198 protein-coding genes, 44 tRNA genes, 12 rRNA genes, 1 other RNA gene and 12 pseudogenes (1 of these 267 cut by a window edge) are annotated in these 230,686 nt (G+C 39.2%); 241 read left to right on the plus strand and 26 right to left on the minus strand.

Features of this window, described 5'->3' with window-relative positions; genetic code table 11:
* The 76 genes and pseudogenes from dnaA (at position 1) to DQN23_RS00380 (ending at position 56,993) form a co-directional block, all read left to right on the plus strand.
* Entirely contained in the window at positions 1–1,356 is a 1,356-nt protein-coding gene (gene dnaA, locus DQN23_RS00005; RefSeq protein WP_020915951.1) for a chromosomal replication initiator protein DnaA, read from the plus strand.
* Positions 1,357–1,514: 158 nt separating this feature from the next.
* Positions 1,515–2,651: a DNA polymerase III subunit beta gene (gene dnaN / locus DQN23_RS00010; protein WP_020915952.1), complete on the plus strand. Its 1,137-nt coding sequence runs from the start codon at positions 1,515–1,517 to the stop codon at positions 2,649–2,651.
* A 130-nt stretch (positions 2,652–2,781) separates the two neighbouring features.
* Positions 2,782–3,572, plus strand: a pseudogene (locus DQN23_RS00015) (diacylglycerol/lipid kinase family protein).
* 10 nt (positions 3,573–3,582) lie between these two features.
* On the plus strand, positions 3,583–3,774 hold the full coding sequence (locus tag DQN23_RS00020) for a DUF951 domain-containing protein (protein WP_020915953.1): 192 nt from the start codon (positions 3,583–3,585) through the stop codon (positions 3,772–3,774).
* Positions 3,775–3,878: 104 nt separating this feature from the next.
* On the plus strand, positions 3,879–4,994 hold the full coding sequence (gene ychF / locus DQN23_RS00025) for a redox-regulated ATPase YchF (protein WP_020915954.1): 1,116 nt from the start codon (positions 3,879–3,881) through the stop codon (positions 4,992–4,994).
* 75 nt (positions 4,995–5,069) lie between these two features.
* Positions 5,070–5,639, plus strand: a complete 570-nt coding sequence (pth, locus tag DQN23_RS00030; protein WP_020915955.1) for an aminoacyl-tRNA hydrolase — start codon at positions 5,070–5,072, stop codon at positions 5,637–5,639.
* A gap of 4 nt (positions 5,640–5,643) precedes the next feature.
* Entirely contained in the window at positions 5,644–9,141 is a 3,498-nt protein-coding gene (gene mfd, locus DQN23_RS00035) for a transcription-repair coupling factor (RefSeq protein ID WP_111713065.1), read from the plus strand.
* A 98-nt stretch (positions 9,142–9,239) separates the two neighbouring features.
* Positions 9,240–9,794: a helix-turn-helix domain-containing protein gene (locus tag DQN23_RS00040; protein ID WP_111712538.1), complete on the plus strand. Its 555-nt coding sequence runs from the start codon at positions 9,240–9,242 to the stop codon at positions 9,792–9,794.
* A 136-nt stretch (positions 9,795–9,930) separates the two neighbouring features.
* Entirely contained in the window at positions 9,931–10,203 is a 273-nt protein-coding gene (locus DQN23_RS00045) for an RNA-binding S4 domain-containing protein (RefSeq protein WP_006531199.1), read from the plus strand.
* Positions 10,190–10,561 carry an FtsB family cell division protein gene (locus tag DQN23_RS00050; RefSeq protein WP_006531200.1) on the plus strand — a complete coding sequence of 124 codons (372 nt, stop codon included), beginning with the start codon at positions 10,190–10,192 and terminating at the stop codon, positions 10,559–10,561. Before DQN23_RS00045 ends, DQN23_RS00050 begins: the two co-directional genes overlap by 14 nt.
* A 1-nt stretch (position 10,562) precedes the next feature.
* Complete coding sequence (locus DQN23_RS00055; RefSeq protein ID WP_020915958.1) at positions 10,563–10,685, plus strand: SP_0009 family protein; 123 nt, start codon at positions 10,563–10,565, stop codon at positions 10,683–10,685.
* A 12-nt stretch (positions 10,686–10,697) separates the two neighbouring features.
* The gene (locus DQN23_RS00060; RefSeq protein ID WP_111712539.1) at positions 10,698–11,984 is read left to right on the plus strand and encodes a serine hydrolase; all 1,287 of its coding nucleotides are present in this window, start codon (positions 10,698–10,700) and stop codon (positions 11,982–11,984) included.
* Positions 11,985–11,994: 10 nt separating this feature from the next.
* The gene (gene tilS / locus DQN23_RS00065) at positions 11,995–13,260 is read left to right on the plus strand and encodes a tRNA lysidine(34) synthetase TilS (protein WP_111712540.1); all 1,266 of its coding nucleotides are present in this window, start codon (positions 11,995–11,997) and stop codon (positions 13,258–13,260) included.
* A gap of 4 nt (positions 13,261–13,264) precedes the next feature.
* Complete coding sequence (gene hpt / locus DQN23_RS00070) at positions 13,265–13,807, plus strand: hypoxanthine phosphoribosyltransferase (protein WP_043895174.1); 543 nt, start codon at positions 13,265–13,267, stop codon at positions 13,805–13,807.
* A gap of 20 nt (positions 13,808–13,827) precedes the next feature.
* The gene (gene ftsH / locus DQN23_RS00075; protein ID WP_111712541.1) at positions 13,828–15,801 is read left to right on the plus strand and encodes an ATP-dependent zinc metalloprotease FtsH; all 1,974 of its coding nucleotides are present in this window, start codon (positions 13,828–13,830) and stop codon (positions 15,799–15,801) included.
* A gap of 521 nt (positions 15,802–16,322) precedes the next feature.
* Positions 16,323–17,871: ribosomal RNA gene (locus tag DQN23_RS00080) — 16S ribosomal RNA — on the plus strand.
* Between the two features lie 53 nt (positions 17,872–17,924).
* Positions 17,925–17,997, plus strand: a tRNA-Ala gene (locus DQN23_RS00085).
* Positions 17,998–18,144: 147 nt separating this feature from the next.
* Positions 18,145–21,044: ribosomal RNA gene (locus DQN23_RS00090) — 23S ribosomal RNA — on the plus strand.
* A gap of 85 nt (positions 21,045–21,129) precedes the next feature.
* Positions 21,130–21,245: ribosomal RNA gene (gene rrf / locus DQN23_RS00095) — 5S ribosomal RNA — on the plus strand.
* Between the two features lie 4 nt (positions 21,246–21,249).
* Positions 21,250–21,322 (plus strand) — tRNA-Val (locus tag DQN23_RS00100).
* Positions 21,323–21,346: 24 nt separating this feature from the next.
* A tRNA-Asp gene (locus DQN23_RS00105) sits at positions 21,347–21,419 on the plus strand.
* A 3-nt stretch (positions 21,420–21,422) separates the two neighbouring features.
* Positions 21,423–21,495: transfer RNA gene (locus DQN23_RS00110), tRNA-Lys, on the plus strand.
* Between the two features lie 9 nt (positions 21,496–21,504).
* A tRNA-Leu gene (locus tag DQN23_RS00115) sits at positions 21,505–21,586 on the plus strand.
* A 14-nt stretch (positions 21,587–21,600) separates the two neighbouring features.
* A tRNA-Thr gene (locus DQN23_RS00120) sits at positions 21,601–21,673 on the plus strand.
* Between the two features lie 17 nt (positions 21,674–21,690).
* Positions 21,691–21,762: transfer RNA gene (locus DQN23_RS00125), tRNA-Gly, on the plus strand.
* A gap of 8 nt (positions 21,763–21,770) precedes the next feature.
* Positions 21,771–21,856 (plus strand) — tRNA-Leu (locus DQN23_RS00130).
* A gap of 22 nt (positions 21,857–21,878) precedes the next feature.
* Positions 21,879–21,952 (plus strand) — tRNA-Arg (locus DQN23_RS00135).
* 6 nt (positions 21,953–21,958) lie between these two features.
* A tRNA-Pro gene (locus DQN23_RS00140) sits at positions 21,959–22,032 on the plus strand.
* A 122-nt stretch (positions 22,033–22,154) separates the two neighbouring features.
* Positions 22,155–23,703 (plus strand): 16S ribosomal RNA (locus DQN23_RS00145).
* Positions 23,704–23,756: 53 nt separating this feature from the next.
* Positions 23,757–23,829, plus strand: a tRNA-Ala gene (locus DQN23_RS00150).
* 147 nt (positions 23,830–23,976) lie between these two features.
* Positions 23,977–26,876 (plus strand): 23S ribosomal RNA (locus DQN23_RS00155).
* 85 nt (positions 26,877–26,961) lie between these two features.
* Positions 26,962–27,077: ribosomal RNA gene (gene rrf, locus DQN23_RS00160) — 5S ribosomal RNA — on the plus strand.
* Together the 16S, 23S and 5S rRNA genes with 28 tRNA genes alongside form the textbook arrangement of a ribosomal RNA operon.
* A gap of 4 nt (positions 27,078–27,081) precedes the next feature.
* Positions 27,082–27,154 (plus strand) — tRNA-Val (locus tag DQN23_RS00165).
* Positions 27,155–27,178: 24 nt separating this feature from the next.
* Positions 27,179–27,251: transfer RNA gene (locus DQN23_RS00170), tRNA-Asp, on the plus strand.
* Positions 27,252–27,254: 3 nt separating this feature from the next.
* Positions 27,255–27,327: transfer RNA gene (locus tag DQN23_RS00175), tRNA-Lys, on the plus strand.
* 9 nt (positions 27,328–27,336) lie between these two features.
* Positions 27,337–27,418, plus strand: a tRNA-Leu gene (locus DQN23_RS00180).
* A 14-nt stretch (positions 27,419–27,432) separates the two neighbouring features.
* Positions 27,433–27,505: transfer RNA gene (locus tag DQN23_RS00185), tRNA-Thr, on the plus strand.
* Between the two features lie 17 nt (positions 27,506–27,522).
* Positions 27,523–27,594: transfer RNA gene (locus DQN23_RS00190), tRNA-Gly, on the plus strand.
* Between the two features lie 8 nt (positions 27,595–27,602).
* Positions 27,603–27,688 (plus strand) — tRNA-Leu (locus tag DQN23_RS00195).
* A 22-nt stretch (positions 27,689–27,710) separates the two neighbouring features.
* Positions 27,711–27,784 (plus strand) — tRNA-Arg (locus DQN23_RS00200).
* A gap of 6 nt (positions 27,785–27,790) precedes the next feature.
* A tRNA-Pro gene (locus DQN23_RS00205) sits at positions 27,791–27,864 on the plus strand.
* Positions 27,865–27,869: 5 nt separating this feature from the next.
* Positions 27,870–27,943, plus strand: a tRNA-Met gene (locus tag DQN23_RS00210).
* Positions 27,944–27,965: 22 nt separating this feature from the next.
* Positions 27,966–28,039: transfer RNA gene (locus DQN23_RS00215), tRNA-Ile, on the plus strand.
* Between the two features lie 24 nt (positions 28,040–28,063).
* Positions 28,064–28,153, plus strand: a tRNA-Ser gene (locus tag DQN23_RS00220).
* A 10-nt stretch (positions 28,154–28,163) separates the two neighbouring features.
* Positions 28,164–28,237 (plus strand) — tRNA-Met (locus DQN23_RS00225).
* Positions 28,238–28,243: 6 nt separating this feature from the next.
* A tRNA-Phe gene (locus DQN23_RS00230) sits at positions 28,244–28,316 on the plus strand.
* A gap of 16 nt (positions 28,317–28,332) precedes the next feature.
* Positions 28,333–28,403, plus strand: a tRNA-Gly gene (locus DQN23_RS00235).
* A gap of 37 nt (positions 28,404–28,440) precedes the next feature.
* Positions 28,441–28,514: transfer RNA gene (locus DQN23_RS00240), tRNA-Ile, on the plus strand.
* A gap of 10 nt (positions 28,515–28,524) precedes the next feature.
* Positions 28,525–28,612: transfer RNA gene (locus tag DQN23_RS00245), tRNA-Ser, on the plus strand.
* Between the two features lie 73 nt (positions 28,613–28,685).
* Positions 28,686–29,513: a rod shape-determining protein MreC gene (gene mreC / locus DQN23_RS00250; RefSeq protein ID WP_250316910.1), complete on the plus strand. Its 828-nt coding sequence runs from the start codon at positions 28,686–28,688 to the stop codon at positions 29,511–29,513.
* Positions 29,506–30,021, plus strand: a complete 516-nt coding sequence (gene mreD / locus DQN23_RS00255; RefSeq protein ID WP_020916183.1) for a rod shape-determining protein MreD — start codon at positions 29,506–29,508, stop codon at positions 30,019–30,021. The genes mreC and mreD overlap by 8 nt, the downstream gene beginning before the upstream one ends.
* Positions 30,022–30,122: 101 nt before the next feature.
* Positions 30,123–31,529 carry a PcsB-like coiled-coil domain-containing protein gene (locus DQN23_RS00260; RefSeq protein WP_111712542.1) on the plus strand — a complete coding sequence of 469 codons (1,407 nt, stop codon included), beginning with the start codon at positions 30,123–30,125 and terminating at the stop codon, positions 31,527–31,529.
* A 140-nt stretch (positions 31,530–31,669) separates the two neighbouring features.
* On the plus strand, positions 31,670–32,641 hold the full coding sequence (locus tag DQN23_RS00265) for a ribose-phosphate diphosphokinase (protein WP_043894938.1): 972 nt from the start codon (positions 31,670–31,672) through the stop codon (positions 32,639–32,641).
* Between the two features lie 183 nt (positions 32,642–32,824).
* Positions 32,825–34,000 carry a pyridoxal phosphate-dependent aminotransferase gene (locus DQN23_RS00270; RefSeq protein WP_111712543.1) on the plus strand — a complete coding sequence of 392 codons (1,176 nt, stop codon included), beginning with the start codon at positions 32,825–32,827 and terminating at the stop codon, positions 33,998–34,000.
* Positions 33,990–34,745, plus strand: a complete 756-nt coding sequence (gene recO / locus DQN23_RS00275) for a DNA repair protein RecO (protein WP_111712544.1) — start codon at positions 33,990–33,992, stop codon at positions 34,743–34,745. The genes DQN23_RS00270 and recO overlap by 11 nt, the downstream gene beginning before the upstream one ends.
* A gap of 135 nt (positions 34,746–34,880) precedes the next feature.
* Positions 34,881–35,876 carry a phosphate acyltransferase PlsX gene (plsX, locus tag DQN23_RS00280; RefSeq protein ID WP_061409308.1) on the plus strand — a complete coding sequence of 332 codons (996 nt, stop codon included), beginning with the start codon at positions 34,881–34,883 and terminating at the stop codon, positions 35,874–35,876.
* Positions 35,877–35,893: 17 nt separating this feature from the next.
* A complete protein-coding gene (locus DQN23_RS00285) occupies positions 35,894–36,136 on the plus strand; it encodes an acyl carrier protein (RefSeq protein ID WP_043894942.1) in 243 nt (80 codons plus the stop codon).
* A gap of 124 nt (positions 36,137–36,260) precedes the next feature.
* The gene (gene purC / locus DQN23_RS00290) at positions 36,261–36,971 is read left to right on the plus strand and encodes a phosphoribosylaminoimidazolesuccinocarboxamide synthase (protein WP_111712545.1); all 711 of its coding nucleotides are present in this window, start codon (positions 36,261–36,263) and stop codon (positions 36,969–36,971) included.
* A 50-nt stretch (positions 36,972–37,021) separates the two neighbouring features.
* Positions 37,022–40,747 (plus strand): phosphoribosylformylglycinamidine synthase, encoded by a 3,726-nt coding sequence (locus tag DQN23_RS00295; RefSeq protein WP_111712546.1) that lies wholly within the window; start codon positions 37,022–37,024, stop codon positions 40,745–40,747.
* A 109-nt stretch (positions 40,748–40,856) separates the two neighbouring features.
* A complete protein-coding gene (gene purF / locus DQN23_RS00300) occupies positions 40,857–42,320 on the plus strand; it encodes an amidophosphoribosyltransferase (RefSeq protein ID WP_020916192.1) in 1,464 nt (487 codons plus the stop codon).
* Positions 42,321–42,852: 532 nt separating this feature from the next.
* Positions 42,853–43,872 carry a phosphoribosylformylglycinamidine cyclo-ligase gene (gene purM, locus DQN23_RS00310; RefSeq protein ID WP_111712547.1) on the plus strand — a complete coding sequence of 340 codons (1,020 nt, stop codon included), beginning with the start codon at positions 42,853–42,855 and terminating at the stop codon, positions 43,870–43,872.
* Positions 43,872–44,423, plus strand: coding sequence for a phosphoribosylglycinamide formyltransferase (purN, locus tag DQN23_RS00315; protein WP_043894945.1), 552 nt, complete (start codon positions 43,872–43,874; stop codon positions 44,421–44,423). The genes purM and purN overlap by 1 nt, the downstream gene beginning before the upstream one ends.
* 71 nt (positions 44,424–44,494) lie before the next feature.
* On the plus strand, positions 44,495–46,042 hold the full coding sequence (gene purH / locus DQN23_RS00320; protein ID WP_058813546.1) for a bifunctional phosphoribosylaminoimidazolecarboxamide formyltransferase/IMP cyclohydrolase: 1,548 nt from the start codon (positions 44,495–44,497) through the stop codon (positions 46,040–46,042).
* 370 nt (positions 46,043–46,412) lie between these two features.
* On the plus strand, positions 46,413–47,675 hold the full coding sequence (gene purD / locus DQN23_RS00325) for a phosphoribosylamine--glycine ligase (protein ID WP_111712548.1): 1,263 nt from the start codon (positions 46,413–46,415) through the stop codon (positions 47,673–47,675).
* Positions 47,665–48,114: a DUF523 domain-containing protein gene (locus tag DQN23_RS00330; protein WP_111712549.1), complete on the plus strand. Its 450-nt coding sequence runs from the start codon at positions 47,665–47,667 to the stop codon at positions 48,112–48,114. Before purD ends, DQN23_RS00330 begins: the two co-directional genes overlap by 11 nt.
* A complete protein-coding gene (gene purE, locus DQN23_RS00335; RefSeq protein WP_058813548.1) occupies positions 48,114–48,602 on the plus strand; it encodes a 5-(carboxyamino)imidazole ribonucleotide mutase in 489 nt (162 codons plus the stop codon). Before DQN23_RS00330 ends, purE begins: the two co-directional genes overlap by 1 nt.
* The gene (purK, locus tag DQN23_RS00340) at positions 48,589–49,680 is read left to right on the plus strand and encodes a 5-(carboxyamino)imidazole ribonucleotide synthase (protein ID WP_111698145.1); all 1,092 of its coding nucleotides are present in this window, start codon (positions 48,589–48,591) and stop codon (positions 49,678–49,680) included. The genes purE and purK overlap by 14 nt, the downstream gene beginning before the upstream one ends.
* Before the next feature lie 2 nt (positions 49,681–49,682).
* Positions 49,683–49,778 (plus strand): annotated as a pseudogene (locus DQN23_RS09160) (phosphoribosylaminoimidazole carboxylase); the annotation flags it as partial.
* An 89-nt stretch (positions 49,779–49,867) separates the two neighbouring features.
* Entirely contained in the window at positions 49,868–51,166 is a 1,299-nt protein-coding gene (gene purB, locus DQN23_RS00350; RefSeq protein ID WP_058813549.1) for an adenylosuccinate lyase, read from the plus strand.
* Between the two features lie 186 nt (positions 51,167–51,352).
* Positions 51,353–52,231, plus strand: coding sequence for a helix-turn-helix domain-containing protein (locus DQN23_RS00355; RefSeq protein WP_171009918.1), 879 nt, complete (start codon positions 51,353–51,355; stop codon positions 52,229–52,231).
* A gap of 201 nt (positions 52,232–52,432) precedes the next feature.
* The gene (ruvB, locus tag DQN23_RS00360; protein WP_020916203.1) at positions 52,433–53,431 is read left to right on the plus strand and encodes a Holliday junction branch migration DNA helicase RuvB; all 999 of its coding nucleotides are present in this window, start codon (positions 52,433–52,435) and stop codon (positions 53,429–53,431) included.
* 172 nt (positions 53,432–53,603) lie between these two features.
* Entirely contained in the window at positions 53,604–53,810 is a 207-nt protein-coding gene (locus DQN23_RS09125; protein ID WP_197712753.1) for a DUF7010 family protein, read from the plus strand.
* Entirely contained in the window at positions 53,770–54,135 is a 366-nt protein-coding gene (locus tag DQN23_RS09625; protein ID WP_231853261.1) for a DUF7010 family protein, read from the plus strand. The genes DQN23_RS09125 and DQN23_RS09625 overlap by 41 nt, the downstream gene beginning before the upstream one ends.
* Before the next feature lie 238 nt (positions 54,136–54,373).
* The gene (locus DQN23_RS00370) at positions 54,374–54,805 is read left to right on the plus strand and encodes a low molecular weight protein-tyrosine-phosphatase (RefSeq protein WP_014334179.1); all 432 of its coding nucleotides are present in this window, start codon (positions 54,374–54,376) and stop codon (positions 54,803–54,805) included.
* Positions 54,806–54,822: 17 nt separating this feature from the next.
* Entirely contained in the window at positions 54,823–55,203 is a 381-nt protein-coding gene (locus DQN23_RS00375) for an MORN repeat-containing protein (RefSeq protein ID WP_006531314.1), read from the plus strand.
* On the plus strand, positions 55,200–56,993 hold the full coding sequence (locus DQN23_RS00380; RefSeq protein WP_111712551.1) for an acyltransferase family protein: 1,794 nt from the start codon (positions 55,200–55,202) through the stop codon (positions 56,991–56,993). Before DQN23_RS00375 ends, DQN23_RS00380 begins: the two co-directional genes overlap by 4 nt.
* A gap of 45 nt (positions 56,994–57,038) precedes the next feature.
* On the opposite strand, the gene DQN23_RS00385 is transcribed toward DQN23_RS00380, so the two are convergent.
* Positions 57,039–58,387, minus strand: a protein-coding gene (locus DQN23_RS00385; protein ID WP_111712552.1) for an IS3 family transposase whose coding sequence is annotated in 2 segments (ribosomal slippage) — positions 57,039–57,946 and positions 57,946–58,387 — 1,350 coding nt in all. Because the reading frame shifts where the segments join, the coding sequence is not laid out codon by codon here.
* Positions 58,388–58,875: 488 nt separating this feature from the next.
* Here DQN23_RS00385 and thrC point away from each other — a divergent pair.
* The 47 genes from thrC to DQN23_RS00625 all read left to right on the plus strand — a co-directional run bounded on the left by thrC (position 58,876) and on the right by DQN23_RS00625 (position 83,399).
* Positions 58,876–60,360 (plus strand): threonine synthase, encoded by a 1,485-nt coding sequence (gene thrC, locus DQN23_RS00395; RefSeq protein ID WP_058813553.1) that lies wholly within the window; start codon positions 58,876–58,878, stop codon positions 60,358–60,360.
* Positions 60,361–60,419: 59 nt separating this feature from the next.
* Positions 60,420–61,718: an MATE family efflux transporter gene (locus DQN23_RS00400; RefSeq protein WP_111712553.1), complete on the plus strand. Its 1,299-nt coding sequence runs from the start codon at positions 60,420–60,422 to the stop codon at positions 61,716–61,718.
* Positions 61,719–61,995: 277 nt separating this feature from the next.
* Positions 61,996–62,304 carry a 30S ribosomal protein S10 gene (gene rpsJ / locus DQN23_RS00405; RefSeq protein ID WP_006531319.1) on the plus strand — a complete coding sequence of 103 codons (309 nt, stop codon included), beginning with the start codon at positions 61,996–61,998 and terminating at the stop codon, positions 62,302–62,304.
* A gap of 77 nt (positions 62,305–62,381) precedes the next feature.
* Positions 62,382–63,008 (plus strand): 50S ribosomal protein L3, encoded by a 627-nt coding sequence (gene rplC / locus DQN23_RS00410; RefSeq protein ID WP_111712554.1) that lies wholly within the window; start codon positions 62,382–62,384, stop codon positions 63,006–63,008.
* Positions 63,009–63,031: 23 nt separating this feature from the next.
* Positions 63,032–63,655, plus strand: coding sequence for a 50S ribosomal protein L4 (gene rplD / locus DQN23_RS00415; RefSeq protein WP_020916213.1), 624 nt, complete (start codon positions 63,032–63,034; stop codon positions 63,653–63,655).
* Positions 63,655–63,951, plus strand: a complete 297-nt coding sequence (locus tag DQN23_RS00420) for a 50S ribosomal protein L23 (protein ID WP_014293736.1) — start codon at positions 63,655–63,657, stop codon at positions 63,949–63,951. The genes rplD and DQN23_RS00420 overlap by 1 nt, the downstream gene beginning before the upstream one ends.
* A gap of 17 nt (positions 63,952–63,968) precedes the next feature.
* A complete protein-coding gene (rplB, locus tag DQN23_RS00425; protein WP_020916214.1) occupies positions 63,969–64,802 on the plus strand; it encodes a 50S ribosomal protein L2 in 834 nt (277 codons plus the stop codon).
* Between the two features lie 101 nt (positions 64,803–64,903).
* Positions 64,904–65,179: a 30S ribosomal protein S19 gene (gene rpsS / locus DQN23_RS00430; protein ID WP_020916215.1), complete on the plus strand. Its 276-nt coding sequence runs from the start codon at positions 64,904–64,906 to the stop codon at positions 65,177–65,179.
* A 15-nt stretch (positions 65,180–65,194) separates the two neighbouring features.
* Entirely contained in the window at positions 65,195–65,539 is a 345-nt protein-coding gene (gene rplV / locus DQN23_RS00435) for a 50S ribosomal protein L22 (protein ID WP_003062848.1), read from the plus strand.
* Positions 65,540–65,551: 12 nt separating this feature from the next.
* Complete coding sequence (rpsC, locus tag DQN23_RS00440; RefSeq protein ID WP_021141408.1) at positions 65,552–66,205, plus strand: 30S ribosomal protein S3; 654 nt, start codon at positions 65,552–65,554, stop codon at positions 66,203–66,205.
* Between the two features lie 3 nt (positions 66,206–66,208).
* Positions 66,209–66,622 carry a 50S ribosomal protein L16 gene (gene rplP, locus DQN23_RS00445; protein WP_003062852.1) on the plus strand — a complete coding sequence of 138 codons (414 nt, stop codon included), beginning with the start codon at positions 66,209–66,211 and terminating at the stop codon, positions 66,620–66,622.
* A gap of 9 nt (positions 66,623–66,631) precedes the next feature.
* Entirely contained in the window at positions 66,632–66,838 is a 207-nt protein-coding gene (rpmC, locus tag DQN23_RS00450; protein WP_003062854.1) for a 50S ribosomal protein L29, read from the plus strand.
* 27 nt (positions 66,839–66,865) lie between these two features.
* Positions 66,866–67,126: a 30S ribosomal protein S17 gene (rpsQ, locus tag DQN23_RS00455; RefSeq protein WP_002885836.1), complete on the plus strand. Its 261-nt coding sequence runs from the start codon at positions 66,866–66,868 to the stop codon at positions 67,124–67,126.
* 24 nt (positions 67,127–67,150) lie between these two features.
* Positions 67,151–67,519 carry a 50S ribosomal protein L14 gene (gene rplN / locus DQN23_RS00460; RefSeq protein ID WP_020916217.1) on the plus strand — a complete coding sequence of 123 codons (369 nt, stop codon included), beginning with the start codon at positions 67,151–67,153 and terminating at the stop codon, positions 67,517–67,519.
* A 76-nt stretch (positions 67,520–67,595) separates the two neighbouring features.
* Positions 67,596–67,901, plus strand: coding sequence for a 50S ribosomal protein L24 (rplX, locus tag DQN23_RS00465; protein ID WP_003067218.1), 306 nt, complete (start codon positions 67,596–67,598; stop codon positions 67,899–67,901).
* 26 nt (positions 67,902–67,927) lie between these two features.
* Positions 67,928–68,470 (plus strand): 50S ribosomal protein L5, encoded by a 543-nt coding sequence (gene rplE, locus DQN23_RS00470; protein ID WP_006531327.1) that lies wholly within the window; start codon positions 67,928–67,930, stop codon positions 68,468–68,470.
* A gap of 17 nt (positions 68,471–68,487) precedes the next feature.
* On the plus strand, positions 68,488–68,673 hold the full coding sequence (locus tag DQN23_RS00475) for a type Z 30S ribosomal protein S14 (RefSeq protein ID WP_003062863.1): 186 nt from the start codon (positions 68,488–68,490) through the stop codon (positions 68,671–68,673).
* A 175-nt stretch (positions 68,674–68,848) separates the two neighbouring features.
* Positions 68,849–69,247 carry a 30S ribosomal protein S8 gene (gene rpsH / locus DQN23_RS00480; RefSeq protein WP_111712555.1) on the plus strand — a complete coding sequence of 133 codons (399 nt, stop codon included), beginning with the start codon at positions 68,849–68,851 and terminating at the stop codon, positions 69,245–69,247.
* Between the two features lie 142 nt (positions 69,248–69,389).
* Positions 69,390–69,926 carry a 50S ribosomal protein L6 gene (gene rplF / locus DQN23_RS00485; protein WP_020916218.1) on the plus strand — a complete coding sequence of 179 codons (537 nt, stop codon included), beginning with the start codon at positions 69,390–69,392 and terminating at the stop codon, positions 69,924–69,926.
* Positions 69,927–70,033: 107 nt separating this feature from the next.
* Complete coding sequence (rplR, locus tag DQN23_RS00490; protein ID WP_003001342.1) at positions 70,034–70,390, plus strand: 50S ribosomal protein L18; 357 nt, start codon at positions 70,034–70,036, stop codon at positions 70,388–70,390.
* Between the two features lie 18 nt (positions 70,391–70,408).
* Positions 70,409–70,903, plus strand: a complete 495-nt coding sequence (rpsE, locus tag DQN23_RS00495) for a 30S ribosomal protein S5 (RefSeq protein WP_003062871.1) — start codon at positions 70,409–70,411, stop codon at positions 70,901–70,903.
* Positions 70,904–70,917: 14 nt separating this feature from the next.
* Positions 70,918–71,100: a 50S ribosomal protein L30 gene (gene rpmD / locus DQN23_RS00500; protein ID WP_006531331.1), complete on the plus strand. Its 183-nt coding sequence runs from the start codon at positions 70,918–70,920 to the stop codon at positions 71,098–71,100.
* Between the two features lie 140 nt (positions 71,101–71,240).
* A complete protein-coding gene (gene rplO / locus DQN23_RS00505; RefSeq protein WP_020916219.1) occupies positions 71,241–71,681 on the plus strand; it encodes a 50S ribosomal protein L15 in 441 nt (146 codons plus the stop codon).
* A 16-nt stretch (positions 71,682–71,697) separates the two neighbouring features.
* Positions 71,698–73,002 carry a preprotein translocase subunit SecY gene (gene secY, locus DQN23_RS00510; protein WP_111712556.1) on the plus strand — a complete coding sequence of 435 codons (1,305 nt, stop codon included), beginning with the start codon at positions 71,698–71,700 and terminating at the stop codon, positions 73,000–73,002.
* Between the two features lie 96 nt (positions 73,003–73,098).
* Positions 73,099–73,755 carry an adenylate kinase gene (locus DQN23_RS00515; RefSeq protein ID WP_058833308.1) on the plus strand — a complete coding sequence of 219 codons (657 nt, stop codon included), beginning with the start codon at positions 73,099–73,101 and terminating at the stop codon, positions 73,753–73,755.
* A gap of 117 nt (positions 73,756–73,872) precedes the next feature.
* The gene (gene infA / locus DQN23_RS00520; RefSeq protein ID WP_001040189.1) at positions 73,873–74,091 is read left to right on the plus strand and encodes a translation initiation factor IF-1; all 219 of its coding nucleotides are present in this window, start codon (positions 73,873–73,875) and stop codon (positions 74,089–74,091) included.
* Positions 74,092–74,116: 25 nt separating this feature from the next.
* Positions 74,117–74,233, plus strand: coding sequence for a 50S ribosomal protein L36 (gene rpmJ / locus DQN23_RS00525; protein WP_002959355.1), 117 nt, complete (start codon positions 74,117–74,119; stop codon positions 74,231–74,233).
* Positions 74,234–74,250: 17 nt separating this feature from the next.
* Positions 74,251–74,616, plus strand: a complete 366-nt coding sequence (gene rpsM, locus DQN23_RS00530; RefSeq protein WP_006531334.1) for a 30S ribosomal protein S13 — start codon at positions 74,251–74,253, stop codon at positions 74,614–74,616.
* A gap of 17 nt (positions 74,617–74,633) precedes the next feature.
* Positions 74,634–75,017: a 30S ribosomal protein S11 gene (gene rpsK, locus DQN23_RS00535; protein WP_003062885.1), complete on the plus strand. Its 384-nt coding sequence runs from the start codon at positions 74,634–74,636 to the stop codon at positions 75,015–75,017.
* A gap of 48 nt (positions 75,018–75,065) precedes the next feature.
* Positions 75,066–76,004: a DNA-directed RNA polymerase subunit alpha gene (locus DQN23_RS00540; protein ID WP_009853219.1), complete on the plus strand. Its 939-nt coding sequence runs from the start codon at positions 75,066–75,068 to the stop codon at positions 76,002–76,004.
* A 14-nt stretch (positions 76,005–76,018) separates the two neighbouring features.
* On the plus strand, positions 76,019–76,405 hold the full coding sequence (rplQ, locus tag DQN23_RS00545) for a 50S ribosomal protein L17 (RefSeq protein ID WP_003067190.1): 387 nt from the start codon (positions 76,019–76,021) through the stop codon (positions 76,403–76,405).
* A gap of 1,032 nt (positions 76,406–77,437) precedes the next feature.
* Positions 77,438–78,986, plus strand: a 16S ribosomal RNA gene (locus tag DQN23_RS00550).
* A gap of 53 nt (positions 78,987–79,039) precedes the next feature.
* Positions 79,040–79,112 (plus strand) — tRNA-Ala (locus tag DQN23_RS00555).
* A 147-nt stretch (positions 79,113–79,259) separates the two neighbouring features.
* Positions 79,260–82,159, plus strand: a 23S ribosomal RNA gene (locus DQN23_RS00560).
* 85 nt (positions 82,160–82,244) lie between these two features.
* A 5S ribosomal RNA gene (rrf, locus tag DQN23_RS00565) occupies positions 82,245–82,360 on the plus strand.
* A 4-nt stretch (positions 82,361–82,364) separates the two neighbouring features.
* A tRNA-Val gene (locus DQN23_RS00570) sits at positions 82,365–82,437 on the plus strand.
* A gap of 6 nt (positions 82,438–82,443) precedes the next feature.
* Positions 82,444–82,514, plus strand: a tRNA-Gly gene (locus DQN23_RS00575).
* A 32-nt stretch (positions 82,515–82,546) separates the two neighbouring features.
* Positions 82,547–82,620 (plus strand) — tRNA-Ile (locus tag DQN23_RS00580).
* Positions 82,621–82,631: 11 nt separating this feature from the next.
* A tRNA-Glu gene (locus tag DQN23_RS00585) sits at positions 82,632–82,703 on the plus strand.
* 11 nt (positions 82,704–82,714) lie between these two features.
* Positions 82,715–82,804, plus strand: a tRNA-Ser gene (locus DQN23_RS00590).
* Positions 82,805–82,817: 13 nt separating this feature from the next.
* Positions 82,818–82,891, plus strand: a tRNA-Met gene (locus tag DQN23_RS00595).
* Positions 82,892–82,897: 6 nt separating this feature from the next.
* A tRNA-Phe gene (locus tag DQN23_RS00600) sits at positions 82,898–82,970 on the plus strand.
* A gap of 17 nt (positions 82,971–82,987) precedes the next feature.
* Positions 82,988–83,068: transfer RNA gene (locus DQN23_RS00605), tRNA-Tyr, on the plus strand.
* Positions 83,069–83,072: 4 nt separating this feature from the next.
* Positions 83,073–83,143 (plus strand) — tRNA-Trp (locus DQN23_RS00610).
* A gap of 11 nt (positions 83,144–83,154) precedes the next feature.
* A tRNA-His gene (locus tag DQN23_RS00615) sits at positions 83,155–83,227 on the plus strand.
* Between the two features lie 10 nt (positions 83,228–83,237).
* A tRNA-Gln gene (locus DQN23_RS00620) sits at positions 83,238–83,309 on the plus strand.
* Positions 83,310–83,315: 6 nt separating this feature from the next.
* Positions 83,316–83,399, plus strand: a tRNA-Leu gene (locus DQN23_RS00625).
* 150 nt (positions 83,400–83,549) lie between these two features.
* Here DQN23_RS00625 and DQN23_RS00630 read toward each other — a convergent pair.
* Positions 83,550–84,571, minus strand: a pseudogene (locus DQN23_RS00630) (IS30 family transposase).
* A gap of 366 nt (positions 84,572–84,937) precedes the next feature.
* On the opposite strand from DQN23_RS00630, the gene DQN23_RS00635 reads away from it, so the two are divergent.
* From DQN23_RS00635 to DQN23_RS00675, 9 genes are all read left to right on the plus strand, one after another.
* Positions 84,938–86,486: ribosomal RNA gene (locus DQN23_RS00635) — 16S ribosomal RNA — on the plus strand.
* Between the two features lie 53 nt (positions 86,487–86,539).
* Positions 86,540–86,612 (plus strand) — tRNA-Ala (locus tag DQN23_RS00640).
* Between the two features lie 147 nt (positions 86,613–86,759).
* Positions 86,760–89,659: ribosomal RNA gene (locus DQN23_RS00645) — 23S ribosomal RNA — on the plus strand.
* A gap of 85 nt (positions 89,660–89,744) precedes the next feature.
* A 5S ribosomal RNA gene (gene rrf / locus DQN23_RS00650) occupies positions 89,745–89,860 on the plus strand.
* Between the two features lie 5 nt (positions 89,861–89,865).
* A tRNA-Asn gene (locus tag DQN23_RS00655) sits at positions 89,866–89,939 on the plus strand.
* A 184-nt stretch (positions 89,940–90,123) separates the two neighbouring features.
* The gene (gene ispE, locus DQN23_RS00660; protein ID WP_061409158.1) at positions 90,124–90,972 is read left to right on the plus strand and encodes a 4-(cytidine 5'-diphospho)-2-C-methyl-D-erythritol kinase; all 849 of its coding nucleotides are present in this window, start codon (positions 90,124–90,126) and stop codon (positions 90,970–90,972) included.
* A gap of 80 nt (positions 90,973–91,052) precedes the next feature.
* On the plus strand, positions 91,053–91,499 hold the full coding sequence (locus DQN23_RS00665) for a zinc-dependent MarR family transcriptional regulator (protein ID WP_043894872.1): 447 nt from the start codon (positions 91,053–91,055) through the stop codon (positions 91,497–91,499).
* Positions 91,496–92,206: a metal ABC transporter ATP-binding protein gene (locus DQN23_RS00670; protein ID WP_020915965.1), complete on the plus strand. Its 711-nt coding sequence runs from the start codon at positions 91,496–91,498 to the stop codon at positions 92,204–92,206. The genes DQN23_RS00665 and DQN23_RS00670 overlap by 4 nt, the downstream gene beginning before the upstream one ends.
* Complete coding sequence (locus tag DQN23_RS00675; RefSeq protein WP_020915966.1) at positions 92,196–93,014, plus strand: metal ABC transporter permease; 819 nt, start codon at positions 92,196–92,198, stop codon at positions 93,012–93,014. Before DQN23_RS00670 ends, DQN23_RS00675 begins: the two co-directional genes overlap by 11 nt.
* Positions 93,015–93,091: 77 nt before the next feature.
* Here DQN23_RS00675 and tyrS read toward each other — a convergent pair whose 3' ends face one another.
* Positions 93,092–94,348: a tyrosine--tRNA ligase gene (tyrS, locus tag DQN23_RS00680; RefSeq protein ID WP_111712557.1), complete on the minus strand. Its 1,257-nt coding sequence runs from the start codon at positions 94,346–94,348 to the stop codon at positions 93,092–93,094.
* Between the two features lie 161 nt (positions 94,349–94,509).
* On the opposite strand from tyrS, the gene pbp1b reads away from it, so the two are divergent.
* From pbp1b to DQN23_RS00765, 17 genes are all read left to right on the plus strand, one after another.
* Positions 94,510–96,837, plus strand: a complete 2,328-nt coding sequence (gene pbp1b / locus DQN23_RS00685; RefSeq protein WP_111712558.1) for a penicillin-binding protein PBP1B — start codon at positions 94,510–94,512, stop codon at positions 96,835–96,837.
* A gap of 342 nt (positions 96,838–97,179) precedes the next feature.
* Entirely contained in the window at positions 97,180–100,749 is a 3,570-nt protein-coding gene (gene rpoB, locus DQN23_RS00690) for a DNA-directed RNA polymerase subunit beta (RefSeq protein WP_043894881.1), read from the plus strand.
* A 179-nt stretch (positions 100,750–100,928) separates the two neighbouring features.
* On the plus strand, positions 100,929–104,567 hold the full coding sequence (gene rpoC / locus DQN23_RS00695) for a DNA-directed RNA polymerase subunit beta' (RefSeq protein ID WP_020915985.1): 3,639 nt from the start codon (positions 100,929–100,931) through the stop codon (positions 104,565–104,567).
* 156 nt (positions 104,568–104,723) lie between these two features.
* A complete protein-coding gene (locus DQN23_RS00700; RefSeq protein ID WP_020915986.1) occupies positions 104,724–105,092 on the plus strand; it encodes a DUF1033 family protein in 369 nt (122 codons plus the stop codon).
* A gap of 71 nt (positions 105,093–105,163) precedes the next feature.
* Complete coding sequence (gene comGA, locus DQN23_RS00705) at positions 105,164–106,105, plus strand: competence type IV pilus ATPase ComGA (RefSeq protein ID WP_020915987.1); 942 nt, start codon at positions 105,164–105,166, stop codon at positions 106,103–106,105.
* On the plus strand, positions 106,029–107,072 hold the full coding sequence (comGB, locus tag DQN23_RS00710; RefSeq protein ID WP_020915988.1) for a competence type IV pilus assembly protein ComGB: 1,044 nt from the start codon (positions 106,029–106,031) through the stop codon (positions 107,070–107,072). Before comGA ends, comGB begins: the two co-directional genes overlap by 77 nt.
* Positions 107,072–107,365 carry a competence type IV pilus major pilin ComGC gene (gene comGC, locus DQN23_RS00715; protein WP_020915989.1) on the plus strand — a complete coding sequence of 98 codons (294 nt, stop codon included), beginning with the start codon at positions 107,072–107,074 and terminating at the stop codon, positions 107,363–107,365. The genes comGB and comGC overlap by 1 nt, the downstream gene beginning before the upstream one ends.
* Positions 107,349–107,780, plus strand: a complete 432-nt coding sequence (gene comGD / locus DQN23_RS00720) for a competence type IV pilus minor pilin ComGD (protein ID WP_020915990.1) — start codon at positions 107,349–107,351, stop codon at positions 107,778–107,780. Before comGC ends, comGD begins: the two co-directional genes overlap by 17 nt.
* The gene (comGE, locus tag DQN23_RS00725) at positions 107,734–108,027 is read left to right on the plus strand and encodes a competence type IV pilus minor pilin ComGE (RefSeq protein WP_020915991.1); all 294 of its coding nucleotides are present in this window, start codon (positions 107,734–107,736) and stop codon (positions 108,025–108,027) included. The genes comGD and comGE overlap by 47 nt, the downstream gene beginning before the upstream one ends.
* Positions 108,011–108,448 carry a competence type IV pilus minor pilin ComGF gene (comGF, locus tag DQN23_RS00730; protein WP_043894883.1) on the plus strand — a complete coding sequence of 146 codons (438 nt, stop codon included), beginning with the start codon at positions 108,011–108,013 and terminating at the stop codon, positions 108,446–108,448. Before comGE ends, comGF begins: the two co-directional genes overlap by 17 nt.
* On the plus strand, positions 108,420–108,770 hold the full coding sequence (gene comGG / locus DQN23_RS00735; RefSeq protein ID WP_020915993.1) for a competence type IV pilus minor pilin ComGG: 351 nt from the start codon (positions 108,420–108,422) through the stop codon (positions 108,768–108,770). The genes comGF and comGG overlap by 29 nt, the downstream gene beginning before the upstream one ends.
* 53 nt (positions 108,771–108,823) lie before the next feature.
* Positions 108,824–109,780 (plus strand): class I SAM-dependent methyltransferase, encoded by a 957-nt coding sequence (locus tag DQN23_RS00740; RefSeq protein WP_020915994.1) that lies wholly within the window; start codon positions 108,824–108,826, stop codon positions 109,778–109,780.
* Positions 109,781–109,833: 53 nt separating this feature from the next.
* Entirely contained in the window at positions 109,834–111,033 is a 1,200-nt protein-coding gene (locus tag DQN23_RS00745) for an acetate kinase (RefSeq protein ID WP_020915995.1), read from the plus strand.
* Between the two features lie 159 nt (positions 111,034–111,192).
* Positions 111,193–111,390, plus strand: a complete 198-nt coding sequence (locus DQN23_RS00750) for a helix-turn-helix transcriptional regulator (protein WP_020915996.1) — start codon at positions 111,193–111,195, stop codon at positions 111,388–111,390.
* Positions 111,391–111,406: 16 nt separating this feature from the next.
* Positions 111,407–111,607 carry a hypothetical protein gene (locus tag DQN23_RS00755; RefSeq protein ID WP_058814360.1) on the plus strand — a complete coding sequence of 67 codons (201 nt, stop codon included), beginning with the start codon at positions 111,407–111,409 and terminating at the stop codon, positions 111,605–111,607.
* Entirely contained in the window at positions 111,608–112,063 is a 456-nt protein-coding gene (locus DQN23_RS00760) for an ABC transporter permease (RefSeq protein WP_231853254.1), read from the plus strand.
* A gap of 14 nt (positions 112,064–112,077) precedes the next feature.
* Positions 112,078–112,713: a CPBP family intramembrane glutamic endopeptidase gene (locus DQN23_RS00765; RefSeq protein ID WP_111712559.1), complete on the plus strand. Its 636-nt coding sequence runs from the start codon at positions 112,078–112,080 to the stop codon at positions 112,711–112,713.
* Between the two features lie 36 nt (positions 112,714–112,749).
* Here DQN23_RS00765 and proC read toward each other — a convergent pair whose 3' ends face one another.
* A complete protein-coding gene (proC, locus tag DQN23_RS00770) occupies positions 112,750–113,520 on the minus strand; it encodes a pyrroline-5-carboxylate reductase (RefSeq protein WP_020916000.1) in 771 nt (256 codons plus the stop codon).
* 61 nt (positions 113,521–113,581) lie between these two features.
* Positions 113,582–114,649, minus strand: coding sequence for a glutamyl aminopeptidase (gene pepA / locus DQN23_RS00775; protein WP_111712560.1), 1,068 nt, complete (start codon positions 114,647–114,649; stop codon positions 113,582–113,584).
* Between the two features lie 117 nt (positions 114,650–114,766).
* Between pepA and DQN23_RS00780 the strand changes: the two genes are divergently transcribed.
* From DQN23_RS00780 to ytpR, 3 genes are read left to right on the plus strand one after another with little or no spacing between them, the layout of a single operon-like run.
* A complete protein-coding gene (locus tag DQN23_RS00780; protein WP_043894886.1) occupies positions 114,767–115,060 on the plus strand; it encodes a DUF4651 domain-containing protein in 294 nt (97 codons plus the stop codon).
* Positions 115,053–115,370 carry a thioredoxin family protein gene (locus DQN23_RS00785; RefSeq protein ID WP_058833292.1) on the plus strand — a complete coding sequence of 106 codons (318 nt, stop codon included), beginning with the start codon at positions 115,053–115,055 and terminating at the stop codon, positions 115,368–115,370. The genes DQN23_RS00780 and DQN23_RS00785 overlap by 8 nt, the downstream gene beginning before the upstream one ends.
* An 8-nt stretch (positions 115,371–115,378) precedes the next feature.
* Positions 115,379–116,005 carry a YtpR family tRNA-binding protein gene (ytpR, locus tag DQN23_RS00790; RefSeq protein WP_111712561.1) on the plus strand — a complete coding sequence of 209 codons (627 nt, stop codon included), beginning with the start codon at positions 115,379–115,381 and terminating at the stop codon, positions 116,003–116,005.
* A gap of 36 nt (positions 116,006–116,041) precedes the next feature.
* Here the strand turns inward: ytpR and DQN23_RS00795 are convergent, their stop codons facing one another.
* Positions 116,042–116,758 (minus strand): class I SAM-dependent methyltransferase, encoded by a 717-nt coding sequence (locus tag DQN23_RS00795; RefSeq protein WP_020916005.1) that lies wholly within the window; start codon positions 116,756–116,758, stop codon positions 116,042–116,044.
* 111 nt (positions 116,759–116,869) lie between these two features.
* Between DQN23_RS00795 and DQN23_RS00800 the strand changes: the two genes are divergently transcribed.
* Entirely contained in the window at positions 116,870–117,265 is a 396-nt protein-coding gene (locus tag DQN23_RS00800; RefSeq protein ID WP_020916006.1) for a single-stranded DNA-binding protein, read from the plus strand.
* 139 nt (positions 117,266–117,404) lie between these two features.
* On the plus strand, positions 117,405–117,518 hold the full coding sequence (locus DQN23_RS00805; protein ID WP_014334219.1) for an IS6 family transposase: 114 nt from the start codon (positions 117,405–117,407) through the stop codon (positions 117,516–117,518).
* A gap of 82 nt (positions 117,519–117,600) precedes the next feature.
* On the opposite strand, the gene DQN23_RS00810 is transcribed toward DQN23_RS00805, so the two are convergent.
* A complete protein-coding gene (locus DQN23_RS00810; protein ID WP_014334220.1) occupies positions 117,601–118,899 on the minus strand; it encodes a polysaccharide deacetylase family protein in 1,299 nt (432 codons plus the stop codon).
* A 168-nt stretch (positions 118,900–119,067) separates the two neighbouring features.
* On the opposite strand from DQN23_RS00810, the gene DQN23_RS00815 reads away from it, so the two are divergent.
* The 9 genes and pseudogenes from DQN23_RS00815 (at position 119,068) to DQN23_RS00855 (ending at position 129,706) form a co-directional block, all read left to right on the plus strand.
* The gene (locus DQN23_RS00815; RefSeq protein ID WP_043894889.1) at positions 119,068–119,748 is read left to right on the plus strand and encodes an IS6 family transposase; all 681 of its coding nucleotides are present in this window, start codon (positions 119,068–119,070) and stop codon (positions 119,746–119,748) included.
* A 53-nt stretch (positions 119,749–119,801) separates the two neighbouring features.
* Positions 119,802–119,900, plus strand: a pseudogene (locus tag DQN23_RS00820) (PTS system mannose/fructose/sorbose family transporter subunit IID); the annotation flags it as partial.
* Between the two features lie 26 nt (positions 119,901–119,926).
* Positions 119,927–120,211, plus strand: a pseudogene (locus DQN23_RS00825) (PTS fructose transporter subunit IA); the annotation flags it as partial.
* Between the two features lie 583 nt (positions 120,212–120,794).
* The gene (locus DQN23_RS00830; protein ID WP_111712562.1) at positions 120,795–122,768 is read left to right on the plus strand and encodes an ABC transporter substrate binding protein; all 1,974 of its coding nucleotides are present in this window, start codon (positions 120,795–120,797) and stop codon (positions 122,766–122,768) included.
* On the plus strand, positions 122,768–123,571 hold the full coding sequence (locus DQN23_RS00835; RefSeq protein WP_111712563.1) for an ABC transporter ATP-binding protein: 804 nt from the start codon (positions 122,768–122,770) through the stop codon (positions 123,569–123,571). The genes DQN23_RS00830 and DQN23_RS00835 overlap by 1 nt, the downstream gene beginning before the upstream one ends.
* 157 nt (positions 123,572–123,728) lie before the next feature.
* Positions 123,729–124,013: a co-chaperone GroES gene (gene groES, locus DQN23_RS00840; protein ID WP_111712564.1), complete on the plus strand. Its 285-nt coding sequence runs from the start codon at positions 123,729–123,731 to the stop codon at positions 124,011–124,013.
* A 342-nt stretch (positions 124,014–124,355) separates the two neighbouring features.
* Complete coding sequence (gene groL, locus DQN23_RS00845; protein WP_111712565.1) at positions 124,356–125,984, plus strand: chaperonin GroEL; 1,629 nt, start codon at positions 124,356–124,358, stop codon at positions 125,982–125,984.
* A gap of 150 nt (positions 125,985–126,134) precedes the next feature.
* A pseudogene (locus tag DQN23_RS00850) lies at positions 126,135–126,979 on the plus strand (Rgg family transcriptional regulator).
* A 1,110-nt stretch (positions 126,980–128,089) separates the two neighbouring features.
* Positions 128,090–129,706, plus strand: coding sequence for a zinc ribbon domain-containing protein (locus tag DQN23_RS00855; protein WP_111712566.1), 1,617 nt, complete (start codon positions 128,090–128,092; stop codon positions 129,704–129,706).
* A gap of 116 nt (positions 129,707–129,822) precedes the next feature.
* Here DQN23_RS00855 and DQN23_RS00860 read toward each other — a convergent pair whose 3' ends face one another.
* Entirely contained in the window at positions 129,823–130,683 is an 861-nt protein-coding gene (locus DQN23_RS00860) for an RluA family pseudouridine synthase (RefSeq protein WP_111712567.1), read from the minus strand.
* A gap of 56 nt (positions 130,684–130,739) precedes the next feature.
* Positions 130,740–130,943: a hypothetical protein gene (locus DQN23_RS00865; protein ID WP_020916015.1), complete on the minus strand. Its 204-nt coding sequence runs from the start codon at positions 130,941–130,943 to the stop codon at positions 130,740–130,742.
* A gap of 627 nt (positions 130,944–131,570) precedes the next feature.
* Between DQN23_RS00865 and DQN23_RS00870 the strand changes: the two genes are divergently transcribed.
* Complete coding sequence (locus tag DQN23_RS00870) at positions 131,571–131,951, plus strand: hypothetical protein (protein WP_111712568.1); 381 nt, start codon at positions 131,571–131,573, stop codon at positions 131,949–131,951.
* Positions 131,952–132,668: 717 nt separating this feature from the next.
* Here the strand turns inward: DQN23_RS00870 and DQN23_RS00875 are convergent.
* Positions 132,669–133,877, minus strand: coding sequence for an L-lactate MFS transporter (locus DQN23_RS00875; protein ID WP_020916017.1), 1,209 nt, complete (start codon positions 133,875–133,877; stop codon positions 132,669–132,671).
* A 347-nt stretch (positions 133,878–134,224) separates the two neighbouring features.
* Between DQN23_RS00875 and DQN23_RS00880 the strand changes: the two genes are divergently transcribed.
* From DQN23_RS00880 to nusG, 6 genes are all read left to right on the plus strand, one after another.
* Positions 134,225–134,446: a DUF4649 family protein gene (locus DQN23_RS00880; protein ID WP_020916018.1), complete on the plus strand. Its 222-nt coding sequence runs from the start codon at positions 134,225–134,227 to the stop codon at positions 134,444–134,446.
* Positions 134,447–134,494: 48 nt separating this feature from the next.
* Positions 134,495–135,814 carry an FAD-containing oxidoreductase gene (locus tag DQN23_RS00885; protein ID WP_111712569.1) on the plus strand — a complete coding sequence of 440 codons (1,320 nt, stop codon included), beginning with the start codon at positions 134,495–134,497 and terminating at the stop codon, positions 135,812–135,814.
* A 705-nt stretch (positions 135,815–136,519) separates the two neighbouring features.
* Positions 136,520–138,829, plus strand: a complete 2,310-nt coding sequence (pbp2a, locus tag DQN23_RS00890) for a penicillin-binding protein PBP2A (protein WP_111713068.1) — start codon at positions 136,520–136,522, stop codon at positions 138,827–138,829.
* A gap of 51 nt (positions 138,830–138,880) precedes the next feature.
* Positions 138,881–139,033 carry a 50S ribosomal protein L33 gene (rpmG, locus tag DQN23_RS00895; protein WP_003067827.1) on the plus strand — a complete coding sequence of 51 codons (153 nt, stop codon included), beginning with the start codon at positions 138,881–138,883 and terminating at the stop codon, positions 139,031–139,033.
* 64 nt (positions 139,034–139,097) lie between these two features.
* Positions 139,098–139,274, plus strand: coding sequence for a preprotein translocase subunit SecE (gene secE, locus DQN23_RS00900; RefSeq protein WP_020916021.1), 177 nt, complete (start codon positions 139,098–139,100; stop codon positions 139,272–139,274).
* 139 nt (positions 139,275–139,413) lie between these two features.
* The gene (nusG, locus tag DQN23_RS00905) at positions 139,414–139,953 is read left to right on the plus strand and encodes a transcription termination/antitermination protein NusG (RefSeq protein WP_013851412.1); all 540 of its coding nucleotides are present in this window, start codon (positions 139,414–139,416) and stop codon (positions 139,951–139,953) included.
* A gap of 123 nt (positions 139,954–140,076) precedes the next feature.
* Here the strand turns inward: nusG and DQN23_RS09045 are convergent, their stop codons facing one another.
* Positions 140,077–140,235: a hypothetical protein gene (locus DQN23_RS09045; RefSeq protein ID WP_167394758.1), complete on the minus strand. Its 159-nt coding sequence runs from the start codon at positions 140,233–140,235 to the stop codon at positions 140,077–140,079.
* Between the two features lie 110 nt (positions 140,236–140,345).
* On the opposite strand from DQN23_RS09045, the gene DQN23_RS00910 reads away from it, so the two are divergent.
* The 5 genes from DQN23_RS00910 (at position 140,346) to DQN23_RS00930 (ending at position 146,818) form a co-directional block, all read left to right on the plus strand.
* Entirely contained in the window at positions 140,346–141,191 is an 846-nt protein-coding gene (locus DQN23_RS00910) for a patatin-like phospholipase family protein (RefSeq protein WP_111712570.1), read from the plus strand.
* Positions 141,192–141,323: 132 nt separating this feature from the next.
* Complete coding sequence (gene leuS / locus DQN23_RS00915; protein WP_111712571.1) at positions 141,324–143,825, plus strand: leucine--tRNA ligase; 2,502 nt, start codon at positions 141,324–141,326, stop codon at positions 143,823–143,825.
* A 155-nt stretch (positions 143,826–143,980) separates the two neighbouring features.
* Positions 143,981–145,012 carry an aldose epimerase family protein gene (locus DQN23_RS00920; RefSeq protein ID WP_111712572.1) on the plus strand — a complete coding sequence of 344 codons (1,032 nt, stop codon included), beginning with the start codon at positions 143,981–143,983 and terminating at the stop codon, positions 145,010–145,012.
* A 216-nt stretch (positions 145,013–145,228) separates the two neighbouring features.
* A complete protein-coding gene (locus DQN23_RS00925; RefSeq protein WP_020916018.1) occupies positions 145,229–145,450 on the plus strand; it encodes a DUF4649 family protein in 222 nt (73 codons plus the stop codon).
* A gap of 48 nt (positions 145,451–145,498) precedes the next feature.
* Entirely contained in the window at positions 145,499–146,818 is a 1,320-nt protein-coding gene (locus tag DQN23_RS00930; RefSeq protein WP_111712573.1) for an FAD-containing oxidoreductase, read from the plus strand.
* A gap of 107 nt (positions 146,819–146,925) precedes the next feature.
* Here DQN23_RS00930 and DQN23_RS00935 read toward each other — a convergent pair.
* The 4 genes from DQN23_RS00935 to DQN23_RS00950 form a co-directional block, all read right to left on the minus strand.
* A tRNA-Lys gene (locus DQN23_RS00935) sits at positions 146,926–146,998 on the minus strand.
* Position 146,999: 1 nt separating this feature from the next.
* A non-coding RNA gene (gene ssrS / locus DQN23_RS00940) (6S RNA) lies at positions 147,000–147,191 on the minus strand.
* 121 nt (positions 147,192–147,312) lie between these two features.
* The gene (locus DQN23_RS00945) at positions 147,313–148,581 is read right to left on the minus strand and encodes a replication-associated recombination protein A (protein WP_167394760.1); all 1,269 of its coding nucleotides are present in this window, start codon (positions 148,579–148,581) and stop codon (positions 147,313–147,315) included.
* Positions 148,571–149,065: a GNAT family N-acetyltransferase gene (locus DQN23_RS00950; RefSeq protein ID WP_020916028.1), complete on the minus strand. Its 495-nt coding sequence runs from the start codon at positions 149,063–149,065 to the stop codon at positions 148,571–148,573. The genes DQN23_RS00945 and DQN23_RS00950 overlap by 11 nt, the downstream gene beginning before the upstream one ends.
* A 63-nt stretch (positions 149,066–149,128) precedes the next feature.
* On the opposite strand from DQN23_RS00950, the gene DQN23_RS00955 reads away from it, so the two are divergent.
* From DQN23_RS00955 to DQN23_RS00990, 8 genes and pseudogenes are all read left to right on the plus strand, one after another.
* Positions 149,129–149,599 carry a DUF3013 family protein gene (locus DQN23_RS00955; RefSeq protein WP_020916029.1) on the plus strand — a complete coding sequence of 157 codons (471 nt, stop codon included), beginning with the start codon at positions 149,129–149,131 and terminating at the stop codon, positions 149,597–149,599.
* A gap of 1 nt (position 149,600) precedes the next feature.
* Positions 149,601–150,500: pseudogene (locus tag DQN23_RS00960) on the plus strand (GIY-YIG nuclease family protein).
* Between the two features lie 266 nt (positions 150,501–150,766).
* Complete coding sequence (gene prmA, locus DQN23_RS00965) at positions 150,767–151,720, plus strand: 50S ribosomal protein L11 methyltransferase (RefSeq protein ID WP_058813588.1); 954 nt, start codon at positions 150,767–150,769, stop codon at positions 151,718–151,720.
* Positions 151,721–152,464, plus strand: a complete 744-nt coding sequence (locus tag DQN23_RS00970) for a 16S rRNA (uracil(1498)-N(3))-methyltransferase (RefSeq protein WP_058833282.1) — start codon at positions 151,721–151,723, stop codon at positions 152,462–152,464. It abuts the gene before it with no gap.
* A gap of 96 nt (positions 152,465–152,560) precedes the next feature.
* Positions 152,561–153,578, plus strand: a pseudogene (locus DQN23_RS00975) (LacI family DNA-binding transcriptional regulator).
* A gap of 264 nt (positions 153,579–153,842) precedes the next feature.
* Positions 153,843–156,023 carry a PTS transporter subunit IIBC gene (locus tag DQN23_RS00980; RefSeq protein WP_020916032.1) on the plus strand — a complete coding sequence of 727 codons (2,181 nt, stop codon included), beginning with the start codon at positions 153,843–153,845 and terminating at the stop codon, positions 156,021–156,023.
* 102 nt (positions 156,024–156,125) lie between these two features.
* Positions 156,126–156,941: an endonuclease/exonuclease/phosphatase family protein gene (locus DQN23_RS00985; RefSeq protein ID WP_233422885.1), complete on the plus strand. Its 816-nt coding sequence runs from the start codon at positions 156,126–156,128 to the stop codon at positions 156,939–156,941.
* A 205-nt stretch (positions 156,942–157,146) separates the two neighbouring features.
* Positions 157,147–157,317 (plus strand): DpnD/PcfM family protein, encoded by a 171-nt coding sequence (locus tag DQN23_RS00990; protein WP_020916034.1) that lies wholly within the window; start codon positions 157,147–157,149, stop codon positions 157,315–157,317.
* Between the two features lie 52 nt (positions 157,318–157,369).
* Here DQN23_RS00990 and DQN23_RS00995 read toward each other — a convergent pair whose 3' ends face one another.
* Both DQN23_RS00995 and DQN23_RS01000 read right to left on the minus strand, forming a co-directional pair.
* Entirely contained in the window at positions 157,370–158,407 is a 1,038-nt protein-coding gene (locus DQN23_RS00995; RefSeq protein ID WP_020916035.1) for a M42 family metallopeptidase, read from the minus strand.
* Positions 158,408–158,474: 67 nt separating this feature from the next.
* On the minus strand, positions 158,475–159,497 hold the full coding sequence (locus DQN23_RS01000; protein ID WP_111698176.1) for a LacI family DNA-binding transcriptional regulator: 1,023 nt from the start codon (positions 159,495–159,497) through the stop codon (positions 158,475–158,477).
* Between the two features lie 181 nt (positions 159,498–159,678).
* Here DQN23_RS01000 and DQN23_RS01005 point away from each other — a divergent pair, with 181 nt between their 5' ends.
* Genes DQN23_RS01005 through DQN23_RS01025 form a run of 5 tightly spaced genes read left to right on the plus strand, consistent with a single transcriptional unit; the run spans position 159,679 to position 165,321 of the window.
* Positions 159,679–161,025, plus strand: coding sequence for an ABC transporter substrate-binding protein (locus tag DQN23_RS01005; protein WP_111712575.1), 1,347 nt, complete (start codon positions 159,679–159,681; stop codon positions 161,023–161,025).
* On the plus strand, positions 161,012–161,887 hold the full coding sequence (locus DQN23_RS01010; protein ID WP_043894894.1) for a carbohydrate ABC transporter permease: 876 nt from the start codon (positions 161,012–161,014) through the stop codon (positions 161,885–161,887). The genes DQN23_RS01005 and DQN23_RS01010 overlap by 14 nt, the downstream gene beginning before the upstream one ends.
* Position 161,888: 1 nt before the next feature.
* Positions 161,889–162,740, plus strand: a complete 852-nt coding sequence (locus DQN23_RS01015) for a carbohydrate ABC transporter permease (RefSeq protein ID WP_020916039.1) — start codon at positions 161,889–161,891, stop codon at positions 162,738–162,740.
* Positions 162,741–162,745: 5 nt separating this feature from the next.
* Positions 162,746–163,834, plus strand: coding sequence for an ABC transporter ATP-binding protein (locus DQN23_RS01020; RefSeq protein WP_111712576.1), 1,089 nt, complete (start codon positions 162,746–162,748; stop codon positions 163,832–163,834).
* 17 nt (positions 163,835–163,851) lie between these two features.
* Entirely contained in the window at positions 163,852–165,321 is a 1,470-nt protein-coding gene (locus tag DQN23_RS01025; RefSeq protein ID WP_197712754.1) for a glycoside hydrolase family 32 protein, read from the plus strand.
* Positions 165,322–165,405: 84 nt separating this feature from the next.
* Here the strand turns inward: DQN23_RS01025 and nrdI are convergent, their stop codons facing one another.
* Complete coding sequence (gene nrdI, locus DQN23_RS01030) at positions 165,406–165,882, minus strand: class Ib ribonucleoside-diphosphate reductase assembly flavoprotein NrdI (protein ID WP_043894895.1); 477 nt, start codon at positions 165,880–165,882, stop codon at positions 165,406–165,408.
* Positions 165,883–166,116: 234 nt separating this feature from the next.
* Between nrdI and DQN23_RS01035 the strand changes: the two genes are divergently transcribed.
* The gene (locus DQN23_RS01035) at positions 166,117–166,431 is read left to right on the plus strand and encodes a PTS cellobiose transporter subunit IIB (protein ID WP_020916043.1); all 315 of its coding nucleotides are present in this window, start codon (positions 166,117–166,119) and stop codon (positions 166,429–166,431) included.
* A 16-nt stretch (positions 166,432–166,447) separates the two neighbouring features.
* The gene (locus DQN23_RS01040) at positions 166,448–166,765 is read left to right on the plus strand and encodes a PTS cellobiose transporter subunit IIA (protein WP_024344555.1); all 318 of its coding nucleotides are present in this window, start codon (positions 166,448–166,450) and stop codon (positions 166,763–166,765) included.
* Positions 166,766–166,938: 173 nt separating this feature from the next.
* Here the strand turns inward: DQN23_RS01040 and DQN23_RS01045 are convergent, their stop codons facing one another.
* Positions 166,939–168,339, minus strand: coding sequence for a glycoside hydrolase family 1 protein (locus DQN23_RS01045; RefSeq protein WP_111712578.1), 1,401 nt, complete (start codon positions 168,337–168,339; stop codon positions 166,939–166,941).
* Between the two features lie 158 nt (positions 168,340–168,497).
* On the opposite strand from DQN23_RS01045, the gene celB reads away from it, so the two are divergent.
* The 4 genes and pseudogenes from celB to DQN23_RS09630 form a co-directional block, all read left to right on the plus strand.
* Complete coding sequence (celB, locus tag DQN23_RS01050) at positions 168,498–169,766, plus strand: PTS cellobiose transporter subunit IIC (protein WP_111712579.1); 1,269 nt, start codon at positions 168,498–168,500, stop codon at positions 169,764–169,766.
* A 52-nt stretch (positions 169,767–169,818) separates the two neighbouring features.
* Positions 169,819–170,544: a GntR family transcriptional regulator gene (locus DQN23_RS01055; RefSeq protein ID WP_111712580.1), complete on the plus strand. Its 726-nt coding sequence runs from the start codon at positions 169,819–169,821 to the stop codon at positions 170,542–170,544.
* A 73-nt stretch (positions 170,545–170,617) separates the two neighbouring features.
* A complete protein-coding gene (gene manA / locus DQN23_RS01060) occupies positions 170,618–171,568 on the plus strand; it encodes a mannose-6-phosphate isomerase, class I (protein WP_058692886.1) in 951 nt (316 codons plus the stop codon).
* A 97-nt stretch (positions 171,569–171,665) separates the two neighbouring features.
* Positions 171,666–171,752, plus strand: a pseudogene (locus DQN23_RS09630) (transposase); the annotation flags it as partial.
* Positions 171,753–171,806: 54 nt separating this feature from the next.
* Here DQN23_RS09630 and DQN23_RS01065 read toward each other — a convergent pair.
* Positions 171,807–172,058: pseudogene (locus tag DQN23_RS01065) on the minus strand (cellulase family glycosylhydrolase); the annotation flags it as partial.
* Between the two features lie 465 nt (positions 172,059–172,523).
* Between DQN23_RS01065 and DQN23_RS01070 the strand changes: the two are divergent.
* The 7 genes from DQN23_RS01070 (at position 172,524) to DQN23_RS01100 (ending at position 179,842) form a co-directional block, all read left to right on the plus strand.
* Positions 172,524–173,237, plus strand: a complete 714-nt coding sequence (locus DQN23_RS01070; RefSeq protein WP_111712581.1) for a GntR family transcriptional regulator — start codon at positions 172,524–172,526, stop codon at positions 173,235–173,237.
* A gap of 33 nt (positions 173,238–173,270) precedes the next feature.
* Complete coding sequence (locus DQN23_RS01075; protein WP_058833279.1) at positions 173,271–174,134, plus strand: ROK family protein; 864 nt, start codon at positions 173,271–173,273, stop codon at positions 174,132–174,134.
* A 9-nt stretch (positions 174,135–174,143) separates the two neighbouring features.
* Positions 174,144–174,785 (plus strand): SGNH/GDSL hydrolase family protein, encoded by a 642-nt coding sequence (locus tag DQN23_RS01080; RefSeq protein ID WP_020916052.1) that lies wholly within the window; start codon positions 174,144–174,146, stop codon positions 174,783–174,785.
* A gap of 152 nt (positions 174,786–174,937) precedes the next feature.
* Positions 174,938–177,160 (plus strand): RelA/SpoT family protein, encoded by a 2,223-nt coding sequence (locus DQN23_RS01085; RefSeq protein WP_020916053.1) that lies wholly within the window; start codon positions 174,938–174,940, stop codon positions 177,158–177,160.
* 127 nt (positions 177,161–177,287) lie between these two features.
* Complete coding sequence (gene dtd, locus DQN23_RS01090; RefSeq protein ID WP_058813600.1) at positions 177,288–177,731, plus strand: D-aminoacyl-tRNA deacylase; 444 nt, start codon at positions 177,288–177,290, stop codon at positions 177,729–177,731.
* A 29-nt stretch (positions 177,732–177,760) separates the two neighbouring features.
* Entirely contained in the window at positions 177,761–178,609 is an 849-nt protein-coding gene (locus tag DQN23_RS01095; protein ID WP_111712582.1) for a helix-turn-helix domain-containing protein, read from the plus strand.
* Between the two features lie 99 nt (positions 178,610–178,708).
* Positions 178,709–179,842 (plus strand): ABC transporter ATP-binding protein, encoded by a 1,134-nt coding sequence (locus DQN23_RS01100; protein ID WP_020916056.1) that lies wholly within the window; start codon positions 178,709–178,711, stop codon positions 179,840–179,842.
* Between the two features lie 137 nt (positions 179,843–179,979).
* Here the strand turns inward: DQN23_RS01100 and DQN23_RS01105 are convergent, their stop codons facing one another.
* Positions 179,980–180,750: a DeoR/GlpR family DNA-binding transcription regulator gene (locus DQN23_RS01105; RefSeq protein WP_111712583.1), complete on the minus strand. Its 771-nt coding sequence runs from the start codon at positions 180,748–180,750 to the stop codon at positions 179,980–179,982.
* Positions 180,751–181,049: 299 nt separating this feature from the next.
* On the opposite strand from DQN23_RS01105, the gene lacA reads away from it, so the two are divergent.
* From lacA to lacG (DQN23_RS01165), 12 genes and pseudogenes are all read left to right on the plus strand, one after another.
* Positions 181,050–181,475, plus strand: a complete 426-nt coding sequence (gene lacA, locus DQN23_RS01110) for a galactose-6-phosphate isomerase subunit LacA (protein WP_074639666.1) — start codon at positions 181,050–181,052, stop codon at positions 181,473–181,475.
* Positions 181,476–181,491: 16 nt separating this feature from the next.
* Positions 181,492–182,007 carry a galactose-6-phosphate isomerase subunit LacB gene (gene lacB / locus DQN23_RS01115; protein WP_020916059.1) on the plus strand — a complete coding sequence of 172 codons (516 nt, stop codon included), beginning with the start codon at positions 181,492–181,494 and terminating at the stop codon, positions 182,005–182,007.
* Between the two features lie 11 nt (positions 182,008–182,018).
* Positions 182,019–182,951 (plus strand): tagatose-6-phosphate kinase, encoded by a 933-nt coding sequence (locus tag DQN23_RS01120; RefSeq protein WP_111712584.1) that lies wholly within the window; start codon positions 182,019–182,021, stop codon positions 182,949–182,951.
* 5 nt (positions 182,952–182,956) lie between these two features.
* Entirely contained in the window at positions 182,957–183,952 is a 996-nt protein-coding gene (lacD, locus tag DQN23_RS01125; RefSeq protein ID WP_058833277.1) for a tagatose-bisphosphate aldolase, read from the plus strand.
* A 97-nt stretch (positions 183,953–184,049) separates the two neighbouring features.
* Positions 184,050–184,946, plus strand: a complete 897-nt coding sequence (locus tag DQN23_RS01130) for an aldose 1-epimerase family protein (protein ID WP_111712585.1) — start codon at positions 184,050–184,052, stop codon at positions 184,944–184,946.
* Positions 184,947–185,147: 201 nt separating this feature from the next.
* The gene (locus tag DQN23_RS01135; protein ID WP_111712586.1) at positions 185,148–185,984 is read left to right on the plus strand and encodes a PRD domain-containing protein; all 837 of its coding nucleotides are present in this window, start codon (positions 185,148–185,150) and stop codon (positions 185,982–185,984) included.
* 10 nt (positions 185,985–185,994) lie between these two features.
* Positions 185,995–187,395 carry a 6-phospho-beta-galactosidase gene (gene lacG, locus DQN23_RS01140; protein ID WP_111712587.1) on the plus strand — a complete coding sequence of 467 codons (1,401 nt, stop codon included), beginning with the start codon at positions 185,995–185,997 and terminating at the stop codon, positions 187,393–187,395.
* Positions 187,396–187,497: 102 nt separating this feature from the next.
* Positions 187,498–187,818 carry a PRD domain-containing protein gene (locus DQN23_RS01145; RefSeq protein WP_267895303.1) on the plus strand — a complete coding sequence of 107 codons (321 nt, stop codon included), beginning with the start codon at positions 187,498–187,500 and terminating at the stop codon, positions 187,816–187,818.
* A gap of 12 nt (positions 187,819–187,830) precedes the next feature.
* Positions 187,831–188,043: pseudogene (locus DQN23_RS09635) on the plus strand (PRD domain-containing protein); the annotation flags it as partial.
* Positions 188,044–188,101: 58 nt separating this feature from the next.
* On the plus strand, positions 188,102–188,419 hold the full coding sequence (locus DQN23_RS01155) for a PTS lactose/cellobiose transporter subunit IIA (protein WP_006531657.1): 318 nt from the start codon (positions 188,102–188,104) through the stop codon (positions 188,417–188,419).
* Positions 188,419–190,119, plus strand: a complete 1,701-nt coding sequence (locus tag DQN23_RS01160) for a lactose-specific PTS transporter subunit EIIC (RefSeq protein ID WP_058833272.1) — start codon at positions 188,419–188,421, stop codon at positions 190,117–190,119. The genes DQN23_RS01155 and DQN23_RS01160 overlap by 1 nt, the downstream gene beginning before the upstream one ends.
* Positions 190,120–190,221: 102 nt before the next feature.
* Positions 190,222–191,628 carry a 6-phospho-beta-galactosidase gene (gene lacG, locus DQN23_RS01165; RefSeq protein WP_081048445.1) on the plus strand — a complete coding sequence of 469 codons (1,407 nt, stop codon included), beginning with the start codon at positions 190,222–190,224 and terminating at the stop codon, positions 191,626–191,628.
* A 105-nt stretch (positions 191,629–191,733) separates the two neighbouring features.
* On the opposite strand, the pseudogene DQN23_RS01170 reads toward lacG (DQN23_RS01165), so the two are convergent.
* Positions 191,734–192,186 (minus strand): annotated as a pseudogene (locus DQN23_RS01170) (IS982 family transposase); the annotation flags it as partial.
* A gap of 186 nt (positions 192,187–192,372) precedes the next feature.
* Here DQN23_RS01170 and DQN23_RS01180 point away from each other — a divergent pair.
* Entirely contained in the window at positions 192,373–193,158 is a 786-nt protein-coding gene (locus DQN23_RS01180; protein WP_167394762.1) for a glycosyl hydrolase 53 family protein, read from the plus strand.
* A 45-nt stretch (positions 193,159–193,203) separates the two neighbouring features.
* Here the strand turns inward: DQN23_RS01180 and DQN23_RS01185 are convergent, their stop codons facing one another.
* Positions 193,204–194,037, minus strand: a complete 834-nt coding sequence (locus DQN23_RS01185) for an AraC family transcriptional regulator (protein WP_043894902.1) — start codon at positions 194,035–194,037, stop codon at positions 193,204–193,206.
* 109 nt (positions 194,038–194,146) lie between these two features.
* On the opposite strand from DQN23_RS01185, the gene DQN23_RS01190 reads away from it, so the two are divergent.
* The 6 genes from DQN23_RS01190 (at position 194,147) to dexB (ending at position 202,604) form a co-directional block, all read left to right on the plus strand.
* The gene (locus DQN23_RS01190) at positions 194,147–196,309 is read left to right on the plus strand and encodes an alpha-galactosidase (RefSeq protein WP_111712591.1); all 2,163 of its coding nucleotides are present in this window, start codon (positions 194,147–194,149) and stop codon (positions 196,307–196,309) included.
* A gap of 11 nt (positions 196,310–196,320) precedes the next feature.
* Positions 196,321–197,592, plus strand: coding sequence for an extracellular solute-binding protein (locus DQN23_RS01195; RefSeq protein WP_111712592.1), 1,272 nt, complete (start codon positions 196,321–196,323; stop codon positions 197,590–197,592).
* Positions 197,593–197,604: 12 nt separating this feature from the next.
* Entirely contained in the window at positions 197,605–198,471 is an 867-nt protein-coding gene (locus tag DQN23_RS01200) for a carbohydrate ABC transporter permease (RefSeq protein WP_003063104.1), read from the plus strand.
* Positions 198,472–198,480: 9 nt separating this feature from the next.
* Positions 198,481–199,314: a carbohydrate ABC transporter permease gene (locus DQN23_RS01205; RefSeq protein ID WP_003063108.1), complete on the plus strand. Its 834-nt coding sequence runs from the start codon at positions 198,481–198,483 to the stop codon at positions 199,312–199,314.
* Positions 199,315–199,426: 112 nt separating this feature from the next.
* Complete coding sequence (gene gtfA, locus DQN23_RS01210; RefSeq protein WP_111712593.1) at positions 199,427–200,872, plus strand: sucrose phosphorylase; 1,446 nt, start codon at positions 199,427–199,429, stop codon at positions 200,870–200,872.
* 121 nt (positions 200,873–200,993) lie between these two features.
* A complete protein-coding gene (dexB, locus tag DQN23_RS01215) occupies positions 200,994–202,604 on the plus strand; it encodes a glucan 1,6-alpha-glucosidase DexB (protein WP_111712594.1) in 1,611 nt (536 codons plus the stop codon).
* Positions 202,605–202,640: 36 nt separating this feature from the next.
* Here the strand turns inward: dexB and DQN23_RS01220 are convergent, their stop codons facing one another.
* Entirely contained in the window at positions 202,641–203,639 is a 999-nt protein-coding gene (locus DQN23_RS01220) for a LacI family DNA-binding transcriptional regulator (protein WP_111712595.1), read from the minus strand.
* A gap of 153 nt (positions 203,640–203,792) precedes the next feature.
* On the opposite strand from DQN23_RS01220, the gene DQN23_RS01225 reads away from it, so the two are divergent.
* The 13 genes from DQN23_RS01225 (at position 203,793) to DQN23_RS01280 (ending at position 219,645) form a co-directional block, all read left to right on the plus strand.
* A complete protein-coding gene (locus DQN23_RS01225) occupies positions 203,793–204,965 on the plus strand; it encodes a galactokinase (RefSeq protein ID WP_111712596.1) in 1,173 nt (390 codons plus the stop codon).
* Between the two features lie 19 nt (positions 204,966–204,984).
* Positions 204,985–206,454, plus strand: coding sequence for a UDP-glucose--hexose-1-phosphate uridylyltransferase (gene galT, locus DQN23_RS01230; RefSeq protein ID WP_111712597.1), 1,470 nt, complete (start codon positions 204,985–204,987; stop codon positions 206,452–206,454).
* Between the two features lie 9 nt (positions 206,455–206,463).
* Complete coding sequence (gene galE, locus DQN23_RS01235) at positions 206,464–207,462, plus strand: UDP-glucose 4-epimerase GalE (protein ID WP_020916077.1); 999 nt, start codon at positions 206,464–206,466, stop codon at positions 207,460–207,462.
* Positions 207,463–207,541: 79 nt separating this feature from the next.
* Complete coding sequence (locus tag DQN23_RS09640; RefSeq protein WP_348634458.1) at positions 207,542–207,739, plus strand: hypothetical protein; 198 nt, start codon at positions 207,542–207,544, stop codon at positions 207,737–207,739.
* Positions 207,720–208,373, plus strand: coding sequence for a GNAT family N-acetyltransferase (locus DQN23_RS01240; protein WP_373106536.1), 654 nt, complete (start codon positions 207,720–207,722; stop codon positions 208,371–208,373). Before DQN23_RS09640 ends, DQN23_RS01240 begins: the two co-directional genes overlap by 20 nt.
* A 119-nt stretch (positions 208,374–208,492) precedes the next feature.
* Positions 208,493–208,822: a preprotein translocase subunit YajC gene (gene yajC / locus DQN23_RS01245; RefSeq protein WP_058813614.1), complete on the plus strand. Its 330-nt coding sequence runs from the start codon at positions 208,493–208,495 to the stop codon at positions 208,820–208,822.
* A 134-nt stretch (positions 208,823–208,956) separates the two neighbouring features.
* A complete protein-coding gene (locus tag DQN23_RS01250; protein ID WP_020916079.1) occupies positions 208,957–209,712 on the plus strand; it encodes an isoprenyl transferase in 756 nt (251 codons plus the stop codon).
* A 12-nt stretch (positions 209,713–209,724) separates the two neighbouring features.
* A complete protein-coding gene (locus DQN23_RS01255; RefSeq protein WP_020916080.1) occupies positions 209,725–210,519 on the plus strand; it encodes a phosphatidate cytidylyltransferase in 795 nt (264 codons plus the stop codon).
* Between the two features lie 94 nt (positions 210,520–210,613).
* Complete coding sequence (gene rseP, locus DQN23_RS01260) at positions 210,614–211,876, plus strand: RIP metalloprotease RseP (protein ID WP_020916081.1); 1,263 nt, start codon at positions 210,614–210,616, stop codon at positions 211,874–211,876.
* Between the two features lie 161 nt (positions 211,877–212,037).
* The gene (locus DQN23_RS01265) at positions 212,038–213,894 is read left to right on the plus strand and encodes a proline--tRNA ligase (protein WP_111712598.1); all 1,857 of its coding nucleotides are present in this window, start codon (positions 212,038–212,040) and stop codon (positions 213,892–213,894) included.
* Between the two features lie 176 nt (positions 213,895–214,070).
* Complete coding sequence (locus DQN23_RS01270; RefSeq protein ID WP_111712599.1) at positions 214,071–218,465, plus strand: PolC-type DNA polymerase III; 4,395 nt, start codon at positions 214,071–214,073, stop codon at positions 218,463–218,465.
* A 96-nt stretch (positions 218,466–218,561) separates the two neighbouring features.
* Positions 218,562–219,008 carry a MarR family winged helix-turn-helix transcriptional regulator gene (locus DQN23_RS01275; RefSeq protein WP_111712600.1) on the plus strand — a complete coding sequence of 149 codons (447 nt, stop codon included), beginning with the start codon at positions 218,562–218,564 and terminating at the stop codon, positions 219,006–219,008.
* A gap of 91 nt (positions 219,009–219,099) precedes the next feature.
* On the plus strand, positions 219,100–219,645 hold the full coding sequence (locus DQN23_RS01280) for an NADPH-dependent FMN reductase (protein ID WP_111712601.1): 546 nt from the start codon (positions 219,100–219,102) through the stop codon (positions 219,643–219,645).
* A 103-nt stretch (positions 219,646–219,748) separates the two neighbouring features.
* Here the strand turns inward: DQN23_RS01280 and def are convergent, their stop codons facing one another.
* Together def and DQN23_RS01290 are read right to left on the minus strand one after the other, a co-directional pair.
* On the minus strand, positions 219,749–220,363 hold the full coding sequence (gene def / locus DQN23_RS01285; protein ID WP_020916086.1) for a peptide deformylase: 615 nt from the start codon (positions 220,361–220,363) through the stop codon (positions 219,749–219,751).
* 66 nt (positions 220,364–220,429) lie between these two features.
* Positions 220,430–221,104, minus strand: a complete 675-nt coding sequence (locus DQN23_RS01290; protein WP_058833259.1) for a Crp/Fnr family transcriptional regulator — start codon at positions 221,102–221,104, stop codon at positions 220,430–220,432.
* Between the two features lie 61 nt (positions 221,105–221,165).
* Here DQN23_RS01290 and DQN23_RS01295 point away from each other — a divergent pair, with 61 nt between their 5' ends.
* The 8 genes from DQN23_RS01295 to cysS form a co-directional block, all read left to right on the plus strand.
* On the plus strand, positions 221,166–222,329 hold the full coding sequence (locus tag DQN23_RS01295) for an MFS transporter (RefSeq protein WP_058813620.1): 1,164 nt from the start codon (positions 221,166–221,168) through the stop codon (positions 222,327–222,329).
* Between the two features lie 157 nt (positions 222,330–222,486).
* Positions 222,487–222,756: a 30S ribosomal protein S15 gene (gene rpsO / locus DQN23_RS01300; protein ID WP_003063161.1), complete on the plus strand. Its 270-nt coding sequence runs from the start codon at positions 222,487–222,489 to the stop codon at positions 222,754–222,756.
* Between the two features lie 478 nt (positions 222,757–223,234).
* Complete coding sequence (gene adhE / locus DQN23_RS01305) at positions 223,235–225,916, plus strand: bifunctional acetaldehyde-CoA/alcohol dehydrogenase (protein ID WP_020916089.1); 2,682 nt, start codon at positions 223,235–223,237, stop codon at positions 225,914–225,916.
* A gap of 247 nt (positions 225,917–226,163) precedes the next feature.
* Positions 226,164–226,394, plus strand: a complete 231-nt coding sequence (locus tag DQN23_RS01310; protein WP_111712602.1) for a GlsB/YeaQ/YmgE family stress response membrane protein — start codon at positions 226,164–226,166, stop codon at positions 226,392–226,394.
* A 216-nt stretch (positions 226,395–226,610) separates the two neighbouring features.
* Positions 226,611–228,803, plus strand: a complete 2,193-nt coding sequence (gene pnp, locus DQN23_RS01315) for a polyribonucleotide nucleotidyltransferase (protein ID WP_111712603.1) — start codon at positions 226,611–226,613, stop codon at positions 228,801–228,803.
* 44 nt (positions 228,804–228,847) lie between these two features.
* Entirely contained in the window at positions 228,848–229,603 is a 756-nt protein-coding gene (locus tag DQN23_RS01320; protein ID WP_043894905.1) for an SseB family protein, read from the plus strand.
* Positions 229,604–229,618: 15 nt separating this feature from the next.
* Positions 229,619–230,236 (plus strand): serine O-acetyltransferase, encoded by a 618-nt coding sequence (gene cysE, locus DQN23_RS01325; protein ID WP_020916093.1) that lies wholly within the window; start codon positions 229,619–229,621, stop codon positions 230,234–230,236.
* A 31-nt stretch (positions 230,237–230,267) separates the two neighbouring features.
* Positions 230,268–230,686, plus strand: partial view of a cysteine--tRNA ligase gene (gene cysS, locus DQN23_RS01330; RefSeq protein WP_020916094.1) — the 5' end (the start) only. Its footprint extends 928 nt past the window's final position; 419 of the gene's 1,347 nt are visible here — the first part of the coding sequence; the start codon lies at positions 230,268–230,270; its stop codon lies beyond the right edge, outside the window.

Consider the following 230,686-nt stretch of genomic DNA (forward strand, 5'->3'; position numbering starts at 1 on the left):
ATGACTGAAAATGAACAAATTTTTTGGAATAGGGTCCTTGAACTGGCAAAAAGTCAACTAAAACAAGCCACTTATGAATTTTTTGTTTTAGATGCTCGATTAATTCAAATTGAGCAAAATACGGCGACGATTTACCTGGATCCTATGAAAGAACTCTTTTGGGATAAAAATTTAAAACCAATCATTTTAACGGCTGGTTTTGAGGTTTATAATACTGAAATTGTCGTGAACTATGTCTTTGAAGAAGATTTAGCTAAACAAGCAGTAGAAGAACCAACTTCCCAAGTTCTCCAAGCCCCACAAAAGAATCACCTGCCACAGGTTGATTCAGATTTAAATACAAAGTATACTTTTGACAACTTTGTCCAAGGTGATGAAAACCGTTGGGCCTTTTCTGCGTCTTATGCCGTTGCGGATGCTCCAGGAACTACTTACAACCCTTTATTTATCTGGGGTGGACCTGGGCTCGGAAAAACTCACTTGCTAAATGCCATTGGTAATGCGGTATTGCAAAATAATCCTAAAGCGCGCGTGAAGTACATCACAGCTGAAAATTTCATCAATGAATTTGTTATCCATATTCGACTGGATACTATGGAAGAATTGAAAGAAAAATTCCGTAATCTTGATGTTTTGCTGATTGATGACATTCAATCGCTCGCCAAAAAAACATTATCTGGTACGCAAGAAGAGTTTTTCAATACTTTCAACGCTCTTTACGATAACAACAAACAAATCGTACTAACCAGTGACCGCACACCAGATCACCTCGATAATCTGGAACAACGTTTGGTCACGCGCTTCAAATGGGGCTTGACAATCAATATCACGCCGCCTGATTTTGAAACACGTGTGGCAATTTTGACCAATAAAACGCAAGAATACGATTTTGTGTTCCCGCAGGATACCATTGAATATCTTGCTGGACAATTTGATTCTAACGTCCGTGACCTAGAAGGTGCTTTAAAGGATATTAGCCTTGTCGCAAGTATTAAAAAAGTCCAAACGATTACCGTCGACATTGCTGCTGAGGCTGTCCGAGCACGTAAACAAGATGGTCCTAAAATGACTGTCATTCCAATTGATGAAATTCAAAGTCAAGTTGGGAAATTCTACGGTGTCACTGTTAAGGAAATCAAGGCAACAAAACGTACGCAAGATATTGTTTTAGCACGTCAGGTAGCTATGTATTTGGCACGTGAGATGACCGATAACTCACTTCCAAAAATCGGAAAAGAGTTTGGTGGTCGTGATCACTCTACCGTTCTTCATGCCTATAACAAAATCAAAAATATGCTGGCTCAAGACGATAGTCTGCGAATCGAAATTGAAACCATCAAAAACAAGATCAGATAAGTCTTGTGGATAAGTATCAAAAAAATCTGCGATTTATCCACAGGTTATTAACAACTCTTATTCCGCGATTTTTCTAGCGTTTTTGGAGTTATCAACAGTATAAACAAGACCTACTACTACTACTAACTTAATACTTATAAATTAAAGGAGTTATCTTCATGATAAAATTCTCAATTAATAAATCCTTCTTTCTTCAAGCATTGAATGCTACCAAGAGAGCAATCTCTTCGAAGAATGCCATTCCTGTTTTATCTACTATCAAAATTGAAGTTCAAAATAGTAACATTACCTTAACAGGTTCAAATGGACAAATTTCAATTGAAAATATTATTCCAACTTCTAATGAAAATGCAGGTCTTTTGATTACATCACCAGGTGCTATACTATTAGAAGCAAATTTCTTTATTAATATCGTTTCAAGTCTTCCAGATGTTACTTTGGATTTTGAAGAAATTGAACATCACCAAATCGTTTTGACAAGTGGTAAATCAGAAATCACTCTTAAAGGGAAAGATGTTGACCTTTACCCACGTCTTCAAGAAATGGCTACTGAAAATCCTCTTGTTATTGAAACAAAATTATTGAAGTCAATCATTACAGAAACTGCTTTTGCAGCTAGTCTTCAAGAAAGTCGTCCAATCTTGACTGGTGTTCACATGGTGCTTAGCGACCATAAAGATTTTAAAGCAGTAGCTACTGACTCACACCGCATGAGCCAACGCAAATTAACTTTAGACAATACTTCAAATGACTTTAACGTTGTTATCCCAAGTAAATCTCTTCGTGAATTTGCAGCAGTCTTCACAGATGATATCGAAACAGTAGAAGTCTTCTTCTCAGACAGCCAAATGCTTTTCAGAAGTGACTACATTAGCTTCTATACACGTCTATTAGAAGGAAATTATCCTGATACAGACCGTTTGTTGACAAATTCATTTGAAACAGAAGTAACCTTCAATACAAGTGCTCTTCGTTCAGCTATGGAACGTGCTCACTTGATTTCAAATGCCACACAAAATGGTACTGTTAAACTTGAAATTACAAATAACAGCGTTTCAGCACACGTTAACTCTCCTGAAGTTGGTAAAGTTAACGAAGAATTGGATATTATTGATCAATCAGGTAGTGATTTGACAATCAGCTTTAATCCAACTTACTTGATTGAAGCTCTTAAAGCCTTGAAGAGTGAAACAGTTGTTATTCGCTTTATCTCACCAGTTCGTCCATTTACGTTGATGCCAGGTGATGATGCTGAAAACTTTATCCAATTAATCACACCGGTTCGTACAAACTAAAATTATTTAAGGAAACTTTAAGGATGAATTCGTATACTGTAATCATCCTAAAACTTTTCTTTTTCATAATCTCCAGCAAGAGCACTGTATAGACAGTGTTCTTGCTTTTTATGTTATAATATTTCTTGATATGACACTTTATATTATTGCTAATCCTCATTCAGGAAATCGTAGTGCCCAAGAAGTTATTAAAAGGTTGAAAAATAAGTTGAATCAAGAGATAGCTGTTTTTCTGACGCGGTATTCAGATGATGAAGAAAATCAAGTCAATGATGTTTTAGAGACCTTTCAACCTGAGAAAGATAGATTATTGATTCTTGGCGGTGATGGTACCTTATCCAAAGTTTTATATTAGCTGCCAGCAGATATTCTATTCGCTTATTATCCAATGGGGTCAGGGAATGATTTTGCGCGTGCCCTTGGATTGAAAAAAGATTTAACACACCTTATTGAATCGACTAAGCAAGCTCTAAAAGAAATCACGGTTTATACTTACCAAAAAGGTCTAGTCTTAAACAGTTTAGATTTGGGTTTTGCTTCTTGGGTTATTAATCATGTTGAACAGTCTCAGCTAAAAACTAAACTGAACAAATATCATTTAGGAAAATTAACTTACATCCTAACAGCAATTCAATGTTTGATTAAGAAACCAGCTTTTGCTTCACTTTGTCTAGAGACAGAAGCAGGGGAAGTCCTTGAACTTAGAAATCAGTTTTTCTTTTCGCTGGCAAACAATACTTACTTTGGTGGTGGTGTTATGATTTGGCCACATGCCACAGCTTATTTGGAACAGCTGGATTGTGTGTATGCTAAAGGTGAAACTTTATGGAAACGTGTGCTTGTTTAATTGAGATTGATGGTGAAATCGTGTCATTTGACGAAATCACACTAACGCCTCAAAAACATTATATTTATTTGTAAAGGAGAAATCATGTACGAAATCGGAAGTCTTGTTGAGATGAAGAAACCTCATGCTTGTACTGTTAAAGCGACTGGTAAGAAAGCTAACGTGTGGGAAGTCGTTCGTATTGGAGCAGATATTAAAATTCGTTGTACAAACTGTGATCATATTGTCATGATGAGCCGTCATGATTTTGAACGCAAGTTGAAGAAAGTAATATAATATAATATTTAAAATCATTAAGACTGCGCATATAGCGGACTTTTTTAAGTGATTTTATGCTATAATGGTTGTGATTGAATAAATTTAACGGAGACTAATAAAATATGGCTTTAACAGCAGGTATTGTTGGTTTACCAAACGTCGGAAAATCAACTCTTTTTAATGCGATTACTAAAGCAGGTGCGGAAGCTGCTAACTATCCTTTCGCGACAATCGATCCTAACGTTGGTATGGTAGAAGTTCCAGATGAACGTCTACAAAAATTGACTGAGCTTATCACACCTAAAAAAACAGTCCCAACAACATTTGAATTTACTGATATTGCAGGTATCGTAAAAGGGGCTTCTCGTGGTGAAGGTCTTGGTAACAAATTCCTGGCTAACATTCGTGAAGTTGATGCGATTGTTCACGTTGTTCGTGCTTTTGATGACGAAAACGTTATGCGTGAACAAGGGCGTGAAGATGCCTTTGTTGACCCACTTGCTGATATTGATACCATTAACTTGGAATTGATTCTTGCTGACTTGGAATCTGTTAACAAACGTTATGCGCGTGTTGAAAAAGTAGCACGTACACAAAAAGACAAAGATTCTGTTGCAGAATTTAACGTTCTTCAAAAAATCAAACCAGTACTTGAAGATGGTAAATCAGCTCGTACAATTGAATTTACAGAAGATGAACAAAAAATTGTTAAACAATTGTTCCTTTTGACAACAAAACCAGTTCTTTACGTAGCAAACGTCGATGAAGATAAAGTTGCTAATCCAGATGATATCGAATATGTGAAACAAATTCGTGAATTTGCAGCAACTGAAAATGCTGAAGTTGTTGTTATCTCAGCACGTGCAGAAGAAGAAATCTCTGAACTTGACGATGAAGATAAAGAATTCTTCCTTGAAGATCTTGGTTTGACTGAATCTGGTATCGACAAATTGACTCGTGCAGCTTACCACTTGCTTGGTCTTGGAACTTATTTCACTGCAGGTGAAAAAGAAGTTCGTGCATGGACATTTAAACGTGGTATCAAAGCACCTCAAGCAGCTGGTATCATTCACTCTGACTTCGAACGTGGATTCATCCGTGCAATTACAATGTCTTATGATGATTTAATCAAATACGGTTCAGAAAAAGCTGTCAAGGAAGCAGGTCGTCTTCGTGAAGAAGGGAAAGATTATGTGGTTCAAGATGGTGACATCATGGAATTCCGCTTTAACGTCTAAGCTAATTAATAATTGAAAATCAAATGAGGTTGGAAAAATTTTTTCCAGCCCTTTTGACATTTGAAAGGAAAAATAATGGTAAAAATGATTGTTGGTCTGGGAAATCCAGGCAGTAAATATCACGAAACACGTCATAATATTGGATTTATGGCAATTGATCGTCTAGCTAAAGATTTGAATGTGACTTTTTCAGAAGACAAAAACTTCAAAGCAGAAGTTGGCTCTGCCTTTATCAATGGTGAAAAAGTGTACTTAGTCAAACCAACTACATTTATGAATAATTCAGGAATTGCGGTACATGCTTTGTTGACTTATTATAATATTGCCATCGAAGATTTTATGGTAATTTATGATGACCTAGATATGGAAGTCGGGCGTATTCGTCTTCGTCAAAAAGGCTCAGCTGGTGGTCATAATGGTATCAAGTCCATTATTGCTCATACAGGAACACAAGCGTTTGACCGTATTAAAGTTGGGATTGGACGTCCTAAACAAGGTCGCTCAGTCGTTGACCATGTGCTTGGAAAATTTGACAAGGATGACTATATCACAGTCACTAACACACTAGAAAAAGTTAATGATACTGTTCAATTTTATTTACAGGAAGCTGATTTTGTAAAAACAATGCAAAAATTTAATGGGTAAATCTATGAATATTATTGATTTATTTAGCCAAAATAAGCTAATCCAAAGTTGGCATGCAGGCGTGTCTAATCTTGGTAGACAGCTTATTATGGGCTTGTCAGGAGCAAGTAGAGCTCTTGCTATAGCTTCAGCTTATCAAGCTAATGAAGAAAAAATAGTGATTATCACATCAACTCAAAATGAAGTTGAAAAATTGGCTAGTGATTTATCTAGTTTGATTGGTGAGGATAAGGTTTATACGTTTTTTGCGGATGATGTTGCTGCTGCAGAATTCATTTTTGCTTCGATGGATAAAGCTCATTCTCGCTTAGAAGCTTTGAATTTTTTACAAGATAAAAATCAATCAGGTATCTTGATTACGAGTTTAGTTGGTGCTCGTGTCTTGTTGCCAAGTCCTAAAACTTATTCAGAAAGTCAATTGAATTTTCTTGTCGGAGATCTTTACAACCTTGACAAGATTGTAAAGATCTTGTCAAATGTCGGTTATCAAAAAGTTTCTCAGGTTTTGAATCCAGGCGAGTTTAGCCGACGTGGTGATATTGTCGATATCTATGAGATTACAGCAGATTATCCGTACCGCTTGGAGTTCTTTGGTGATGAAGTTGATGGTATTCGTCAATTTGATGCACAGACTCAAAAATCTCTTAGCAATGTTGAACAAGTAACGATTTATCCAGCGGATGAGTTGATTTTGTCAGAAGAGGATTTTGCTAGAGCTAGTCAAGCTTTTGAGAAGTATCTTGAGACTGCAAAGGACGACCAACAAGCTTATTTGAGTGAACTGTATGCAGCAACACAAGAGCAGTATAGACATCAAGATATTAGACGTTTTTTGTCTCTTTTTTATGCTAAAGAGTGGACACTTCTCGATTATATTCCAAAAGGGACACCAGTCTTCTTTGATGATTTTCAAAAGCTGGTTGATCGCAACACTAAGTTTGATTTAGAGGTTGCTAATCTATTGACAGAAGATTTACAGCGTGGTAAAGCTGTGTCAATATTGGTTTACTTCGCTGATATTTATAAAAAATTACGTCAGTACCAGCCAGCGACCTTCTTTTCAAACTTTCATAAAGGCTTGGGAAATCTGAAATTTGATAAATTACACAATTTCACTCAATACCCAATGCAAGAATTTTTCAATCAATTTCCGTTGCTGATTGATGAAATTAATCGTTATCAAAAATCAAAAGCTACTATTTTAGTTCAATCAGATACGCAGCATGGGGTAGAACGTCTGCAAGAGAACCTGCAAGAATATGGTTTGGATTTACCGATAGTTGGTGCAAATGATTTACAAGAACATCAAGCGCAATTAGTAGTTGGCGATTTATCAAATGGTTTTTACTTTGCTGACGATAAAATTGTTTTAATCACTGAGCACGAAATTTATCATAAAAAAGTCAAACGTCGCATCCGTCGTTCAAATATCAGCAATGCAGAACGTTTGAAAGATTACAATGAGCTTTCTAAAGGTGATTATGTGGTTCACCATGTTCATGGAATTGGTCAATTTTTAGGGATTGAAACCATTGAAATTCATGGGGTACATCGTGACTATTTAACGATTCAATACCAAGGGTCTTCAACGATTTCTCTTCCTGTAGAACAAATTGAAAGTTTATCAAAATATGTTTCTGCAGATGGTAAAGAACCCAAAATCAATAAATTAAATGATGGGCGTTTCCAAAAGACCAAACAAAAAGTTTCTAAACAAGTTGAAGACATTGCTGATGATTTGTTGAAACTATATGCGGAACGCAATCAATTGAAAGGTTTTGCCTTCTCACCAGATGATGAGTTACAAAAAGAGTTTGATGAAGACTTTGCTTACGTAGAGACAGAAGACCAACTTCGTTCTATAAAAGAAATCAAACACGATATGGAAGAAGAAAAGCCAATGGATCGACTTTTGGTCGGTGATGTTGGTTTTGGTAAAACAGAGGTTGCCATGCGCGCAGCCTTTAAGGCTGTAAAAGACCACAAACAAGTAGCCGTCTTGGTACCGACTACTGTTCTTGCTCAACAGCACTTCACAAATTTCTCAGAGCGTTTTGAGAATTATCCTGTAGCGGTTGATGTGCTTAGTCGTTTCCAAAGTAAAAAAGAGCAGGCAGCCACTTTGGAAAAATTGAAAAAAGGTCAAGTTGATATTATTATCGGAACTCACCGATTGTTATCAAAAGATGTAGAGTTTGCAGATTTGGGCTTGATTATTATCGATGAAGAGCAACGTTTTGGCGTTAAACACAAGGAAAAATTAAAAGAGCTTAAGACTAAAGTTGATGTTTTAACCTTAACAGCAACTCCAATTCCTCGTACACTTCACATGTCTATGCTTGGTATCCGTGATTTATCTGTGATTGAAACACCACCGACAAATCGTTACCCTGTTCAGACTTATGTCTTGGAAACTAATCCAGGTCTAATTCGTGAGGCGATTATTCGTGAAATTGATCGTGGTGGTCAAGTTTTCTACGTTTACAATCGCGTTGACACGATTGATCAAAAGGTTTCTGAGTTACAAGAATTGGTGCCTGAAGCAAGTATTGGATTTGTTCATGGTCAAATGAGTGAAATTCAGCTTGAAAATACCTTGATGGACTTTATCGAAGGTGTTTACGATGTTCTCGTTGCCACAACGATTATTGAGACGGGTGTTGATATTTCTAATGTCAATACACTTTTCATTGAAAATGCTGATCACATGGGCTTGTCAACCTTGTATCAACTTCGTGGTCGTGTTGGTCGTTCAAATCGTATTGCTTATGCTTATCTCATGTATCGTCCAGATAAGATTTTGAACGAAGTCTCTGAGAAACGTTTGGATGCCATCAAAGGATTTACAGAGCTTGGTTCTGGGTTCAAAATTGCTATGCGTGACTTATCCATTCGTGGTGCGGGAAATATTTTGGGTGCCTCACAGAGCGGCTTTATTGATTCTGTCGGTTTTGAGATGTATTCTCAATTATTAGAAGAAGCGATTGCTAAGAAACAAGGTAAATCCCAAGCACGTCGTAAGAGTAATGCTGAAATTAACCTCCAAATCGATGCTTATCTTCCAAGCGAGTACATTGATGATGAACGTCAAAAAATCGAGATTTACAAACGTATCCGTGAAATTGATAGTCTTAAAGATTACCAAAGTTTACAAGATGAATTGATTGACCGTTTTGGAGAATACCCAGATCAGGTAGCTTACCTTCTTGAGATTGGTCTTGTGAAATCCTACATGGACAATGCCTTTACAGAACTTGTTGAACGTAAAGATAATAATCTTTTGGTGCGTTTTGAAAAAGCTTCGCTACAACATTATTTGACTCAAGATTATTTTGAGGCTCTTTCTAAGACAGATTTGAAAGCTCGAATCGGTGAGAATCAAGGTAGAATTGACATTACCTTTAATGTCAGAGGTAAAAAGGACTATGAAATTTTAGAAGAACTCCAAAAATTTGGTAGCATGCTAGCTAAGATTAAAGCAAGAAAAACTAAAGAAGATTAATTGTCAAAGCCTTTTGACAGTAGAAAGCTAGTTTAGCAAAGAGATTTTATGGTAAAATTTTTGGTAAAGTTTAGACTGGTATTGTCAAGGAGGTCAAAATGGAACTTGAACGCAGATTAGCTGAATTGAGAAGAGAAAAGAATCTCTCTCAAGAAGAGTTAGCAGAAAAACTTTATGTTTCACGTCAAACAATTTCTAATTGGGAGAGGGACAAGACTTACCCAGATATTAATTCACTTTTGTTGATGGCTAATTATTTTGATGTTTCCTTAGATCATCTAATTAAAGGAGATGTTGATATTATGAAACATCAGGTTGACCAGTCGCAATTTAAGAAATGGCTTATCCTTGGAGGAATTTCTTGGTTTATTTTTTCAGTTGCGTTTGGAACACGTTATTTATTTGATAAAGGGCAAGTAGTTGCTATTTTGACTTTATTAGCATTGCCAGTTGCCTATTCTCTTTTTCAAATATTATATATCGTAAAAAATCGCGAACCTCAGACCTATACAGACATTCTCAATTTTTTTAATCCAGAGAAAAAAGTTAAGATAAACTTTTTTAGAGAAGTACGGTTTGTCTTTAGTTTGTTAACTATCACTTGGTTTATTTTCTTTGTTGGAGTTGCCGTTTCTACCCTAGTTTTTTATTAAAACACTGTCTATCTAACTTTGTAGAACTAAGAGAGTGCAAACTCTCTTTTTATTACATTATCTTAACAAACAGATTGAAAACATCTATTTTCTGAAAAAAAGTGATAAAATAAAAAAGATTGCGAGGTAAAATATTATGAGATTAGATAAATATTTAAAAGTATCCCGTATTATAAAACGCCGTCCAGTTGCTAAAGAAGTAGCTGATAAAGGGCGTATTAAAGTAAATGGTATCTTAGCTAAATCATCAACTGATTTGAAAATTAACGATGAAGTTGAAATTCGTTTTGGAAATAAATTACTGACAGTGCGCGTTTTGGAAATGAAAGATAGTACCAAAAAAGAAGATGCTACTAAGATGTATGAAATTATTAATGAAACAAGGATAGAAGCGGATGGAGAAGCCTAATATCGTTCAATTGAACAATCAATACATCAATGATGAAAATACCAAAAAACGTTACATGGAAGAAGAAAATCGTAAACGTAATCGTTTTATGGGATGGATTTTGATTGTTGTTATGTTGTTGTTTATTTTGCCAACTTACAACCTAGTTAAAAGTTACCAAACCTTACAAGAGCGTAAAGATAAAGTCGTGTCACTTCAGAAAACTTACGACAATCTTGTTGTAGAAACAGACGCTGAAAAAGTCTTGGCAAACCGCTTAAAAGACGAGAACTACGTTGAAAAGTATGCTCGTGCAAAATATTATTTATCACGCTCAGGCGAAACGGTTTACCCATTGCCAAATCTATTACCAAAATAATATGGAAAATTTAATCGAAACTATTGAAAAATTTTTAGCTTATTCTGATGAAAAGCTAGAAGAATTGGCTGAAGAAAATCAAAAATTACGAGAAGAAAATCACCAATCAACTAAAAAAGAATGAAAGGAGGAGCCAATGAAAAAACTATTCGCAGTGATGCTAATACCATTTTTCTTGACTTCTCTTTCTGCTGTTAGTACCGAAAAAGATGTAGACTTAAGCAACGCAGCAAAATATCAATTGACAGCTAGTGTGTTAGCATCGACAACTTACTTTGATACTGTGCCATCAAACCCTGTTCTTGCTAAAACTAGCGAGGTGTATAAAGATAGTAATCTGACAGTTGTTTCTAGAACAATCGCTGCTAATAGTCAATTGGATATTGATAACATTCTGATTAACGATAATTCGCAACCTGTTTTTGAGTTGTCTGACGGTAATTATATCGAGGCTAGTCGCCAATTGATATATGATGATGTCATTCTTAGTCAAGTGCCCCTTTCAGCGAAATATTGGTTAAAAGATGATTTTCAAGTTTATCAATTACCATATGTTATTGGAACACAAGAAGAACAAACAGATTTAACTGCTTATCAAGCAGTAACTGTTTCACAAAAAGCGACAACTCATCATGGAACTTATTACAAAGTTGATGGTAAAGGTTGGATTAGCGAAGAAGCTCTTTCTAGTACTGGTAATCGTATGGAAAAAGTTCAGCAGGTTCTCAATCAGAAATACAATAAAGGTAACTATTCCATCTACGTTAAACAACTGTCAACCCGAGAAACAGCAGGGATTAATCCTGATACCACAATGTACGCAGCTAGTATTGCCAAATTAGCGACACTATATTATGTTGAAGAAAAAATTCAGGATGGCAGTGTTAAGATGGATGATAAATTGAAATACACTGCTGATGTGAACACTTTTGCCAAAGCTTATAACCCAAGTGGTAGCGGAAAAATTAGCAAGACAGCTGATAATAAGGATTACAGCATTGAAGATTTATTAAAAGCTGTTTGTCAGAACTCTGATAACGTAGCGACAAATATTTTAGGGTATTATGTTGCTAAACAATATGGTGACCATTTCACTTCAGATATTAGTGCGATAACCAATACTAATTTTGATATGAAGACACGCGAAATGTCTTCTAAAACAGCTGCTGATTTAATGGAAGCTATTTATCAGCAAAATGGCGAAGTCATTTCGTATTTGTCATCTACTGCTTTTGACAATGCACGTATCTCTAAAGATATTAATGTTCAAGTAGCTCATAAAATTGGTGATGCTTACGACTACAGACATGACGTTGCTATTGTTTATGCTGATCAACCGTTCATCTTATCAATTTTTACCAATAATGCTTCTTACGACGATATTTCAAATATCGCTAATGACGTTTACAATATTTTAAAATAAGTGATATCTTATGTATGATAAATTAGTAAAAGAAATTCAAAAAAAGGCTTATTTTGCCAAACACAAAAAAGTTTTAATAGCTGTATCAGGTGGAGTAGATTCTATGAATCTGCTACACTTTTTGTATACATACCGAAAAAATCTTGGAATAGAAATTGCTATTGCTCACGTGAATCATAAACAACGTCTTGAATCAGATACTGAGGAAGCTTATTTGCGAGAATGGGCAAAAGAGCACCAAATTCCAATTTATGTAGCCTACTTTTCTGGGACTTTTTCAGAAACAGCTGCGCGTGATTTTCGTTACAAATTTTTTAAAGAGCTGATGAGTAACTATCATTATACAGCACTTGTAACAGCGCATCATGCTGATGATCAAGCAGAGACGATTTTTATGCGTCTGTTACGCGGCAGTCGTTTACGACATTTATCAGCAATGCAAACCGTGAATGCATTTGGTGATGGTGAACTGATTCGTCCATTTTTGGCCTATTCAAAAAAAGAGCTACCTAATATTTTTCATTTTGAAGATGACAGCAATCGCTCTTTAGATTTTTTGAGAAATCGTATTAGGAATCGCTATTTTCCAATGCTAGAGGAAGAAAATCCTAAATTTAAACAAGCCCTTCGTTATCTGGGAAAGGAAAGTCAGCAACTTTTCCAAGCTTTTCAGGATTTAACAAAGAATATTGATACGACAAATTGTTCTCAATTTTTAGCTCAGACTCCTGCAGTTCAAACAATTCTTTTTCAAAATTACCTTGAAAACTTTCCTGAATTGCAAGTGTCTCATAGACAATTTGAGGAAATGTTGCATCTTTTAAGAAATAAATCTAATGCTAACTATCATGTGAAATCAGATTACTGGCTGTTTAAAGATTATGAAACATTTCAAGTGAAAAAAATCAGCCCTAAGACCGATGGGGAACTAGCTCAAAAGATGCTAGAATATAACAGTATAGTCAATTATGGTCAGTTTCAATTTCAATTTGTTAGCAAAGATAAGGAAGGCATAGCCGTTTACAGTTTAAATCCTATTATTTTGAGAAAAAGACAGGAAGGTGACCGCATTGATTTTGGAGATTTTTCGAAAAAATTGCGTAGGCTTTTTATCGATGAGAAAATTCCAAGTCAAGAACGTGCTAATGCCATTATCGGCGAGCAGGACGGAAAAATTATTTTTGTCCAGGTTGCTGATAAAACTTATTTGAGAAAACCTTCTAAACATGATATAATGGAGGGCAAATTGTATATTGAAAAAAATAGAAATAGGTGATGTCATGCTTGAACAAGATATTGAAAAAGTGTTGTATTCTGAAGAGGAGATTATTGCCAAAACCAAAGAATTAGGCGCACAACTTACAAAAGACTATGAAGGTAAAAATCCTCTATTAATTGGTGTTTTGAAAGGTTCTGTACCTTTTATGGCAGAATTGATTAAACATATCGATACACATGTCGAAATTGATTTTATGGTTGTCTCTAGCTACCACGGCGGAGTAAAAAGCAGTGGTGAAGTAAAAATCCTTAAAGACGTTGATACGAATATTGAAGGTCGTGATGTTGTCTTTATCGAAGATATTATCGATACAGGCCGTACTCTAAAATACCTTCGTGATATGTTCAAATACCGTAAAGCAAATTCAGTAAAAATTGCAACCCTTTTTGATAAACCAGAAGGTCGTGTTGTTGACATCGAAGCTGATTATGTCTGCTACGATGTTCCAAATGAATTCATTGTAGGGTTTGGTCTTGACTATGCTGAACGTTACCGTAATTTACCATATGTTGGCGTTTTGAAAAAAGAAATCTATTCAAATTAGTAGAAAGTCGTTAGTTATATATGAAGAATAACAAAAATAATGGCTTTGTTAAAAATTCCTTTATTTATATTCTGGTTATTATTGCGGCTATTACCGCATTTCAATACTATTTGAGAGGAACAAGTACACAAAGCCAGCAAATTAATTACTCGACTTTGATTAAAGAAATTAAAGCGGGTGATATTAAATCGATTACTTACCAGCCAAACGGTAGCATCATTGAAGTAAGTGGTAAGTATTCGAAACCTAAAAAGACAAAATCAAGTGCCTCTCTTCCTTTCTTAGAAGGAAATAACTCAACATCAGTTACTGAGTTTACATCAATTATTTTACCAAGTGATTCTTCTATTGATACACTTACTAAAGCAGCTGAAAAAGCTGATGTTGATGTAAACATTAAGCAAGAAAGTTCAAGCGGAGCTTGGCTATCTTTGGCACTAACTTATCTTCCACTCATCTTAATGATTGCCTTCTTCTTCATGATGATGAATCAAGGTGGTAATGGTGCACGTGGTGCGATGAGTTTTGGTAAGAATCGAGCTAAGTCACAAAATAAAGGTGATGTTAAAGTAAGATTCTCTGATGTTGCTGGAGCAGAAGAAGAAAAACAAGAACTTGTTGAAGTTGTTGATTTCTTGAAAAATCCTAAGAAATATAAAGCACTTGGTGCTCGTATCCCAGCTGGTGTCCTTCTTGAAGGCCCTCCAGGAACAGGTAAAACATTACTTGCGAAATCTGTTGCTGGTGAGGCTGGCGTCCCATTCTTCTCAATTTCAGGTTCTGATTTTGTTGAAATGTTTGTGGGTGTCGGTGCGAGTCGAGTTCGCTCACTCTTTGAAGATGCTAAAAAAGCTGAACGTGCGATTATCTTTATCGATGAAATTGATGCTGTTGGTCGCAGACGTGGTGCTGGTATGGGTGGCGGAAATGATGAACGCGAACAAACTCTTAACCAACTCCTTATTGAAATGGATGGTTTTGAAGGAAACGAAAACATTATCGTTATTGCCGCAACTAACCGTAGTGATGTCTTAGACCCTGCTCTTTTACGTCCAGGACGTTTTGACCGTAAGATTCTTGTAGGAAGTCCAGACGTTAAGGGACGTGAAGCTATTCTTCGAGTACACGCTAAAAACAAACCATTGGCAGAAGATGTTAACTTAAAAGTCGTTGCGCAACAAACACCTGGATTTGTCGGTGCTGATCTTGAAAATGTCTTGAATGAAGCTGCCTTGGTTGCTGCACGTCGTAACAAAACTAAAATTGATGCTTCAGATATTGATGAAGCTGAAGATAGAGTTATTGCAGGTCCTTCTAAGAAAGACCGTACGATTTCACAACGTGAACGCGAAATGGTTGCTTACCATGAAGCTGGACACACAATCGTTGGTTTAGTGCTCTCAAGTGCCCGCGTTGTCCATAAAGTTACAATTGTCCCTCGTGGACGTGCTGGTGGATATATGATTGCTCTTCCAAAAGAAGATCAAATGTTACACTCTAAGTCTGATCTTAAAGAACAGTTGGCTGGTTTGATGGGTGGTCGTGTTGCTGAAGAAATCATCTTCAATGCTCAAACAACTGGTGCATCAAACGACTTCGAACAAGCAACTCAATTAGCTCGTGCAATGGTAACTGAATATGGTATGAGTGAAAAACTAGGTCCTGTTCAATATGAAGGTAACCATGCTATCATGGCTGGTCAAGTTTCTCCGGAAAAATCATATTCATCTCAAACAGCACAAATGATTGATGATGAAGTTCGTGCGCTTCTAAACGAAGCACGTAATAAAGCAGCTGATATCATCAATAATAATCGAGAAACTCACAAACTTATTGCAGAAGCACTTCTTAAATATGAAACACTTGATGCTGCACAAATTAAATCTATCTATGAAACAGGTAAGGTTCCTGAAGAATTAGAAAATGATACTGAAGAGGCACACGCCCTTTCATATGATGAACTCAAAGAAAAGATGGATGATTCTGAAGAATAATCTGCATTAATTATATGTAGAAAGCTACCAGAAACGCCCAAGAAGGCTCGTAGAGCCTTCTTTTTTTATCTATTAATAAAAAAGATATGAGTTGAATAATATGCTAAAAATGAGCCAAACAGCAGCCAATGTAAAGGATGTTAGAATAAATCAAAAAAACTTAAAAAACATATTGACAGTATAGATGAAGTTTAGTATACTAAATAAGCTGTTGTTTGAGGCAGCAAATATTTCAAAAATGCTTTAAAAAAAGTTCAAAAAACTTCTTGACAAAGCGTTGAAGAAATGATAAACTAATATAGCTGTTGTTCAAGAGGGCGACAGAAACAAGTTTGAAAAGAGTTTTGAAATTTTCTTGAAAAAGATGTTGACAACGCGTTTCAAATTTGATAGAATATAGAAGTTGTCTCGAGTAAGACAAAGACCTTTGAAAACTGAACAATACGAACCAAACGTGCGGGTTACGGAAGTAACCTGTCAAAAAAAACGATAAATCTGTCAGTGACAGAATGAGAACAAGATTAAATGAGAGTTTGATCCTGGCTCAGGACGAACGCTGGCGGCGTGCCTAATACATGCAAGTAGAACGCTGAAGACTTTAGCTTGCTAAAGTTGGAAGAGTTGCGAACGGGTGAGTAACGCGTAGGTAACCTGCCTACTAGCGGGGGATAACTATTGGAAACGATAGCTAATACCGCATAACAGCATTTAACCCATGTTAGATGCTTGAAAGGAGCAATTGCTTCACTAGTAGATGGACCTGCGTTGTATTAGCTAGTTGGTGAGGTAACGGCTCACCAAGGCGACGATACATAGCCGACCTGAGAGGGTGATCGGCCACACTGGGACTGAGACACGGCCCAGACTCCTACGGGAGGCAGCAGTAGGGAATCTTCGGCAATGGGGGCAACCCTGACCGAGCAACGCCGCGTGAGTGAAGAAGGTTTTCGGATCGTAAAGCTCTGTTGTAAGAGAAGAACGTGTGTGAGAGTGGAAAGTTCACACAGTGACGGTAACTTACCAGAAAGGGACGGCTAACTACGTGCCAGCAGCCGCGGTAATACGTAGGTCCCGAGCGTTGTCCGGATTTATTGGGCGTAAAGCGAGCGCAGGCGGTTTAATAAGTCTGAAGTTAAAGGCAGTGGCTTAACCATTGTTCGCTTTGGAAACTGTTAGACTTGAGTGCAGAAGGGGAGAGTGGAATTCCATGTGTAGCGGTGAAATGCGTAGATATATGGAGGAACACCGGTGGCGAAAGCGGCTCTCTGGTCTGTAACTGACGCTGAGGCTCGAAAGCGTGGGGAGCAAACAGGATTAGATACCCTGGTAGTCCACGCCGTAAACGATGAGTGCTAGGTGTTAGGCCCTTTCCGGGGCTTAGTGCCGCAGCTAACGCATTAAGCACTCCGCCTGGGGAGTACGACCGCAAGGTTGAAACTCAAAGGAATTGACGGGGGCCCGCACAAGCGGTGGAGCATGTGGTTTAATTCGAAGCAACGCGAAGAACCTTACCAGGTCTTGACATCCCGATGCTATTCCTAGAGATAGGAAGTTTCTTCGGAACATCGGTGACAGGTGGTGCATGGTTGTCGTCAGCTCGTGTCGTGAGATGTTGGGTTAAGTCCCGCAACGAGCGCAACCCCTATTGTTAGTTGCCATCATTAAGTTGGGCACTCTAGCGAGACTGCCGGTAATAAACCGGAGGAAGGTGGGGATGACGTCAAATCATCATGCCCCTTATGACCTGGGCTACACACGTGCTACAATGGTTGGTACAACGAGTCGCGAGTCGGTGACGGCAAGCAAATCTCTTAAAGCCAATCTCAGTTCGGATTGTAGGCTGCAACTCGCCTACATGAAGTCGGAATCGCTAGTAATCGCGGATCAGCACGCCGCGGTGAATACGTTCCCGGGCCTTGTACACACCGCCCGTCACACCACGAGAGTTTGTAACACCCGAAGTCGGTGAAGTAACCTTTTAGGAGCCAGCCGCCTAAGGTGGGATAGATGATTGGGGTGAAGTCGTAACAAGGTAGCCGTATCGGAAGGTGCGGCTGGATCACCTCCTTTCTAAGGATAAACGGAAGCACGTTTGGGTATTGTTTAGTTTTGAGAGGTCTTGTGGGGCCTTAGCTCAGCTGGGAGAGCGCCTGCTTTGCACGCAGGAGGTCAGCGGTTCGATCCCGCTAGGCTCCATTGAATCGAAAGATTCAAAAGATTGTCCATTGAAAATTGAATATCTATATCAAATTCCACGATTCAAGAAATTGAATTGTAGATAGTAACAAGAAATAAACCGAAACGCTGTGATTTAATGAGTTTAAGGTCAACAGACCAAAATAAGGTTAAGTTAATAAGGGCGCACGGTGGATGCCTTGGCACTAGAAGCCGATGAAGGACGTGACTAACGACGAAATGCTTTGGGGAGTTGTAAGTAAACATTGATCCAGAGATGTCCGAATGGGGGAACCCGGCATGTAATGCATGTCACTCATTACTGTTAAGGTAATGAAGAGGAAGACGCAGTGAACTGAAACATCTAAGTAGCTGCAGGAAGAGAAAGCAAACGCGATTGCCTTAGTAGCGGCGAGCGAAATGGCAAGAGGGCAAACCGATGTGTTTACACATCGGGGTTGTAGGACTGCGACGTGGGACGACAAGATTATAGAAGAATTACCTGGGAAGGTAAGCCAAAGAGAGTAACAGCCTCGTATTCGAAATAGTCTTTAACCCTAGCAGTATCCTGAGTACGGCGAGACACGAGAAATCTCGTCGGAATCTGGGAGGACCATCTCCTAACCCTAAATACTCTCTAGTGACCGATAGTGAACCAGTACCGTGAGGGAAAGGTGAAAAGCACCCCGGGAGGGGAGTGAAATAGAACCTGAAACCGTGTGCCTACAACAAGTTCGAGCCCGTTAATGGGTGAGAGCGTGCCTTTTGTAGAATGAACCGGCGAGTTACGATATGATGCGAGGTTAAGTTGAAGAGACGGAGCCGTAGGGAAACCGAGTCTTAATAGGGCGCATTAGTATCATGTCGTAGACCCGAAACCATGTGACCTACCCATGAGCAGGGTGAAGGTGAGGTAAAACTCACTGGAGGCCCGAACCAGGGCACGTTGAAAAGTGCTTGGATGACTTGTGGGTAGCGGAGAAATTCCAAACGAACTTGGAGATAGCTGGTTCTCTCCGAAATAGCTTTAGGGCTAGCGTCGATGTTAAGTCTCTTGGAGGTAGAGCACTGTTTGATTGAGGGGTCCATCCCGGATTACCAATATCAGATAAACTCCGAATGCCAATGAGATATAATCGGCAGTCAGACTGCGAGTGCTAAGATCCGTAGTCGAAAGGGAAACAGCCCAGACCACCAGCTAAGGTCCCAAAATATATGTTAAGTGGAAAAGGATGTGGGGTTGCACAGACAACTAGGATGTTAGCTTAGAAGCAGCTATTCATTCAAAGAGTGCGTAATAGCTCACTAGTCGAGTGACCCTGCGCCGAAAATGTACCGGGGCTAAAACATATTACCGAAGCTGTGGATACCTTTTAGGTATGGTAGGAGAGCGTTCTATGTGTGAAGAAGGTGTACCGTGAGGAGCGCTGGAACGCATAGAAGTGAGAATGCCGGTATGAGTAGCGAAAGACAGGTGAGAATCCTGTCCACCGTATGACTAAGGTTTCCAGGGGAAGGCTCGTCCTCCCTGGGTTAGTCGGGACCTAAGGAGAGACCGAAAGGTGTATCCGATGGACAACAGGTTGATATTCCTGTACTAGAGTATATAGTGATGGAGGGACGCAGTAGGCTAACTAAAGCGTGCGATTGGAAGTGCACGTCTAAGCAGTGAGGTGTGATATGAGTCAAATGCTTATATCTCTAACATTGAGCTGTGATGGGGAGCGAAGTTAAGTAGCGAAGTTAGTGATGTCACACTGCCAAGAAAAGCTTCTAGCGTTAATTATACTCTACCCGTACCGCAAACCGACACAGGTAGTCGAGGCGAGTAGCCTCAGGTGAGCGAGAGAACTCTCGTTAAGGAACTCGGCAAAATGGCCCCGTAACTTCGGGAGAAGGGGCGCTGGCTTTAAGTCAGCCGCAGTGAATAGGCCCAAGCAACTGTTTATCAAAAACACAGCTCTCTGCTAAATCGTAAGATGATGTATAGGGGGTGACGCCTGCCCGGTGCTGGAAGGTTAAGAGGAGCGCTTAGCATTAGCGAAGGTGTGAATTGAAGCCCCAGTAAACGGCGGCCGTAACTATAACGGTCCTAAGGTAGCGAAATTCCTTGTCGGGTAAGTTCCGACCCGCACGAAAGGCGTAATGATTTGGGCACTGTCTCAACGAGAGACTCGGTGAAATTTTAGTACCTGTGAAGATGCAGGTTACCCGCGACAGGACGGAAAGACCCCATGGAGCTTTACTGCAGTTTGATATTGAGTATCTGTACCACATGTACAGGATAGGTAGGAGCCTATGAAATCGGGACGCTAGTTTCGGTGGAGGCGTTGTTGGGATACTACCCTTGTGTTATGGCTACTCTAACCTAGATAGGCTATCCCTATCGGAGACAGTGTCTGACGGGCAGTTTGACTGGGGCGGTCGCCTCCTAAAAGGTAACGGAGGCGCCCAAAGGTTCCCTCAGAATGGTTGGAAATCATTCGCAGAGTGTAAAGGTATAAGGGAGCTTGACTGCGAGAGCTACAACTCGAGCAGGGACGAAAGTCGGGCTTAGTGATCCGGTGGTTCCGCATGGAAGGGCCATCGCTCAACGGATAAAAGCTACCCTGGGGATAACAGGCTTATCTCCCCCAAGAGTTCACATCGACGGGGAGGTTTGGCACCTCGATGTCGGCTCGTCGCATCCTGGGGCTGTAGTCGGTCCCAAGGGTTGGGCTGTTCGCCCATTAAAGCGGCACGCGAGCTGGGTTCAGAACGTCGTGAGACAGTTCGGTCCCTATCCGTCGCGGGCGTAGGAAATTTGAGAGGATCTGCTCCTAGTACGAGAGGACCAGAGTGGACTTACCGCTGGTGTACCAGTTGTCTTGCCAAAGGCATCGCTGGGTAGCTATGTAGGGAAGGGATAAACGCTGAAAGCATCTAAGTGTGAAGCCCACCTCAAGATGAGATTTCCCATGATTTTATATCAGTAAGAGCCCTGAGAGATGATCAGGTAGATAGGTTAGAAGTGTAAGTGTGGTGACACATGTAGCGGACTAATACTAATAGCTCGAGGACTTATCCAAAAAAGAAACGAGTCAATATTGACAGCGCGTAGGTTTCTTGTTAGAATATATAGGTATTCAATTTTGATTGGATAATCAATCATAGTTAAGTGACGATAGCCTAGGAGATACACCTGTTCCCATGCCGAACACAGAAGTTAAGCCCTAGCACGCCTGATGTAGTTGGGGGTTGCCCCCTGTTAGATATGGTAGTCGCTTAGCAAAAGGGAGTTTAGCTCAGCTGGGAGAGCATCTGCCTTACAAGCAGAGGGTCAGCGGTTCGATCCCGTTAACTCCCATTAACAATGGTATATAAACCAAAAGGTCCCGTGGTGTAGCGGTTATCACGTCGCCCTGTCACGGCGAAGATCGCGGGTTCGATTCCCGTCGGGACCGTTTGACTCGTTAGCTCAGTTGGTAGAGCATCTGACTTTTAATCAGAGGGTCACTGGTTCGAGCCCAGTACGGGTCATATTAATATGCGGGTTTGGCGGAATTGGCAGACGCACCAGATTTAGGATCTGGCGCTTAACGGCGTGGGGGTTCAAGTCCCTTAACCCGCATTAAATAAGAAGTTGCCGGCTTAGCTCAGTTGGTAGAGCATCTGATTTGTAATCAGAGGGTCGCGTGTTCAAGTCATGTAGCCGGCATATAGGATACTCTTTATGCGAACGTAGTTCAGTGGTAGAACATCACCTTGCCAAGGTGGGGGTCGCGGGTTCGAACCCCGTCGTTCGCTTGTTAGAGGCCGGGGTGGCGGAACTGGCAGACGCACAGGACTTAAAATCCTGCGAAGGGTAACCTTCGTACCGGTTCGATTCCGGTCCTCGGCAGTATACAATTTAATATTACGATGCACCCTTGGCTCAACTGGATAGAGTACCTGACTACGAATCAGGCGGTTGCAGGTTCGAATCCTGCAGGGTGCATAATTTCGGGAAGTAGCTCAGCTTGGTAGAGCACTTGGTTTGGGACCAAGGGGTCGCAGGTTCGAATCCTGTCTTCCCGATGTGAATTCTCGAAATTCACAAAGACCTTTGAAAACTGAACAATACGAACCAAACGTGCGGGTTACGGAAGTAACCTGTCAAAAAAAACGATAAATCTGTCAGTGACAGAATGAGAACAAGATTAAATGAGAGTTTGATCCTGGCTCAGGACGAACGCTGGCGGCGTGCCTAATACATGCAAGTAGAACGCTGAAGACTTTAGCTTGCTAAAGTTGGAAGAGTTGCGAACGGGTGAGTAACGCGTAGGTAACCTGCCTACTAGCGGGGGATAACTATTGGAAACGATAGCTAATACCGCATAACAGCATTTAACCCATGTTAGATGCTTGAAAGGAGCAATTGCTTCACTAGTAGATGGACCTGCGTTGTATTAGCTAGTTGGTGAGGTAACGGCTCACCAAGGCGACGATACATAGCCGACCTGAGAGGGTGATCGGCCACACTGGGACTGAGACACGGCCCAGACTCCTACGGGAGGCAGCAGTAGGGAATCTTCGGCAATGGGGGCAACCCTGACCGAGCAACGCCGCGTGAGTGAAGAAGGTTTTCGGATCGTAAAGCTCTGTTGTAAGAGAAGAACGTGTGTGAGAGTGGAAAGTTCACACAGTGACGGTAACTTACCAGAAAGGGACGGCTAACTACGTGCCAGCAGCCGCGGTAATACGTAGGTCCCGAGCGTTGTCCGGATTTATTGGGCGTAAAGCGAGCGCAGGCGGTTTAATAAGTCTGAAGTTAAAGGCAGTGGCTTAACCATTGTTCGCTTTGGAAACTGTTAGACTTGAGTGCAGAAGGGGAGAGTGGAATTCCATGTGTAGCGGTGAAATGCGTAGATATATGGAGGAACACCGGTGGCGAAAGCGGCTCTCTGGTCTGTAACTGACGCTGAGGCTCGAAAGCGTGGGGAGCAAACAGGATTAGATACCCTGGTAGTCCACGCCGTAAACGATGAGTGCTAGGTGTTAGGCCCTTTCCGGGGCTTAGTGCCGCAGCTAACGCATTAAGCACTCCGCCTGGGGAGTACGACCGCAAGGTTGAAACTCAAAGGAATTGACGGGGGCCCGCACAAGCGGTGGAGCATGTGGTTTAATTCGAAGCAACGCGAAGAACCTTACCAGGTCTTGACATCCCGATGCTATTCCTAGAGATAGGAAGTTTCTTCGGAACATCGGTGACAGGTGGTGCATGGTTGTCGTCAGCTCGTGTCGTGAGATGTTGGGTTAAGTCCCGCAACGAGCGCAACCCCTATTGTTAGTTGCCATCATTAAGTTGGGCACTCTAGCGAGACTGCCGGTAATAAACCGGAGGAAGGTGGGGATGACGTCAAATCATCATGCCCCTTATGACCTGGGCTACACACGTGCTACAATGGTTGGTACAACGAGTCGCGAGTCGGTGACGGCAAGCAAATCTCTTAAAGCCAATCTCAGTTCGGATTGTAGGCTGCAACTCGCCTACATGAAGTCGGAATCGCTAGTAATCGCGGATCAGCACGCCGCGGTGAATACGTTCCCGGGCCTTGTACACACCGCCCGTCACACCACGAGAGTTTGTAACACCCGAAGTCGGTGAAGTAACCTTTTAGGAGCCAGCCGCCTAAGGTGGGATAGATGATTGGGGTGAAGTCGTAACAAGGTAGCCGTATCGGAAGGTGCGGCTGGATCACCTCCTTTCTAAGGATAAACGGAAGCACGTTTGGGTATTGTTTAGTTTTGAGAGGTCTTGTGGGGCCTTAGCTCAGCTGGGAGAGCGCCTGCTTTGCACGCAGGAGGTCAGCGGTTCGATCCCGCTAGGCTCCATTGAATCGAAAGATTCAAAAGATTGTCCATTGAAAATTGAATATCTATATCAAATTCCACGATTCAAGAAATTGAATTGTAGATAGTAACAAGAAATAAACCGAAACGCTGTGATTTAATGAGTTTAAGGTCAACAGACCAAAATAAGGTTAAGTTAATAAGGGCGCACGGTGGATGCCTTGGCACTAGAAGCCGATGAAGGACGTGACTAACGACGAAATGCTTTGGGGAGTTGTAAGTAAACATTGATCCAGAGATGTCCGAATGGGGGAACCCGGCATGTAATGCATGTCACTCATTACTGTTAAGGTAATGAAGAGGAAGACGCAGTGAACTGAAACATCTAAGTAGCTGCAGGAAGAGAAAGCAAACGCGATTGCCTTAGTAGCGGCGAGCGAAATGGCAAGAGGGCAAACCGATGTGTTTACACATCGGGGTTGTAGGACTGCGACGTGGGACGACAAGATTATAGAAGAATTACCTGGGAAGGTAAGCCAAAGAGAGTAACAGCCTCGTATTCGAAATAGTCTTTAACCCTAGCAGTATCCTGAGTACGGCGAGACACGAGAAATCTCGTCGGAATCTGGGAGGACCATCTCCTAACCCTAAATACTCTCTAGTGACCGATAGTGAACCAGTACCGTGAGGGAAAGGTGAAAAGCACCCCGGGAGGGGAGTGAAATAGAACCTGAAACCGTGTGCCTACAACAAGTTCGAGCCCGTTAATGGGTGAGAGCGTGCCTTTTGTAGAATGAACCGGCGAGTTACGATATGATGCGAGGTTAAGTTGAAGAGACGGAGCCGTAGGGAAACCGAGTCTTAATAGGGCGCATTAGTATCATGTCGTAGACCCGAAACCATGTGACCTACCCATGAGCAGGGTGAAGGTGAGGTAAAACTCACTGGAGGCCCGAACCAGGGCACGTTGAAAAGTGCTTGGATGACTTGTGGGTAGCGGAGAAATTCCAAACGAACTTGGAGATAGCTGGTTCTCTCCGAAATAGCTTTAGGGCTAGCGTCGATGTTAAGTCTCTTGGAGGTAGAGCACTGTTTGATTGAGGGGTCCATCCCGGATTACCAATATCAGATAAACTCCGAATGCCAATGAGATATAATCGGCAGTCAGACTGCGAGTGCTAAGATCCGTAGTCGAAAGGGAAACAGCCCAGACCACCAGCTAAGGTCCCAAAATATATGTTAAGTGGAAAAGGATGTGGGGTTGCACAGACAACTAGGATGTTAGCTTAGAAGCAGCTATTCATTCAAAGAGTGCGTAATAGCTCACTAGTCGAGTGACCCTGCGCCGAAAATGTACCGGGGCTAAAACATATTACCGAAGCTGTGGATACCTTTTAGGTATGGTAGGAGAGCGTTCTATGTGTGAAGAAGGTGTACCGTGAGGAGCGCTGGAACGCATAGAAGTGAGAATGCCGGTATGAGTAGCGAAAGACAGGTGAGAATCCTGTCCACCGTATGACTAAGGTTTCCAGGGGAAGGCTCGTCCTCCCTGGGTTAGTCGGGACCTAAGGAGAGACCGAAAGGTGTATCCGATGGACAACAGGTTGATATTCCTGTACTAGAGTATATAGTGATGGAGGGACGCAGTAGGCTAACTAAAGCGTGCGATTGGAAGTGCACGTCTAAGCAGTGAGGTGTGATATGAGTCAAATGCTTATATCTCTAACATTGAGCTGTGATGGGGAGCGAAGTTAAGTAGCGAAGTTAGTGATGTCACACTGCCAAGAAAAGCTTCTAGCGTTAATTATACTCTACCCGTACCGCAAACCGACACAGGTAGTCGAGGCGAGTAGCCTCAGGTGAGCGAGAGAACTCTCGTTAAGGAACTCGGCAAAATGGCCCCGTAACTTCGGGAGAAGGGGCGCTGGCTTTAAGTCAGCCGCAGTGAATAGGCCCAAGCAACTGTTTATCAAAAACACAGCTCTCTGCTAAATCGTAAGATGATGTATAGGGGGTGACGCCTGCCCGGTGCTGGAAGGTTAAGAGGAGCGCTTAGCATTAGCGAAGGTGTGAATTGAAGCCCCAGTAAACGGCGGCCGTAACTATAACGGTCCTAAGGTAGCGAAATTCCTTGTCGGGTAAGTTCCGACCCGCACGAAAGGCGTAATGATTTGGGCACTGTCTCAACGAGAGACTCGGTGAAATTTTAGTACCTGTGAAGATGCAGGTTACCCGCGACAGGACGGAAAGACCCCATGGAGCTTTACTGCAGTTTGATATTGAGTATCTGTACCACATGTACAGGATAGGTAGGAGCCTATGAAATCGGGACGCTAGTTTCGGTGGAGGCGTTGTTGGGATACTACCCTTGTGTTATGGCTACTCTAACCTAGATAGGCTATCCCTATCGGAGACAGTGTCTGACGGGCAGTTTGACTGGGGCGGTCGCCTCCTAAAAGGTAACGGAGGCGCCCAAAGGTTCCCTCAGAATGGTTGGAAATCATTCGCAGAGTGTAAAGGTATAAGGGAGCTTGACTGCGAGAGCTACAACTCGAGCAGGGACGAAAGTCGGGCTTAGTGATCCGGTGGTTCCGCATGGAAGGGCCATCGCTCAACGGATAAAAGCTACCCTGGGGATAACAGGCTTATCTCCCCCAAGAGTTCACATCGACGGGGAGGTTTGGCACCTCGATGTCGGCTCGTCGCATCCTGGGGCTGTAGTCGGTCCCAAGGGTTGGGCTGTTCGCCCATTAAAGCGGCACGCGAGCTGGGTTCAGAACGTCGTGAGACAGTTCGGTCCCTATCCGTCGCGGGCGTAGGAAATTTGAGAGGATCTGCTCCTAGTACGAGAGGACCAGAGTGGACTTACCGCTGGTGTACCAGTTGTCTTGCCAAAGGCATCGCTGGGTAGCTATGTAGGGAAGGGATAAACGCTGAAAGCATCTAAGTGTGAAGCCCACCTCAAGATGAGATTTCCCATGATTTTATATCAGTAAGAGCCCTGAGAGATGATCAGGTAGATAGGTTAGAAGTGTAAGTGTGGTGACACATGTAGCGGACTAATACTAATAGCTCGAGGACTTATCCAAAAAAGAAACGAGTCAATATTGACAGCGCGTAGGTTTCTTGTTAGAATATATAGGTATTCAATTTTGATTGGATAATCAATCATAGTTAAGTGACGATAGCCTAGGAGATACACCTGTTCCCATGCCGAACACAGAAGTTAAGCCCTAGCACGCCTGATGTAGTTGGGGGTTGCCCCCTGTTAGATATGGTAGTCGCTTAGCAAAAGGGAGTTTAGCTCAGCTGGGAGAGCATCTGCCTTACAAGCAGAGGGTCAGCGGTTCGATCCCGTTAACTCCCATTAACAATGGTATATAAACCAAAAGGTCCCGTGGTGTAGCGGTTATCACGTCGCCCTGTCACGGCGAAGATCGCGGGTTCGATTCCCGTCGGGACCGTTTGACTCGTTAGCTCAGTTGGTAGAGCATCTGACTTTTAATCAGAGGGTCACTGGTTCGAGCCCAGTACGGGTCATATTAATATGCGGGTTTGGCGGAATTGGCAGACGCACCAGATTTAGGATCTGGCGCTTAACGGCGTGGGGGTTCAAGTCCCTTAACCCGCATTAAATAAGAAGTTGCCGGCTTAGCTCAGTTGGTAGAGCATCTGATTTGTAATCAGAGGGTCGCGTGTTCAAGTCATGTAGCCGGCATATAGGATACTCTTTATGCGAACGTAGTTCAGTGGTAGAACATCACCTTGCCAAGGTGGGGGTCGCGGGTTCGAACCCCGTCGTTCGCTTGTTAGAGGCCGGGGTGGCGGAACTGGCAGACGCACAGGACTTAAAATCCTGCGAAGGGTAACCTTCGTACCGGTTCGATTCCGGTCCTCGGCAGTATACAATTTAATATTACGATGCACCCTTGGCTCAACTGGATAGAGTACCTGACTACGAATCAGGCGGTTGCAGGTTCGAATCCTGCAGGGTGCATAATTTCGGGAAGTAGCTCAGCTTGGTAGAGCACTTGGTTTGGGACCAAGGGGTCGCAGGTTCGAATCCTGTCTTCCCGATTGATGGCGGTGTAGCTCAGCTGGCTAGAGCGTCCGGTTCATACCCGGGAGGTCGGGGGTTCGATCCCCTTCGCCGCTATAGATGATATATGGATGACTTTGGACCTTTAGCTCAACTGGTTAGAGCACTCGGCTCATAACCGAGCGGTCGTAGGTTCGAGTCCTACAAGGTCCATATTGATTTGAAACTTTTTATTATGGAGGATTACCCAAGTCCGGCTGAAGGGAACGGTCTTGAAAACCGTCAGGCGTGTAGAAGCGTGCGTGGGTTCGAATCCCACATCCTCCTTTAATATTAGCGCGGGATGGAGCAGCTCGGTAGCTCGTCGGGCTCATAACCCGAAGGTCGTAGGTTCAAATCCTGCTCCCGCAATATTTTGGCTCGGTAGCTCAGTTGGTAGAGCAATGGATTGAAGCTCCATGTGTCGGCGGTTCGATTCCGTCTCGCGCCATTAAAATTTAATAAATGCGGGTGTAGTTTAGTGGTAAAACTACAGCCTTCCAAGCTGTTGTCGCGAGTTCGATTCTCGTCACCCGCTTTTTATTTTTATTTATATTGGTTATTCCAAGTTTCATGGGCGCATAGCTCAGCTGGTTAGAGCGCACGCCTGATAAGCGTGAGGTCGGTGGTTCGAGTCCACTTGTGCCCATACATGGAATGGAGAATTACTCAAGAGGCTGAAGAGGACGGTTTGCTAAATCGTTAGGTCGGGTAACTGGCGCAAGGGTTCGAATCCCTTATTCTCCGTACTATTTTACAAACGAGATTATCTTTTGATATCTCGTTTATTTTTATATTCTAAGTTAGTTGGTGCACGATCTTGAAAAAATTAAGAATCTCTCGTCTCGTTTTCTTCGCTGTGTTGATTTTATTGGTTCTCTGTCTTTCTTTGGCATTTCTTTTTAAGAATGAGGGAATTGTTTCTAGTGTAACTTCTCCAATTCGGAGTGTTGTTGCAAGAGTGGATTCTATTGTTTCCGCTCCCTTTAGAGCTTTAGATTCTCTTAATGAGGATGTTCACGATCTTTTTGATACTTATTCTGAAAATAAAAAATTGAAGAAAAAAGTAGCAGAGCTTGAAAATCAAAGTGAAGTGATTGATTCTTTAAAATTTGAAAATGATCAATTAAATAGTGCTATTAATGCATCATCACCTATTGCTACTCAGTTTTCTGCTATAGGAAAGGTAATTGTTAGAAGTCCAGTTTCTTGGTATGATTCTTTGACTGTTAAGCTAGGAAAGAATAATAATGTTGCTAAAAATATGCTTGCTTTGTCAAATGGTGGACTCATTGGTGTTGTCACTGATGTTTCTTCAACCACTTCAAGTATTGCACTTTTAGCAAATGGTTCTGATTTTAGTATACCTGTTAAAATTTCAACTGCATCAGGTGATGTTTTTGGAATTTTAGAATCTTATGATTCAGATAAGAAATGTTTTGTTGTTTCAAATCTTAATTCTTCTATTGACATTGATAAGAATGATAGTGTCGTGACAAGTGGACTTGATGGTGATACTGTTGCAAATATAGCTGTTGGTTCTGTTTCAAGTGTGAAGAATAGTTCAGATAATTTGGAACGTGTTGTATATGTAACACCTGCAGCAGATTTTTCTGATATCTCATATGTAACAATAATTGGTGATTAAAGTGGCTTTTTTTAAGAATAAATACTTTTTACTTTTTCTGCTTTTTCTCTTGATGTTAATTGATGGTCAGCTTTCTTATTTAATGAGTTCTATCTTCTCATATCATGTGACAATTAGTAGTCATCTACTTTTGCTGGCAATTATTAATTTTTATCATGATAGAAATAAACACTTTGTATTATTTAGTGCATTAATATTAGGTATTCTTTATGATATTTATTATTTGAATCGAATTGGTTTGGTTGTTTTCTTACTACCAGTTTTAATAATCTTTACTAATAAGATTACTAAGAGTATTTTTGCAAGTAATTTTCAAACATTAACCTACTATATTATTATTTTGTTTTTGTTTGAAATTGTTGGAGAATCCGCAGCTGTTTTATTAGGAATGACAACGTTATCAATAGCTAATTTTATAGCATATAGTTTCGCACCTACACTTATTTTTAACGTTTTGTTGTATTTGATATTCCAGAAATTGTTTAAAAAAGTATATTTCAACGCTTAGATTACCATAACAAAACATAAATGTAACAATCACGTAATATTAATTGCGTGATTTTTTGGTAAAATAATAGTGTCTTATCAAAAAGGAGTAGTTTAATTAATATGAAAAAAAGAATTTTATCAGCTGTTCTTGTCAGTGGTGTAACACTGGGGACAGCGGCCGTAACTGTAAATGCGGACGATTATGATACACAAATTGCTGCGCAGGATGCTGTTATCAGCAACCTAACTTCTGAACAAGCTGCAGCTCAAAGTAAGATTGATACTATTCAAAGTCAAGTGTCTTCTCTTCAATCACAACAAGCTGATTTGGAAGCACAAAATGCTCAACTTGAAGCTGAATCTCAAAAATTGAGTGAAGAAATTCAAGCTCTTTCGAGCAAAATTGTTGCTCGTAACGAAACTTTGAAAAACCAAGCTCGTAACGCACAAAAAAATGCTTCAGCTACAAGCTACATTAACACAATCTTGAACTCTAAATCAGTTTCTGATGCTATTAACCGTGTTCAAGCAATTCGTGAAGTAGTTGCTGCAAACAAGAAAATGCTTGATGAACAAGAAGCAGATAAAGCTGCAATTGAACAAAAACAAGCTGAAAACCAAGAAGCTATCAATACTGTAGCTGCTAACAAAGCAACTATCGAACAAAACCAAGCTGCTTTGGCAACACAACAAGCTGAATTGCAAGCTGCCCAATTGGATCTTTCTGCTCAATTGGCAACTGCTGAAGATGAACGTGCTAACCTTGTAGCTCAAAAAGAAGCTGCTGAACAAGCTGCTGCTGAAGCTGCTGCAGCACAGGCTGCTGCTGAAGCACAAGCACAAGCAGAAGCACAAGCACAAGCAGAATCTGTAGCACAAGCACAAGCTGCTGTTCAAAATGGTACAGCAACAACTGATACAACTACAGATACTTCAGATCAGGATTCATCTGCTGCAGCACCAGCGCAACAAGCTTCAACTCCGGCTCAAGCTGCACCAGCACAACAAGCTTCAACTCCAGCTCAAAGTGCACCAGCACAACAAGTTTCAACTCCAGCTCAAAGTGCACCAGCACAACAAGCTTCAACTCCAGCTCAAAGTGCACCAGCACAAACTGCTTCTAAACCAGCTGCTTCAACTTCATCATCAGCTAAACCATCTTCAGTAACACCAACTACTAACACAGCAGGTAACACTTACCCAGTAGGTCAATGTACTTGGGGTGTTAAATCACTTGCTTCATGGGTTGGTAACTATTGGGGTAATGCTAACCAATGGATTGCTAGCGCACAAGCTGCCGGTCACTCTGTAGGTACTACACCACAAGCTGGTGCAGTAGCTGTATGGCCGTACGATGGTGGTGGTTATGGACACGTTGCATACGTAACAGCTGTTCAAAGCTCAACTAACATCCAAGTTATGGAAGCTAACTATGCTGGTAACTCATCAATCGGTAACTACCGTGGATGGTTCAACCCTACTTCATCAACTTGGGGTGGCGGAACTGTCTACTACATCTACCAATAATAAATCTGTGAGAAGGCTTAAGTCCTTCTTTTTTTGTATCTCTCTATTTTGCCTGTATTTAGCGGATTTAACGCATTTGTCATTGAAAAAATGCTAAAAAAACGTTAAAATGGTAGTGGATAAAAACTTTGGAGGAAATCATGTCTTATTCTGATTTAAAATTGTTTGCCTTATCGTCAAACAAAGAATTAGCAGAAAAAGTAGCTTCAGCTATGGGAATTCAACTCGGAAAATCAACTGTTCGTCAATTTTCTGATGGTGAAATCCAAGTAAACATTGAAGAATCAATTCGCGGCGACCATGTCTTTATTTTGCAGTCAACTAGCTCACCAGTTAACGATAACTTGATGGAAATCTTGATTATGGTTGATGCTCTTAAACGTGCTAGTGCTGAAAAAATTAGTGTGGTTATTCCTTACTATGGTTATGCTCGTCAAGACCGTAAGGCTCGTTCACGTGAACCGATTACTTCTAAATTAGTCGCAAATATGCTTGAAGTAGCAGGAGTTGATCGTCTTTTGACTGTTGACTTGCATGCTGCACAAATTCAAGGCTTCTTTGATATTCCAGTTGATCACTTGATGGGTGCACCATTGATCGCTGATTACTTTGACCGTCACGGATTGGTTGGAGACGATGTTGTTATCGTTAGTCCTGACCACGGTGGTGTGACTCGTGCACGTAAATTGGCACAATTCCTCCAAACACCGATTGCTATCATTGATAAACGTCGTAGTGTTACAAAAATGAATACCAGTGAAGTTATGAACATCATTGGTAATGTTAAAGGTAAAAAATGTATCTTGATTGATGATATGATCGATACAGCAGGTACTATTTGTCACGCAGCAGACGCTCTTGCTGAAGCTGGAGCAACTGCGGTTTATGCGTCATGTACTCACCCAGTTCTTTCTGGCCCTGCTCTTGAAAATATCGAGAAATCAGCAATCCAAAAATTGGTTGTTTTGGATACTATCTATCTTCCAGAAGAACGTTTGATTGACAAGATTGAACAAATTTCAATCGCTGAATTAATTGCTGAAGCAATTACTCGTATTCACGAAAAACGTCCTTTGTCACCATTGTTTGAAATGGGAACAGCTAATAAATAAGATTTGGCTTTAAGTCAGAAGAAATCGTTGGTATTATTCCAGCGATTTTTTAGTTTTAGATATTAACATGTGGATAAGTTTTGACTGCGATTAGTTGATTGTTGTTGTGGATAACTTGAAAAAGGGTGTATAATTATCAAATTTTATGTATAATAGATGTAATTAGATTTTTGAGGTGAAACTATGAGTTTAACAGATCGTTTTAATAAAAATTTAAATAAGATTGAAGTGTCGTTGATTCGTCAATTTGATCAGTCTATCTCTGATGTGCCAGGTATTATGAAATTGACTCTTGGAGAGCCTGATTTTACGACACCTGATCATGTTAAAGAGGCATCAAAAGCTGCGATTGATGCCAATCAGTCTCACTATACTGGTATGGCAGGTTTACCTGCTCTTCGTCAAGCGGCTGCAGATTTTTTGAAGTCTAAGTATCATTTGTCTTATAATCCTGACAATGAAATTTTGGTTACAATTGGAGCAACGGAAGCTTTGTCAGCAACCTTAACGGCTATTTTGGAACCTGGAGATACAGTTCTTTTGCCAGCACCAGCTTATCCTGGTTATGAACCTATTGTTAATCTTGTAGGGGCTGAAATTGTTGAAATTGATACAACAGCTAATGATTTTGTTTTAACACCAGAAATGCTTGAAAAAGCTATTTTGGAACAAGGCGATAAACTAAAAGCCGTTTTGCTTAATTACCCAACTAATCCAACTGGGGTAACTTACTCACGCGAACAAATCAAAGCTTTGGCAGATGTACTTAAGAAATATGATGTTTTTGTGGTTTCAGATGAAGTTTATTCTGAGTTGACTTATAGTGATGAACCTCATGTATCAATTGCAGAATATCTTCCAGAACAAACGATTTTAATTAATGGTCTTTCTAAATCTCACGCTATGACTGGTTGGCGAATAGGTATGATTTTTGCACCAGCTAATTTTACAGCACAGTTGATTAAGAGTCACCAATACTTGGTTACAGCTGCTGCAACAATGGCGCAGTTTGCTGCGATTGAAGCTTTGTCAGCTGGTAAAGATGATGCTCTTCCAATGAAAGCAGAGTATATGAAACGTCGTGATTACATCATTGATAAGATGTCAGCACTTGGCTTTAAGATTATCAAACCAGATGGTGCCTTTTACATTTTTGCTAAGATTCCAGCTAGTTATGAACAAGATTCATTTAAATTTTGTCAAGATTTTGCGCGTGAAAAAGCTGTTGCTTTCATTCCAGGTGTGGCATTTGGTAAATATGGTGAAGGTTATCTTCGTTTGTCATATGCGGCAAGTATGGAAACAATCACAACAGCCATGGATCGTTTGAAAGAATTTATGGAAGAACATGCAAAATAAGGAAACTTACGGTCTTGTCCTCTATAATCGTAATTATCGTGAGGATGATAAGTTAGTTAAAATTTTTACCGAGACGAATGGGAAGCACATGTTTTTTGTGAAACACGCTAGTAAATCTCGTTTTAACTTAGCTATTCAACCATTGACGGTGGCTAAGTTTATTTTAAAAATCAATGATACTGGTTTATCTTTTATTGAGGATTACAAGGAAGTTGATTCTTTCAAGAAGATTAATGCGGATTTATTTAAGCTATCTTATGCGTCTTATGTGACGTCTCTAGCTGATGCTGCTGTACCAGATGGTGTTGCAGATCCGCAGTTATTTGCCTTTTTAAAGAAGACTCTTTTGTTGATAGAAGAGGGGCTTGATTACGAGATTTTGACTAATATTTTTGAAATTCAGATTTTAGAACGTTTTGGTGTTAGTCTTAATTTTCATGAGTGTGCTTTTTGTCACCGTGTGGGGCTTCCTTTTGATTTTTCTCACAAGTATTCTGGCTTGCTTTGTCCTGAACATTATGTGAAAGATGAGCATCGTAGTCATCTGGATCCGAATGTTCTTTATCTGGTGGATCGTTTTCAGGCGATTCAATTTGACGATTTGAAGACAATTTCTGTTAAGCCAGAGATGAAACGAAAATTACGTTTGTTTATTGATGATATTTATGACAATTATGTTGGTCTTCGATTGAAGAGTAAGAAATTCATCGATGATTTAGGGATTTGGGGAAATATTATGAAGTAAAGTCATTTGATAAGCACACTTGTTGAGTGTTTATCAGATGGCTTTTTTTCTGAAAGTAGGCGAGGATTTTCAAAAAATGAAAAAAATCGCGAATCATGCTATAATAAGGCGATAATGTTTTGTGAGGAAATTCATATGAAGAAAATTGCTATTGATGCTATGGGCGGAGATAATGCTCCTAAAGCTATTGTTGAGGGAGTTAATCGTGCCTTGGCTGAATTCTCAGATATTGAGATTCAACTTTATGGAGATGAAGCAAAAATTAAGGAATATTTGACAGCAACAGAGCGTGTGTCAGTTGTTCATACAGATGAAAAAATTAATTCGGACGATGAGCCAGCAAAAGCGATTCGTCGTAAAAAGAAAGCTAGTATGGTACTTGGTGCTCAAGCCGTTAAGGAAGGAACAGCAGATGCTGTGATTTCTGCGGGTAATACAGGTGCTCTTTTGGCAGCAGGACTTTTTGTTGTTGGACGTATTAAAGGAATTGATCGTCCAGGTTTGATGTCTACTTTACCAACTCTTGATGGTAAAGGTTATGATATGTTAGACCTTGGTGCGAATGCTGAAAATACCCCTAAACACTTGCACCAATATGCTATTTTAGGGTCATTTTATGCTAAAAATGTTCGTGGTATTGATAAACCTCGAGTTGGTCTATTAAATAATGGGACAGAAGCTACTAAAGGTGATCCACTTCATAAAGAAACTTACGCTCTTTTGGCAGAAGATGATAGTCTAAACTTTGTTGGAAATGTTGAAGCGCGTGACTTAATGAATGGTGTTGCTGATGTTGTGGTATCAGATGGTTTCACAGGAAACGCTGTTCTTAAAACGATGGAAGGAACTGCTCTTAATATTATGGGAAGCTTGAAATCTTCTATTAAATCAGGTGGATGGAACGCTAAATTAGGAGCCCTTCTATTAAAAGATAGTTTGTATAGTCTAAAAGATACTATGGATTATTCAAGTGCAGGTGGTGCGGTTCTTTTTGGTCTTAAAGCACCTGTTGTGAAATGCCATGGTTCAAGTGATGCGCAAGCTGTTTACTATACTATTAGACAAGCTCGTAAGATGTTAGATACAAATGTTGTTGGTCAATTGGTTGAAGCATTCACACCAAAAGACTAATGAAAAGGGAGGATGAAATGACAAAAGAGGCTATTTTTAAAAGGATTAGTTTCATCATTAAGGAGCAAATGAATAAACCAGATATGAAGATTACACAAACTACAAGTCTTCATGATGATTTGGGAGTTGATTCAATTGCTTTGATGGAATTCATCATTAATTTAGAAGACGAGTTTCATTTGGAAATCCCTGATGAAGATGTTGAAGACATGAAATGTATGGGAGAAATGATGGAATATCTCTATAACAGAGTAAATTAAGCAAAAACGTTCGCTAAAAGCGGACGTTTTTATTTTTATTTTATTAAAAAGTCTGTTAAATATTGAAATTGGTTAGAGCATGTGTTAAAATTTAGTAGAATAAAAGCGAAAGGCGAACAAAAACATGTCACGACAACTGATTTATACGGGAAAAGCTAAAGACATTTACACAACTTCAGAAGATGAGAACTTGATTATTTCAGTCTACAAAGACCAAGCAACAATGCTTAATGGTGCTCGTAAAGAGACTATTAAAGGTAAAGGCGTTCTTAATAATCAAATCTCATCTTTAATTTTTACTAAATTGAATGAAGCAGATATAGCAACCCACTTTGTTAAACAATTGTCAGAAACCGAACAATTGAATAAAAAAGTTGATATTGTTCCTCTTGAAGTTGTTTTGCGTAATGTTACAGCAGGTTCATTCTCAAAACGTTTTGGTGTTGAAGAAGGTATCAAATTAGACACACCGATTGTTGAGTTTTATTACAAAAACGATGAATTGGATGACCCATTCATTAATGATGAGCACGTGAAATTCCTTGGTGTTGCAAGTGATGAAGATATTGCTTACATCAAAGCTGAAACACGTCGTATTAATGAACTTTTGAAAGATTGGTTCAAACAAATCGGACTTACTTTGATTGATTTCAAATTAGAATTTGGTAAAGATAAAGACGGTAAAATCATTCTTGCTGATGAATTTTCACCTGATAACTGCCGTCTTTGGGATGCTGAAGGTCACCACATGGACAAAGATGTCTTCCGTCGTGATCTTGGTAGCTTAACAGATGTTTATGAAGTTGTTCTTGAAAAACTAAAAGGACTTAAATAACCTACAACATTTGCTAGTAGGTAAAAGAAGAATTCTAAAAAGGGTAAAAAATGGATAAACGAATTTTCGTTGAGAAAAAATCAAATTTCAATATTAAAGCTCAAGCGCTTGTTAAAGAACTTAAACATAATCTTCAATTAACAAGTTTGACTGATCTACGTATCATTCAAGTTTATGATGTTTTTGGGCTAGACAAAACACTTTTTGAACGTGTGGAAAAACATATCTTTTCTGAACAAGTAACAGATAATATTTTGGCTGAAGGTGAATTGGTTGCTGAACTTGCTAATTATGCTTTCTTTGCGATTGAGTCACTTCCTGGTCAATTTGACCAACGCGCAGCCTCATCACAAGAAGCTTTGCTTTTGCTTGGTAGCAACAATGACGTGACTGTTAATACTGCTCAACTTTATCTCATTAATAAAGATATCGCTGCAGCTGAACTTGATGCGGTTAAGAATTATTTGCTTAATCCTGTTGATTCTCGTTTTAAAGATATTACAACAGGAATTGCCCCACAAGCATTTTCAGAATCTGACAAAACGATTCCAAATCTTGATTTTTTTAAAACTTATACAGCAGCTGAATTTGCTGAATACAAAGCTGAACAAGGTTTGGCGATGGAAGTTGATGACCTTCTTTTCATTCAAGATTATTTCAAAACAATTGGTCGCGTGCCAACTGAAACTGAATTGAAAGTTTTGGATACTTACTGGTCAGACCACTGCCGTCACACAACCTTTGAAACTGAGCTTAAACATATTGATTTCTCAGCGTCTAAATTCCAAAAACAATTGCAAGTAACTTACGATAAATACATTGCTATGCGTGATGAACTAGGTCGCTCTGAAAAACCACAAACATTGATGGATATGGCGACTATCTTTGGTCGTTATGAACGTGCCAATGGTCGTTTGGATGACATGGAAGTTTCAGATGAAATCAATGCATGTTCTGTTGAAATCGAAGTAGATGTGAATGGTGTTAAAGAACCTTGGCTTCTTATGTTCAAGAATGAAACACACAATCACCCAACAGAAATCGAACCATTTGGTGGTGCTGCAACATGTATTGGTGGTGCGATTCGCGACCCATTGTCAGGACGTTCTTATGTTTACCAAGCTATGCGTATCTCAGGTGCTGGTGATATCACAACACCAATTGCAGAAACTCGTCTTGGTAAATTACCACAACAAGTGATTTCTAAAACAGCAGCTCACGGTTATTCTTCATATGGTAATCAAATTGGTCTTGCAACAACTTACGTTAAAGAATACTTCCACCCAGGATTTATTGCTAAACGTATGGAACTTGGTGCTGTTGTCGGTGCAGCTCCTAAAGGTAATGTTGTTCGTGAAAAACCAGAAGCTGGTGATGTGGTTATCCTTCTTGGAGGTAAAACTGGTCGTGACGGTGTCGGTGGTGCGACTGGTTCTTCTAAAGTTCAAACAGTTGAATCTGTTGAAACAGCTGGTGCAGAAGTTCAAAAAGGTAACGCCATCGAAGAACGTAAAATCCAACGTTTTTTCCGTAACGGTAATGTGACTCGCCTCATCAAAAAATCAAATGACTTTGGTGCTGGTGGTGTCTGCGTTGCGATTGGTGAATTAGCTGATGGTCTTGAAATCGACCTTAATAAAGTACCACTTAAATACCAAGGGCTTAACGGAACTGAAATTGCTATTTCAGAATCACAAGAACGTATGGCTGTTGTGGTTCGTCCAAAAGACGTTGAAGCTTTCGTGGCTGAATGTCACAAAGAAAATATCGATGCTGTTGTTGTTGCGACAGTTACAGAAAAACCAAACCTTGTTATGACTTGGAATGGTCAAACAATCGTCAATATTGAACGTCGTTTCCTTGATACTAACGGTGTGCGTGTGGTCGTTGATGCTGATGTCGTTGACAGTCAAGTTGATATGCCAGAACAACGTACAACTTCGGCAGCAACTCTTGAAGCTGATACAACTAAGGTTCTTTCAGACCTTAACCATGCTAGCCAAAAAGGTTTACAAACAATCTTTGATAGCTCTGTTGGTCGTTCAACAGTTAACCATCCAATTGGTGGTCGTTACCAAATCACACCAACAGAAAGTTCTGTTCAAAAACTTCCAGTTCAAAATGGTGTAACAACAACTGCTTCAGTTATGGCTCAAGGATTCAATCCTTACATTGCTGAATGGTCACCATATCACGGTGCTGCTTATGCTGTGATTGAAGCGACAGCACGTTTGGTGGCAACTGGGGCTAACTGGTCTAAAGCGCGCTTCTCTTACCAAGAATATTTCCAACGTATGGATAAAAAAGCTGAACGCTTTGGTCAACCTGTCTCAGCTCTTCTTGGTTCAATCGAAGCTCAAATCCAACTTGGTTTGCCATCAATTGGTGGTAAAGATTCAATGTCTGGTACTTTTGAAGAATTGACAGTACCACCAACATTGGTTGCTTTTGGTGTAACAACAGCTGATAGCCGTAAAGTTCTTTCACCAGAATTTAAAGCAGCTGGCGAAAATGTTTACTATATTCCAGGTCAAGCTATTTCACAAGATATTGATTTTGACCTTATTAAAGCTAATTTTGCTAAATTTGAAGCCATTCAAAAGGCGCATCATATTACAGCAGCATCAGCTGTTAAATACGGTGGTGTGATGGAGAGCCTAGCACTTGCTAGCTTTGGTAACCACATCGGTGCTAAGGTTAAATTGGCAGAGCTGGCTACTAGCTTGACAGCTCAACTCGGTGGCTTCATCTTTACATCTGCTGAAGAAATTGCGGATGCAGTTAAAATCGGTGAAACAACAGCTGACTTTACACTTACTGTCAATGGTGTCAACCTTTCTGGTGAAAAACTCCTTTCAGCCTTTGAAGGAACACTTGAAAAAGTTTACCCAACTGAATTCGAACAAAGTACTAAGCTTGAAGATGTTCCAGCTGTCGCTTCAGATGCTATCATTAAAGCAAGCGAAAAAGTTGCTGAACCACTTGTTTACATCCCAGTTTTCCCTGGTACAAACTCAGAATACGATTCAGCTAAAGCCTTTGAACAAGCTGGTGCAAAAGTTAATTTGGTACCATTTGTGACACTTAATGAAGCAGCCATTGAAGCTTCAGTTGATACAATGGTTGACAACATCAGTAAAGCTAACATTATCTTCTTTGCTGGAGGGTTCTCAGCTGCTGATGAACCAGATGGTTCTGCTAAATTCATTGTGAACATCTTGCTTAACCAAAAAGTTCGCGCAGCTATTGATAGTTTCATCGAAAAAGGTGGTCTTATCATTGGTATCTGTAATGGATTCCAAGCCCTTGTTAAATCAGGTCTTCTTCCATACGGTAACTTTGAAGACGCTACTGAAACAAGTCCAACTCTTTTCTACAACGATGCTGACCAACACGTGGCGAAAATGGTTGAAACACGTATCGCAAATACAAACTCACCTTGGCTTGCTGGTGTTGAAGTTGGTGATGTTTACGCTATCCCAGTTTCACATGGTGAAGGTAAATTTGTTGTGACTGATGAAGAGTTTGCTGAACTTCGTGATAACGGACAAATCTTTAGTCAATATGTTGACTTTGATGGCAAACCAAGCATGGATTCTAAATACAATCCAAACGGTTCTGTGAATGCTATTGAAGGTATTACAAGCAAGAACGGACAAATCATCGGTAAGATGGGACACTCAGAACGTTACGAAGATGGTCTTTTCCAAAATATTCCAGGAAACAAAGACCAACACTTGTTCCGTAGCGCAGTTGAGTATTTCACTAAAGCTTAATATCTACAAAAATATATTTTATAGAATTGATAGTGACAGGGTACGTGAGTACCTTTTGTCAACTTATCAGAGGATAATTCTGACGAGTAAATTTAGGTAATAAAAAAGAATGACATACGAAGTTAAATCTCTTAATGAAGAGTGTGGTGTGTTTGGGATTTGGGGACATCCTCAAGCTGCTCACGTCACTTATTTTGGGCTCCACAGTCTTCAACACCGCGGTCAAGAAGGTGCAGGTATCGTTACTAGCGATAACGGTAAACTTCTTCAACATCGCAATACAGGTCTCCTTTCAGATGTGTTTAAAAATCCTGCTGATTTGGAAAAATTGACAGGGACTGCAGCTATTGGTCACGTTCGTTACGCGACCGCTGGCTCAGCATCTATTAACAATATCCAACCTTTCCTTTACAACTTTACAGATGAACAATTTGGTCTTTGCCACAATGGTAATCTGACAAATGCCGTATCATTGAAAAAAGAACTTGAAGATGAAGGAGCGATTTTCAATGCTTCATCAGATACTGAAATTTTGATGCATTTGATTCGTCGTAGTCACAATCCAGAGTTCCTTGGTAAAGTTAAAGAAGCCCTTAACACTGTCAAAGGTGGCTTTGCTTACTTGTTGATGACAAAAGATAAGTTAATTGCCGCACTTGATCCAAATGGTTTCCGTCCATTGTCAATTGGTCAAATGGAAAACGGCGCTTGGGTGGTTTCAAGTGAAACATGTGCTTTTGAAGTGATTGGTGCTAAATGGGTGCGTGATGTAAAACCAGGTGAAATGGTGATTATCGATGATAACGGTATTCGCTATGACTCTTACACAAATGACACTCAACTTACCATTTGTTCAATGGAATACATTTACTTTGCACGTCCTGATAGTGATATTTACGGTGTCAATGTTCATACGGCTCGTAAAAATATGGGGAAACGTTTGGCACAAGAGTTTCATCATGAAGCTGATATCGTTGTTGGGGTGCCAAATTCATCACTTTCAGCAGCCATGGGATTCGCTGAAGAATCAGGTCTTCCTAATGAAATGGGCTTGGTGAAAAACCAATACACACAACGTACTTTCATTCAACCAACACAAGAATTGCGTGAGCAAGGTGTTCGTATGAAACTTTCAGCTGTTTCAGGTGTTGTTAAAGGTAAGCGCGTGGTCATGGTAGATGATTCTATCGTACGTGGAACTACATCACGTCGTATCGTTCGTCTTCTTCGTGAAGCTGGTGCAACAGAAGTTCACGTAGCAATCGGTAGTCCAGAGTTGAAATACCCATGTTTCTACGGTATCGACATTCAAAATCGTCGTGAATTGATTTCGGCTAATCATACCAAAGATGAAGTTTGTGAAATTATCGGTGCAGATAGTCTAACTTACTTGTCAATTGATGGTTTGATTGAATCAATCGGTCTTGATACAGATGCTCCAAATGGTGGTCTTTGCGTGGCATACTTTGACGGTAAGTACCCAACACCACTCTATGATTATGAAGAAGCATATCTCAAGAGCTTGGAAGAAAAAACAAGTTTCTATATTCACGAAGTTAATGAGAATAAATAGCTTCTATTTATAGGAAGGACAATATGATGCAAGAATTTGGTTTGTCTATGCTATGGTATTGGTTGGCTTATGTTATAGTGACTATTATCTTTGTGTGGGACATACGGTCTTTAATATTGTTGTTCTAAAAATGTCATCGATGGCTGATGGACCAGGTATGGGAGAAGGTTATGAGGCTACGAAACCTTGACATCCACTTTATAATATTTTAATTTTCCTTATTGCTGCTTATATGTATCTATCTATCTATCTATTTTGCCTATAGTTACATTACATGAGGCAATTGTTACATCAATTGTCTGTGGAACGTTAACTATTATTGTTGATGTTGTTGGCTGGGTTATTATAAAACATTCGTGGTCATTAACTTTTAAGGAATTTTATATTGATTATCAACCGTGGATTACGCTGATTTATCTAGCAATTTATATTAGTCCATTTTTGGCATATTTAGCTATTAGGTAGAAAATATTAAACTTATCTGGAAAAATATTTAAATAGCTCTGCTATTTCCCAAAAGGAGAAAATTATTATGACAAAAAATGCTTACGCTCAATCTGGTGTTGATGTTGAAGCGGGTTATGAAGTTGTTGCACGTATCAAAAAACACGTGGCACGTACTGAACGTGCTGGTGTTATGGGTGCTCTTGGTGGTTTTGGTGGTATGTTTGACCTTACTAAAACTGGCGTTAAAGAACCTGTTTTGATTTCAGGAACTGATGGTGTGGGAACAAAACTCATGCTTGCCATCAAATATGACAAACACGATACCATCGGTCAAGACTGTGTGGCAATGTGTGTTAATGATATTATTGCTGCTGGTGCAGAACCACTTTACTTCTTAGACTACATCGCAACTGGTAAAAATGAGCCTGCAAAACTTGAACAAGTTGTTGCTGGTGTTGCTGAAGGTTGTGCCCAATCTGGTGCAGCTCTTATTGGTGGTGAAACTGCTGAGATGCCTGGTATGTACGTCGAAGATGATTATGATTTGGCTGGTTTTGCAGTAGGTGTTGCTGAAAAATCACAAATCATTGATGGTTCAAAAGTTTCTGATGGCGACGTTCTTCTTGGACTTGCTTCAAGCGGTATCCACTCAAATGGTTACTCACTTGTTCGTCGAGTTTTTGCTGATTATTCAGGTGAAGAGGTTCTTCCAGAACTTGAAGGCAAAAAATTGAAAGAAGTCCTTCTTGAACCAACTCGTATCTACGTTAAAGCAGTGCTTCCACTTATCAAAGAAGAATTGGTTAACGGTATTGCTCACATCACTGGTGGTGGATTCATCGAAAATGTGCCTCGTATGTTCGCGGATGACTTGGCTGCTGAAATCGAAGAAGACAAAATTCCAGTTCTTCCAATTTTCAAAGCACTTGAAAAATATGGCAACATCAAACACGAAGAAATGTTTGAAATCTTCAACATGGGTATTGGTTTGGTGATGGCAGCTAGCCCTGACAAAGTTGAACGTGTGAAAGAACTTCTTGACGAACCAGTTTATGAAATTGGTCGCATCGTTAAAAAAGCAGATGCAAGTGTGGTGATTAAATAATGAAAAAAATCGCAGTATTTGCGAGTGGTAATGGGTCAAATTTTCAAGTTATTGCTGAGCAGTTTCCGGTTGAGTTTGTCTTTTCAGACCACCGAGATGCTTATGTCTTAGAACGTGCTGAAAAACTGGGTGTGACAGCTCATGCTTTTGAACTGAAAGAGTTTGACAGTAAAGCAGCATATGAAGAAGCGATTGTGGCTTTGCTTGAAAAATATGACATTGGTTTGGTTTGCTTGGCTGGCTATATGAAAATTGTTGGACCGACTTTGTTAAAAGCTTACGAAGGTCGTATTATCAATATTCATCCAGCTTATCTTCCTGAATTTCCAGGTGCTCATGGTATTGATGATGCTTGGGAAGCACGTGTTGACCAGTCTGGTGTTACCATTCATTGGGTTGACAGTGGTGTCGATACAGGGACAGTGATTAAACAAGTTCGTGTGCCTCGTCTAGCAGGTGATACCATTGAAAGTTTTGAAGCTCGCATTCATAAAAATGAGTATAAGCTTTATCCTGAGGTTTTAGAGAGCTTGGGAGTTGAGAAAAAGTAATCTCAAAAGTTAGATTTTATGATAACTTTGAAGGCTAAACATAACAGTAACATCTTTTTAAAGGAGAAAAAATGACAAAACGTGCACTAATTAGTGTTTCTGACAAAGCGGGCATTGTTGAATTTGCTCAAAAATTGAAAAAACTTGGCTGGGATATCATCTCAACTGGTGGAACAAAAGTTGCGCTTGATAAAGCAGGTGTTGACACTATTGCGATTGATGATGTGACTGGTTTCCCAGAAATGATGGATGGACGTGTGAAGACACTTCACCCAAATATCCATGGTGGTCTTTTGGCTCGTCGTGACCTTGATAGTCACCTTCAAGCAGCAAAAGATAATTACATCGAATTGATTGACCTTGTTGTGGTTAACCTTTACCCATTCAAAGAAACAATCTTGAAACCAGATGTGACTTACGCTGATGCGGTTGAAAATATTGATATCGGTGGTCCTTCAATGCTTCGCTCTGCAGCTAAAAACCACGCTAGTGTTACAGTTGTCGTTGACCCAGCTGATTACGCTGTTGTTTTGGATGAATTGTCAGCAAATGGTGAAACAACATTTGAAACTCGTCAACGTTTGGCAGCGAAAGTCTTCCGTCACACAGCAGCATACGATGCTTTGATTGCGGAATACTTTACAAAACAAGTTGGTGAAACAAAACCTGAAAAACTTACCATCACTTACGATTTGAAACAACCAATGCGTTATGGTGAAAACCCACAACAAGACGCGGATTTCTACCAAAAAGCATTGCCAACAGATTACTCAATTGCTTCTGCTAAACAATTGAATGGTAAAGAATTGTCATTTAACAACATTCGTGATGCTGATGCAGCTATCCGTATCATTCGTGATTTCAAAGACCGTCCAACTGTTGTTGCTCTTAAACACATGAACCCATGTGGTATCGGACAAGCTGATGACATTGAAACTGCTTGGGATTATGCTTATGAATCAGACCCAGTATCAATCTTTGGTGGTATTGTTGTGTTGAACCGTGAAGTTGACGCTGCAACAGCTAAGAAAATGCACGCTGTTTTCCTTGAAATCATCATTGCTCCAAGCTATTCTGATGAAGCTCTTGAAATATTGACAACTAAGAAGAAAAACATGCGTATTCTTCAATTGCCATTTGACGTTCAAGAAGCTAGCCAAGTTGAAAAAGAATACACTGGCGTTGTTGGTGGACTTTTGGTTCAAAACCAAGATGTTATCGAAGAAAATCCAGCAGATTGGAAAGTTGTCACAAAACGTCAACCAACTGACCAAGAAAAAGCAGCTCTTGAATTTGCTTGGAAATCAATCAAATATGTTAAATCTAACGGTATCATCGTGACAAATGACCACATGACACTTGGTGTTGGCCCTGGTCAAACAAACCGTGTGGCTTCTGTTCGTATCGCACTTGACCAAGCCAAAGACCGTCTTGATGGTGCTGTCCTTGCTAGTGATGCTTTCTTCCCATTTGCGGACAACGTTGAAGAAATTGCTGCCGCAGGTGTGAAAGCTATCATCCAACCTGGTGGTTCAGTGCGTGACCAAGAATCTATCGACATGGCTGATAAATACGGTATTGCCATGGTATTTACAGGTGTTCGTCACTTCCGCCACTAAGATAAATAGGCAAACTTCTTTTAATAAATATTTCATGAAGCATCCTGGCTAAGGCCAGGATGCTTTTACTTTAAGTTTTTTGAAAGTTTTGCTTAAGTCTCACTTAAGTAAGGCTTACTATACTAATAATAACTCCTAAATAAACTTTTTTTCATATTTTCATAATCCAACCAAGTCCCAATCTATCTAGATTGGGACTTTTTTATTTTTATGCTATTTTTTCTAAACTTATCACAGGATTTTTATATGTTTCCGAACAAATATGTTATAATATATCTAGATAATTCGTTAAAATATTTTGTTTTTACGTGCTTTGTTGATTTTGGAGCCTAGGCTCCTGTGATTGTTTTCTATTGAGGTATTTTTACTTATGAAACTTTTAGTTGTTGGCTCTGGCGGGCGTGAGCACGCTATTGCTAAGAAGTTGTTGGAATCTCCTCAAGTGAGCCAGGTTTTTGTAGCACCTGGTAATGATGGAATGACACTTGATGGACTTGATTTGGTAAATATCGGAATTTACGAACATTCTAAACTGATTGATTTTGCAAAAGCAAATGACATTGCTTGGACATTTATCGGTCCTGATGATGCTTTGGCAGCAGGAATTGTTGATGATTTTAATGCAGCTGGCTTAAAAGCTTTTGGACCAAGTAAAGCTGCAGCAGAACTTGAATGGTCTAAAGACTTTGCTAAATCAATCATGGCTAAATACCATGTTCCAACGGCGGCTTACAGCACTTTCTCAGATTTTGAACAAGCAAAGAGTTATATTGAAGAACATGGTGCACCGATTGTTGTCAAAGCAGACGGCTTGGCACTTGGTAAAGGTGTGGTTGTTGCTGAAACAGTTGAGCAAGCGGTAGAAGCCGCACATGAAATGTTGCTTGATAATAAATTTGGCGATTCTGGTGCGCGCGTGGTTATCGAAGAATTTCTTGATGGTGAAGAATTCTCATTGTTTGCCTTTGTCAATGGCGATAACTTCGACATCATGCCAACTGCGCAAGACCACAAACGTGCTTTTGATGGTGATAAAGGTCCTAATACTGGAGGTATGGGAGCTTACGCACCGGTACCACATTTGTCACAAAGTGTTGTTGATACAGCCGTCGAAACAATCGTTAAACCTGTTCTTAATGGGATGATTGCTGAAGGTCGTCCATATCTTGGTGTTCTTTACGCTGGTCTTATCTTGACAGCTGATGGACCAAAAGTTATCGAGTTCAATTCACGTTTTGGTGACCCTGAAACGCAAGTTATCTTGCCACGTTTGACATCTGATTTTGCACAAAATATGACTGATATTTTGGATGAAAAAGTTCCAAAAATTACATGGACAGATAAAGGTGTGACTCTTGGTGTAGTGGTTGCCTCAGAAGGTTATCCTGTTGCCTATGAAAAAGGTGTTCATCTTCCTGCAAAAACATCAGGTAATGTGGTTACTTATTACGCAGGAGCTAAGTTCGCTGATGATAAAGCATTGCTTTCAAACGGCGGACGTGTATACATGTTAGTTACAACAGAAGCTGACGTAAAATCTGCTCAAGATGTTATTTATGCAGAGCTTGCTAAGCAATATACAACAGGTCTTTTCTATCGCAACGATATCGGAAGTAAAGCTCTTGGACGTTAAACCTAAATGTGTTTTAGTCAGCGCTTGTCTCTTGGGTGAGAAGTGTAAGTATAATGGTGGTCATAATTACAATCAAGCTCTGGTTGATTATGTTGCTGACAAAGAAGTGGTAGCCATTTGTCCAGAAGTTTTAGCTGGTCTGCCTACACCACGAGAACCTGTTGAATTAGTTGATGGACATGTTCTTGATAAGAGAGGAAATTGTTACGATGACCTGTTTGAAAAAGGCCTTGAGCGTTGTATCCATGAGCTTACTAAAAACTCTATTGATTTAGCTATTTTACAATTACGCAGCCCGTCATGTGGTGTTAATCAGATTTACGATGGAAACTTTTCTGGTGAAAAAGTAGCAGGTAGTGGTCTTTTTGCCCAAAAGTTAAAAGTACTTGGCTATCCTGTTCTTGATGTTGAAGATATAAAACAATTGGAAGGAAAATAATGAAACCATTAATTTCAGTTATCATGGGAAGCAAATCAGATTGGGCTACCATGAAAAAAACAGCAGAAGTACTTGATGAATTTGGTGTGGCTTATGAAAAGAAAGTTGTTTCAGCTCACCGTACACCAGATTTGATGTTTAAACATGCCGAAGAAGCAAGAGGTCGCGGTATCAAGGCGATTATTGCTGGTGCTGGTGGTGCTGCACATTTACCTGGTATGGTTGCAGCAAAAACAACACTTCCAGTTATTGGTGTTCCTGTGAAATCACGTGCCCTTAGCGGACTTGATTCTCTTTATTCAATCGTTCAGATGCCTGGTGGTGTCCCTGTGGCAACAATGGCAATTGGTGAATCAGGAGCTAAAAATGCTGCGCTAACAGCCCTTCGTATTTTAGCAATCGAAGATGCTGCTTTGGCAGAAAAACTAGAAAAATTTGCCATCGAACAAGGCAAAGCTGCGGAGGCATCAACTGATGAACTCGACTAAAACAATTGGTATTATCGGTGGTGGTCAACTAGGTCAAATGATGGCTATTTCAGCTATCTATATGGGACACAAGGTGGTTACACTTGATCCAACGAAAGATTGTCCTGCATCTCGTGTTAGTGATATGATTGTGGCACCATATGATGATGTTGATGCAATGCGCGAATTGGCAGAGCGCTGTGATGTGCTTACTTATGAGTTTGAAAATGTCGATGTGGATGCTTTGGATGCAGTGGTACAAGCAAATCAATTACCACAAGGAACTGATCTACTTAGAATTTCACAAAATCGTATTTTTGAGAAAAACTTTTTATCTCAAAAAGCTGGTGTTACCGTAGCGCCTTATAAAGTTGTGACATCAAGTCTTGATCTTGAAGATATTGATTTGTCTAAGAATTATGTCTTGAAAACTGCAACTGGCGGTTACGACGGTCATGGTCAAATTGTCATTAAATCAGCCGATGATTTGGAAGCTGCAAATAAATTAGCCAACTCTTGTGAATGTGTGCTAGAAGAATTTGTGAATTTTGACCTTGAAATTTCAGTGATTGTGTCAGGTAATGGCAAGGAGATGACTGTTTTCCCAGTTCAAGAAAATATTCATCGTAACAATATCTTGTCAAAAACCATCGTGCCTGCTCGCATTTCTGATGAACTTGCCAAAAAAGCACAAGCTATGGCAACGCAAATTGCTGAACAATTGGAATTGTCTGGGACACTTTGTGTTGAGATGTTCGTGACATCAGATGACATTATTGTCAATGAAATTGCACCACGTCCACACAATTCTGGACACTATTCAATCGAAGCTTGTGATTTTTCACAATTTGATACACATATTTTAGGAATTCTTGGTTTGCCACTTCCTAAGATTCATTTGCATCAACCAGCCGTTATGCTTAATGTTCTTGGACAACATATGGACAAAGCACGAGCTTATGTTAAGGAAAATCCTAGCGCTCACCTCCACCTTTATGGTAAACTAGAGGCGAAACATAACCGCAAGATGGGACACATTACCTTGTTTAGTAATGAACCAGATACCATCGCGGAAATGGGTGAAGGAATGGACTTTTAAGGGATTTCCTTGCTACTTATAATTTACCACTTGATTCAGATTTGACAAGCTTACCTCATTATCCGTCTGTTGAAATTGGTAAAGAAGATTTTACTTAAATGCGTTAGTTATTATTTGATATATAACTTAAAAAAAGAAAGGAGATAGGGTATTAATCAATTTACTTAATGCCCTTAACATCATAAACATGATCGATCGTTATTCACGCCCTGAGATGGCGGCAATTTGGAGTGAAGAAAACAAATACAAAGCTTGGCTTGAAGTTGAAATTTTGGCTGACGAAGCATGGTCTGAACTAGGCGAAATTCCTAAAGAAGATGTCGCTAAAATCCGTGCCAATGCAAGCTTTGACGTTGACCGTATCTTAGAAATCGAACAACAAACACGCCACGACGTTGTTGCCTTCACACGTGCCGTTTCTGAAAGTCTTGGTCAAGAACGTAAATGGGTTCACTATGGTTTGACATCAACTGACGTTGTTGATACAGCTTATGGTTACCTTTACAAACAAGCTAACGAAATCATCCGTAAAGATTTGCACAATTTCCTTGAAATCATTGCTAACAAAGCTAAAGAACATAAATTCACTATCATGATGGGCCGTACTCACGGTGTCCACGCTGAACCAACAACATTTGGTTTGAAATTGGCAACATGGTACAGCGAAATGAAACGTAACATCGAACGTTTCGAACATGCAGCTGCTGGTGTTGAAGCTGGTAAAATTTCAGGTGCTGTTGGTAACTTCGCTAACATTCCACCATTTGTTGAAGCATACGTATGTGAAAAACTTGGTATCCGTGCTCAAGAAATCTCAACACAAGTTCTTCCACGTGACCTTCATGCAGAATACTTCGCTGTTCTTGCTAGCATCGCAACATCAATCGAACGTATGGCAACTGAAATCCGTGGTCTTCAAAAATCTGAACAACGTGAAGTTGAAGAATACTTTGCTAAAGGTCAAAAAGGTAGCTCAGCTATGCCTCACAAACGTAACCCAATCGGTTCAGAAAATATGACAGGTCTTGCGCGTGTTATCCGCGGTCACATGGTAACAGCTTACGAAAACGTGTCACTTTGGCATGAACGTGATATCTCACATTCATCTGCTGAACGTATCATCTCACCTGATACAACAATCCTTATCGACTATATGCTTAACCGTTTCGGAAATATTGTTAAAAACTTGACTGTTTTCCCAGAAAACATGATTCGCAACATGGGTTCTACTTTTGGACTTATCTTCAGCCAACGTGTTATGCTTAAATTGATTGAAAAAGGAATGACACGTGAACAAGCTTACGACCTTGTTCAACCTAAAACAGCTTATTCTTGGGATAACCAAATTGACTTCAAACCGCTTCTTGAAGCTGATGAAGAAGTCACTTCACGTTTGACTCAAGATGAAATTGATGAATTATTTAACCCATCTTACTACACTAAACGTGTTGATGAAATCTTTCACCGTATTGGTTTAGGAGATTAATTTAATCAAAAAAGTGCCTGAGACGAAAGCCTTGGGTATTTTTATTAAATGTTTTATTAGAAAATTTGTTATTTTTAATGAAAATAGTTTGTCAAATGAAAGCGGTATGTTAAAATATGAAATAAGCAGATTTTTTTAATAAAACAGGAGATTGAAGTGGAAAAATTTGGGGAGAAGATCCGCTTGATGCGGGAGGAAAAGGAAATCTCACGTGAAGAATTCTATGGGGATGAAACAGAATTATCGGTAAGACAATTAGCTAGAATTGAGTTGAACCAATCAATACCCAATCTCAGTAAAGCAAGCTTTATTGCCAATCGTCTGGGAGTGAAATTAGGTACCTTAACTGATGGTGACAGTTTAGAATTACCTAAGCGGTATAAAGAGTTGAAGTATTTACTTCTTCGAACACCTACATATGGAGACCAGGTACGACTTGATCGAAAAAATGACTATTTTGATGAGATTGCTGAAGTATTTTATGATGTTATTCCAGAAGAAGAACGGTTAATCATTGATTGTTTACAATCAAAATTCGATGTTCATTTTAGTGAAGATGTCAATTTTGGAGAGGGTATTTTAAATGATTATTTTGGTCAAGTTAATCGAAAGAAAGTTTTTACCATTAATGATTTAATTTTGATTGATCTTTACTTTGCTTGTCTTTCTTCTGCTAAGAAGTTTGAAGGAATTTATAGTTTGAATTTTTACGATGATTTGATGAAAAGGTTGGTAAATCAAAAGCATGTTTCACCTGAGACTGATTTAATTTTAAATAATGTATTGTTAAATAATATTGACTTAGCATTCCAATTTAAACGAGAATATTATATTGAGCGTGTTATTACAATCAGTGAAAAAATTATGACAGAGATTCATGATTTTCAACGTCGTCCGATTTTAAGTTTGGTGGAGTGGAAGTATTATCTGAAATTTAAACATGACTTTGCTTTAGCAGAACAGTCATTTACGAATGCAACATTATTTGCACGATTGGTTGGTGATACTTATTTAGAAAATAAACTTAAAGAAGAATGGCAACTTGATATTGATGCTGTGGAGTAGTTTGTGTAGATAATAAAAACAACATGACATTTTTGTCATGTTGTTTTTTCTTCGAACCATTTACAATAATATTAGAAATTAGAGAAAGGGGAGAAGGAGCAAATGTTAAAGGGATTTACGGTTTTATTGACAGCCTGGTGGGGATTGTAGACTGTTATCAAAACAATTCACTGACAGCTCTTATTTTGGTATAATAAGGCTATGAGTAGAATTTTAGATAATGATATCATGGGTGACGAAGAATTTGTGGAACGTACGCTTCGTCCTCAATATTTAAAAGAATATATTGGACAGGATAAGGTTAAAAATCAGCTGAAAATTTTTATCGAAGCAGCAAAATTACGTGATGAATCACTTGACCATGTGCTATTGTTTGGCCCTCCGGGTCTTGGTAAGACGACAATGGCATTTGTGATTGCTAACGAATTAGGGGTGAATCTCAAACAAACTTCTGGCCCAGCTATTGAAAAAGCTGGTGATTTGGTTGCTATTTTGAATGATTTGGAACCTGGGGATGTTTTGTTTATCGATGAAATTCATCGTATGCCGATGGCGATAGAAGAAGTGCTTTATAGCGCTATGGAAGATTTCTATATTGATATTATGATTGGTAATGGTGAGACTAGTCGTAGTGTTCATTTGGATTTGCCACCTTTTACGCTAATTGGAGCAACAACTCGAGCCGGGATGCTTTCGAATCCATTGCGTGCGCGTTTTGGAATTACGGGGCATATGGAATATTATGCGGTTGACGATTTGACAGAAATTGTTGAACGCACAGCTGATATTTTTGAAATGGAAATCGTGCATGAAGCTGCACAAGAATTGGCGCGACGTAGCCGAGGTACACCACGTATTGCCAACCGTTTGTTAAAACGGGTTCGTGACTATGCTCAAATTATGGGTGATGGTATTATTACAAAAGATATTACAGATAAAGCTTTAACAATGCTGGATGTCGATCATGAAGGGCTTGATTACATTGACCAAAAAATCTTGCGTACTATGATTGAAGTTTATAATGGTGGTCCAGTTGGTTTGGGAACTCTATCTGTTAATATTGCTGAAGAGCGTGATACGGTTGAGGATATGTATGAACCTTATTTGATTCAAAAGGGCTTTATTATGCGTACACGTACAGGTCGTGTAGCTACAGCTAAAGCATATGATCATCTGGGGTATTCTTATGCTGAAAAATAAAATATTATCTTAAGGAAAGTTTAAGCAAGTCTTTATATACTATAACCATCCTAAAACTTTTCTTTTTCATAATCTCCGGAAAGAACCTTGGTTTTCCAAGGTTCTTTCTTTATTTTATAAATGGCTATGGAGTGTGGTATAATTGAGAAAAAGTGCTTATAGGAGCAAGATTATGGAATTAGAAGTTTTACGAAAAGATATGATTGTTAGTCAGAGAAAAGGGCAACCTTTTATTGTTGCGTCCACCATCATCTGGGTTTCAATAACTTTGGTAACTGTGATGAAGGTATCGCTACCTGTCCAAAATCTTTTGATTTTTTTATTGTTCATGTCCATTGTTGCCACTCTCTTGGTTTGTTGGGAAATGGCTGAATGTTGATATCTTCTCCAAAGAAAATCCATTAACGAACCTAGGTTTCTTATTTACCTGCAACCAATTGATTTATTTATTGATTGTTATGTGGGTCTTTAGTGCAGTACCTGAAAAAATGCTTATGGTTTATACAATGGTTTTTGGAGCACATCTTTTACCCTATTCATGGCGATATAAATTAAGAACATATTTTGTTTTTGCTATTTTGATTCCGATACTTGCGCTTGTCTTAGGTCACATGGCGAGCATGACTTATCTTAGTTTAGTGATGATATTTTTAGAAATTGTTTTTGCCATGTTACTACAGGTTGAACTAAATGCGAATAAATAATTAAAGGTTCTTAGTTGTCTAAGAACTTTTTATAAAAAACGAGAGAGCCCCGCAAGCGGAGCCCTCTCAGGAGATTATGAAAAAGAAAAGTTTTAGGATTATCTATATTGTATGCAGTCAGGCTTAATTTTTTCTTAAAGTCGACAGATAAGGGAATTTACATGTGATAAGACTTCTTTTTTGTTATAATGATAAAAGAAGTTTTAAACAATCAGTTACTGACTATGTAGGAGAGAACATGAAAAAAGTTTGTTTTGTTTGCTTAGGAAATATTTGTCGTAGTCCAATGGCTGAGTTTGTGATGAAAGATTTGGTTACTAGTGAAAATCTATTAATTGAAAGTCGTGCGACTTCTAACTGGGAACATGGAAATCCTATTCATCACGGGACACAAGGTATTTTTAAAAAGCATCATATTGCTTATGATTATCAAAAATCATCACAACAGATTTCTTATCAAGATTTTCGAGATTTTGATGTCATCATTGGGATGGATACGAATAACGTGGCAGATTTAAAAGAAATGTCACGAGGACGATTTGATGAAAAAATCTTTCTTTTTGTAGATGGTGGTGTACCAGATCCATGGTTTACAGGTGATTTTGATGCTACCTATGAGTTGGTTAAGTGTGGCTGTGAACAATGGCTAGCGCGACTAAGAAATTCTTAAAGAGAAGTTGAGTAAAAATGAAAAAAATCAAAATAACCAGAGGACGCCTTGAGCTTCTGACGGTTTTAATTCTTATCATTTGCGGTTTGTCGGTCTTTACTTTATCGGTAAAATCAAAGACAACCTTAACGTATGACAATGGCAAAATCACGTACACGGGTTATGTGGTCAATCACCGTATGAATGGTCAAGGTAAGTTGACTTATGAAAATGGGGATTGCTACGAAGGTAATTTTAATGATGGTGTGTTTGAAGGTCAGGGCGTCTTTACTTCACATTCTGGTTGGATTTATAAAGGTGGATTTAAAAATGGTCAACCAGATGGTGAAGGCACTCTAACAGCACAAAATGGTAAGGTATATACAGGAACCTTTAAACAGGGGATTTTTCAAAAATGAGAATAAAATGGTTTTCAATGGTTAGGGTAATTGGGCTTTTCCTAGTTCTGCTCTATCATTTCTTTAAAACGGCCTTTCCAGGCGGTTTTATCGGTGTTGACATTTTCTTTACTTTCTCAGGGTATTTGATTACAGCTTTGCTAATTGATGAGTATTCGAGAAACAAGAAAATTGATCTTTTAGGATTTTATAAGAGACGTTTTTATCGGATTGTTCCACCGCTAATTTTGATGATTTTAATTGTCATGCCATTTACTTACTTGGTTCGTAGAGACTATGTGGCAAGTATTGGTAGTCAAGTGGCTGCAGCAATTGGTTTTACAACGAATTTCTTTGAAATTATCACAGGTGGTAATTACGAAACGCAATTTATCCCACATCTCTTTGTCCATACATGGAGTTTGGCAATTGAGATGCATTTCTATTTAATTTGGGGATTTGTAGTTTGGTTATTGGGAAGACATCAAGATAATCTGGCAAAATTCCGTAGTTTGATTTTTGCGATTTCGGCAGCATTTTTTACTGGAAGTTTCTTAACAATGTTTGTCCGAGCTTTCTTTGTCGACAACGTTTCAATGATTTATTTCTCATCTTTGACGCATAGTTTTCCATTCTTCTTAGGGGCTATGGCGGCAACGATGACTGGTATTAGAGAAACAACTATTCGTTTTAAAAAGAATGTTCGCCTGTGGTCTACAAAACGTAGTATCGTCACAATGCTAGTGAGCGCAGCTCTCTTAGTTTTATTGATGTTTACTTTGAAATTTGACCAACGCATCACTTATTTATTTGGATTTATTTTAGCAAGTTTGTTTGCTATAGTAATGATTTATGCGGCGCGTGTCCTAAATGACCAAACGCCAAATGCAAAAGAACCTGCTATTATCAACTATTTAGCTGATGTTAGTTATGGTGTTTATCTTTTCCACTGGCCATTTTACATTATCTTTACACAGTTGATGTCAAATGGATTTGCTGTTGTGCTGACGATTATTCTATCGTTGGTATTTTCAACCTTATCTTATTATGTGATTGAACCATTTCTTGCTGGTAAGCCAGTTAAACTATTTGGTATTTATTTGGATTTATCTCCTTATAAGAAATGGCTATATGGTAGCTCAGCTGTTTTAGCTTTGATAACTTTGATAACTGTTGCTACAGCACCAGCTATGGGGAATTTTGAAACAGGGCTCTTGGTTAACTCACTACAACAAGCTCAAACGAATTTGAATCGTACGCATACTGTGACAGCTGGTGATGCGGGAGCTTTAAGTGATGTAACTGTGATTGGAGATTCTGTTGCACTACGTTCAAGTGCTGCATTCTCAAGTCTGCTTCCTAATGCTCAATTAGATGCAGCGGTAAGTCGTAGTTTTGACAATGCGTTTGAAATTTTTCAAAATGAGATTTCGAGTGGAACACTTTCTAAGACAACAGTGCTTGCAATTGGTGTAAATTCACTCGACCATTATCAAGAAGACATTCAACAATTTATTGATGCTTTGCCAGATGGTTATCGCTTGATTATTGTGACACCATATAATGCTAGCGATAAAGCGAAAGTTAAGCAGGCGCGTGATTATGAATTGAGTTTACCGAAAACGTATAATTACATTACTATTGCTGATTGGTACAAGACAGCAACGAGTCATCCAGAAATTTGGAATGGTACTGACGGTGTTCACTACAGTGATGCTAATACGACAGGTGCTGACCTCTATGTTAAAACTATTCAAAAAGCAATTAATAAATCTGCTAAGAGACCTGCCAAAGGTGAATCTAATAGTTAATATCAAAAGTCACTTTGTATTGACCCCCAAAAGTTGGACAATTAATTATTGAAAGGATTTAGTTCTGTATTGCACAGGGCTGAGTCCTTTTAGTTTGACTTTAATGCGTTTGTTGTTGTAATAATCAATATAATTAATAATGGCTTGTTTTAGCTCATCTAGTGACTGAAATGTCTTTTCATAACCGTAAAACATTTCTGGTTTTAAGATTCCAAAGAAGGATGCCATCATGCCGTTGTCTGGGCTATTTCTCTTACGGGACATAGATGGACGAATTCCTTTTTGATTGAGAAAGTTGTGATAAAACTGGTGTTGATATTGCCACCCTTGGTCACTGTGAAGAATCGTATGATCATAACGATTATCTGGAAAAGCTTGCTTTAACATTTGTTTAATTTGTTCTAAATTAGGCGAAGTTAATAGCTGATAAGCGATAATCTCACTATTATAACCATCTAAAACTGGTGATAAATACAACTTTTGTGAACTAGCTGGAATGGCAAATTCTGTGACGTCAGTATAACACTTTTCGTAGGGCTTTGAAGCTTCAAATTGTCGTTGAATGAGATTATCAGCTTTCTTGCCAATCTCACCCTTGTAAGATGCATACTTACGCTTACGACGAATACGGGCAGTCAAAGTCATGAGTTTCATTAAGCGTTGCACCCTTTTGTGGTTGACTAAAAAGCCTTGGTTTCTTAGTTCCAAAGTGATACGACGATAGCCATAGTTTCCTTTGTGCTCATCATAAATCATCTTAATTTTAGCTTTAAGAACCTTGTTTTTGTCTACTGGTTTAAGTTGTTTGATGTGGTAATAATAACTCGAACGAGGTAAGGCTAAAATCTTTAGTAACATCGCTAGAGAAAATTGCTCACTCAACTCTTGGATGATTCGTGTTGCTTTTCGCGCCCTGCCTCTTACCTCAAGCGGTAATCTCTCAACTTTTTTAGCACGGCATTCTCCGCTCTAAGGTATTTCACTTCTTTTTGAAGTCGCTCTAGCTCTGACATTTCCTCTGAAGTCTTTTTCGGCTGACGTCCCATCTTACTTGGTCTCCCTCTTGTTTTCTCAACAATAGTATACCCATTTTTCTTGTATTGTGCTAGACAATTGGAAAGTGTTCCTATGTTAGGAAGAGCATATTCAAGAGAGACTAATATTTGAGAGCGACCTTCAAAAAGGACTTGATTGATAATTTCTTGCTTTAGTTCAGGGCAATAGTACCTATTTTTGCTTTTTTTAACAATCTCTACGCCATATCGTTCCATAAGCTTAACCATGTAACGTAGATTTCTAGGATTAACATCATAGGTTTGACCCAGCTGAGGCCAAGACACACCTTGTTTTCTGAGTTTATAGATTCCTAGTTTATCTTCATAAGTTAATTTCATACAAAAAGCACCCCAATCGTTAGATTTTGTGTCTAACTTTTGGGGTGCGGTTCAATTCGGTTGGCTTTTTTGTAGAGAACTACCATTATATGTTAGAAAATATGACGTCGAAAAATCTAAAAAATCCCTTTACATCAACGGTTTGTAGCGTTATAATACATGTGACATTAAACGTGAGAAGAAGGGAGCGAAAAAGGTGGCTGAATTGTTCTATGACGTTTTAGCAAGCATCTGGATTTCTATTGCTGGTGTTGATTCACGTTGGGGAAAATAATCGAATTATAAAAACAAGGAAACTTAGGAAAAACTGATGTTATCAAAGTTTTCAAATAGTTATTAAGTACTTGTATAGTAAGGGATGAAGCTGATACTAGGTAGGAAATAGCTTTGCCTTACTCTTTTTTGATAAATTGCACAAATTTGTATAAATTTTCTGATAATTATGATACAATGGGTGCAAGACTATCTATTAATATGAGGAATTTGTGATGACGTTAATTTACCAATCAACTCGCGACGAAAATAACAAAGTGACTGCTAGCCAAGCTATTTTACAAGGATTGGCAACTGACGGCGGACTCTTCACCCCAACGTCACTTCCAGAAGTGGCTTTGGACTTTGATGCTTTAAAAGATGCTTCATACCAAGAAGTGGCTAGACTGGTTCTGTCAGCATTTTTGGATGATTTTACAGAAGAAGAATTAGATTACTGTATCAATTCGGCTTATGATGAAAAATTTGACATACCTGCCATTGCTCCTGTTGTTAAATTGGGGAATCAATATAATCTAGAGCTTTTCCATGGTTCAACGATTGCCTTTAAAGATATGGCTTTGTCAATCTTACCATACCTTTTGACAACATCAGCTAAAAAACAAGGTGTTGATAATAAAATAGTGATTTTGACAGCGACATCAGGAGATACTGGTAAAGCTGCCATGGCTGGTTTTGCGGATGTTCCAGGGACTGAAATCATCGTCTTTTATCCAAAAGATGGTGTTAGCAAAATTCAAGAACTTCAAATGACAACACAGACTGGTAACAACACCCATGTAGTGGCTATTACTGGTAACTTTGACGATGCTCAAACAGATGTTAAACGTATGTTTAACGACGTGGCTTTGCGTGAAAAATTGCTTGCGCACAAGACACAATTCTCATCAGCTAACTCAATGAACGTTGGCCGTTTGGTGCCGCAAGTTGTTTACTACGTTTACGCTTATGCACAGTTGGTTAAAGCAGGGTACATTAAAGCAGGCGAAAAAGTTAACTTTACAGTACCAACAGGTAACTTTGGTAATATCTTAGCAGCTTACTATGCTAGTCAAATTGGTGTTCCAGTTGGTAAATTAATTTGTGCTTCAAATGAAAACAAAGTCTTAACTGACTTCTTCACAACAGGTACATACGATAAAAAACGTGAGTTTAAGGTAACGACAAGTCCATCAATGGATATCTTGGTATCATCTAACTTGGAGCGTTTGATTTTCCATCTTTTAGGCAACGATGCTGCTAAAACAAAAGAATTGATGGAAAAACTTGTGTCTGAAGGAGAGTACACTCTTTCAGGTGCTAACCAAGTTATTCTTGATATGTTTGAAGCTGGTTTCGCAACAGAAGTTGAAACATCAGCTGAAATTAAACGTGTTTATGATGCTTGTGACTATGTTGAAGACCCCCATACAGCCGTTGCGTCAGCTGTTTATCAAAAATATGTTGAACGTATTGGTGATCATACACCAACTGTTATTGCCTCTACAGCAAGTCCATATAAATTCCCACGTGTTGTTGTAGAAGCTGTCAGTGGTCAAGCACCAGCAGATGACTTTGTGGCAGTTAAAGAACTTGAAAAATTATCAGGAGTTGCTATTCCAAAAGCTGTCAATGGACTTGAGACAGCTGAGGTTCGTCACAAAACAGTTGTTGCTACAAGTGACATGCAAAATGCTGTTGAAGATTACTTAGGACTTTAAAGATTATAAAGTAAGAGCTGAGGCTGGTTCTCAGCTTTTCTTTTTGTTACGATAGAATCATGAAACAAACAAAGAAAATTATTCGTTTGGCTTTTCCTGCCATGATGGAGAATCTTTTGCAGATGCTTATGGGGGTAGTAGATAACTATCTTGTTGCACAAGTTGGTTTAATTGCTGTCTCTGGGGTCTCTGTAGCTAATAATATTATTACCATTTATCAAGCGATTTTCATTGCTCTTGGCGCAGCGGTCTCAAGTCTAGTTGCCAAAAGTCTTGGAGGAAAGAACGCTCAAAAATCCCTTCACTATCAGTCTGAGTCCTTATTGGTTACTTTTGGGTTGAGTCTAGTTCTTGGTTTAGTTTCTCTTGGGTTAGGGAAAAGGATTCTAACTTGGCTTGGGACAGATGCGGCTGTTACGCAAGCTGGCGGTCTTTATCTTTCGATTGTCGGTGGTCTGATTGTTAGTTTAGGGCTGATGACGACCCTGAGTTCTTTTTTACGGGCTTTGGGAAAACCACAACTGCCAATGTATATCAGTTTGCTGACCAATGTCTTAAATGCAGTTTTGTCAGCTGTAGTGGTATTCATTCTGCATTGGGGGATTGTTGGTGTTGCTTGTTCAACAGTTCTGGCACGTTTGGTTGGAACACTGTTGCTAGCCAGTCAGTTACCGATTAAAAAGATTATCAAAAACATCCGGTGGACACTGGATCGTGACTTAATTAAAATTGCTTTGCCGGCTGCTGGTGAGCGTTTAATGATGCGCGCAGGTGATGTGGTCATTGTGGCGATTATTGTTAAGTTTGGAACAGAAGTGGTAGCTGGTAATGCTATTGGAGAAATCTTGACACAATTTAATTACATGCCAGGAATGGGAGTTGCGACAGCAACCGTTATTCTTGTAGCACATAGCCTTGGACAAAAAAATACCAAAGATATTAAACAGCTGGTACGTGATTCGTATTTGATTTCGACGATTATGATGCTTTGTGTAGGTGCTTTGGTTTACGTATTTGGTAGTCATTTGACTTATCTTTTTACGACCAATCAAACAGCGCTAACAGCTAGCCTTGTTGTGTTATTTTATTCTTTTGTTGGCGGACCAGCGACAGCAGGAACACTTATTTATACAGCAGCATGGCAAGGTTTGGGCAATGCCAAACTTCCATTTTATGCCACAACATTTGGAATGTGGGTCATTCGAATTATTTCGGGTTACGTGCTTGGTGTGAGTCTGCACTTAGGTCTAACTGGAGTGTGGTTAGCGACCGTAGCGGATAATGTTTTCCGTTGGATTTTCTTATATATTCTATATAAGAAATATATGAATTCTTTTCAGGGATCTACTATTAAATAATAGGATAGGATTTTTAACCAGACAAAAGTCTGGTTTTTTCACTGTGAAAAATAATAGAAAAAGCTGAAAACATTTTCTTCTAAAAAATCGAAAAAAAGGGTGTAAAATCCTTGCAAAGCACTGCTAAATCTGATATTATATACCGGTGCTGTTAATACAGTAACTTTAGCTATGATACAAGAGGTTGCGACACGCTCGGTTGCATTGCCACGCAAAGACGTGTTGGTTTTCTTGAGGAGCTAGCCTATTATCTTAAATAGACGAAAAGGAGAAAAAGATGGCAAACAAAAAAATCCGTATCCGTTTGAAAGCATACGAACATCGTACACTTGACACAGCGGCAGAAAAAATTGTTGAAACTGCAACACGTACAGGTGCTTCAGTAGCTGGACCAGTTCCACTTCCAACTGAACGTAGCTTGTACACAATTATTCGTGCGACTCACAAATACAAAGATTCTCGCGAACAATTTGAAATGCGTACTCACAAACGCTTGATCGATATCATCAACCCAACTCAAAAAACAGTTGACGCTTTGATGAAATTGGATCTTCCAAGTGGTGTTAACGTAGAAATCAAACTTTAATAAGGATTTGATTCTTGAGCACAAAAAACGCTCGTTAAAAACTTTTTAAATAAATAAAGTAAAGGAAATATTTTCTCATGACAAAAGGAATCTTAGGGAAAAAAGTGGGAATGACTCAAATCTTCACTGAATCTGGTGAATTCATCCCTGTTACTGTCATCGAAGCAACTCCAAACGTTGTGCTTCAAGTGAAAACTGTTGAAACAGACGGTTATGAAGCTGTTCAAGTTGGTTTTGACGACAAACGTGAAGTATTGAGCAACAAACCTGCCAAAGGCCATGTAGCAAAAGCTAACACAGCTCCTAAGCGCTTCATTCGTGAATTCAAAAACATTGAAGGCTTGGAAGTTGGTCAAGAAATCACAGTTGATACATTCGAAGCTGGGGATGTTGTTGATGTTACTGGTACATCTAAAGGTAAAGGTTTCCAAGGTGTTATCAAACGCCATGGTCAAGCTCGTGGACCAATGGCTCACGGTTCTCGTTATCACCGTCGTCCAGGTTCTATGGGACCTGTTGCGCCTAACCGTGTTTTCAAAAACAAACACTTGGCAGGACGTATGGGTGGTAGCCGTGTGACAATCCAAAACCTTGAAGTTGTCCAAGTTATCCCAGAGAAAAACGTTATCCTTATCAAAGGTAACGTACCGGGTGCTAAGAAATCTCTTATCACTATCAAATCAGCAGTTAAGGCTGCTAAATAATAAGAAAGGAGAAAACAGTTAAAATGGCAAACGTAAAACTATTTGACCAAACTGGTAAAGAAGTTAGCTCAGTTGAATTGAACGACGCTATCTTCGGTATCGAACCAAACGAATCAGTAGTGTTTGATGTTGTTATCAGCCAACGTGCTAGCCTTCACCAAGGTACTCACGCAGTTAAAAACCGCTCAGCAGTATCTGGTGGTGGTCGTAAACCATGGCGTCAAAAAGGAACTGGACGCGCTCGTCAAGGTTCTATCCGCTCACCACAATGGCGTGGTGGTGGTGTAGTCTTCGGACCAACTCCACGTTCATACGGATACAAACTTCCACAAAAAGTTCGTCGCCTTGCATTGAAATCAGTTTACTCAGCTAAAGTTGCTGAAGAAAAATTTGTAGCTGTAGAAAGCCTTTCATTTGCAGCTCCAAAAACTGCTGAATTCGCAAACGTACTTTCAGCTCTTAACGTTGACTCAAAAGTACTTGTAATCCTTGAAGAAGGTAATGAATTTGCAGCACTTTCTGCACGTAACCTTCCAAACGTTAAAGTTGCAACTGCAACAACTGCAAGTGTTCTTGATATCGTAAACAGCGACAAACTTCTTGTTACTAAAGAAGCAATCTCTACAATCGAGGAGGTTCTTGCATAATGAATTTGTACGACGTAATCAAAAAACCAGTTATCACTGAAAAATCAATGTACGGCCTCGAAGCAGGTAAATATACATTTGAAGTTGACTCTCGTGCGCACAAACTTTTGATCAAACAAGCTGTTGAAGCTGCTTTTGATGGAGTTAAAGTTGCAAACGTGAACACTGTAACAGTTAAACCAAAAGCTAAACGTGTTGGTCGTTACACTGGTTTCACTTCAAAAACTAAAAAAGCTATCATCACTCTTACAGCTGATTCTAAAGCAATCGAGTTGTTTGCAGCTGAAGCTGAATAATCTAAGGAGGAAATAACGTGGGTATTAAAGCTTATAAACCAACGACAAATGGTCGTCGTAATATGACTTCTTTGGATTTTGCTGAAATCACTACAAGCACTCCTGAGAAATCATTGCTTGTTTCACTTAAAAACAAAGCCGGTCGTAACAACAACGGTCGTATCACTGTTCGTCACCAAGGTGGCGGTCACAAACGTCACTACCGTTTGATCGACTTCAAACGTAACAAAGATGGCGTTGAAGCAGTTGTTAAAACTATCGAGTACGATCCAAACCGTACAGCAAACATCGCTCTTGTACACTACACTGATGGTGTGAAAACTTACATTCTTGCACCTAAAGGTCTTGAAGTTGGTCAACGTATCGTTTCAGGTCCAGATGCAGATATCAAAGTTGGTAATGCACTTCCACTTGCTAACATCCCTGTTGGTACAGTTATTCACAACATCGAACTTCAACCAGGTAAAGGCGCTGAATTGATTCGTGCTGCTGGTGCATCTGCACAAGTTCTTGGCCAAGAAGGTAAATACGTTCTTGTTCGTCTTCAATCAGGCGAAGTTCGTATGATTCTTGGTACTTGCCGTGCTACAATCGGTACAGTTGGTAACGAACAACAAGTCCTTGTTAACCTTGGTAAAGCTGGTCGTAGCCGTTGGATGGGTATCCGTCCTACAGTTCGTGGTTCTGTAATGAACCCTAATGATCACCCACATGGTGGTGGTGAAGGTAAAGCACCAGTTGGACGTAAAGCGCCATCTACTCCTTGGGGTAAACCTGCGCTCGGTCTTAAAACTCGTAACAAAAAAGCTCAATCAGACAAACTTATTATTCGTCGTCGTAACGATAAATAATTTATTAGTCGCTTAGCTTATTAATCATCCGCCAGCTCGGTAGTGTGCATTTATGCACACAGGCCGCTGTGGTACTATAATTTAAAGGAGAAAACTACAAAATGGGACGTAGTCTTAAAAAAGGACCTTTCGTCGATGAGCATTTGATGAAAAAAGTTGAAGCTCAAGCAAATGACGAAAAGAAAAAAGTAATTAAAACTTGGTCACGTCGTTCAACGATTTTCCCAAGTTTCATCGGATATACAATCGCAGTTTATGATGGACGTAAACACGTACCAGTTTACATTCAAGAAGACATGGTAGGTCACAAACTTGGTGAATTCGCACCAACTCGTACTTACAAAGGTCACGCTGCTGACGATAAGAAAACACGTTAATAAGAGGAGGACACAATGGCAGAAATTACTTCAGCTAAAGCAATGGCTCGTACAGTCCGTGTTTCACCTCGTAAAACACGTCTTGTACTTGATCTTATCCGTGGTAAGAACGTTGCTGATGCAATCGCAATCTTGAAATTCACTCCAAACAAAGCAGCTCGTGTAGTTGAAAAAGTTCTTAACTCTGCTATCGCTAACGCAGAAAACAACTTTGGTTTGGAAAAAGCTAACTTGGTAGTATCTGAAACTTTTGCAAACGAAGGACCAACAATGAAACGTTTCCGTCCACGTGCTAAAGGTTCAGCTTCACCAATCAACAAACGCACAACTCACGTAACAGTAGTTGTGTCAGAAAAATAAGGAGGTAAAATCGTGGGTCAAAAAGTACATCCAATTGGTATGCGTGTCGGAATCATCCGTGATTGGGATGCGAAATGGTATGCTGAAAAAGAATACGCGGATTACCTTCATGAAGATCTTGCAATCCGCAAATTCATCCAAACAGAATTGGCAGACGCTTCAGTTTCACGTATTGAAATTGAACGTGCTGTAAACAAAGTAATTGTTTCACTTCACACTGCTAAACCAGGTATGGTTATCGGTAAAGGTGGAGCTAACGTTGACGCTCTTCGCGTTAAACTTAACAAATTGACAGGAAAACAAGTTCACATCAACATCGTTGAAATCAAACAACCTGATTTGGACGCTCACCTTGTTGGTGAAAACATTGCACGTCAACTTGAACAACGTGTTGCTTTCCGTCGTGCTCAAAAACAAGCTATCCAACGTACAATGCGTGCAGGTGCTAAAGGTATTAAAACTCAAGTATCTGGTCGTTTGAACGGTGCTGATATCGCTCGTGCTGAAGGTTACTCAGAAGGGACTGTTCCACTTCACACACTTCGTGCAGATATCGACTACGCTTGGGAAGAAGCTGACACTACTTACGGTAAACTTGGTGTTAAAGTTTGGATCTACCGTGGTGAAGTTCTTCCAGCTCGTAAAAACACTAAAGGAGGCAAATAACAAATGTTAGTACCTAAACGTGTTAAACACCGTCGCGAATTCCGTGGAAAAATGCGCGGTGAAGCTAAAGGTGGTAAAGAAGTCGCATTCGGTGAATACGGTCTTCAAGCTACTACTAGCCACTGGATCACAAACCGTCAAATCGAAGCTGCCCGTATCGCAATGACTCGTTACATGAAACGTGGTGGTAAAGTTTGGATTAAAATCTTCCCACACAAATCATACACTGCTAAAGCTATCGGTGTACGTATGGGTTCTGGTAAAGGGGCACCTGAAGGTTGGGTAGCACCAGTTAAACGTGGTAAAGTTATGTTCGAAATCGCTGGTGTATCTGAAGAAGTTGCACGTGAAGCACTTCGTCTTGCTAGCCACAAATTGCCAGTTAAGACTAAATTCGTGAAACGTGAAGCAGAATAAGGAGAAATCATGAAACTTCAAGAAATTAAAGATTTTGTTAAAGAGCTTCGTGGTCTTTCTCAAGAAGAGCTTGCTAAGAAAGAAAACGAACTTAAGAAAGAACTTTTTGATCTTCGTTTCCAAGCTGCAGCAGGTCAACTTGATCAAACTGCTCGTTTGAACGAAGTTAAAAAACAAATTGCACGTGTTAAAACAGTGCAATCTGAAAAGAAATAATAGATTGGGAAAGGAGAAATTCTAATAATGGAACGTAATCAACGTAAAACCCTTGTTGGACGCGTAGTATCTGACAAAATGGATAAAACAATCACTGTTGTAGTTGAAACTAAACGTAACCACCCAGTCTATGGTAAACGTATCAACTATTCTAAAAAATACAAAGCACATGATGAAAACAACGTTGCTAAAGAAGGCGATATCGTTCGTATCATGGAAACTCGTCCACTTTCAGCTACAAAACGCTTCCGTCTTGTAGAAGTTGTGGAAGAAGCTGTTATTATCTAATCAAACTAAAAGGAGAAATTTGAAATGATTCAACAAGAAACTCGCTTGAAAGTTGCTGATAATAGCGGTGCTCGTGAGATTTTGACCATCAAAGTTCTTGGTGGTTCAGGACGTAAATTCGCTAACATCGGTGACGTAATCGTTGCTTCTGTAAAACAAGCTACTCCTGGTGGAGCTGTTAAAAAAGGTGATGTCGTAAAAGCTGTAGTTGTTCGTACTAAAACTGGTGCACGCCGTCCAGACGGTTCATACATCAAATTTGACGATAACGCTGCTGTAATCATCCGTGATGACAAAACTCCTCGCGGAACTCGTATCTTCGGCCCTGTTGCACGTGAATTGCGTGAAGGTGGCTTCATGAAGATCGTTTCACTTGCACCAGAAGTACTTTAATTCATAAACACAAACTAAGTCCCCTGCTTTTGCAGGGTGCCCATTAGGGCGTAAGAAATAATAGGAGAAAAACCAAATGTTTGTAAAAAAAGGCGATAAAGTTCGCGTTATTGCTGGTAAGGACAAAGGCGTTGAAGCTGTAGTTCTTAAAGCCCTTCCTAAAGTCAACAAAGTTGTTGTTGAAGGTGTTGCTATTGTTAAAAAACATCAAAAACCAAACAACGTAAACCCTCAAGGTGCTATCGTGGAAAAAGAAGCACCAATCCATGTGTCTAACGTTCAAGTTCTTGACAAAAATGGTGTTGCAGGACGTGTTGGTTACAAAGTTGTAGACGGCAAAAAAGTTCGTTACAACAAAAAATCAGGCGAAGTGCTTGATTAATCACGAAGGAAAGGAGAAAGTATATAATGGCAAATCGCTTAAAAGAAAAATACACTAACGAAGTTGTTTCTGCTTTGACTGAAAAATTCAACTATTCTTCAGTTATGGCTGTCCCAAAAGTTGAGAAAATCGTTCTTAACATGGGTGTTGGTGATGCTGTAAATAACGCTAAAAACCTTGAAAAAGCTGCTGCTGAATTGGCACTTATTTCAGGTCAAAAACCATTGATTACTAAAGCTAAGAAATCAATCGCTGGCTTCCGTCTTCGTGAAGGTGTAGCGATCGGTGCAAAAGTTACCCTTCGTGGTGAACGTATGTACGAATTCTTAGATAAATTGGTAACAGTTTCACTTCCACGTGTTCGTGACTTCCACGGTGTTCCAACAAAATCATTTGACGGACGTGGTAACTACACACTTGGTGTGAAAGAACAATTGATCTTCCCAGAAATCAACTTTGATGACGTTGATAAAGTACGTGGTCTCGATATCGTTATCGTAACTACTGCTAACACTGACGAAGAAGGTCGTGAATTGCTTAAAGGCCTTGGAATGCCTTTTGCAAAATAATTTAGGAGGTAAATCAATTGGCTAAAAAATCTATGATTGCTAAGAATCATCGCCCTGCGAAATTCTCTACGCAAGCTTACACTCGTTGCGAACGTTGTGGCCGTCCACACTCAGTTTACCGCAAATTCAAACTTTGCCGTGTTTGCTTCCGTGAGTTAGCTTACAAAGGACAAATCCCAGGCGTTACCAAAGCTTCTTGGTAAGTCGATGATATAAGAAACCTGATTGGACAAGCCATTTAGTAAATTGTTATTCAATTTTCTATTTGGCGTGGTTCATAATGGGATTCAAGTAATAAACTTGAATTTAATTAAGCCTTCGGGCGACATTAACTAGCAAGTGAACAATTCAAACTACTAGTAAGAGGAGAATATATAAATGGTTATGACTGACCCAATTGCAGACTTTTTGACACGCATTCGTAATGCTAACCAAGCAAAACACGAAGTGCTTGAAGTACCTGCATCAAACATCAAAAAAGGTATTGCTGAAATCCTTAAACTCGAAGGTTTCGTGAAAAACGTTGAAGTTATCGAAGATGACAAACAAGGTATCATCCGCGTATTCCTTAAATACGGACAAAATGGTGAACGTGTTATCACTAACTTGAAACGTATCTCAAAACCAGGTCTTCGTGTTTACGCAAAACGTGAAGATGTTCCTAAAGTTCTTAACGGACTTGGAATTGCAATCATCTCTACATCAGAAGGTCTTTTGACTGACAAAGAAGCTCGTCAAAAGAACGTTGGTGGAGAAGTTATTGCTTACGTTTGGTAAGAAGTTTTTCATCTCTCTATTTTGGAGAGGAAATCTTACTTAACCATCTAATGGACTATTAAGCACAATTTTGTGTATTAGTCGCCCCGTGAAAACTTGTCGCATATGCGGCTTGACAATCTAACAGGAGAAAATAAAAACTATGTCACGTATTGGTAATAAAGTTATCAACTTGCCTGCTGGTGTAGAAGTTACTAACAATGATAACGTAGTAACTGTCAAAGGACCTAAAGGCGAACTCACTCGTGAGTTTAATAAAAATATTGAAATCAAAGTTGAAGGCACTGAAGTTTCACTTCACCGTCCAGATGACTCAAAAGAAATGAAAACAATCCACGGTACAACTCGTGCTAACTTGAACAACATGGTTGTTGGTGTTTCTGAAGGTTTCAAAAAAGAACTTGAAATGCGCGGAGTTGGTTACCGTGCTCAACTTCAAGGTTCAAAACTTGTACTTTCTGTAGGTAAATCTCACCAAGACGAAGTAGAAGCTCCGGAAGGTGTTTCATTTGAAGTTCCATCTGCAACTACTATCGTTGTTAACGGTATCAACAAAGAAGTTGTCGGTCAAACAGCTGCTTACATCCGTAGCCTTCGTGCTCCAGAACCTTACAAAGGTAAAGGTATCCGTTACGTTGGTGAATACGTACGTCGTAAAGAAGGTAAAACAGGTAAATAATAGTTTATGGGATGTCTTTCGAGATTTTTTCTCTCAGAACTCATATGCTAACATTTATAAAAATAATGTCGTTTTGACATTAATCAATTAATTAAGAGGTGAAAATTGTGATTTCGAAACCAGATAAAAACAAAATCCGCCAAAAACGCCACCGTCGCGTTCGCGGTAAACTCTCTGGAACTGCTGATCGCCCACGTTTGAACGTTTTCCGTTCTAATACAGGCATCTACGCTCAAGTTATTGATGACGTAGCGGGTGTAACGCTCGCAAGTGCATCAACTCTTGATAAAGAAGTTTCTAAAGGAACTAAAACAGAACAAGCCGTTGTTGTCGGTAAACTTGTTGCTGAACGCGCAGTAGCTAAAGGTATTTCTGAAGTGGTGTTTGACCGCGGTGGATATCTCTATCACGGACGTGTTAAAGCTTTGGCTGACTCAGCTCGTGAAAACGGATTGAAATTCTAATAGGGAGGACACTAAATAATGGCATTTAAAGATAATGCAGTTGAACTTGAAGAACGCGTTGTTGCGATCAACCGTGTTACAAAAGTTGTTAAAGGTGGACGTCGTCTTCGTTTTGCAGCTCTTGTAGTTGTTGGTGATCGTAATGGTCGTGTTGGTTTCGGTACTGGTAAAGCGCAAGAAGTACCAGAAGCTATTCGTAAAGCTGTTGAAGACGCTAAGAAAAACTTGATCGAAGTACCTATGGTTGGTACAACAATTCCTCACGAAGTTCGTTCAGAATTTGGTGGAGCTAAAGTATTGTTGAAACCTGCTGTAGAAGGTGCTGGGGTCGCTGCTGGTGGTGCTGTTCGTGCCGTCATCGAATTGGCCGGTGTTGCAGATGTTACATCTAAATCACTTGGTTCAAACACTCCAATCAACATTGTTCGCGCAACTGTTGAAGGTTTGAAACAACTTAAACGTGCAGAAGACGTTGCTGCTCTTCGCGGTGTTTCAGTTTCTGATTTAGCATAAGAAAGGGGATAATAATGGCTCAAATTAAAATTACTTTGACTAAGTCTCCAATCGGACGCATTCCTGCACAACGTAAAACAGTTGCTGCTCTTGGACTTGGTAAATTACATAGCTCAGTTGTCAAAGAAGACACTCCAGCTATCCGTGGAATGGTTACTTCAGTTTCACACTTGGTAACTGTTGAAGATGTTAAATAATTAACATTAAATAAATTTTAGGTTTAAGTCGCAAGGGATTCTCTTGCGACTTAAACTAGATATAGTATAGGCGAGTTTCTATGGGGAGTCCTTTCCCCTCATAGAGGCGCTAGCATTTTACAAAAAAGGAGAAATTAATAATGAAACTTCATGAACTTAAACCTGCTGAAGGTTCTCGTAAAGTACGTAACCGTGTAGGTCGTGGTACATCATCTGGTAACGGTAAAACTGCAGGACGCGGTCAAAAAGGTCAAAAAGCTCGTAGCGGTGGTAAAGTACGTCTTGGTTTTGAAGGTGGACAAACTCCATTGTTCCGTCGTATGCCAAAACGTGGTTTCTTGAACGTTAACGCTAAAGAATACGCTCTTGTAAACCTTGACCAACTTAACGTTTTCAAAGATGGTACAGAAGTAACTCCAGTTGTTCTTAAAGAAGCTGGAATCATTCGTGCTGAAAAATCAGGCGTTAAAGTTCTTGGTAACGGCGAATTGACTAAAAAATTGACTGTTAAAGCAGCTAAATTCTCTAAATCTGCTGAAGCAGCTATCACTGCAAAAGGTGGTTCAATCGAGGTCATCTAATTAAGGAGGACTCGGTATGTTCTTTAAATTACTTAAAGATGCACTTAAGGTAAAAAATGTTAGAAATAAAATTTTCTTTACACTTTTTATCATCTTTGTTTTCCGCGTTGGAACACATATTACTGTGCCAGGTATCAACGCTAAGAGTCTTGATCAATTAGGTGAACTTCCCTTTCTAAACATGTTGAATCTTGTCTCTGGTAATGCTATGAGCAATTTCTCTGTATTCTCAATGGGTGTTAGCCCGTATATCACAGCATCTATCATTGTTCAACTGTTACAAATGGATATTTTGCCTAAATTTGTTGAGTGGAGTAAACAAGGTGAAATTGGACGTCGTAAGTTAAATCAAGCGACTCGCTACATTTCACTTGTCTTAGCCTTCATCCAATCTATCGGGATTACAGCAGGATTTAATACTTTGTCAAGTATCTCATTGGTTTCTACACCAAATGTGAAAACTTATATCCTAATTGGTGCCTTGCTCACAACAGGTAGTATGATTGTGACATGGCTTGGTGAACAAATCACCGACAAAGGTTTCGGAAATGGTGTTTCAATGATTATCTTTGCGGGAATCATTTCATCAATTCCAAATACTATTTCAACAATCTACGAAGATTTCTTTGTTAACGTTCGTTCAAGTGATTTAATATCTTCATACATCTTTGTAGCTTTGTTAATCGTAGCAGTATTGGCAATTGTGTTCTTTACAACCTTTGTCCAACAAGCAGAATACAAAATTCCAATCCAATATACAAAACTTGTTCAAGGTGCACCAACAAGTTCTTATCTTCCTTTAAAAATTAATCCGGCTGGCGTCATTCCCATTATCTTTGCCAGCTCGATTACAACGATTCCAAGTACGATTATTCCGTTGATTTCAAATGGACATGACATTCCTTGGCTTACTACCCTAGAATCATATTTGAATTACCAAACAACAATTGGAATGGTGATTTATGCAGTTCTAATTGTTTTATTCTCATTCTTCTATACTTTTGTGCAAGTTAATCCTGAAAAAACTGCAGAAAACTTGCAAAAAGGTGCGTCATATATTCCTAGTGTTCGACCTGGACGCGAAACAGAAGAATATCTTTCTTCACTATTGAAGAAATTAGCATCTGTAGGTTCAATTTTCTTGGCATTTATTTCATTGACACCAATTATTGCTCAACAAGCAATGAACCTATCTAGCAGTATTGCACTTGGAGGAACAAGTCTTCTTATCTTGATTTCAACAGGTATTGAAGGAATGAAACAACTTGAAGGTTATCTCTTGAAGAGACAGTATGTTGGTTTCATGAACACAGCAGAATAGAATATAGGTTGACCTAGTCAACCTTTCTATTTTGTTTTTGAATAAGTTTAGTACTTCGGTGTTAAATTTATTTAAAAATAAAATAAGGAGAGTATCATGAATCTTTTAATCATGGGTTTACCAGGGGCTGGTAAAGGAACTCAAGCAGCAAAAATCGTTGAAGAATTCGGCGTTGCTCACATTTCTACCGGAGATATGTTCCGTACTGCAATGGCAAACAAAACTGAAATGGGTGTTCTTGCTAAATCATTCATCGACAAAGGTGAACTTGTACCAGATAAAGTTACTAACGGTATTGTTAAAGAACGTTTGGCACAAGATGACATTGCTGAAAAAGGTTTCTTGCTTGATGGTTACCCACGTACTATCGAACAAGCACATGCTTTGGATGAAACACTTAAAAATTTGGATCTTAAATTGGACGGTGTTATTAACATTGACGTTAATCCAGACAGCTTGATCGAACGTTTATCAGGACGTTTCATTTGTCGTTCTTGTGGAGCTACATATCACAAAGTATTCAATCCAACAAAAGTTGAAGGAACTTGTGATGCTTGTGGTGGACACGACTTCTACCAACGTGAAGATGACAAACCAGAAACTGTAAAACGTCGTCTTGATGTTAACATCGCTCAAGGTGCACCGATCATCGAACACTATCGTAAAGCTGGTATTGTTTTCGATATCCAAGGTAACCAAGACATCAATGATGTATTTGCTGATATTGAAAAAGCAATCTCATCATTAAAATAATTTAAGAGCTTCTACTTGCACAAGTAGAAGAGTCGTGATATAATAGGCTAGTCTGGCTTATAATTGTTACCTCTGTGCTCAGAGGACATCAAATCGAAATTTAGGGGGTACTTTTGCGTGGCAAAAGAAGATGTGATTGAAATTGAAGGTAAAGTTGTTGAGACGATGCCTAACGCTATGTTTACTGTTGAATTAGAAAATGGACACCAAATCTTGGCAACTGTATCAGGAAAAATCCGTAAAAACTACATTCGTATTTTGGTAGGTGACCGTGTTACTGTTGAAATGAGTCCTTACGATTTAACACGTGGACGTATCACATACCGCTTTAAATAATCGAAATAATTGGAGGGATTAAAAAATGAAGGTAAGACCATCAGTCAAACCAATTTGCGAATACTGTAAAGTTATTCGTCGTAACGGTCGTGTTATGGTAATTTGTCCATCAAATCCAAAACACAAACAACGTCAAGGATAATATAGAAAGGAGAAAAAATGGCTCGTATTGCTGGAGTTGATATTCCAAATGAAAAACGTGTAGTAATTTCACTTACTTATGTATATGGTATCGGTCTTGCAACTTCTAAGAAAATCTTAGCAGCTGCTGGTATTTCTGAAGACATCCGTGTTAAAGATTTAACATCAGATCAAGAAGATGCTATCCGTCGTGAAGTTGATGCAATTAAAGTTGAAGGTGACCTTCGTCGTGAAGTGAACATGAACATCAAACGCTTGATGGAAATTGGTTCATACCGTGGTATCCGTCACCGTCGTGGACTTCCTGTCCGTGGTCAAAACACTAAAAATAACGCTCGCACTCGTAAAGGTAAAGCTGTTGCGATTGCAGGTAAGAAAAAATAAAATAGGAGGTAAAAAAATTGGCTAAACCAACACGTAAACGTCGTGTGAAAAAGAACATCGAATCTGGTGTTGCTCATATTCACGCTACATTCAATAACACTATTGTTATGATTACAGATGTGCATGGTAATGCAATTGCTTGGTCATCAGCTGGTGCTCTTGGATTCAAAGGTTCTCGTAAATCTACTCCATTCGCTGCACAAATGGCTGCTGAAGCTGCTGCTAAATCTGCACAAGAACATGGTCTTAAAACTGTTGAAGTTACTGTAAAAGGTCCTGGTTCAGGTCGTGAGTCTGCTATTCGTGCTCTTGCTGCTGCTGGTCTTGAAGTGACTTCAATCCGTGACGTTACTCCTGTGCCACACAATGGTGCTCGTCCTCCAAAACGTCGTCGTGTGTAATCATAATTGTTAATAGTACACAAGATTCGTTTCGAGGGAGTATAATAAATGATTGAGTTTGAAAAACCAATAATAACAAAAATTGATGAAAATAAAGATTACGGCAGATTTGTTATCGAGCCACTTGAACGTGGATACGGTACAACTCTAGGTAATTCTCTTCGTCGTGTACTCTTGTCTTCACTCCCAGGTGCGGCAGTAACATCAATTAAAATTGATGGAGTACTCCACGAATTTGACACTATTCCAGGTGTACGCGAAGATGTTATGCAAATCATCCTTAACATTAAAGGACTTGCAGTAAAATCTTATGTTGATGATGAAAAAATTATCGAACTTGATGTTGAAGGTCCAGCAGAAGTTACTGCAGGGGATATCTTGACTGATAGCGATGTTGAAATCGTCAACCCAGACCACTATCTCTTTACAATCGCTGAAGGACACAGTTTGAAAGCAACAATGACTGTTGCTAAAAAACGTGGTTACGTTCCAGCCGAAGGTAATAAAAAAGAAGATGCTCCAGTGGGAACATTGGCTGTAGACTCTATCTACACACCAGTGAAAAAAGTTAATTATCAAGTTGAACCTGCTCGTGTAGGTAGCAATGACGGCTTTGATAAATTAACAATCGAAATCATGACAAATGGCACAATCATTCCTGAAGATGCTTTAGGTCTATCAGCACGTGTTTTGATTGAACACTTGAATCTGTTTACTGACCTTACAGAAGTGGCTAAAAACACTGACGTAATGAAAGAAACTGAAAAAGTTAATGATGAAAAAGTGCTTGACCGTACTATCGAAGAACTTGATTTGTCAGTCCGCTCATATAACTGTCTTAAACGTGCAGGTATCAACACTGTATTTGATTTGACAGAAAAAACTGAGCCTGAAATGATGAAAGTCCGTAACCTTGGTCGTAAAAGCCTTGAAGAAGTCAAAGTTAAACTTGCTGATCTTGGACTCGGACTCAAAAACGATAAATAATATAGGAGGATAAAATGGCTTACCGTAAACTAGGACGCACTAGCTCACAACGTAAAGCAATGCTTCGTGATTTGACAACAGATCTTTTGATTAACGAATCTATTGTAACAACTGAAGCTCGTGCTAAAGAAATCCGTAAAACAGTTGAAAAAATGATTACTTTAGGTAAACGTGGTGATCTTCATGCACGTCGTCAAGCTGCTGCTTTCGTACGTAATGAAATTGCATCTGAAAACTTTGATGAAGCTACTGAAAAATACTCTTCACAAACAGCTCTTCAAAAACTTTTCGATGAAATCGCACCTCGCTATGCAGAACGCAACGGTGGATACACTCGTATTCTTAAAACTGAACCTCGCCGTGGTGATGCTGCTCCAATGGCAATCATTGAATTAGTATAATTTTTATCAATTTTGTTGAGTGTTATGATGATGGAACCTTTTGGTTCTTAGTCTAGCTCTGGTCTACCGCTGGGGATTTTTCCCTAGCGGGAACACTCATCATATTGGTGATTGAGTAACGCTTGTTTACGAAATGTCTCTAGATTAGAAACACTTCGTAAGCAGGCGTTTTTCTATTTAAAAACTGAAACTAGCTTCAATTCATGGATAATAGAACCCAATACCATATATTACTCAGCAATAATTCAATGTAATAGAAATAAGAATCTTTTGCATAGACTTTATAATAGCTAGTTTTTACCTAAAAATGCTCTCTTTATACGAGAAAGATAGGATTTTTAATCACGGATGTATCAAATAGCGCTTAAAAAGCTCCTGAGAGGCTCTGAGGGCGGTTTGGATGAATTGCGCTGAGGAGGGATAAAAATCCAAGCGAAAAGTCTGTAGAGACCTTATTTGGTATTTTATGGAGAATAATTGAAGTGTCATCGTTTTAACTGGGAAGGAAATTCTAGCGAGAATCGATTTTTTTATTTTGAAAAAATTGTTGACTAACTAAGCTGTTATTATCAGAAAAAATATGAAAACGGCTTAGTTATAATGGTGAAACATATAAACTTAGCTTATTATGACAGTTTTTATGACATTGTTACAAAAAATATCAAAAAAACTTAAAAAAACATATTGACAGTATAGATGAAGTTTAGTATACTAAATAAGCTGTTGTTTGAGGCAGCAAATATTTCAAAAATGCTTTGAAAAAAGTTCAAAAAACTTCTTGACAAAGCATTGAAGAAATGCTATACTAATATAGCTGTTGTTCGAGAGGGCGACAGAAACAAGTTTGAAAAGAGTTTGAAACTTTCTTGAAAAAAGATGTTGACAACGCGCTTCAAATTTGATAGAATATAGAAGTTGTCTCGAGTAAGACAAAGACCTTTGAAAACTGAACAATACGAACCAAACGTGCGGGTTACGGAAGTAACCTGTCAAAAAAACGATAAATCTGTCAGTGACAGAATGAGAACAAGATTAAATGAGAGTTTGATCCTGGCTCAGGACGAACGCTGGCGGCGTGCCTAATACATGCAAGTAGAACGCTGAAGACTTTAGCTTGCTAAAGTTGGAAGAGTTGCGAACGGGTGAGTAACGCGTAGGTAACCTGCCTACTAGCGGGGGATAACTATTGGAAACGATAGCTAATACCGCATAACAGCATTTAACCCATGTTAGATGCTTGAAAGGAGCAATTGCTTCACTAGTAGATGGACCTGCGTTGTATTAGCTAGTTGGTGAGGTAACGGCTCACCAAGGCGACGATACATAGCCGACCTGAGAGGGTGATCGGCCACACTGGGACTGAGACACGGCCCAGACTCCTACGGGAGGCAGCAGTAGGGAATCTTCGGCAATGGGGGCAACCCTGACCGAGCAACGCCGCGTGAGTGAAGAAGGTTTTCGGATCGTAAAGCTCTGTTGTAAGAGAAGAACGTGTGTGAGAGTGGAAAGTTCACACAGTGACGGTAACTTACCAGAAAGGGACGGCTAACTACGTGCCAGCAGCCGCGGTAATACGTAGGTCCCGAGCGTTGTCCGGATTTATTGGGCGTAAAGCGAGCGCAGGCGGTTTAATAAGTCTGAAGTTAAAGGCAGTGGCTTAACCATTGTTCGCTTTGGAAACTGTTAGACTTGAGTGCAGAAGGGGAGAGTGGAATTCCATGTGTAGCGGTGAAATGCGTAGATATATGGAGGAACACCGGTGGCGAAAGCGGCTCTCTGGTCTGTAACTGACGCTGAGGCTCGAAAGCGTGGGGAGCAAACAGGATTAGATACCCTGGTAGTCCACGCCGTAAACGATGAGTGCTAGGTGTTAGGCCCTTTCCGGGGCTTAGTGCCGCAGCTAACGCATTAAGCACTCCGCCTGGGGAGTACGACCGCAAGGTTGAAACTCAAAGGAATTGACGGGGGCCCGCACAAGCGGTGGAGCATGTGGTTTAATTCGAAGCAACGCGAAGAACCTTACCAGGTCTTGACATCCCGATGCTATTCCTAGAGATAGGAAGTTTCTTCGGAACATCGGTGACAGGTGGTGCATGGTTGTCGTCAGCTCGTGTCGTGAGATGTTGGGTTAAGTCCCGCAACGAGCGCAACCCCTATTGTTAGTTGCCATCATTAAGTTGGGCACTCTAGCGAGACTGCCGGTAATAAACCGGAGGAAGGTGGGGATGACGTCAAATCATCATGCCCCTTATGACCTGGGCTACACACGTGCTACAATGGTTGGTACAACGAGTCGCGAGTCGGTGACGGCAAGCAAATCTCTTAAAGCCAATCTCAGTTCGGATTGTAGGCTGCAACTCGCCTACATGAAGTCGGAATCGCTAGTAATCGCGGATCAGCACGCCGCGGTGAATACGTTCCCGGGCCTTGTACACACCGCCCGTCACACCACGAGAGTTTGTAACACCCGAAGTCGGTGAAGTAACCTTTTAGGAGCCAGCCGCCTAAGGTGGGATAGATGATTGGGGTGAAGTCGTAACAAGGTAGCCGTATCGGAAGGTGCGGCTGGATCACCTCCTTTCTAAGGATAAACGGAAGCACGTTTGGGTATTGTTTAGTTTTGAGAGGTCTTGTGGGGCCTTAGCTCAGCTGGGAGAGCGCCTGCTTTGCACGCAGGAGGTCAGCGGTTCGATCCCGCTAGGCTCCATTGAATCGAAAGATTCAAAAGATTGTCCATTGAAAATTGAATATCTATATCAAATTCCACGATTCAAGAAATTGAATTGTAGATAGTAACAAGAAATAAACCGAAACGCTGTGATTTAATGAGTTTAAGGTCAACAGACCAAAATAAGGTTAAGTTAATAAGGGCGCACGGTGGATGCCTTGGCACTAGAAGCCGATGAAGGACGTGACTAACGACGAAATGCTTTGGGGAGTTGTAAGTAAACATTGATCCAGAGATGTCCGAATGGGGGAACCCGGCATGTAATGCATGTCACTCATTACTGTTAAGGTAATGAAGAGGAAGACGCAGTGAACTGAAACATCTAAGTAGCTGCAGGAAGAGAAAGCAAACGCGATTGCCTTAGTAGCGGCGAGCGAAATGGCAAGAGGGCAAACCGATGTGTTTACACATCGGGGTTGTAGGACTGCGACGTGGGACGACAAGATTATAGAAGAATTACCTGGGAAGGTAAGCCAAAGAGAGTAACAGCCTCGTATTCGAAATAGTCTTTAACCCTAGCAGTATCCTGAGTACGGCGAGACACGAGAAATCTCGTCGGAATCTGGGAGGACCATCTCCTAACCCTAAATACTCTCTAGTGACCGATAGTGAACCAGTACCGTGAGGGAAAGGTGAAAAGCACCCCGGGAGGGGAGTGAAATAGAACCTGAAACCGTGTGCCTACAACAAGTTCGAGCCCGTTAATGGGTGAGAGCGTGCCTTTTGTAGAATGAACCGGCGAGTTACGATATGATGCGAGGTTAAGTTGAAGAGACGGAGCCGTAGGGAAACCGAGTCTTAATAGGGCGCATTAGTATCATGTCGTAGACCCGAAACCATGTGACCTACCCATGAGCAGGGTGAAGGTGAGGTAAAACTCACTGGAGGCCCGAACCAGGGCACGTTGAAAAGTGCTTGGATGACTTGTGGGTAGCGGAGAAATTCCAAACGAACTTGGAGATAGCTGGTTCTCTCCGAAATAGCTTTAGGGCTAGCGTCGATGTTAAGTCTCTTGGAGGTAGAGCACTGTTTGATTGAGGGGTCCATCCCGGATTACCAATATCAGATAAACTCCGAATGCCAATGAGATATAATCGGCAGTCAGACTGCGAGTGCTAAGATCCGTAGTCGAAAGGGAAACAGCCCAGACCACCAGCTAAGGTCCCAAAATATATGTTAAGTGGAAAAGGATGTGGGGTTGCACAGACAACTAGGATGTTAGCTTAGAAGCAGCTATTCATTCAAAGAGTGCGTAATAGCTCACTAGTCGAGTGACCCTGCGCCGAAAATGTACCGGGGCTAAAACATATTACCGAAGCTGTGGATACCTTTTAGGTATGGTAGGAGAGCGTTCTATGTGTGAAGAAGGTGTACCGTGAGGAGCGCTGGAACGCATAGAAGTGAGAATGCCGGTATGAGTAGCGAAAGACAGGTGAGAATCCTGTCCACCGTATGACTAAGGTTTCCAGGGGAAGGCTCGTCCTCCCTGGGTTAGTCGGGACCTAAGGAGAGACCGAAAGGTGTATCCGATGGACAACAGGTTGATATTCCTGTACTAGAGTATATAGTGATGGAGGGACGCAGTAGGCTAACTAAAGCGTGCGATTGGAAGTGCACGTCTAAGCAGTGAGGTGTGATATGAGTCAAATGCTTATATCTCTAACATTGAGCTGTGATGGGGAGCGAAGTTAAGTAGCGAAGTTAGTGATGTCACACTGCCAAGAAAAGCTTCTAGCGTTAATTATACTCTACCCGTACCGCAAACCGACACAGGTAGTCGAGGCGAGTAGCCTCAGGTGAGCGAGAGAACTCTCGTTAAGGAACTCGGCAAAATGGCCCCGTAACTTCGGGAGAAGGGGCGCTGGCTTTAAGTCAGCCGCAGTGAATAGGCCCAAGCAACTGTTTATCAAAAACACAGCTCTCTGCTAAATCGTAAGATGATGTATAGGGGGTGACGCCTGCCCGGTGCTGGAAGGTTAAGAGGAGCGCTTAGCATTAGCGAAGGTGTGAATTGAAGCCCCAGTAAACGGCGGCCGTAACTATAACGGTCCTAAGGTAGCGAAATTCCTTGTCGGGTAAGTTCCGACCCGCACGAAAGGCGTAATGATTTGGGCACTGTCTCAACGAGAGACTCGGTGAAATTTTAGTACCTGTGAAGATGCAGGTTACCCGCGACAGGACGGAAAGACCCCATGGAGCTTTACTGCAGTTTGATATTGAGTATCTGTACCACATGTACAGGATAGGTAGGAGCCTATGAAATCGGGACGCTAGTTTCGGTGGAGGCGTTGTTGGGATACTACCCTTGTGTTATGGCTACTCTAACCTAGATAGGCTATCCCTATCGGAGACAGTGTCTGACGGGCAGTTTGACTGGGGCGGTCGCCTCCTAAAAGGTAACGGAGGCGCCCAAAGGTTCCCTCAGAATGGTTGGAAATCATTCGCAGAGTGTAAAGGTATAAGGGAGCTTGACTGCGAGAGCTACAACTCGAGCAGGGACGAAAGTCGGGCTTAGTGATCCGGTGGTTCCGCATGGAAGGGCCATCGCTCAACGGATAAAAGCTACCCTGGGGATAACAGGCTTATCTCCCCCAAGAGTTCACATCGACGGGGAGGTTTGGCACCTCGATGTCGGCTCGTCGCATCCTGGGGCTGTAGTCGGTCCCAAGGGTTGGGCTGTTCGCCCATTAAAGCGGCACGCGAGCTGGGTTCAGAACGTCGTGAGACAGTTCGGTCCCTATCCGTCGCGGGCGTAGGAAATTTGAGAGGATCTGCTCCTAGTACGAGAGGACCAGAGTGGACTTACCGCTGGTGTACCAGTTGTCTTGCCAAAGGCATCGCTGGGTAGCTATGTAGGGAAGGGATAAACGCTGAAAGCATCTAAGTGTGAAGCCCACCTCAAGATGAGATTTCCCATGATTTTATATCAGTAAGAGCCCTGAGAGATGATCAGGTAGATAGGTTAGAAGTGTAAGTGTGGTGACACATGTAGCGGACTAATACTAATAGCTCGAGGACTTATCCAAAAAAGAAACGAGTCAATATTGACAGCGCGTAGGTTTCTTGTTAGAATATATAGGTATTCAATTTTGATTGGATAATCAATCATAGTTAAGTGACGATAGCCTAGGAGATACACCTGTTCCCATGCCGAACACAGAAGTTAAGCCCTAGCACGCCTGATGTAGTTGGGGGTTGCCCCCTGTTAGATATGGTAGTCGCTTAGCAAAAGGGAGTTTAGCTCAGCTGGGAGAGCATCTGCCTTACAAGCAGAGGGTCAGCGGTTCGATCCCGTTAACTCCCATTATATGCGGGTGTAGTTTAGTGGTAAAACTACAGCCTTCCAAGCTGTTGTCGCGAGTTCGATTCTCGTCACCCGCTTTATTAAAATTTGGCTTACCCAAGTTTTTCTTGGGCGCATAGCTCAGCTGGTTAGAGCGCACGCCTGATAAGCGTGAGGTCGGTGGTTCGAGCCCACTTGTGCCCATTTATTAATATGGTCCGTTGGTCAAGGGGTTAAGACACCGCCTTTTCACGGCGGTAACACGGGTTCGAATCCCGTACGGACTATTATATAACATGGAGGATTACCCAAGTCCGGCTGAAGGGAACGGTCTTGAAAACCGTCAGGCGTGTAAAAGCGTGCGTGGGTTCGAATCCCACATCCTCCTTTAATATTGTTAGCGCGGGATGGAGCAGCTCGGTAGCTCGTCGGGCTCATAACCCGAAGGTCGTAGGTTCAAATCCTACTCCCGCAATAGTTTGGCTCGGTAGCTCAGTTGGTAGAGCAATGGATTGAAGCTCCATGTGTCGGCGGTTCGATTCCGTCTCGCGCCATTAAAATTTAATATTTTGGAAGGGTAGCGAAGAGGCTAAACGCGGCGGACTGTAAATCCGCTCCTTCGGGTTCGGGGGTTCGAATCCCTCCCCTTCCATATTACGGGCATAGTTTAAAGGTAGAACTAAGGTCTCCAAAACCTTCAGTGTGGGTTCAATTCCTACTGCCCGTGTTAAAATTATGGCGAATGTGGTGAAGTGGTTAACACACCAGATTGTGGCTCTGGCACGCGTGGGTTCGATTCCCATCATTCGCCTTTATATTATTGGGGTATAGCCAAGCGGTAAGGCAAGGGACTTTGACTCCCTCATGCGTTGGTTCGAATCCAGCTACCCCAGTTACTAGCCGGCGTGGCGGAATTGGCAGACGCGCTGGACTCAAAATCCAGTGTCCGCAAGGACGTGCCGGTTCGACCCCGGCCGCCGGTATTGTGTGCTTGAAAGTCCTATTATGTAGGGCTTTTTTGCTACCTTTTTATTCTTTTCCCAAAAGATATCTCAAATTATTAGTTAATTTTTATTATTCCTCACTTGTCAATTCAAGTGCAACAAGTTCATTGATAACTAGAGTTCCAGAGGTTAAGCTTTTTGGGCTAGCCCAAACAAAATATTTGCGGTTTTATACCTGTGAATTTGTCTATGTCTGTCATTGATAGCAGAGATGTAGTGATTGAGTTCTTCTGTCGTTAGTGAGTTAAGAGAGACACCTTTTGGGAGAAACTCTCTCAAGAGACCATTGAAATTTTCATTTGTTCCTCTTTCATGAGAAGCATAAGGATGGGAAAAATAGACTTCCACACCTTTAGGTCTGACAAGCTACTGAACTCTGAGCCATTGTCCGATGTGATAGAGCGAATAGGGTACTGTGATAGTAAGCTCTTAACAGCCCTATTGATGGTTTCTGCTTGTTTATTAGCCAGTTTTACAGTGATGGCAAATCGCGTTTGATACTCTACTAGTGTCATGACAACAGCTTCCCCCTTGGTCTTCTTGCCAAGCATGAGATCAATTTCCCAATGTCCAAATTCAGAACGGTCATTGATACACTCCGGACGTTTTTCAATGGATTTCCCTAAGATTTTATTCGTGGCCTTAGGCGTTACTTTAGACCGTTTTCGGATACTCACCATCTTAGGTAAATCAATCGGTTTAACCCTCAACAGTCCGTCTTTGATGTAACGATACACTGTCTAGGTGGAAGGGATAACTTCCAGTGGATGTTTTTCTCGGTAAGTTTGAACAAAGCTATCGACACTGTGACAACGAGGCTTCGTTTTCAGGACTTTCTCAAGTTTCTTGAAGAAGGTCCGGGAGCAGTACGATAGTTTATAATAGGCACTTTTTTGACGATTGGTTTCATAAACACGTTGACCACTATCTGGAAAGTAAATCGTTGAGTAGATTCATTTCCCGTTCTTGTCTTGAACCTGAGAAACACTTCCTCGTTTGATTTCACGACTGATGGTTGAGCGATGATACCCAAGCAGACGAGCAATCTCAGATGGGGTCTTTCCCATCTTGAGATAGGCGCTGATTTCTCCGCGTTCAGATGCTGAAAGGTGTGAGTATAACGATTTTTTGGTAGAATGATTAGTGGACATGTTCATCTGCTTTCTATACTGAGTTGGGGAATTCTAGTATATCAGACGAGCATGTCTTTTTTTGTTGCACCTCATTTTACAACGCGGGATAACAAAAAACTTAAAAAACATCTTGACAAAGCGTTGAAGAAATGATAAACTAATATAGCTGTTGTTCGAGAGGGCGACAGAAACAAGTTTGAAAAGAGTTTGAAACTTTCTTGAAAAAAGATGTTGACAACGCGCTTCAAATTTGATAGAATATAGAAGTTGTCTCGAGTAAGACAAAGACCTTTGAAAACTGAACAATACGAACCAAACGTGCGGGTTACGGAAGTAACCTGTCAAAAAAACGATAAATCTGTCAGTGACAGAATGAGAACAAGATTAAATGAGAGTTTGATCCTGGCTCAGGACGAACGCTGGCGGCGTGCCTAATACATGCAAGTAGAACGCTGAAGACTTTAGCTTGCTAAAGTTGGAAGAGTTGCGAACGGGTGAGTAACGCGTAGGTAACCTGCCTACTAGCGGGGGATAACTATTGGAAACGATAGCTAATACCGCATAACAGCATTTAACCCATGTTAGATGCTTGAAAGGAGCAATTGCTTCACTAGTAGATGGACCTGCGTTGTATTAGCTAGTTGGTGAGGTAACGGCTCACCAAGGCGACGATACATAGCCGACCTGAGAGGGTGATCGGCCACACTGGGACTGAGACACGGCCCAGACTCCTACGGGAGGCAGCAGTAGGGAATCTTCGGCAATGGGGGCAACCCTGACCGAGCAACGCCGCGTGAGTGAAGAAGGTTTTCGGATCGTAAAGCTCTGTTGTAAGAGAAGAACGTGTGTGAGAGTGGAAAGTTCACACAGTGACGGTAACTTACCAGAAAGGGACGGCTAACTACGTGCCAGCAGCCGCGGTAATACGTAGGTCCCGAGCGTTGTCCGGATTTATTGGGCGTAAAGCGAGCGCAGGCGGTTTAATAAGTCTGAAGTTAAAGGCAGTGGCTTAACCATTGTTCGCTTTGGAAACTGTTAGACTTGAGTGCAGAAGGGGAGAGTGGAATTCCATGTGTAGCGGTGAAATGCGTAGATATATGGAGGAACACCGGTGGCGAAAGCGGCTCTCTGGTCTGTAACTGACGCTGAGGCTCGAAAGCGTGGGGAGCAAACAGGATTAGATACCCTGGTAGTCCACGCCGTAAACGATGAGTGCTAGGTGTTAGGCCCTTTCCGGGGCTTAGTGCCGCAGCTAACGCATTAAGCACTCCGCCTGGGGAGTACGACCGCAAGGTTGAAACTCAAAGGAATTGACGGGGGCCCGCACAAGCGGTGGAGCATGTGGTTTAATTCGAAGCAACGCGAAGAACCTTACCAGGTCTTGACATCCCGATGCTATTCCTAGAGATAGGAAGTTTCTTCGGAACATCGGTGACAGGTGGTGCATGGTTGTCGTCAGCTCGTGTCGTGAGATGTTGGGTTAAGTCCCGCAACGAGCGCAACCCCTATTGTTAGTTGCCATCATTAAGTTGGGCACTCTAGCGAGACTGCCGGTAATAAACCGGAGGAAGGTGGGGATGACGTCAAATCATCATGCCCCTTATGACCTGGGCTACACACGTGCTACAATGGTTGGTACAACGAGTCGCGAGTCGGTGACGGCAAGCAAATCTCTTAAAGCCAATCTCAGTTCGGATTGTAGGCTGCAACTCGCCTACATGAAGTCGGAATCGCTAGTAATCGCGGATCAGCACGCCGCGGTGAATACGTTCCCGGGCCTTGTACACACCGCCCGTCACACCACGAGAGTTTGTAACACCCGAAGTCGGTGAAGTAACCTTTTAGGAGCCAGCCGCCTAAGGTGGGATAGATGATTGGGGTGAAGTCGTAACAAGGTAGCCGTATCGGAAGGTGCGGCTGGATCACCTCCTTTCTAAGGATAAACGGAAGCACGTTTGGGTATTGTTTAGTTTTGAGAGGTCTTGTGGGGCCTTAGCTCAGCTGGGAGAGCGCCTGCTTTGCACGCAGGAGGTCAGCGGTTCGATCCCGCTAGGCTCCATTGAATCGAAAGATTCAAAAGATTGTCCATTGAAAATTGAATATCTATATCAAATTCCACGATTCAAGAAATTGAATTGTAGATAGTAACAAGAAATAAACCGAAACGCTGTGATTTAATGAGTTTAAGGTCAACAGACCAAAATAAGGTTAAGTTAATAAGGGCGCACGGTGGATGCCTTGGCACTAGAAGCCGATGAAGGACGTGACTAACGACGAAATGCTTTGGGGAGTTGTAAGTAAACATTGATCCAGAGATGTCCGAATGGGGGAACCCGGCATGTAATGCATGTCACTCATTACTGTTAAGGTAATGAAGAGGAAGACGCAGTGAACTGAAACATCTAAGTAGCTGCAGGAAGAGAAAGCAAACGCGATTGCCTTAGTAGCGGCGAGCGAAATGGCAAGAGGGCAAACCGATGTGTTTACACATCGGGGTTGTAGGACTGCGACGTGGGACGACAAGATTATAGAAGAATTACCTGGGAAGGTAAGCCAAAGAGAGTAACAGCCTCGTATTCGAAATAGTCTTTAACCCTAGCAGTATCCTGAGTACGGCGAGACACGAGAAATCTCGTCGGAATCTGGGAGGACCATCTCCTAACCCTAAATACTCTCTAGTGACCGATAGTGAACCAGTACCGTGAGGGAAAGGTGAAAAGCACCCCGGGAGGGGAGTGAAATAGAACCTGAAACCGTGTGCCTACAACAAGTTCGAGCCCGTTAATGGGTGAGAGCGTGCCTTTTGTAGAATGAACCGGCGAGTTACGATATGATGCGAGGTTAAGTTGAAGAGACGGAGCCGTAGGGAAACCGAGTCTTAATAGGGCGCATTAGTATCATGTCGTAGACCCGAAACCATGTGACCTACCCATGAGCAGGGTGAAGGTGAGGTAAAACTCACTGGAGGCCCGAACCAGGGCACGTTGAAAAGTGCTTGGATGACTTGTGGGTAGCGGAGAAATTCCAAACGAACTTGGAGATAGCTGGTTCTCTCCGAAATAGCTTTAGGGCTAGCGTCGATGTTAAGTCTCTTGGAGGTAGAGCACTGTTTGATTGAGGGGTCCATCCCGGATTACCAATATCAGATAAACTCCGAATGCCAATGAGATATAATCGGCAGTCAGACTGCGAGTGCTAAGATCCGTAGTCGAAAGGGAAACAGCCCAGACCACCAGCTAAGGTCCCAAAATATATGTTAAGTGGAAAAGGATGTGGGGTTGCACAGACAACTAGGATGTTAGCTTAGAAGCAGCTATTCATTCAAAGAGTGCGTAATAGCTCACTAGTCGAGTGACCCTGCGCCGAAAATGTACCGGGGCTAAAACATATTACCGAAGCTGTGGATACCTTTTAGGTATGGTAGGAGAGCGTTCTATGTGTGAAGAAGGTGTACCGTGAGGAGCGCTGGAACGCATAGAAGTGAGAATGCCGGTATGAGTAGCGAAAGACAGGTGAGAATCCTGTCCACCGTATGACTAAGGTTTCCAGGGGAAGGCTCGTCCTCCCTGGGTTAGTCGGGACCTAAGGAGAGACCGAAAGGTGTATCCGATGGACAACAGGTTGATATTCCTGTACTAGAGTATATAGTGATGGAGGGACGCAGTAGGCTAACTAAAGCGTGCGATTGGAAGTGCACGTCTAAGCAGTGAGGTGTGATATGAGTCAAATGCTTATATCTCTAACATTGAGCTGTGATGGGGAGCGAAGTTAAGTAGCGAAGTTAGTGATGTCACACTGCCAAGAAAAGCTTCTAGCGTTAATTATACTCTACCCGTACCGCAAACCGACACAGGTAGTCGAGGCGAGTAGCCTCAGGTGAGCGAGAGAACTCTCGTTAAGGAACTCGGCAAAATGGCCCCGTAACTTCGGGAGAAGGGGCGCTGGCTTTAAGTCAGCCGCAGTGAATAGGCCCAAGCAACTGTTTATCAAAAACACAGCTCTCTGCTAAATCGTAAGATGATGTATAGGGGGTGACGCCTGCCCGGTGCTGGAAGGTTAAGAGGAGCGCTTAGCATTAGCGAAGGTGTGAATTGAAGCCCCAGTAAACGGCGGCCGTAACTATAACGGTCCTAAGGTAGCGAAATTCCTTGTCGGGTAAGTTCCGACCCGCACGAAAGGCGTAATGATTTGGGCACTGTCTCAACGAGAGACTCGGTGAAATTTTAGTACCTGTGAAGATGCAGGTTACCCGCGACAGGACGGAAAGACCCCATGGAGCTTTACTGCAGTTTGATATTGAGTATCTGTACCACATGTACAGGATAGGTAGGAGCCTATGAAATCGGGACGCTAGTTTCGGTGGAGGCGTTGTTGGGATACTACCCTTGTGTTATGGCTACTCTAACCTAGATAGGCTATCCCTATCGGAGACAGTGTCTGACGGGCAGTTTGACTGGGGCGGTCGCCTCCTAAAAGGTAACGGAGGCGCCCAAAGGTTCCCTCAGAATGGTTGGAAATCATTCGCAGAGTGTAAAGGTATAAGGGAGCTTGACTGCGAGAGCTACAACTCGAGCAGGGACGAAAGTCGGGCTTAGTGATCCGGTGGTTCCGCATGGAAGGGCCATCGCTCAACGGATAAAAGCTACCCTGGGGATAACAGGCTTATCTCCCCCAAGAGTTCACATCGACGGGGAGGTTTGGCACCTCGATGTCGGCTCGTCGCATCCTGGGGCTGTAGTCGGTCCCAAGGGTTGGGCTGTTCGCCCATTAAAGCGGCACGCGAGCTGGGTTCAGAACGTCGTGAGACAGTTCGGTCCCTATCCGTCGCGGGCGTAGGAAATTTGAGAGGATCTGCTCCTAGTACGAGAGGACCAGAGTGGACTTACCGCTGGTGTACCAGTTGTCTTGCCAAAGGCATCGCTGGGTAGCTATGTAGGGAAGGGATAAACGCTGAAAGCATCTAAGTGTGAAGCCCACCTCAAGATGAGATTTCCCATGATTTTATATCAGTAAGAGCCCTGAGAGATGATCAGGTAGATAGGTTAGAAGTGTAAGTGTGGTGACACATGTAGCGGACTAATACTAATAGCTCGAGGACTTATCCAAAAAAGAAACGAGTCAATATTGACAGCGCGTAGGTTTCTTGTTAGAATATATAGGTATTCAATTTTGATTGGATAATCAATCATAGTTAAGTGACGATAGCCTAGGAGATACACCTGTTCCCATGCCGAACACAGAAGTTAAGCCCTAGCACGCCTGATGTAGTTGGGGGTTGCCCCCTGTTAGATATGGTAGTCGCTTAGCATTTATCCGCCATAGCTCAGTTGGTAGTAGCGCATGACTGTTAATCATGATGTCGTAGGTTCGAGTCCTACTGGCGGAGTTTAAAAGCGGTAGACGGAGAGCAACTCATTGAGTTGCTTTTTTTCTGCTCTCATTTGGATGCATTGTATTTTAAAAATAGTTTTCTTGAAAATAGGATGTTTTTCATTGAACCTGGGCTATTATGGTGTGTTCTTTTCAGAATATTTGTTATAATAGATGTAATATTTTAAAAGGAATGTTTAATGGTTATTATTGAAAAGGCACCTGCTAAGATTAATTTAGGCTTGGATATTGTTGGGAAAAGGCCTGATGGTTATCATGATTTATCAATGCTTATGGTTAGTGTTGATTTAAATGATTACATTACAGTTTCTGAGATTTCTAGTTCAGATATTGTTGTTGAATCTAACAATCATAAGATGCCTTTAAATGCTAAAAATGATGTTTTTAAAGCTGCTCAGCTTATTAAGGATAGGTATGGCATCAAGTCTGGTGTTAAGATTGAACTGGAGAAAGCAATTCCTATTTGTGCTGGTTTAGGTGGTGGTTCTACAGATGCTGCCGCTACTATTAGAGCTTTAAACAAGTTATGGCAGCTAAAATTATCTAAGGATGAAATGATCGAAATTGGTTTTCAAGTTGGCAGTGATGTACCGTATTGTTTAGGAGCTGGTTGTGCTTGTATTTCTGGTAAAGGTGAAATTGTTGAGTGTTTAAATACGTCTTTGTCTGCTTGGGTTGTTTTGGTTAAGCCTGATTTTGGTGTTTCAACGCGCACGGTTTTTCCTGAGATTGATTGTGAGACGATTTCTCGTGTTGATATTGGTTCTTTAAAGGAAGCTGTTTTGGCTAATGATTATGAACAGATTATTGCTCATATGGGGAATTCTTTAGAGGATATTACGATTAAGCGCAAGCCATTTATCCAAAAAATAAAAGATCGTATGATGAAGTGTGGGGCTGATGCTGCTTTAATGACAGGAAGTGGTCCAACGGTTTTTGGTTTGTGTCGCTCAGAGAAAAAAGCAGATCGTTTGGTTAATAGTATGCGAGGCTTCTGTAAGGAAGTTTACAAAGTACGGATATTGTGAAGAAAGGGAATCAGGTAATTGATTCTTCTTTTTCTTTTTGATATAATTAACTGGTTAATGAAGTGAGAGGGGTGTTGATAATGCAGCTAGAAAAACAAATTGATTGTCTAGTAAATGAAATTTTATTAAAAACCGAAAATCAGCACGAGTTATTATTTGGTACTTGTCAAAGCGGTGTCGAATTAACCAATACACAAGAACATATTCTGATGCTTTTGTCGCAAGAACGCTTGACAAATTCTGCCTTGGCAAAACGTTTGAATATTAGCCAAGCCGCTGTTACGAAAGCTATTAAGTGTTTAGTGAAAGAGGGAATGCTTGCTCCTGTGAAAAATAAGGATGATGCCCGTGTGACTTATTTTGAATTGACTGAGCTTGCTAAACCTGTCGCAGATGAACATACTCATCACCATCATGCGACATTGTCAGTGTACAAAAAAATGATTGATAATTTTTCAGATGAAGAACAGTCAGTTATTTCAAGATTTTTGACTACTTTTTCAGATGAGCTAGAAGGGTGTAAATGAGATATATTACAGTAGAAGATTTGTCTTTCCAATATGACAGTGAACCTGTCTTGGAAGGAATTAATTACCATTTAGATAGTGGTGAATTTGTTACTTTAACTGGTGAAAATGGAGCTGCTAAATCGACTTTGGTTAAAGCAACATTAGGTATTTTGACACCAAAGAGTGGTCAGGTGACAATCTCTAAAATAAATAAAGATGGCAAGAAACTTCGTATTGCCTATTTGCCACAGCAGATTGCTAGTTTTAATGCTGGTTTTCCGTCAACGGTTCATGAATTCGTCCGTTCTGGTCGATACCCTAGAAATGGTTGGTTTCGTCGTTTGACAAAGCACGACGAAGAACATGTTAAGGTTAGTCTAGAATCAGTTGGTATGTGGGAAAATCGCAATAAGCGCATTGGTAGCTTATCTGGAGGTCAAAAACAACGTATTGTGATTGCACGTATTTTTGCTTCAGATCCTGATATTTTTATTTTAGATGAACCAACAACTGGTATGGATGCTGGAACAACTGAAAGATTTTACGAATTGATGCATCACAGTGCACATACACATGGAAAATCTGTTCTGATGATTACGCATGATCCAGATGAGGTGAAACGTTATGCTGATCGTAACATTCACTTGGTTCGTAGTCAAAAGACACCTTGGAATTGCTTCGATCTTCATACTTTAACAAAGAAAGGAGCTAAGAATGCTGACTGAGATTTTTTCATATGATTTTATGCAACGCGCCATTATGGCAGTAGTTGCGATTAGTATTTTTGCTCCGATTCTGGGAATTTTCCTAATCCTACGTCATCAGAGTTTGATGAGTGATACACTTAGTCACGTTTCTTTGGCTGGTGTTGCTCTTGGTATTCTACTTGGAAAATCAACAACGTGGTCTACGGTTATTGTGGTAACTATCGCTGCGGTTGTTTTAGAATATTTGCAGACGGTTTATAAACACTATATTGAAATTTCTACGGCAATTCTGATGTCGCTTGGTTTAGCGGTCGCCTTGATTGTGACAAGTAAATCAGAGAATGCTGGTAGTGTGAATTTGGAACAGTATTTATTCGGTTCGATTGTGACGATTAACATGGGGCAGGTCATTGCTTTGTTTGTCATTGCGGTTATTGTCTTGATTTTGACTCTGTTGTTCATCAGACCGATGTATGTTCTAACATTTGATGAGGAAACAGCTTTTGTTGATGGCTTGCCAGTTCGTTTGATGTCATTGTTGTTCAATATTGTGACTGGGATTGCAATAGCTTTGACGATTCCGGCAGCAGGAGCTCTTCTGGTGTCAACGATTATGGTTTTACCAGCAAGTATCGCTATGAGACTTGGGAAAAACTTTAGATCAGTGATTTTCATTGGTGTTTTAGTTGGTTTTATTGGAATGGTAACTGGCATTATCACATCGTATTATTGGGAAACACCAGCAAGTGCGACGATTACAATTATTTTTGTGGCAATTTTCCTTTTGGTGAATTTGTTTAATGTGGTAAGTCGTCGTAATAGTTAAAAAAGGGAGGAAGTTCCTCTCTTTTTTTGATGGCATAAAAAAACAGATGCTTCAAGCATCTGTTAATGATTTTAAAATTAGTAAGTCAATACGAAGTATTTTTTCTTACCGCGGCGGATAACAGTAAGTTCGTTATCGATTTTATCGTCATCAGAAAGTGTGTAGTTCAAATCTTGAATACGTTCACCGTTGATGTAGATAGCACCGTTTTGAACGTCTTCACGTGCTTGACGTTTTGATGGTGAGATTTTAGCAGCAACAAGCATTTCAACGATGTTGCGGTTATCATTGTCTGAAACAGCGTAGTTAGGAACGTTGTTTAGACCTTGTTTTAATTCTTTTGCTGAAAGGCTCTTAATGTTTCCAGCAAAAAGTTGTTCAGTGATTTTAAGAGCTTCTTTGTAAGCTTCTTCACCGTGAACAAGTATGACAACTTCACGTGCTAGGACTTTTTGTGCCAAACGTTCGTGACGTGCAGCGTTAAATTCTTTTTCGATTTCAGTAATTTCATCTAGTGAAAGGAATGTGAAGATTTTCAAGAAGCGAACAGCATCATCGTCCATAACGTTGAGCCAGAATTGGTACATTTCGTATGGAGATGTTTTGTCAGCATCAAGCCAAACCGCATTTCCTTCAGATTTACCGAATTTTTTACCTGTAGCGTCAGTGATAAGTGGCACTGTCATAACGTGACCAGTTTTATCAGCTTTACGACGAAGAAGTTCTGTACCAGCAGTCATATTACCCCATTGGTCAGAACCACCAATTTGCAAAGTAACGTTGTATTTGTCATTTAATTCGTAGAAGTCATAACCTTGCATGATTTGGTAGGCAAACTCAGTGTATGAGATACCTGTTTCAATACGTTTTTTAACTGATTCTTTACTCATCATTGCATTGACAGTAAAGTATTTACCGACATCACGTAGGAAGTCAATGAAGCTAATATTACCAAACCAGTCATAGTTGTTGACCATGACGGCTTTGTTGTCGCCATTTTCGAAATCAAGGAAACGTGACAATTGATTTTGAATTTTAACAACCCATCCATCGACAGTTTCTTTTGTTTGAAGACTGCGTTCAGCATCTTTAAATGATGGGTCACCGATAAGTCCTGTAGCTCCTCCAACAAGAGCATATGGTTTATGTCCTGCCATTTGAAGGCGACGTGATGTTAGAATGGCAACCAAGTGACCAAGGTGAAGACTATCAGCTGTAGGATCATAACCAGTATAATAGGATACTTGCCCTTCTGTTAATGCTTTGACAAGGGCTTCTTCATCAGTTGTTTGAAAAACTAAGCCACGTTCTTTGAGTTCTTCGAATATGTTCACGAGCTTTCTCCTTACTTAAAATTTTGAGGGTGATATTTGTGTCTTTTAGCTGGGCTAGATTTTCCCTCAATGATATTGTAGTTTACAGGCTATTATATCAAAAAGCGGTGCCTCTATGCAAGCTTTATCAAAGTTTGGTATAATATTATCGAGGTATTAGAATGAGTAAGAGTAAGAGAAATAAAAATAAGAAAAAAGCAGATCATCAGAAGCTTGGCTTACTTGATTTTGGATCAGTCTTTTTGAGGACAGTTAAGTTATTAACCGACTTTTTTTATATTATTGTCATTTTGTTTGGCATGTTGGGAGTTGGTTTAGCTTTTGGTTATCTTGCTAGTCAGATAGATGCGGTTAAAATCCCTGATAAGGAGAGCTTGGTCAGTCAGGTGACATCTTTGACGCGCGTGTCACAGATGTCTTATTCTGATGGCAGTTCGATTGCTGCCATTGATACGGACTTGCTACGTACACCAGTTGCTAGCGAAGCTATTTCAGAAAATATCAAACATGCTATTGTAGCAACTGAGGATGAAAATTTTGAAGGGCATGATGGTGTGGTTCCTAAGGCGGTTTTCCGTGCGACTTTGGGGTCTGTTCTTGGCCTAGGTGAAACTAGTGGTGGGTCAACGTTGACGCAACAATTAATCAAGCAACAGGTGCTAGGTGATGATCCAACCTTTAAACGTAAATCACGTGAAATTATATATGCGTTGGCTTTGGAACGTTATTTGAGTAAAGATGAGATTTTGACCGATTACCTGAATGTCTCACCTTTTGGACGTAACAATAAGGGTGAAAATATTGCTGGTATTGAAGAGGCAGCTCAAGGTATTTTTGGGGTGTCTGCAAGTGATTTGACAATTCCACAAGCTGCATTTTTAGCTGGTTTGCCTCAAAGCCCGATTGTATATTCTCCGTATACAGCAGCTGGTCAGCTAAAAGATGCTGAGAATATGGCTTATGGTCTTTCTCGTCAACAAGATGTTCTTTACAATATGTATCGTGCAGGCTATTTGACAAAAGATGAATACAATGAATATAAGTCTTATGATGTTAGTCAAGACTTTATTCAACCGGCATCTGCAACGACAAGTTCTCACGATTTCCTTTACTATTCTGTCCTAGAAGAAGCACAAGATATCATGTATGATTACTTTATTGAGAAAAATGGTGTTTCTGAACAAGAATTGAAAAACGATACAACGAAAGAATCTTATCGTAAATTAGCTTCTGAAACTTTGCAACAAGGTGGCTACACGGTCAAGACAACGATTGATAAGAATGTCTACAATGCTATGCAAAACGCAGTAGCACAGTATGGTAGCACACTGGATCAAGGAAGTTCTCAACAAGTCGATGTTGGGAATGTCTTGATGGATAATTCTACTGGTGCGATTTTAGGATTTATTGGTGGCAGGGATTATTCAACCAACCAAAATAACCACGCTTTTGATACTGCGCGCTCACCAGGTTCAAGTATCAAACCGATTATCGCTTACGGTATTGCCATTGATCAAGGACTTCTTGGCAGTGCAAGTATTCTTTCTAATTACCCAACGAATTTCTCAAGTGGTCAACCAATCATGCACGGTAACGACGTCGGAACTGGCATGATTAACCTTCAAGAAGCACTTAATACATCATGGAATATTCCAGCTTATTGGACTTATCAGATGTTACTCAATCACAATGTTGATATTGCGTCTTACATGAAGAAAATGAATTATAGCGTTGACAACTACGCGATTGAAAGCCTGCCTTTAGGTGGTGGTATTGAAACAACTGTTCTTCAACAAGTAAATGCCTATCAAATGATTTCAAACGGTGGTGTTTACATGAAAGGCTATTTGGTTGATAGCATCACTAATAATAAAGGTGATGTCATTTACCAACACAAGGCAAATCCAGTTCGTGTATTCTCAGAAGCAACAGCTAGTATTTTGAACCAGTTATTGAAAGATGTTGTTAAAGGTGGCGCAACTACCGAGTTCTATAAAGATTTACAAGCTTTGAATAGTCAAGCAGCGCAAGCAGATTGGTCAGGAAAAACAGGGACAACCGACAATTATACGGATGTTTGGTTGATGCTTTCAACACCAAAAGTAACTTTAGGTGGTTGGGCAGGTAATGATGATAATACCTCTCTAGACTCAATGGCTGGATACAAATACAACGCTCAGTATATGGCTGATTTGGTTAATAGCATTTATAATGCTCATGCGAATACATTTGGAACAGACAAATACAACTTGTCTTCAAATGTGATTAAGTCAACGGTTCTAAAAGCAACTGGTTTGCAGCCTGGTACAGTAACGGTAAATGGTCGCTCGCTTAACGTTAGCGGTGAGACAACGACAAGTTATTGGGCTAAGACTGGAGCGGGTAATATGACCTATAAATTTGCTATTGGCGGAACGGATAGTGACTACACGAAAGCATGGGATGCATTGCTTCATAATCCGGCGATTAAAACCAACAGTAGTAACTAAAAACACTTGCAAAAATTTAAAAAATAAGGTATAATATTAGCAACTATTTGTCGTTTTCTTTAGTTGAAATATTGTCCAACTAAAGTTTGCAGCAGTTAAATCACACTTTTTATGGTCAGATTTAGCTGCTCTTTTTGTGCCTAATTTTAGAAAAAATGCAGTTTGTAACCTATATTTAAAGTTTCTAAAAATTCACATCAACGACACACTTGGCGGGGTGTTTTAAGTACCCTAACTATAAAGGTCAAAATGAAAAAGTAATGATTGTTCTCGTCGTATGAAGAGAATTGTGGTTATGATGGAGTTTATAGACCTCTGTATTTTAATGAAGGAGTAAAAAACTTGGCAGGACATGAAGTTCAGTACGGGAAACACCGTACACGTCGTAGCTTTTCAAGAATCAAGGAAGTTCTTGATTTACCTAACTTGATTGAAATTCAAACGGATTCTTTTAAAGACTTCTTGGATAACGGATTAAGAGAAGTTTTTGAAGATGTACTTCCAATTACAAACTTTACGGATACTATGGAACTTGAATTTGTTGGTTACGAATTGAAAGAGCCTAAGTATACGCTTGAAGAAGCTCGTATCCACGATGCATCTTACTCAGCACCTATTTTTGTAACCTTCCGTTTGATTAACAAAGAAACAGGAGAAATCAAAACTCAAGAAGTTTTCTTCGGTGATTTCCCAATTATGACTGAAATGGGTACATTCATCATCAACGGTGGTGAACGTATTATCGTTTCTCAGTTGGTTCGTTCTCCTGGTGTTTATTTCAATGATAAAGTTGATAAAAACGGTAAAGTTGGTTACGGTTCAACTGTAATCCCTAACCGTGGAGCATGGCTTGAATTAGAAACAGATTCAAAAGACATTGCCTACACACGTATCGACCGTACACGTAAAATTCCATTTACAACACTTGTACGTGCTCTTGGTTTCTCAGGTGATGATGAAATCATGGATATCTTCGGTGATAGCGAACTTGTTCGTAACACTATCGAAAAAGATATTCATAAAAACCCAGCAGATTCACGTACTGACGAAGCACTTAAAGAAATTTACGAACGCCTTCGTCCAGGTGAACCAAAAACAGCTGATAGCTCACGTAGCTTGCTTGTCGCTCGTTTCTTTGACCCACGTCGTTATGACTTGGCAGCTGTTGGTCGTTACAAAATCAACAAAAAACTTAACATCAAGACTCGTCTCTTGAACCAAACAATTGCTGAAAACTTGGTTGATGCTGAAACAGGTGAAATCCTTGTTGAAGCTGGTACAGTAATGACACATGACGTTATCGATTCAATTGCTGATCAATTGGATGGTGACCTTAACAAATTTGTTTACACACCAAACGATTATGCTGTTGTCACTGAACCTGTTGTTCTTCAAAAATTCAAAGTTGTATCACCAGTTGATCCAGACCGCGTTGTTACAATCGTTGGTAATGCAAATCCTGATGATAAAGCACGTGCGCTTACACCAGCTGATATCTTGGCTGAAATGTCGTACTTCCTTAACCTTGCTGAAGGTCTAGGTAAAGTTGATGATATCGACCACTTGGGTAACCGTCGTATCCGTGCCGTTGGTGAATTGCTTGCTAACCAATTCCGTATTGGTCTTGCTCGTATGGAACGTAACGTTCGCGAACGTATGTCAGTACAAGATAACGAAGTGTTGACACCACAACAAATCATCAACATCCGTCCTGTAACTGCAGCCGTTAAAGAATTCTTCGGTTCTTCTCAATTGTCACAGTTCATGGACCAACACAACCCACTTTCTGAGTTGTCTCACAAACGTCGTTTGTCAGCCTTAGGACCTGGTGGTTTGACTCGTGACCGTGCTGGTTATGAAGTTCGTGACGTGCACTACACTCACTATGGTCGTATGTGTCCGATTGAAACTCCTGAAGGACCTAACATCGGTTTGATCAATAACCTGTCAACATACGGACACCTTAACAAATATGGTTTCATCCAAACACCATATCGTAAAGTTGACCGCGCTACAGGTGTGGTTACAAACGAAATCGTTTGGTTGACTGCCGATGAAGAAGATGAATACACAGTAGCACAGGCTAACTCAAAACTGAACGAAGATGGAACATTTGCTGAAGACATCGTTATGGGTCGTCATCAAGGTAATAACCAAGAGTTCCCATCAAACATCGTTGACTTCGTTGACGTTTCACCTAAACAAGTAGTTGCCGTTGCGACAGCATGTATTCCTTTCCTTGAAAACGATGACTCTAACCGTGCTCTCATGGGTGCCAACATGCAACGTCAAGCGGTGCCATTGATCGATCCACACGCACCATATGTTGGTACTGGTATGGAATATCAAGCAGCCCACGATTCAGGTGCTGCCGTCATCGCTAAACACGATGGACGAGTTGTCTTCTCTGACGCTGAAAAAGTTGAAGTTCGTCGTGAAGATGGTTCACTTGATGTTTACCACATCACTAAATTCCGTCGTTCTAACTCAGGTACAGCTTATAACCAACACACACTTGTTAAAGTTGGCGATATCGTTGAAAAAGGTGACTTCATCGCTGATGGTCCTTCAATGGAAAAAGGTGAAATGGCCCTTGGTCAAAACCCAATCGTCGCTTATATGACTTGGGATGGTTATAACTATGAAGATGCCATCATCTTGAGTGAACGTCTTGTTAAAGAAGATGTTTATACATCGGTTCACTTGGAAGAATTTGAATCAGAAACACGTGATACTAAGTTAGGCCCTGAAGAAATCACTCGCGAAATTCCAAACGTTGGTGAAGAAGCTCTTAAAGACCTTGACGAAATGGGTATCATTCGTATTGGTGCTGAAGTTAAAGAAGGTGACATCCTTGTAGGTAAAGTAACACCTAAAGGTGAAAAAGACCTTTCTGCTGAAGAACGTCTTCTTCACGCAATCTTCGGTGATAAATCTCGTGAAGTTCGTGATACATCACTTCGTGTACCACACGGTGGAGATGGTGTCGTTCGTGACGTTAAAATCTTTACACGTGCAAACGGTGATGAATTGCAATCAGGTGTTAACATGCTCGTTCGTGTTTACATCGCACAAAAACGTAAAATCAAAGTCGGAGATAAAATGGCCGGTCGTCATGGTAACAAAGGGGTTGTTTCTCGTGTTGTTCCAGTTGAAGACATGCCTTACCTTCCAGACGGAACTCCAGTCGATATCATGTTGAACCCACTTGGGGTGCCATCTCGTATGAACATCGGACAAGTTATGGAACTTCACCTTGGTATGGCTGCTCGTAACCTTGGTATCCACATTGCAACACCGGTCTTCGACGGGGCAACTTCAGAAGATCTTTGGGATACAGTTAACGAAGCTGGTATGGCTAGCGACGCTAAGACAGTTCTTTACGATGGACGTACTGGTGAACCATTTGATAACCGTGTATCAGTTGGCGTCATGTACATGATCAAACTTCACCACATGGTTGATGATAAACTTCACGCACGTTCAGTTGGTCCTTACTCACTCGTTACACAACAGCCTCTTGGTGGTAAAGCACAATTTGGTGGACAACGTTTCGGTGAAATGGAAGTTTGGGCTTTGGAAGCTTACGGTGCATCAAACGTCCTTCAAGAAATCTTGACTTACAAGTCAGATGATGTGACTGGTCGTCTTAAAGCTTATGAAGCCATCACTAAAGGTAAACCAATTCCAAAACCAGGTGTGCCAGAATCATTCCGAGTTCTTGTTAAAGAATTGCAATCACTTGGTCTTGACATGCGCGTACTTGACGAAGATGACAACGAAGTTGAACTTCGAGACCTTGATGAAGGTGAAGATGACGACGTAATGCACGTTGATGATCTTGAAAAAGCTCGTCAAAAACAAGAAACAGAAGAAGATGAAAAAGCTGAAGTTTCTGCAGAAGAAAAATAATAATAGGAAAGAATAATTTGGGCATAAGAGTTGCAAGTAAATCTTGCTCCTCTTGGTCGGATTGTTTGGATAAGTCCTATAACGATAAATGATGTCTTGCAGACAAAAGTTTATAAGTCGTGACAAGTTAGAAAGTAGCTCTGCTATTTTCAAAAGAACAATAAAGAAAGGTAAAACTAGTGGTTGACGTAAATCGTTTTAAAAGTATGCAAATCACATTAGCCTCACCAAGTAAGGTCCGTTCATGGTCTTATGGTGAAGTTAAAAAACCTGAAACAATCAACTATCGTACGCTCAAACCAGAACGTGAAGGTCTTTTTGATGAAGTAATCTTTGGACCAACAAAAGACTGGGAATGTGCTTGTGGTAAATATAAACGTATTCGTTATAAAGGAATTGTTTGTGACCGCTGTGGTGTTGAAGTAACACGTGCTAAAGTTCGTCGTGAACGTATGGGACACATTGAATTGAAAGCTCCAGTATCACACATCTGGTACTTCAAAGGTATTCCATCACGCATGGGACTTACTCTTGACATGAGTCCACGTGCTCTTGAAGAAGTTATTTACTTCGCTGCTTATGTAGTTATCGATCCAAAAGATACTCCGCTTGAACCAAAATCACTTTTGACTGAGCGTGAATATCGTGAAAAATTACAAGAATACGGACAAGGATCATTTGTTGCGAAAATGGGTGCGGAAGCTATCCAAGATCTTCTTAAACGCGTTGATTTGAAATCTGAAATCGCTGAGCTTAAGGAAGAATTGAAAACAGCAACAGGGCAAAAACGTATCAAAGCTGTCCGTCGTTTAGATGTGCTTGATGCCTTCTACAAATCTGGTAACAAACCAGAATGGATGGTACTTAACATCTTGCCAGTTATTCCACCCGATCTTCGTCCAATGGTTCAATTGGATGGTGGACGTTTCGCTGCATCTGACTTGAACGACCTTTACCGTCGTGTTATCAACCGTAACAACCGTTTGGCTCGTTTGCTTGAATTGAATGCCCCTGGTATCATCGTGCAAAACGAAAAACGTATGTTGCAAGAAGCTGTCGATGCTCTTATCGATAACGGTCGTCGTGGTCGTCCAATCACAGGTCCTGGTAGCCGTCCTCTTAAATCTTTGAGCCACATGCTTAAAGGTAAACAAGGTCGTTTCCGTCAAAACTTACTTGGTAAACGTGTTGATTTCTCTGGACGTTCAGTTATCGCTGTAGGTCCAACACTTAAAATGTATCAATGTGGTGTGCCACGTGAAATGGCTATCGAATTGTTCAAACCATTTGTAATGCGTGAAATCGTTGCTCGTGATTACGCTGGTAACGTTAAAGCTGCTAAACGTATGGTTGAACGTGGAGATGAACGTATTTGGGATATTCTTGAAGAAGTTATCAAAGAACACCCAGTACTTCTTAACCGCGCACCTACTCTCCACCGTTTGGGTATCCAAGCCTTTGAACCAGTCCTTATCGATGGTAAAGCACTTCGTCTTCACCCACTTGTTTGTGAAGCCTACAATGCCGACTTCGATGGTGACCAAATGGCCATCCACGTACCACTTTCTGAAGAAGCTCAAGCAGAAGCACGTCTTCTTATGCTTGCCGCAGAACACATCCTTAACCCTAAAGATGGTAAACCAGTCGTAACACCATCTCAAGATATGGTTCTTGGTAACTACTACCTAACTATGGAAGAACCAGGTCGTGAAGGTGAAGGAATGATCTTCAAAGACCGCGATGAAGCAGTTATGGCATACCGTAATGGTTATGTTCACTTGCACACACGTGTTGGTATCACAGTTGATAGCATGCCAAACAAACCATGGACTGATGAACAAAAACACAAAATCATGGTTACAACTGTTGGTAAAATCCTCTTTAACGACATCATGCCTGATGATCTACCTTACCTTCAAGAACCAAACAATGCTAACTTGACTGAAAAAACTCCAGATAAATACTTCTTGGCACCTGGTCAAGATATCCGCACTGTTATCGACAGCTTGGATATCAACGTTCCATTCAAGAAGAAAAATCTTGGTAACATTATCGCGGAAATCTTTAAACGTTTCCGTACAACAGAAACATCAGCCTTCCTTGACCGCTTGAAAGACCTTGGTTACTACCATTCAACTCTTGCTGGTTTGACAGTGGGTATCGCCGATATCCCAGTTATCGATAACAAACAAGAAATTATCGATGCAGCCCACACGAAAGTTGAACAAATTAACAAAGCCTTCCGTCGTGGTTTGATGACTGATGATGATCGTTATGTTGCTGTTACAACAACATGGCGTGAAGCTAAAGAAGAACTTGAACAACGTCTGATTGAAACACAAGATCCTAAGAACCCTATCGTTATGATGATGGACTCAGGAGCTCGTGGTAACATCTCTAACTTCTCACAACTTGCCGGTATGCGTGGTTTGATGGCTGCTCCGAATGGACGTATCATGGAATTGCCTATCTTGTCTAACTTCCGTGAAGGTTTGTCTGTCTTGGAAATGTTCTTCTCAACTCACGGTGCTCGTAAAGGTATGACTGATACAGCCCTTAAGACTGCTGACTCTGGTTACCTTACTCGTCGTTTGGTTGACGTTGCCCAAGATGTTATCATTCGTGAAGACGATTGTGGAACTGACCGTGGTCTTGTCATCCGTGCTATCACTGATGGTAAAGAAGTTACAGAAACTCTTGAAGAACGTCTTGTTGGTCGTTACACTAAGAAATCTGTTAAACACCCTGAAACTGGCGAAGTTATCGTTGGTCCAGACGTATTGATTACTGAAGATATGGCAGCTGAAATTGTTAAAGCTGGTGTAGAAGAAGTAACAATCCGTTCAGTATTTACATGTAACACTCGTCATGGTGTATGTCGTCACTGTTATGGTGTCAACCTTGCTACAGGTGATGCGGTTGAAGTTGGTGAAGCAGTTGGTACAATTGCCGCTCAATCTATCGGTGAACCTGGTACACAGCTTACAATGCGTACCTTCCACACGGGTGGTGTTGCGTCAAATACCGATATCACACAAGGTCTTCCTCGTATCCAAGAAATCTTTGAAGCTCGTAACCCTAAAGGTGAAGCAGTTATCACTGAAGTTAAAGGTACTGTTGTTGACATCGAAGAAGATGCTTCTACACGTACTAAGAAAGTTTACGTTCAAGGTAAAACTGGTATGGGTGAATACGTGGTACCATTCACAGCTCGTATGAAAGTAGCTATTGGTGATGAAGTTCACCGTGGTGCTTCACTTACTGAAGGTTCTATCCAACCTAAACGTCTCCTTGAAGTTCGTGATACATTATCAGTTGAAACTTACCTTCTTGCCGAAGTACAAAAAGTATACCGTAGCCAAGGGGTAGAAATCGGTGATAAACACGTCGAAGTAATGGTTCGTCAAATGCTTCGTAAAGTTCGTATCATGGATCCAGGTGATACAGATCTTCTTCCAGGTACACTTATGGATATCGCAGACTTCACAGATGCTAACAAAGATGTTGTTATCTCTGGTGGTATTCCTGCAACTGCACGTCCAGTACTTATGGGTATTACTAAAGCTTCGCTTGAAACTAATTCATTCTTGTCAGCTGCATCATTCCAAGAAACAACTCGTGTTCTTACAGATGCTGCTATCCGTGGTAAAAAAGATCACCTTCTTGGTCTTAAAGAAAATGTTATCATCGGTAAAATTATTCCAGCTGGTACAGGTATGGCACGTTACCGTAACCTTGAACCACAAGCTGTTAATGAACTTGAAACAAGTGAAGAAGCTGAAATAGTTGAAGCAACTGCAACAACAGAAGCAGAATAATCTGATTTCACATTTTAGTTTAATAAATGAAAAAGGCCTGAGTTTATCTCAGGCCTTTTTGTTAAGCTTTTTTAGATGATAATGGTTATAAATAAGCAAATATATTTTAAATTAGCTTTAATTCTTATATAATAAAGAGCATAAGGAAGTGAAAAAATGTATCAAGTAATCAAAATGTTTGGGGACTGGGAACCTTGGTGGTTTTTGGATGATTGGCAGGATGATATCATCGAAGAACAAACTTTTGAATACTTTGAAGAAGCTGTGTCATTTTACAAATCAGAATGGCAATCGTTAAGAATGAATCTGCCGATCTGTAAGTGTCATGATAATTTTCAAGCTGCTTTCTGGGATCAAACCGAGAAACGTTGGTGTGAAAATTGTGGTGATTATTTGCAGCAATATCATTCTCTTTTAATCTTAAAGGATGGGCAAGAATTGACGAAAGAGTATTTTGCTTATCATTTTAATGTTCGAGATGACGAACCAAGCCCCAGACCTCAAAATTGCAAATTTAAACCTTAATCATGGAAGTTTTCCATGGTTTTTTTCTTTTTTTGAGATTTTTTTACGAATATAAAAGTGAGGAGGTCAACATGATTCAGGAAAAAGCAAAGCAGCTGATTAAGGATGCTGTTGAAAAGAATGTGCAAGATATTTACATTGTTCCTAAGAAGGAGCACTATGAAATTTATCAACGTGTTGGAGATGAACGTCAGTTTATCCAAGAAGTTGCTAGTGATGAAATGACAAGCGTGATTAGTCACTTTAAATTTGTTGCGGGAATGAATGTTGGTGAGAAACGTCGTAGTCAGCTAGGGTCTTGTGATTATGAATTTGCTGAGGGTGAAGAGATTTCACTGCGTTTATCCACTGTTGGTGATTATCGCGGGCGTGAGAGCCTGGTCATCAGACTTCTTTATTCAGGTCGTCATGATTTGCAATATTGGTTCGATGGGATGAAGAATATTTTAGAGGCGATTGATAGTCGAGGCCTTTATCTTTTTTCCGGGCCGGTAGGGAGTGGAAAGACTACTCTCATGTATCAATTGGTTCGTGAAAAGTTCCCCGATAAGCAGGTCATTACGATAGAAGACCCTGTTGAGATTAAGCAGGATAATATGTTGCAGCTGCAGCTTAATGATGAAATTGGCATGACTTATGATAATCTCATTAAACTCTCGCTTCGCCATAGACCTGATATTTTAATTATTGGAGAGATTCGTGATAGTGAGACAGCGCGTGCGGTTATTAGAGCTAGTCTAACAGGTGTGCTCGTCTTTTCAACTATTCATGCGAAAAGTATCCCAGGTGTTTATGCCAGATTATTGGAGTTGGGAGTTAGTAGACAAGAGCTCGAAAATAGTTTACGAGCGATTATTTATCAACGATTAATTGGCGGTGGAGGTATTGTGGATTTTGCCAAAGGAGATTTTGAACACTATCCCCCAACAAGGTGGAATGAGCAAATTAAAAGCCTTGCTAGGGACGGACATATTGGCCTTGAGGAAGCAAAAATCGAAAAAATTGCCCTTTAAAAAACAGCAGAAGGTGATTCAATTATTTAACAATCTCTTTAACAGCGGCTTTAATTTAACAGAAATTGTTTCTTTTTTGAGACGAAGTCAGTTGTTGGCGGAAGTTTATGTGGACAGTATGCAAGAGTCATTGTTAAGTGGGGCAAGTTTGGCAGATATGATGGCTAAGCTGGGCTTTTCAGATACAATTGTCACCCAGATTGCTCTTGCGGATGTTCATGGGAATTGTCAGCAGAGTTTGTTAAAAATTGATGGTTACTTGGCTAGTATGTCAGTTGTTCGAAAGAAATTGATTGAAGTGGCGACTTATCCTTTGATTTTGTTTAGCTTTTTAATTCTGATTATGTTGGGCTTGAAAAATTATTTGCTGCCGCAGTTGGAAAATCAAAATTTTGCAACTCAGATTATCAGCCATTTTCCTATGATTTTTTTGGGTGGCTTTGCTCTTTTAGCTTTAGGAATTCTGCTTGGGGTTCTGTATGCCGAGCACTTATCGCCAATTTATCTGTATAGTCAGTTAAGTCGTTTGCCAATATTTGGTCGGCACGTGCGCCTTTATTTGACGGCTTATTATGCGCGTGAGTGGGGAAATCTTATCGGACAAGGTATCGAACTGATGGAGATTGTAGAGCTTATGCAGCGGCAAAAATCACGTCTCTTTCAGGAAATTGGAAAAGATATGCAGGAAGCTTTGTTGTCTGGTCAGTCTTTTCATCAGAAAGTGCTGGATTACCCTTTCTTTTTGCGTGAACTTAGCTTAATGATTGAATATGGCGAGGTCAAGTCAAAATTAGGTCGTGAGTTAGATATTTATGCCGAAGAGACTTGGCAGAATTTCTTTAGTCAATTGACGCAGGCAACGCAGCTAATTCAGCCTTTGGTCTTTGTCTTTGTTGCTTCAATCATCGTTTTAATTTATGTGGCAATGCTTTTGCCGATGTATCAAAATATGGGAGGAAATTTTTAATGAAAAACATTTGGAAAAAACTACGTAAAAAGTCTGTAGAAGCTTTTACACTTGTGGAGATGTTGATTGTTTTGCTAATCATTGGTGTCTTGATGCTGTTATTTGTGCCAAACTTGAGCAAGCAAAAAGAGGTTGTGCATGAAAAAGGAGATGCTGCTGTTGTCAAAGTTGTCGAAAGTCAGATGGAGCTTTATGAAGTGAAGACAGGTAAACAACCAACTGTAAATGATTTGGTGAAAGCTGAATATATTTCAAAAGACCAAGCTCAAACATATAATGCGGCTAAAAAATAAAGCTTTTTACGCCTTTACCCTTATCGAAAGTTTGCTGACTTTAGCAATTTCTTGTTTTATGGTCATCATGCTATCAGGTTCGGTCAATCATATTTTTCAATCGGTCGATGAAACTTTGTTCTTTCTTTCCTTTGAAAATCTTTATCGCGATACACAAAAATTGGCTAGTATTAAGCAGGAAAGTCAGACTTTGCAGATATCGCAAGATGCGATTTCAAATGGAATCACTAGTGTTAAGGTTCCTAAAACTGTATTGGTTGACAAGAATTATCAGCTTGTTTTTGATAAATCAGGGGGTAATTCATCTCTTACCAAGATACAGTTTCATACAGAAAACCAGGCAATCGATTATCAATTGTACATAGGAAGTGGTAACTATAAAAAAACAGAAACTAAAAGCTTACATACTCCTTGAGGGCTTGGTAGCTCTTGCTTTATTAGCAACGATTATCAGTCTGGTCTTAGGAGAAATGGACCGTAGTCGCACTCAAATGCAAGAGAGTTTGCATCAGCAAGAAGTACTTAATGTAGCGACCATGGCCGTTCAAACAGGACAAGACCATTTGGCCATTAATGGGGTTGAGGTGCGTATGGTTAAGCATGATAATGAGATTTCCGTTTATGATGGGCAAAATGAGGTGCTGCATGTCACGAAAAATTAGATTAAGAGCTTTTACCCTTTTAGAAAGTTTGGTAGCTTTGCTGGTTATCTCAGGTTCCATATTGGTTTATCAAGGATTGACCCAAAGCATTTCAAGCAATGTCCATTATTTATCGGCGAATCAAGAGGAAAAATGGTTGCTCTTTTCTCAGCAGCTGCGTTCTGAGCTTGCTGGTTGTCAGTTGAATAAAGTTGCTGACAACAAACTCTATGTTAGTAAAGGTAATCAGCAATTGGCTTATGGCTTGTCTAAGGCTGATGATTTTCGAAAAACAAATGCCTCAGGTCAGGGTTATCAACCCATGTTCTTTGGCGTGACGTCATCTAGCATCAGTCAGGATGGCAATAAGGTGATAATTAAACTGCAATTAGGCAGTGATATGGAGAGATGTTTTGTTTACACTTTTAAGACGACAAGTTAAAGCAGGAATTTTATTATATGCCTTACTGATGGCGGCTATCTTTGCACTGCTTTTGCAATTTTATTTGGGGCGCGTGGTTGCAAGTGAACGTCAACATCAGGCACAGATAAAATCAGCCCAAGCTTACCTGATGGCAGAAATGAGTAAAGACTTGGCTGATGAGGAATCAGGACAATACCAATTTGATAAAGGAACAGTAAGTTATCACTACAAAGACAAACTCTTAGTAGAGACCGTTACGTTAGGTAGCAAGGAGGAGTTTCAATACACGTTTTACCTTCCTAAGAAAGAAAAAAAAGCACTTGAAAAAGAAAGTCACTAGTGCTTTCTTTTCATTTTCAAGGTTTTTTGATATGATTAGTCTTGGAGGGGAAAATGAATTTTGAAAAAATCGAAACAGCTTACGGGCTGATTCTAGAAAATATACAGTTAATCGAAAATGAGTTGAAAACACACATTTACGATGCTCTTATTGAACAAAACTCTTTTTATCTTGGTGCTGAAGGTGCCAATGAGACAGTAGCTGCTAATAATGAAAAACTACGCCAACTTGATTTAACTAAAGAAGAATGGCGTCGTGCTTTTCAGTTTATTTTTATTAAAGCTGCTCAAACAGAAGCACTTCAGGCAAATCACCAATTTACACCTGATGCAATTGGCTTTATCTTAATGTTCCTTATTGAGAATTTGACAGCTTCAAAAGAACTTGATGTTTTAGAAATTGGTAGCGGAACAGGTAACCTTGCACAAACCTTGCTCAATAATTCATCTAAAGACTTGAATTACCTTGGAATTGAAGTTGATGATTTGTTGATTGACTTGTCAGCAAGTATTGCCGAAGTGATGGATTCTAAAGCTCAGTTCATTCAAGAAGATGCTGTGCGCCCACAGATTCTTAAAGAAAGTGACGTCATCATCAGTGACCTTCCAGTCGGCTTCTATCCCAATGATGAAATTGCAAAACGCTACAAAGTAGCAAGCAGTGAAGAACACACTTATGCGCATCATTTGTTGATGGAACAATCTCTCAAATATCTCAAAAAAGATGGTATTGCTGTCTTTTTAGCACCGGTTAGTCTTTTGACAAGTAAACAAAGTGATTTGTTAAAGGCATGGTTGAAGGATTACGCTGATGTTATTGCGGTGATTACTTTACCAGAACCTATTTTCGGCAATGCGGCCAATGCTAAGTCAATTTTTGTCTTGAAGAAACAGGCTGAACATACTCCAGAAACATTTGTTTACCCGCTTGCTGACTTGCAAAGTCGCGAAGTTTTAACAGATTTTATTGAGAAATTTAAAAAATGGAATGTTGAAAATATGATTTTTTAAAATAGTTGTGCTAAAATGGAGATATATTATGAAAGCGCTCTAGAGGTAAATTTATGGCGAAAACTATTTCTATTAATGCAGGAAGTTCAAGTCTCAAATGGCAACTGTATAAGATGCCTGAGGAAGAAGTTATTGCAAAAGGTTTAATCGAACGTATTGGCCTTGCAAATAGTGTTTCTACAGTGAAATTTAATGGTCAGAAGTATTCGGAAACGAAAGACATTCCAGACCATACAGCTGCTGTAAAAATCCTTCTTGATGACTTGATTTCGATGGACATTATTGCTAGTTATGATGAAATAACTGGTGTTGGTCACCGCGTGGTGGCTGGGGGTGATTATTTCAAAGAATCGGCCCTGGTAACCGATAAGGTGATTCAACAGGTTGAAGAATTGTCAATGCTAGCACCGCTTCATAATCCTGGAGCAGCTCTTGGGATTAAAGCGTTCAAGGAAATATTGCCTGATATTACGAGCGTTGTTGTTTTTGATACTGCTTTCCATATGACAATGCCTGAAGTAGCTTACCGTTATCCTATTGCTAATCGTTATTACACTGATTATAAGATTCGTAAATATGGAGCACACGGTACAAGTCATCAGTACGTTGCCCAAGAGGCAGCTAAGGTTTTAGGCAAACCTTTAGAAGACTTGAAATTGATTACTTGTCATATTGGTAATGGAGTCTCTATTACAGCCATTAAAGGTGGTAAATCTGTTGATACTTCAATGGGATTAACTCCGCTTGGTGGTACAATGATGGGAACACGTTCAGGAAGTATTGATCCAGGTGTCATTACTTATCTTCTAGAATGTGAGCCAGCGATGGCTGATCCTAAAAAAATTCGTACCATCTTGAATCGTGATTCAGGTTTACTCGGTATTTCGGAAAAATCAAGCGACATGCGTGATATTCTAGTAGGAAAAGCAGAAGGTGATGAAAAATGCCAACTTGCTTATGATATGTATGTTGATCGCTTGAGAAAATATATTGGACAATACTTCGCCGTTTTAAACGGTGCCGATGCTATTGTCTTCACCGCCGGTATCGGTGAAAATTCTAGTGATGTTCGTGCGGATGTCATTTCTGGAATGACTTGGTTTGGTGTCGATGTTGACCCAGCTAAGAATATTTCAGGTGCTTATGGTGTGATTTCAACAGATCAAGCTCGCGTAAAAGCAGTTGTTATTCCAACGGATGAAGAACTTGTGATTGCGCGTGATGTTGAACGTTTCAAACACCCTACTAATTAGTTATCAAAATATTATGATAAGACCAGAAAAGCTGACCTATGGGTCAGCTTTTTTGATGCTTTTATAAAAAATGTAAAACAAACTTGACATAAAATGTAAAGCGTACTATACTTTAAATGTAAAGTTAACTTTACTAATGATAAGTCGTTGGAGGGATAAATGGAAACAAGAATTCAAGAACTTCGAAAAGCAAATAAAGTTAGCCAAGCTGAGCTTGCTGAGGCACTTGGAGTTACCAGACAAACCATTATTTCCTTAGAAAAAGGACGCTATAATGCTTCTTTAGAATTAGCGCATAAAATTGCCAAATATTTTGGCATAACAATTGAGGAAATCTTTATTTTTGATGAAGCGTAAAGGGGGAGATGTAGAAATGGAAAAGATTAGAGCTATAGTTGATAGGCAAGAAAGTAGAAAAGAAACTGGAATGTTCTTGTTGTTTTTAGGAGAAAGTTTATTTGTTTTTAGCTACTTCATGAAGATGAGCGATTTTCTTTTTGGGATGGGGCTTGGTATGAGTATGATATTAAATTTACTTGCAGTGATTTTTCTATCAGCAAAGGGAGAGGAGTAAATGATGTTATTAAAAGCTGTTGCTAGCTGGAACCGTAAGAAAAGTTTTGAAGAGTATCGCCGATATTTACTAAGACTTTCATACTTTATCTTAGCTTTATCTGGCCTTAGTTTGGTGTTAGCTAGTTTGATAAGAGACAATGATTTTGCGTCAGGATTAATGCTTGGTGGTAGCAGTGCTGGTCTTGTTTTTGCTATTTACTATTGGCTGCTTTCTCGTCAGCCAAAACGTTTAAAAGCTGCTTACATTGCTCTTTATGATGAACGTAATCAGTATATTTTACGAGTGACTGCTGTATCAACTTTGATTTTTATGTTTCTTGTAAATGTGATTATGATTGCTTTGTATGCCTTCCTGGGCATTGCCTTTTCTTATGTTATTTTATTGATGATTTGGTTGTATTGTTTGCTTTTAGGATTTTTAGGCTTACGAATTATTTTTTCAAAGATTTTATAATGGGGGAGATTCTTATGAAAAAATTGGTATCATTTTTTAAATATTTGGGGTTAGCGGTAGGCGTGATTTTCTTGGAACAGTTGCCTGTTGCTTTTCTAAGAAAAAATCAGCCTTTTTGGCAAATACTTATGCTGATTCTAGCTTTTTTAGTGGTGACTTTAGTAACGGTTTTGATTGCTAAGCGTTTAGGCTTTTTAAATCATGCTAGTCAGTTGTTGACGAGAGATGCTTGGAAGAGTATTTTTATGGGATTTTTAGTTATGATTCCTGTGAGAATGCTTGGAGGCATTACTTTAGTTTTGGAGCATGGTACAAAGGCAAATACGCTGAATCAATCAGTTATTGAAAATCTTGGCATGTCACCAGCTTTGCTTTTTGTGATGACAGTTGTGGCAGCTCCAATTATTGAAGAATTTGTTTTTCGTGGGTTGATTGTCAAACAAGCCTTTCATTTTTCTAAGTTAGGTGTTTTGGTCAGCAGTTTGCTTTTTGGAGCACTTCATATGCCGACAGATTTGGGAAGTTGGATTCTTTACGGTGGTATGGGATTAGTGTTAGCGATGATTTATCGCAAAACACAAAAGCTAGAGTTTTCTATTGCTGTTCATGCTCTGAATAATTTTCTAGGTGTTCTTAGTATGATTTTATAAAAAAAAGCGACTGAATTCAGTCGCTTTCTTGGTGTATTACAAGGCTTTTGCTTTTGCAATTGTCGCATCAATACTTGAAACAACGCTTGCAGTTAAGCCAGTTTTTTCAAGGTCTAGAAGGCCTGCAATGGTTGTTCCACCAGGACTTGAGATTTTATCAATCAAATCGTGTGGGCTGTCAGAACCTTGAAGAAGATTTTCAGCACTAGCAAGGACTGTTTGTGTCACGATGTCTAGTGATTTTTCTTTTGGAATACTGTATTTAACACCAGCTTTGGCAAGTGCCTCGATAAAGAGGTAAATGTAAGCTGGGCTTGATCCAGCAAGGGCTGTAAAGGTATCAAAATCTTTTTCAGGGATATCAAAGGTTGAACCAAAACTGTCAGTGATTTCTTTGGCAGTTGATAGAAGTTCAGCAGAGACTTTGTCATTTGTACAAATAGCAGTTGTACTTTTCAAGATTTGTGCATTAAGGTTTGGCATAATGCGGATTAATGGAAGGTTTGGATCTGTTAATTTACCAAGGCGTTCAAGAGTGACACCAGCTGCCATTGAAAGAATAGGTTGGTGGAAGCGAAGTCCAGCAAGGACAGGTTCAAACATTTGTGGCTTGATGCCAAGGACAACCAAATCAGATTGGTCGATGAGTTCTTGGTGTGAAAGTGCTGCTTCAACTTCAAGTTGTTCTGCAATTTCGCGTGAGCGAGGAAGTGAAGAACCTGAAATGATGATATTGTGTGATGTTGTATTAAGTCCATTGATGATGGCAGTTGCCATTTTTCCGACTCCGATAAATCCGATTTTCATAGTAAAACAAAGGGGAAAGTACAAGAGAAATGTTTAATGACCTGAGTCCCCTAGCTCCTTTCTAGTATTTTTTGATGAGGTCAACAGTTGAGCGGTCTAATTTTTTAACGATAGCTTGAATGAAGGCTTGGGCTTGCAAGAAATCATCCATAGTATAAAGGCTTTGATGTGAGTGAATGTAACGTGCACAAACACCGATAGTTGTTGATGGGATACCATCGTTTTTGAGGTGAGCAGCACCAGCGTCTGTACCACCTTTTGCAGCATAGTATTGGTATTTGATGCCTGCTTCTTCGGCAGTTGTGAGCAAGAAGTCACGCATGTCTTTTAACATAACATGTCCTGGATCGTAGAAACGGAAAAGTGTTCCGTCACCGATTTTGCCTTGGTTGCCATAAATGTCGCCAGCAGGTGAACAGTCAACGGCAAAGAAGAGTTCTGGTTGGAATTTAGTTGCTGAGACATGTGCCCCGCGAAGACCAACTTCTTCTTGAACGTTAGCTCCAGCGATAAGGGTGTTATCAAGTTTTTGTCCTTTAAGGCTTTCAAGCAATTCTGTTACCATAAGCACACCAAAGCGATTGTCCCAAGCTTTTGAGATAACATTTTTTTGGTTAGCTGTAAGGATTGTTTCAGATTTTGGCACGATGATATCGCCAGGAAGGATACCAAATGCTTCGGCTTCAGTTTTATCTGTAAATCCAGCATCAAAAATGATGTCATCGATTTTTGGAAGAGAAGCAGAGCCATTTGCACCGCGAAGGAAGTGTGGTGGGACTGAGCCAGAAACAACAGGGATGGCAGAGCCGTCATGTGTGTAAAGTGTGAAACGTTGAGAACTTAAAACGAGTGGGTTCCAGCCCCCAATACCAACAGCACGCAATGTTCCGTCAGCTTTGATGTCGCTGACCATAAAACCGACTTCATCCATGTGGGCAGCAACCATGATGCGTGGGGCATTTTCAGCGTCAGAGTGTTTGATACCGAAAATACCCCCAAGTCCATCAGTTTGCACCTCATCAACAAGTGAAGTGATTTTTGAGCGAAGATAGTCACGAATGCTGTGTTCGTATCCAGCGATACTGTCAAGTTCAGTGACTTCTTTTATTTTTGAAAATAAATCTGACATAAAAACCTCGATTCTATGATTTCTATTTTACCACGTTTTCTGACAATTTTTAGATTGAAATAACATTGAATATTTGGACCTTGGTATTATGTGCTGAAATATGCTAAAATAAAGCGTATGAGAAACAAAAAAAGAAGCTTACTGCCAAGTCTTGGTCTAGTGGGAGTCGGCGGTGTCATCGCTTTGGGAGCAATCTTAAAGAAGAAACGCGAAGAAAAGCGACAAGAACAGATTAAAAATGCTATTCGTGAATATTTCAGCCGATTTGGTAGCATTTTGGTGCTTTATTTGAATGCTTATGAATCTGATGCAGAAAAGATGACTGGGGGTCTCGTTTTAGAGGACGGTCGGACGTTTCAATTTGTTTACCAAGATGGTGAGATTAGCTATGAGGAGGAGAAAAATGATTAGCCCAAAATCCTATGAAGAAATGGCTACCTATCTAGAAAAACCTGAAAAAGTGGTTTTCTTTTTTACGGCAAATTGGTGCCCAGACTGCCAATTCATCTATCCAGTCATGCCTGAAATTGAAGCAGAAAATCCTGAATTCACCTTTGTCCGTGTGGATCGTGATGATTTCATGGAAGTAGCACAACGCTGGAATATTTTTGGGATTCCAAGTTTTGTAGTGACTGAAAATGGAAAAGAAATTGGTCGTTTAGTTAATAAATTACGCAAAACCAAAGCAGAAATTAGCAGCTTTTTAGCTAGATTGAAATAGGAGAGAAAATGATTTTTACGTACAACAAAGAACATGTCGGTGATGTCCTCATGGTAATTGTCAAAGATAGCAAAGGTGCTAAACTTGACTATGAACGCAAAGGCAATGTCTCACGCGTTTTCCTTGAGAAAAATGGTGAAACAGTGGCTTGGAATATTTTTGAAGTATCAAGCCTAATTGCAATTGATGGTGTTGGACAAGTGACTTTGTCTGATGAAGACGTTGCTAAATTGAATGCTGAGTTGACAAAAGAAGGCTTTAGCGAACAATTGGAAAATGACCCTTCACCAAAATTTGTTGTTGGTCAAATCAAAGAAATGGTTGCTCACCCAGACAGTGATCACTTGAACATTTGCCAAGTGCAAATTTCAGATGATAAAACTGTTCAAATCGTCGCTGGTGCACCAAACGCCGCAGTTGGTTTGAAAACAATCGTTGCCCTTCCAGGTGCTATGATGCCAAACGGAAGCCTTATCTTCCCAGGTGCCCTTCGTGGTGAAAAGAGCTTTGGTATGATGTGCTCACCTCGTGAATTGGCACTTCCAAATGCTCCACAAAAACGAGGAATCATCGAACTTGATGACATAGCTGTAGTCGGTGAAGCCTTTAATCCAGCAAAACACTGGAAAGGATAACATAATAAAAAACGAGTTAGAATAATCTAGCTCGTTTTAGTTTTTTCGTAAAGTAAGGTGTTGTAGAAAAGCGATGTCTTTATAGGGCTTTTGATTAGCGACAGCTAATTCCATTTTTGTTAAACGTTCTAGCCAACCATCCTCAGTTTTGAATTCATTTGGCTGAAGGGCATAAAATGTGCGCAGACCTTGGTAATTTTCAAGAGTAAAGTTAGTTTTGTTGGTAAGCTCTTCAATACTGTAAGTTTCCCCACGTCCGAATGATGAACTATTGTAACTGTCTTTCCCATCTAAGAGATAAAGTGCATCTTCAATATTATTGTTAAAAATGACTTGATGTAAGACTTTTCCAGTAAGATTGTGTTTAATTAAGGAAAGTTCACCATGTGGTTTTAAGAGGCGTTCAAATTCATTAAGGTATTTTTGATGTTGAGATTTGTCGATGTATTCAAAGACATTGTGACAAACGATGATATCAAAAGATGAATCAGGTAATTCTTTTAAAGCATCTAGACTACCATTGATTTTAGTGAAGGTCTGTGTGCCATCTGCAAAAAGCATATCAGCATTTGGCTCAATCGCAGTAACGGTATTATTTTGTGATAAATATTCTGAGGTTGTTCCAAAACCAGCACCAAAATCAAGGACTTGTTTATCTTTGATGTGGCTTAGTTGTGCAAAAATCAAACGGTACATGATTTTTCCCCAAGGCTGATTCAGCATTTCTTTGTAGGCATTGATGTTGACTGTCATAAAATCTCCTAGCTTGTAAAATATATTTTATTTTAACAGAATATTTTGAAAAAATTCTTTTTTAAAGTGGATTACCAAATTTTTTTCGAATAATAAGATAGGAGGTAATTGATGTATAATAAAGTTATTATGATTGGGCGTTTGACAGCGCAGCCTGAATTGGTGACAACGCCAACCGAAAAATCTGTTACACGTGTAACACTAGCCGTTAACCGTCGTTTTAAATCACAAAATGGTGAGCGTGAAGCGGATTTTATTTCGCTTGTGGTTTGGGGGAGTTTAGCAGAAACGCTCGTTTCTTATGCTGGAAAAGGGAGTTTGATTTCTGTTGATGGAGAGCTTCGTACGCGTAAATACGAAAAAGATGGTCACACCAATTATGTGACAGAAGTGCTCTGCCATTCTTTCCAACTTTTAGAAAGCCGTGCCCAACGTGCCATGCGAGAAAATAATGTGGCAAACGACCTCGCTGACTTAGTTTTAGAAGAGGAAGAATTGCCGTTTTAACCAACCCAAGCTCGAGTTATTTTTTGACTTGGGCTTTTTTTGTTATTTAGTGAGATAAATTTTTCGGTTCTGTTGCAAAGTTTTAAATCTACTATCAAATAAGGTAGAATAATAGAAAAAGATAGCAGGAGGAATGACGATGAATCATTTTAAAGGAAAGCAATTTCAGCAGGATGTGATTATTGTAGCCGTGGGCTACTATCTTCGTTATAACCTTATCCACGGTGTTCAAGAAGCAACTCCTCAGCAATAAGCGCTAGATTTCCAAAATATGAGAAACTATTTTAGAAATCTAGTTCTTATTTGCTCGGAGCTGGACGCTTCTTTCACAACCTCTATCCTCGATCTTTTTGGTCATACACTTCTTTGACGTTGATAAATTGATCAAGTATTGGATTTTCTCCTTTTAGGTCAGCTTCGAAACGGATACCGTCAATATTGATTCTGGCGTTACGGTAGTAGTCAGTTCCTAGTTGTCCCCATGCAGGAGTTGAGGCATCGACATTGCAGAAGATATCAAATCCTTGTTGTTTCAAGTAAGCAAATTTTTGATTTGCTTCAGAATAAGGTTGCCAATCGCTGATGTCAGCGCCAAATGGGTAGATCAAAATATTTGTTTTGCCTAAAATAGGTGCAACTTCATTTTGCCAACGTTCATTATCTTGTTGGATATCGGCTAAAGAAGCTTGTGTCATATTCAAGTGTCCCCAAGTATGAGAAGCAAAACTCCAACCATCTTTCTTTAATTGATCAGCAACTTTTTTGGCTGCTTCGATTTCTTTGTTTGTTTTTTCGTTATCACCATATTCTGATTTTGATGTACGGTAACCTAATACACCATTATAGCCTGTTAAAGCTAATGTTCCTTTGGCGCCTTGATAAGAAAAATCGGGATGTTTTTTAATGAATGAATCGATCAATGGAACCATATCATAGTCACCAACAGTTTCCTTCTTATTGTCGATATAAATATTCTTGATTTGGTTCTGTTTATCGACAATCAACTTACTTGGAAATCCTGAATTGTCCATGTATTCATAATAGCTGACATCGTCTTGCGAAAGAATTAACGGTTTCTTTCCTTCTGGAAGAGAAACACCTGTAAAGGTCAGTTTTCCATCTGTTCCTTTTTTGACTAATCCATTTAGGTTAACAAGAACATAGTTATTTTTATATAACTGATCAATGGTTTTATTGAATTCGGAAATAGTGACCATATAATCTTTATACCCTTGTGCTTGCTGGGTATGAAAAGCCTTAGCTGGATCAACAATCAGACTATGAAAGAAGACGTGTGAGATTTTGGTCGGGTCTTCCCATTTTACCAAGGATTCTTTTTCTTTTTTCAAAGTTGCTAACAATTGTTGCGCTTCTTTGGCGTCGTCTTTTTCAAGTAAGGCGATGGCTTCATCATAATGATAACTTGCAGCAAGCTGTTTTGCTTGATCAAGCTGTTTCGTCGTTTGTTTATCTTCAACAGGTTTTGAGCTGCTGCTTGAGTGTTGAGTTGTTTGACTAGTGTTTTCTAATTTATTGTTTGTTGCTCCTTGTGTAACAAAAAAGATACTTACACCTAGAATAATAACAGTGCATACAGAAGTGACAGCCAATATGATTTTGTGTGTATGTTTCATTTTATCGTCCCCTACTACTTTTTGATTTCAAAAACCCCCGTAAGCTTTTCTTAACCTTTTGAAAAACTTCCCATAACCATTGTAACGAATATAGGGTTCGTTTGCAAAGTTTTAAATCTACTATCAAATAAGGTAGAATAATAGAAAAAGATAGCAGGAGGAATGACGATGAATCATTTTAAAGGAAAGCAATTTCAGCAGGATGTGATTATTGTAGCCGTGGGCTACTATCTTCGTTATAACCTTAGCTATCGTGAAGTTCAAGAAATCTTATATGATCGTGGCATTAACGTTTCTCATACGACGATTTATCGTTGGGTGCAAGAATATGGCAAACTACTCTATCAAATTTGGAAAAAGAAAAATAGACAGTCCTTCTATTCGTGGAAAATGGATGAAACCTATATCAAAATTAAGGGGCGTTGGCATTATCTCTATCGAGCGATTGATGCGGACGGTTTAACCTTAGATGTCTGGTTACGAAAGAAACGAGATACACAAGCCGCTTATGCTTTTTTAAAACGACTCCATAAACAATTTGGACATCCTAGAGTCATCGTAACAGATAAAGCTCCCTCTATTGGATCTGCCTTTAAAAAGTTACAAAGAAACGGGTTATACACCAAAACAGAGCATCGAACCGTGAAATATCTTAACAATTTAATAGAACAAGACCATCGACCAATTAAACGACGGAATAAATTTTATCGAAGTCTACGTACTGCCTCAACCACGATTAAGGGCATGGAGACCCTTCGAGGAATATACAAAAAGAACCGAAGAAATGGAACACTCTTCGGCTTTTCAGTTTCTACTGAAATCAAAATATTAATGGGAATACCTGCTTAAATTGACGGTTGGTCAGAGATAGTGTTTTTGAGTTTCAGACTTTGCAACAGAACCAGAAAAACATCTCACCAATCAAAGTAATGCTTCTTTTAGTAGTCGTTGCCTTTGTCGGTGTTCTTGTTGGCTTCTTCAACCCTGGTCTGTCTTACTAATCCAGCAGATATTGAAGGTAATTATTATGACAAAATCAGAATTAATCAGATGTTATGAAACTGAAATAGCTTATCAAAAACACATGCTTGAAAATTTAGGTCGTTGGATGACCTTATTTCTAGCAGTAACGAGTTTAGGATTTTTACTCATTTATTTCTTTAACAAACACATCACTTTGCTAATTCTCGGTTTTGTCTTAATGATTTCTGGAAGTATAGAAATGCTGTTATTTGGTTACGGCATATACCATGGCAAAAAGAATGTTGCCAAGGTTATTGATGATTTTGAAACGAAACTCAATCTTTTAAAAAACTATTCTAAAATAGCAATACAAAAAAATTACAATACTTACTCAAACACTCAACATGAAAAAGTTTCTAGCAGATAATCTCCATGCTAGGAACTTTTTTATTATTATTATTTTTCTGAATTTTAAAAATATATTGACAAAACATCAAAATAAGGCTAGAATAGTTTACAATCAAAAACAATTGATGCAAGTCAATACCTAGCACTCATTGATTTGTAAATCTTAACAGGAGAAAAAGTATGCTTAATTTAATGTCTATAACGACTGAAAAACTGAATCGATACTATTACTTTAGTTTCTTTAGATAGACGTTTGTAGCCATCATGGATGCAAACGTCACCTGCGTTTGTATCTATGAAGCTAAAGCATTTTGCCTGTTTTGAAAAGCCGATTAGATACTTAAAAATCTAACTGGCTTTTAAGTGTTTCTACTTTTTTTGCATATGCATAAAAACCAGTTAGTTTTTTGAACTAGCTGGTTTTTGTTGTGATTGATTTAGGGGAAATCCCTAATGGTGATATTAGGTTACCTTGTCTAGCACGTGCTTTAGGCAAGTAAGTAAAAAGTAGAGGAAGGTAAATTATGAAAAAAGGTTTAACGGCTTTAATGGCTGTCATGTTAGCCGCACTCACCTTAGCTGGGTGTTCGTCAAGCAAAAATGCAAGCAAAGATGTTGTCCATCTTGGCATTCTCCAATATGTGGAGCATCCATCATTGACTGCTGCGCGCAAAGGTTTTGTGGATGAATTGAAAAAAGAAGGTTATGTCGAAGGTAAGAATCTTAAGCTAGATTATGAAAATGCTCAAGGTGACCAGTCTAATCTTCAAACCATTTCCACAAACCTGCTTTCAAATAATGACTTGGTGCTTGGTATTGCGACGCCAGCCGCGCAAACTTTGTCAAATCTATCATCAGATGTTCCCGTGGTCTTTACAGCCGTTACCGATCCTGTGTCAGCTAAATTAGTAGATACTATGGAAACTCCTAACGGCATTGCGACTGGAACGAGCGATATGTCTCCTATCTCAAAACAGGTTGAATTGCTGCAAAAAGTTATGCCTGATGTGAAAAAAGTTGGGATTATGTACACAACTAATGAACGTAATTCAGAAGTTCAAGTTGAAGAAGCACAAAAAGAATTTGCTAAAGCAGGCATTAATGTCATTACCAAAGGGATTTCATCAACTAATGATGTTCAAGACACTGCTAAAAGCTTAATGAGTCAAACACAAGTTCTTTTCATCCCAACAGATAATATGATTGTCAGTGCCATTTCACTACTTACTGAACTATCAAAAGAAATGAAAGTTCCAGTTGTTGGTGGCTCTGCAGACGTAGTTGATCAAGGCGTCCTTTTCACTTACGGTGCCAATTACGAGGCGCTTGGTCGTCAAACAGCTAAATTAGCAGTTCGTATTATCAAAGGTGAAGACGTAAGCAAGGTTGCTGCAGAATATCCTAAAACTCTCAATGTTGTTGCTAATGATGGTATGGCAAAAACGCTTGGCATTGACTTAAGTAGCATTGAAAATGAAGCAACTAAAGCATCGACTGATGATAGTGAAAAGGCAAGTACGCAGGCAAGTAGCACTGCTAAAGCAAATCCGACAAAAACATCAAATAAGTCAGCTAAAAAAGCTTCAAATGCTTGGATTGATATCATTTTAACAGCTATTTCACAAGGTCTCTTGTGGGCTATCATGGCTATCGGTGTGTTTATTACTTTCCGCATTTTGGATATTGCTGACCTTTCTGCTGAAGGATCATTCCCACTTGGTGCAGCTTCAACAGCTATCATGATTGTTAATGGTATTAATCCATTGCCTGCGACAATTGGTGGTTTTGTGGCTGGTATGTTAGCTGGTGCTGTTGCTGGCTTCTTGCACACCAAGATGAAAATTCCAGCGCTCTTAACAGGGATTATCGTGTTAACAGCTCTTTATTCTGTTAACCTTTTGGTTTTGGGTAGTGCCAATGTGTCACTAGTTGGTCAAGAAACTCTTGTAACAGTGATGACGTCAGCTCTCAGCCTTTCAAAACTTTACGCCGTGATTTTGATTGGTGTTATCTTTGTAGCTTTGGTCATTCTATTACTTGTGGTCTTGTTGAACACACAAATGGGACTTGCTCTTCGTGCGACAGGTGATAACCTTGCTATGGGTGAAGCTAACGGGATTAAAGTTGACCGTATGAAGATTCTAGGTTACATGGTTTCAAATGGTTTGATTGCTCTTGCTGGTTCACTCTTAGCGCAAAATAACGGCTACGCTGATATGAATATGGGAACAGGAACAATCGTTAATGGCTTGGCTTCAATTATTTTGGCTGAAGTGATTGTCAAATACTTGCCACTTGGTAAACGCCTCTGGTCAATTGTTCTTGGATCAATTCTATACCGCTTGGTACTTGTTATTATCTTAGCCATGAATGTGGATGCCCAAATGCTTAAATTGGCCTCAGCAGTTCTTCTTGCTTTGATTCTTTATGTTCCAGAAATTCGCAATAAACTACACATTAAACCCTCAAAAACATTGACTCCAGGAGGTAACGACTAATGGCACTTTTAAGCTTATCAAATATCCATAAAACTTTTGAAAAAGGAACCGTTAATGAAAATCATGTCTTGCGTGGCCTTGACTTGGATATCGAACAAGGGGATTTTATCTCAGTTATCGGGGGAAATGGTGCTGGGAAATCAACACTTATGAATTCCATTGCAGGCGTCGTTGACATTGATGAGGGTGATATTGTCCTAGATGGCCAGTCTATTCGTAAAACTTCAGTTGCCGCACGTTCAAAAGACATTAGTCGAGTCTTTCAAGACCCACGAATGGGAACAGCAACCAATTTAACAATTGAAGAAAATATGGCGATTGCTTACCGTCGTGGTAAAAAGCGCAGCTTCTTCAAAAAATCTGTCACTGAACAAGAACGTGAATTGTTCAAAGAAACATTGACAGAACTTGGTTTAGGACTGGAAAATCGTATGAAAATAGATGCGTCTTTCTTATCAGGAGGGCAACGTCAAGCACTAACGCTTGCCATGGCAACCTTGGTGCGCCCCAAAATTCTTCTTCTTGATGAACATACTGCGGCCCTTGATCCCAAAACAAGTGACATGGTCATGCAGCTGACTAAGAAAGTCGTTGAAGAAGAGAAACTCACAACCTTGATGATTACGCACAACATGGAACATGCTATCGAGTATGGTAATCGTCTCGTCATGCTTTATCACGGGAAAATCGTCGTGGACGTTCGTGGCGAAGAAAAGAAAAATCTCACCGTCGCACAGCTTATGAACCTCTTCCGCAAAAACAGTGGTCAAGTCCTAAATGATGATGCTTTGGTATTAGGATAATAAGAAAAAAGACAACTTAGATGACTTAGGGTCTAAGTTGTCTTTTTTAGTGTTTTTTTCTTGACTATTTTTGACCAAGTGTTAGAATAGTTTTTGTAAACACTAGCACTCTTATGCAATGAGTGCTAACAACAATAAAAATATTGGAGGCAAAAGCATGTTGAAACCATTAGGTGACCGTGTGGTCTTGAAAGTTGAAGAAGAAAAAGAACAAACAGTTGGTGGTTTTGTCCTTGCTGGCGCAGGCAAAGAAAGCACACAAACGGCAACTGTTGTAGCTGTTGGTACTGGTGCCCGTACATTGACAGGTGAATTGGTCACACCAAGTGTTGCAGCTGGAGATAAAGTGATTATTGAAACTGGTGCAGGTGTCGAAGTGAAAGATGGTGACGATGCAGTTACTATCGTTCATGAAGCAGAAATTTTAGCTGTAGTAGCATAAGATAAATTAACAAAATAGTAGCCTTTAGTTACTTAGTTAGAATGTAGATAAACTAAAATTAATTATTTGTTGCAGTTGAATTTTAGGATTATTTGCGAGTGAAGCAAGCAATAAAACGATACTTTCTGCTGTGATGAAAGTGGCTGAAATAGTAATAAATCAGCCACCCGGAAGTTTTGAGACTCTCGGCTCAAAACTCAGGTATGGAATTCCGTAGGAAGTCGCTGCCGACCGCACCACCTAAAGAAAGTATCAGAAAAAGGTCTTGTCTTCAACCTAGATAGCTTTTAGCTACTTAGTTTTATTTGGAATACATAATAGAAATCAAATAGGGGAATAGATATGGCAAAAGATATTAAATTTTCATCAGATGCACGCGCAAGCATGATGCGTGGGGTTGATATTTTAGCAGACACTGTTAAAGTAACCTTAGGCCCTAAAGGTCGTAATGTTGTTCTTGAAAAATCATTTGGTTCACCACTTATCACTAATGATGGTGTGACAATTGCCAAAGAAATCGAACTAGAAGACCACTTTGAAAACATGGGTGCAAAATTGGTTTCAGAAGTTGCTTCTAAAACTAATGACATCGCTGGTGACGGTACAACAACTGCCACAGTATTGACACAAGCAATTGTTCGTGAAGGTCTTAAAAACGTGACTGCTGGAGCTAACCCAATCGGTATCCGTCGTGGTATCGAAGCAGCTGTTAAAGTGGCCGTTGACGAATTGAAATCAATCGCTCGACCAGTTGCTAACAAAGAAGCTATTGCCCAAGTCGCAGCCGTTTCATCACGTTCTGAAAAAGTTGGTGAATACATTTCAGAAGCTATGGAAAAAGTTGGTAATGATGGTGTTATCACAATCGAAGAATCACGTGGTATGGAAACAGAACTTGATGTAGTAGAAGGTATGCAATTTGACCGTGGATACCTTTCACAATACATGGTTACTGACAACGAAAAAATGGTTGCTGACCTTGAAAATCCATACATCTTGATTACAGATAAGAAAATCTCAAACATTCAAGATATCTTACCACTTCTTGAAGAAGTGCTCAAAACAAGTCGTCCACTTCTTATTATTGCAGACGACGTTGATGGTGAAGCTCTTCCAACACTTGTCCTTAACAAAATCCGTGGTACTTTCAACGTTGTAGCTGTTAAAGCTCCAGGATTTGGTGACCGTCGTAAAGCAATGCTTGAAGATATCGCTATTTTGACTGGTGCTACAGTGATTACAGAAGATCTTGGTCTTGAGTTGAAAGATGCTAACATGGCAGCTCTTGGTCAAGCCGCTAAAGTAACTGTTGATAAAGACAGCACAGTTCTCGTTGAAGGTGCTGGTGATGCTGATGCTATCGCTAACCGTGTCAATGTGATTAAATCACAACTTGTTTCAACAACATCAGAATTTGACCGTGAAAAACTTCAAGAACGCTTGGCTAAATTAGCTGGTGGTGTTGCAGTCATCAAAGTTGGTGCTGCTACAGAAACAGCTCTTAAAGAAATGAAATTGCGTATTGAAGATGCCCTTAACGCAACACGTGCCGCTGTTGAAGAAGGTATCGTTGCTGGTGGTGGTACTGCCCTTGTTAACGTTATTTCTAAAGTTGCTGAAATTGAACTTGACGGTGATGAAGCTACAGGTCGTAACATCGTTCTTCGCGCTCTTGAAGAACCAGTTCGTCAAATTGCCTTCAACGCTGGTTACGAAGGTTCAGTTATCATTGAACGTTTGAAAAACTCAGAAGTTGGTACGGGGTTCAACGCTGCTAACGGTGAATGGGTGAACATGGTTGAAGCTGGTATTATTGACCCAGTTAAAGTAACACGTTCAGCGCTTCAAAATGCTGCTTCAGTAGCAAGCCTTATCCTTACAACAGAAGCCGTTGTGGCTAACCATCCAGAACCTGCTGCAAGCACACCAGCAGCTCCTGGCATGGATCCATCAATGATGGGTGGATTCTAATCCAAAATACGAATAGATTAATTAGAAAGAACACCCCAAGCGGGTGTTCTTTTTGTTGATTATGTGATTTATGTATCTAAAAGGAATTTGATATAATTAAAAAAAGTAATTTTTAAGAAAGCGGGGTGTGTTATCGTGGATGAAAAAGAAATGATGAGCTTAGGTGAGTTATATCGTGAATTACGTATGGCACGGGGCTTAAAGTTAAAAGGTGTTGCTGGTCAGAAGTTGTCAGTTTCGCAGCTATCAAAGTTTGAAAATGGGCAGAGCATGCTTACAGCAGATAAACTTTTAGTGGCGATTTCAGCGATTCACATGAGCTTTTCAGAATTTGGGCACGCCCTGAATCATTATCAAGAAAGTTCTTATTTTAAACTTGGAAACCAGTTGGCTAATTTACAAGTGGCTGGTGATATTGAAGGACTTAAAGAGGTGTTGAAGAATTATGAAGCTGATGAAAATTTGATACCTATAATCGTTTGACACGGATTGATATTGTCAGTGCTATTTATGCCCTTGATCCAAGTTATGAGATTAAAGAAGATGATAAGCAATTTTTGACGTAATATCTCTACAGAATCGAACAATGGACAGAGTATGAACATTATCTTTTTGGGAATACCATGTCGATTTTATCTGATGCTGATTTGATTTTCTTAGGAAGGGCGCTTGCTGAACGCAATGAATTTTATCTGTCACTTCCTCAACATAAAAAAGCTGCGCAGTTGACCTTTATTAATATTATCTTGGCTTTTATCGAGCGTAATCAACTTTACTACACGACTTATTTTATGACTAAGCTGGAAAGCATGATTAATTATCAAGACATGTTTACCGTAGTATTTTTAACCTTTTTAAAAGATACCTTGGTTTATTTGAAAGGTGAGACTGATGATGTTCAACCAATGAGAGAGTGTATTGAGATGGTTGAAAAATTAGGAAATCCTACAATGGCTAAACTCTTGGAGGAACATTTGGAACAATTTATTAAATGATATAAATAATAAAAATTGAAGGATTAAACTTTCCGTTTTTTATTAGAGTGAACAGACTTTGGATTAAAAAGGTCAGAATAAGAAGTGCTATCAATAAAAAAATTTTCTTAGGTATATAATGACTCCCTATGTCCTTATTATATCGTAAAAAACAGGGAATTCTCGATATTATCATATATGAAAAAACAAAAAGTGAATTTTCATATTTGCGAATTTCTAATAATTGCTTTTTTCCATGGTATATTATACTCGTAAGTATTTGAAGAAGTACTTACAGAGCAATATTAGTCTTGGTTAGGCAAGATATTTTTACATGTGAATAAATCAATTGTTTGGGAGCTTTTGATTTTTGGGAGTCATGTGTGATGGGAAGTATTGCTCTAAAGGGATGGGTTTTTATCCAGGAGAGTTAGCAATATGCTAATCATGGCATCTGAATCTTTGGATTGAGGTGTATAAGTCATATCTTTTTTTCTTATTGAGCGACACTGTCTGTAGTATTAGTAGTATTATGCGTTCAATTACAAAAATTAGTACATTTCCGAGAGGTATGACATGAGATAGGTTTATTGAGAGTGTTTTAGCCAGGTGATTGTTCACACCAAAAAAGCGACTAATAACTCAGCTAGGCATTCTTGTAAACTGATTTACTTTTGACATCGTATTTTCAGTTGGGGGCAGCTGAAAATATGTTGGTGCAGCTTGACTGTATAACTTTCTGAAAAGACTGACAGCCACACTAAAAAACTTAGGAGAAAGCAAACCTTTTTGATTTGGTAAGGTTTGCTTTTTTCTTGGGTAAAGTTATAAAATAATCGTAAAAAACCTTTGTCTGTAGTATACTAAGATTAGAAAATGTTGGTTTAGTTTTAGATATGCTTACTGTATGAAGGGAGTAGGCTTATGATGTTTTGGTTAGGTGTTGCAGGTGCGGTTTTAGTTGCTATTTATCTTGTTATTGTTGATAACAAAGATGATTTCTGAAAAGTAAAAGGTGGCCTTTTAAGCCACCTTTTTAGGTGTTATATGGTGTGATTTTTCTGTAATGGTAGCTTAAAAAGTTTTTGGTATAATAATGACTTAAGATTTGATGGAATAGGGAGACTAAAGATGAAAAAGTTTAAACACACGCTAAAACGTAAAAAAGTCTGGATTCCTAGTGTGATTGTGGGAGTGCTACTCTTGGTCTTTGTGGTTTGGAGAAGTTTTCACTACTCTAAAAAACAAGTCATTCGAGATTATGTAGCAGCCTACCAAAAATCTGGGGATACTTTTGACAATATCAAAGGTTATATCGTTTGGGCTGATAACAATGAAAAGGTTACAACTGATGAAGCTAAGTATGCGACACTTACCAAGTTATCAACATCAGAAGCTGACAAGTTAAGTAGAGATTTAATAAACGCTGATGCTTCTGATGATGCTTACGTTAAAAAAATCGGTCGTAAATTTTTGATTTTCCCAAATTATCGTATCGCTTTGAAACCTTTAGATTTGACCATTAAGACGAATGTTGATAAGGTCGACATTTTGCTCAATAAAAAGAAAGTTGCGCTTAGTGATTCAACTGATTACAGCATCAAGCTTGAACGCTTGCCAATCGCTGATTACACGGCAAGTATTTCTGGAAAATATAATGGCAAACCAATCGAGTTAAGTAAAGATTACGATGGCAAGGATAAGGTTCTTGATTTATCGGTGACTTTTAAAAACTTTAAAGTCACAAGTAACTTAGTTGATGGTGAGCTTTATTTTGATAACACACGCGTAGGCACTTTGGAAAATGGTGAGTACGAGGTTAGTGATTACCCGTTGACAGATTCAGCTAAAGCTTACGTGAAGAAGAAATTCTCAGATGGTGATTTGAAATCACAAAAACAAGCTCTAGCAAGTATCGCTGAGGGGGGCACAGTTGCTTTGAATGTCGATAATCTTTTGGACAGTGAAACCACTGGCAAAGTCTTGGTATCAGCTTTTGACCAAATGATTTTGTATTTGAATGCCGGGCAAGACTCATCAACGCTATCTACGGTTTTTGAAGATGGTGGCAATAATGACTTTTACAAAGGTTTGAAAGAAAGTATCAAGGCTAAGATGCAGACTGACAGCCGCAAGGCGACAAGTCTAACAGTGCCAAATATCACTTTGACCAGTCTATCTCAAGTCGGCAGGGAAACTTATGTGGCAGGATTTACAGCAACTTATGATTTCCACTACGATAAATCGACAGATACTGAAAAGCAAACATCAGGTGAAGTCATCCAAACCTTAGAAGGTAAAGTAACCTTGAAGAAAGCTGGCGCGACTTATGTCGTTGCTAATTCAGGTCAAAAGAGCATCACAGTGATAAATGAAGACAATCAAGTCAAAGGAGAGTCGCTCTTCCCAGAAGCCATGCTTGGCACATGGAAAGTCGATGATAAGAGTGATACGTCATTTACCTTTGAAGCTGATGGGACAATCACTCAAACGACTAAAAATAATAAGAAACAAACCAAGGTTACGGGTATTGAAGACAAAGGAAATAATGTCTATCATTATCTTTATGGAGATGATGCTGATACAAGTGTCTTTACAGTTAGTGGTCTTGGCGGCGTTGGTATCAAGTATACCTTTGGTATTAAAGTAGATGGCAATAAATTAACTTTAGTTGTATGGCAAGCAAATAAAGATGCTGATTTTGATTACAGAAAGCCAATGCTTGGCAGCACTTTGAGCAAAAAATAAGAAAAAGGAGTAGGGATGTAAAGGTTGATTTATCAACGCATTAGAGTCCACTTAACTGCGTTTTGCTTATTATAATTGCATAAATAAAGAGGTTGGTGATAAAAGTCACCAACCTCTTAATGTAATCCTGCTTCAAATGTTTTTGATTTGGCTTCAACACTGATTTTCTCAAGAGTAAATGGGTGTGTGAAGCTGAGTTTATGCGCGTGGAGCATGAGACGTTTAGCAGGAATTTTGCTGTATAATGGGTCACCGATGATGGCATGACCGTGTGTTGACAGATGGACGCGGATTTGGTGCGTGCGTCCCGTTTTTAAACGACATTTGACCAAAGTTCCTTTAGGAAAAACTTTGAGGCGGTCAACGATGGTTAGGGCAGTTTGACCATTTTTGCGGTCAACGACACGTTTTCTGCGGTCATGACGGTCACGTCCAATTTTATCTTGAAAGACTTGGTGTTTAGGTTCAAATTTTCCTTGACCTAGTGCCCAATATTCACGTGAAATGTCTTTGTTTTCGAGCAGGCGATTGAGAATTGGCAGAACAAAAGGGTTCTTAGCAAACATAACAGCGCCGCTTGTTTCCATATCTAAGCGGTGAATGACGTAGCAAGTCTTTCCAACGTAGGCAGAGACATGGTTTAGCAGAGCGATTTCATTTTGCTCGTTGCCATGGGTTTTCATGCCTTCAGGTTTATTGACAATGATGAGATGCTCATCTTGATAAAGACAATCAACTAACTTGCTATCACCAAATGGAATCGTTTTTTGTGGGTAATCGTCGTCATCAAAAGTCAGTTGGATAGTGTCGCCTGTTTTGACCAAGCTCTGCCAGTTGATATTTTCCCCGTTAATCAGCAGGTGCTTTTTGGTGCGTAAAAAATGGCGAATTTTTCGTGGAATTAGTAAATGCTCTTCTAATAGTTCCTTAACTGTGCTATCTGGGTAAGGATTTTTAAGCGTATATGTTAAAGTCATAGCTCTATTATAGCATGAGTGCGCAAAAAAAAACGCACCTTATGGTGCGCCTAGATTTACTTGTCCTTAGCTTCGTTTTCGTGTAGCCAATCATGGTATTTTTCCAAAAGGTTAACAGCCATTTGGGTTGCGACAGCCATTGAGTAAGCTTCAGTGCCTTCAGCTTCACTTTCTGAAACTTCGATTTTTGTTTCGTCGTAAACGGCTTTTAAACTATCGTGTGACAATGTTTTTTTGAATGCTTCAAATCCTTTGTTCATGGTAAAATCCTTTCTAATACATGTGCAAGTATTGTGGACAATTGTGACAACCAGATAAGTTGTGAGCGTTTTTATTGATACTTTTATTTTACCACAAAAGAGATGAAAACGTTGTAATCAAAATGAAATCCCTTTTCATCTGACGTTTTTCAAAAAAACTGTTATAATGTGGTTATGTTAACGTAGAAATATAAATTCTTGATTTAAAAGCGTTTTGAGCTATTTTTTATAATTGTAGTAGAGAAACTGACCAAAAATTAACCAAGCAACATATTTTTAATCAATTAGGTATAGAATAAAGTGCATTAGTTTTTTACTAGTGCATTTTACTGTATATTAAATAGATTTTTTTAGTGACAGATTTTGAATTGGTAATTGGTATTTGCAGATTAGTTTCATGTTGCATTAAAGTTAAAATATTCTTAAAAAACATTGACGTTTAAAAATAGAAGTTGCACAATAAGCATAGGAAGAAGTATTTATATTGAAAGCAGAAATATTATTTGACTATTACTTAATTTAAAGTCGTTGCATAGAAAGGGAAAATAACGGAAACAATATTTTTTAACTACTTTAATTAAACTTAAATCATTTACCTTGACGAAACTTATGAAAGTGTGATTTGTTATGAAAAAGATATTATTTATAATAGTTTTTTCTTTTAATGTATTGTTTTTATTATTCGGAACTAATTCGGCTTTTGCTTTGGAGAGTGATGTTTCTTATACTTTAACGCAGGAGCAAATAAATACAGAGTTTGAAGGGTTAAGTGATAATCAGACTGTAGTGGCATTGCCTGACGGTGAGATTATTTTTAGTGTTAATCAAGGATATGTCTTTTCTAATGAAGAGGTTACACAAAATCAGGGCTATGTAGCTACAGTGGATCAGCTAAAAGATGAGTATCAAACTAAAGAATTTGTCACTTCTGTTAGTGTGATTCCAGAAGTTCCGTTGACTAGGGCGGCTGCACCATCTGCTACGGCTAAAATTTTGCGAAGTGGATAAGTCTATCGTTCAGCGGCTTTTAGTGGTACTGGATGGCGTTTTTCCGGTCTAGGATTTAAATCGGTAGATGGCACAGGTGCTTATTTAGCATGGCAGACATTTAATGATGATAGACGCGTTGGGGATTATAATGAGGCAACTAGAACATTAGGAGGAACTCCTACGGGTACCCTTTTATATAGAGGCACGAGAATATATGTGTTGAGTCGTTATGTCTATCCGTTGTACTATTACACTTATAATCCAGTAGTTGGAACGTACTATATAGTTGATAATATTTGAGGAAAAAGATGTTAAAAAAAGTATTGCCTATATTAGGATTTATTATACTAGTTGTCAGTGTATCTGATATTTAGCAAACTAAAAATTGGATATTGTCAAAAATAGGTTACTTTTTAGAGCTTTACGCATATCGTAACAACAAAATAAGAGTAATTCAGTACCTCTGCAGTAAGCATGCTTCTTTGGTACTGAATTGCTCTTATTAAGACGCTTGTAAGGACATTGGAACACAATTTAGTGGATTTGTTTGTGAAAATTATAAATTTTTATTTAGGTGCTATGAATCCGTATAAGGTTATATCAGAATAGTCCATATGATAGTAAAGAATAATCTATTTGAATGGAAAGCTATTGACAATAACTAAAAATACAATTTTTAAGAGTCATATTCCGTGTTTTGTAAATATTTTGAGCTATAGTGTAGTGGCTGCATTTTTAGTGTTTTTGAGTTTTATGGTGGTTCGTGAGCTTAATAATTAGCATCAAAGCTATAAGATAGAGTAAGATGAAGCAAATCAAAGTAGCGGTGTATGTATGGGTTATTGCATATGACGTTGCTAATAACATTGGTCCGAAAAGAGCAGCCATTGCCCAAGCTGTTAAAATATAACCGTGTAAAATGGCTAATTCCTTTGCGCCATAAATATCGCTGAGATAGGGTGGAATTAGAGAGAACCCTGCCCCATAACAGGACATTAAAATAGCCATTGCAATAACAAATAATATTGGAGAATGGGAAAGCATGATCATTATTGTCATAAGAATATTAACAATGAATAAAATTAAAAAGGTTAAAGGACGACCTATAAAATCTGAAAGACTTGCCCATAACAGTCTTCCAAAACCATTAAAAACTCCCATAATTCCTACAATAATTGCTGCCTCACTAGCAGATATTCCAGCTAAATCTTGAGCCATTGGAGCAACAACTGAAATAAGTCCCAGTCCACAAGAAATATTGATGAAAAAAATCATCCATAACATATAGAAATCCCATGTTTTTAAAGCTTTTTTAGCAGAGACGCCTTGGGTGATATCCGTTGGTAAATTATCTTTAGATAAAATGTAAAAATCTTTGCTTGTAGGGAGTTTGATAAACTGTGAAACAAGAATCATTACAACGAAATACATTACTCCTAGTATATAAAATGTATTAATAATTCCAGAATGTATTATTAACCACTGTGCCATAGGACTAGTTAAAAGAGCTGCGAAACCAAATCCCATAATAGCTAATCCAGTAGCTAAACCACGTTTATCTGGGAACCATTTAATAATAGTGGATACAGGTGTAATATACCCAGCACCTAATCCGATTCCACCAATAATTCCATACCCTAGATAGAGTAGAACAATACTATTCTTTGCAATAGCCAAACCAGTTAATATGTTGCCTAAGGCATAAAGAAAGGCAGATATACTTCCAGTTAATCTAGGACCAAATTTTTCTACGAGTTGTCCCATAAAAGCAGCGGACATTCCTAAACAAAAAATAGCAAGCGAGAAGGCAAAAGCAATGGCTGATTGATCCCATCCTGTTTCTGCGATAATTGGATTTCTGTAGACGCTCCAAGCATAGGTTGAGCCTAGCATTAAATGTAAGATAACACCACATGTTGCGATGAAGTAACGGTTAGTTTTCATTTTTTCTCCTTTTACGAATGTTATTTTATATATAGTCTTATTCGTTAGGATTTTATAGTAACTTTTTTATAAAAATAAGTAAAATAATAAGATTTTAAATAAGTGAGTTTATATTCTTAGTAATTAACCTAAAGGTATTTTATTAAAGAAAGTCATCGTGTGGATAGTTGGAAGTAAGGTTTAGAAAAGGTGAAGCTATCATATTTTCTATAAAGTTGGAAGTTTATCTCAAACAGAATAGTTGTGCTAGTATGAACTTTGTAGTAGCATAGCGTTATACAGTTCTACATACTATATTCCAACATCAAAGTAATATAGTATGTAGAATTAGAAAGGAAATGTAAATAATGATTGAAATTACATTTTTAAACGCCGTAAACCAAGAACGAGTGGTGACGTTTGACTCATACGAGGAATTCGAACGTTCACAGCAAGCTTGCTCAATCGATATTGCCGACTATTACAAAGTCACTAAGGTCGTTTATAACGGTCATGTGCTGGATTATTCAGGAAATTATGGCAACCTATTTTACTACTTTTTAAAACAAGATTTAACACAATATCGCTAATATCATGTCTGTTATTTAATGATGCGGTGCTTTTATGGGAGAACAAAAATGAAAACATATGATTTATTAGTCATTGGCTTTGGTAAAGCTGGAAAGACACTTGCTGCTAAGATGAGTTCTCTTGGCAAGAAAGTTGCTCTTGTTGAAGAAAGTTCTTCAATGTATGGAGGAACTTGTATCAATATTGGCTGTATTCCAACAAAAACATTAATCCATGCAGCTGAAAATCATTTAACATTTGAGCAGGCAATGGCTGAAAAAGAGGTGGTTACGCATCGATTAAATCAAAAAAATAAAGCCAATGTGGTCAATGCTGGTGTAGATCTTTATGATGCTAAAGCAAGTTTTGTCTCTAATAAGGTTATTAAAATAGTTGCTGGCGAGGATAGCGAACAGATAACAGCTGATACTATAGTGATTAATACAGGCGCCATTTCAAATCGTTTGCCTATCCCAGGATTAAAGGAATCTAAAAATGTCTTTGACAGCACTGGTATTCAAAAATTAGAAACTTTGCCACAAAGGTTAGGAATCATTGGAGGGGGTAATATCGGGCTTGAATTTGCCAGCCTTTATGCTAATCTTGGTAGTAAGGTCACCGTTTTTGAGACTGCTAACCGTATTTTGCCACGTGAGGAGGATGTCGTTGCGCAGCTAGCAAAAGAATACATGGAAGAAGACGGTATTTCCTTTGTTTTAAATGCTCAGATAAATGCTTTAGAAAATGATGAAGATGATAATGTTATTTTAAGCAATCATGGTCAGAAAATGAGTTTTGATGCTGTCCTTTATGCGACTGGTCGTAAACCGAATATTACTGACTTGGGACTTGAAAATACAGATATTGTGGTAACAGACCGTGGTGCCATTGAGGTTGATAATTATTGTGAAACTAGTGTTCCAAATGTTTATGCTGTTGGGGATGTCAATGGCGGACTCCAATTTACTTATGTGTCATTGGACGATTATCGCATAGTTTTTAATAAATTAACTGGACAGAGTGATTATAACGCTAGTCAGAGAAATAATATCCCCACTACATTATTTATTAACCCTGCTTTGGCACGTGTAGGTTTAACAGAAAAAGAGGCTGCAGAGGCAAATCTTCCCTATAAAGCAAATGAATTAATGGTTTCAGCTATGCCTAGAGCTCATGTTAATGGTAACCTTCGAGGTATTTATAAGGTTATTGTTAATGAAAAAACACAAGATATTTTAGGAGCAACTCTTTTTGGTGAAGGTGCTCAGGAAAATATAAACCTGATTAAGTTAGCTATGGATAACCATATTCCATACACTTATATTAAGAATCAAATATTTACGCATCCTACTATGGCAGAGAACCTTAATGACGTTTTTAATTTTTAAAATAAAAGGGTGATTAGAAAGATTTGACTAGTTCCTTGTCAAGTAGTTAGTGAAATAGTAAAAATAGTTAAGCAACCTGATTCCTTAATTCTAAAGGAGTCAGGTTATTTAGTTCTCTTTAAATATGGTTATATAGACTAATTTGAATTATTGCTTATATAGTTTGACATATATTGATGTTATTGATATATGAGGATATAGTAACGTGCAATTATAAATGCTTAATTTAAGGGCATTTTAAACTTTTTTTATAATTATAGTAAGAGAGCTAACTAAAAATTAACCCAGCAACATATTTTAATCAACTAGGTATAAAATAAAATGCATTAGTTTTTGGCTAATGCATTTTACTTCAGTGAGAAAGTCATGATATTCATGATATTGGTGACTGTTGATGATGTTTAGAAACGTTGATTTTATCATGTTTTAGTCAAAGTAAAAATATATAAATTATACTAGTTTAGCTAGTATGTTTTATTGTGTATATTTGACACACATACATTTGTATGAAACAGGTATTTTTGTGGTTTTTGAGAGCTATAAGTTAGTGTTAACCAAAAACTAACCAAAAAATGAATAAATAAGTAAAAATAAGTGGTAGGTAGTTGTTGAATGAAAAGAAATGAAAACTGTAAAATAGTAGTAAATAATAGTATTTGACAATAAGTATTTTTGAAAAAGCATATTAGATGTTATAATGTGGTTATGACAAAATTTAAAATGATTAAAGAAAAGCTTCTTTCTTTTTTCAAATCAGAAAAAGAAGAAGTGCCTTTCAAGAATCACATCAGTCAGGAAAATGACAATGATTATCTGGCTGATGACTTAAGTGACTTTGAAACTGAAAATACTGAAGAGCAGGCAGCTCCAACCTACCAACGTAGTAAAGGGTACCACGAAAAAGCAAAGAAGCAGCCAGCTTGGCTGCAAAAGCTTTCGCGTTTTATGCCATCACCTAAGAATCCTATTAGACGTTTTTGGCGTCGTTACCGAGTTGGAAAAATCTTACTCATTTTGGTTGGTATTGGTGTTTTAGCCATTGGCTCTTATCTTTTTGCTGTTGCCAAATCAACCAATGTCTCAGATTTGCAGGACGCATTGAAGGCAACAACTGTTATTTATGATAAAAATGACAATCAAGTTGGTTCGCTTTCAGGGCAAAAGGGAACTTACGTTGAGTTAAATGCCATTAGCGATAACATGAAGAATGCGGTAATTGCAACAGAAGACCGTTCATTTTACAAAAATGGCGGGATTAATTACTCTCGTTTCTTCTTAGCTTTGTTCACCATGGGACGTTTTGGTGGTGGGTCAACCATCACGCAACAATTGGCTAAAAATGCTTATCTAAGCCAAGAACAAACGGTCACTCGTAAAGCCAAAGAATTCTTCTTAGCGATTGAATTGACCAAAAAATACAGTAAAGATGATATCTTGACCATGTATTTGAACAATGCTTATTTTGGAAATTCGGTTTGGGGTGTCCAAGATGCCAGCCGCAAGTATTTCGGAACGGACGCTGCCAATCTGACTGTTGAACAATCAGCTATCTTAGCAGGGATGCTAAAGGGTCCTGAAATTTATAACCCTTACTACTCCGTAGAAAATGCGACAAATCGCCGCAATACGGTTTTAGGTGTTATGGTTGATGCAGGCAAAATCACACAAGCAGAAGCCAATCAAGCTAAGCAAGTTGATATTGCAAGTGAATTGAATGATACTTATACTGGCAATTCTGATGATTATCAGTATGGTTCATACTTTGATGCGGTTATTCAAGAAGCTGAGAAAAAATATGGCTTGTCTGAAAATGATATCATCAACAACGGCTATAAGATTTACACAGAATTAGACCAAAACTATCAAGCAAATATGCAGGCTGTTTTTGATAACACAGCTTATTTCCCAGTATCTGATTATGATGGTCAAACAGCCCAAGGAGCTAGTGTTGCCATGGATCCGTCAACTGGTGCAGTTCGTGGTTTGGTTGGACGTGTCAGCCCAAGTTCAGCAACTTTCCGTAGCTTTAACTACGCGACACAAACCTCACGAAGCCCTGGTTCAACCATTAAACCTCTAGTGGTTTACTCACCAGCTGTTGCTTCAGGTTACGCCATTACGACTGATTTACCAAATACACCTAGGGATTACGATGGTTATTCTCCAACGAACTACGCCGGTATTGAAACAGCAGACCTTCCAATGTATCAAGCTTTGGCAAATTCATACAATATCCCAGCGGTTTACTTGCTTCATAAAATCGGTGTTAGCAAGGGAATGAGCTACGGTCAAAAATTTGGTCTTAACATGAAAAATGTTAAGGAAGAGTTGGGCGTTGCCCTTGGTGGTGGTGTTACAACCAACCCACTTGAAATGGCTCAAGCTTACGCAACTTTTGCTAATGGCGGTGTGATGCCTAAAGGACATTTGATTACGAAAATTGAAAATGCTAGCGGTCAAGTGATCGCAGAATTTAAACCATCAACCAAGCGCGTGATTAGCCAATCTGTAGCTAACAAAATGACCAGCATGATGCTTGGAACTTTCTCAAACGGTTCTGCGGTCAACGCCAATGCTTATGGTTACACGATCGCAGGTAAGACTGGTACTGTGGAAGCTAACTTCAATGCTGATTTGACCAGTGACCAGTGGGTTATCGGTTATACGCCAGATGTGGTTATTGCACAGTGGATTGGTTATGATTCGACAGATGAAAATCACTACCTGACTGATGCAAGTTCTGGTACAGCGTCGATAATCTTTAGCGCAGTAGCAAGTAGCATTTTGCCATATACTGCGGGAACAGAATTTACCGTTGAAAATGCTTATAGCCAAAATGGTTACGATTTGGTTTACAGCGCTAATGGTCAAACAGCCACAAGCCAATCATCAAGCTCTGATAACATCCTTGATAAGGTTCAAGAATCAGCTCAAAATGCCGGAGATAAGATTGGTCGGGCGGTTAAAGATGCTTGGGATAACTTCTCAAGTTGGTTCAACAAGCAGACTAACTAAGTTACTTGCCAACTTACGAAAAACATGATAAAATAAGGTCTCGGAGGAATTATGGCACAGAAAAAAGCAAGCTTAGCTTGTACAGAATGTGGAAGCCGTAACTACTCTATCGGAGTTAGTAGCAACCCTAAACCTGTACGACTAGAAGTTAATAAATATTGTAAACATTGTAAAAAATACACGCTACACAAAGAAACACGATAATTTGTAGCGGTCATTCTCAGCTTTAGAGTAATGAGCGAGATGATAGAATAAGGAGGAGTCGCCTGTGGCATTCATTAAGGGAGTATTTACGATTTTAAGTGAAACAACTTGGCCAGATCGTAAACAACGTTGGAAAGATTATATCTCTGTACTTGAATATACAGCATTCTTTACCATTGTTATTTTCATTTTCGATAAATTGCTCTCACTGGGAGTGATGGATTTGTTAAATCGATTTTAAAAACTGAGCTGGGTTTTACCCAGCTTTTTTGTGTACATTTGGCAGTAATTCGTTGACAGCGCTTATTATTTTTCCTATAATAAAATAAAGAAAAGCACCCAAGAAGCCTTTAAGGGGCTTTTTTATAATGGAGGAAATTATGTTAGATTCTTTTGATAAAGGTTGGTTTGTGCTACAAACTTACTCTGGTTACGAAAACAAAGTAAAAGAAACTCTTTTGCAACGTGCACAAACTTACAACATGTTGGACAACATTTTGCGTGTTGAAATCCCAACACAAACTGTTAACGTTGAAAAAAATGGGAAAGTCAAAGAAGTTGAAGAAAATCGTTTTCCAGGTTATGTCTTAGTTGAAATGGTGATGACAGACGAAGCTTGGTTCGTTGTTCGTAACACACCAAACGTTACTGGATTTGTTGGGTCACACGGTAACCGTTCAAAACCGACACCACTTTTGGAAGAAGAAATCCGTTCAATTCTTATCTCAATGGGACAAACTGTTGATGTCATTGACACAAACATCAAACCAGGTGATGTGGTTCAAATCATCGACGGCGCCTTTGCAGGACAAGAAGGACGTGTTGTTGAAATCGAAAACAACAAAGTGAAATTGATGATTAACATGTTCGGAACTGAAACACAAGCTGAATTGGAGCTTTACCAAATCGCTGAATTGTAATGTTTTTTCACAAGTCTAACGTGTATATTGGCTTATATTCTAAAATGCTGACTTCTTAGACGGAATTCGGCGTTTTTTGTATTTGAATGCTATTTTGATTCAATATCTTCTTTTTCGATTTCTTCATGATAGTATCAACGTGGTATAAAATGACGTTGTTGACTTGCTTGTCAGTGGCAATAAGTTAATCACAATAGTACAAACCATAAAAACATCGTAAATTTTTTCAATGGTTGCTAGGTTATCAGAAGGTTTGATAATATCAAAAAGCTGTTTTTTCATAAATGTTTCCCTGATGTTGTTAGGATTATTATAAACATAGCAAAAACACTCTAAATAGCATGTTTTTTGCTATAATTAAGTAACAAACTGAGAAAGAACGGAGAATAAGGATGGCTGTCGGTTTAGTATTAGAGGGTGGCGGCATGCGCGGTTTGTACACCGCTGGTGTTTTGGATACATTTTTAGATGCGGGAATTAAGGTGAATGGTGTTGTCTCGGTATCTGCTGGGGCCCTTTTTGGAGTGAATTTTTTGTCAAAACAAAAAGGCAGAGCCCTCCGTTACAATAAAAAATATGCCTCAAATCCGGGGTACATGGGACTTCGTTCATGGCTGAAAACAGGAAATGTGGTCAATAAAGAATTTGCCTACTACAAAGTTCCGATGGAACTGGATATTTTTGACGAGGAAGCTTTTGAGAAATCAGGTGTACCTTTCTATGTAACAGTAACTAATTTATCAACAGGAAAAGCTGAGTATCATAAGGTTGACAATGTCTTTGAACAAATGGAGTTACTTCGTGCGAGTTCAGCATTGCCTTTGGCGTCAAAAATCGTTGAGTGGCAAGGCAATAAATACCTTGATGGTGGCCTATCAGACAGTATCCCAGTTGATTTTGCCAAAAGCCTTGGTTTTGATAAATTGATTGTTGTTTTAACACGTCCAATTGATTACCGTAAAAAGCCAAGTAATGGTCGTGTCTATAAACTTTTTTACAGAAAATATCCTAAGTTTGTAGAAGTCGCTTCAAAACGTTATCAACACTATAACGACACCATTGAGCACATTAGCAATTTGGAAAATGAAGGCGAACTTTTTGCCATTCGCCCAAGCCAAAATCTGGAAATCGGACGACTTGAAACCAACCCCGACAAATACGAAGAAATTTACCAAATTGGTGTCAAAGATACCAAATCAATCATGAAACAATTGAAAGATTATTTAGCAAACGACTAAATGAGCATTTGATTTGACTAAAAATTCTTCTTATCACCTGAAAACAGGCATGAAATCCCTTGTGATTTCGCCTTTTTTCTTTATTCTTTTCGTGGTATAATAGTAACCAACACTAAGAACATGGAGAATGACATGGTAACTTATAATCATAAAGAAATTGAGAAAAAATGGCAGGCCTATTGGGCTGATAATCATACGTTTAAAACAGGAACAGATGCTGATAAACCAAATTTTTATGCGTTGGATATGTTCCCTTACCCATCTGGAGCTGGTCTGCACGTAGGACATCCAGAAGGATACACTGCGACTGATATTCTTAGCCGCTTTAAACGTGCTCAAGGTTACAACGTTCTTCACCCAATGGGTTGGGATGCTTTCGGACTTCCTGCCGAACAATACGCAATGGATACAGGTAATGACCCAGCTGAATTTACAGCTAAAAACATTGCAAACTTCAAACGCCAAATCAACTCACTTGGTTTCTCATATGACTGGGATCGTGAAGTGAACACAACTGACCCTAATTATTACAAATGGACTCAGTGGATTTTCACAAAATTATACGAAAAAGGTTTGGCATACGAAGCTGAAGTGCCAGTTAACTGGGTTGAAGAATTAGGTACAGCTATCGCCAACGAAGAAGTGCTTCCTGACGGAACTTCAGAACGTGGTGGTTACCCAGTTGTCCGTAAACCAATGCGTCAATGGATGCTTAAAATCACAGCTTACGCAGAACGTTTGCTTAACGACTTGGATGACCTTGATTGGCCAGAATCAATCAAAGACATGCAACGTAACTGGATTGGTAAATCAACTGGTGCTAACGTTACTTTTAAAGTTAAAGACACTGGCAAAGATTTCACAGTATTTACAACTCGTCCAGATACACTCTTTGGTGCAACTTACGCTGTTTTGGCTCCAGAACACCCACTTGTTGAAGCTATTACAACACCAGAACAAGCACAAGCTGTTGCGGATTACAAACATCAAGCAAGTCTTAAATCTGACCTAGCTCGTACAGACCTTGCTAAAGAAAAAACTGGTGTTTGGACTGGTAGCTACGCTATTAACCCAGTAAATGGTAAAGAAATGCCAATCTGGATTGCTGACTATGTTCTTGTAAGCTACGGAACTGGTGCTATCATGGCTGTTCCTGCCCACGATACACGTGACTGGGAATTCGCAAAACAATTTAACCTAGAAATCATTCCAGTTCTTGAAGGTGGAAATGTTGAAGAAGAAGCTTACACAGAAGATGGACTTCACATCAACTCTGGCTTCCTAGATGGTCTTGATAAAGCGCAAGCTATTGACAAAATGGTCGAATGGCTTGAAGCAGAAGGTGTTGGTAACAAGAAAGTAACTTACCGTCTTCGTGACTGGCTCTTCTCACGTCAACGTTATTGGGGTGAACCAATCCCAATCATCCACTGGGAAGATGGTACAACAACAGCTGTTCCAGAGGAGCAATTACCACTTGTATTGCCAGTAACAAAAGACATCAAACCTTCAGGTACAGGTGAATCACCACTTGCTAACTTGACTGATTGGCTTGAAGTGACACGCGAAGACGGCGTTAAGGGTCGCCGTGAAACCAATACAATGCCACAATGGGCTGGTTCAAGCTGGTACTTCTTGCGTTACATTGATCCACACAACGATGAAAAATTGGCTGATGAAGAGCTTCTAAAAGCTTGGTTGCCAGTTGATATTTACATCGGTGGTGCAGAACACGCTGTACTTCACCTTCTTTATGCTCGTTTCTGGCATAAATTCCTTTATGATTTAGGTGTCGTTCCAACCAAAGAACCATTCCAAAAACTCTTTAACCAAGGGATGATTTTGGGAACAAGCTACCGCGATCACCGTGGTGCACTTGTGGCAACTGACAAAGTTGAAAAACGTGACGGTTCATTCTTCCACATTGAAACTGGTGAAGAACTTGAACAAGCACCAGCGAAAATGTCTAAATCACTTAAAAACGTTGTTAACCCCGATGATGTGGTTGAACATTATGGTGCAGATACACTTCGCGTGTACGAAATGTTCATGGGACCACTTGATGCCTCCATCGCATGGTCTGAAGAAGGTCTTGAAGGCTCACGTAAATTCCTCGACCGCGTCTATCGCTTGTTGACAACAAAAGAAATTGTTGCAGAAAACAATGGCAATTTGGATAAAGTTTACAACGAAACAGTCAAAGCTGTAACTGAACAACTTGAAGCCATGAAATTCAACACAGCTATTGCGCAATTAATGGTATTCGTCAACGCAGCAAATAAAGAAGATAAACTCTTTGCTGACTACGCTAAAGGCTTTGTACAATTGTTAGCACCATTTGCACCACACCTTTCTGAAGAATTGTGGCAAACATTGACACAATCAGGCGAATCAATTTCATACGTTGCATGGCCAACATGGGACGAAGCAAAACTCGTTGAAAACGACGTTGAAATTGTTATCCAAATCAAAGGTAAAGTTCGTGCAAAACTTGTTGTACCAAAAGATTCAAGCCGTGAAGAACTTGAAAAACTTGCTCTTGCTAACGACAAAATTCAAGCAGAAATTGCTGGTAAAGATATTATCAAAGTGATTGCTGTACCTAACAAACTTGTTAATATCGTGGTAAAATAATCACTACATATAATCTTGAACTCCTGTCCAATGGACAGGAGTTTTTGGTTTATAACGATGATGTTTGGTAAAACTTAGTAAAATCCAATAGTAAACGTTTACAAAAAATTATCTAAAAGGTAAAATAAAAGAAAGAACCTAAGAAAGAGGGAAAAATGGAAGTAAAACAAGAAATTGTTGAGATAATTAATCGGCAAAAGATTGAAAAATACACTATTATTAATGATAATGGTGTCCAAGTTGGTTTACTAACGCTGGGAGCAACTTGGCAAGAATTTTTAGTGCCAGATGACAAAGGTGGTCAGAAAAATCTTATCATTGGTTTTGATGAGCCAAGTGATTATCTGAAAAGTCCTTTATGTGCAGGTCAATCAATCGGACGTGTTGCAGGGCGTATTAATCAAGGGAAAGTTAACCTTGATGGCAAAGAAATTCAGCTACCACAAAACGAAAAAGGAAACACTCTTCACGGTGGTCCAAAAGGTTTCCACAAACACATTTGGCAAGCAAGAGTTGAAAATGATATTGACAAAGCCACTGTTGTCATGACTTACAATGCCAAAGAAAGCGTTGATGGTTTCCCTGGTGATATGTTGGTAACAGCACGTTTTACGCTGGATAACGACAATTGTTTTACAATCACTTACACTGGTAAAAATGGCGGTCAAGCGACCCTCTTTAACCCAACTAACCACGTTTACTTTAACCTCGGTGAACGCCAAGACTTGGCACACCATACCTTTACTTTGGCTGCTGACTGTTACTTGGAAACACGTGATGATTTGGTGCCAACAGGAAAATTCATTGACGTTGCTGGCACAGCTTATGATTTTCAAACTGGGCAAAACCTTGGAGAGGCTATCGCTGATACAGGCGGGCTTGACGATGCTTTCTTGGTAAATGCTTCGCTTGATAAACCTTGTGGAGAATTGAAAGATGAAGAAAGTGGCGATTCTGTTCACCTTTATTCTGACCGTGATACTTGGGTCGTTTACAGTATGGGTGGTATTCCTGAGGATATTTATCCAGCGCGTGATAAGGGTAAAATGGCTAAAGAATTTGAAGCCTTAGCGCTTGAAGCACAATTTCTCCCAGATGCTATTAATCATGACGGTTTTGGTGATATTGTTCTTCCAGCCAATACCGAAAAGACTTATACTATTGCTTTTGAATATCATAAAGGATAATATAATTTTACAAATTCAGTTAAAAAAGAGATTTCTGTTTGGAATCTCTTTTTATAATTTACAATTGATTCTTGAATTATGATTGAGAAAATCCAGTCAGAGCAAAATAGTTGTGTGAAAACATACTTTGTAGTAGCATAGTGTTATACAGTTCTACATACTATATTCCAACATCAAAGTAATATAGTATGTAGAATTAGAAAGGAAATGTAAATAATGATTGAAATTACATTTTTAAACGCCGTAAACCAAGAACGAGTGGTGACGTTTGACTCATACGAGGAATTCGAACGTTCACAGCAAGCTTGCTCAATCGATATTGCCGACTATTACAAAGTCACTAAGGTCGTTTATAACGGTCATGTGCTGGATTATTCAGGAAATTATGGCAACCTATTTTACTACTTTTTAAAACAAGATTTAACACAATATCGCTAATATCATGTCTGTTATTTAATGATGCGGTGCTTTTATGGGAGAACAAAAATGAAAACATATGATTTATTAGTCATTGGCTTTGGTAAAGCTGGAAAGACACTTGCTGCTAAGATGAGTTCTCTTGGCAAGAAAGTTGCTCTTGTTGAAGAAAGTTCTTCAATGTATGGAGGAACTTGTATCAATATTGGCTGTATTCCAACAAAAACATTAATCCATGCAGCTGAAAATCATTTAACATTTGAGCAGGCAATGGCTGAAAAAGAGGTGGTTACGCGTCGATTAAATCAGAAAAATAAAGCCAATGTGGTCAATGCTGGTGTAGATCTTTATGATGCTAAAGCAAGTTTTGTCTCTAATAAGGTTATTAAAATAGTTGCTGGCGAGGATAGCGAACAGATAACAGCTGATACTATAGTGATTAATACAGGCGCCATTTCAAATCGTTTGCCTATCCCAGGATTAAAGGAATCTAAAAATGTCTTTGACAGCACTGGTATTCAAAAATTAGAAACTCTACCACAAAGGTTAGGAATCATTGGAGGGGGTAATATTGGGCTTGAATTTGCCAGTCTTTATGCTAATCTTGGCAGTAAGGTCACTGTTTTTGAGACTGCTAACCGTATTTTGCCACGTGAGGAGGATATCGTTGCGCAGTTAGCAAAAGAATACATGGAAGAAGACGGTGTTTCCTTTGTTTTAAATGCTCAGATAAATGCTTTAGAAAATGATGAAGATGATAATGTTATTTTAAGCAATCATGGTCAGAAAATGAGTTTTGATGCTGTCCTTTATGCGACTGGTCGTAAACCGAATATTACTGACTTGGGACTTGAAAATACAGATATTGTGGTAACAGACCGTGGTGCCATTGAGGTTGATGATTATTGTGAAACTAGTGTTCCAAATGTTTATGCTGTTGGGGATGTCAATGGCGGACTCCAATTTACTTATGTGTCATTGGACGATTATCGCATAGTTTTTAATAAATTAACTGGACAGAGTGATTATAACGCTAGTCAGAGAAATAATATCCCCACTACATTATTTATTAAACCTGCTTTGGCACGTGTAGGTTTAACAGAAAAAGAGGCTGCAGAGGCAAATCTTCCCTATAAAGCAAATGAATTAATGGTTTCAGCTATGCCTAGAGCTCATGTTAATGGTAACCTTCGAGGTATTTATAAGGTTATTGTTAATGAAAAAACACAAGATATTTTAGGAGCAACTCTTTTTGGTGAAGGTGCTCAGGAAAATATAAACCTGATTAAGTTAGCTATGGATAACCATATTCCATATACTTATATTAAGAATCAAATATTTACGCATCCTACTATGGCAGAGAACCTTAATGACGTTTTTAATTTTTGAAATAAAAGACGACCAGCAGATTGTCAAAAAATTGATAAAATCGTAACAAATTGATTTTAAAACAAGCAAAAAGCCCTAAACAAAGGGCTTTTTCTTATGACGTTTAGTCCTCCCTATAGGGCTCGAACCTATGACCCATGGATTAAGAGTCCACTGCTCTACCAACTGAGCTAAGGAAGGATAAGAAGCTGTATTGGCACCGTGATTCACGATTTGTATTGAACCCGCAATCTACAAGCAGGTGGGCAACTCGCTTCTCCTTAGTTGCTTCCGCGTGTAACGGCCTGCATACTGGAGAAAGACTACTGTTTCCCGAAATACAAATATTTAGTCGGTCAACACATTGATGTGAATTCGTATGCCACAGCAATAACCTATATATCTATGATAGCATTTTTAAAAAATATTTCAAGGGCAAATCTTATTTTTTAGAAAGCGATTTTCTTTTTAAGCATTAATGAAAACTATTAAAATGAGAAAGTACCATATTATCATTATTTAGACAGTTCATCAATTCGCTCTTTGTTAGCACCGAGGGCGCGTTCGTATTTTCCGGTTTGGTTAGCATCAAAATAATTTTTTTCGACTAACTTATCTGGTAAATACTGCTGTTTAACCCATTTTTCAGGATAGTTGTGAGGGTATTTGTAATCTTGGGCGTTACCAAGTTCTTTGCTACCAGCATAGTGACCATCACGTAAATGGCGTGGGATTGGTAGTGAGCCGTTTTTGTGCAAATCAGTGATAGCTTCGTCAATAGCTGTGTAGGCTGAATTTGATTTTGGTGACAAGGCTAGATCAATTACGACGTTAGCAATCAAGATGCGTGCTTCAGGAAAACCGATTTTTTGAGCAGCATCAAGTGCTGTAACGGTATGAATCTGGGCATCTGGATTGGCAAGACCAATGTCTTCATACGCGATAACAGTCAGTCTTCTAGCAAGGCTTGGCAGATCCCCAGCTTCAATCAGACGAGCAGCGTAATGCAGGCTAGCATTGACGTCAGAACCACGGATGGATTTTTGAAGGGCTGAGAGCACATCGTAGTGTCCATCGCCGTTTTTATCCATGGTAATGTAGCTTCGCTGCAAGCTATTTTCAACGGTATCAAGGTTAATGTGGCGAATACCTTTGTCATCAGCCTTGGTTGACATGACTGCTAAATCTAGCGAGTTAAAGGCAGAGCGCAAATCACCGTTGGTAGCTGTTGCGATGAAATCAAGAGCATCCGCATCAATATCGACACCAAATTCAAAGCCGCGCTCTTTATCTGATAATGCAGTTTGGAGGGCTTGCTTGATATCGTCGGTTGATAAGGGTTCTAACTCGAAGATTTGCACGCGTGAGCGAATGGCAGGTGTCACTGAGAAAAATGGATTTTCAGTTGTCGCTCCAATCATGATGATATTGCCGTTTTCAAGCAATGGTAGTAGAAAATCTTGTTTGGTTTTATCAAGACGATGGATTTCATCGAGCAGTAAAACCAGTCCACCAGAAAATTTAGCTTCCTCGGCAATTTCTTGCAGGCGCTTTTTACTGTCTGTTGTAGCGTTGAACGTCCGAAAAGCGTATTTGGTTGTTCCTGCGATAGCGCTAGCGATTGAGGTCTTCCCGATACCAGGAGGACCGTAGAGAATCATTGATGACAGCATATTGGCCTCCACCATACGGCGAATGATTTTTCCTTCACCGACTAGATGTTTCTGGCCAATCACTTGGTCAATATTCTTAGGGCGCATTCGCAAAGCGAGATTATTTGGCATGAATATCCTCCAGATAATAACTGTAAATGAGGTCATCAACGTAATTATGGTTTAGGTAAAATTGATTTTTCAAAATAGCCTCTTGTTTAAAGCCTAATTTTTCGTAGAATGTGCAGGCTTTTTCATTTGATGATAGCACATGAATGAGAACTTTTTGGTAGCCGTCAGCTTTTGTCATATCGAAGAAAGTTTGGATAAGTTTGCGTCCGATACCTTGACCGCGCGTTTTTTCAGAAACGGCAATGCCAAAAGTTACCACGTGATGACCGCTAGGGAAAGGATAATAAGTATGGTAATCAAGAACACCTAAAATGTCCTGATTTTCTTCAGCGACAAGATAATGTGTTCCATTTTCAAAATCTTTGATGATTTTATCCTTATTTGCAATAGGTAGCGGAGCTGGCGTGTTAAATGTATCCCATGTTTGGTTTTCTAGTATAACCACTTGTTCAATATCTTCTAGCTCCATTGGTCGTATTTGCATGTCATTTCCCCTTAAGTATGATAAAATAATTGTAACACAAAAGAAGATTGGAAGAAATTTTTAATGGCTAAATTTGGCTTTTTATCAGTATTAGAAGAAGAAATGGATAAGCACTTCACGTTTGATTATGCCATTGATTGGAATAAGAAAAATCATGCGGTGGAAGTGACTTTTATTTTGGAAGCGCAGAATCAATCTGCGGTTGAAACTGTGGATGACCAAGGTGAGGTTAGCAGCGAGGATATTGTTTTTGAAGATTACGTACTATTTTACAACCAAGCAAAATCTAAAGTTGACCATGATGACTACTTGGTGACTGTTCCTTTTGATGCTAAAAAAGGATTCTCACGCGAATTTTTAGCGTATTTTGCAGAAACATTAAACGATGTTGCAACTAAAGGTCTTGATGATTTGATGGACTTTTTAGCAGATGAAAATGCAACTGACTTTGCTCTTGAATGGGATGCTGAAAGCTTTGAAAAAGGCAAAGCAGAGTTAAAAGAAACAGAATTCTTTGCATATCCGAGATATTAAGATGGTAAAAAGAGGTAAAAATATAAATATGTTTCTGATGGATGGTGAAGTCACTGGTAAGATTAAGTGTACTTTATCCAACTGGACAGGCGTGATTTATAAAATTCCTAGAATTCAGTTAGGTGATTTAAAATCAAGACCTGAGATGAAACAAAGTGGTGTTTATTTTTTACTTGGTCGTGATGATTCTAATCAGCAGGATACAGTTTATATTGGTCAAGCAACGAGCTGAAAGAATGGCGAAGGTGTTTTGTTACGTGTTCAAGAGCATACTAGGGATAATCATGCTGATTATTTCAATGATGTCATTGTATTAACAACGCAAAATAATTCCTTTGGGCCGACTGAAATCAGTTATTTGGAAAACAGATTTACTCAGCTAGCAAACGAAGCAAATCGTTTTGTTGTTCGAAATGGTAACGAACCAAATTCTGGCAATGTAACTGAAGAAAAGCAATCTGAACTGGATGAGGTTGTTGAGAATACAAAAACAATAATTGGAACCCTTGGTTATCGAGTATTTGTTCCTATGATTAACGGTGACAATTCTGTTGATGAAGAGCCAATTGAGGCTGAAACTGTTCTTACTCTTAAACGTAACATTAAGCGATCAAACCGTGAAATTATTGCAACTTGCCGACAGACAGCAGAGGGATTGGTTGTTCTTGAAGGCAGTATGATTGAACTTACAGATGGTAAAGGACTTCCAAAATCTATTCGTGACTTGCGACAAGAGTTACTGAAAGAGGGAATTATCAAGGATGGTATCCTCAAGAAAAATCGATTTTTCAATAGTCCACCTTATGCAGCATCTTTTGTTTTAGGTATGCCTACAAACGGTCGTACTGATTGGAAGGATTCAAATGGATGTAGTTTGAAAGAGAGAGAAGAAAATTTATAATAATATGTAAATGTTCAGGTGTTTTATTGTGGATAAAGGGAGTTAATAGCTCCGCCTGAAATAGATTAGATAGAAAGGAAAAGGTTCGGTTAGTATTTTAACTGAACCCGCCCGAAACAAAATAGAAAAGGAGTATGAGGATAAGTGTTCATCTTTGAACACGGACGGAAAACTCGGAAAAAAGATAAGCTTGACTAGTGTCTGTCGACACGTCATCAAGCTTTCTATTTTTTAGTCGTTTTCTAGTCGTCCTTTGTATCAGAAATATGGACAAGTGGCAAGAGTTGACTGTTGAGGTCTTGCGTAATGCAGAAGAGGCTGCGTCAAATATTTTGATTGAATTGGGTAGTCAAGGGGTTGCTATCGATGATAGTGCTGATTATCTTGGATATGTTGGGAAATACGGTGAAGTTTTCCCAGAAATCAAACAAGTAGAAACTGTTAAAATTACAGCTTATTACCCAGAAAATATCGATATTGAAGCTGTTGAAAGGGAGGCAGCTAAGCGTTTGGCTGAATTAAGTGATTTTGGTGTTGATACTGGTGAGGTTCACTATGAGACACAAGAATTGGCTGAGCAAGATTGGGCTGAAAATTGGAAGAAATATTATGAACCAACACGCATTAGCCATGATTTGACAATTGTTCCAAGTTGGACAGATTATGAAGCTGGTGAAGGTGAAAAGACTATTCGTCTAGACCCAGGTATGGCTTTTGGTACAGGAACTCACCCAACGACAAAAATGAGTCTTTTTGCGCTTGAACAAGTACTTCGTGGTGGTGAAACTGTAATTGATGTGGGTACTGGTTCAGGTGTGCTTTCGATTGCAAGTTCACTTCTTGGGGCAAAAGATATCTATGCTTATGACCTTGATGAAGTAGCCGTGCGTGTGGCACAAGAAAATATTGACCTTAACGCCAATACTGAAAACATCCATGTGGCTACAGGTAATCTTTTGCAAGGTGTGGATATCAAAGCTGATGTTATCGTGGCAAATATTCTCGCTGATATTTTGGTCAATATGACAGAAGATGCTTATCGTCTTGTGAAAGACGAAGGTTACCTTATCATGTCAGGTATCATTTCTGACAAATGGGAAATGGTTCGTAAATCAGCTGAAGATGCAGGGTTCTTCCTTGAAACGCATATGGTTCAAGGCGAATGGAATACTTGTGTTTTCAAAAAGACTGATGATATTTCAGGTGTAATTGGAGGATAAATGCAACAATATTTTGTAGCAGGACAAGCTCAAGACGTCGTTACAATCACAGATAAAGACACGGTAAAACATATGTTTAACGTTATGCGTCTGATAGAAGATGAGGAAGTTGTCCTTGTTTTTGATGACCACATCAAACGCTTGGCAAAGGTTGTCGATAGTGCTGAGCACCGTTTTGAAATTATCAAAGAGCTTGATAGCAATGTTGAGATGCCAGTTGAAGTGACGATTGCTGCGGGATTTCCTAAAGGTGATAAACTAGAATTTCTTGCGCAAAAAGGAACAGAACTTGGTATGGCAAATCTCTGGGCATTTCCATCTGATTGGTCTGTGGTCAAATGGGATGGTAAAAAACTAGCCAAAAAAGCAGATAAATTGGCAAAAATTGCTCTTGGTGCTGCTGAGCAAAGCAAACGTAATGTCATTCCAGGTGTGACTCTTTTTGATAAAAAAGCAGCTTTTCTTGCTGAACTTGACCAGTTTGATAAGATTTTCATTGCTTATGAAGAGTCAGCAAAAGAAGGTGAAACGGCTATTTTAGCGCGTGAATTGAGCCAAGTCAAAGCAGGAGAGAAAATTCTCTTTATCTTTGGCCCAGAAGGCGGAATTTCACCAGATGAAATTGTGGCATTTGAGGAAAAAGGTGGCTTAAAAATCGGTTTAGGGCCACGTATCATGCGTGCCGAAACGGCACCACTTTATGCTTTATCAAGCGTCAGCTATGCTTTGGAATTATTAAAATAAGAGTGAGATTTTTCTCGCTCTTATTTTATTTTTTGATTGACAGTGCTTTAAAAAATTCTTATCCTATAGATAACGATTTTAAGATTAGGATACAAAATGACAACGATAAAGGATGTAGTAAAACTTGTTGGTGTCTCTACCGCAACAGCCTCAAGGGCTTTGCATGACAGTGACATGATTAGCAAAGCAACTAAGGAACGCGTTTGACGTGCCATGGAAAAATTAGATTATTCACCAAATTATTCTGCGCAAAATTTGGTGAACCGTACGACTAACACCATTGGGATTGTGCTGCCAGTTCGTGAGGGTCAAGATTCTCTTGGCAATAACCCCTTTTTCATGCAAATTATTCAAGATATTTCAAGTGTTTGTAGTGAGCATGATTATATGGTTAGCTTGGCAAGTGGGCGTACGGTAGGTAGATGAGCTACGCAAAAATTGTCAGGCACTGATTCGCAGCGGAAATATTAGCAAATTTATCTTTTTGTATTCGCACAAAGATGACCCTGTTTTTGATTTTGTCAAAAAGCAGAAAAAAGTTTCTTGTGTAGTTGTCGGAAGTTCTTATGAAAAGCTTGCTACCAAATCTGTCCAATTTGTAGATAATGATAACTACCAAGCAGGACGAGATGTTACTCAATTTATGGTGAGTAAAGGTTTTGAACACCTTGTCTTTGCCTACACTGACATGAATAAATTGGTGCAGACTGAGCGTTATCGAGGTTGTTGTGAGTATCTGCAAGAGCATCAAAAAGACAGTTTGTCTCTTCATTTTTCAAGGGTCAAAGAAGATGAGAACATTCTTAAGTTTCAGCAATTCTTAGCTGAGCACCCAAAAACGCAAGTCTTTATTGCTTGTGATGATATCATGGCTATCCGTTTGCAACGCTTATTTAAAAATAGCAAACAAGAAAAGTCTTATGCTGTGATTAGCTTTAATAATTCTTTGATTACAGAAATTGCTAATCCTGCTTTAACATCGGTTAATATTTTTCCTTATCAGTTTGGTGAAAAAGCAGCGCAATTACTTTTGGAAAAATTAAGAAAAAGCGCAAGCCAGAAAGTCATCATTCCTCATCAAATCATTGAAAGAGAATTAACGATTGTATTTTAATTAAAAAAATAAAAGTGTAAAGAAAGCTTTGTTTCATTGGTAAAGCATCTCTTTGCTCTTTTTTTGTTTTAAAATTTTTATCGAAAACGCTTTACAAAATAAAAATACGTGCTATAATAAAATCATCAAAAGTAGCGCAAACGTTTGCGTAAATTATTCAACTAAAAAATCGTTTGTTTTATACAAATCAATTAATATTAGTGACGTTATTGCTTGATTTGTAGAGCAAATGGTTTCCGAGAAAAAGTTTTAAGGAGTTGTTTCATGAAGAAGGCATTTAAAAAATTGACCAGTTTCGAATTTTGGCAAAAATTCGGTAAATGCTTGATGGTTGTTATTGCCGTTATGCCGGCAGCCGGTTTGATGGTTAGTATTGGTAACTCGCTCCTGCTAATCAATGCTAACTCAGCTATACTTGCTACTGTTGGTAATGTTATCGCACAAATTGGTTGGGGGATTATCAATAACCTTCACATTTTGTTTGCTCTAGCTATTGGTGGTAGCTGGGCAAAAGAGCGTGCTGGTGGTGCATTTGCTGCTGGTATCGCATTTATTCTCATCAACTTGATCACTGGTCACGTTTACGGTGTATCACTTGATATGATTGCTGATAGTAAAAGTGTTGTTCACAATGTTCTCGGTGGCAAGATGCTTGTCTCTGACTACTTTGTCAATGTGCTTGGTCAACCAGCGCTTAACATGGGTGTCTTTGTAGGTATTATCTCAGGTTTTGTTGGGGCAACAGCTTACAATAAATACTATAACTACCGCAAATTGCCTGATGTTCTTTCATTCTTCAATGGTAAACGTTTCGTACCATTCGTTGTTATCTATCGTTCAGTTCTTGTTGGTTTGTTTATGGCACTTGTTTGGCCAATCATCCAATCAGGAATTAATGGATTTGGTATGTGGATTGCGTCATCACAAAACTCAGCTCCATTCTTAGCTCCATTCTTGTATGGTACTTTGGAACGTTTGCTTCTTCCATTTGGTCTTCACCACATGATTACTATCCCTATGAACTATACTTCACTTGGTGGTACTTATGAAATCTTGACTGGTGCTCAAAAAGGTACTGAAGTCTTTGGTCAAGATCCACTTTGGTTAGCATGGGTAACAGACCTTATCAATCTTAAAGGTTCAAATCCTTCAGATTACCATCACCTTATGGCAACTGTAACACCTGCCCGCTTCAAAGTCGGACAAATGATTGGCGCAACTGGTACACTTATGGGGATTAGCCTTGCCATGTACCGTAACGTTGACCCAGACAAGAAGAAAAAATACACTGCAATGTTTATCTCAACAGCAGCTGCTACATTCTTGACAGGTGTTACTGAACCAATCGAATACATGTTTATGTTTGTCGCAATGCCACTTTATGTTGTATACGCACTTGTACAAGGGGTGACATTTGCTCTTGCTGATTTAGTTAACCTTCGTCTCCATTCATTTGGTAATATCGAACTTTTGACACGTACACCAATGGCTCTTAAAGCAGGTCTTGGTGGAGATTTAATTAACTTTGTTATTTGTTGTATCTTATCAGGTGTTGTGATGTACTTCATCGCAGACTTTATGATTAAGAAATTTAACTTTGCCACTCCAGGTCGTAACGGTAATTACGATGACATGGATGATGACGCTGCTGCATCAACAACTGGTGCGACAGTATCTGCAAACTCTCAAATCGTTCAAATCATTAATCTCCTTGGTGGCCGCGATAACATTGAAGATGTTGATGCTTGTATGACACGACTTCGTGTAACTGTCAAAGATGTCGCACGAGTTGGTGATGAAGAAACTTGGAAAAAAGCTGGTGCTATGGGTCTCATTATCAAAGGCTCTGGTGTTCAAGCTGTTTACGGACCAAAAGCAGATATCTTGAAATCTGATATTCAAGACCTTCTTGATTCTGGTGCTGAAATTCCAACAATCGACTTAGCAGAAGTTAGAGGTAACAATGTTACAAAAGTCTCATATAAAGGTGTCACAGAAGATGTTCTATCAATCGCAGATGGTGAAGTAAAACCAATCACAGCTGTTAAAGATCCCGTATTTTCAGCTAAAATGATGGGTGATGGCTTCGCTGTCGAACCAGAAAATGGTAATGTTTATGCGCCTGTGTCAGGTATTGTCACAAGTGTCTTCCCGACTAAACATGCCTTTGGATTATTGACTGATAGTGGTCTTGAAGTTCTTGTTCACATCGGACTCGATACTGTTGCTCTTAACGGTGTGCCATTCTCTGTTAAAGTAGCAGAAGGTCAACGTGTTCAAGCAGGTGATCTTTTGGTGGTGGCTGACTTGGCAGCTATCAGTTCAGCAGGACGTGAAACAACAATTATTGTTGCCTTCACAAATACAGCAGAAATTAAAGCAGTCAATTTAACACAAACAGGAAAAGTTTCTGCTAAAACACCTGTTGCAAAAGTAGAACTTTAAGCTTATATTACTAATAGTGATAAAGAGATTTGGGTTAAAACTAAATAGAAGGGAGTCCGGGGTAAACATCTCGGACTCTCCTTTAACTTGAGGGGAAAAGACATGGCAAAATTTTTAACACTTAATACGCATTCTTGGTTAGAGGCAAATTCGTTAAAAAAATTATTCGATTTGGCAGAAAATATTTACATTGAGAATTATGATGTCATTTGTCTTCAAGAAATTAACCAAGACATTCGAGGCTTGGCTGCAAACGATGTAGAAGGGTATGAAAAATTACCGAGTAGCCCCGAATTACACCGTGATAATTATGCTCTTCAATTGGTCAATTACCTCAGAAGCCAAGGAAGACATTATTATTGGTCTTGGGCTTATAACCATATTGGATATGATAAGTATAATGAAGGCGTTGTGATTTTATCGAAAAATCCAATTAAGGTAAAAGATATTCTTGTCTCTGCGGTTGATGATGAACATGATTATCATACTAGACGTGTCCTAGCAGCTGAGACTGAAGTTGATGGCAAACCAGTTACCGTGGTGAGCCTTCACATGTCTTGGTTCGGTAAAGGATTTGAAAGTGAATGGGCAAAACTGGAAGAAGCGCTCAGCGATTTTCCTAGCCCCCTTATCCTTATGGGAGATTTCAATAATCCTACCGATACGGCTGGCTATGACATGATTTTAAATAGTCCGCTTGATTTGCAAGATAGTCACAAAGTGGCTAAATCCATTCAAGGTGATCATACTATTATCGAAGATATTGATGGCTGGGAAGGCAATAAACAGTCACTCAAAGTTGATCATGTTTTTACAAGTAAAGATATTGAGATTCAATCCTCAATCGTTGTCTTTGATGGCGGTGAATCTCCAATCGTCAGTGACCATTTTGGTCTTGCTGTCGACCTTAACTACTAATTAATTCTACCTCCTAATTATTTGTTTGTTTTTTTAAAAAGCGCCCTTGTACCGGGGCGCTTTTGATGTGTAAAAGTATGGATTTTATTGATTAAAAAATTCTCTGATGAAGTAGTAAAATGTAGCATGCGATTTGGTTATTGTGTGATATGATGGATCCGCTGTGAGAGTATTAAAATAAAGAGATTAATTGTAGGGAGAAGATATGGTAGTATTTAATGTAGAAATCGAAGAAGTCCTTCAAAGGGTTGTAGAAGTTGAGGCAGAAGATAAAGCTCAAGCATTGAGATTGATAAGTGAACGCTACAGACAAGAAGAGATTGTTTTGAATGAAAATGATTATAAAGGTTATGAAATTAGGGTGATTTCAGATTAATAAAATAAGAGCGGACATTATGACCGCTCTTATTGTTATATAATTTTAGTCATTATTCCACAATTGGGCTTTTTAGGTAAGCATCAACGAGGTGTTCTGTTGCTTGGACAGAGTCGATGTGTGTGCGTTCGTATGAGTGGCTTGATTCGATACCTGCGCCAAAGAGGGCGTGTTTGACTTCGGCACCTGCACGAAGAGCAGCAGAGGCGTCACTACCATAGTATGGGTAGATGTCTAATTTATATGGAATTTTATTTTCTTCAGCTAGGGCAACAAGATGTTGGCGAAGTTCGAAGTTATAAGGCCCAGAACCGTCTTTGACGCAGATTGAAACGCTGTATTCATCTGTTTGTTGGTCATCACCCATTGCTCCCATATCAACTGAAAGGTATTCGACTGTTGCAGTTGGAATGCTTGAGTTAGCACCGTGACCGAGTTCTTCGAAAGCTGAGAAGTAGAAGTGAGTTGTGTATGGCAAAGTGATATTTTGAGCTTTGTATTCTTTGAGTAATTCAATGAGAATGGCTGCTGATACTTTGTCATCCAAGTGACGTGATTTGATGAAACCTGATTCGGTAACAACCACGCGTGGGTCAAATGAGATAAAGTCTCCAACTTCGATACCAAGGGCGCGTGTTTCTTTTTCGTTGGTTACTTTTTCGTCCAGACGAATTTCCATGTTAGCTTGATTGCGTTCAGCAGTTCCAGCATCTTTGTAGACATGAACAGAAGTTTGGTGCATAAGGATTGTACCACTAATTTTTTTACCATTTTTGGCAACATGGATAGTACAATTTTCACCTTCGATAGCGTTGTAGACAAAGCCACCGATAAGGTCCATTTTAAGGCGGCCATCTGGTTTGACAGCACGAACCATGGCACCAAGGGTATCAAGGTGAGCTGTGACCACGCGGTGTTTGCTGTCATCTTTACCAGTGACAGTGACCATAACGCCACCTTTATTTGTGCGGACAGGAGCGTAGCCGAAACTTTCAAGCTCAGCAATCACGTAATTCATAATGTGGCTTGTGTAGCCAGTAGGTGAAGGAATATTTGCAAGTTTTGTAATATAATCAACTGTTGTTTTCATGAATTCTCCAATACATTTCTTATAACTGACCTCATTATACCATTTTTATGTTAATTTTTAGGTATTCTTAATCAGTTGTATTTCGTTTGATTAGTTTTGGTGCGACTTCTCTATGTTGAATCGTCTGCTGTTTGCCTTTGGTTTTACGGTGTTCTTGGATTAAATCTTGTAAAATATCAAGGGCAGTTTCTGTGATTTTAGAGATGTCTTGCTTGATACTTGATAAAGGTAAAATAGCTTCGCTTGCAATTGGCGAATCGTCAAAACCGATGATTTTGTAATTATCTGGCAAGCAACCGTATTTTTGGAAAACAGCATTTAAGAAAATGTTGGCATAAGTATCATTGGCTAGGAAAATTCCTTTACGTTTGCCAGCGTAGTTTTTATCGATTTCTTTAAATAACTGGGTGATGCTTTGACTGATTTCGCTGTAGTTGCTACCAAGGTCTTTTTGATAGATTTGATAAGGAATATCGCTATCGCTAGAAATGGTTTTAAACCCAGCGATACGACCATAAGCAGGGATGTCCTCATTGACGAAGTTATTGATGTGAATGAGAATATCACAATTATTTTTTATCAAATGGCTGGTTGCTTGGACCCCACCAAGGTGGTTGTCGGTATTGACGCTACTGATAAATTGCGCTTCGCGCTCGATGCTAACGATAGGGATATTGTAAGATGCTAGTTCTTCTGATGGAATCGTATGACTAAGGGTAATCAAACCTTGAATGTTGTAGGCTTGGAGTTCTTGGATATACTGACGTTCTAACTCGATATCATCATCGCCAAGGAAGACCAGGAACTTATAATGATTATCTGAGTAGCTAGTCAAAATTTGATTTAAAATGGCTGAGTAATAGTGAAGGTAGAGGTTTGGAATGATGATTCCGATGAATTCAGTCTGTCCCTTAGCTAGAACTTGAGCGATTTTATTTTCTTGGTACCCCAAATCATCAAGCGCTTTTTTGATAATGCTACGGTTTTTTTCAGTCAGTGAGTCAGGGTTGTTAAAATAGCGCGAGATTGTTGTTTTTGAAAAATTGGTATATTTTGCAATATCGGAAAAAGTGATTTTTTGTTTACTCATACAGTGTTCCTTAAGTCTTCTTTACAATCTATAGTATATATCTAAAATCCTTTTAAGTCAAAGAAGTAACCGGTTATATTTTTGGAACTTTTTTTTAAAAATGCTATTGACAAGGCAAACATTAAGGTGTAAACTTTAGATAAAGTAACCGGTTACATTACAAATAACTTTGGAGGGTGTTATGCGTAGAAGGCTCTTAAAAACATTAATGGTATCACTTTCTGCAGGGCTTTTGTTAACAGGATGCGGCAACAGTAAACCTGAAGTTGGCAGTATAAAGGGGTATGACAAGGGAGAAGAGTATCTATCAATCTGGGTTCATTCAATTGAAGATACCGATGAAGGACAGGCTTATAAAGAATCGGTCAATACCTTCAATAAAAAATACAATGGTAAATATTTTGCGGACATTGAATTTATTCCTCGAAATGATAGCGGTGGTGGTTATTCTGATAAAATCAATGCCTCTGTTATGTCTGGAGGATTACCTGATGTGTTGACGGTAGATGGTCCCAATATCGCAGCTTATGCAGAAAATGGTATTATTCAACCTTTGGCAAAATTATCGAATAAGGAAAAGAGTGCTTATCTTGACTCGATCATTGCTCAAGGAACTTATGATAATAAACTCTACGCTCTGGGAGCTGTAGAGTCTAGCGTGGGGCTTTATTACAATAAAGATATTTTAGCTGAGGCTGGTGTTAGTGTACCTGACGCTAATCACCCGTGGACTTGGTCAGAGTTTTTAGAGGTCTTGAAGAAAGTTCAACCGATTTGTGAAGAAAAGGGGGGCTATCCTTTGGATATGACTTTCCCAACGGGTGAGACAACGATTTATTTTTATGCACCATTTTTCTGGTCAAATGGAGGTGACTTTGTTGACAAGAGTGGTTTGAAAGTTGATGGCATCTTTAATTCAAAAGAAAATCTAGAAACGGTTAACTATTTTAAACAAATTCTAGCAAATGGCTACATGTCGAAAGTTGCTATTAGTAATTTATTTGAAAGTGGACGTGCGGCTTTCAAAATCGATGGCGCGTGGGAAGTTAATTCGGTTTATACAAGTTATGAACAATTAAATCTTGGTGTTGCTCCATACGTTGTTTCAGATAACTGGGATGGTGGTCGTTACACTCCAACAGGATCTTGGGCATTTGCAGCTTCTAAAACGACAAAAAATATTAAAGGGGCAACAGAATTGGTTAAGTGGATGAGTGGCGCTGAAAGTGGCGAACGTCTTTGGGATAAAACCAAGAGTTTCCCTTCAACTTACGAAGCTTACAATCATATCAGTACATTCTCCGAAGATGCAAACTATGCCGCACTTTATAACCAATTGAAAGATTATGGACATCCTCGCTCAATCACACCAGTTTATCCGCAAGTTAGTGACCGTGTTCAGGCAGTTCTAGAAGATAGTGTTCTCTCTGGTGCAGATGCCAAGGAAGAACTTAATCACGCGGTTGATAAAATCAATGCGAAATTGAAACGTTATGTTCTTGAGGAGAAAGAAAATGAAAAAGAATAAAGCTGAATCTATTATGGGGATGGCCTTCTTTGGCCCAGCTCTGGTCTTGTTATCGGTCTTCCTATTTATTCCTTTGATTTTGACGTTTGTCTTTAGTTTTACGGATTTCTTTGCATTAAATCCTAGTATGACTCACTTTGTTGGTCTGGATAATTTTAAAGAAGTCTTTAAAGATGAGACTTTCCGAAAGGCTTTCTGGAACACAGTTAAATTTGTTTTAATCATTGTTCCACTACAGGGCGGTGGAGCTCTCTTGCTAGCTTTGATTATTAACAAAGTTACCCATTTCAAGAAATATTTCAAAGTGGCTTTCTTTGTTCCGGTTGTTATGTCTTTGACTGTTGTATCAACCTTGTGGATTCAAATTTATAGCCCAGAAGGAATTCTTAATGCTATTTTAGGATTCTTTGGTATTGATGCTCAGCCTTTTATCAATAGTGCTGACCAAGCGTTACCTTCTATTGCCATCATGAGTGCTTGGCAAGGTGTTGGTTATCAAATGATTATCTTCCTTGGTGGTCTTCAAGGAATCAGCCCATCACTTTATGAGGCAGCTGAAATGGACCATGCAACACCATGGCAAAAATTCAAGGATATTACTTTACCAGAATTAAAACCATTGCTTGTTTTCGTCTTAATCACAGTAACAATTGGTGCCTTTCGTATGTTGGTTCAACCAATGGTGATGACTGGTGGTGGCCCTTCTAATTCAACTTATACTGTTGTGTACGATATTTACGAAACGGGTACTGTTAACTGGGAAATGGGACTTGCTTCAACTATGGCAATTGTCTTTGCTGTCTTTGTTATCATTTTAACTGTTATCCAAAATATCTTGACCAAAGACAAGGAGGAAAAATAATATGTTAACACAAAAGCAAAAGAGATGGAGTTGGATATTTTCAATAATTTTGCTCATTTTGTCCTTGTTCTTCCTCTTTCCAGTTATTTGGATGTTGGCTAATTCCTTTAAAGGTGATGCGGCTATCACCACTGATATGAATACCCTTAGAGCTTTTGTACCACCAGCATTAACAGGTTCATTTTTTGATAATTATGTGACTATTCTCTTTGATACACAGTTTATTCGTTACATGGTGAATACATTATTTTATGCAGCGATTTTAATTGTGCTTAGTATCGTTGTTAACGGACTTGCCGGCTATGCGCTTGCTAAAATAAAATTTCCATTTAGAGATCAATGGTTATTAATTATTCTAGCTTTGATGATTGTTCCAATGGAAACAACAATCACTATTCATTTCTTGATTATTGCTAAAGCAGGGCTTTTGAACACCATGCTTGGTTATATTTTACCGATGATTGTGTCACCGTTTAATATTTTTCTTTTCCGCCAAGTCTTTGTTGGACTTCCTGATGATGTCTACGAAGCTGCTCAATTGGATCATTGTGGTCCGGTCAAATATTTCTTTACCATGGTTTTGCCAATGTCTAAATCAGTAGTTGCAACGGTCAGCGTCTTTACTTTCCTAGGTGTTTGGAATGATTATCTCTGGCCATCATTGGTATTTACATCAAGCGACTTATTAACAGCACAAATTGGTTTAAATGCGATTACGTCAAATGATGCAACAACTGTTGGTCAAACTCTTGCTGTGATTACACTTGTTACCATTCCTGTTATTATCATCTATTCATTCTTCTCTAAATATATTGTCGAAGGTGTGATTTCAACAGGATCTAAGGAAGGATAAATCTTATGAGTTTTATTGAATTTAAAAATATTACAAAAAAATATAAAGGTAATGATAAAAATTCAGTGACTGATTTTACACTGGATGTTGATAAAAAGGAATTTATTGCATTTGTTGGGCCTTCTGGTTGCGGAAAATCAACAACGCTTCGTATGATGGCTGGTTTTGAAGAAATTACTAGCGGTGATTTGTACATTGATGGCAAACGTATAAATGAAGTGGCACCAGCTGATCGTGGGATTTCAATGGTTTTCCAAAATTATGCTTTATATCCTCATATGACAGTTGAAAAAAATATCTCTTACGGTCTTAAAAATATGAAAGTACCTGCCGATGAAATCAAACAAAAAGTTGATTGGGCGATTGATATTTTGGGACTTGAAGAATATCGCAAACGCAAACCTAAAAATCTTTCTGGTGGTCAACGCCAACGTGTAGCACTTGGTCGTGCGATTGTCAAAGACCAAAAAGTTTTCTTGATGGACGAACCGTTGTCTAACTTGGATGCCAAATTGCGTATCAGCATGCGCAATGAAATCAGTAAACTTCATCGCAAATTGGGGTCAACAACCATTTATGTTACTCATGATCAAGTTGAAGCGATGACTATGGCAGACCGTATTGTTATTATGAAAGATGGAGTTGTTCAACAAGTTGGGACACCGATGGACCTTTACGAACATCCTGTTAATAAATTTGTTGCTGGCTTTATTGGCGCACCACAAATGAATTTTTACAATGTGTCTGTAAATGGTCAAACCATTGTATTTGAAGATGGCAATAGCATGGAAATCCCTAAGGTTATTGCTAAGAAATTGGCTGGTCGCAAGCGTGTGATTATGGGAATCCGCGGTGAAGATATCAAATTTGACCCAGCAAACCTTGAAGTTTATGCAGGAAATGAACAAAAAGCTGTTATCAACAACACTGAGATTATGGGAAATGAAAATAACCTTTATTTTGAATTTGGTGGTGAAACCACTGTTGCACGTGTGACAAAATACGACGTCAGTCAAATTGGTGATGACGTAACATTTGTCTTCATGCCACATAAATTGCATTTCTTTGACATTGAAACTGAAGAAGTGATTTAGAAAAGTAGTAGGAAGGATTGTTTAAACTTATGCACACGCTTGAAGAAGCACAAAATTATATTGAACAAAATCGTATTGATAAAAGAAAGCGCCCAGCATTTCATGTGACGGCACCGGTTGGCTGGATTAACGACCCAAATGGTTTTTCAACTTACCAAAATAAAGTACATTTGTTTTATCAATATCATCCCTATTCGACAAACTGGGGACCAATGCACTGGGGGCATGTTGTTAGCTCTGATATGATTAAATGGGAAGAGCGCCCTGTTGCTTTAGCGCCGGACCAAGCTTACGACCATGCTGGTGTTTTTTCAGGAAGTGCTCTGGAAACGCCAGAAGGACATGTTCTTATCTACACAAGTGTCGAAGAAAAAGAAGATGACACTGGCAATAAAACCGCTTATCAAACACAGTCTCTTGCAATCGGTGACGGTGAAAATTATCACAAAGTTCCCGAAAACCCTATTATCCTTGGCAACCAACTCCCAGAAGGCTTCAATCAATCAGATTTTAGAGACCCTAAAGTCTGGTTCGAAGATGGTAAATATTGGTTGGTTGCAGGTAATTTAAGCAAAGAAAAGCATGGACAGATTGTTCTCTTTTCGAGTGACGATTTACGCCACTGGCAGTATGAAAATGTTTTGGCAGGCGATGAAGATGGTGTTATCGGAAAAATGTGGGAATGTCCTGACTTTTTCAAATTAGATGGAAAACATGTCTTAATCACTTCGCCACAAAACATGTCAGCGACAGCGTATGAATTTCATAATGGACACAACGCGGTTTATTTTGTTGGTGATTATGATGAAGAAACACACACCTTTGACAAAGGTTGCCCACATGCGCTTGATTATGGTTTAGATTTTTATGCGCCTCAGACGACTCAATTGCCAGATGGTCGTCGCATCTTGGTGGCATGGATGAAGTCATGGGATTCGCTAGCTATTCCTGATGGGCAAGAATGGCAAGGCATGATGACTCTTCCACGTGAATTATCTCTTGAAAATGGCCAACTCGTCCAACGACCAATTCACGAATTATCTGATTACCATACCAATACACTTGAATTTTCAGGAGTTATTAGCAAGTCATTTGAAATGATTGAAGGGGTTTCTGGTCGTCAGATTGACATGACCTTGCGTTTATCTGGAACTGCTTATATATCATTTACCATTGATTTGGCAGTTGGTGTCAATCATTATACACGATTTACTTACAATCGCAGTCTTAATACGATTGAGGTGGACCGTACCTATTCCGGGTTGCAGGCTGATTTGAATTGTCAACGCAAAATGACGGTTTCATCTGCTGATAGCATTGAGCTACGTTTCATTTTGGATAGCTATTCGATTGAGTTATTTGTCAATGACGGTGAAAAAGTCATGTCGACAGAGATTCAAACACCACTTGATTCACAAAAAATTCGTTTCTTCAGTGATGGTGAAACCAAGCTATCTTTGGTGAAACACGATATTATTATTCCTTAACCTTGCGACTAAATTATCTATAATCCTAATCTCCTCAAAGTAGATAATGTAATCATAGAAAAAAGAAAGTGAGACATCCAAGACTCATAATCCCCTTGGATAAGTTTCACTTTCTTTTTGTGTATTCACAATAATCTCTGCCAAACGTTCAATATCAGCACTTGTGCCTCGAAGTTCAAAATCACCAAGCATTGGAAAACCAAAGCGCTTAGCGTATTGTTTAGCTGTCAAGCAATACTGCTCGTTGAAGTTGCGATTGCCAGAGCCAATGATTCCAAAGCAGTGTTTGTAGTTATCGTGTGCTGCGATAAAATCTCCCAAAGGATTTGTCAAAATCTCAACATCACCTGAGTCAACCCCGTTTCCACCTTCGAGATAAGTCGGTAAAACTGCGATAAAAGGTGATGTGACTGGAAAAGTTTCATGCTTAAGTTCTTTGATATTGATAGTTTTGCTTTCAAGTTGGTAATGTTCTTTTAAGTATTCTCCTAAACGTTTAACAAAACTTTGAGTGTTGCCACTTAGGCTGATATAAGCAATGGTTAATGTATTTTCTGTCATAAAATTCCTCATGATTGTTTTACTTTTAGCCAATTTATCATATTAGAAATGAATAGACAAGCAATTAGATTTGAAAATAGGAGTAGTGCTGTTTTGCGAAAATGCATAAAAGTTTACTCTTTTATTTTAAAAGACTAGACTTATTAAAATAACTGTGATATACTTTTATTAAAGATGTTGGTAGCGCAATCATTTACAGTTACTAAGTCTATTATTTAAAAGGGGAGAATAACCATGGCAAAAGCATTAATTATCTGTGTTGCCGGAATGTCATCATCACTTATGGCACAAAAAACAACAGATTATTTTAAAACACAAGGAAAAGACATTACTGTTGAAGCAATCAGTTCAAACGAAGGGGAACGTGTGATTACTGATGCTACTTATGATTTGTACCTTGTTAGTCCACAAGCTACAATGTATTACAACCAATTTGCGGCAGCGGGTGAAAAATCAGGGCGACCTGTTGTCAAAGTTCCACCACAAGCTTACGTTCCAATCCCAATGGGTGTTGAGAAAATGGCTAATTTGATTTTGGAAAATATTTAATGAGGTGCTGCTAGATATGACTGAAGAAGAATTACAACTTGCTGCTTTTGAAATTATTTTACACAGCGGCACAGCCCGCACCTCTGTTCACGAAGCTCTTGATGCTATGAAAAATGGAGCATTTCAAGAGGCTGAAGAAAAATTAGCTGCAGCTGATGAAGAACTTTTACAGGCTCACCATGCTCAGACTGATTTGCTACAGAAATATGCAAGCGGTACCGAAATCAAAATTGAAATCATCATGGTTCACGCACAAGACCACTTGATGACAACAATGACACTGAAAGAAGTTGCCATCGAAATGATGCACATGTACAAAAAAATCAACGCTTAAACAAACACCATCTTTGATGGTGTTTTCTTAAATGAATTGCATTAAATAACACCTTATCGTTATCTGATAAGGTGTTTTTGTGAAATTAATAAAAGGATTTATGAGGAAAGCTCTTCTTTGAGGAGTAAGTAGAGCTAGGAATTGTTGAATTCTACTGGGATTAAGGTAGTGAATTAATCTTCAAATCCGTTATCGATGGTTACTTGTTTGAACCATTCACCAGATTTTTTAATAGTTTTGATTTGTGTATGGATATTATTTGAGATGAAACCGTAGCGGTTACGGTAAGCATTCATCCAAGACCAGCAATCGATTGGTGTCCAAAGGTGATAGCCAAAGCAGTTTGAACCTTCTTGGATACCACGGTGAAGGCAAGCCAAGTGTTCTTTGATGAAGTCGATGCGGTAATCATCTTGGATTTTTCCATTTTCATCCATGAAGCGTTCTTCGCGAGAAACACCCATACCATTTTCTGAGACAAACCAAGGGATATTTTTATAGTTATCACGAATGTTAATGGCGATGTCGTAAATGGCTTCTGGGTAGATTTCCCAACCTTTGTCGATGTTCATGCGACGACCTGGCATGTTGTATTCGTCATAGTAACGATTTGGCATCCAAGCACCGACAGAATTTGGTGCGATGTCTGGTGCTTTCACACGATTTGGGTGATAGAAGTTAACACCTAAGAAATCAATGGTATTTTCTTTAAAAATTTGAGCATCTTCAGGTTCTGTTTGCCAGATGACGCCATCTTTTTTGAGAATTTCTTCAAGTTCTTCTGGGAAATGCCCATTGATTGCTGGCTCAAGGAACATTTTGTTGTTCCAAAGTTCAGCAAAGTGTGCAGCAGCTTGGTCTTCTTTAGAATCAGAAGCAGCATAAGTTGGTGTTAAGTTTAAAACTGTACCAATGTGACCACCGTCTTTGTCTAAACCAAGTTCTCTGAATTTAGCGATGGCTTTTGCTGAAGCGATGTTTAAGTTGTAGGCAACTTGAACAGCTTTTTTACCATCAACTAATTTTGGATAGTGGAATTGATAGAGGTATTCACCGTCGACAACAACCATTGGTTCGTTGTGAGTTGTCCAGTCTTTGACGCGGTCACCGAAAGCCTTGAAAGCTTGTTCAGCAAAACCAACATAAAGGTCAACCACGTGGCGTGATTCCCAACCTCCATATTTGTGATAAAGCTCGACAGGTAAATCAAAATGGTGTAGGTTCATAATTGGACGAATGCCATTTTCGATGAAGCAGTCAATAACGTCATTATAGAAGTCTACTGCATCTTGATTAACGGTATTTTTTTCGAGGTCATCAATCAAGCGTGTCCATTGAATAGAAGTACGAACACTGTTGAGACCGATTTTCTTCATCAAAGCAATGTCTTCTTTGTAACTATTATAGAAGTTTGATGCTGTGTCTGGACCAACTTGGTTGTAAAAAGCTTCAGGTTCTATTTCGTACCAGTAATCAAACATATTGGCATGTTTTTTATGGAAACGACCCTCGCTTTGAGGACCAGATGTCGCAGCTCCCCACCAGAAGTCTTCTGGAAATGTGTAAGTTGCCATAAGATTCTCCTTAAAAATATATATTTTTTGATTTTACAAGTACAATTATACACTTTTTAAAATAAAAGACAATATTTTTATATAAAAAGACTAGACTTTTACAAAAAATAAGTTATAATGATAATGTAAAAACAAACTTAATGGAAAGAGGAGTGTTTATGAACAAGTTTCTAGATGCTATCAGTGACAAACTTTTGCCTTTGGCAAACAAATTGGCTTCCAATCGCTACTTGTCGATTTTACGTGATGCCTTCATGCTTGCCTTCCCGTTGACCATGTTTGGATCAATTGTTGTCGTTATTTCTAACCTTCCTTTTTTAAACGATGGCACGAAAGCGCTTTTATCAAGTCTGTTTGGTAATGCACAAAATGCGACAATGTCGATTATGACCGTCTTTGTAACCTGGGGGATTGGTTACTACCTATCTAAATCATATGATGAAGATGGTATTTTTGGCGGAGCAATTGCATTTGCAAGTTTCCTTCTTTTAACACCGTTTTACACTTTGACAGATAAAGGTCAAGAAGTATCTAACGTTCTTAGCCTAGATCGCTTAGGGGCAAAAGGCATGTTCCTAGGAATGATTGTGTCATTTATCGCAACTGAAATTTACTGCCGCGTCAGCAAAAAAGGTTGGCAAATTAAAATGCCTGACAGCGTGCCACCTGCAGTTGCAAAATCATTTGCTGCTTTGATTCCAGCAGTTTTGACATTATCAATCTTCACAGCGCTTAATGCAATCGTAACAGGTGCTTTCAATACAAACCTTCACGATGTGATTTATAATGTTATCCAAATGCCTTTGGTTGGTCTTGGTAGTAGTATTTGGGCGACACTTATTGCTATCTTTTTTATCCAATTCTTGTGGTTCTTTGGTCTTCACGGACAAATCCTTGTTAACTCTGTTATGGACCCAATTTGGAACACTTTGATGTATGATAACTTGGATGCTTATAAAGCAGGTGAACATATTCCTCACATTATTTCAAAACCATTCATGGAAACATTCACTGTTGGTCTTGGTGGTTCAGGGATGACTCTTGCGGTCGTTATCATCATGGCATTTATCATGAAGAAAAAACAATACCGTGACGTTGGTCGTTTGGCACTTGGTGCTGGTATCTTTAACGTTAATGAACCTGTTATCTTTGGTTTGCCAATCGTTTTGAATGCTACAATTCTTATTCCTTGGGTGATTTCACCAATCATCGTTACAGCTCTTAACTACTTCGTAATGGCAATTGGCCTTGTTCCTGCACCAACAGGAGTATCTGTTCCTTGGACTGTGCCAGTCTTCTTTAGTGGTATAATTGCGACAAACTCACTTGCTGGCGGTCTTCTTCAAATTATTGACTGCTTGATTGTCGGATTTATCTGGCTACCATTCTTGCATATGCTGGACAAACAACCTGATTCTGCGCTATAATAAGACTATAAGTTTTAAAAATTAGTCTATATAAGTGGAATAGGAGCGATCTATGTCAAAATATGAAGAGATTGCAGGGATTATTCGAACAAGGATTTCAGACGGAACTTACCCAATTGATTCGATGCTGCCGATTCAATCTAACTTGGCAAAAGAATTTGGGGTAAGTCGAATGACTATCAAAAAAGCTATTGAGATGTTAACCATTGAAGGTTTGGTCCTTTCAAAACAAGGTAATGGAACGAAAGTTTTAAATTCATCGTTTTGGGATAAAGAGGATTCGAGATTTCGATTGAACAACTACAATGGCTTAAGCCACGACATGAAGGATGATTCTCGCAAATTAACGAGCAAAATCATTGAATTTACCGTTGAATTTCCTGATGTGGAGATTGCTGAACGTCTTCAGGTCGAACAATCAGCACCAGTTTACAAAATTATTCGTCTACGTTTGCTAGATGGTAAACCATATGCTCTTGAGCATACTTATATGGCGTGTGACTTGGTTCCTGGATTGGATGATAGCATTTTGTTGGCATCGGTTTATGATTATCTTTGGAACACTTTGCATCTTAAATTTGCTGGATCTTATCGTCATATCACTGCTGAAAAACCTGATCAATACGATAAAGACTATTTAGCTTGTCGGGATGATGATCCTATTTTGCAAGTGGAACAAGTTGTTTATTTGGAAAATGGTAGACCAATTGAGTATTCACGCACGAGAAATCGTTATGATGTACGCGGATATTCACTGTTGGATGTTAAGAATATTTAGCTGGGAAACCCAAAAGAACTTTGGGTTTCTTCGTGGTAGACAAGCAGATTTGCTTGAAGAAAGGAAATTTTTTATGGCAGAACCATTATTTTTAAAAGCACAAATGCATGATAAAATTTGGGGCGGAACAAAACTTCGCGACGAATTTGGTTACGATATTCCGACTGAAACGACTGGTGAATATTGGGCTATTTCAGCTCACCCAAATGGTGTTTCAATTGTGGATAATGGTACATATAAAGGTGAAGGTTTAGATAAACTTTATCGTGAGCACAAAGAACTTTTTGGAAGTCCAAAATCAGAAGTCTTTCCATTATTGACAAAAATTCTTGATGCTAACGATTGGCTTAGTGTACAAGTTCACCCAGATGATGCTTATGCCCTTGAACATGAAGGTGAACTCGGTAAGACAGAATGTTGGTATGTCATTGCTGCTGATGAAGATTCAGAAATCATTTATGGTCATAATGCCAAATCAAAAGAAGAACTTGCTGAGATGATTGAAGCAGGCAAATGGGACGATTTGTTGACAAAAGTTCCAGTCAAAGCTGGTGATTTCTTCTACGTACCAAGTGGTACAATGCACGCTATCGGTAAAGGTATCTTGATTTTGGAAACACAACAATCAAGTGATACAACTTATCGTGTTTACGATTTTGACCGTCGTGATGCGGCTGGAAACCTTCGCGACTTGCACATTAAACAATCAATTGATGTTCTAACAATTGGTGAACCTGCAAACAGCACACCTGTGACTGTAGATGTGGATAACTTGAGTTCAAGCCTTTTGGTGTCAAATGAATTCTTCGCTGTTTACAAATGGGTTGTGTCAGGTGCCGTAAACTTTACCCAAACAGCGCCATATTTGTTAGTAAGTGTTCTTTCAGGTCAAGGTAGCTTGACTGTGGATAACCGTGTTTATAACCTTAAAAAAGGTGATCATTTCATCTTGCCAAACGATGTAAAATCATGGCAACTTAATGGCGATTTAGAAATTATCGCTAGCCATCCAAATGAAAAATAAATGTTCGTAAGCATGAGTGAAATAAAAAATCCGAGAGACATTCTGAACCGCACCCCAAAAGTTAGACACAAAATCTAACGATTGGGGTGCTTTTTGTATGAAATTAACTTATGAAGATAAACTAGAAATCTATAAACTCAGAAAACAAGGTGTGTCTTGGCCTCAGCTGGGTCAAACCTATGATGGTATTTTTTATTCCAACGTTACGAAGTTTGGAGATAACTTGTTGATAACCTGCTGCCCAGTTTGAACTATCCCAAGCTCCGCCCCATTCATTGGCAATATTTAAGATGACGTGGTCTTCGTTTCCAATGAGAGCATCTTTCATTTCCATCCAGTAATTAGCAGTATTTTCCAAATATTGAATGTTCTCTGAACCAGTAGCATCGTGTGCTTCGACGATAGCAATCAAGTGGTTGTCTTTACAAAGTGTGATGAGTTTTTGAATTTCTGTTAGTGAAGTTTTGCTGTATTGCTGCCCGTCTCCCATAACGATACGAATACAGTTTTATTAGTTTTCTCCCCCTAAAAAAGTTTTAGGCCCTTATGTTTTGAATGTAACTTTTTTCCGCGGTTAATAAAGTAATTGTATACAAATAATCAAAAAAAGTTTCAGGAAGCGCATTCTAAAAAAGCATAACATAATTATTTGTAAAAATATATACTTTTATAAAATAAGATGATAAAATGGAGCTGTCAAAAGAAAGAGGTGGCGAATAGCTTATTGATTGACAAATTTATTATCCGATAATTGAAAAATTTTATTAGTTAACCATAAAAATCAGAGCAACTTTTAAAATCTCCTGGGCTGTTTTGATTTTTTATGGTTACATTTTATGGGAAAATGTATCATTTGCAAGAAATTATCAATTAACATTTGGAACTTTAGCTCTTCTAGTTTAAAATATAGATAATAATATGCATTAGTTTATATATTAGATTTAGAGGAGAAGTAATGGAAAAATATAACCTTATTGCAAATGATGTGCGTAAGAAAATTTTAGAAGGTGTTTATCAACCGAATGAACAACTGCCTTTTGAAAAAGATTTTTGTCGCACGTACAAGGTTAGTAAGATGACGGTCAAAAAAGCCTTAGATATTCTCGTTACAGAAGGCTTGATTTACAAACGTCGTGGGGCAGGGACTTTTGTTATGGACCTGTCAGTTGAAAAAATGAAGAAAATGTTGATGGATATCCAAATGATGGGGACAACAGCATTTTATCCAGACAAAAAAATTACAAGTCGCGTGATTGATTTTACGGTTGTGAAAGCAGATGTGAAAATTGCAGAAAAACTAAAAATTAAGGAAACAAGCTTCGTTTATAAAATTCATCGTGTCCGCTTAGTTGATGATAAACCAACGGTTATCGAAGAAACTTACATGCCAATCGATTTGATTACAAGTTTGAAAATCGAGCATGTGGAAAATTCGATTTATGATTATATTGAAAATGATCTTGGTTTAAAAATTCAATCAGGCCACCGTACGATTACTGTTCGTCGTACGACGGATGAGGAAGCTAATTACTTGTCACTTGAAAAAGGTGACCCAGTAGCAGTAGCTGTTCAAACGGGTTATTTAACAAATGGTGCTGCGTTTGAATATTCAATTAGTACACATCGCTATGATGAATTTTCATTAGAGATTGTTTTAACACACCGCTAGCAGTGTTTTTGCTAGGTAGAAATGGAGAAGAAAATGAATTTAGTCGTGTTTGATATTGGTGGAACTTCTGTGAAATATGGCCGTTACCAAGATAGTGCCATTGATAAAAAAGGTTCCTTTCCAACTCCCAAAACTTGGGAAGAAATGAAAGAAAACTTGCATCGTGTCTTTACAGAATTGTCAGATGCAGATACCAAAGGGGTTGCTATTTCAAGCCCTGGTGCTGTGGATACTGAAGAAGGTGTGATTAAAGGATTTAGTGCTATTCCATACATTCATAACTTCAAGATTATTGATGAATTGGAAGCTATGTTTGGCTTACCTGTGACTATCGAAAATGATGCTAACTGTGCTGGCCTTGCTGAAAGTCAATTTGGTATCGGAAAAGATAGCAAAAAATCAATTTATTTCATTCTTGGGACAGGTATTGGTGGTGCAGTTTGCCTTGATGGTAAATTGTACAAAGGAAGTAGTCTTTACGGTGGTGAATTTGGTTTCATGATTATCAAAGACGGCATTACGCTTAGTAACCTAGCTAGTCCCGTTGCCGTGGCTAAAAAATACGCTAAAGAGCATGGCTTGACTGATTTTACTGGCAAAGATTTATTTGATTTAGCAGATGCTGGCAATAGTGATGCTAAGGCTGCCTTGTCAGAAATGTATGATGTCATTGCTATCGGTATTTTCAACTGCCTTGTCAGCATTAACCCTGATTTGGTTGGTATTGGTGGCGGTATTTCTGCGCGTGAAGATTTGGTGCCAGAGCTTGATAAACGTATCAAAGCTTTGATTGAAATAACAAATGCGCGTGAATTAGACTATCAATTAAAAGTCTGTCAATTTAGGAATGATGCCAATCTATTTGGAGCTGTTTCTAACTTTTTAAACACAAAGTGAGGCAGCCATATGGAAATTAGAAAGAATGACCGTATTGTCTTTTTTGGTGATAGTATCACTGAGTGGGGACGTGACAAAGCGGACCCAGTAAGTCTCGGAACTGGCTTTGTGAGCTTAGTAGCAGCTGATTTGTTGGAGCATCATAGAGATTTTCATTTACAATGTTTCAACCGAGGAATCGGTGGCAATAAAGTTCAAGATTTGTTGGACCGCGTTGATACTGACTGCCTTTCTTTGAAGCCAGATGTTGTGATTTTAATGGTTGGGATTAACGATGTTTGGCATTTAGTTGGTAAAGATGGTTTTGCTAGCGATAGCGAGCAAGAGCGTTTTGAGACGATTTATCGACAATTGTTGCAAAGTTTGAAGAGTGCGGGAGTTGAGCGAATTTTGCTGATGGAACCTTATGTTCTAGATTACCCAGAAGACCGTATGACTTGGCGTAAAGACCTTGATCCAAAGATTCAGATTGTCCGCCACTTGGCGCGTGAATTCAGTCTTAAATTAGTTCCGCTTGATGGTTTGATGAATGAGCAAGCTTTGCTTAATGGCAGACGCGAACTGACAGGTGAAGACGGTGTTCATCCAACCTTGGCAGGAGCAACCGTTATCGCTCAAGAAATTTTAAAACGCCTGACTTTTGTTTACTGACATAATGTACCAGATTTTGGTTGAAAACTAAAAAGTTGACCTGAACAGTTTTTGGTTCAGGTCTTTTTATCTAATGCATTGGTATTTTGGGGCGTTTAGTGTTAAAATAGTAACAATATAAATCTGTATGCGAGAGAAAAGAAGAGGTCCTTATGGCAAAAATTGTGAATTTGACGGGTGAAGAGGTGGTTGCACTCACAGCCCAATACATGAGCGAATCTGATGTGGCGATTGTTCAAAAAGCATTGGATTACGCGACAAAAGCACATATCTCACAAGTTAGGCAATCAGGCGAGCCTTATATCATCCATCCTATCCAAGTTGCAGGTATTTTAGCAGATTTGCATCTTGATGTGGTGACAGTGGCTTGTGGTTTTTTGCATGACGTTGTTGAAGATACTGAGATTACTTTAGATGAAATCGAAGCTGAATTTGGTAAAGATGTTCGTGATATTGTCGATGGTGTTACAAAACTTGGTAAAGTTGAGTACAAATCACATGAAGAGCAATTGGCTGAAAATCACCGTAAGATGCTTATGGCCATGTCTAAAGATATTCGTGTGATTTTGGTAAAACTTGCCGACCGTCTTCATAATATGCGCACTTTGAAGCATCTTCGTAAGGACAAGCAAGAACGCATTTCACGTGAAACCATGGAAATTTATGCTCCCCTTGCTCATCGTTTGGGGATTAGCCGCATTAAGTGGGAATTGGAAGATTTGTCATTCCGTTACCTCAATGAAATTGAGTTCTACAAGATTTCGCACATGATGAACGAAAAACGTCGTGAACGTGAAGCTCTGGTTGATGAAATCGTCAAGAAAATTAAAGATTACACTGAAGAACAAGGGCTTTACGGAGACGTTTACGGTCGTCCAAAACACATTTATTCTATTTATCGCAAAATGCGTGATAAAAAGAAACGATTTGACCAAATCTATGATTTGATTGCCATTCGTTGTATCATGGAAACCCCTAGCGATGTTTACGCTATGGTTGGTTATATTCATGAATTGTGGCGTCCAATGCCAGGGCGTTTCAAAGATTATATTGCTGCGCCTAAAGCCAACGGTTACCAATCTATTCACACGACTGTTTACGGACCAAAAGGACCAATCGAAATTCAAATCCGTACCAAAGAAATGCACCAAGTCGCTGAATACGGGGTTGCTGCTCACTGGGCTTACAAAAAAGGGATTAAAGGCAAGGTTGACAGTCAAGAACAAGCTGTCGGCATGAGCTGGATTAAAGAATTGGTTGAATTGCAAGACGCGTCAAACGGTGATGCGGTAGACTTTGTTGATTCAGTTAAACAAGATATTTTCTCAGAACGTATCTATGTCTTCACCCCAACAGGTGCCGTGCAAGAGTTGCCAAAAGACTCTGGGCCAATTGATTTTGCTTACGCCATTCATACCCAAGTTGGCGAAAAGACTGTTGGTGCTAAGGTTAATGGTCGTATGGTACCACTAACTGCCAAACTTAAAACAGGTGATGTGGTTGAAATTGTAACCAACCCAAATTCATTTGGACCAAGCCGCGACTGGATTAAAATTGTTAAGACAAACAAAGCCCGCAACCGCATCCGCCAATTCTTGAAAAATCAAGATAAGGAATTGTCAGTCAACAAGGGTCGTGAGCTTTTGGTGGATTATTTCCAAGACCAAGGTTATGTGGCTAACAAATACTTGGATAAAAAACACCTTGAAGCCATTTTGCCACGTTTCAGTGTTCGTAGCGAAGAAGCTCTTTATGCGGCAGTTGGTTTCGGTGAAATTAGTGCGGCAGCTGTTTTCAATCGTCTAACGGAAAAAGAACGCCGCGAAGAGGAACGTGCTAAAGCGAAAGCAGAAGCAGATGAGCTCATGAATGGTGGCGAAATCAAGACAGAAAATAAAGAAGTCTTGAAAGTTCGCAGTGAAAATGGTGTTATCATTCAAGGAGCGTCAGGTCTTTTGATGCGTATCGCTAAATGTTGTAACCCAGTCCCGGGTGACCCAATTGAAGGTTATATTACCAAAGGACGTGGAGTTGCCATTCACCGTGCGGATTGCCACAATATTAAGAGCCAAGAAGGCTATGAGCAACGTCTTATCGAGGTCGAATGGGACGATGCTACTAGCGCTAATAATGATTACATCGCTGAAATTGATATTTATGGTCTTAACCGTTCAGGGCTTCTAAATGATGTTCTTCAAGTCCTTTCAAACGTTACTAAGAATATTTCAACCGTTAATGCCCAACCAAGTAAAGATATGAAATTCGCAAATATCCACGTTAGTTTCACAATTCCAAACTTGACGGAATTGACTGCTGTTGTCGATAAAATTAAAATCATCCCAGACGTTTACTCTGTCAAACGTACAAATGGATAACTAAAATGAGCTGATAATGCAGCTCATTTTTTGGTTTGGAAGAGAAAAGGTAAGTGCTTTTTTTATTTTTCTGAAAATGTTAAAATGACAATAATGAAAGCGAATTTATTTTCAGAAAGGAATAGATATGAAAGTAGTCATTCAACGTGTTAAAGAAGCACAAGTTACGATTGATGATGAGCTGGTTGGAGATATCAGTCAAGGCTTATTGTTGTTAGTTGGAGTAGGACCAGATGATGAGCAAGAAGACCTTGATTACGCTGTTCGTAAAATTACTAATATGCGTATCTTTTCAGATGATATGGGCAAGATGAATTTATCTGTCCAAGATATTAAGGGAAGTATCTTATCAGTGTCTCAATTTACTTTGTTTGCAGAGACCAAAAAAGGTAATCGGCCTGCATTTACGGGCGCTGCAAAACCTGATAAAGCTGAAAAAATGTACCTCGACTTTAATGAAGCACTTGCCCAATTCGTTCCTGTTGAAACAGGTGTTTTTGGTGCTGACATGCAAGTTAGTCTAGTCAATGACGGTCCTGTTACTATTATTTTGGATACAAAATCTCGTTAAGTTAAGTTAAGAAGGGACGGAGGTAGAAGATGTCATTAGAAAGATTATTCCCAGAAGCTGTTGAGGCTGGTAAAGTCGAACATGCAGAAGACTGGGTAGCTATTGAGGAAAATGGGCAAACTTATTACCTACCTCTAGCAAATCTGAGCGAGCGTGAAAAAGCATTACTAGCTTTGCAAAATGACGGTATTTTAGAAGACAAGGTGACTGAGAATCCTTGGTACCGTTATTTAATTCAAGATGATTTGAGTGTGGCAAAAGATTATAAAGCCTTGCAAATCATTTACATCGATCACAAGGAATCCTTGCCAGAAGAACTGTGTGATTTTTTTGTGACCTTGTTACCCAATTTACTTGCGACGGTGGTCATTTCAAAGACCAGAACACTACTCATTCTTGATCAAGAAGAGATGATTGAAGCAAAAGATTTAATCGACGATGTGCTGCCGACTTTGGAAAGTGACTTTGGTATCAAGTTAACCATTTTCTTTGGCAATGTCTGGTGTAAATTTCAAGCCGATGATTTGCCAGCTTTTTACCGTGAAGAAAGTCGCTTGTTTACCAATATGAGATATTTCCGTGGTAATGAACGAACAGTCAGTTTTTCACAAATGTTGCTGCTAGCTTATGCGTACCAGCTTGATTTGCCAGCTATTAAACATAAAATGCTACAAGCTATCGATGATAGTAAAGACATCAGACCGATTATCATGACCATGTGGCAAGAGCAGGACAATCTTGCTAAAACAGCACAAAGTCTTTATATTCACCGTAATTCCTTGCACTATAAAATCGAGAAATTTCGTCTCTTGTCAGGCTTGAATTTGAAAAACCTTAGTGATTTGGCATTTTCGTATCTCTTAATTATGGAAAATTAGTTTTGGGCATATTGCACAAAAAATCTTGTAACTCCTGTCTATATCATGTAAGCGTTATCTTTGTTATAATAAAACCACATAGATCAAAGGAGTTAAAAAATGGTAGAACTTAATCTTAATCATATTTACAAAAAATACCCAAATGCAAGCCACTATGCCGTTGAAGATTTCGATCTTGACATTAAAGATAAAGAATTCATCGTTTTCGTAGGACCTTCAGGTTGTGGTAAATCTACAACGCTTCGTATGGTTGCTGGTCTTGAAGATATCACAGAAGGTGAACTTAAAATTGACGGCGAAGTCGTTAATGATAAAGCACCAAAAGACCGTGATATTGCCATGGTTTTCCAAAACTACGCTCTTTACCCACACATGACTGTTTATGATAACATGGCATTTGGGCTAAAACTTAGAAAATATAAAAAAGATGAAATTGACAAACGTGTTCGCGAAGCCGCACAAATTCTTGGCTTGACAGAATTCCTTGAACGCAAACCTGCTGACCTTTCAGGTGGTCAACGTCAACGTGTTGCCATGGGTCGTGCTATCGTGCGTGATGCCAAAGTATTCTTGATGGACGAACCTTTGTCAAACTTGGATGCCAAACTTCGTGTGTCAATGCGTGCTGAAATTGCTAAAATTCACCGTCGTATCGGTTCAACAACAATCTACGTTACTCACGACCAAACAGAAGCCATGACACTTGCTGACCGTATTGTTATCATGAGTTCTACTAAAAACCCTGACGGTTCAGGAACAATCGGTCGTGTTGAACAAATTGGTACACCACAAGAACTTTACAACCGTCCAGCTAACAAATTCGTTGCTGGTTTCATCGGAAGTCCAGCCATGAACTTCTTTGAAGGAACAGTCAAAGATAATACCTTGGTTAGCGACTCAGGTTTCACAATTACTTTGCCAGAAGGTCAAAAGAAATTACTTGAAACTAAAGGTTACAATGGTAAAAAAGTCATCTTCGGTATCCGTCCAGAAGATATCTCAAATAACCCACTTGCTCGTGAAACATACCCAGGAGCAACTCTTGAAGCTGAAGTTACTGTTTCTGAATTGCTCGGTGCTGAAACAATGCTTTACGTTAAAGTAGGTAACACTGAACTTGTTGCTCGTGCGGATGCGCGTGATGTTTACCAACCAGGTTCAAAAGTGGAATTGACATTGAATGTTGCCAAAGGTCACTTCTTTGACTCAGAAACGGAGGTAGCTATTCGCTAATTTAACGCTATCAAAAACAGAACTCTTCTAGAATACAACCCAAAAAGCCTTACGTCTAACGACGGAGGGCTTTTTTGGGTTTTCATCATAAAATAAAGTTACTTACCAAATGATAAGTAACTTTTTATTGTCTAAACTTATTCGTCAGCGACCATGATATCAGTTAATTGACCAAATTTTTCTTTAGCATCTTCAGAAATACTAGAATCAGTGACCAGGTGATCGATTTTGCTAACATTGTAGAAATCATAAAAATCGTATTTATTGAATTTTTCATGGTCGACGAGAAGGAATTTTTCAAAGGCATTATCAAGAGCAATGCGTTGAATTTCTCCTTCATTTTCGCTGTAAGTGGCTACAGAATTCCCAAAGACACCATTGGCACTGACAAATGCTTTTGAGAATTTGAGATTTTGCAAGTAGTTAGCAGTCAGTGAGCCGACAAAGGCACCTGTAATATCACGATATTCACCGCCGGTTAAGATTAAATCGGTGCTTTTATTTTGATTTAAAATAGTGAATACTGGCAAACTATTTGTCACGACACGGATGTTTTTGGCAATAAGTTCGTGAGCAAAATGTTCCAGCGTTGTTCCAGGACCGATGAAAACTGTTTCGCCATCTTGGATGAATTGACTTGCAAATTTTGCAATAGCGCGTTTTTCTTCAATTTGTAGTTCTTGTTTTTCAGTGTTTGATTTTTCGTATTTAGGTTTTACTTTTGGTGTATCGATACTTTGGGCGCCACCATGGATACGAATCAACAAACCTTCTTTATCGAGTTCGTCAAGGTCACGACGAACAGTCATATCTGAAACACCAAGTTCTTTAATGATGTCGTTAACAGTAATAACACCTTTTACGTTGATTTTCTCAAGAATCCACTGGAGGCGTTCTTTTTTTAACATACTAAACTCCTTTCTTTTTTATTTCTCTTTGTCATTATCATAGCACAATTAAATTACTAACTCAACAAATAAGAAAAAAAAGAAACAATTCGAAACATTGTCGTCATAAAGGTAACAATTACTGAAAATAAAGGATTTCTATGACGTTGTTTTCAATGAAGAAAACAAAAATCAACAAACATTTTTAAAAAATACTAAACAAATATGTTGACAAATGTTTGTTTTAGTTTTATTATATAAACATAAAAAAACGTTTTTAAAAAATTATCTAGATAAAAGAAAAATTTTGAGGTGTTAAAATGACAGTTATTCTTGGTTCAGATGCTGCAGGTGAAACTTTGAAAAATATTATCAAAAATTACTTGCTTGAAAATGATTATGATGTTAAAGACGTCACAGAGGTTAATAAAGATTTCGTTGATAACACGCTTGCTGTTGCGGCTGGTGTCAACGAATCAGATGAAAATTTAGGTATTATGATTGATGCCTATGGTGCAGGTAGCTTTATGACAGCAACTAAAATCAAAGGTATGATTTGTGCGGAAGTTTCAGATGAACGCTCTGCTTATATGACACGTGCTCACAATAATGCTCGCATGATTACTATGGGTTCTGAAATTGTCGGAGTTACTTTGGCGAAAAATATTGTTAAAGGATTTTTGGAAGGTCACTATGACGGTGGTCGTCACCAAATCCGTGTCGATATGCTAAATAAAATGTGCTAGGAGCGAGGAAGATAAAATGAAAATTGCAATTGGATGTGACCATATCGTAACAACAGAAAAAATGGCAGTATCAGATTTCTTGAAATCAAAAGGTTACGAAGTAATTGACTGTGGGACTTATGACCACACACGTACGCATTACCCAATTTTTGGTAAAAAAGTCGGTGAAGCGGTGACAAGCGGTAAAGCAGATTTAGGTGTTTGTATCTGTGGAACAGGTGTTGGAATCAACAACTCTGTCAACAAAGTTCCAGGCATTCGTTCTGCTTTGGTTCGTGATATGACAACAGCGATTTACGCTAAAGAAGAATTAAATGCTAATGTCATTGGTTTTGGTGGCAAAATCACAGGTGAATTACTCATGTGCGATATTATTGAAGCCTTTATTAAAGCTGAATACAAACCAACAGCAGAAAATAAAGCTTTGATTGAAAAAATTGCACAAGTCGAAACGGTTAATGAGGACCAAACATCACTAGATTTCTTTGATGAATTTCTTGAAAAATGGGACCGTGGCGAATATCACGACTAGGAGAAAATCAGATGATTCTTACAGTAACACTGAATCCGTCAATTGATATTTCTTATCCGCTTGATGAACTAACTTTGGATACGGTCAATCGTGTTTATGAGGTTAAGAAAACAGCAGGTGGTAAGGGTTTGAACGTCACACGTGTGCTATCAGAAATTGGTGACAATGTGACTGCGACAGGCTTTATCGGTGGAAAGCTCGGTGACTTTTTAACCAGTAGGCTTGATCAAAATGGTATTCAACATCGTTTCTTTCCGATTCATGGGGAAACCCGCAATTGCATTGCGATTTTACATGAAGGTTTGCAGACAGAAGTTTTGGAAGCAGGTCCGATGATTGACCGAGATGAGGCAGATGGTTTTCTTAATCATTTTCGTTACCTTTGCCCATCTTATGAAGTCATCACGATTTCAGGAAGCCTTCCAGCGGGGCTTGAAAGCGATTATTATCAAAAAGTCATTGGCCTTGCTAATTCGCAAGGCAAAAAAGTGGTGCTAGATTGTTCTGGTAAGGCTCTGGAAGCTGTTTTAACAGGTGATGACAAACCGTTTGTTATCAAGCCAAATACAGAAGAATTATCACAACTTGTTGGAAGAGAAGTGAGCGATGATGTGGAGGAGTTAAAAGAAATCTTGCAAGATGATTTGTTTACAGGGATTGATTGGGTGGTCGTTTCACTAGGCAGCAAAGGAGCTTTTGCGAAACACGGTGACCACTATTACCGCGTTACCATTCCAAAAATTGATGTCGTCAATCCTGTTGGTTCTGGTGATTCAACGGTGGCTGGTATTGCGTCAGCAATTATCCATAACCTTTCCGACAAAGACTTCTTACGTCATGCGAATGCCCTTGGTATGCTAAACGCTCAAGAAAAAGTGACAGGTCATGTCAATATGACAAATTACGAAAACTTATTTAATCAAATTCAGGTAGAAGAGGTATAAGAAAAATGGTATTAACACAAGAAAAACGCAGATTACTTGAGAAGCTTAGTCGTGATGGCGTGATTTCTGCTTTGGCATTTGACCAACGTGGAGCACTTAAACGCATGATGGCGAAATATCAAACAGAAGAACCAACAGTTGAACAAATCGAACAATTGAAAGCCTTAGTTTCAGAAGAATTGACACCGTATGCGTCATCTATTCTTCTTGACCCTGAGTATGGTTTGCCAGCAAGTAAGGTTCGTAATGCGAATGCTGGACTTTTGCTTGCTTATGAAAAAACAGGTTATGATGCGACAACGACTAGCCGCTTGCCAGATTGCTTGGTCGAATGGTCTGCTAAACGTCTTAAAGAAGAAGGAGCTGATGCAGTGAAATTCTTGCTTTATTATGATGTTGATGGTGATGAATACGTTAATCTTCAAAAACAAGCTTATATCGAACGCATTGGTGCCGAATGTAAAGCTGAAGATATGCCATTCTTCCTTGAGATTTTGACTTATGATGAAAACATCACTGACAATACAAGCGCAGCATTTGCCAAAGTAAAACCTCACAAAGTTAACGAAGCCATGAAAGTTTTTTCTGACGACCGCTTTGGTATTGATGTGCTCAAGGTTGAAGTCCCTGTCAACATGAAATATGTTGAAGGTTTTGCGGACGGTGAAGTGGTTTACACTAAAGAAGAAGCTGCTAAAGCTTTCAAAGACCAAGAAGCAGCAAGTCATTTACCATATATCTATCTTAGCGCAGGTGTTTCAGCAAAGCTTTTCCAAGAAACGTTGGTATTTGCGGCTGAATCAGGTGCTAAATTCAATGGTGTCCTTTGCGGACGTGCTACTTGGGCTGGCTCTGTACAAGTGTATATCGAAGAAGGCGAGGCCGCAGCGCGTGAATGGCTAAGAACACAAGGACGCAAGAATATCGAAGAACTCAACGCAGTCCTTATCAAAACAGCCAGCTCATGGAGTGAGAAAGTTGTAGAACCAGCACTTGCCTAATCTAACTCACTAAAACTTCTTTTATTATTTTGTTTTTACGCGTGATGAGAATGGCAGTTATGAGGCTGTTCATTCTCATTTTATTTAGGAGAAAGTAATGGTTATTGAATTAAAAAATGATTTCTTAACAGTTCAATTTAAGGAATTTGGTGGCGCTTTGTCATCCATAAAAGATAAAGACGGCGTCGAATATTTGTGGCAAGGAAATCCAGAGTATTGGAGTTCACAAGCACCAGTATTATTTCCGATTTGTGGGAGCTTACGTGATGATGAAGCCATTTATCGTCCTTGTACGCACCCACATTTTACAGGAATCATTCCACGTCATGGCTTAGTGCGCAAGAAAAATTTTACGTATGAGCAGATATCTGATAATAGCCTAGCATTTTCTATTCGAGCAACTGATGAGACTTTGGCTAATTATCCTTATGATTTTGAATTAAGAATTGTTTATACTTTGGTTGATAAGACGATTTCTGTGACTTATCAAGTGACTAATCATGAAAAAGCTAAGGCTATGCCTTATTTTATTGGAGGACACCCAGGTTTTAATTGCCCTTTGCTTTTTGATGAGCGTTATGAAGATTATTATCTCGAATTTGAAAAAGAGGAGACTTGTACTGTGCCGGAAACTTTTCCTGAAACTGGGCTTCTTGATGTCAATAAGCGCACGCCATTTTTAGAAAAGCAAAATATTCTAAATTTGGATTATGCTTTGTTTGCCAAAGATGCCATTACTTTGGATAAATTAGCTTCACGCAGCGTTTCTTTGAAATCTCATAAACACGATAAAGGATTGCGTTTGGATTTTGAAGATTTTCCAAATTTGATTTTATGGTCAACCGTCAATAAGAGTCCTTTTATTGCTCTAGAGCCGTGGAGCGGCTTGTCAACGTCGCTTGATGAAAGTGATATTTTAGAAGATAAACGTCAAGTAACTTTTGTAGCGAGTGGGGAAACGAGTAAAAAATCCTTTGATATTACGATTTTTTGAATTTGTTTAAAATAAACAAAAAAAATCAAAAAAACACAAAGAAAGGGTTTACAAAATTAAAATTATGTGTTATATTATAATCGTAGAAATTAATAGAGTGGATTGTAACTAAGACATTAGGCAAGACCGCAAATGACCTAGAAGGGAGGATTCTAGTTTGTTTGTGGTTTTTTTATCTAGAAACCACGTGAGGAGAGTAGAATGTTTCGGATTGTACAAGCGCTCAACAATAATGTCGCTCTGGTAAAAAATGAGCAGGATGACCAAGCCGTTGTCATGGGGCTAGGGATAGTCTTTCAAAAGAAAAAAGGTGATTTAATCACTCCAAGCAAAGTCGAGAAAGTTTTCCTTTTGAAAACAGAGGAATCCAAAGAAAACTTTTTAACCCTTTTGAAAAATATTCCGCTTGATATTCTAACGGTGACTTATAACATGATTGATGATTTGGTAGCCAAATATCATTTTCCTGTTCAGGAATACCTATATGTAAGCCTTACCGACCACGTTTATTTGGTATATCAAAAGCTTTTAAAGGGAGCTTATCAGGATAGTCATTTACCAGATATTTCAGCGGCGTATGTTACTGAGTTTCAAATGGCGCAAGAAGCTGTTGCTATTTTAAGTCAAAAGTTGTCAGTAACTTTTCCAGATGATGAAGTCGGACGAATGGCTCTGCATTTCATTAATGCCAAAGGTGATTACGAAGTTTCTGATAATAACAAAGAGGATGCAACTAAAAAAGTGCTAGCTTTGATTGAGAACGAATTGGCTAAAAATAACATCAAGCGGAGCGCAGAAAACAGTAATCTTTACAACCGTTTGATGATTCATCTCACCTATCTGATTAATCGATTGCAGACAAATCAACAAGATGAAACGTCGTTAATCAATATGGAGGAATTTGTTAAATCAGATTATCCACAAGCTTATCAAATCGGACAAGCTATTTACGATGTGATTGAAAAAGAATTAGACATAGATTTATCACGCAGTGAACGTGTTTATCTAGTTATACATATTCAACGTTTATTGAAATAAGGAGAGAAAAATGTACAAATTACCAGAAGATTTTATTTTTGGTGGCGCAACAGCAGCTTACCAAGTTGAAGGTTCAACAAAAGAAGGTGGTAAAGGAGCAGTTGCTTGGGATGATTTTCTAGCTGAACAAGGTCGCTTTAGTCCAGACCCTGCAAGTGATTTTTATCACCAATACCCACAAGATATCGAACTTTGTGAAAAATTTGGTGTCAATGGGCTTCGCTTATCAATTGCTTGGAGCCGTATTTTCCCAAATGGAACTGGTGAAGTCAATCAAGAAGGTGTGGATTTCTATCACAAGGTTTTTGCAGAATGTCAAAAACGTGGCATTACAGCATTTGTAACTCTTCATCACTTTGATACACCAAAAGTTTTGTTTGACAATGGTGATTTCTTAAACCGTGACACGATTGAAGCTTTTGTTGATTATGCAAAATTCTGTTTTGAAGAATTTACAGAAGTTCGTCACTGGAGTACTTTCAATGAAATCTATCCAGTCGCAACTAACCAATATCTACTTGGAATTTTCCCACCAGCAATCAAATATGACCTGTCAAAAGTCATTCAATGTCTGCACAATATGATGTATGCGCATGCGCGTGTGGTTAATTTGTTCAAAGACGGTGGCTACCAAGGCGAAATTGGTGTGGTTCACTCTCTTGAAACAAAATACCCTGCAACTGATAGTGAAGAAGATAAACATGCCGCTTTCCTAGATGATGCTCTTTCAATTCGTTTCTTACTTGATGCAACTTATCTAGGTTATTATTCAAACGAAACAATGGAAGCGCTTAACGAAATTTGCGCAGCGAATAATGCTAGCTATGAATTCCTTGACAGCGACTTTGAAGAAATGAAAAAAGCTAGTCACCGTAACGATTATCTTGGTATTAACCATTATCAATGTCACTTTGTCAAAGCCTACAATGGTGAAAATGCTATTCATCACAACGGTACAGGCGATAAAGGAACATCTGTTTACAAAGTTAAAGGTATCGGCGAACGCATTTACAAAGAAGGTATTCCACGAACTGATTGGGACTGGCTCATTTACCCAGAAGGCTTGTATGATTTGCTTCTTCGCATCAAAGCAGATTACCCACACTATAACAAGATTTACATCACAGAAAATGGTATGGGTTACAAAGATGAATTTGATGATGGCGTTGTTATGGACACAGCTCGTATTGATTATTTGAAAGTTTACCTTCAATCTCTTGCTAAGGCAATTGAGGCTGGAGTTAATGTTAAAGGATATTTCCTATGGTCATTGATGGATTGCTTCTCATGGTCAAATGGTTATAATAAACGCTATGGTTTGTTTTATGTGGATTTTGAGACACAAAAACGTTATGCAAAAGCGTCAGCTTACTGGTATAAACACATTAGCGATACAAAAATTGTAGAATAGGGGATTTAGAAAATGGATAAAAAAGAATTGCAAATGTAAAAAGTATGTTTAGGATTCTAATTTCTATATTAATCATGGAAAAACTGAGGAATTTTATGTTTAATCAATGATGTAACTTTAACTGATCACATTTATTGTGCTTACCAGTCTATTCAAGCAGGTAACTACCAAAGTAGTAAGTTGTCAGATATTTCCAATGAGTATCCAATTGAATATCAAATTGGTGAAGAAGCTCTTTCCATTTTCAAATCAAAATTATTTGATGGTTTTCCTGAGGACGAACTTGGAAGAATTGCTATTCATTTTATAAATGCCAAGAGAGAAGGGGAAGTGACTCCATCGTTTCAGATTAGTCGAACGAAGCATATTCTTGAATTAGTTAAGCAGGAATTGTCTCGAGACAATATTGAACGAACTCCATAGAATAGTAATTTCTATGATCGTTTCATGGTTCATCTAAGTTATTTTTTGGATTATATTGATCGATCTAGGAAAGATAATACGTCCTTGCTGGGAATGGAAGAACATCTAGAGGTTTCGTATCCTAAGGCTTTTGAAATAGGAAACAGAATCTATAATGTCATTGCAAGAGAAACAGAAGTGGATTTATTCCACAGTGAGCGAATTTATATCGTTCTTCATGTTTAACGTCTCTTGTAAAAATTTAATTTGCTCTATATCATTAAAATTATAAGGAGGAACTATTATGAATAGAGAAGAAGTCCAATTACTTGGCTTTGAAATTGTCGCTTATGCTGGTGATGCTCGTTCTAAACTTCTAGAAGCATTAAAAGCTGCTGAAGCTAGCGATTTTGCTAAAGCAGAAGCTCTTGTTGAAGAAGCAGCAAATTGCATTGCGGAAGCTCACAAAGCGCAAACATCTATGCTTGCTCAAGAAGCTGCGGGCGAAGAAATTCCATACAGCATCACAATGATGCACGGACAGGATCACTTGATGACAACCATTTTGTTAAAAGATGTGATTCATCATCTTATTGAATTATACAAAAGGGGAGCTAAATAATGAACAAACTCATTGAGCTTATTGAAAAAGGGAAACCATTCTTTGAGAGGATTTCTCGTAATAAATATTTGCGAGCGATTCGTGATGGTTTCATTGCAGGGATGCCTGTAATCTTATTCTCATCTATCTTCATCCTAATTGCGTATGTGCCAAATGCTTGGGGATTCCACTGGTCTAAAGATATTGAAACACTCTTGATGACTCCATATAACTATTCTATGGGCATCTTGGCCTTCTTCGTTGGTGGTACAACGGCTAAGGCTTTGACTGATTCAATGAACCGCGACCTTCCAGCAACCAACCAAATCAACTTCATTTCTACAATGTTGGCTTCTATGGTTGGATTCTTGCTCATGGCTGCCGAACCCGCTAAAGAAGGTGGATTCTTAACAGCATTCATGGGGACAAAGGGGTTGCTAACAGCCTTTATTGCTGCATTCGTTACTGTTAATGTTTACAAAGTCTGTGTGAAAAACAATGTGACTATCCGCATGCCGGACGAGGTTCCACCAAATATTTCACAAGTATTTAAAGACTTGATTCCATTTACATTGTCAGTTGTACTCTTGTATGCACTTGAATTAGTTGTGAAAGCAAGCCTTCATGTAACAGTTGCTGAATCAATTGGTACTCTTCTTGCTCCACTATTCTCAGCTGCAGACGGATACCTTGGTATTACTATCATCTTTGGTGCTTTTGCCTTCTTCTGGTTTGTAGGTATCCATGGTCCTTCAATCGTAGAACCAGCAATCGCTGCAATTACTTACGCAAATATTGATAACAACTTGCATTTGATTCAAGCTGGACAACATGCCGATAAAGTCATCACATCTGGTACTCAAATGTTTATCGTTACCATGGGTGGTACTGGTGCAACCTTGATTGTTCCATTCCTCTTCATGTGGTTGTGTAAATCAGAGCGTAACCGTGCAATCGGACGTGCATCTGTTGTTCCTACATTCTTCGGTGTAAACGAACCACTCTTGTTCGGTGCTCCAATTGTATTGAACCCAATCTTCTTTGTTCCATTTGTCTTTGCTCCAATTGCAAACGTGTGGATCTTCAAATTCTTCGTTGATACCTTGGGAATGAACTCATTCTCTGCTAACCTTCCATGGGTAACTCCTGGACCTCTTGGTATTGTTCTTGGTACGAACTTCCAAGTACTTTCATTCATCCTTGCTGCGCTATTAGTAGTAGTTGACGTGATCATTTACTATCCATTCGTTAAAGTTTACGATGAACAAATTCTTGAAGAAGAACGTTCAGGTAAATCAAACGATAGCTTGAAAGAAAAAGTTGCTGCAAACTTTAACACTGCTAAAGCAGATGTTATTCTTGAAAAAGCTGGTGTGGAAGGCGAACCAGTTCAAAACAATATCACAAAAGAAACAAACGTATTGGTTCTTTGTGCCGGTGGTGGAACTAGTGGACTTCTTGCCAACGCTTTGAATAAAGCTGCTGAAGAATATGATGTTCCTGTGAAGGCTGCTGCTGGTGGCTACGGTGCTCACCGTGAAATGTTGCCAGAATTTGACCTTGTTATTCTTGCACCTCAAGTAGCTTCAAACTATGAAGATATGAAGGCTGAAACAGATAAACTTGGAATCAAATTGGCTAAGACTGAAGGAGCTCAATACATCAAGTTGACTCGTGATGGTAAAGGCGCTCTTGCATTCGTTCAAGAACAATTTCAATAATAAATAGATTTACTGTTGATTGAAGTGAGATGGAGAAGGATTAATCACTGACTCCTCTCCATCTTGCTTTGTTTCTATTTTATGATTGAGAAGGGGAAATTTATGTCAAAAACATTACCTAAAGATTTTATTTTCGGTGGCGCAACAGCAGCTTATCAGGCAGAAGGTGCTACACATACAGATGGAAAAGGTCCTGTTGCTTGGGACAAATACCTAGCAGATAACTATTGGTATACTGCTGAACCAGCGAGTGATTTCTACCATAAATATCCAGTAGACATACAGTTGGCTGAAGAATATGGCGTAAACGGAATCCGTATTTCTATTGCTTGGTCACGTATTTTCCCAACTGGCTATGGTGAAGTCAATCCAAAAGGGGTAGAATTCTATCATAAGTTATTTGCAGAATGTCATAAACGTCATGTAGAACCGTTTGTAACTCTTCACCACTTTGATACACCTGAAGCTCTTCACTCAAAGGGAGACTTCTTGAATCGTGAAAACATCGAACACTTTGTAGATTATGCTGCCTTCTGTTTTGAAGAGTTCCCAGAAGTCAACTACTGGACAACCTTCAATGAAATTGGCCCAATCGGTGATGGTCAATACTTGGTAGGTAAATTCCCACCGGGTATTCAATATGACCTTGCCAAAGTCTTCCAATCTCACCACAATATGATGGTTTCTCATGCACGTGCTGTGAAATTGTACAAAGGCAAAGGTTATACAGGTGAAATTGGGGTTGTTCACGCCCTTCCAACTAAGTATCCTTTGGATCCTAAAAATCCTGCAGACGTTCGTGCTGCTGAATTGGAAGATATCATCCACAACAAATTTATCTTGGATGCGACTTACCTTGGACACTACTCAGATGCAACCATGGAAGGGGTAAACCACATCTTATCAGTAAATGGTGGTAGCTTGGATCTTCGTGAGGAAGACTTTGCAGTCCTTGAAGCAGCTAAAGATTTGAACGACTTCCTTGGAATTAACTACTACATGAGTGATTGGATGGAAGCCTTTGATGGTGAAACTGAAATCATCCACAACGGTAAAGGTGAAAAAGGAAGCTCTAAATACCAAATCAAAGGTGTTGGACGTCGTGTGGCTCCTGACTATGTCCCTCGGACGGATTGGGACTGGATTATCTACCCTCAAGGTTTATATGACCAAATAATGCGTGTCAAGAAAGATTATCCAAACTACAAGAAGATCTACATCACTGAAAATGGACTTGGATACAAAGATGAATTTGTGGACAACACTGTTTACGATGATGGCCGTATTGATTATGTGAAACAACACTTGGAAGTATTGTCTGATGCGATTGCCGATGGTGCAAACGTAAAAGGATACTTCATCTGGTCATTGATGGACGTCTTCTCCTGGTCTAATGGTTATGAAAAACGTTACGGACTCTTCTACGTTGATTTCGATACACAAGAACGTTATCCTAAGAAATCTGCACATTGGTACAAGAAATTAGCTGAAACTCAAGTGATTGAATAATCTCACTTGAACGTATTCTATTTTGTTATCAGATATTCTAGAAAAGGTGGCTCTTTGCCACCCACTACAGTTGACAAAGAGCTGAACTTTGAAGTCGTAGAACTAAAGATGTTTAGAGGCATTGTAGCCAATATCGGCTAAGCCTTTAAAAACGGTAGCTCTATGATTGTGGACAGGTTGGCAAAGTGGCAAAGGAAAACTATCTATAATGGCTAGTTTATCAGATGGAAGCATTTCACTCATAGCTTTTCGGATTAATTGGACGAGCCAAATCAATTGTTTTGACCGACGATTGAAATGACCTCTTTCTAGTAGCTGTCCACAAGGAAAGAGGTGGTAGATGCTGTAGAAATGACGCTGTAACGTTATGCCTAGTTCAGCCTGTAACAAGAGCAAGATAAGAATTGATTCATCTGAAACTTTGGCTAAACTAACATTACGCCGATGTTTGAAGGAATTTGGACAGTAGTTTTGGTAGAAGTGATGACAAATTTGTGATAATTGCTGTACATTCCATTGTAAATGATGAGATTTAGCAGTATACTGCAAGTGGCTCATTTGGACTAACCTCCTATATGTTTCATAACTTACGCTATTTTGAAATGAACTAGCACCACGAGTAAAAGGTATCCTAGTAGCCTTTATCACTGTTAATGTTTATAAATTCTGTGTGCTTCATGACATCACCATCAAGATGCCAAAAGAAGTACCTGGTACTATTTCTCAAACATTAAAAAAGTTGTTGTGGTTGAAACAGCTTATGCTAATACTCTTGACAATCTTGACCAAAAGACAAATGCTGTCACAGTAACAGAAGAAGCAGCAGCTGGTTACAAAGCTAGCCAAGATGGTCAGTACGAATTTTTGACAGACTTGGTTGATAAGATTAAAGATGTCAAAAATAACAATGGACTTGGTTTCTTCTATTGGGAACTACTCTGGTATAACGGTAATGTCTCATGGGCCACACAAGCAGGAATGTCATATCTTGGCGTTTCAGATGTGACAGGTAACGAATGGGAAAATCAAGCTGTCTTTGATTTCCAAGGAAATGCTTTACGTGGCATCAAAGCCTTCAATTACTCTAATCTAACAAATCTCCTTCAAAACAATAGCTTTGAATGGGACGGTTATACCGAAAGTCCATCATCTTGGAATATTTGGAAAAATGGCCAAATTTCTGGAATCAAGACAGAAATTTACGATAATACGCGTTATAAACTCAGCTTCTGGTCAGACAAGGCTTATGAAAGTTCTATCTATCAAACAGTAGGAAATCTCAGCTCGGGTACTTACAAACTAAGCATCGATGCTATGGGTGATACAGGTCTTGAAACTGCAGAACTTTATATTAAAAATTATGGTGGCAGTGAACAAAAAATCTCTCTCAAAGACTCAAGTACTTGGAAAACCTATACCATTGACAACATTCAAATCACAAACGGACAATGTGAAGTTGGCGTTTACGTCAAATCATCAGCCAACAAATGGCTAAATATCGATAACGTCCGACTAGTGAAAGTTGATTAAAACATTTCTCCCCCAAGAATTTAGTTCTTGGGGGAGTTTTTTATTTTATTTTTTCAGCGCTTTTCGGTAATTGCTTGGACTTTGTCCGAAATGTTTTTTGAAAGCCTTGCTGAAGGCAAGAGCGTCTGGAAAGCCTACAGCGTTTGCGATTTCTGAGATGTGAAAAGTCGTGCTGGTAAGCAAATCAGCACTTTTTTCCATGCGGATTTGGATGAGATAATCCTTGAGAGAATAACCTGTTTCTTCTTTGAAAATCTTGTACAAGTAGGAGCGATTTAGATTGAGCTTTTTGGCAATATCACTAATTTTTAATGGATTTCCATATTGTGTGTGAATGATTTTTTTAGATTGCTTGATGTAATTTTGAATCAAAATACTGCTATCAGACATTGCTTTGCTTGGAAATTCTTCTATTAGAAACGCTAGCAATTTGTAAAGTTCAGCAATCAGCTGAAGCTCTGTAATGTCATCGAGTTTTTGATCACGGAATTGTGTTAATTTGACTAGCTGATCGAGGATTTTAGAGTTGAGCGTTGAATGACAAAAATAGTGTTCAAGAAGTTGTGTTTTATTTAAGATGCTTTCAGCTTTTGAGCCACTAAATCCAACCCAAAGATAAGTCCAAGGGTGCTTGCTATCAGCTTGGTAGAAGGTCACTTTTCCTTTTGGCAAAATGAACATATCACCTGTTTTAAGTTCGGTCGTTGTGCCATCAATTTTGAAAGTTCCCTCGCCATCAACAATGAAATGAAGGACGTAGTTATCCCTAACAGTAGGTCCAAAAGAGTAGTTTTTATCACAAATCTCAGCACCATAATGGTCGACGTTCAGGTCAAAATTATTCGTGCCAAATTCGTTGTAGGTATTTAGAACATTCAAAGTATCAACTCCTTTATAAACAACATTTTACCATATTTGCCCAACATGATACCATTCAAGAGGTAACTAAATGATGGTAAAATTTTAGTAAACAAAGGGAGGAATTATCATGGGAATTCGCATCGAAGGGAATCTTTTTTACATTCAAAGTAAAGAGATGTCAATGATTATCGAAAATAAAGAAGGGGATTTGCTTCTTCGTCATATTGGAGGCAAAATCGCCAAATATCACGGCTCAAACGCTATTTTGGAGAAGGACCACGCTTTTTCAGGAAATCCAACTCCAGATAACCGCACCTTTAGTTATGATACACAACGCCAAGTTTTTGGCGTTCATGGATTCGGAGATTTCCGACAACCATCTCTAAAAATAGCACACGCTAATAACGAATTGACACAATTTAAGTTAACATCTAGTGAGATTTTAAATGGTGCAAACGAAGCAACAGGATTACCTAATCCACATTCAACAGAAGATGCCGAAACTTTAGTTTTGACACTTGAAGACAAAGTCGCTGCGCTAGAATTAAAACTTTACTACACTGCTTATGCTGATTGCAGCACTATTTCAACTCATGCTGAGGTTCGAAATTTATCAGATAAAGCAGTTGTTATCAATCGTGTTTTGTCAACCATGCTTGATGTGCCAGCTTCTGCTTATGATGTGGTGACATTGCAAGGTGCTTATGCACGTGAAAAAACGGTTCGTCGTCAAAAAGTTGAACAAGGTATTTTCACAGTTGCTTCAAATCGTGGTGCTTCAGGTCATTCCCATACACCTGCCATGATTTTATGTGACCACACAGCAACAGAAGATGCTGGTCAGGCTTTAGCTCTTCAACTGCTTTACAGCGGTAATTTCCAAGCTTTTGTCCAAAAAAATCAATTGAACGAAGTTCGTTTAGGTATCGGAATCAACGATGATAATTTTGCTTGGCAACTATCAGCTGGCGATAGCTTTGAAACACCAGTGGCTTTGATAACCTTTTCAAATCATGGTCTTGGAAAACTTACTCAAGAAAGTCAATTGTTCATTCAAGATCACATCATGCCAAAACAATTTGCACATGCTGAACGTCCAATCCTCATTAACAATTGGGAAGCAACTTATTTTGATTTCAAAAAAGAAAAATTGCTTGATTTAGCTGACGAAGCAAGCAAACTTGGTATCGAGCTTTTTGTTCTTGATGACGGTTGGTTTGGTAATCGATTTGATGATAATCGTGCGCTTGGTGACTGGGTTGTCAACGAAGAAAAACTCGGTGGACCTTTGAATGACTTGATTACTGAAGTGCATGCCAAAGGTTTGAAATTTGGTTTGTGGTTTGAACCAGAAATGATTTCTGTTGATAGTGATCTTTATCGTGCGCATCCAGATTGGGCTATTCAAGCTGAAGGTCGTGGTCATACTTATTCTCGTAATCAATTGGTGCTCAACCTTGCAAATCCTGATGTCGTAGCCTACATCAAGGCAGCTATTGATAAGATTTTGACAGAAAATGCTATTGATTATGTTAAATGGGATTATAACCGTAACATCACAAATATCGGAAATGGTGATACTTACCTTGCGACCCAAATGCAATCTCATGCTTACATGCTAGGCTTGTATGATTTGGTGTCTTATTTAACAGAAAAACATAGTAACATTCTCTTTGAATCTTGCTCAGGTGGCGGTGGGCGAAATGACCTTGGTATGATGCGCTATTTCCCACAAGTTTGGGCTAGTGACAATACTGATGCTATTTCACGTTTGCCAATTCAATACGGCTCAAGTTACCTTCACCCAACCATTTCAATGGGCTCTCACGTATCAGCAAGTCCTAATCACCAAATGGGTCGCACAACACCGATTGAAACTCGCGGTAATGTTGCCATGATGGGAAATCTTGGCTATGAACTTGATTTGACAAGCTTGCCAGAAAGTGACAAAGAAGTAATTGCTGCTCAGGTTGCACACTACAAAGACATTCGACCAGTTGTCCAATTTGGAAAACAATATCGCTTGATTAATCCAGAAGAAGGGTCAAATGAAGCAGCGGTTCAATTTGTTTATGAAGATAAGGTTGTCGTGACTTACGTTCGTACACTTTCAACGATTGAAACAATTGAAACAACACTTAAGCTGAAAGGTTTGGAAGAAGAAGCTCTTTACTGCTTGCAAGGAACAGACCAAGTTTACTCAGGAGCAGAGCTCATGTACGCGGGCCTCATAGCGATTCTCCCACAAGGTGATTACCTCAGCAAACAATACTATTTCGTGAAACAATAAGGAGGTTTTCCATGAAATGGCCTAAACGATTAATAGTGACTGGAGTGGCAATGTTGACAGCGGCAGCTGCTTTGACATTGACAGCTTGTTCAAAAAACAGTGATTCCTCTAATGATGGCAAGGTAACTATCGAATATTTCAACCAAAAAACAGAAATGGTTGATACGCTAAAAGAAATCATTAAGGATTTTGAAAAAGAAAATCCAAAAATCCATGTCAAAATGACCAGTGTGCCAAGTGCTGGTACTGTTCTAAAAACACGTATGCTTGCAGGTGATGCTCCGGATGTCATTAACATTTACCCTCAGAACGTTGATTTTAAAGAGTGGGCAAAAGCAGGTTACTTTGAGAATATGACTGGAAAATCATATCTTAAAAACATCAAAAATCATTACGAAAAAAATTATGCTGTCAACGGCAAAATTTATAGTGTCCCGCTATCAGCCAACGTTTCAGGGATTTATTTTAACAAGACAAAATTTGAAGAATTAGGTCTCAAAGTTCCAGAAACTTGGGATGAATTTGAAACACTTGTTAAACAGATTAAAGCTGACAGCGAAACCCCGTTTGCGCTTGCTGGTAGTGAAGGTTGGACTTTAAATGGCTATCACCAACTAGCTTACATTAGTGTAACTGGTAGCGGCGATAAGGCAAATGATTACCTTCGTTTTTCTCCGGTGAATTCTATTTCAACAGATGACAAAGAAGTAAAAAATGTCTTGAAACGTCTTGATTTATTGGCTGAAAAAGGAAATCAACAAACTAACTGGGAAGGGGCTTCTTATAATGATTCTGTTGTAGCCTTTGCGACTGAAAAAGCTTTAATGTTACCTGGCGGTTCATGGGTATTAGCAGCCATTAAGCAACAAGACCCTAAATTTGACATCTCAACCTTTGCCTTTCCTGGGAATGAAGTTGGTCAAGAAGTGACTGTTGGTGCAGGTGATTTGGCTTTGTCTATCTCATCAGCAAGCAAACACAAAAAAGAGTGCGAAAAATTCATTTCTTATATGGCTTCAGCTAAAGCAATGCAAAAATATTATGACGTCGATGGCTCACCAGTATCTGTAAATGGTGTGGTTGAAGATGAGAACTCTCCCCTTGCTCCGCTTTATCGATTAGCTTTTACAGATAAGCACTATGTTTGGCTTGGTGAAAATTGGACAAGCGAAGAAGACTTCTGGAGTTTGACAGCCAATTATTTGATGAGCGAAGATGCTAAGCAATATACAGATGAATTAAATGCCTTTTTCAATCCGATGAAAGCCGATGTGACGAAGTAGGAGGAAACTAGAATGCGAAAATTTTTAAATAAATATTGGGGCTGGGTGTTCTTGATTGTTCCCTTGATTTTACAAGCAATTTTCTTCTATTTCCCAATGATTCAAGGTGCTTTCTACAGTTTTACAAACTGGACTGGATTGACTTACAATTTTGATTTTGTTGGTGTCAACAATTATAAAATCTTGCTAACGGATACCAAATTCTTTAAAGCTCTTGGCTTTACTTTGATTTTGACCATTGCGTTAATTGTCGGTGAAATTGTGATTGGTATCTGGGTGGCGCGTGCTTTGAATACTAAAATCAAAGGTCAAACGTTCTTTAGAGCTTGGTTCTTTTTCCCAGCTGTTTTGTCAGGGTTGACAGTGTCTTTGATTTTTAAACAAGTTTTTAACTATGGTTTGCCTGCTATCGGCGAAGCTTTGAATATTGAATGTTTAAAAACAAGTCTTTTAGGAACAACTGGCGGTGCTGTTTTTGCAGCAATCTTTGTTATGTTGTGGCAAGGTGTTGCCATGCCGATTATTCTCTTCCTATCTGGTCTTCAAACCATTCCGAGTGAGATTACAGAAGCGGCAGCAATCGATGGCGCAAACAGCAAACAAACGTTCTGGAACATTGAATTACCATATCTGTTACCAAGTATTTCTATGGTCTTTATCATGGCACTAAAAGGTGGCTTAACAGCTTTTGACCAAATCTTTGCTTTGACTGGTGGTGGACCAAGTAATTCAACAACATCAATCGGACTTTTGGTTTACAATTATGCCTTTTCAAGTAACCAATACGGTTATGCTAACGCAATTGCCTTGATTCTTTTTGCCATCATTGTTCTTGTTTCAGTGTTGCAACTTAAATTATCAAGTCGTTTTGAAGTATAGGAGTGAGAGATGAAAAAAGAAGAACGTTATAATACTTTTTGGAAATATGTGCTCTTAATTGCGGGTTCAATTCTGATTTTGATTCCTTTATTAGCAACTGTCTTTAGTTCGTTTAAGACAACTAAGGATATCATGCAACATTTCTTTGCTTTTCCAAATCCTGTCACTCTAAGCAACTACACACGCTTGCTTGCTGATGGCATCGGACATTATTTCTTAAATTCAACGATTATCACCGTTGTATCAGTGATTTTGGTGACTTTATTTATTCCTGCGGCTGCTTATTCAATTGCTCGTAATATGAGCAAAAAACGTGCTTTCAATATCATGTACAGTTTGTTGATTTTGGGAATTTTTGTGCCATTTCAAGTTATCATGATTCCAATCACAGTGATGATGAGTCGACTTGGCTTGACTAATATTTGGGGTTTGATTATCTTGTACTTAACATATGCTGTACCACAAACCTTATTCTTGTATGTCGGATACATCAAGTTAAGTGTTCCTGACAGTTTGGATGAAGCAGCTGAGATTGATGGTGCTGATAAATTCACAACTTATCGCAAAATCGTCTTTCCAATGTTAAAACCAATGCACGCTACAACTTTGATTATCAATGCACTTTGGTTTTGGAATGACTTCATGCTTCCACTCTTGATGCTGAATAAATCATCAGACTCTTGGTCATTGCCACTTTTTCAATACAACTACACAGGACAATACCTCAGCGACTACGGACCAAGCTTTGCATCATACGTCGTTGGTATTATTACTATCACAATCGTTTACCTCATTTTCCAAAAACATATCATTTCAGGAATGAGCAACGGCGCAGTGAAATAAGGAGTCGACGCAGTGTCATCCAGACACAAGGAGGCTCATCTTTTTCACCCAGCCCGTAGCCCGAGTTCAACTTTTGCTGGGTGCTAAAATCCAAAAGGGTAAAGGAGTAACTATGACAATACAAAATAAAACAATGCTTATTACTTACTCAGATAGTCTGGGAAAGAATTTGAAAGAATTAAATGAAAATCTTGGCAAGTATTTTGGAGAAGCTGTCGGCGGGGTTCATCTTTTGCCATTTTTCCCGTCAACAGGTGACCGTGGTTTTGCGCCAGTCGATTATGATGAGGTTGATGCTGCATTTGGGGATTGGGATGACGTGAAGGCATTGGGTGAGAAGTATTATCTCATGTTTGATTTCATGATTAACCATATTTCTCGTCAATCAAAATATTACAAAGATTATCAAGAAAAGCACGAAGCTAGTGCTTACAAGGATATGTTTCTTAACTGGGATAAATTTTGGCCAGAAAATCGTCCGACACAAGCTGATGTGGATTTGATTTACAAGCGTAAAGACCGCGCACCAAAACAAGGAATTCACTTTGCGGACGGTTCAGTTGAGCATCTCTGGAACACATTTGGTGAAGAGCAGATTGACCTTGATGTGACAAAAGACGTGACCATGGATTTCATTCGAAAGACCATCGCGCATTTAGCTGAAAATGGTTGCGACCTTATTCGATTAGATGCTTTTGCTTATGCAGTTAAAAAATTAGATACTAATGATTTCTTTGTAGAACCAGAAATCTGGGAATTGCTTGATAAAGTCCGCAGCATTGCTGCGGAATCTGGTACAGAGTTGCTTCCAGAAATTCATGAGCACTATTCAATCCAGTTTAAGATCGCTGAGCACGATTACTATGTTTATGATTTTGCCCTTCCGATGGTGGTTCTTTATAGCCTTTACAGCGGAAATGTTAATCGTTTGGCGAAATGGCTTAAAATGTCTCCCATGAAACAATTTACGACACTTGATACGCACGATGGTATTGGAGTTGTTGATGTCAAAGATATCTTGACGGATGAGGAAATTGATTACACGTCAAATGAACTTTATAAAGTAGGTGCCAACGTCAACCGAAAATATTCAACAGCCGAGTATAATAATCTTGATATCTACCAAATCAATTCAACTTACTATTCTGCGCTTGGGGATGATGACAAGAAATATTTCTTAGCTCGTTTGATTCAAGCTTTCGCGCCAGGCATTCCACAAGTGTATTATGTTGGCTTTTTAGCTGGTAAAAATGATCTTGAATTGTTAGAAAAAACAAAAGAAGGTCGCAATATTAATCGTCATTATTATAGCAGTAGCGAAATTGCAGAAGAAGTCAAACGTCCAGTTGTTCAAGCTTTGCTAAAATTATTTACTTTCCGTAATCAATCGGCTGCTTTTGCCCTGGATGGCAGTATTGAAGTTGATGAACTTGATAGTCACACAATTCTTATTACACGTCGTAATCAAGGCAGTAGTGTTGTCGCACAAGCAAAGATTAATCTAAAAGATTTGACTTATCATATCACAGAAAACGGTCAAGAAATTACCTTTCTATAAAGCTAAAAGCAAGGGATTATCCTTGCTTTTCTCTGCATCTGGGTTTGAGTAATGCAAACGCTTGCGTGAAACAAAAGAAAAAGCTAAAATAGAGACAAAGAATTCTAAAATGAGGTGCGTTATGGAAAAACATTGGTGGCACAAAGCAACGATTTATCAAATTTATCCAAAATCTTTTAAGGACTCAAACGGTGATGGAGTTGGTGATTTAAAAGGAATTATCAGTAAGCTTGATTACCTGCAAAAGCTCGGAATTACAGCGATCTGGCTCTCTCCAGTTTACCAGTCTCCAATGGATGATAATGGCTATGACATTTCAAATTATGAGGCGATTGCTGATATTTTTGGCGATATGTCTGATATGGAAGAATTGCTAGAAGAGGCAAAAGCGCGTGGTATCCGCATCATTATGGACTTAGTGGTTAATCACACGTCAGATGAGCACGCTTGGTTTGTCGAAGCGCATGAAAATCCTGATAGTAAGTATCGTGATTTTTACATTTGGCGTGATAAACCTAATGAGCTCGATTCTATTTTTGGTGGCTCTGCTTGGGAATATGATGGCAAAACTGGGCAATATTATTTGCACTTTTTCAGCAAGAAACAACCTGATTTGAATTGGGAAAATCCGCTGTTACGCCAGTCTGTTTATGATATGATGAATCGCTGGATTGACAAAGGTATTTCTGGTTTTCGTATGGACGTGATTGACATGATTGGGAAGATTCCTGACCGCTTAATCTCAAATAATGGTCCAAAATTGCACGACTACCTTAAAGAAATGCACCAAAAAACTTTAGCCGGAAAAGATTTGTTAACGGTTGGTGAAACTTGGGGAGCAACTCCGGAAATTGCTAAGAAGTATTCATCGCCAGCTGAGAAAGAATTGTCCATGGTATTTCAATTTGAGCATATCGGTCTTCAACACAAGCCAAACGCTTCAAAATGGGAATACGAAAAAGAGCTAAATGTTCCTGCTCTCAAAGCTATTTTCAACAAATGGCAGACAGAACTGGAGCTTGGTCAAGGCTGGAATTCCCTTTTCTGGGACAATCATGATTTGCCGCGCGTGCTTTCTATCTGGGGTGACACTGACGATTATCGTGAAAAATCAGCCAAGGCGCTAGCCATTTCCTTACACTTGATGCGAGGAACGCCTTACATCTACCAAGGAGAAGAAATCGGCATGACTAACTATCCTTTCAAAGATTTGGAAGAAATTGATGATATCGAGTCACTAAATTTTGCCAAAGAAGCCCTTGAAAATGATAAGACACCAGAAGAAGTCATGGATAGCATTCGCATGATTGGACGTGACAATGCTAGAACACCGATGCAATGGGATAATGGCAAGAATGCAGGATTTTCAACAGCTGATAAAACTTGGTTACCAGTTAATCCCAATTACACAGAAATTAATGTACAAGCAGCTCTAGACAATCCAGATTCTATTTTCTACACTTACCAAAAACTCATCAAACTTCGCAAAGAAAACGATTGGTTGATTGATGCGGATTTTGAACTTTTGGATACAGAAGATAAGGTTTTTGCTTATCTTAGAAAAACAGCAGATGAAACTTATTTAGTAGTCGCAAACTTATCAAATCAAGTACAAGCCTTTGAAAGCAACTTTGCTTACCAAGAAACCATCATCAGCAACACCTCAGAATTAACAGAATTTGAAAACCACAAACTCCAACCATGGGATGCTTTCTGCGTAAAAGTTGGGTAGTAAAAAACAGCTCCTAATTAGGAGCTGTTTTTAGGTTTATTTTGTGCTATCACGTAAAGTCAAGTTGGTAGCTAGTCTTGTCATTGTTGGGACGGTGTGGCGTTTGATAAGTTGGCGATTTAAGATATCAACAGCTGTGCGTCCCATTTCTTCAGTATAGACTGTGATACTGGATAGAGCAGGAAAGACCTGCTTCGTTAGAGGTGTGTCATTGAAAGAAATGAGGCTGACGCGGTCAGGAACAGCAATATTAGCTTCTTGAAGCGCACGAAGGGCACCTATGGCTAGAGTGTCATTTGCAACAAAGAAAGCTTGTGGAAGGTCGTCGCCCAATTTTTCGATAGCTTCTTTCATCAAAGCGTATCCTGATGGGGCAGAAAAATCTCCTACAAAGACATAGTCAGGGTTATAGAGATTATTTTCGTAAGCATAGTTTTTAAAGGTACGGAAACGTTGGTCGACAATGAGTTCTTTTTGGTCAGTTGTACGTTCTTCCCCAGCAATTATCCCGATTTTAGTAAATCCTTTTTTCATGAAATAATCGAGAACCTTGACAACGGCGTTATCAAAATCCGTAGTGACGCAAGGGTGACCAGCATTTAAAGTATCACTATCAACGAAAACTAGGTTTTTTGAATGGTTTTCTAGACTGTGAATTTGTTGGTCTGAAAATTTACCAATAGCGATAATCCCGCTAACACTTTCTGAAATCGTTAGAATGTCATTGTTAAAATAGCGTACAACGTCATAACCCAGTTCTTGAGCACGTTTTTCAAGACCAATACGAATGCTGTAATAGTAAAGGTCGTTTAACTCTTCTTGTTCACTATACCATTGGACAATGGCAATCTTTTGACGTTCTTGTGTGATGTTTGTGTTGCGTTTGTGTTTTTCGTAACCTAATTCTTCAGCAACTGTCAAAATACGGTGACGTGTCTCTTCACCAACTGAGAGGGTTTTATCTTTATTAAGGACACGTGAGACGGTCGCTGACGAAACATTTGCTAGCTTTGCGATATCTTTTAATGTAGCCATAGGTCATCCCTTCTTTCTTGATAGTATTATATCACATCATTAGGAAAAATAAAACTTTTAAGTAAAACTTTAGTAAATATCATTGACTTGTTTTAACTAAGACAGTAAAATGAAACCGTAATCATAATAAAGCAATAAAAAAAGGAGACTCTCATGAATACGAAAGAACTTAATCAAGCTTTTATTAACGTTTTTGGAACAGAAGCCGATGCTACATTTTTCTCACCAGGTCGTATTAATCTAATTGGTGAACACACTGACTACAACGGTGGTCACGTATTCCCTGCAGCTATCACTCTTGGAACATACGGGGCAGCTCGTAAACGTGATGATAAAGTTTTACGTTTTTATTCAGCTAACTTTGATGATTTAGGTATTATTGAAGTGTCACTTGATAATCTTACTTTTGATAAGAAAGATAGCTGGACAAATTATCCAAAAGGTGTCATTAAATTCTTGCAAGAAGCTGGTCACAAAATTGATAGTGGTTTTGAACTTTACGTCAACGGTAATATTCCAAATGGTTCTGGCTTGTCATCATCAGCCTCACTAGAACTTTTGGTCGGTATCGTAGCCGAAGAATTATTTGACCTTGAAGTTGAACGTTTAGACTTAGTAAAAATTGGTAAACAAACAGAAAATGAATTTATCGGAGTAAATTCTGGTATCATGGACCAATTTGCCATCGGTATGGGTGTTGACAAACAAGCTATCTACCTTGATACAAATACATTAGAATATGAACTTGTTCCACTTGATCTTGGTGACAATGTCATTGTCATCATGAATACTAATAAACGTCGTGAGCTTGCTGATTCAAAATATAACGAACGTCGTGCAGAATGTGAAAAAGCAGTAGAAGAACTTAACCAAATGCTTGATATCAAGACATTGGGTGAACTTGATTTGCAAAGTTTTGACGAATATAGCTATCTTATTAAAGATGAAAATCGTCTCAAACGTGCCCGCCATGCTGTCTGGGAAAATCAACGTACCCTTCAAGCCAAAGAAGCTTTGATGGCTGGTGAACTTGAAAAATTTGGTCGTTTGGTGAATGCCTCACATGTCTCACTTGAGCATGATTATGAGGTAACAGGTATCGAACTTGATACCCTTGCTCACACTGCTTGGCAACAAGAAGGAGTTCTCGGAGCTCGTATGACAGGAGCGGGATTCGGTGGCTGCGGTATTGCCATTGTTGCTAAAGATAAAGTTGATGAATTTACTAAAAACGTTGGGCAAGTTTACACTGAAACAGTTGGTTATGCGCCAGCTTTCTACATTGCTGAAATCGCTGGTGGTTCACGTGTCTTATCTAGAAAATAATTAAGATTAGAGAGATAAAATGAAACTTTTAGATACTTTTGTCGCTAAGGTAATTGAAGCAAGCGACTATACAGAAGATGATATGTTTTACTTGCGTAACCGTGTCCTAGCCCTTGTGGGTGAGGATGGAGCAGAGCAAGAAACGCAAGAAACAGATTTAATTGCTCTCAAAGAAGAGTTGGTTGACTTAGCTGTAAAAAATGGCAAAGTTGGCGAATTAATGGCAGAAAAAGATTGCTTGGGTGCTGAATTGATGAACTTCATCACCCCAATCCCGAGTCAGGTGAATCGTCGTTTCTGGGACACTTATGCTAAATCTCCTCAACAAGCTGTCGCAGATTTTTATGACCTAAGCAAACGTAATGACTACATTAAAATCGCTGCAATTGCCAAAAATATTGCCTTTACGACGCCGTCACAATACGGTGATATTCAGATTACGATTAATTTATCAAAACCTGAAAAAGACCCTAAAGCAATTGCTGCTGCTAAGTTAACCAAGGCATCTTCTTATCCAAAATGTCAGTTATGTATGGAAAATGAAGGCTATCAAGGTCGAATTAATCACCCAGCGCGTGCTAATCACCGCATCATTCGCTTGAATCTTGGCGATGAAAAATGGGGCTTCCAATACTCACCATATGCCTATTTTAATGAACATTGCATTATCCTAAATACTGAGCATGTGCCGATGGTTATCAGTAAAAATACTTTTGCGCAGTTGCTTGATATTGTCGATATTTTCCCAGGTTACTTTGCTGGGTCAAATTCAGACTTGCCAATCGTCGGTGGGTCAATCTTGACACACAATCACTATCAAGGTGGTCGTCATGTCTTTCCAATGGAAATAGCCGAGCTGGACAATGAATTTCATTTTAAAGGTTATTCTGATGTGACAGCAGGTATTGTCAAATGGCCAATGTCAGTGCTTCGTTTACGTAGTCAAAACAAGGCACGCTTGGTTGAGTTGGCTGAAAAAATTCGTTTGGCATGGCGCGATTATTCTGACGAAAGTATTGATGTATTAGCTTATACAGGCGACACACCACATCACACAGTTACTCCAATTGCACGCAAACGTGATGGTCAATTTGAACTGGATATCGTTCTTCGAGACAATCACACGACAGCTGAATTTCCAGACGGTGTTTATCATCCACATGCTGATGTGCAACACATTAAAAAGGAAAATATTGGACTTATCGAAGTTATGGGGTTAGCTATTTTACCGCCACGTCTGAAAGATGAACTGCTAGAAGTTGAAAAATATCTTTTGAACCAGTATAATGAAATCGCTGACTATCATAAAGATTGGGCAGATGAGATTAAAAAACGTACGGATATTACGGCTGATACAGTGCATAATATTGTACAAGAAGAAGTTGGACACGTTTTTGTTCGTGTTCTAGAAGATGCCGGTGTTTACAAACGTGATGAAAAAGGTCAAAAATCCTTTATGCGTTTTGTAAATAGCATTGGGTTAGAATAGGAGAAATAAATGTCAATTTTGGTGCTTGGTGGAGCTGGCTACATCGGCTCTCACATGGTTGATCGTTTAATTGAAAAAGGTGAAGAAAAAGTTGTTGTTGTCGATAGTTTGGTGACAGGACACCGTGCAGCGGTTCATCCTGACGCAAAATTCTATCAAGGAGATCTTGCTGATCAAGATTTCATGCGTAAGGTTTTCACAGAAAATCCTGATGTGGATGCTGTCATTCACTTTGCAGCTTATTCATTGGTTGCAGAATCAATGGAAAAACCATTGAAATACTTTGATAACAACACTGCTGGCATGATTAAATTGCTTGAAGTGATGAATGAATTTGGTGTTAAATACATTGTTTTCTCATCAACAGCAGCAACTTATGGTATTCCAGATGAGCTTCCAATCAAAGAAACAACACCACAACGCCCAATCAATCCATACGGTGAAAGTAAACTCATGATGGAAACTATTATGAGATGGGCTGACCAAGCTTATGGCATTAAGTTTGTCCCACTTCGTTATTTCAATGTTGCTGGTGCTAAACCAGATGGTTCTATCGGTGAAGACCATGGACCAGAAACACACTTGTTGCCAATTATTTTGCAAGTAGCACAAGGTGTTCGTGAAAAAATCATGATTTTTGGTAATGATTACAACACACCGGATGGTACAAATGTGCGTGACTACGTTCACCCATTTGACTTGGCAGATGCTCATTTACTTGCTGTAAAATATCTTCGCGAAGGTAATCAATCAACAGCCTTTAACCTAGGTTCTTCAACTGGTTTTTCAAACCTTCAAATCCTTGAAGCAGCTCGTAAAGTAACTGGTAAAGAAATTCCAGCTGAACTTGCAGACCGTCGCCTTGGTGACCCAGATACGCTTATCGCATCATCAGATAAAGCGCGTGAAGTCCTTGGTTGGAAACCTCAATTTGACGATATTGAAAAAATCATTGCATCTGCTTGGGCATGGCACTCAAGCCATCCAAATGGATACAACGACTGTTAATATGACATAAATCTAGTCTGAGACATTTGTCTCAGGCTTTTTGTGCATTGTATAGAATGATATGAAAAAGGATGAGATTATGAAAGTGATTAGCACGAATTGCTTAGATGACAAGCAGAGACTGGCTGCTGAAAAATTGATTAGAGAGGTTCAAGATTTTGATGAGACACACCGCATTCCCTACTTATCCAATAATCTTAATTTTGACCAAAAAATGCCAGCTTTCTTTTTAGCTTATGAGAAGAATCAACTTGGGGGTGTTGACAGTCTATGCTGATGAGCCAGACGAGGCAGAAGTTGCTATTTTGGTTCACCCAAATTATCGACGCTTAGGGTACGCTAAAGAATTGTTTCATGTTTTCCGTGAAACCATGAAAGAGTACCACCTGAATTTTACGGTAATGTCGGAGCGAGCTTTCTTAGCAAAACAGCCAGATATGCTGGCTAATCTTGACATGACTTTAGAAGATGATTTTGAGTATTGGCTTAGTCGACAACGAAAGGCCTATTTGCTTGAAAAGCGTGATGACTTGTTGGTTACCAAAGCTAGTAGAGAACACTTTGAAGCTATTGCAGACTTTCAAGCGAAAGCTTTCGATGAATCTTATGATGTTACCTTATGTTACGCCAAAGAGGCTTTGGTTGATGAAACTGGAAAACTTTATATCGTGATGAAAGACGAGAAAGTTGTTGCTTCTTGCACGGTGGATTTTAGCACGACTTATAATTACCTTTATGGTTTAGTAGTTTCTGAAGGATATCGCGGCCAAGGGATTGGAACTTATTTTATGAAAGTGCTTGTCAATGACTTGTTAGCTGAAAACGATAAGGCTTTTCAAATTGCAGTTGAATCAGATAATTTAGCTGCTAAACGTCTTTATGAAAACTTAGGTTTTGAAGAACGGACGTAGGTTGTTTACGCTAAGATGACTGACGCTAGTAAACTTTGGAAGTTTTAACGGTCATTTCTTGCGTTGTTAAATGTAATTTGGTATAGTTGTCATTAAGCTTATATTTATGGAGGATTCTTATGCCAACAGTTATTATGTTGCTCGTTATGGTTGGTTTGATTTGGTTCATGCAACGTTCTCAAAAGAAACAAGCACAAGCCCGTCAAGATCAACTTAAAGCATTGCAAAAAGGTGATGAAATCGTAACAATCGGTGGTCTTTACGGTGTTGTTGATGAAGTTGACACTGCTAACCAAAAAATGGTTTTGGATATCGATGGTGTTTATCTAACATTTGAACTTGGTGCTTTAAAACGTGTTGTTAACAGAGCTGAACAAGAGGTTGTTGAAGAAGTAGTTGAAGAAACAACTGAAGCAGCTCAAGATACTGCCGTTGAAAGTGAAGACTAATCATAGAAATTACCAGATGAGAAATCATCTGGCTTTTTTTATGCCAATATTCCCTAAAAGCCATCAATTAAGTAGAGAAAAAATGGCTATTTTATGGTAAAATATTATGATGAGTATGCTTTTAAGGAAATTGTATGTTTAAATTTAATTTTAGAAAAAAGAAAGAGGCTGTAAGCCTTGACAAAATTCCAAATCATATTGGAATTATTATGGACGGAAACGGTCGTTGGGCTAAGAAACGCATGCAACCACGTGTCATGGGACACAAGGCTGGTATGGATGCTTTGCAGGATGTGACGATTGCTAGCTCAGAACTTGGTGTAAAAGTTTTGACAGTCTACGCTTTCTCAACAGAAAACTGGTCACGACCCGAGGACGAAGTCAAATTCATTATGAACTTACCCGTTGAGTTCTTCGATAAATATGTCCCTGAATTGGACGCTAATAATGTCAAAGTTCAAGTTATTGGTGAGACAAATTGTTTGCCAAAAGCAACTTTTGATGCGATGAAACGTGCTTGCGAACAAACGAAGCACAATTCTGGTCTTATTTTGAATTTTGCGCTTAACTATGGCGGCCGTTCAGAAATTACAGAAGCGGTTAAAAATATTGCCCAAGAAGTGCTTGAAGCAAAAATCAGCCCAGATGATATTACAGAAGATGTGATTTCGAATCATTTGATGACGAATCACTTGCCGTACTTGTATCGTGATCCGGATCTGATTATTCGAACAAGTGGTGAACTTCGTCTTAGTAATTTTCTACCATGGCAATCAGCATATAGTGAATTTTACTTCACACCTGTTTTATGGCCTGATTTCAAAAAAGACGAGTTGATTAAGGCGATTGCTGAGTACAATCAACGCCATCGCCGTTTTGGTGGAATCTAGAAAGGAAATATCATGAAACAACGTGTGATTTGGGGAGCGATTGCCCTATTGATTATGCTGCCGTTTCTATTGCATGGAGGCCTATCGTTTCAAGTCTTTGTAGGCTTTTTAGCAATGGTTGGTGTGGCAGAAATGTTACGTATGAAACATCTTGAATTTTTCTCAATTGAAGGTGTTTTGTCAATGCTTGGTGCCTTTGTTTTGACAGTGCCTTTGGATAACTACTTTACATCACTACCGATAGATTCTAACTTTGCCGTCTATGGGTTGTTGGTTTTCTTGCTTTTGGCAGGAACAGTTATCAATTGTGATGATTATTCATTCGATGATGTCTCTTATCCGATTGCAGCTAGCCTTTATGTGGGAATTGGTTTCCAAAACTTGGTCAATGCTCGTATGGGTGGCTTAGATAAAGTGCTCTTTGCTTTATTTATTGTATGGGCAACTGATATCGGTGCTTATATGATTGGTCGTCGTTTTGGTCAACGTAAATTGATGCCGAAAGTTTCTCCAAATAAAACTATCGAAGGTAGTCTTGGCGGGATTGCTTGCGCTGTTGTCGTTTCATTTATCTTTATGTTGATTGATAAAGCTGTTTACGCTCCGCACAATCTCTTTGTTATGTTAATTTGCGTTATTTTGTTTAGTATTTTTGGTCAATTCGGTGATTTGGTTGAAAGTGCGATTAAACGTCATTTTGGCGTTAAAGATTCTGGAAAACTTATCCCTGGTCATGGTGGTATCCTAGACCGCTTTGATTCAATGATTTTTGTTTTCCCAATTATGCATCTATTTGGTCTTTTTTAATTGAGTTGTTTGGCAATGGCCACAAACTTTTGGAGTTTGCTTACTAGTGAATGGTTATTAGGATAATAATGTTACTGGTATAGAGAGGAGCAAAATGCTCGGAATTATAACGTTTATTATTGTTTTTGGGATCTTAGTTATTGTCCACGAATTTGGTCACCTATATTTTGCTAAAAAAGCAGGTATCTTAGTGAGAGAATTTTCTATCGGGATGGGCCCGAAAATCTTTTCTCATTTTGATAAGGAAGGGACAGCTTATACGTTTCGTATTCTTCCTTTAGGTGGTTATGTCCGTATGGCAGGCTGGGGTGATGATACCACTGAAATCAAGACGGGTACACCAGCTAGCCTGAGTTTGAACAAAGACGGACTTGTGACACGTATTAATTTGTCACACAAACAGTTGGATAATACAGCTCTTCCTATGAATGTGACTTCTTATGATTTGGAAGATAAATTAGAAATCACAGGATTGGTTTTAGATGAGCAAAAGACATACACTGTTCATCACGATGCCACAATCGTTGAAGAAGATGGCACAGAGATTCGCATTGCGCCCCTTGATGTGCAGTATCAAAATGCTACTGTCTGGGGACGTTTGATGACAAACTTTGCTGGTCCGATGAATAATTTTATTCTAGGAACGCTAGCTTTCATCTTACTTGTCTTTATGCAAGGTGGAGTCCCGAATCCCTCGACAAATGCTGTGCGAGTGACTGACGGTGGTGCCATGCAAGCTGCAGGTGTCAAAGATGGTGACAAGGTATTGGCAGTCGGTGATTACAAAGTCTCAAATTGGTCTGAATTGACTGAGGCTGTTGCCAAATCGACAAAAGGTATTTCAAAAGATACCACGATTCCTGTTACCGTAAAAGATGCTTCTGGAAAAACAAAGACTCTTGATATTAAGCCAGTCAAAAATCATGGTAGCTATCTTATCGGAGTTTCTTCAGCTTTGAAAACAGGTTTCTGGGACAAGATTACTGGTGGCTTCCAAATGTCTTGGCAAAGTGCCATGTTAATTTTAAATGCTTTAAAAGGTATTGTGTCAAATTTCAGCTTGGATAAACTTGGTGGTCCCGTAGCTATGTATCAGGCGTCAAGTCAAGCAGCTTCCTATGGATTGACATCAGTGATTAATCTGTTAGCTCTCTTGTCAATTAACCTTGGAATTGTTAACCTTATCCCGATTCCAGCTTTGGATGGTGGGAAAATCTTGATGAATCTTATCGAGATTGTTCGTCGTAAACCACTCAAACAAGAAACAGAAACTTATGTCACTCTAGTTGGTGTAGTCATCATGATTATCTTGATGATTGCCGTTACTTGGAATGATATTATGCGAGTTTTCTTCTAACTTACATAAAGACTAATCAATAATTTAGTACATCATATTTTGAATACACATTTTTTAGAAAGGAATTGATACGGTCTTCTCTAAAGATACGAGTAAGTGAGCTACTTGCCTAAACAACAAGCGGCTTACTTATTTTCGTGATTTGACCGCAATATTTTATTATGAAACAATCACAAACGCTTATCCCAACGCTTCGCGAAATGCCAAGCGACGCTCAAGTTATCAGTCACGCTCTTATGGTTCGTGCTGGTTATGTTCGCCAAGTCTCAGCAGGTATCTATGCTTACCTACCACTTGCTAACCGCACAATTGAAAAATTCAAAAAAATCATGCGTGAAGAGTTTGAAAAAATCGGTGCCGTTGAAATGCTTGCACCAGCACTTTTGAACGCTGATCTTTGGCGTGAATCAGGTCGTTACGAAACTTACGGTGAAGACCTTTATAAACTTAAAAATCGCGATAAATCAGACTTTATCCTTGGACCAACTCACGAAGAAACATTTACAAGCCTTGTTCGTGATGCGGTTAAATCATACAAACAATTGCCACTTAACCTTTATCAAATCCAATCTAAATACCGTGATGAAAAACGTCCACGTAACGGACTTCTTCGTACGCGTGAATTTATCATGAAAGACGGTTACAGTTTCCACGCAGACTACGAAGGTTTGGATAAAACTTACGAAGAATACCGCAAAGCTTATGAAGTAGTCTTCACACGTGCAGGACTTGATTTCAAAGGTATCATCGGTGATGGTGGTGCTATGGGTGGTAAAGACTCTCAAGAGTTTATGGCTATCACTCCAGACCGTACAGACCTTGACCATTGGGTTGTTCTTGACAAATCAATCGCTTCAATCGATGAAATTCCAGAAGATGTATTAGAAGATATCAAAAAAGAATTGTCATCATGGTTGGTTTCAGGGGAAGATACTATTGCTTACTCAACAGAATCAAGCTATGCTGCTAACCTTGAGATGGCAAGCAACGAATACAAACCATCAACAAAAGTTGTTGCTCAAGAAGATGTTAAACGTGTGGAAACACCTAACTGTAAATCAATCGATGAAGTGGCTGCTTTCTTGAACGTTGATGATGAACAAACAATCAAAACACTTCTATTCATTGCTGATAAAGAACCAGTTGTTGCTCTTCTTGTCGGAAACGACCAAGTCAACGATGTTAAATTGAAAAACTACCTTGGTGCTGACTTCCTTGACCCAGCTACTGAAGAAGATGCTGTTAAGGTCTTTGGAGCAAACTTTGGCTCACTTGGCCCAGTTAACCTTCCTGAAAACGTTCGTATCGTGGCTGACCGCAAAGTACAAGATGTTGCTAATGCAGTTGTTGGTGCTAACGAAGATGGTTACCACTTGACTGGTGTTAACCCAGGACGTGACTTTGAAGCAGAATACGTTGATATTCGTGAAGTTAAAGAAGGTGAAATCTCACCAGACGGTAAAGGTGTTCTTAAATTCGCTCGTGGTATCGAAATCGGACACATCTTCAAACTTGGTACTCGCTATTCAGAAAGCATGGGTGCTACAATCCTTGACCAAAACGGTCGTGCTGTGCCAATCATCATGGGATGCTATGGTATCGGTGTTAGCCGTATCCTGTCAGCTGTTATCGAACAACACGCTCGTCTCTTCGTTTCTAAAACACCAAAAGGTGCTTACCGCTTTGCATGGGGTATTAACTTCCCTAAAGAATTGGCACCATTTGATGTTCACGTTATCACTGTTAACGTGAAAGACGAAGAAGCACAAGCTTTGACAGCTAAAGTAGAAGCTGAATTGGTTGAAAAAGGTTACGAAGTTTTGGTTGATGACCGTAACGAACGTGTCGGATCAAAATTCTCAGATAGCGATCTTATCGGACTTCCAATCCGTGTGACAGTTGGTAAAAAAGCTGCTGATGGTATCGTAGAAGTTAAAATCAAAGCAACCGGTGATACAATCGAAGTTAACGCTGAAAACCTTATTGAAACACTTGAAATTTTGACAAAAGAAGACTAATAAGATTTAGGTCGAGAGCGTAGGCCCGACCTTTTTCTTTTGTCTCGAAAAATGCTCACTTTTATGATAAAATTGAAAGACGATATTGATAGATAAAGAAGTAAAAGGGCGGCTCATGTCCCTCTTTTACTTAGGATAGAAAGATAGATTTTTGGAATTGAGGTAATTGACGCTTTATGTCAGAGTTATTTAAAAAATTGATGGAGCAAATCGATATGCCGCTTGAAATGCGACAATCTTCTGCTTTTTCATCTGCAGATATTCGTGAAGTTAAGGTACACTCAGTATCCCGCCTCTGGGAATTCTATTTTTCATTTGCAGAGATTTTGCCGATTGAGATTTATCGTGAGTTAGCTTATCGCTTGGTTAATACCTTTAAGCAAGCGGATATTACAGCGACTTTTGATATTCAGGCAGAAAAAATTGATTTCTCACAACCACTTTTACAAGCTTACTATGAAGAAGCTTTTGAGTATGCTCCGTGTGATAGCGCTAGCTTTAAAGCCTCTTTTAGCAAGTTGAAAGTCTCTTATGATGGTGAAAAAATATTGATTGCAGCGCCAGCTTTTGTTAATAATGACCATTTCCGAAAAAATCATTTGCCAAATTTGGCTCGTCAATTTGAAGCTTTTGGTTTCGGAAAAGTGATGGTTGATATGGTTTCTGATGAAGCTATGACTCAAGCGCTTCGTGAAGATTTTACAAATAATCGTGAAGCCATGGTAGAAAAAGTAGTGCAGGAAAATCGTGAGGCTGTCAAATCCCTTGAAGCATCAATACCACCAGCTGAAGAAGCTCCAAAACCAAAGCTTGATTTCAAAGAACGTGCCAAACAACGCCGTGCAGGTTTTGAAAATGCTGAAATCACGCCGATGGTTGAAATCACAACAGAAGAAAACCGCATTGTCTTTGAGGGAATGGTTTTTGATGTTGAAAAGAAAACTACCCGTACAGGTCGTCATATCATCAATTTCAAGATGACAGATTATACATCAAGCTTTGCCATGCAAAAATGGGCTAAAGATGATGAAGAATTGAAAAAATGTGACATGATTGCCAAAGGTTCATGGCTTCGTGTTCGCGGAAATATTGAGAACAATAATTTTACGCATGCCCTTACCATGAATGTGCAAGATGTCAAAGAAATTGTTCACCACGACCGCAAAGATTTGATGCCAGAAGACCAAAAACGTGTGGAATTCCATGCGCATACGAACATGTCAACCATGGATGCTTTGCCAACGGTTGAAGAGTTAATTGATACAGCTGCTAAATGGGGTCACAAGGCTGTTGCCATCACTGACCATGGAAATGTTCAAAGTTTTCCTCATGGTTATCACAGAGCTCGTAAGGACGGTATTAAGGCTATTTTCGGATTGGAAGCTAATATTGTTGAAGATAAGGTGCCGATTGCTTACAATCCTGTTGACTTAGAGTTAAATGAAGCGACTTACGTCGTATTTGACGTGGAAACAACAGGACTTTCTGCGGTGCACAATGATTTGATTCAGATTGCTGCTTCAAAAATGTATAAAGGTAATATTGTTGAGCAGTTTGACGAATTCATCAATCCAGGTCACCACTTGTCAGCCTTTACGACAGAATTGACTGGTATCACGGATAATCATGTCCGTAATGCAAAACCAATCGAACAAGTCCTTCAAATGTTTCAAGATTTCTGTAAAGACACTGTTTTGGTTGCCCACAATGCAACCTTTGACGTTGGCTTTATGAATGTTAACTACAAACGTCATGATATGCCAACTATCACACAGCCAGTTATTGATACACTTGAATTGGCACGAAACCTTTACCCAGAATACAAACGTCATGGTTTGGGACCGTTGACCAAACGTTTTCAAGTCTCTCTTGAACACCATCACATGGCCAACTACGATGCCGAAGCAACTGGTCGCCTACTCTTTATTTTCTTGAAAGAAGCGCGTGAAAATCATGGTCTTACCAACATGATGGACTTGAACACTAAGCTGGTGGCTGAGGACTCTTATAAGAAAGCTCGCGTTAAGCATGCGACGATTTATGTTCAAAACCAAACTGGGTTGAAAAACATCTTCAAGCTGGTCAGTCTTTCAAATGTTAAATATTTTGAAGGAGTAGCGCGTATTCCAAGAACGGTTCTTGATGCGCACCGTGAAGGACTTCTGTTAGGAACAGCTTGTTCAGAAGGTGAAGTTTTTGATGCTGTTTTGACATCAGGTGTGGAAAAAGCTGTTGAAGTGGCTAAATACTATGATTTCATTGAAGTCATGCCGCCTGCCATTTATGCACCGCTATTGGTACAAGGAACAATCAAAGACGAAGAAGGCATTCGTCAAGTCATTCGTGATTTGATTGAGGTTGGACGTCGTGTGAACAAGCCTGTTCTTGCGACTGGTAATGTTCACTACATTGAACCAGAAGATGAAATTTACCGTGAAATTATCGTCCGTAGTTTGGGACAAGGGGTACCGATTAACCGTCCGATTGGTCGTGGTGAAGATGCTCAGCCAGCCCCACTACCAAAAGCGCATTTCCGCACAACCAATGAAATGTTAGACGAATTTTCTTTCCTTGGTGAAGACTTGGCTTATGAAATCGTCGTTAAGAATACGAGTGATTTTGCTGAGCGCTTTGAAGAAATCGAAGTGGTTAAGAAAGATTTGTACACGCCATTCCTCGAAAAATCAGAAGAACGTGTCGCAGAGATGACTTATCAAAAAGCCTTCGAAATCTATGGTAACCCATTACCAGATATTGTTGACCGACGTATTGAAAAAGAATTGACTTCGATTTTGGGTAACGGATTTGCCGTGATTTACTTGGCGTCTCAAATGCTGGTTATTCGTTCTAATAAACGTGGTTACTTGGTTGGTTCACGTGGATCTGTTGGTTCAAGTTTTGTGGCAACCATGATTGGAATTACCGAAGTTAACCCAATGCCACCACATTATGTCTGTCCAAATTGTCAGCATTCAGAATTTATCACTGATGGTTCTGTCGGTTCAGGTTACGACCTTCCTGACAAGGATTGCCCAAAATGTGGCACACGTTATAAGAAAGATGGACATGATATTCCGTTTGAAACCTTCCTTGGGTTTGATGGGGATAAGGTTCCCGATATCGATTTGAACTTCTCTGGTGATGACCAACCATCTGCCCACTTGGATGTTCGTGATATTTTCGGTGAACAATACGCTTTCCGTGCAGGAACTGTTGGTACTGTCGCTGACCGCACGGCTTATGGATTTGTTAAAGGTTATGAACGTGATTATGGCAAGATGTATCCGGAAGCAGAAGTTGAGCGTTTGGCGCAAGGGGCTGCAGGGGTGAAACGTACGACTGGACAACACCCAGGTGGTATCGTTGTTATTCCAAACTACATGGATGTTTATGACTTTACACCAGTTCAATACCCAGCGGATGATCTTTCAGCTGAATGGCAAACCACTCACTTTAACTTCCACGATATCGATGAAAACGTCTTGAAGCTTGATATCCTCGGTCATGATGATCCGACGATGATTCGTAAGTTGCAAGACTTGTCTGGTATTGATCCCAAAGATATTCCTGCGGATGACCCAGATGTTATGGCGCTCTTCTCAGGTACTGAAGTGCTTGGTGTAACTCCTGAACAAATCGGAACACCGACAGGTATGCTTGGTATCCCAGAATTCGGAACAAACTTTGTTCGTGGCATGGTTGAAGAAACGCACCCAACGACCTTTGCCGAATTACTTCAGTTATCAGGGCTATCACATGGTACCGACGTATGGCTTGGAAATGCCCAAGATTTGATTAAAGAAGGTATCGCGACACTGAAAACCGTTATCGGTTGTCGTGACGATATCATGGTTTACCTCATGCACGCGGGACTAAATCCAAAAATGGCCTTTACCATCATGGAACGTGTGCGTAAAGGACGCTGGTTGAAGATTTCTGATGAAGAACGTAATGGCTACATTCAAGCAATGCGTGACAATAATGTGCCTGATTGGTACATCGAATCTTGTGGTAAAATCAAGTACATGTTCCCGAAAGCCCACGCGGCTGCCTACGTATTGATGGCCCTTCGTGTGGCCTACTTCAAGGTTCACTACCCACTTTATTATTACTGCGCCTACTTCTCAATTCGTGCCAAAGCTTTTGATATCAAGACAATGAGTGCTGGTCTTGATGCCGTTAAAGAACGCATGGCTGAGATTTCAACCAAACGTAAAAATAATGAAGCTTCAAACGTTGAAATTGACCTTTATACAACACTCGAGTTGGTCAATGAAATGCTTGAACGTGGCTTTAAATTTGGTCAATTAGACCTTTACCGTAGTGATGCAACAGAGTTTATCATTGACGGTGATACCCTTATTCCACCATTTGTAGCTATGGATGGTCTGGGAGAAAACGTTGCAAAACAAATCGTTAAAGCGCGTGAAGAAGGTGAATTCCTTTCTAAAATGGAACTCCGCAAACGCGGTGGTGTTTCGGCAACACTAGTTGAAAAAATGGATGAAATGGGAATCCTAGGTAACATGCCAGAAGATAACCAACTCAGTTTGTTTGACGATTTCTTCTAAAATCATTACAATAATAAAAAAGAGCGAACAAATTATTTTCAGACTGTCTGAGGTAATTTGTTCGTTTTCGTATCAGTTAAAATATCAGGAGGAAACATGTCAGATATTACGAATACCGCTGTAAAAGCCATGGTTGTTTTGCGAAAAGCGTATCGAACAATTGATGCTAAAACGTCAGAATCATTCAAGGAAGATGATTTAACGCAAACTCAATTTAGTGTTTTGGATGTTCTTTACAGCAAAGGTCCCATGAAAATCGGTGAGTTAATGGAAAGTATCTTGGCAACGTCTGGCAACATGACGGTAGTAATTCGTAACATGGAGAAAAAAGGATGGGTGACCCGTCACACTTGCCCAGACGATAAACGTGCTTATCTGGTAACTCTAACAGATGCTGGTCGTCAGGTTATTGAGCGCGCTTTGCCGCTACACATCGAAAAAATCCAAGACATCTTTTCAGTTCTCACTGAAGAAGAGCAAAAGGAGCTTATCCGACTTCTAAAAAAATTTAAGCCGCGTGAGCATATTAATTTACAAAAGTAGCAATAATTCGTACAATGACAATATAGAGAAAGTACTATTTAGTGATAAATAACTTTTAACAGACTAATTAACCTTAAAAGGGAGATATATCATGAAAAAAATTCTATTTGTTGTTGGTTCATTACGTGAGGGATCTTTTGATCAACAATTTGCTCAAAATGCTGAAAAAGCACTTGAAGGCAAAGCAGAAGTATCATACCTAGACTGGTCACAGGTTCCGGTCTTTTCACAAGATTTGGAAGCTAACACACCAGCTGCTGTGCAAGCTGCACGTGACGCTGTCTTGGCAGCTGATGCTATCTGGTTCTTCTCACCAGTTTATAACTTTGCGATTCCTGGTTCAGTAAAGAACTTGCTTGACTGGTTGAGCCGTGCCCTTGATCTTTCAGATACAACAGGTGCTTCAGCACTTAATGACAAAGTCACAACTGTTTCAATCCTTGCAAACGGTGGACACGAACAAGTAGCCGAAGCTTACCGTGCCTTGTTCCCATTCATCCGTACGAAATTTGTTGATGAAATCACAACAACACGTGTGAATGACTCTGCTTGGGCAGATGGCAAGTTCATTGCAACTGATGAAGTCATTGCTAACCTTGAAAAACAAGCAGAAGCAGTTCTATCTGCAATTGATTAATTCTTAATTTTAGTTAGTTTTTAACAGAAAAAAGCACACTTTTTACAGTGTGCTTTTATTATGTATGGTCGTAAAAAAAGAGGTTTTCAACCTCTTTTTTAGCTTATTCAACAATTAGCATGCCATCTTTAATGGCAAATGGATTTTTTTCATCGATGCGGTCGTAGAACATGATACCGTTTGTGTGGTCGATTTCGTGTTGGACAACGATTGAGTTGTAACCTTTAAGTTTGATGCGGTGTTTTTCACCGTTTTTGTCGAAGTATTCAACAGTCACACGAGAATGACGAACAACGTATCCTTCAACGACACGGTCAACAGACAAGCAACCTTCACCATCAGCAAGAGCAGCGTCTTGAACTGAGTGAGCAACAACTTTTGGATTGTACATAACTTCTTGCAAGCTGTAAGCTTCTTTTGGTGGGTTACCATCTTTGTCTTCCATATTTGGAACAAGAACAGCAATGATTCGTTTTGAAACGTTCAATTGAGGTGCTGCAAGTCCGACACCGCCGCGTAAGCCCATTTTTTCAGCAGTTACAGGATCTTGTGAATTTTTCAAGAACTGCATCATTTTTTCACCCAAAATGATTTCTTCATCAGATAAAGGGAATGTGACGTCGTCACAAACTTGACGCAAAGTTGGGTGACCTTCGCGAATAATATCATTCATATTGATTAAATGACTTGGTTTTGCTAGTTTTTCAATAACTGACATAGTTTCTCCTCTAATTATTCTATATAACACTATAGCATAAAAATGCTTAACGAGAAAGCTATTGGCTTAGTTAGTAATCTTCAAGTTGATAAGTTTCTTCATATCTTTGATATAATAATAGGGGCGACGTTTTTCGATGATTCCTGAATCGATGAATTCGTGAATCACGCGAAGTAAGTGACGATAGCTGACGCTAAATGAATCAGCAAGACTGGTTAATTCTAATTTGAAGACGCCTTTGTCTTCAATCGCCAAGATGTGAGTGGCTAGACGTTCTTTAAGTGTGTAATTCAAATTGGTAGAAGCGCGAATATTTTGCTCATAAAGTGATTGAGCGAGCCCTCTACTGAGATTTAGAAGCAAATCATTATCCGCTAATAATTCCTCGCGAATCCCAGTTAAAGGGAGTTGGATGACTAAGGTATCCTCAAGAGCAACAACTGAAGACACAATTGGCTGATCAGTTAATAATTCAATATCTCCGATAAGTGTTGTTTTTTCTTTGATATCTAAAATATGCTCTTTTCCGTTAAATAAGCGACGAACAATTTTTAATTTTCCCTTTGCAAAATAAGAGAGTGCTGTTAAGGCTTCTCCTTGGTGACAAATCGCATCTCCAGCAACTAGTTCACGGACTTGCAATTTATCAAAATAATGTCTAGGAAAGATTTTTTCAAGCTGATAGTCTTGGATATATTTTTCTAAAGACACACAGACCTCCTTTGTTGTGACAAAAGTCATATTTTTATGCGCTAACTTTGATTATACTGGAAATGATGAAAAAAACAAGTAAGGAGTTTCTATGAAAACATTTTTGGAGAAATTTAGTCTCCTATCTCTATCTTTGATGCTGGTCTCGACGTTATCTCCGTCGACAGCATTACCCCAAATGATTACAACATTTCATCAACAAGGATACGCTGCTAGTCAGGTGGAATTTCTATTTTCACTATCATCTTTTGCGATTCTTGCCATGTTGTTACTAAATCCAATTATCGAACGTCTAATCTCTGAACGTCTCAGTATCATCTTAGGTCTTCTTTTGATTGCCTTTGGTGGTAGCATGCCAGTCGTTTTTCAGACTTATTCATTAGTTTTTGTATCACGTATTTTGCTTGGTATCGGAATTGGTTTGATTAATTCTCGTGCCATCAGTATTATCAGTGAGACTTATGCTGGACGTGAACAAGCTCAGATGCTTGGGCTTCGTGGTTCCTTTGAAATTATTGGTAATGCTTTATTGACCATGATTGTTGGTTTCATTGTTGTTATTGGTTGGTCATGGACATTCAGTGTTTACTTATTTGCTTTGCCGATTCTTGCTGTTTACCTTGTTTTTGCACCAAAACCTAAGGTTGAAGTGGCAGAAGTCCAACAAGATGAGGCTCGTGCTAAATTTAAAAAAGAAGATATCTTGTATATCGTCGGACTATCTTTATTGGCAGGTTTTGTTATTAATATCAATAGTGCTAACAGTTTACGCATTCCAGTTATTGTTGACCAATTACATCTTGGAAGTCCTCGTCAAGCAAGCTTAATCTTGAGTGGTATGATGCTTATGGGAATTCTTTCAGGAATTTGTTTTGAAGGTTTGCTTGGACGCTTTAGTAAAAACTTGATTACTATCTCAATGATTCCATTTGCTCTTGGACTATTTATGGTAGGTTTTGCTAATAATCTTTGGGTGATGCTAATCGGTGCAATGCTGTCAGGTTTCTGGTACAGTATTGTAGTTACCTGCGTCTTTAGTGATGTTTCAACTAACGTTTCACCGCAATTAATTGGAAATGCGACTACGCTTATCTTGATTTTCTGTAATCTTGGTGGGGCAAGCGCAGCAATTGTTTTGAACCTCTTCTCAAAATTTAGCCCACAACCAGGCTTTGCCTTTGTTATTTACGCTATTATCAGCTTGGTTATTTGCCTAGGTTTGATTATTAAAACACGTTTTTCAAAGAAAAATTAATTTGTGTTAAAGTCACGTTAAATTAAGGGAAAACCTTTGACAAAAGTAGAAACAATCTGCTACAATAAGGACTGTCGTAAGACAAGTAACTTCTTCTTGGTCGTAGGATCCGCCAAAAACCTACCACTCGGATGAAGCAATATAAAGGAGAAAAATTATGGCAATCTCAAAAGAGAAAAAAAATGAAATCATCGCTCAATACGCACGTCACGAAGGTGACACAGGTTCAGTTGAAGTTCAAGTAGCTGTTCTTACTTGGGAAATCAACCACCTTAACGAACACATTAAACAACACAAAAAAGACCACGCTACTTACCGTGGATTGATGAAAAAAATCGGTCACCGTCGTAACTTGTTGGCATACCTTCGCCGCACAGACGTTAACCGTTACCGCGAATTGATCGCATCGCTTGGTCTTCGTCGTTAATCTGACGTTCGGTCGAGCAAAAGCTTCTTGGTTTTTCCAAGGAGCTTTTTTTGTATATTCAGCTGCTTATTTTGAAAGATATTGAAGGATCAATTTTTAATGAAAATGAGTTTTTACAGAATATGAAAATGTCAAAAGTGGCAAAAGTATTAGTGTAAAAGGAAAAGTTAGGTATATAAATGTATCCCCTTACATTGGCTTTAAAATAAAAATGAAAAAGCTTACAAATAATACTTGACCTTTTTTTGAAAAAGGGTTAATATAGTTGGTGAAGAATATCACAATAATATGATGATTAAAGAATTTAACTGTTGATTTTGTGTAGTTTATATAGTGAAGAGAACCTCAAGTAATAATATTGAGTTTTGAAATTCCAGACTATACGGTCTTGTTTTTATTTTAGTATCAATCATTAATATAGTTCTTCTCAAAAAATGAGGCACTTATTTTTAAGGGTACTTATAAGGAGGTTTTCTTAATGGCTAAAGCAACAAATGCAGATGTAAAGAATAACGAGTTGATCGCAGAAGAATTGGCTCAACAGTACACTGGAGCTCTTGTCGAAAAAGCTCTTGAAGCTGAACGTGTTTATGCAACTTATTCACAAGAACAAGTTGATAACATTGTCGCAGCGATGGCTCTTGCAGGTTCAGAAGCTTCGCTTGAATTAGCAAAAGAAGCTCATACAGAAACTGGTCGTGGTGTCGTTGAAGATAAAGATATTAAGAACCACTTCGCTACTGAGTATGTTTATGAACGTATTAAAAATGAAAAAACAGTAGGTATCATTGGGGAAGATAAGGTTTCAGGAAGTATCCAAATCGCAGCACCTCTTGGTGTTTTGGCTGGTATTGTTCCAACAACAAACCCAACTTCAACAACAATGTTCAAGATTTTGGTGGCTCTTAAAACACGTAATGCGATTGTCTTTGCCTTCCACCCACAAGCGCAAAACTGTTCAGCACATGCTGCACAAATTCTTTATGATGCAGCGATTAAAGCCGGTGCTCCAGAAAACATTGTTCAATGGATTGAAACACCATCTCTTGCAAATACATCAGCGCTTATCCAAAATCCGAAGATTGCTTCTATTTTGGCAACTGGTGGACCTGGTATGGTAAATGCCGCTCTTAAATCAGGTAACCCATCAATGGGTGTTGGTGCTGGTAATGGTGCTATCTACGTTGATGCAACAGCACACGTTGATCGCGCTGTTGAAGACTTGTTGTTATCAAAACGTTTTGATAATGGTATGATTTGTGCCACTGAAAACTCTGCAGTTGTTGAAGCACCGATTTATGACGAATGGCTTCAAAAAATGCAAGATAAAGGTGCCTACCTTGTGCCTGAGAAGGACTATAAAAAACTCGAAGATTTTGTCTTTAATGACAGACACGGTGTTAATGGTCCAGTTGCTGGTATGCCAGCTCGCTGGATTTGTGAACAAGCCGGTGTGAAATTGCCAGAAGGAAAAGATGTTCTCTTGTTTGAACTTGATAAAAAAAATATCGGTGAAAAACTATCTTCTGAAAAACTTTCTCCACTCCTTTCGGTTTACAAAGCTAAAGATCGTGCTGAAGGTGTTGAAATTGTTGAAGCACTTCTTGACTATCAAGGTGCAGGACACAATGCTGGTATTCAAATAGGTTCTCAGGCAGACCCATTTGTTGCTGAATATGGCGACGCTGTGAAAGCATCACGTGTCTTGGTTAACCAACCAGATTCAGTCGGAGGTATCGGTGATATTTACACAGATGCACTTAAAGCTAGCTTAACACTTGGAACAGGATCATGGGGGAAAAATTCATTGTCACACAATCTTTCAACTGGCGATCTCTTAAATGTTAAGACAGTTGCCAAACGTCGCAACCGTCCTCAATGGATTCGCCTGCCAGAAAAAACATACTATGAAAAAAATGCTATCTCTTACTTGCAAGATGAATACGAACCGATGCAACGTGCTTTGATCGTTGCTGACCCAGGAATGGTTCAATTTGGTTTTGTTGATACTGTTCTTGCTCAATTAGCATTGCGTGATGAAAAAGTTGCAACATCAATTTACGGTACTATCAAACCAGACCCAACACTTGGTCAAACGATTGAAATTGCCAAACAAATGCGTGATTTCAAACCTGATACAGTTATTGCAGTCGGTGGTGGTTCTGCCCTTGATGCGGCTAAGATTGCACGTTACATCTACGAATACTCACTTGATCAAGAAGCTGATTTCCTTGATAGCTACGAAAATGTCAGCGAACTCTTCTTACGTTTGCAACAAAAATTCATCGATATCCGTAAACGTATCGTGAAATTCAAACACCAAACAGCAACACGTCTCTTCTGTATTCCAACAACATCTGGTACAGGTTCAGAAGTTACACCATACGCTGTTATTACTGATGACCATACTCACGTTAAGTATCCTTTGACTGACTATGAATTGACTCCACAAGTTGCCATTGTTGACCCAGAATTTGTTATGACAGTGCCAAAACGTACAGTAGCTCTTTCTGGTCTTGATACTTTGTCACATGCCCTTGAAGCTTATGTTTCAGTTATGGCATCTGATTTGACTCGCCCATGGTCACTTGAAGCCATTAAGCTGGTTATTGAAAACTTGGAAGATTCATATAACTATGATCCTAAACACCCAACACTTCGTGGTGAACAAGCACGTGAAAACATGCACTACGCAGCAACTCTTGCTGGTATGGCCTTCTCAAATGCTTTCTTGGGTATCAACCACTCAATCGCACACAAAACTGGTGGTGAATTTGGTCTTCCACATGGTCTAGCTATCTCAATCGCTATGCAACACGTTATTCGTTACAATGGTGTGGCTGGAAATGTAAAACGTTCAGTCTTCCCACGTTATGAAGAATATCGTGCACAACGTGACTACGCTGATATTGCTCGTAGTCTTGATCTTAAAGGTAAAGATGATGCAGCATTGGTTGAAGCACTTTGCGAACGTATTGATGCTTTGATGAAAGCAGTTGATGTTGACCCTCGTCTTTCTGCAAATGGTGTTACGAAAGAGGCCTTTGACGCAGCTGTGGATAAATTGGCATCACTTGCTTACGATGATCAATGTACACCAGCAAATCCACGTCAACCATACATTTCAGAATTGAAACAATTGTTGATTGATATGTTCTAAGAAAAACTGAAAAGATTATTGTCGATATATTTAGCAGTCAATTGTCAATAGCTCATTAATTTTCAGACTCAAAAAACATATCTAGTCTTGAATTTTCAAGCTCGAGAAAAAACAGTCCATAGGGCTTAACTCGCCTTCAAATTTTCAGGCTCGTGAAAAAACAGTCCCCCTGGACTGTTTTTTTATGCTACAATGTGGGTGTAAAGAAATAGCTAAATATGTCAGATATTTTAAAAAGGAGACTGTTATGGTTGGATCATTAATTGTTGGTGCGCTTATTGGGATGATGGCCGGTGCTATCACGAAAAAAGGTGAGTCAATGGGCTGTGTTTATAATATTTTTGCAGGTCTTGTTGGTTCATTCGTTGGGCAAAGTTTATTTGGATATTGGGGACCGACTTTAGCAGATATGGCAATTTTACCTTCTGTTTTGGGAGCTATTATTGTCATTGCTGTAGTTGATTTATTTTTTGGATAATAGTCTGGTAAATCGTTATAAAGTGAAGCAGTTACTGAGTGGTAGCTGCTTTTTAATGATTCTTAAAAAACTATGCTACAAGCTCTGCTATTTCCTATAAAATGTGATAAAATAATGGAGATACGTAGTTTTATGCAAAGACGAGTTTATAAGTCTTTTACAGACTAGTTTTTGTAGAAAACAGACGTATCAAAATAAAATATTAGAGGAATAAAAATGTCAAAACAAACTTTTGAAACGACTTTTGCTGGTCGTCCACTTGTTGTTGAAATTGGTCAAGTTGCTAAACAAGCTAATGGCGCTGCAGTGATTCGCTACGGTGAATCAACTGTTCTTAGTGCAGCTGTTATGTCTAAAAAAATGTCAACTGGTGACTTCTTCCCGCTTCAAGTAAATTACGAAGAAAAAATGTACGCTGCTGGAAAATTCCCTGGTGGTTTCAACAAACGTGAAGGTCGTCCAACAACTGATGCGACTTTAACAGCGCGTTTGATTGACCGTCCAATTCGTCCAATGTTTGCTGAAGGCTTCCGTAACGAAGTTCAAGTGATTAACACTGTTCTTTCTTATGATGAAGACTCTAGCGCACCAATGGCAGCCATGTTTGGTAGCTCACTGGCTTTGTCAATTTCAGACATTCCATTTAACGGACCTATCGCTGGTGTTCAAGTGGCTTACATCGATGGTGAATTCATCATTAATCCATCAGCTGAACAAAAAGAAGCTTCACTTCTTGAATTAACTGTTGCCGGTACAAAAGAAGCTATCAACATGGTTGAATCTGGTGCTAAAGAATTGTCAGAAGATATCATGCTTGAAGCTCTTCTTAAAGGACATGAAGCAGTTCAAGAATTGATTGCCTTCCAGGAAGAAATTGTGGCTGCTGTTGGTAAAGAAAAAGCAGAAGTTGAATTGCTTCAAGTTGACCCAGGATTGCAAGCTGAAATCATTACAGCTTACAATGCGGACCTTCAAAAAGCTGTTCAAGTCGAAGAGAAAAAAACGCGTGAAGCAGCAACAGAAGCTGTCAAAGAAGAAGTAACTGCTGTTTACGAAGAACGCTACGCCGATGATGAAAACTATGAAACAATCATGCGTGATGTGGCTGAAATTCTTGAACAAATGGAACACGCTGAAGTCCGTCGCTTGATTACAGAAGATAAAATCCGTCCTGATGGTCGTCGTGTTGACGAAATTCGTCCATTGGATGCTGAAATTGATTTCTTGCCAAAAATTCACGGTTCAGGTCTATTTACACGTGGACAAACTCAAGCCTTGTCAGTTTTGACACTTGCTCCAATGGGTGAAACACAAATCGTTGATGGACTTGGTGCTGAGTACAAGAAACGTTTCTTGCACCACTACAATTTCCCACAATTCTCTGTTGGTGAAACTGGACGTTACGGTGCGCCAGGCCGTCGTGAAATTGGTCACGGTGCTCTCGGTGAACGTGCTCTTGCGCAAGTTCTTCCAAGCCTTGAAGAATTCCCGTATGCTATCCGTCTTGTAGCTGAAGTTTTGGAATCAAACGGTTCATCTTCACAAGCTTCAATCTGCGCAGGTACCCTTGCGCTTATGGCTGGTGGTGTGCCAATTAAAGCACCTGTTGCTGGTATCGCTATGGGATTGATTTCAGACGGTAGCAACTACACAATCTTGACAGATATCCAAGGCCTTGAAGACCACTTTGGTGACATGGACTTTAAGGTTGCAGGTACTCGTGAAGGTATCACAGCCCTTCAAATGGATATCAAGATTGAAGGTATCACACCACAAATCTTGAAAGAAGCTCTTGCTCAAGCTAAGAAAGCACGCTTTGAAATCCTTGATTTGATTGAAGCAACTATCCCAGCACCTCGTACTCACTTGGCACCAACAGCACCAAAAATCGATACAATCAAGATTGATGTTGATAAAATCAAAGTAGTTATTGGTAAAGGTGGTGAAACCATCGATAAAATTATCGAAGAAACTGGTGTTAAAATTGACATTGACGATGAAGGAAATGTTTCAATTTACTCATCAGACCAAGCAGCTATCGACCGTGCCAAAGAAATTATTGCTGGTTTAGTTCGTGAAGCTAAAGTTGGTGAAGTTTACCACGCTAAAGTTGTTCGTATTGAAAAATTCGGTGCTTTTGTTAACCTCTTTGATAAGACAGATGCCCTTGTTCACATTTCAGAAATTGCATGGACACGTACAGCTAACGTTTCTGATGTTCTTGAAGTTGGTGACGAAGTTGATGTTAAAGTTATCAAAGTAGATGACAAAGGACGTGTTGATGCGTCAATGAAAGCTCTTCTTCCACGTCCACCAAGAGCTGAAAAACACGAGAAAGAACACAAGGGTCATTCACCGTTTGGTGGACACTTGCGTGATAACAAAGAAAAACACGATAAAATCGACTAATCACTTTTTGACTTGCTCATCTTTTGTAAATGTGGAGTTTAACGATGACAAATTTAAATGAACTTGATTTGCGTTTGCGTGCATTTGTAAACGCACCAGATAATTTTTTAGATAGCATTGCTCTTGTCAATGCTTTGCACAATATTCCTGTTTTGGCGAGTGACCAACCTTACGCTCTTGATATTGAAGGGCAAAAGGTTACGCCTGTCTTTTCTGACAAAGAAGATCTTGAAAATTTCAAAGAAGAACAAGACAGTGCCAAAACTCAAAATTGGGTTGAACGTCCAACTTTGGATGTTTTGAAAGAAGTCATTGAAAAAGGATTGACTGGAATTGTCTTTAACCTTAAAAAATCAGGTGATTTTGGGAATTCAACAATTTTTAAAAGCAGTGAATTAATCCAATTTTTAAATGCTTACACAACTATTTTGAATAAACTTGTGGGTGAGGAAAATCGTAAGGCTGATACTTTAGACAAATATTATCTTGTCCCAGCTTTTGTTCACCCACGTGATGATAAAAGCTTTGACCGTATGTTCCCAACAATGTCTACACCAGAAGGTAAAAGCTATGTCCCAGCCTTTTCAAATCTTCAAAGCTTTGCTAAATGGTATAACCACAAAGATTTTGGAACACCATTTCGCAATGCTCAAGGAAGTATCTTGACATGGCGTTTGGCTGATATTTATCAACCTGGGCACGGTGAAAATGATATTGACGAAACGGTTGGAGTTGCCATTAATCCCTTTGATGACCAACAAATTCTTGTTGATTGGTCTGAAATCGACGAAGACGAATAAAAGAAAGGAGAAGATATGGGTTGGTGGAAAGAAACCATTGATATTGTAAAGAAAAATGATCCAGCGGCTCGTAGCTCTCTGGAGATTATACTAACTTACCCTGGTGTCAAAGCCTTGGCTGCACATCGTATCTCACATTTCTTATGGAAACATGGCTTGAAATTATTAGCGCGCATGCATAGCCAATTCTGGCGCTTTTGGACACAAATTGAAATTCACCCAGGAGCTGAAATTGCTGAGGGTGTCTTTATCGACCATGGTTCTGGTCTTGTTATTGGTGAAACAGCTATTGTAGAAAAAGGGGTTATGCTTTATCATGGTGTGACTCTGGGCGGAACTGGTAAGGATGTCGGAAAACGTCATCCAACCGTTCGCGAAGGAGCACTTGTTTCAGCGCACGCACAAGTTATTGGACCAATTGAAATTGGAAAAAATTCCAAAGTTGGAGCGGCAGCTGTCGTTGTATCGGATGTTCCAGCAGATGTAACAGTAGTCGGAGTACCAGCGAAAGTTGTTCGTGTTCATGGTAAAAAAGATGAAAATGCTATTCATGACCTTGAAGAACACCGCGAGTACTATACTTCAAAACTTGAAGCAGCTTGCTACGAAAGTTTACATTCATCAAAACTTTAATAAAAACTAAGATGAGATTGGAGGAAGGAACATGACAATTAAAATTTACGATACAATGACCAGAAGTCTTCGTGACTTTGTCCCAATTACTGAAAATACAGTTAACATGTATGTTTGTGGACCGACTGTTTATAACTATATTCACATTGGAAATGCTCGAAGTGTTGTTGCTTTTGACACGATTCGCCGCTATTTTGAATACCGTGGCTACAAAGTAAACTATATTTCTAACTTTACTGACGTTGATGATAAAATCATCAAAGGTGCAGCTAAAGCTGGTATGGACACTAAAGATTTTTCAGATAAATTCATTGCAGCCTTTATGGAAGATGTCAAAGAACTTGGCGTTGAGCCTGCAACAAAAAATCCACGTGTCATTGATTACATGGATGAAATCATTGCTTTTGTTAAAGATTTGGTAGATAAAGGTTTTGCTTATGAAGCAAATGG

Source organism: Streptococcus lutetiensis (assembly GCF_900475675.1).
Classification (GTDB): domain Bacteria; phylum Bacillota; class Bacilli; order Lactobacillales; family Streptococcaceae; genus Streptococcus; species Streptococcus lutetiensis.

Bases quoted from the DNA above. Each gene is read 5' to 3' on its own strand.
- pnp (WP_111712603.1), top strand. From the start codon at position 226,611: ATGTCAAAACAAACTTTTGAAACGACTTTTGCTGGTCGTCCACTTGTT.
- DQN23_RS00755 (WP_058814360.1), top strand. From the start codon at position 111,407: ATGGAAAAGATTAGAGCTATAGTTGATAGGCAAGAAAGTAGAAAAGAA.
- DQN23_RS00995 (WP_020916035.1), bottom strand. From the start codon at position 158,407: ATGAAAACAACAGTTGATTATATTACAAAACTTGCAAATATTCCTTCA.
- DQN23_RS00760 (WP_231853254.1), top strand. From the start codon at position 111,608: ATGATGTTATTAAAAGCTGTTGCTAGCTGGAACCGTAAGAAAAGTTTT.
- dnaN (WP_020915952.1), top strand. From the start codon at position 1,515: ATGATAAAATTCTCAATTAATAAATCCTTCTTTCTTCAAGCATTGAAT.
- gtfA (WP_111712593.1), top strand. From the start codon at position 199,427: ATGACAATACAAAATAAAACAATGCTTATTACTTACTCAGATAGTCTG.
- DQN23_RS01280 (WP_111712601.1), top strand. From the start codon at position 219,100: ATGAAAAAAATTCTATTTGTTGTTGGTTCATTACGTGAGGGATCTTTT.
- rplV (WP_003062848.1), top strand. From the start codon at position 65,195: ATGGCAGAAATTACTTCAGCTAAAGCAATGGCTCGTACAGTCCGTGTT.
- DQN23_RS00980 (WP_020916032.1), top strand. From the start codon at position 153,843: ATGAAGAAGGCATTTAAAAAATTGACCAGTTTCGAATTTTGGCAAAAA.
- DQN23_RS01205 (WP_003063108.1), top strand. From the start codon at position 198,481: ATGAAAAAAGAAGAACGTTATAATACTTTTTGGAAATATGTGCTCTTA.
- DQN23_RS01105 (WP_111712583.1), bottom strand. From the start codon at position 180,750: ATGTTAAAAAAAGAACGCCTCCAGTGGATTCTTGAGAAAATCAACGTA.
- rpsH (WP_111712555.1), top strand. From the start codon at position 68,849: ATGGTTATGACTGACCCAATTGCAGACTTTTTGACACGCATTCGTAAT.
- dexB (WP_111712594.1), top strand. From the start codon at position 200,994: ATGGAAAAACATTGGTGGCACAAAGCAACGATTTATCAAATTTATCCA.
- DQN23_RS00930 (WP_111712573.1), top strand. From the start codon at position 145,499: ATGAAAACATATGATTTATTAGTCATTGGCTTTGGTAAAGCTGGAAAG.
- DQN23_RS01275 (WP_111712600.1), top strand. From the start codon at position 218,562: ATGTCAGATATTACGAATACCGCTGTAAAAGCCATGGTTGTTTTGCGA.
- rpmJ (WP_002959355.1), top strand. From the start codon at position 74,117: ATGAAGGTAAGACCATCAGTCAAACCAATTTGCGAATACTGTAAAGTT.
- rplN (WP_020916217.1), top strand. From the start codon at position 67,151: ATGATTCAACAAGAAACTCGCTTGAAAGTTGCTGATAATAGCGGTGCT.
- DQN23_RS00805 (WP_014334219.1), top strand. From the start codon at position 117,405: ATGAATCATTTTAAAGGAAAGCAATTTCAGCAGGATGTGATTATTGTA.
- DQN23_RS00675 (WP_020915966.1), top strand. From the start codon at position 92,196: ATGCTGACTGAGATTTTTTCATATGATTTTATGCAACGCGCCATTATG.
- DQN23_RS01000 (WP_111698176.1), bottom strand. From the start codon at position 159,497: ATGAGTAAACAAAAAATCACTTTTTCCGATATTGCAAAATATACCAAT.
- DQN23_RS01200 (WP_003063104.1), top strand. From the start codon at position 197,605: ATGCGAAAATTTTTAAATAAATATTGGGGCTGGGTGTTCTTGATTGTT.
- DQN23_RS00375 (WP_006531314.1), top strand. From the start codon at position 54,823: ATGAAAAAAATCAAAATAACCAGAGGACGCCTTGAGCTTCTGACGGTT.
- yajC (WP_058813614.1), top strand. From the start codon at position 208,493: ATGCCAACAGTTATTATGTTGCTCGTTATGGTTGGTTTGATTTGGTTC.
- lacG (WP_081048445.1), top strand. From the start codon at position 190,222: ATGTCAAAAACATTACCTAAAGATTTTATTTTCGGTGGCGCAACAGCA.
- DQN23_RS00870 (WP_111712568.1), top strand. From the start codon at position 131,571: ATGAAAAAGATATTATTTATAATAGTTTTTTCTTTTAATGTATTGTTT.
- pth (WP_020915955.1), top strand. From the start codon at position 5,070: ATGGTAAAAATGATTGTTGGTCTGGGAAATCCAGGCAGTAAATATCAC.
- comGA (WP_020915987.1), top strand. From the start codon at position 105,164: ATGATTCAGGAAAAAGCAAAGCAGCTGATTAAGGATGCTGTTGAAAAG.
- purM (WP_111712547.1), top strand. From the start codon at position 42,853: ATGACAAAAAATGCTTACGCTCAATCTGGTGTTGATGTTGAAGCGGGT.
- DQN23_RS01055 (WP_111712580.1), top strand. From the start codon at position 169,819: ATGTCAAAATATGAAGAGATTGCAGGGATTATTCGAACAAGGATTTCA.
- DQN23_RS01220 (WP_111712595.1), bottom strand. From the start codon at position 203,639: ATGGCTACATTAAAAGATATCGCAAAGCTAGCAAATGTTTCGTCAGCG.
- DQN23_RS01120 (WP_111712584.1), top strand. From the start codon at position 182,019: ATGATTCTTACAGTAACACTGAATCCGTCAATTGATATTTCTTATCCG.
- DQN23_RS00780 (WP_043894886.1), top strand. From the start codon at position 114,767: ATGAGAAACAAAAAAAGAAGCTTACTGCCAAGTCTTGGTCTAGTGGGA.
- ychF (WP_020915954.1), top strand. From the start codon at position 3,879: ATGGCTTTAACAGCAGGTATTGTTGGTTTACCAAACGTCGGAAAATCA.
- dtd (WP_058813600.1), top strand. From the start codon at position 177,288: ATGAAAGTAGTCATTCAACGTGTTAAAGAAGCACAAGTTACGATTGAT.
- DQN23_RS00950 (WP_020916028.1), bottom strand. From the start codon at position 149,065: ATGCAAATACGACCAATGGAGCTAGAAGATATTGAACAAGTGGTTATA.
- DQN23_RS01100 (WP_020916056.1), top strand. From the start codon at position 178,709: ATGGTAGAACTTAATCTTAATCATATTTACAAAAAATACCCAAATGCA.
- rpsM (WP_006531334.1), top strand. From the start codon at position 74,251: ATGGCTCGTATTGCTGGAGTTGATATTCCAAATGAAAAACGTGTAGTA.
- purK (WP_111698145.1), top strand. From the start codon at position 48,589: ATGAACTCGACTAAAACAATTGGTATTATCGGTGGTGGTCAACTAGGT.
- DQN23_RS01015 (WP_020916039.1), top strand. From the start codon at position 161,889: ATGTTAACACAAAAGCAAAAGAGATGGAGTTGGATATTTTCAATAATT.
- DQN23_RS00670 (WP_020915965.1), top strand. From the start codon at position 91,496: ATGAGATATATTACAGTAGAAGATTTGTCTTTCCAATATGACAGTGAA.
- DQN23_RS01010 (WP_043894894.1), top strand. From the start codon at position 161,012: ATGAAAAAGAATAAAGCTGAATCTATTATGGGGATGGCCTTCTTTGGC.
- DQN23_RS00060 (WP_111712539.1), top strand. From the start codon at position 10,698: ATGAAAAAACTATTCGCAGTGATGCTAATACCATTTTTCTTGACTTCT.
- ispE (WP_061409158.1), top strand. From the start codon at position 90,124: ATGGTTATTATTGAAAAGGCACCTGCTAAGATTAATTTAGGCTTGGAT.
- DQN23_RS09640 (WP_348634458.1), top strand. From the start codon at position 207,542: ATGAAAGTGATTAGCACGAATTGCTTAGATGACAAGCAGAGACTGGCT.
- DQN23_RS01075 (WP_058833279.1), top strand. From the start codon at position 173,271: ATGAATTTAGTCGTGTTTGATATTGGTGGAACTTCTGTGAAATATGGC.
- DQN23_RS00985 (WP_233422885.1), top strand. From the start codon at position 156,126: ATGGCAAAATTTTTAACACTTAATACGCATTCTTGGTTAGAGGCAAAT.
- rplO (WP_020916219.1), top strand. From the start codon at position 71,241: ATGAAACTTCATGAACTTAAACCTGCTGAAGGTTCTCGTAAAGTACGT.
- DQN23_RS00855 (WP_111712566.1), top strand. From the start codon at position 128,090: ATGAAAAAGTTTAAACACACGCTAAAACGTAAAAAAGTCTGGATTCCT.
- DQN23_RS01040 (WP_024344555.1), top strand. From the start codon at position 166,448: ATGACTGAAGAAGAATTACAACTTGCTGCTTTTGAAATTATTTTACAC.
- DQN23_RS09045 (WP_167394758.1), bottom strand. From the start codon at position 140,235: ATGAAAAAACAGCTTTTTGATATTATCAAACCTTCTGATAACCTAGCA.
- DQN23_RS00355 (WP_171009918.1), top strand. From the start codon at position 51,353: ATGCGGGAGGAAAAGGAAATCTCACGTGAAGAATTCTATGGGGATGAA.
- rplQ (WP_003067190.1), top strand. From the start codon at position 76,019: ATGGCTTACCGTAAACTAGGACGCACTAGCTCACAACGTAAAGCAATG.
- manA (WP_058692886.1), top strand. From the start codon at position 170,618: ATGGCAGAACCATTATTTTTAAAAGCACAAATGCATGATAAAATTTGG.
- rplE (WP_006531327.1), top strand. From the start codon at position 67,928: ATGGCAAATCGCTTAAAAGAAAAATACACTAACGAAGTTGTTTCTGCT.
- DQN23_RS01255 (WP_020916080.1), top strand. From the start codon at position 209,725: ATGAAACAACGTGTGATTTGGGGAGCGATTGCCCTATTGATTATGCTG.
- DQN23_RS00515 (WP_058833308.1), top strand. From the start codon at position 73,099: ATGAATCTTTTAATCATGGGTTTACCAGGGGCTGGTAAAGGAACTCAA.
- DQN23_RS00285 (WP_043894942.1), top strand. From the start codon at position 35,894: ATGACAAAAGAGGCTATTTTTAAAAGGATTAGTTTCATCATTAAGGAG.
- mfd (WP_111713065.1), top strand. From the start codon at position 5,644: ATGAATATTATTGATTTATTTAGCCAAAATAAGCTAATCCAAAGTTGG.
- purE (WP_058813548.1), top strand. From the start codon at position 48,114: ATGAAACCATTAATTTCAGTTATCATGGGAAGCAAATCAGATTGGGCT.
- DQN23_RS00020 (WP_020915953.1), top strand. From the start codon at position 3,583: ATGTACGAAATCGGAAGTCTTGTTGAGATGAAGAAACCTCATGCTTGT.
- DQN23_RS01020 (WP_111712576.1), top strand. From the start codon at position 162,746: ATGAGTTTTATTGAATTTAAAAATATTACAAAAAAATATAAAGGTAAT.
- DQN23_RS01005 (WP_111712575.1), top strand. From the start codon at position 159,679: ATGCGTAGAAGGCTCTTAAAAACATTAATGGTATCACTTTCTGCAGGG.
- def (WP_020916086.1), bottom strand. From the start codon at position 220,363: ATGTCAGTTATTGAAAAACTAGCAAAACCAAGTCATTTAATCAATATG.
- comGD (WP_020915990.1), top strand. From the start codon at position 107,349: ATGCGGCTAAAAAATAAAGCTTTTTACGCCTTTACCCTTATCGAAAGT.
- lacG (WP_111712587.1), top strand. From the start codon at position 185,995: ATGTACAAATTACCAGAAGATTTTATTTTTGGTGGCGCAACAGCAGCT.
- pbp2a (WP_111713068.1), top strand. From the start codon at position 136,520: ATGACAAAATTTAAAATGATTAAAGAAAAGCTTCTTTCTTTTTTCAAA.
- comGB (WP_020915988.1), top strand. From the start codon at position 106,029: ATGAGCAAATTAAAAGCCTTGCTAGGGACGGACATATTGGCCTTGAGG.
- rpmG (WP_003067827.1), top strand. From the start codon at position 138,881: ATGGCACAGAAAAAAGCAAGCTTAGCTTGTACAGAATGTGGAAGCCGT.
- DQN23_RS00400 (WP_111712553.1), top strand. From the start codon at position 60,420: ATGAAACAAACAAAGAAAATTATTCGTTTGGCTTTTCCTGCCATGATG.
- rpsS (WP_020916215.1), top strand. From the start codon at position 64,904: ATGGGACGTAGTCTTAAAAAAGGACCTTTCGTCGATGAGCATTTGATG.
- DQN23_RS01160 (WP_058833272.1), top strand. From the start codon at position 188,419: ATGAACAAACTCATTGAGCTTATTGAAAAAGGGAAACCATTCTTTGAG.
- DQN23_RS00830 (WP_111712562.1), top strand. From the start codon at position 120,795: ATGAAAAAAGGTTTAACGGCTTTAATGGCTGTCATGTTAGCCGCACTC.
- DQN23_RS00800 (WP_020916006.1), top strand. From the start codon at position 116,870: ATGTATAATAAAGTTATTATGATTGGGCGTTTGACAGCGCAGCCTGAA.
- DQN23_RS01070 (WP_111712581.1), top strand. From the start codon at position 172,524: ATGGAAAAATATAACCTTATTGCAAATGATGTGCGTAAGAAAATTTTA.
- DQN23_RS00795 (WP_020916005.1), bottom strand. From the start codon at position 116,758: ATGACAGTCAACATCAATGCCTACAAAGAAATGCTGAATCAGCCTTGG.
- hpt (WP_043895174.1), top strand. From the start codon at position 13,265: ATGCTTGAACAAGATATTGAAAAAGTGTTGTATTCTGAAGAGGAGATT.
- DQN23_RS00055 (WP_020915958.1), top strand. From the start codon at position 10,563: ATGGAAAATTTAATCGAAACTATTGAAAAATTTTTAGCTTATTCTGAT.
- DQN23_RS00050 (WP_006531200.1), top strand. From the start codon at position 10,190: ATGGAGAAGCCTAATATCGTTCAATTGAACAATCAATACATCAATGAT.
- cysE (WP_020916093.1), top strand. From the start codon at position 229,619: ATGGGTTGGTGGAAAGAAACCATTGATATTGTAAAGAAAAATGATCCA.
- nrdI (WP_043894895.1), bottom strand. From the start codon at position 165,882: ATGACAGAAAATACATTAACCATTGCTTATATCAGCCTAAGTGGCAAC.
- DQN23_RS01265 (WP_111712598.1), top strand. From the start codon at position 212,038: ATGAAACAATCACAAACGCTTATCCCAACGCTTCGCGAAATGCCAAGC.
- DQN23_RS00750 (WP_020915996.1), top strand. From the start codon at position 111,193: ATGGAAACAAGAATTCAAGAACTTCGAAAAGCAAATAAAGTTAGCCAA.
- rplD (WP_020916213.1), top strand. From the start codon at position 63,032: ATGGCAAACGTAAAACTATTTGACCAAACTGGTAAAGAAGTTAGCTCA.
- DQN23_RS00990 (WP_020916034.1), top strand. From the start codon at position 157,147: ATGGTAGTATTTAATGTAGAAATCGAAGAAGTCCTTCAAAGGGTTGTA.
- celB (WP_111712579.1), top strand. From the start codon at position 168,498: ATGAACAAGTTTCTAGATGCTATCAGTGACAAACTTTTGCCTTTGGCA.
- ytpR (WP_111712561.1), top strand. From the start codon at position 115,379: ATGATTTTTACGTACAACAAAGAACATGTCGGTGATGTCCTCATGGTA.
- DQN23_RS01290 (WP_058833259.1), bottom strand. From the start codon at position 221,104: ATGACTTTTGTCACAACAAAGGAGGTCTGTGTGTCTTTAGAAAAATAT.
- comGC (WP_020915989.1), top strand. From the start codon at position 107,072: ATGAAAAACATTTGGAAAAAACTACGTAAAAAGTCTGTAGAAGCTTTT.
- DQN23_RS01270 (WP_111712599.1), top strand. From the start codon at position 214,071: ATGTCAGAGTTATTTAAAAAATTGATGGAGCAAATCGATATGCCGCTT.
- DQN23_RS00865 (WP_020916015.1), bottom strand. From the start codon at position 130,943: ATGAACAAAGGATTTGAAGCATTCAAAAAAACATTGTCACACGATAGT.
- recO (WP_111712544.1), top strand. From the start codon at position 33,990: ATGCAAAATAAGGAAACTTACGGTCTTGTCCTCTATAATCGTAATTAT.
- DQN23_RS09125 (WP_197712753.1), top strand. From the start codon at position 53,604: ATGGAATTAGAAGTTTTACGAAAAGATATGATTGTTAGTCAGAGAAAA.
- secY (WP_111712556.1), top strand. From the start codon at position 71,698: ATGTTCTTTAAATTACTTAAAGATGCACTTAAGGTAAAAAATGTTAGA.
- adhE (WP_020916089.1), top strand. From the start codon at position 223,235: ATGGCTAAAGCAACAAATGCAGATGTAAAGAATAACGAGTTGATCGCA.
- DQN23_RS00785 (WP_058833292.1), top strand. From the start codon at position 115,053: ATGATTAGCCCAAAATCCTATGAAGAAATGGCTACCTATCTAGAAAAA.
- DQN23_RS01195 (WP_111712592.1), top strand. From the start codon at position 196,321: ATGAAATGGCCTAAACGATTAATAGTGACTGGAGTGGCAATGTTGACA.
- tilS (WP_111712540.1), top strand. From the start codon at position 11,995: ATGTATGATAAATTAGTAAAAGAAATTCAAAAAAAGGCTTATTTTGCC.
- nusG (WP_013851412.1), top strand. From the start codon at position 139,414: ATGTTAGATTCTTTTGATAAAGGTTGGTTTGTGCTACAAACTTACTCT.
- dnaA (WP_020915951.1), top strand. From the start codon at position 1: ATGACTGAAAATGAACAAATTTTTTGGAATAGGGTCCTTGAACTGGCA.
- DQN23_RS00920 (WP_111712572.1), top strand. From the start codon at position 143,981: ATGGAAGTAAAACAAGAAATTGTTGAGATAATTAATCGGCAAAAGATT.
- DQN23_RS00295 (WP_111712546.1), top strand. From the start codon at position 37,022: ATGGATAAACGAATTTTCGTTGAGAAAAAATCAAATTTCAATATTAAA.
- DQN23_RS00885 (WP_111712569.1), top strand. From the start codon at position 134,495: ATGAAAACATATGATTTATTAGTCATTGGCTTTGGTAAAGCTGGAAAG.
- DQN23_RS01250 (WP_020916079.1), top strand. From the start codon at position 208,957: ATGTTTAAATTTAATTTTAGAAAAAAGAAAGAGGCTGTAAGCCTTGAC.
- DQN23_RS00745 (WP_020915995.1), top strand. From the start codon at position 109,834: ATGGCGAAAACTATTTCTATTAATGCAGGAAGTTCAAGTCTCAAATGG.
- proC (WP_020916000.1), bottom strand. From the start codon at position 113,520: ATGAAAATCGGATTTATCGGAGTCGGAAAAATGGCAACTGCCATCATC.
- rpsO (WP_003063161.1), top strand. From the start codon at position 222,487: ATGGCAATCTCAAAAGAGAAAAAAAATGAAATCATCGCTCAATACGCA.
- DQN23_RS00370 (WP_014334179.1), top strand. From the start codon at position 54,374: ATGAAAAAAGTTTGTTTTGTTTGCTTAGGAAATATTTGTCGTAGTCCA.
- DQN23_RS01225 (WP_111712596.1), top strand. From the start codon at position 203,793: ATGAATACGAAAGAACTTAATCAAGCTTTTATTAACGTTTTTGGAACA.
- DQN23_RS00045 (WP_006531199.1), top strand. From the start codon at position 9,931: ATGAGATTAGATAAATATTTAAAAGTATCCCGTATTATAAAACGCCGT.
- DQN23_RS01095 (WP_111712582.1), top strand. From the start codon at position 177,761: ATGTCATTAGAAAGATTATTCCCAGAAGCTGTTGAGGCTGGTAAAGTC.
- DQN23_RS01045 (WP_111712578.1), bottom strand. From the start codon at position 168,339: ATGGCAACTTACACATTTCCAGAAGACTTCTGGTGGGGAGCTGCGACA.
- DQN23_RS00700 (WP_020915986.1), top strand. From the start codon at position 104,724: ATGTATCAAGTAATCAAAATGTTTGGGGACTGGGAACCTTGGTGGTTT.
- purF (WP_020916192.1), top strand. From the start codon at position 40,857: ATGACATACGAAGTTAAATCTCTTAATGAAGAGTGTGGTGTGTTTGGG.
- rplX (WP_003067218.1), top strand. From the start codon at position 67,596: ATGTTTGTAAAAAAAGGCGATAAAGTTCGCGTTATTGCTGGTAAGGAC.
- rplC (WP_111712554.1), top strand. From the start codon at position 62,382: ATGACAAAAGGAATCTTAGGGAAAAAAGTGGGAATGACTCAAATCTTC.
- plsX (WP_061409308.1), top strand. From the start codon at position 34,881: ATGAAGAAAATTGCTATTGATGCTATGGGCGGAGATAATGCTCCTAAA.
- DQN23_RS00665 (WP_043894872.1), top strand. From the start codon at position 91,053: ATGCAGCTAGAAAAACAAATTGATTGTCTAGTAAATGAAATTTTATTA.
- DQN23_RS00040 (WP_111712538.1), top strand. From the start codon at position 9,240: ATGGAACTTGAACGCAGATTAGCTGAATTGAGAAGAGAAAAGAATCTC.
- DQN23_RS01135 (WP_111712586.1), top strand. From the start codon at position 185,148: ATGTTTCGGATTGTACAAGCGCTCAACAATAATGTCGCTCTGGTAAAA.
- rpsJ (WP_006531319.1), top strand. From the start codon at position 61,996: ATGGCAAACAAAAAAATCCGTATCCGTTTGAAAGCATACGAACATCGT.
- DQN23_RS01190 (WP_111712591.1), top strand. From the start codon at position 194,147: ATGGGAATTCGCATCGAAGGGAATCTTTTTTACATTCAAAGTAAAGAG.
- DQN23_RS01320 (WP_043894905.1), top strand. From the start codon at position 228,848: ATGACAAATTTAAATGAACTTGATTTGCGTTTGCGTGCATTTGTAAAC.
- DQN23_RS01310 (WP_111712602.1), top strand. From the start codon at position 226,164: ATGGTTGGATCATTAATTGTTGGTGCGCTTATTGGGATGATGGCCGGT.
- pbp1b (WP_111712558.1), top strand. From the start codon at position 94,510: ATGAGTAAGAGTAAGAGAAATAAAAATAAGAAAAAAGCAGATCATCAG.
- DQN23_RS00875 (WP_020916017.1), bottom strand. From the start codon at position 133,877: ATGAAAACTAACCGTTACTTCATCGCAACATGTGGTGTTATCTTACAT.
- DQN23_RS01295 (WP_058813620.1), top strand. From the start codon at position 221,166: ATGAAAACATTTTTGGAGAAATTTAGTCTCCTATCTCTATCTTTGATG.
- purB (WP_058813549.1), top strand. From the start codon at position 49,868: ATGATCGATCGTTATTCACGCCCTGAGATGGCGGCAATTTGGAGTGAA.
- DQN23_RS00810 (WP_014334220.1), bottom strand. From the start codon at position 118,899: ATGAAACATACACACAAAATCATATTGGCTGTCACTTCTGTATGCACT.
- rplF (WP_020916218.1), top strand. From the start codon at position 69,390: ATGTCACGTATTGGTAATAAAGTTATCAACTTGCCTGCTGGTGTAGAA.
- purH (WP_058813546.1), top strand. From the start codon at position 44,495: ATGACAAAACGTGCACTAATTAGTGTTTCTGACAAAGCGGGCATTGTT.
- purC (WP_111712545.1), top strand. From the start codon at position 36,261: ATGTCACGACAACTGATTTATACGGGAAAAGCTAAAGACATTTACACA.
- rseP (WP_020916081.1), top strand. From the start codon at position 210,614: ATGCTCGGAATTATAACGTTTATTATTGTTTTTGGGATCTTAGTTATT.
- DQN23_RS00860 (WP_111712567.1), bottom strand. From the start codon at position 130,683: ATGACTTTAACATATACGCTTAAAAATCCTTACCCAGATAGCACAGTT.
- DQN23_RS00835 (WP_111712563.1), top strand. From the start codon at position 122,768: ATGGCACTTTTAAGCTTATCAAATATCCATAAAACTTTTGAAAAAGGA.
- thrC (WP_058813553.1), top strand. From the start codon at position 58,876: ATGACGTTAATTTACCAATCAACTCGCGACGAAAATAACAAAGTGACT.
- DQN23_RS00925 (WP_020916018.1), top strand. From the start codon at position 145,229: ATGATTGAAATTACATTTTTAAACGCCGTAAACCAAGAACGAGTGGTG.
- galE (WP_020916077.1), top strand. From the start codon at position 206,464: ATGTCAATTTTGGTGCTTGGTGGAGCTGGCTACATCGGCTCTCACATG.
- DQN23_RS00740 (WP_020915994.1), top strand. From the start codon at position 108,824: ATGAATTTTGAAAAAATCGAAACAGCTTACGGGCTGATTCTAGAAAAT.
- groES (WP_111712564.1), top strand. From the start codon at position 123,729: ATGTTGAAACCATTAGGTGACCGTGTGGTCTTGAAAGTTGAAGAAGAA.
- DQN23_RS00540 (WP_009853219.1), top strand. From the start codon at position 75,066: ATGATTGAGTTTGAAAAACCAATAATAACAAAAATTGATGAAAATAAA.
- rpmC (WP_003062854.1), top strand. From the start codon at position 66,632: ATGAAACTTCAAGAAATTAAAGATTTTGTTAAAGAGCTTCGTGGTCTT.
- lacD (WP_058833277.1), top strand. From the start codon at position 182,957: ATGGTATTAACACAAGAAAAACGCAGATTACTTGAGAAGCTTAGTCGT.
- DQN23_RS00380 (WP_111712551.1), top strand. From the start codon at position 55,200: ATGAGAATAAAATGGTTTTCAATGGTTAGGGTAATTGGGCTTTTCCTA.
- DQN23_RS00260 (WP_111712542.1), top strand. From the start codon at position 30,123: ATGAAAAAAAGAATTTTATCAGCTGTTCTTGTCAGTGGTGTAACACTG.
- DQN23_RS00420 (WP_014293736.1), top strand. From the start codon at position 63,655: ATGAATTTGTACGACGTAATCAAAAAACCAGTTATCACTGAAAAATCA.
- purN (WP_043894945.1), top strand. From the start codon at position 43,872: ATGAAAAAAATCGCAGTATTTGCGAGTGGTAATGGGTCAAATTTTCAA.
- DQN23_RS01155 (WP_006531657.1), top strand. From the start codon at position 188,102: ATGAATAGAGAAGAAGTCCAATTACTTGGCTTTGAAATTGTCGCTTAT.
- DQN23_RS00945 (WP_167394760.1), bottom strand. From the start codon at position 148,581: ATGCCAAATAATCTCGCTTTGCGAATGCGCCCTAAGAATATTGACCAA.
- lacB (WP_020916059.1), top strand. From the start codon at position 181,492: ATGAAAATTGCAATTGGATGTGACCATATCGTAACAACAGAAAAAATG.
- DQN23_RS00955 (WP_020916029.1), top strand. From the start codon at position 149,129: ATGGCTAAATTTGGCTTTTTATCAGTATTAGAAGAAGAAATGGATAAG.
- pepA (WP_111712560.1), bottom strand. From the start codon at position 114,649: ATGTCAGATTTATTTTCAAAAATAAAAGAAGTCACTGAACTTGACAGT.
- rpmD (WP_006531331.1), top strand. From the start codon at position 70,918: ATGGCTCAAATTAAAATTACTTTGACTAAGTCTCCAATCGGACGCATT.
- rplP (WP_003062852.1), top strand. From the start codon at position 66,209: ATGTTAGTACCTAAACGTGTTAAACACCGTCGCGAATTCCGTGGAAAA.
- DQN23_RS00880 (WP_020916018.1), top strand. From the start codon at position 134,225: ATGATTGAAATTACATTTTTAAACGCCGTAAACCAAGAACGAGTGGTG.
- purD (WP_111712548.1), top strand. From the start codon at position 46,413: ATGAAACTTTTAGTTGTTGGCTCTGGCGGGCGTGAGCACGCTATTGCT.
- groL (WP_111712565.1), top strand. From the start codon at position 124,356: ATGGCAAAAGATATTAAATTTTCATCAGATGCACGCGCAAGCATGATG.
- DQN23_RS01080 (WP_020916052.1), top strand. From the start codon at position 174,144: ATGGAAATTAGAAAGAATGACCGTATTGTCTTTTTTGGTGATAGTATC.
- DQN23_RS00910 (WP_111712570.1), top strand. From the start codon at position 140,346: ATGGCTGTCGGTTTAGTATTAGAGGGTGGCGGCATGCGCGGTTTGTAC.
- leuS (WP_111712571.1), top strand. From the start codon at position 141,324: ATGGTAACTTATAATCATAAAGAAATTGAGAAAAAATGGCAGGCCTAT.
- DQN23_RS01035 (WP_020916043.1), top strand. From the start codon at position 166,117: ATGGCAAAAGCATTAATTATCTGTGTTGCCGGAATGTCATCATCACTT.
- galT (WP_111712597.1), top strand. From the start codon at position 204,985: ATGAAACTTTTAGATACTTTTGTCGCTAAGGTAATTGAAGCAAGCGAC.
- lacA (WP_074639666.1), top strand. From the start codon at position 181,050: ATGACAGTTATTCTTGGTTCAGATGCTGCAGGTGAAACTTTGAAAAAT.
- DQN23_RS00265 (WP_043894938.1), top strand. From the start codon at position 31,670: ATGTCTTATTCTGATTTAAAATTGTTTGCCTTATCGTCAAACAAAGAA.
- DQN23_RS01085 (WP_020916053.1), top strand. From the start codon at position 174,938: ATGGCAAAAATTGTGAATTTGACGGGTGAAGAGGTGGTTGCACTCACA.
- ftsH (WP_111712541.1), top strand. From the start codon at position 13,828: ATGAAGAATAACAAAAATAATGGCTTTGTTAAAAATTCCTTTATTTAT.
- prmA (WP_058813588.1), top strand. From the start codon at position 150,767: ATGGACAAGTGGCAAGAGTTGACTGTTGAGGTCTTGCGTAATGCAGAA.
- DQN23_RS00815 (WP_043894889.1), top strand. From the start codon at position 119,068: ATGAATCATTTTAAAGGAAAGCAATTTCAGCAGGATGTGATTATTGTA.
- rpsE (WP_003062871.1), top strand. From the start codon at position 70,409: ATGGCATTTAAAGATAATGCAGTTGAACTTGAAGAACGCGTTGTTGCG.
- comGF (WP_043894883.1), top strand. From the start codon at position 108,011: ATGTCACGAAAAATTAGATTAAGAGCTTTTACCCTTTTAGAAAGTTTG.
- DQN23_RS00970 (WP_058833282.1), top strand. From the start codon at position 151,721: ATGCAACAATATTTTGTAGCAGGACAAGCTCAAGACGTCGTTACAATC.
- DQN23_RS00765 (WP_111712559.1), top strand. From the start codon at position 112,078: ATGAAAAAATTGGTATCATTTTTTAAATATTTGGGGTTAGCGGTAGGC.
- rpsQ (WP_002885836.1), top strand. From the start codon at position 66,866: ATGGAACGTAATCAACGTAAAACCCTTGTTGGACGCGTAGTATCTGAC.
- ruvB (WP_020916203.1), top strand. From the start codon at position 52,433: ATGAGTAGAATTTTAGATAATGATATCATGGGTGACGAAGAATTTGTG.
- DQN23_RS01130 (WP_111712585.1), top strand. From the start codon at position 184,050: ATGGTTATTGAATTAAAAAATGATTTCTTAACAGTTCAATTTAAGGAA.
- DQN23_RS00270 (WP_111712543.1), top strand. From the start codon at position 32,825: ATGAGTTTAACAGATCGTTTTAATAAAAATTTAAATAAGATTGAAGTG.